This is a genomic window from Moritella sp. 28, from assembly GCF_018219435.1.
Classification (GTDB): domain Bacteria; phylum Pseudomonadota; class Gammaproteobacteria; order Enterobacterales; family Moritellaceae; genus Moritella.
In genome coordinates this window covers 4,266,689-4,497,374 of the sequence record NZ_CP056121.1, presented here as the reverse complement: position 1 = coordinate 4,497,374, position 230,686 = coordinate 4,266,689, and the positions used below count along the sequence as shown (strand labels likewise).

General features: G+C 40.2%; 220 protein-coding genes, 2 tRNA genes, 3 rRNA genes and 1 riboswitch (2 of these 226 cut by a window edge). Of the genes, 138 read left to right on the top strand and 87 right to left on the bottom strand.

Features of this window, described 5'->3' with window-relative positions; all coding sequences use genetic code 11:
* Both HWV02_RS19965 and HWV02_RS19960 read left to right on the top strand, forming a co-directional pair.
* Positions 1 to 609: the 3' portion of a LysE family translocator gene (locus HWV02_RS19965; protein ID WP_211677508.1), read on the top strand. The gene continues 36 nt to the left of window position 1, outside the view; the window shows 609 of its 645 coding nt (coding positions 37-645); the start codon falls outside the window, past its left edge; the stop codon is at positions 607 to 609.
* 150 nt (positions 610 to 759) lie between these two features.
* Positions 760 to 1,359, top strand: coding sequence for a DUF4136 domain-containing protein (locus tag HWV02_RS19960; RefSeq protein ID WP_211677506.1), 600 nt, complete (start codon positions 760 to 762; stop codon positions 1,357 to 1,359).
* Between the two features lie 67 nt (positions 1,360 to 1,426).
* On the opposite strand, the gene purD is transcribed toward HWV02_RS19960, so the two are convergent.
* The 3 genes from purD to plsY form a co-directional block, all read right to left on the bottom strand.
* Positions 1,427 to 2,716, bottom strand: a complete 1,290-nt coding sequence (purD, locus tag HWV02_RS19955) for a phosphoribosylamine--glycine ligase (protein ID WP_211673122.1) — start codon at positions 2,714 to 2,716, stop codon at positions 1,427 to 1,429.
* 150 nt (positions 2,717 to 2,866) lie between these two features.
* Positions 2,867 to 4,459 carry a bifunctional phosphoribosylaminoimidazolecarboxamide formyltransferase/IMP cyclohydrolase gene (purH, locus tag HWV02_RS19950; RefSeq protein WP_211677504.1) on the bottom strand — a complete coding sequence of 531 codons (1,593 nt, stop codon included), beginning with the start codon at positions 4,457 to 4,459 and terminating at the stop codon, positions 2,867 to 2,869.
* Positions 4,460 to 4,781: 322 nt separating this feature from the next.
* Complete coding sequence (gene plsY, locus HWV02_RS19945; RefSeq protein ID WP_211673120.1) at positions 4,782 to 5,381, bottom strand: glycerol-3-phosphate 1-O-acyltransferase PlsY; 600 nt, start codon at positions 5,379 to 5,381, stop codon at positions 4,782 to 4,784.
* Positions 5,382 to 5,570: 189 nt separating this feature from the next.
* Between plsY and folB the strand changes: the two genes are divergently transcribed.
* The 3 genes from folB (at position 5,571) to HWV02_RS19930 (ending at position 7,396) form a co-directional block, all read left to right on the top strand.
* Complete coding sequence (folB, locus tag HWV02_RS19940; RefSeq protein ID WP_067041533.1) at positions 5,571 to 5,939, top strand: dihydroneopterin aldolase; 369 nt, start codon at positions 5,571 to 5,573, stop codon at positions 5,937 to 5,939.
* A complete protein-coding gene (gene folK / locus HWV02_RS19935; RefSeq protein ID WP_211677503.1) occupies positions 5,939 to 6,445 on the top strand; it encodes a 2-amino-4-hydroxy-6-hydroxymethyldihydropteridine diphosphokinase in 507 nt (168 codons plus the stop codon). The genes folB and folK overlap by 1 nt, the downstream gene beginning before the upstream one ends.
* 96 nt (positions 6,446 to 6,541) lie before the next feature.
* A complete protein-coding gene (locus HWV02_RS19930) occupies positions 6,542 to 7,396 on the top strand; it encodes an undecaprenyl-diphosphate phosphatase (RefSeq protein WP_211689221.1) in 855 nt (284 codons plus the stop codon).
* A 100-nt stretch (positions 7,397 to 7,496) separates the two neighbouring features.
* Here HWV02_RS19930 and HWV02_RS19925 read toward each other — a convergent pair whose 3' ends face one another.
* The gene (locus HWV02_RS19925) at positions 7,497 to 8,657 is read right to left on the bottom strand and encodes a multifunctional CCA addition/repair protein (RefSeq protein ID WP_211677499.1); all 1,161 of its coding nucleotides are present in this window, start codon (positions 8,655 to 8,657) and stop codon (positions 7,497 to 7,499) included.
* Positions 8,658 to 8,914: 257 nt separating this feature from the next.
* On the opposite strand from HWV02_RS19925, the gene HWV02_RS19920 reads away from it, so the two are divergent.
* Complete coding sequence (locus tag HWV02_RS19920; protein ID WP_211689220.1) at positions 8,915 to 10,570, top strand: ExeA family protein; 1,656 nt, start codon at positions 8,915 to 8,917, stop codon at positions 10,568 to 10,570.
* Positions 10,567 to 11,256, top strand: a complete 690-nt coding sequence (locus tag HWV02_RS19915; protein ID WP_211689219.1) for a general secretion pathway protein GspB — start codon at positions 10,567 to 10,569, stop codon at positions 11,254 to 11,256. The genes HWV02_RS19920 and HWV02_RS19915 overlap by 4 nt, the downstream gene beginning before the upstream one ends.
* Before the next feature lie 65 nt (positions 11,257 to 11,321).
* Here the strand turns inward: HWV02_RS19915 and HWV02_RS19910 are convergent, their stop codons facing one another.
* On the bottom strand, positions 11,322 to 12,350 hold the full coding sequence (locus HWV02_RS19910; RefSeq protein ID WP_211677494.1) for a nitronate monooxygenase family protein: 1,029 nt from the start codon (positions 12,348 to 12,350) through the stop codon (positions 11,322 to 11,324).
* Positions 12,351 to 12,803: 453 nt separating this feature from the next.
* On the opposite strand from HWV02_RS19910, the gene HWV02_RS19905 reads away from it, so the two are divergent.
* Positions 12,804 to 13,160: a hypothetical protein gene (locus HWV02_RS19905; RefSeq protein ID WP_211689218.1), complete on the top strand. Its 357-nt coding sequence runs from the start codon at positions 12,804 to 12,806 to the stop codon at positions 13,158 to 13,160.
* 1,497 nt (positions 13,161 to 14,657) lie between these two features.
* On the opposite strand, the gene srmB is transcribed toward HWV02_RS19905, so the two are convergent.
* The gene (srmB, locus tag HWV02_RS19900; protein ID WP_211677493.1) at positions 14,658 to 15,923 is read right to left on the bottom strand and encodes an ATP-dependent RNA helicase SrmB; all 1,266 of its coding nucleotides are present in this window, start codon (positions 15,921 to 15,923) and stop codon (positions 14,658 to 14,660) included.
* A gap of 321 nt (positions 15,924 to 16,244) precedes the next feature.
* Here srmB and HWV02_RS19895 point away from each other — a divergent pair, with 321 nt between their 5' ends.
* From HWV02_RS19895 to HWV02_RS19875, 5 genes are all read left to right on the top strand, one after another.
* Entirely contained in the window at positions 16,245 to 17,216 is a 972-nt protein-coding gene (locus HWV02_RS19895) for an inverse autotransporter beta domain-containing protein (protein WP_211689217.1), read from the top strand.
* Between the two features lie 50 nt (positions 17,217 to 17,266).
* The gene (locus HWV02_RS19890) at positions 17,267 to 18,010 is read left to right on the top strand and encodes a tRNA1(Val) (adenine(37)-N6)-methyltransferase (protein ID WP_211689216.1); all 744 of its coding nucleotides are present in this window, start codon (positions 17,267 to 17,269) and stop codon (positions 18,008 to 18,010) included.
* A gap of 212 nt (positions 18,011 to 18,222) precedes the next feature.
* A complete protein-coding gene (gene brnQ, locus HWV02_RS19885) occupies positions 18,223 to 19,548 on the top strand; it encodes a branched-chain amino acid transport system II carrier protein (protein ID WP_211677490.1) in 1,326 nt (441 codons plus the stop codon).
* A gap of 121 nt (positions 19,549 to 19,669) precedes the next feature.
* The gene (locus tag HWV02_RS19880) at positions 19,670 to 19,852 is read left to right on the top strand and encodes a DUF2065 family protein (protein WP_211689215.1); all 183 of its coding nucleotides are present in this window, start codon (positions 19,670 to 19,672) and stop codon (positions 19,850 to 19,852) included.
* Positions 19,853 to 19,982: 130 nt separating this feature from the next.
* Positions 19,983 to 21,281, top strand: a complete 1,299-nt coding sequence (locus tag HWV02_RS19875; RefSeq protein WP_211673104.1) for an adenylosuccinate synthase — start codon at positions 19,983 to 19,985, stop codon at positions 21,279 to 21,281.
* 207 nt (positions 21,282 to 21,488) lie between these two features.
* On the opposite strand, the gene ispB is transcribed toward HWV02_RS19875, so the two are convergent.
* Complete coding sequence (ispB, locus tag HWV02_RS19870) at positions 21,489 to 22,460, bottom strand: octaprenyl diphosphate synthase (protein WP_211673103.1); 972 nt, start codon at positions 22,458 to 22,460, stop codon at positions 21,489 to 21,491.
* Positions 22,461 to 22,779: 319 nt separating this feature from the next.
* Here ispB and rplU point away from each other — a divergent pair, with 319 nt between their 5' ends.
* The 7 genes from rplU (at position 22,780) to HWV02_RS19835 (ending at position 30,357) form a co-directional block, all read left to right on the top strand.
* Entirely contained in the window at positions 22,780 to 23,088 is a 309-nt protein-coding gene (gene rplU / locus HWV02_RS19865) for a 50S ribosomal protein L21 (protein WP_006034531.1), read from the top strand.
* 16 nt (positions 23,089 to 23,104) lie between these two features.
* Positions 23,105 to 23,362 (top strand): 50S ribosomal protein L27, encoded by a 258-nt coding sequence (gene rpmA, locus HWV02_RS19860; RefSeq protein ID WP_019441736.1) that lies wholly within the window; start codon positions 23,105 to 23,107, stop codon positions 23,360 to 23,362.
* 285 nt (positions 23,363 to 23,647) lie between these two features.
* Entirely contained in the window at positions 23,648 to 24,829 is a 1,182-nt protein-coding gene (cgtA, locus tag HWV02_RS19855) for an Obg family GTPase CgtA (RefSeq protein WP_211673102.1), read from the top strand.
* A gap of 404 nt (positions 24,830 to 25,233) precedes the next feature.
* A complete protein-coding gene (locus tag HWV02_RS19850) occupies positions 25,234 to 26,583 on the top strand; it encodes an NCS2 family permease (protein WP_211673101.1) in 1,350 nt (449 codons plus the stop codon).
* A 200-nt stretch (positions 26,584 to 26,783) separates the two neighbouring features.
* Positions 26,784 to 27,131 carry a helix-turn-helix transcriptional regulator gene (locus HWV02_RS19845; protein ID WP_211673100.1) on the top strand — a complete coding sequence of 116 codons (348 nt, stop codon included), beginning with the start codon at positions 26,784 to 26,786 and terminating at the stop codon, positions 27,129 to 27,131.
* A 48-nt stretch (positions 27,132 to 27,179) separates the two neighbouring features.
* Positions 27,180 to 27,806 carry an HD domain-containing protein gene (locus HWV02_RS19840; RefSeq protein ID WP_211677488.1) on the top strand — a complete coding sequence of 209 codons (627 nt, stop codon included), beginning with the start codon at positions 27,180 to 27,182 and terminating at the stop codon, positions 27,804 to 27,806.
* A 208-nt stretch (positions 27,807 to 28,014) separates the two neighbouring features.
* Entirely contained in the window at positions 28,015 to 30,357 is a 2,343-nt protein-coding gene (locus HWV02_RS19835; RefSeq protein WP_211689214.1) for a zinc/cadmium/mercury/lead-transporting ATPase, read from the top strand.
* A 78-nt stretch (positions 30,358 to 30,435) separates the two neighbouring features.
* On the opposite strand, the gene HWV02_RS19830 is transcribed toward HWV02_RS19835, so the two are convergent.
* Positions 30,436 to 31,311, bottom strand: a complete 876-nt coding sequence (locus HWV02_RS19830; protein WP_211689213.1) for a GGDEF domain-containing protein — start codon at positions 31,309 to 31,311, stop codon at positions 30,436 to 30,438.
* 224 nt (positions 31,312 to 31,535) lie between these two features.
* On the opposite strand from HWV02_RS19830, the gene HWV02_RS19825 reads away from it, so the two are divergent.
* Positions 31,536 to 33,500: a monovalent cation:proton antiporter family protein gene (locus HWV02_RS19825; RefSeq protein WP_211689212.1), complete on the top strand. Its 1,965-nt coding sequence runs from the start codon at positions 31,536 to 31,538 to the stop codon at positions 33,498 to 33,500.
* A 1-nt stretch (position 33,501) separates the two neighbouring features.
* On the opposite strand, the gene HWV02_RS19820 is transcribed toward HWV02_RS19825, so the two are convergent.
* From HWV02_RS19820 to HWV02_RS19810, 3 genes are all read right to left on the bottom strand, one after another.
* Positions 33,502 to 34,629 (bottom strand): patatin-like phospholipase family protein, encoded by a 1,128-nt coding sequence (locus tag HWV02_RS19820; RefSeq protein ID WP_211673095.1) that lies wholly within the window; start codon positions 34,627 to 34,629, stop codon positions 33,502 to 33,504.
* Positions 34,630 to 34,763: 134 nt separating this feature from the next.
* Positions 34,764 to 35,159, bottom strand: a complete 396-nt coding sequence (locus tag HWV02_RS19815) for a DUF3465 domain-containing protein (protein WP_211689211.1) — start codon at positions 35,157 to 35,159, stop codon at positions 34,764 to 34,766.
* 256 nt (positions 35,160 to 35,415) lie between these two features.
* Positions 35,416 to 37,137 carry a proline--tRNA ligase gene (locus tag HWV02_RS19810; protein WP_211677484.1) on the bottom strand — a complete coding sequence of 574 codons (1,722 nt, stop codon included), beginning with the start codon at positions 37,135 to 37,137 and terminating at the stop codon, positions 35,416 to 35,418.
* 173 nt (positions 37,138 to 37,310) lie between these two features.
* On the opposite strand from HWV02_RS19810, the gene HWV02_RS19805 reads away from it, so the two are divergent.
* A complete protein-coding gene (locus HWV02_RS19805; protein ID WP_211677483.1) occupies positions 37,311 to 37,925 on the top strand; it encodes a hypothetical protein in 615 nt (204 codons plus the stop codon).
* Between the two features lie 37 nt (positions 37,926 to 37,962).
* Here the strand turns inward: HWV02_RS19805 and HWV02_RS19800 are convergent, their stop codons facing one another.
* Genes HWV02_RS19800 through rcsF form a run of 3 tightly spaced genes read right to left on the bottom strand, consistent with a single transcriptional unit; the run spans position 37,963 to position 39,756 of the window.
* Complete coding sequence (locus HWV02_RS19800; protein ID WP_211673092.1) at positions 37,963 to 38,601, bottom strand: DapH/DapD/GlmU-related protein; 639 nt, start codon at positions 38,599 to 38,601, stop codon at positions 37,963 to 37,965.
* Entirely contained in the window at positions 38,594 to 39,367 is a 774-nt protein-coding gene (tsaA, locus tag HWV02_RS19795) for a tRNA (N6-threonylcarbamoyladenosine(37)-N6)-methyltransferase TrmO (protein ID WP_211673091.1), read from the bottom strand. Before tsaA ends, HWV02_RS19800 begins: the two co-directional genes overlap by 8 nt.
* A 2-nt stretch (positions 39,368 to 39,369) precedes the next feature.
* Complete coding sequence (gene rcsF / locus HWV02_RS19790) at positions 39,370 to 39,756, bottom strand: Rcs stress response system protein RcsF (protein ID WP_211673090.1); 387 nt, start codon at positions 39,754 to 39,756, stop codon at positions 39,370 to 39,372.
* 207 nt (positions 39,757 to 39,963) lie between these two features.
* Here rcsF and HWV02_RS19785 point away from each other — a divergent pair, with 207 nt between their 5' ends.
* Positions 39,964 to 40,767 carry a transporter substrate-binding domain-containing protein gene (locus tag HWV02_RS19785; protein ID WP_211673089.1) on the top strand — a complete coding sequence of 268 codons (804 nt, stop codon included), beginning with the start codon at positions 39,964 to 39,966 and terminating at the stop codon, positions 40,765 to 40,767.
* A gap of 67 nt (positions 40,768 to 40,834) precedes the next feature.
* Here the strand turns inward: HWV02_RS19785 and HWV02_RS19780 are convergent, their stop codons facing one another.
* Complete coding sequence (locus tag HWV02_RS19780) at positions 40,835 to 41,296, bottom strand: hypothetical protein (RefSeq protein WP_211677482.1); 462 nt, start codon at positions 41,294 to 41,296, stop codon at positions 40,835 to 40,837.
* A gap of 214 nt (positions 41,297 to 41,510) precedes the next feature.
* Here HWV02_RS19780 and HWV02_RS19775 point away from each other — a divergent pair, with 214 nt between their 5' ends.
* Positions 41,511 to 41,861 carry a RidA family protein gene (locus HWV02_RS19775; protein ID WP_211673087.1) on the top strand — a complete coding sequence of 117 codons (351 nt, stop codon included), beginning with the start codon at positions 41,511 to 41,513 and terminating at the stop codon, positions 41,859 to 41,861.
* 261 nt (positions 41,862 to 42,122) lie between these two features.
* On the opposite strand, the gene HWV02_RS19770 is transcribed toward HWV02_RS19775, so the two are convergent.
* Positions 42,123 to 42,551 carry a lipopolysaccharide assembly protein LapB gene (locus HWV02_RS19770; RefSeq protein ID WP_211677481.1) on the bottom strand — a complete coding sequence of 143 codons (429 nt, stop codon included), beginning with the start codon at positions 42,549 to 42,551 and terminating at the stop codon, positions 42,123 to 42,125.
* A 159-nt stretch (positions 42,552 to 42,710) separates the two neighbouring features.
* Here HWV02_RS19770 and HWV02_RS19765 point away from each other — a divergent pair, with 159 nt between their 5' ends.
* The 4 genes from HWV02_RS19765 (at position 42,711) to HWV02_RS19750 (ending at position 46,009) form a co-directional block, all read left to right on the top strand.
* Positions 42,711 to 44,105, top strand: coding sequence for a PhoH family protein (locus HWV02_RS19765; RefSeq protein WP_211677480.1), 1,395 nt, complete (start codon positions 42,711 to 42,713; stop codon positions 44,103 to 44,105).
* A gap of 275 nt (positions 44,106 to 44,380) precedes the next feature.
* Positions 44,381 to 44,764, top strand: a complete 384-nt coding sequence (locus HWV02_RS19760) for a type II secretion system protein (RefSeq protein ID WP_211677479.1) — start codon at positions 44,381 to 44,383, stop codon at positions 44,762 to 44,764.
* A 41-nt stretch (positions 44,765 to 44,805) separates the two neighbouring features.
* A complete protein-coding gene (locus HWV02_RS19755; protein WP_211677478.1) occupies positions 44,806 to 45,066 on the top strand; it encodes a hypothetical protein in 261 nt (86 codons plus the stop codon).
* 505 nt (positions 45,067 to 45,571) lie between these two features.
* The gene (locus HWV02_RS19750; protein WP_211673082.1) at positions 45,572 to 46,009 is read left to right on the top strand and encodes an Rrf2 family transcriptional regulator; all 438 of its coding nucleotides are present in this window, start codon (positions 45,572 to 45,574) and stop codon (positions 46,007 to 46,009) included.
* 210 nt (positions 46,010 to 46,219) lie between these two features.
* On the opposite strand, the gene HWV02_RS19745 is transcribed toward HWV02_RS19750, so the two are convergent.
* Together HWV02_RS19745 and HWV02_RS19740 are read right to left on the bottom strand one after the other, a co-directional pair.
* Complete coding sequence (locus HWV02_RS19745; protein ID WP_211677477.1) at positions 46,220 to 48,490, bottom strand: nitric-oxide reductase large subunit; 2,271 nt, start codon at positions 48,488 to 48,490, stop codon at positions 46,220 to 46,222.
* A 406-nt stretch (positions 48,491 to 48,896) separates the two neighbouring features.
* Positions 48,897 to 49,685, bottom strand: coding sequence for a ferredoxin--NADP reductase (locus HWV02_RS19740; RefSeq protein WP_211677476.1), 789 nt, complete (start codon positions 49,683 to 49,685; stop codon positions 48,897 to 48,899).
* Positions 49,686 to 50,029: 344 nt separating this feature from the next.
* Here HWV02_RS19740 and HWV02_RS19735 point away from each other — a divergent pair, with 344 nt between their 5' ends.
* From HWV02_RS19735 to HWV02_RS19685, 11 genes are all read left to right on the top strand, one after another.
* Complete coding sequence (locus HWV02_RS19735; protein WP_255546938.1) at positions 50,030 to 50,734, top strand: PepSY-associated TM helix domain-containing protein; 705 nt, start codon at positions 50,030 to 50,032, stop codon at positions 50,732 to 50,734.
* A 10-nt stretch (positions 50,735 to 50,744) separates the two neighbouring features.
* The gene (locus HWV02_RS19730; RefSeq protein ID WP_045108984.1) at positions 50,745 to 51,278 is read left to right on the top strand and encodes a DUF2271 domain-containing protein; all 534 of its coding nucleotides are present in this window, start codon (positions 50,745 to 50,747) and stop codon (positions 51,276 to 51,278) included.
* Positions 51,279 to 51,296: 18 nt separating this feature from the next.
* Positions 51,297 to 52,133, top strand: a complete 837-nt coding sequence (locus tag HWV02_RS19725) for a DUF4198 domain-containing protein (RefSeq protein WP_211689210.1) — start codon at positions 51,297 to 51,299, stop codon at positions 52,131 to 52,133.
* Between the two features lie 165 nt (positions 52,134 to 52,298).
* Positions 52,299 to 52,628 carry a hypothetical protein gene (locus HWV02_RS19720; protein WP_211689209.1) on the top strand — a complete coding sequence of 110 codons (330 nt, stop codon included), beginning with the start codon at positions 52,299 to 52,301 and terminating at the stop codon, positions 52,626 to 52,628.
* The gene (locus tag HWV02_RS19715; protein ID WP_211677472.1) at positions 52,625 to 53,236 is read left to right on the top strand and encodes a hypothetical protein; all 612 of its coding nucleotides are present in this window, start codon (positions 52,625 to 52,627) and stop codon (positions 53,234 to 53,236) included. Before HWV02_RS19720 ends, HWV02_RS19715 begins: the two co-directional genes overlap by 4 nt.
* Positions 53,237 to 53,267: 31 nt before the next feature.
* Entirely contained in the window at positions 53,268 to 54,278 is a 1,011-nt protein-coding gene (locus tag HWV02_RS19710) for a metal ABC transporter solute-binding protein, Zn/Mn family (protein ID WP_255550552.1), read from the top strand.
* Between the two features lie 2 nt (positions 54,279 to 54,280).
* Positions 54,281 to 55,033 carry a metal ABC transporter ATP-binding protein gene (locus HWV02_RS19705; protein ID WP_211677471.1) on the top strand — a complete coding sequence of 251 codons (753 nt, stop codon included), beginning with the start codon at positions 54,281 to 54,283 and terminating at the stop codon, positions 55,031 to 55,033.
* Positions 55,033 to 55,908 (top strand): metal ABC transporter permease, encoded by an 876-nt coding sequence (locus HWV02_RS19700; protein ID WP_211689208.1) that lies wholly within the window; start codon positions 55,033 to 55,035, stop codon positions 55,906 to 55,908. The genes HWV02_RS19705 and HWV02_RS19700 overlap by 1 nt, the downstream gene beginning before the upstream one ends.
* A 6-nt stretch (positions 55,909 to 55,914) precedes the next feature.
* On the top strand, positions 55,915 to 56,799 hold the full coding sequence (locus HWV02_RS19695; protein ID WP_211689207.1) for an ABC transporter substrate-binding protein: 885 nt from the start codon (positions 55,915 to 55,917) through the stop codon (positions 56,797 to 56,799).
* 420 nt (positions 56,800 to 57,219) lie between these two features.
* The gene (locus HWV02_RS19690) at positions 57,220 to 58,647 is read left to right on the top strand and encodes an alpha/beta fold hydrolase (RefSeq protein WP_211689206.1); all 1,428 of its coding nucleotides are present in this window, start codon (positions 57,220 to 57,222) and stop codon (positions 58,645 to 58,647) included.
* 174 nt (positions 58,648 to 58,821) lie between these two features.
* Positions 58,822 to 59,085, top strand: a complete 264-nt coding sequence (locus HWV02_RS19685) for a YihD family protein (protein ID WP_211673072.1) — start codon at positions 58,822 to 58,824, stop codon at positions 59,083 to 59,085.
* Between the two features lie 4 nt (positions 59,086 to 59,089).
* Here HWV02_RS19685 and thiQ read toward each other — a convergent pair whose 3' ends face one another.
* From thiQ to thiB, 3 genes are read right to left on the bottom strand one after another with little or no spacing between them, the layout of a single operon-like run.
* Entirely contained in the window at positions 59,090 to 59,860 is a 771-nt protein-coding gene (gene thiQ / locus HWV02_RS19680) for a thiamine ABC transporter ATP-binding protein (protein WP_211677467.1), read from the bottom strand.
* Positions 59,853 to 61,457: a thiamine/thiamine pyrophosphate ABC transporter permease gene (gene thiP / locus HWV02_RS19675; protein WP_211689205.1), complete on the bottom strand. Its 1,605-nt coding sequence runs from the start codon at positions 61,455 to 61,457 to the stop codon at positions 59,853 to 59,855. The genes thiQ and thiP overlap by 8 nt, the downstream gene beginning before the upstream one ends.
* A 35-nt stretch (positions 61,458 to 61,492) precedes the next feature.
* The gene (gene thiB / locus HWV02_RS19670; RefSeq protein WP_211689204.1) at positions 61,493 to 62,506 is read right to left on the bottom strand and encodes a thiamine ABC transporter substrate binding subunit; all 1,014 of its coding nucleotides are present in this window, start codon (positions 62,504 to 62,506) and stop codon (positions 61,493 to 61,495) included.
* Positions 62,507 to 62,544: 38 nt separating this feature from the next.
* Positions 62,545 to 62,659, bottom strand: a riboswitch (TPP riboswitch).
* Positions 62,660 to 63,222: 563 nt separating this feature from the next.
* Between thiB and HWV02_RS19665 the strand changes: the two genes are divergently transcribed.
* Complete coding sequence (locus HWV02_RS19665) at positions 63,223 to 63,513, top strand: PilZ domain-containing protein (RefSeq protein ID WP_211673069.1); 291 nt, start codon at positions 63,223 to 63,225, stop codon at positions 63,511 to 63,513.
* A gap of 160 nt (positions 63,514 to 63,673) precedes the next feature.
* Here the strand turns inward: HWV02_RS19665 and leuB are convergent, their stop codons facing one another.
* On the bottom strand, positions 63,674 to 64,771 hold the full coding sequence (gene leuB, locus HWV02_RS19660) for a 3-isopropylmalate dehydrogenase (RefSeq protein ID WP_211689203.1): 1,098 nt from the start codon (positions 64,769 to 64,771) through the stop codon (positions 63,674 to 63,676).
* Between the two features lie 20 nt (positions 64,772 to 64,791).
* Entirely contained in the window at positions 64,792 to 66,357 is a 1,566-nt protein-coding gene (gene leuA, locus HWV02_RS19655) for a 2-isopropylmalate synthase (protein WP_211677461.1), read from the bottom strand.
* Positions 66,358 to 66,604: 247 nt separating this feature from the next.
* On the opposite strand from leuA, the gene HWV02_RS19650 reads away from it, so the two are divergent.
* From HWV02_RS19650 to ilvN, 5 genes are all read left to right on the top strand, one after another.
* Complete coding sequence (locus HWV02_RS19650) at positions 66,605 to 66,754, top strand: 2-isopropylmalate synthase (RefSeq protein ID WP_067048546.1); 150 nt, start codon at positions 66,605 to 66,607, stop codon at positions 66,752 to 66,754.
* Positions 66,755 to 66,955: 201 nt separating this feature from the next.
* Positions 66,956 to 68,764, top strand: a complete 1,809-nt coding sequence (locus tag HWV02_RS19645) for a long-chain fatty acid--CoA ligase (RefSeq protein ID WP_211677460.1) — start codon at positions 66,956 to 66,958, stop codon at positions 68,762 to 68,764.
* 220 nt (positions 68,765 to 68,984) lie between these two features.
* Positions 68,985 to 70,616, top strand: coding sequence for a bifunctional diguanylate cyclase/phosphodiesterase (locus tag HWV02_RS19640; protein ID WP_211677459.1), 1,632 nt, complete (start codon positions 68,985 to 68,987; stop codon positions 70,614 to 70,616).
* Between the two features lie 369 nt (positions 70,617 to 70,985).
* On the top strand, positions 70,986 to 72,713 hold the full coding sequence (locus tag HWV02_RS19635) for an acetolactate synthase 3 large subunit (protein ID WP_211689202.1): 1,728 nt from the start codon (positions 70,986 to 70,988) through the stop codon (positions 72,711 to 72,713).
* Positions 72,710 to 73,204 (top strand): acetolactate synthase small subunit, encoded by a 495-nt coding sequence (gene ilvN / locus HWV02_RS19630; protein ID WP_045109012.1) that lies wholly within the window; start codon positions 72,710 to 72,712, stop codon positions 73,202 to 73,204. The genes HWV02_RS19635 and ilvN overlap by 4 nt, the downstream gene beginning before the upstream one ends.
* 83 nt (positions 73,205 to 73,287) lie before the next feature.
* Here ilvN and HWV02_RS19625 read toward each other — a convergent pair whose 3' ends face one another.
* Both HWV02_RS19625 and HWV02_RS19620 read right to left on the bottom strand, forming a co-directional pair.
* Positions 73,288 to 73,638, bottom strand: a complete 351-nt coding sequence (locus HWV02_RS19625; RefSeq protein ID WP_211677457.1) for a DUF3802 family protein — start codon at positions 73,636 to 73,638, stop codon at positions 73,288 to 73,290.
* A 269-nt stretch (positions 73,639 to 73,907) separates the two neighbouring features.
* Entirely contained in the window at positions 73,908 to 74,681 is a 774-nt protein-coding gene (locus HWV02_RS19620; RefSeq protein ID WP_211689201.1) for an enoyl-CoA hydratase, read from the bottom strand.
* Positions 74,682 to 74,924: 243 nt separating this feature from the next.
* On the opposite strand from HWV02_RS19620, the gene HWV02_RS19615 reads away from it, so the two are divergent.
* The 3 genes from HWV02_RS19615 to HWV02_RS19605 are packed head-to-tail and all read left to right on the top strand — an operon-like array spanning position 74,925 to position 79,160.
* Positions 74,925 to 76,718 (top strand): assimilatory sulfite reductase (NADPH) flavoprotein subunit, encoded by a 1,794-nt coding sequence (locus HWV02_RS19615; protein ID WP_211689200.1) that lies wholly within the window; start codon positions 74,925 to 74,927, stop codon positions 76,716 to 76,718.
* A complete protein-coding gene (gene cysI / locus HWV02_RS19610) occupies positions 76,718 to 78,406 on the top strand; it encodes an assimilatory sulfite reductase (NADPH) hemoprotein subunit (protein ID WP_211689199.1) in 1,689 nt (562 codons plus the stop codon). The genes HWV02_RS19615 and cysI overlap by 1 nt, the downstream gene beginning before the upstream one ends.
* Positions 78,399 to 79,160: a phosphoadenylyl-sulfate reductase gene (locus tag HWV02_RS19605; RefSeq protein WP_211689198.1), complete on the top strand. Its 762-nt coding sequence runs from the start codon at positions 78,399 to 78,401 to the stop codon at positions 79,158 to 79,160. The genes cysI and HWV02_RS19605 overlap by 8 nt, the downstream gene beginning before the upstream one ends.
* Positions 79,161 to 79,220: 60 nt before the next feature.
* Here HWV02_RS19605 and HWV02_RS19600 read toward each other — a convergent pair whose 3' ends face one another.
* The 3 genes from HWV02_RS19600 to HWV02_RS19590 all read right to left on the bottom strand — a co-directional run bounded on the left by HWV02_RS19600 (position 79,221) and on the right by HWV02_RS19590 (position 81,787).
* Positions 79,221 to 79,625: a hypothetical protein gene (locus HWV02_RS19600; RefSeq protein ID WP_255550550.1), complete on the bottom strand. Its 405-nt coding sequence runs from the start codon at positions 79,623 to 79,625 to the stop codon at positions 79,221 to 79,223.
* Positions 79,626 to 79,738: 113 nt separating this feature from the next.
* A complete protein-coding gene (locus tag HWV02_RS19595) occupies positions 79,739 to 80,179 on the bottom strand; it encodes a phosphoadenosine phosphosulfate reductase (RefSeq protein WP_211677452.1) in 441 nt (146 codons plus the stop codon).
* 150 nt (positions 80,180 to 80,329) lie between these two features.
* Positions 80,330 to 81,787 (bottom strand): aminoacyl-histidine dipeptidase, encoded by a 1,458-nt coding sequence (locus tag HWV02_RS19590; RefSeq protein WP_211689197.1) that lies wholly within the window; start codon positions 81,785 to 81,787, stop codon positions 80,330 to 80,332.
* Between the two features lie 325 nt (positions 81,788 to 82,112).
* Between HWV02_RS19590 and gpt the strand changes: the two genes are divergently transcribed.
* From gpt to HWV02_RS19565, 5 genes are all read left to right on the top strand, one after another.
* The gene (gene gpt / locus HWV02_RS19585) at positions 82,113 to 82,574 is read left to right on the top strand and encodes a xanthine phosphoribosyltransferase (protein ID WP_211677450.1); all 462 of its coding nucleotides are present in this window, start codon (positions 82,113 to 82,115) and stop codon (positions 82,572 to 82,574) included.
* A 226-nt stretch (positions 82,575 to 82,800) separates the two neighbouring features.
* Positions 82,801 to 83,211, top strand: a complete 411-nt coding sequence (gene crl, locus HWV02_RS19580; RefSeq protein ID WP_211677449.1) for a sigma factor-binding protein Crl — start codon at positions 82,801 to 82,803, stop codon at positions 83,209 to 83,211.
* 186 nt (positions 83,212 to 83,397) lie between these two features.
* A complete protein-coding gene (gene proB, locus HWV02_RS19575) occupies positions 83,398 to 84,501 on the top strand; it encodes a glutamate 5-kinase (protein WP_211689196.1) in 1,104 nt (367 codons plus the stop codon).
* Between the two features lie 10 nt (positions 84,502 to 84,511).
* The gene (locus tag HWV02_RS19570; protein ID WP_211689195.1) at positions 84,512 to 85,768 is read left to right on the top strand and encodes a glutamate-5-semialdehyde dehydrogenase; all 1,257 of its coding nucleotides are present in this window, start codon (positions 84,512 to 84,514) and stop codon (positions 85,766 to 85,768) included.
* Between the two features lie 96 nt (positions 85,769 to 85,864).
* Entirely contained in the window at positions 85,865 to 86,599 is a 735-nt protein-coding gene (locus HWV02_RS19565; protein ID WP_211677447.1) for a hypothetical protein, read from the top strand.
* 125 nt (positions 86,600 to 86,724) lie between these two features.
* Here HWV02_RS19565 and lipA read toward each other — a convergent pair whose 3' ends face one another.
* From lipA to leuS, 14 genes are all read right to left on the bottom strand, one after another.
* Entirely contained in the window at positions 86,725 to 87,690 is a 966-nt protein-coding gene (lipA, locus tag HWV02_RS19560; RefSeq protein WP_211673052.1) for a lipoyl synthase, read from the bottom strand.
* Positions 87,683 to 88,339, bottom strand: coding sequence for a lipoyl(octanoyl) transferase LipB (gene lipB, locus HWV02_RS19555; protein ID WP_255546930.1), 657 nt, complete (start codon positions 88,337 to 88,339; stop codon positions 87,683 to 87,685). Before lipB ends, lipA begins: the two co-directional genes overlap by 8 nt.
* A gap of 83 nt (positions 88,340 to 88,422) precedes the next feature.
* On the bottom strand, positions 88,423 to 88,692 hold the full coding sequence (gene ybeD, locus HWV02_RS19550; RefSeq protein ID WP_045109025.1) for a DUF493 family protein YbeD: 270 nt from the start codon (positions 88,690 to 88,692) through the stop codon (positions 88,423 to 88,425).
* A gap of 93 nt (positions 88,693 to 88,785) precedes the next feature.
* Positions 88,786 to 89,952, bottom strand: a complete 1,167-nt coding sequence (locus tag HWV02_RS19545) for a D-alanyl-D-alanine carboxypeptidase family protein (RefSeq protein ID WP_211677446.1) — start codon at positions 89,950 to 89,952, stop codon at positions 88,786 to 88,788.
* A 143-nt stretch (positions 89,953 to 90,095) separates the two neighbouring features.
* Positions 90,096 to 90,887, bottom strand: coding sequence for a septal ring lytic transglycosylase RlpA family protein (locus HWV02_RS19540; protein WP_211677445.1), 792 nt, complete (start codon positions 90,885 to 90,887; stop codon positions 90,096 to 90,098).
* Entirely contained in the window at positions 90,877 to 91,872 is a 996-nt protein-coding gene (gene mltB / locus HWV02_RS19535; RefSeq protein ID WP_211677444.1) for a lytic murein transglycosylase B, read from the bottom strand. The genes HWV02_RS19540 and mltB overlap by 11 nt, the downstream gene beginning before the upstream one ends.
* Positions 91,873 to 91,881: 9 nt before the next feature.
* Positions 91,882 to 92,982 (bottom strand): rod shape-determining protein RodA, encoded by a 1,101-nt coding sequence (gene rodA, locus HWV02_RS19530; protein ID WP_211677443.1) that lies wholly within the window; start codon positions 92,980 to 92,982, stop codon positions 91,882 to 91,884.
* A complete protein-coding gene (mrdA, locus tag HWV02_RS19525; RefSeq protein WP_211677442.1) occupies positions 92,982 to 94,838 on the bottom strand; it encodes a penicillin-binding protein 2 in 1,857 nt (618 codons plus the stop codon). Before mrdA ends, rodA begins: the two co-directional genes overlap by 1 nt.
* A gap of 5 nt (positions 94,839 to 94,843) precedes the next feature.
* Entirely contained in the window at positions 94,844 to 95,314 is a 471-nt protein-coding gene (gene rlmH / locus HWV02_RS19520; protein WP_045109030.1) for a 23S rRNA (pseudouridine(1915)-N(3))-methyltransferase RlmH, read from the bottom strand.
* A gap of 4 nt (positions 95,315 to 95,318) precedes the next feature.
* Positions 95,319 to 95,648 carry a ribosome silencing factor gene (rsfS, locus tag HWV02_RS19515; RefSeq protein WP_211673045.1) on the bottom strand — a complete coding sequence of 110 codons (330 nt, stop codon included), beginning with the start codon at positions 95,646 to 95,648 and terminating at the stop codon, positions 95,319 to 95,321.
* 101 nt (positions 95,649 to 95,749) lie between these two features.
* Positions 95,750 to 96,400 (bottom strand): nicotinate-nucleotide adenylyltransferase, encoded by a 651-nt coding sequence (gene nadD, locus HWV02_RS19510; protein WP_211677441.1) that lies wholly within the window; start codon positions 96,398 to 96,400, stop codon positions 95,750 to 95,752.
* A 32-nt stretch (positions 96,401 to 96,432) separates the two neighbouring features.
* On the bottom strand, positions 96,433 to 97,470 hold the full coding sequence (holA, locus tag HWV02_RS19505) for a DNA polymerase III subunit delta (protein ID WP_211677440.1): 1,038 nt from the start codon (positions 97,468 to 97,470) through the stop codon (positions 96,433 to 96,435).
* On the bottom strand, positions 97,470 to 98,180 hold the full coding sequence (gene lptE, locus HWV02_RS19500) for an LPS assembly lipoprotein LptE (protein WP_211677439.1): 711 nt from the start codon (positions 98,178 to 98,180) through the stop codon (positions 97,470 to 97,472). The genes holA and lptE overlap by 1 nt, the downstream gene beginning before the upstream one ends.
* 194 nt (positions 98,181 to 98,374) lie before the next feature.
* Complete coding sequence (gene leuS, locus HWV02_RS19495; RefSeq protein WP_211689194.1) at positions 98,375 to 100,966, bottom strand: leucine--tRNA ligase; 2,592 nt, start codon at positions 100,964 to 100,966, stop codon at positions 98,375 to 98,377.
* Between the two features lie 331 nt (positions 100,967 to 101,297).
* Between leuS and HWV02_RS19490 the strand changes: the two genes are divergently transcribed.
* Positions 101,298 to 101,804, top strand: coding sequence for a hypothetical protein (locus tag HWV02_RS19490; RefSeq protein ID WP_255546926.1), 507 nt, complete (start codon positions 101,298 to 101,300; stop codon positions 101,802 to 101,804).
* 98 nt (positions 101,805 to 101,902) lie between these two features.
* On the opposite strand, the gene HWV02_RS19485 is transcribed toward HWV02_RS19490, so the two are convergent.
* Entirely contained in the window at positions 101,903 to 102,136 is a 234-nt protein-coding gene (locus HWV02_RS19485) for a thymidylate kinase (RefSeq protein ID WP_211673040.1), read from the bottom strand.
* Between the two features lie 275 nt (positions 102,137 to 102,411).
* Between HWV02_RS19485 and HWV02_RS19480 the strand changes: the two genes are divergently transcribed.
* Both HWV02_RS19480 and thiI read left to right on the top strand, forming a co-directional pair.
* A complete protein-coding gene (locus HWV02_RS19480) occupies positions 102,412 to 103,641 on the top strand; it encodes a DNA ligase (protein WP_211689193.1) in 1,230 nt (409 codons plus the stop codon).
* Positions 103,642 to 103,814: 173 nt separating this feature from the next.
* Positions 103,815 to 105,269, top strand: a complete 1,455-nt coding sequence (gene thiI / locus HWV02_RS19475; RefSeq protein ID WP_211677436.1) for a tRNA uracil 4-sulfurtransferase ThiI — start codon at positions 103,815 to 103,817, stop codon at positions 105,267 to 105,269.
* Between the two features lie 117 nt (positions 105,270 to 105,386).
* Here thiI and HWV02_RS19470 read toward each other — a convergent pair whose 3' ends face one another.
* Together HWV02_RS19470 and HWV02_RS19465 are read right to left on the bottom strand one after the other, a co-directional pair.
* Complete coding sequence (locus HWV02_RS19470; protein ID WP_211677435.1) at positions 105,387 to 106,286, bottom strand: ketopantoate reductase family protein; 900 nt, start codon at positions 106,284 to 106,286, stop codon at positions 105,387 to 105,389.
* Entirely contained in the window at positions 106,279 to 106,626 is a 348-nt protein-coding gene (locus HWV02_RS19465; RefSeq protein ID WP_211673036.1) for a VanZ family protein, read from the bottom strand. The genes HWV02_RS19470 and HWV02_RS19465 overlap by 8 nt, the downstream gene beginning before the upstream one ends.
* A gap of 149 nt (positions 106,627 to 106,775) precedes the next feature.
* Here HWV02_RS19465 and HWV02_RS19460 point away from each other — a divergent pair, with 149 nt between their 5' ends.
* Entirely contained in the window at positions 106,776 to 107,258 is a 483-nt protein-coding gene (locus tag HWV02_RS19460) for a YajQ family cyclic di-GMP-binding protein (RefSeq protein ID WP_045109042.1), read from the top strand.
* A 109-nt stretch (positions 107,259 to 107,367) separates the two neighbouring features.
* On the opposite strand, the gene HWV02_RS19455 is transcribed toward HWV02_RS19460, so the two are convergent.
* Complete coding sequence (locus HWV02_RS19455; protein ID WP_255550549.1) at positions 107,368 to 108,756, bottom strand: MFS transporter; 1,389 nt, start codon at positions 108,754 to 108,756, stop codon at positions 107,368 to 107,370.
* A gap of 121 nt (positions 108,757 to 108,877) precedes the next feature.
* Entirely contained in the window at positions 108,878 to 109,219 is a 342-nt protein-coding gene (locus tag HWV02_RS19450; protein ID WP_211673035.1) for a hypothetical protein, read from the bottom strand.
* Positions 109,220 to 109,498: 279 nt separating this feature from the next.
* On the opposite strand from HWV02_RS19450, the gene HWV02_RS19445 reads away from it, so the two are divergent.
* Complete coding sequence (locus HWV02_RS19445) at positions 109,499 to 110,077, top strand: peptidylprolyl isomerase (RefSeq protein WP_370629415.1); 579 nt, start codon at positions 109,499 to 109,501, stop codon at positions 110,075 to 110,077.
* Between the two features lie 134 nt (positions 110,078 to 110,211).
* On the opposite strand, the gene HWV02_RS19440 is transcribed toward HWV02_RS19445, so the two are convergent.
* Both HWV02_RS19440 and HWV02_RS19435 read right to left on the bottom strand, forming a co-directional pair.
* Positions 110,212 to 110,772 carry a YajG family lipoprotein gene (locus HWV02_RS19440; protein ID WP_211689192.1) on the bottom strand — a complete coding sequence of 187 codons (561 nt, stop codon included), beginning with the start codon at positions 110,770 to 110,772 and terminating at the stop codon, positions 110,212 to 110,214.
* Position 110,773: 1 nt separating this feature from the next.
* The gene (locus tag HWV02_RS19435) at positions 110,774 to 111,901 is read right to left on the bottom strand and encodes a methyltransferase (protein WP_211677431.1); all 1,128 of its coding nucleotides are present in this window, start codon (positions 111,899 to 111,901) and stop codon (positions 110,774 to 110,776) included.
* Positions 111,902 to 111,975: 74 nt separating this feature from the next.
* On the opposite strand from HWV02_RS19435, the gene HWV02_RS19430 reads away from it, so the two are divergent.
* The 17 genes from HWV02_RS19430 to cysQ all read left to right on the top strand — a co-directional run bounded on the left by HWV02_RS19430 (position 111,976) and on the right by cysQ (position 129,309).
* Entirely contained in the window at positions 111,976 to 112,287 is a 312-nt protein-coding gene (locus HWV02_RS19430) for a BolA family transcriptional regulator (RefSeq protein ID WP_211677429.1), read from the top strand.
* 403 nt (positions 112,288 to 112,690) lie between these two features.
* Positions 112,691 to 114,031 carry a Na(+)-translocating NADH-quinone reductase subunit A gene (locus HWV02_RS19425; RefSeq protein WP_211677426.1) on the top strand — a complete coding sequence of 447 codons (1,341 nt, stop codon included), beginning with the start codon at positions 112,691 to 112,693 and terminating at the stop codon, positions 114,029 to 114,031.
* Between the two features lie 2 nt (positions 114,032 to 114,033).
* Entirely contained in the window at positions 114,034 to 115,242 is a 1,209-nt protein-coding gene (locus tag HWV02_RS19420; protein WP_211677424.1) for an NADH:ubiquinone reductase (Na(+)-transporting) subunit B, read from the top strand.
* Positions 115,235 to 116,008 (top strand): Na(+)-translocating NADH-quinone reductase subunit C, encoded by a 774-nt coding sequence (locus HWV02_RS19415; protein WP_211677422.1) that lies wholly within the window; start codon positions 115,235 to 115,237, stop codon positions 116,006 to 116,008. The genes HWV02_RS19420 and HWV02_RS19415 overlap by 8 nt, the downstream gene beginning before the upstream one ends.
* On the top strand, positions 116,001 to 116,630 hold the full coding sequence (locus tag HWV02_RS19410) for an NADH:ubiquinone reductase (Na(+)-transporting) subunit D (protein WP_211677420.1): 630 nt from the start codon (positions 116,001 to 116,003) through the stop codon (positions 116,628 to 116,630). The genes HWV02_RS19415 and HWV02_RS19410 overlap by 8 nt, the downstream gene beginning before the upstream one ends.
* Before the next feature lie 3 nt (positions 116,631 to 116,633).
* Positions 116,634 to 117,242: an NADH:ubiquinone reductase (Na(+)-transporting) subunit E gene (gene nqrE, locus HWV02_RS19405; protein ID WP_211677418.1), complete on the top strand. Its 609-nt coding sequence runs from the start codon at positions 116,634 to 116,636 to the stop codon at positions 117,240 to 117,242.
* Positions 117,243 to 117,290: 48 nt separating this feature from the next.
* A complete protein-coding gene (gene nqrF / locus HWV02_RS19400) occupies positions 117,291 to 118,511 on the top strand; it encodes an NADH:ubiquinone reductase (Na(+)-transporting) subunit F (RefSeq protein ID WP_211677417.1) in 1,221 nt (406 codons plus the stop codon).
* A 24-nt stretch (positions 118,512 to 118,535) separates the two neighbouring features.
* Positions 118,536 to 119,546, top strand: coding sequence for an FAD:protein FMN transferase (locus tag HWV02_RS19395; RefSeq protein ID WP_211680329.1), 1,011 nt, complete (start codon positions 118,536 to 118,538; stop codon positions 119,544 to 119,546).
* An 8-nt stretch (positions 119,547 to 119,554) separates the two neighbouring features.
* Complete coding sequence (gene nqrM / locus HWV02_RS19390; RefSeq protein ID WP_211677415.1) at positions 119,555 to 119,779, top strand: (Na+)-NQR maturation NqrM; 225 nt, start codon at positions 119,555 to 119,557, stop codon at positions 119,777 to 119,779.
* Between the two features lie 326 nt (positions 119,780 to 120,105).
* Positions 120,106 to 120,753 (top strand): outer membrane protein OmpW, encoded by a 648-nt coding sequence (gene ompW / locus HWV02_RS19385; protein ID WP_211677413.1) that lies wholly within the window; start codon positions 120,106 to 120,108, stop codon positions 120,751 to 120,753.
* A gap of 432 nt (positions 120,754 to 121,185) precedes the next feature.
* Positions 121,186 to 122,286 (top strand): hypothetical protein, encoded by a 1,101-nt coding sequence (locus HWV02_RS19380; RefSeq protein ID WP_211673024.1) that lies wholly within the window; start codon positions 121,186 to 121,188, stop codon positions 122,284 to 122,286.
* Positions 122,287 to 122,493: 207 nt separating this feature from the next.
* Complete coding sequence (gene dinB, locus HWV02_RS19375; protein WP_211673023.1) at positions 122,494 to 123,546, top strand: DNA polymerase IV; 1,053 nt, start codon at positions 122,494 to 122,496, stop codon at positions 123,544 to 123,546.
* A gap of 175 nt (positions 123,547 to 123,721) precedes the next feature.
* Positions 123,722 to 124,630 (top strand): sulfate adenylyltransferase subunit CysD, encoded by a 909-nt coding sequence (gene cysD, locus HWV02_RS19370; RefSeq protein WP_211673022.1) that lies wholly within the window; start codon positions 123,722 to 123,724, stop codon positions 124,628 to 124,630.
* Between the two features lie 15 nt (positions 124,631 to 124,645).
* The gene (gene cysN / locus HWV02_RS19365) at positions 124,646 to 126,067 is read left to right on the top strand and encodes a sulfate adenylyltransferase subunit CysN (RefSeq protein ID WP_211677411.1); all 1,422 of its coding nucleotides are present in this window, start codon (positions 124,646 to 124,648) and stop codon (positions 126,065 to 126,067) included.
* A 9-nt stretch (positions 126,068 to 126,076) separates the two neighbouring features.
* Entirely contained in the window at positions 126,077 to 127,807 is a 1,731-nt protein-coding gene (locus HWV02_RS19360; protein WP_211689191.1) for an SLC13 family permease, read from the top strand.
* Between the two features lie 7 nt (positions 127,808 to 127,814).
* On the top strand, positions 127,815 to 128,450 hold the full coding sequence (cysC, locus tag HWV02_RS19355) for an adenylyl-sulfate kinase (protein ID WP_211677407.1): 636 nt from the start codon (positions 127,815 to 127,817) through the stop codon (positions 128,448 to 128,450).
* Positions 128,451 to 128,508: 58 nt separating this feature from the next.
* Entirely contained in the window at positions 128,509 to 129,309 is an 801-nt protein-coding gene (gene cysQ / locus HWV02_RS19350; protein WP_255550548.1) for a 3'(2'),5'-bisphosphate nucleotidase CysQ, read from the top strand.
* 6 nt (positions 129,310 to 129,315) lie between these two features.
* Here cysQ and HWV02_RS19345 read toward each other — a convergent pair whose 3' ends face one another.
* The 6 genes from HWV02_RS19345 to metN form a co-directional block, all read right to left on the bottom strand.
* A complete protein-coding gene (locus HWV02_RS19345) occupies positions 129,316 to 130,137 on the bottom strand; it encodes a TIGR03899 family protein (protein ID WP_211677403.1) in 822 nt (273 codons plus the stop codon).
* 225 nt (positions 130,138 to 130,362) lie between these two features.
* A complete protein-coding gene (locus tag HWV02_RS19340; RefSeq protein ID WP_211677401.1) occupies positions 130,363 to 130,911 on the bottom strand; it encodes a YtfJ family protein in 549 nt (182 codons plus the stop codon).
* Between the two features lie 137 nt (positions 130,912 to 131,048).
* A complete protein-coding gene (locus HWV02_RS19335; RefSeq protein WP_211689190.1) occupies positions 131,049 to 132,035 on the bottom strand; it encodes a hypothetical protein in 987 nt (328 codons plus the stop codon).
* 150 nt (positions 132,036 to 132,185) lie between these two features.
* Entirely contained in the window at positions 132,186 to 132,992 is an 807-nt protein-coding gene (gene metQ, locus HWV02_RS19330; protein ID WP_211689189.1) for a methionine ABC transporter substrate-binding lipoprotein MetQ, read from the bottom strand.
* Positions 132,993 to 133,023: 31 nt separating this feature from the next.
* Positions 133,024 to 133,680, bottom strand: a complete 657-nt coding sequence (locus HWV02_RS19325) for a methionine ABC transporter permease (RefSeq protein WP_211689188.1) — start codon at positions 133,678 to 133,680, stop codon at positions 133,024 to 133,026.
* A complete protein-coding gene (metN, locus tag HWV02_RS19320; RefSeq protein ID WP_211677395.1) occupies positions 133,670 to 134,704 on the bottom strand; it encodes a methionine ABC transporter ATP-binding protein MetN in 1,035 nt (344 codons plus the stop codon). The genes HWV02_RS19325 and metN overlap by 11 nt, the downstream gene beginning before the upstream one ends.
* A 270-nt stretch (positions 134,705 to 134,974) precedes the next feature.
* Here metN and gmhB point away from each other — a divergent pair, with 270 nt between their 5' ends.
* The 6 genes from gmhB to HWV02_RS19290 all read left to right on the top strand — a co-directional run bounded on the left by gmhB (position 134,975) and on the right by HWV02_RS19290 (position 141,095).
* Positions 134,975 to 135,529: a D-glycero-beta-D-manno-heptose 1,7-bisphosphate 7-phosphatase gene (gmhB, locus tag HWV02_RS19315; RefSeq protein WP_211677393.1), complete on the top strand. Its 555-nt coding sequence runs from the start codon at positions 134,975 to 134,977 to the stop codon at positions 135,527 to 135,529.
* Positions 135,530 to 135,842: 313 nt separating this feature from the next.
* Positions 135,843 to 137,387, top strand: a 16S ribosomal RNA gene (locus tag HWV02_RS19310).
* 119 nt (positions 137,388 to 137,506) lie between these two features.
* Positions 137,507 to 137,582 (top strand) — tRNA-Glu (locus tag HWV02_RS19305).
* A 248-nt stretch (positions 137,583 to 137,830) separates the two neighbouring features.
* A 23S ribosomal RNA gene (locus tag HWV02_RS19300) occupies positions 137,831 to 140,722 on the top strand.
* A 140-nt stretch (positions 140,723 to 140,862) separates the two neighbouring features.
* Positions 140,863 to 140,978: ribosomal RNA gene (rrf, locus tag HWV02_RS19295) — 5S ribosomal RNA — on the top strand.
* The 16S, 23S and 5S rRNA genes sit together here with 2 tRNA genes alongside, the layout of an rRNA operon.
* A 40-nt stretch (positions 140,979 to 141,018) precedes the next feature.
* Positions 141,019 to 141,095, top strand: a tRNA-Asp gene (locus HWV02_RS19290).
* A 626-nt stretch (positions 141,096 to 141,721) separates the two neighbouring features.
* On the opposite strand, the gene HWV02_RS19285 is transcribed toward HWV02_RS19290, so the two are convergent.
* Together HWV02_RS19285 and HWV02_RS19280 are read right to left on the bottom strand one after the other, a co-directional pair.
* On the bottom strand, positions 141,722 to 143,155 hold the full coding sequence (locus tag HWV02_RS19285; RefSeq protein WP_211689187.1) for an FAD-dependent oxidoreductase: 1,434 nt from the start codon (positions 143,153 to 143,155) through the stop codon (positions 141,722 to 141,724).
* 129 nt (positions 143,156 to 143,284) lie between these two features.
* Positions 143,285 to 143,914, bottom strand: a complete 630-nt coding sequence (locus HWV02_RS19280; RefSeq protein ID WP_211677390.1) for a LysE family translocator — start codon at positions 143,912 to 143,914, stop codon at positions 143,285 to 143,287.
* Positions 143,915 to 144,138: 224 nt separating this feature from the next.
* Between HWV02_RS19280 and HWV02_RS19275 the strand changes: the two genes are divergently transcribed.
* Positions 144,139 to 145,329 (top strand): hypothetical protein, encoded by a 1,191-nt coding sequence (locus HWV02_RS19275; protein ID WP_211677388.1) that lies wholly within the window; start codon positions 144,139 to 144,141, stop codon positions 145,327 to 145,329.
* Between the two features lie 88 nt (positions 145,330 to 145,417).
* On the opposite strand, the gene HWV02_RS19270 is transcribed toward HWV02_RS19275, so the two are convergent.
* The 6 genes from HWV02_RS19270 to HWV02_RS19245 all read right to left on the bottom strand — a co-directional run bounded on the left by HWV02_RS19270 (position 145,418) and on the right by HWV02_RS19245 (position 151,194).
* The gene (locus tag HWV02_RS19270) at positions 145,418 to 146,803 is read right to left on the bottom strand and encodes a sodium-dependent transporter (protein ID WP_211677386.1); all 1,386 of its coding nucleotides are present in this window, start codon (positions 146,801 to 146,803) and stop codon (positions 145,418 to 145,420) included.
* A gap of 372 nt (positions 146,804 to 147,175) precedes the next feature.
* Positions 147,176 to 147,658 carry an SRPBCC family protein gene (locus HWV02_RS19265; protein ID WP_211677384.1) on the bottom strand — a complete coding sequence of 161 codons (483 nt, stop codon included), beginning with the start codon at positions 147,656 to 147,658 and terminating at the stop codon, positions 147,176 to 147,178.
* Positions 147,659 to 147,897: 239 nt separating this feature from the next.
* Entirely contained in the window at positions 147,898 to 148,332 is a 435-nt protein-coding gene (locus HWV02_RS19260; RefSeq protein ID WP_249185378.1) for an Rrf2 family transcriptional regulator, read from the bottom strand.
* 58 nt (positions 148,333 to 148,390) lie between these two features.
* A complete protein-coding gene (locus HWV02_RS19255) occupies positions 148,391 to 148,891 on the bottom strand; it encodes a hypothetical protein (RefSeq protein WP_211677382.1) in 501 nt (166 codons plus the stop codon).
* A 163-nt stretch (positions 148,892 to 149,054) separates the two neighbouring features.
* Positions 149,055 to 150,554, bottom strand: coding sequence for an FMN-binding glutamate synthase family protein (locus HWV02_RS19250; RefSeq protein WP_211677380.1), 1,500 nt, complete (start codon positions 150,552 to 150,554; stop codon positions 149,055 to 149,057).
* Positions 150,555 to 150,663: 109 nt separating this feature from the next.
* A complete protein-coding gene (locus tag HWV02_RS19245; protein ID WP_211677379.1) occupies positions 150,664 to 151,194 on the bottom strand; it encodes an NUDIX hydrolase in 531 nt (176 codons plus the stop codon).
* Between the two features lie 410 nt (positions 151,195 to 151,604).
* Here HWV02_RS19245 and HWV02_RS19240 point away from each other — a divergent pair, with 410 nt between their 5' ends.
* The 4 genes from HWV02_RS19240 (at position 151,605) to HWV02_RS19225 (ending at position 154,722) form a co-directional block, all read left to right on the top strand.
* The gene (locus tag HWV02_RS19240) at positions 151,605 to 151,868 is read left to right on the top strand and encodes a Trp family transcriptional regulator (RefSeq protein ID WP_211677377.1); all 264 of its coding nucleotides are present in this window, start codon (positions 151,605 to 151,607) and stop codon (positions 151,866 to 151,868) included.
* Positions 151,869 to 151,872: 4 nt separating this feature from the next.
* Positions 151,873 to 153,114 (top strand): aromatic amino acid transport family protein, encoded by a 1,242-nt coding sequence (locus tag HWV02_RS19235; RefSeq protein WP_211689186.1) that lies wholly within the window; start codon positions 151,873 to 151,875, stop codon positions 153,112 to 153,114.
* A 250-nt stretch (positions 153,115 to 153,364) separates the two neighbouring features.
* Positions 153,365 to 154,258, top strand: a complete 894-nt coding sequence (locus HWV02_RS19230) for an endonuclease/exonuclease/phosphatase family protein (protein ID WP_211677373.1) — start codon at positions 153,365 to 153,367, stop codon at positions 154,256 to 154,258.
* A 23-nt stretch (positions 154,259 to 154,281) separates the two neighbouring features.
* Positions 154,282 to 154,722 (top strand): thioesterase family protein, encoded by a 441-nt coding sequence (locus HWV02_RS19225; RefSeq protein WP_211677371.1) that lies wholly within the window; start codon positions 154,282 to 154,284, stop codon positions 154,720 to 154,722.
* Between the two features lie 50 nt (positions 154,723 to 154,772).
* On the opposite strand, the gene HWV02_RS19220 is transcribed toward HWV02_RS19225, so the two are convergent.
* The gene (locus HWV02_RS19220) at positions 154,773 to 155,216 is read right to left on the bottom strand and encodes a DUF3010 family protein (protein ID WP_255550547.1); all 444 of its coding nucleotides are present in this window, start codon (positions 155,214 to 155,216) and stop codon (positions 154,773 to 154,775) included.
* A gap of 135 nt (positions 155,217 to 155,351) precedes the next feature.
* Here HWV02_RS19220 and HWV02_RS19215 point away from each other — a divergent pair, with 135 nt between their 5' ends.
* Both HWV02_RS19215 and HWV02_RS19210 read left to right on the top strand, forming a co-directional pair.
* Positions 155,352 to 156,017: an alpha/beta hydrolase gene (locus HWV02_RS19215; RefSeq protein WP_211677367.1), complete on the top strand. Its 666-nt coding sequence runs from the start codon at positions 155,352 to 155,354 to the stop codon at positions 156,015 to 156,017.
* A gap of 159 nt (positions 156,018 to 156,176) precedes the next feature.
* Positions 156,177 to 156,629, top strand: coding sequence for a phasin family protein (locus tag HWV02_RS19210; protein ID WP_211677366.1), 453 nt, complete (start codon positions 156,177 to 156,179; stop codon positions 156,627 to 156,629).
* A 60-nt stretch (positions 156,630 to 156,689) separates the two neighbouring features.
* Here the strand turns inward: HWV02_RS19210 and HWV02_RS19205 are convergent, their stop codons facing one another.
* The gene (locus HWV02_RS19205) at positions 156,690 to 157,433 is read right to left on the bottom strand and encodes a methylenetetrahydrofolate reductase (protein ID WP_211677364.1); all 744 of its coding nucleotides are present in this window, start codon (positions 157,431 to 157,433) and stop codon (positions 156,690 to 156,692) included.
* A 113-nt stretch (positions 157,434 to 157,546) separates the two neighbouring features.
* A complete protein-coding gene (gene nfo / locus HWV02_RS19200; RefSeq protein ID WP_211677362.1) occupies positions 157,547 to 158,398 on the bottom strand; it encodes a deoxyribonuclease IV in 852 nt (283 codons plus the stop codon).
* A gap of 121 nt (positions 158,399 to 158,519) precedes the next feature.
* Here nfo and ung point away from each other — a divergent pair, with 121 nt between their 5' ends.
* Both ung and HWV02_RS19190 read left to right on the top strand, forming a co-directional pair.
* Complete coding sequence (ung, locus tag HWV02_RS19195) at positions 158,520 to 159,200, top strand: uracil-DNA glycosylase (RefSeq protein WP_211677360.1); 681 nt, start codon at positions 158,520 to 158,522, stop codon at positions 159,198 to 159,200.
* An 88-nt stretch (positions 159,201 to 159,288) separates the two neighbouring features.
* The gene (locus HWV02_RS19190) at positions 159,289 to 159,870 is read left to right on the top strand and encodes a hemerythrin domain-containing protein (RefSeq protein ID WP_211677358.1); all 582 of its coding nucleotides are present in this window, start codon (positions 159,289 to 159,291) and stop codon (positions 159,868 to 159,870) included.
* A gap of 75 nt (positions 159,871 to 159,945) precedes the next feature.
* On the opposite strand, the gene HWV02_RS19185 is transcribed toward HWV02_RS19190, so the two are convergent.
* On the bottom strand, positions 159,946 to 160,815 hold the full coding sequence (locus tag HWV02_RS19185; RefSeq protein ID WP_211689184.1) for a LysR family transcriptional regulator: 870 nt from the start codon (positions 160,813 to 160,815) through the stop codon (positions 159,946 to 159,948).
* Between the two features lie 204 nt (positions 160,816 to 161,019).
* Between HWV02_RS19185 and HWV02_RS19180 the strand changes: the two genes are divergently transcribed.
* Positions 161,020 to 161,442, top strand: a complete 423-nt coding sequence (locus HWV02_RS19180; RefSeq protein ID WP_211677355.1) for a rhodanese-like domain-containing protein — start codon at positions 161,020 to 161,022, stop codon at positions 161,440 to 161,442.
* A 56-nt stretch (positions 161,443 to 161,498) separates the two neighbouring features.
* Here the strand turns inward: HWV02_RS19180 and HWV02_RS19175 are convergent, their stop codons facing one another.
* Positions 161,499 to 161,666, bottom strand: a complete 168-nt coding sequence (locus HWV02_RS19175; RefSeq protein ID WP_211677353.1) for a DUF3545 family protein — start codon at positions 161,664 to 161,666, stop codon at positions 161,499 to 161,501.
* Between the two features lie 320 nt (positions 161,667 to 161,986).
* On the opposite strand from HWV02_RS19175, the gene HWV02_RS19170 reads away from it, so the two are divergent.
* Positions 161,987 to 163,402, top strand: a complete 1,416-nt coding sequence (locus HWV02_RS19170; RefSeq protein WP_211677351.1) for a sodium:alanine symporter family protein — start codon at positions 161,987 to 161,989, stop codon at positions 163,400 to 163,402.
* Between the two features lie 197 nt (positions 163,403 to 163,599).
* Entirely contained in the window at positions 163,600 to 164,151 is a 552-nt protein-coding gene (locus tag HWV02_RS19165) for a chalcone isomerase family protein (protein WP_211677349.1), read from the top strand.
* 138 nt (positions 164,152 to 164,289) lie between these two features.
* Here the strand turns inward: HWV02_RS19165 and HWV02_RS19160 are convergent, their stop codons facing one another.
* Together HWV02_RS19160 and gloB are read right to left on the bottom strand one after the other, a co-directional pair.
* Positions 164,290 to 165,894 carry a LysM peptidoglycan-binding domain-containing protein gene (locus HWV02_RS19160; protein ID WP_211677347.1) on the bottom strand — a complete coding sequence of 535 codons (1,605 nt, stop codon included), beginning with the start codon at positions 165,892 to 165,894 and terminating at the stop codon, positions 164,290 to 164,292.
* Between the two features lie 104 nt (positions 165,895 to 165,998).
* Complete coding sequence (gene gloB, locus HWV02_RS19155; protein ID WP_211677345.1) at positions 165,999 to 166,775, bottom strand: hydroxyacylglutathione hydrolase; 777 nt, start codon at positions 166,773 to 166,775, stop codon at positions 165,999 to 166,001.
* A gap of 65 nt (positions 166,776 to 166,840) precedes the next feature.
* Here gloB and HWV02_RS19150 point away from each other — a divergent pair, with 65 nt between their 5' ends.
* From HWV02_RS19150 to HWV02_RS19090, 13 genes are all read left to right on the top strand, one after another.
* Positions 166,841 to 167,590 (top strand): class I SAM-dependent methyltransferase, encoded by a 750-nt coding sequence (locus HWV02_RS19150; RefSeq protein ID WP_255546920.1) that lies wholly within the window; start codon positions 166,841 to 166,843, stop codon positions 167,588 to 167,590.
* An 89-nt stretch (positions 167,591 to 167,679) separates the two neighbouring features.
* Positions 167,680 to 168,420 (top strand): DNA polymerase III subunit epsilon, encoded by a 741-nt coding sequence (gene dnaQ, locus HWV02_RS19145; RefSeq protein ID WP_211677343.1) that lies wholly within the window; start codon positions 167,680 to 167,682, stop codon positions 168,418 to 168,420.
* A 12-nt stretch (positions 168,421 to 168,432) separates the two neighbouring features.
* Entirely contained in the window at positions 168,433 to 169,767 is a 1,335-nt protein-coding gene (locus tag HWV02_RS19140) for a TIGR03503 family protein (RefSeq protein ID WP_211677341.1), read from the top strand.
* A 228-nt stretch (positions 169,768 to 169,995) separates the two neighbouring features.
* On the top strand, positions 169,996 to 170,421 hold the full coding sequence (gene ndk, locus HWV02_RS19135; RefSeq protein WP_211677339.1) for a nucleoside-diphosphate kinase: 426 nt from the start codon (positions 169,996 to 169,998) through the stop codon (positions 170,419 to 170,421).
* A gap of 368 nt (positions 170,422 to 170,789) precedes the next feature.
* Positions 170,790 to 171,905: a bifunctional tRNA (adenosine(37)-C2)-methyltransferase TrmG/ribosomal RNA large subunit methyltransferase RlmN gene (locus HWV02_RS19130; RefSeq protein WP_211677337.1), complete on the top strand. Its 1,116-nt coding sequence runs from the start codon at positions 170,790 to 170,792 to the stop codon at positions 171,903 to 171,905.
* A gap of 25 nt (positions 171,906 to 171,930) precedes the next feature.
* Positions 171,931 to 172,701, top strand: coding sequence for a type IV pilus biogenesis/stability protein PilW (gene pilW, locus HWV02_RS19125; protein WP_211677335.1), 771 nt, complete (start codon positions 171,931 to 171,933; stop codon positions 172,699 to 172,701).
* Entirely contained in the window at positions 172,691 to 173,617 is a 927-nt protein-coding gene (locus HWV02_RS19120; protein ID WP_211689183.1) for a RodZ domain-containing protein, read from the top strand. Before pilW ends, HWV02_RS19120 begins: the two co-directional genes overlap by 11 nt.
* A 16-nt stretch (positions 173,618 to 173,633) precedes the next feature.
* Positions 173,634 to 174,752, top strand: a complete 1,119-nt coding sequence (ispG, locus tag HWV02_RS19115) for a flavodoxin-dependent (E)-4-hydroxy-3-methylbut-2-enyl-diphosphate synthase (RefSeq protein WP_211677331.1) — start codon at positions 173,634 to 173,636, stop codon at positions 174,750 to 174,752.
* Positions 174,753 to 174,876: 124 nt separating this feature from the next.
* Complete coding sequence (hisS, locus tag HWV02_RS19110; protein WP_211672965.1) at positions 174,877 to 176,157, top strand: histidine--tRNA ligase; 1,281 nt, start codon at positions 174,877 to 174,879, stop codon at positions 176,155 to 176,157.
* 40 nt (positions 176,158 to 176,197) lie between these two features.
* A complete protein-coding gene (locus HWV02_RS19105) occupies positions 176,198 to 176,869 on the top strand; it encodes a tetratricopeptide repeat protein (protein ID WP_211672964.1) in 672 nt (223 codons plus the stop codon).
* Positions 176,859 to 178,049 (top strand): outer membrane protein assembly factor BamB, encoded by a 1,191-nt coding sequence (gene bamB, locus HWV02_RS19100; RefSeq protein WP_211677329.1) that lies wholly within the window; start codon positions 176,859 to 176,861, stop codon positions 178,047 to 178,049. The genes HWV02_RS19105 and bamB overlap by 11 nt, the downstream gene beginning before the upstream one ends.
* Positions 178,050 to 178,160: 111 nt before the next feature.
* On the top strand, positions 178,161 to 179,633 hold the full coding sequence (der, locus tag HWV02_RS19095) for a ribosome biogenesis GTPase Der (RefSeq protein WP_211672962.1): 1,473 nt from the start codon (positions 178,161 to 178,163) through the stop codon (positions 179,631 to 179,633).
* A 254-nt stretch (positions 179,634 to 179,887) separates the two neighbouring features.
* The gene (locus tag HWV02_RS19090) at positions 179,888 to 180,472 is read left to right on the top strand and encodes a flavodoxin family protein (RefSeq protein WP_211677327.1); all 585 of its coding nucleotides are present in this window, start codon (positions 179,888 to 179,890) and stop codon (positions 180,470 to 180,472) included.
* A gap of 29 nt (positions 180,473 to 180,501) precedes the next feature.
* Here HWV02_RS19090 and HWV02_RS19085 read toward each other — a convergent pair whose 3' ends face one another.
* Entirely contained in the window at positions 180,502 to 180,963 is a 462-nt protein-coding gene (locus HWV02_RS19085; RefSeq protein ID WP_211677325.1) for a GAF domain-containing protein, read from the bottom strand.
* Between the two features lie 304 nt (positions 180,964 to 181,267).
* Between HWV02_RS19085 and HWV02_RS19080 the strand changes: the two genes are divergently transcribed.
* Complete coding sequence (locus HWV02_RS19080; protein WP_211677323.1) at positions 181,268 to 181,729, top strand: tRNA-uridine aminocarboxypropyltransferase; 462 nt, start codon at positions 181,268 to 181,270, stop codon at positions 181,727 to 181,729.
* Here HWV02_RS19080 and HWV02_RS19075 read toward each other — a convergent pair.
* Positions 181,710 to 182,768 carry an AraC family transcriptional regulator gene (locus tag HWV02_RS19075; RefSeq protein WP_211689182.1) on the bottom strand — a complete coding sequence of 353 codons (1,059 nt, stop codon included), beginning with the start codon at positions 182,766 to 182,768 and terminating at the stop codon, positions 181,710 to 181,712. The two genes, HWV02_RS19080 and HWV02_RS19075, sit on opposite strands and share 20 nt — an antisense overlap.
* Before the next feature lie 166 nt (positions 182,769 to 182,934).
* Here HWV02_RS19075 and HWV02_RS19070 point away from each other — a divergent pair, with 166 nt between their 5' ends.
* From HWV02_RS19070 to HWV02_RS19060, 3 genes are all read left to right on the top strand, one after another.
* Positions 182,935 to 184,977 carry an NADPH-dependent 2,4-dienoyl-CoA reductase gene (locus HWV02_RS19070; protein WP_211689181.1) on the top strand — a complete coding sequence of 681 codons (2,043 nt, stop codon included), beginning with the start codon at positions 182,935 to 182,937 and terminating at the stop codon, positions 184,975 to 184,977.
* Between the two features lie 179 nt (positions 184,978 to 185,156).
* Positions 185,157 to 185,513 carry a hypothetical protein gene (locus tag HWV02_RS19065; protein ID WP_244536255.1) on the top strand — a complete coding sequence of 119 codons (357 nt, stop codon included), beginning with the start codon at positions 185,157 to 185,159 and terminating at the stop codon, positions 185,511 to 185,513.
* A gap of 91 nt (positions 185,514 to 185,604) precedes the next feature.
* The gene (locus HWV02_RS19060) at positions 185,605 to 185,871 is read left to right on the top strand and encodes a DUF5062 family protein (RefSeq protein WP_369814937.1); all 267 of its coding nucleotides are present in this window, start codon (positions 185,605 to 185,607) and stop codon (positions 185,869 to 185,871) included.
* Positions 185,872 to 185,929: 58 nt separating this feature from the next.
* Here the strand turns inward: HWV02_RS19060 and HWV02_RS19055 are convergent, their stop codons facing one another.
* From HWV02_RS19055 to HWV02_RS19035, 5 genes are all read right to left on the bottom strand, one after another.
* Positions 185,930 to 186,766, bottom strand: a complete 837-nt coding sequence (locus tag HWV02_RS19055) for a patatin family protein (RefSeq protein ID WP_211689180.1) — start codon at positions 186,764 to 186,766, stop codon at positions 185,930 to 185,932.
* A 242-nt stretch (positions 186,767 to 187,008) separates the two neighbouring features.
* Positions 187,009 to 188,016 (bottom strand): alpha/beta fold hydrolase, encoded by a 1,008-nt coding sequence (locus tag HWV02_RS19050; protein WP_255546919.1) that lies wholly within the window; start codon positions 188,014 to 188,016, stop codon positions 187,009 to 187,011.
* A gap of 266 nt (positions 188,017 to 188,282) precedes the next feature.
* On the bottom strand, positions 188,283 to 189,086 hold the full coding sequence (gene suhB, locus HWV02_RS19045; RefSeq protein ID WP_211689179.1) for an inositol-1-monophosphatase: 804 nt from the start codon (positions 189,084 to 189,086) through the stop codon (positions 188,283 to 188,285).
* 147 nt (positions 189,087 to 189,233) lie between these two features.
* Positions 189,234 to 190,205, bottom strand: a complete 972-nt coding sequence (locus HWV02_RS19040; RefSeq protein ID WP_211689178.1) for a lipase secretion chaperone — start codon at positions 190,203 to 190,205, stop codon at positions 189,234 to 189,236.
* A gap of 1 nt (position 190,206) precedes the next feature.
* Positions 190,207 to 191,166 carry a triacylglycerol lipase gene (locus HWV02_RS19035; RefSeq protein WP_211677311.1) on the bottom strand — a complete coding sequence of 320 codons (960 nt, stop codon included), beginning with the start codon at positions 191,164 to 191,166 and terminating at the stop codon, positions 190,207 to 190,209.
* Positions 191,167 to 191,462: 296 nt separating this feature from the next.
* Between HWV02_RS19035 and trmJ the strand changes: the two genes are divergently transcribed.
* The 12 genes from trmJ (at position 191,463) to pepB (ending at position 201,696) form a co-directional block, all read left to right on the top strand.
* Positions 191,463 to 192,179, top strand: coding sequence for a tRNA (cytosine(32)/uridine(32)-2'-O)-methyltransferase TrmJ (gene trmJ / locus HWV02_RS19030; RefSeq protein WP_045109122.1), 717 nt, complete (start codon positions 191,463 to 191,465; stop codon positions 192,177 to 192,179).
* Positions 192,180 to 192,304: 125 nt separating this feature from the next.
* Entirely contained in the window at positions 192,305 to 192,778 is a 474-nt protein-coding gene (locus tag HWV02_RS19025; RefSeq protein ID WP_211677309.1) for a Fe-S cluster assembly transcription factor, read from the top strand.
* 87 nt (positions 192,779 to 192,865) lie between these two features.
* Positions 192,866 to 194,080 carry an IscS subfamily cysteine desulfurase gene (locus HWV02_RS19020; protein ID WP_211677307.1) on the top strand — a complete coding sequence of 405 codons (1,215 nt, stop codon included), beginning with the start codon at positions 192,866 to 192,868 and terminating at the stop codon, positions 194,078 to 194,080.
* A 52-nt stretch (positions 194,081 to 194,132) separates the two neighbouring features.
* Positions 194,133 to 194,516 carry a Fe-S cluster assembly scaffold IscU gene (gene iscU, locus HWV02_RS19015; RefSeq protein WP_211672949.1) on the top strand — a complete coding sequence of 128 codons (384 nt, stop codon included), beginning with the start codon at positions 194,133 to 194,135 and terminating at the stop codon, positions 194,514 to 194,516.
* A gap of 9 nt (positions 194,517 to 194,525) precedes the next feature.
* Complete coding sequence (iscA, locus tag HWV02_RS19010) at positions 194,526 to 194,849, top strand: iron-sulfur cluster assembly protein IscA (RefSeq protein WP_045109126.1); 324 nt, start codon at positions 194,526 to 194,528, stop codon at positions 194,847 to 194,849.
* 69 nt (positions 194,850 to 194,918) lie between these two features.
* Complete coding sequence (gene hscB / locus HWV02_RS19005) at positions 194,919 to 195,437, top strand: co-chaperone HscB (RefSeq protein WP_211677305.1); 519 nt, start codon at positions 194,919 to 194,921, stop codon at positions 195,435 to 195,437.
* A gap of 30 nt (positions 195,438 to 195,467) precedes the next feature.
* A complete protein-coding gene (gene hscA, locus HWV02_RS19000) occupies positions 195,468 to 197,327 on the top strand; it encodes a Fe-S protein assembly chaperone HscA (protein ID WP_211689177.1) in 1,860 nt (619 codons plus the stop codon).
* A 3-nt stretch (positions 197,328 to 197,330) separates the two neighbouring features.
* Positions 197,331 to 197,669, top strand: a complete 339-nt coding sequence (fdx, locus tag HWV02_RS18995; RefSeq protein ID WP_211677301.1) for an ISC system 2Fe-2S type ferredoxin — start codon at positions 197,331 to 197,333, stop codon at positions 197,667 to 197,669.
* A gap of 112 nt (positions 197,670 to 197,781) precedes the next feature.
* Complete coding sequence (gene iscX / locus HWV02_RS18990) at positions 197,782 to 197,979, top strand: Fe-S cluster assembly protein IscX (protein ID WP_006031189.1); 198 nt, start codon at positions 197,782 to 197,784, stop codon at positions 197,977 to 197,979.
* Positions 197,980 to 198,195: 216 nt separating this feature from the next.
* A complete protein-coding gene (locus HWV02_RS18985) occupies positions 198,196 to 198,897 on the top strand; it encodes a PEP-CTERM sorting domain-containing protein (protein ID WP_211689176.1) in 702 nt (233 codons plus the stop codon).
* Between the two features lie 479 nt (positions 198,898 to 199,376).
* Positions 199,377 to 200,087, top strand: coding sequence for a PEP-CTERM sorting domain-containing protein (locus HWV02_RS18980; RefSeq protein WP_211689175.1), 711 nt, complete (start codon positions 199,377 to 199,379; stop codon positions 200,085 to 200,087).
* 298 nt (positions 200,088 to 200,385) lie between these two features.
* Positions 200,386 to 201,696, top strand: coding sequence for an aminopeptidase PepB (gene pepB / locus HWV02_RS18975; RefSeq protein ID WP_211677295.1), 1,311 nt, complete (start codon positions 200,386 to 200,388; stop codon positions 201,694 to 201,696).
* A gap of 140 nt (positions 201,697 to 201,836) precedes the next feature.
* On the opposite strand, the gene fadE is transcribed toward pepB, so the two are convergent.
* Entirely contained in the window at positions 201,837 to 204,353 is a 2,517-nt protein-coding gene (gene fadE / locus HWV02_RS18970; protein WP_211677293.1) for an acyl-CoA dehydrogenase FadE, read from the bottom strand.
* 436 nt (positions 204,354 to 204,789) lie between these two features.
* Here fadE and lpcA point away from each other — a divergent pair, with 436 nt between their 5' ends.
* A complete protein-coding gene (lpcA, locus tag HWV02_RS18965; RefSeq protein ID WP_211677291.1) occupies positions 204,790 to 205,380 on the top strand; it encodes a D-sedoheptulose 7-phosphate isomerase in 591 nt (196 codons plus the stop codon).
* Between the two features lie 76 nt (positions 205,381 to 205,456).
* Positions 205,457 to 206,233 carry a class II glutamine amidotransferase gene (locus HWV02_RS18960; RefSeq protein WP_211672940.1) on the top strand — a complete coding sequence of 259 codons (777 nt, stop codon included), beginning with the start codon at positions 205,457 to 205,459 and terminating at the stop codon, positions 206,231 to 206,233.
* A 98-nt stretch (positions 206,234 to 206,331) separates the two neighbouring features.
* Here HWV02_RS18960 and purN read toward each other — a convergent pair whose 3' ends face one another.
* Positions 206,332 to 206,979: a phosphoribosylglycinamide formyltransferase gene (gene purN, locus HWV02_RS18955; protein ID WP_211677289.1), complete on the bottom strand. Its 648-nt coding sequence runs from the start codon at positions 206,977 to 206,979 to the stop codon at positions 206,332 to 206,334.
* Positions 206,979 to 208,019, bottom strand: a complete 1,041-nt coding sequence (gene purM, locus HWV02_RS18950; RefSeq protein ID WP_045109138.1) for a phosphoribosylformylglycinamidine cyclo-ligase — start codon at positions 208,017 to 208,019, stop codon at positions 206,979 to 206,981. The genes purN and purM overlap by 1 nt, the downstream gene beginning before the upstream one ends.
* A gap of 222 nt (positions 208,020 to 208,241) precedes the next feature.
* On the opposite strand from purM, the gene upp reads away from it, so the two are divergent.
* A complete protein-coding gene (gene upp, locus HWV02_RS18945; protein ID WP_211677287.1) occupies positions 208,242 to 208,868 on the top strand; it encodes a uracil phosphoribosyltransferase in 627 nt (208 codons plus the stop codon).
* Between the two features lie 80 nt (positions 208,869 to 208,948).
* Here upp and HWV02_RS18940 read toward each other — a convergent pair whose 3' ends face one another.
* Complete coding sequence (locus HWV02_RS18940; RefSeq protein ID WP_211677285.1) at positions 208,949 to 209,065, bottom strand: uracil phosphoribosyltransferase; 117 nt, start codon at positions 209,063 to 209,065, stop codon at positions 208,949 to 208,951.
* A 206-nt stretch (positions 209,066 to 209,271) separates the two neighbouring features.
* On the opposite strand from HWV02_RS18940, the gene HWV02_RS18935 reads away from it, so the two are divergent.
* Entirely contained in the window at positions 209,272 to 210,318 is a 1,047-nt protein-coding gene (locus HWV02_RS18935; RefSeq protein ID WP_211689174.1) for a DUF2066 domain-containing protein, read from the top strand.
* Between the two features lie 97 nt (positions 210,319 to 210,415).
* Positions 210,416 to 211,129 (top strand): DnaA inactivator Hda, encoded by a 714-nt coding sequence (hda, locus tag HWV02_RS18930; protein ID WP_211672935.1) that lies wholly within the window; start codon positions 210,416 to 210,418, stop codon positions 211,127 to 211,129.
* A gap of 123 nt (positions 211,130 to 211,252) precedes the next feature.
* Here the strand turns inward: hda and HWV02_RS18925 are convergent, their stop codons facing one another.
* The 3 genes from HWV02_RS18925 to HWV02_RS18915 all read right to left on the bottom strand — a co-directional run bounded on the left by HWV02_RS18925 (position 211,253) and on the right by HWV02_RS18915 (position 213,731).
* A complete protein-coding gene (locus HWV02_RS18925) occupies positions 211,253 to 211,828 on the bottom strand; it encodes a DUF2069 domain-containing protein (RefSeq protein WP_211677281.1) in 576 nt (191 codons plus the stop codon).
* Positions 211,829 to 211,841: 13 nt separating this feature from the next.
* Positions 211,842 to 212,192: an arsenate reductase (glutaredoxin) gene (gene arsC / locus HWV02_RS18920; RefSeq protein ID WP_211689173.1), complete on the bottom strand. Its 351-nt coding sequence runs from the start codon at positions 212,190 to 212,192 to the stop codon at positions 211,842 to 211,844.
* Between the two features lie 81 nt (positions 212,193 to 212,273).
* Complete coding sequence (locus HWV02_RS18915; protein ID WP_211689172.1) at positions 212,274 to 213,731, bottom strand: M48 family metalloprotease; 1,458 nt, start codon at positions 213,729 to 213,731, stop codon at positions 212,274 to 212,276.
* A 235-nt stretch (positions 213,732 to 213,966) separates the two neighbouring features.
* Between HWV02_RS18915 and HWV02_RS18910 the strand changes: the two genes are divergently transcribed.
* Positions 213,967 to 214,686 carry a YebC/PmpR family DNA-binding transcriptional regulator gene (locus HWV02_RS18910; protein WP_211677269.1) on the top strand — a complete coding sequence of 240 codons (720 nt, stop codon included), beginning with the start codon at positions 213,967 to 213,969 and terminating at the stop codon, positions 214,684 to 214,686.
* A 154-nt stretch (positions 214,687 to 214,840) separates the two neighbouring features.
* Here HWV02_RS18910 and HWV02_RS18905 read toward each other — a convergent pair whose 3' ends face one another.
* Complete coding sequence (locus HWV02_RS18905; protein WP_211672930.1) at positions 214,841 to 215,410, bottom strand: alkylphosphonate utilization protein; 570 nt, start codon at positions 215,408 to 215,410, stop codon at positions 214,841 to 214,843.
* Positions 215,411 to 215,604: 194 nt separating this feature from the next.
* Here HWV02_RS18905 and HWV02_RS18900 point away from each other — a divergent pair, with 194 nt between their 5' ends.
* The 3 genes from HWV02_RS18900 (at position 215,605) to HWV02_RS18890 (ending at position 221,690) form a co-directional block, all read left to right on the top strand.
* Positions 215,605 to 216,726, top strand: a complete 1,122-nt coding sequence (locus HWV02_RS18900; protein WP_211689171.1) for an enoyl-CoA hydratase/isomerase family protein — start codon at positions 215,605 to 215,607, stop codon at positions 216,724 to 216,726.
* Positions 216,727 to 217,283: 557 nt separating this feature from the next.
* Positions 217,284 to 218,588, top strand: coding sequence for an OmpP1/FadL family transporter (locus HWV02_RS18895; RefSeq protein WP_211689170.1), 1,305 nt, complete (start codon positions 217,284 to 217,286; stop codon positions 218,586 to 218,588).
* Positions 218,589 to 218,597: 9 nt separating this feature from the next.
* On the top strand, positions 218,598 to 221,690 hold the full coding sequence (locus HWV02_RS18890) for an Ig-like domain-containing protein (protein ID WP_211689169.1): 3,093 nt from the start codon (positions 218,598 to 218,600) through the stop codon (positions 221,688 to 221,690).
* A gap of 106 nt (positions 221,691 to 221,796) precedes the next feature.
* Here the strand turns inward: HWV02_RS18890 and HWV02_RS18885 are convergent, their stop codons facing one another.
* Both HWV02_RS18885 and HWV02_RS18880 read right to left on the bottom strand, forming a co-directional pair.
* Positions 221,797 to 222,711: a helix-turn-helix transcriptional regulator gene (locus tag HWV02_RS18885; RefSeq protein WP_211672926.1), complete on the bottom strand. Its 915-nt coding sequence runs from the start codon at positions 222,709 to 222,711 to the stop codon at positions 221,797 to 221,799.
* Positions 222,708 to 223,598 carry a formate dehydrogenase accessory sulfurtransferase FdhD gene (locus tag HWV02_RS18880; RefSeq protein ID WP_211689168.1) on the bottom strand — a complete coding sequence of 297 codons (891 nt, stop codon included), beginning with the start codon at positions 223,596 to 223,598 and terminating at the stop codon, positions 222,708 to 222,710. Before HWV02_RS18880 ends, HWV02_RS18885 begins: the two co-directional genes overlap by 4 nt.
* A gap of 202 nt (positions 223,599 to 223,800) precedes the next feature.
* Here HWV02_RS18880 and HWV02_RS18875 point away from each other — a divergent pair, with 202 nt between their 5' ends.
* The 7 genes from HWV02_RS18875 to fdh3B all read left to right on the top strand — a co-directional run.
* The gene (locus tag HWV02_RS18875) at positions 223,801 to 224,283 is read left to right on the top strand and encodes a DUF3305 domain-containing protein (protein WP_211672924.1); all 483 of its coding nucleotides are present in this window, start codon (positions 223,801 to 223,803) and stop codon (positions 224,281 to 224,283) included.
* The gene (locus HWV02_RS18870; RefSeq protein WP_211689167.1) at positions 224,273 to 224,917 is read left to right on the top strand and encodes a DUF3306 domain-containing protein; all 645 of its coding nucleotides are present in this window, start codon (positions 224,273 to 224,275) and stop codon (positions 224,915 to 224,917) included. The genes HWV02_RS18875 and HWV02_RS18870 overlap by 11 nt, the downstream gene beginning before the upstream one ends.
* Positions 224,918 to 225,190: 273 nt before the next feature.
* Complete coding sequence (locus HWV02_RS18865; RefSeq protein WP_211689166.1) at positions 225,191 to 226,900, top strand: 4Fe-4S dicluster domain-containing protein; 1,710 nt, start codon at positions 225,191 to 225,193, stop codon at positions 226,898 to 226,900.
* Positions 226,901 to 226,924: 24 nt separating this feature from the next.
* Positions 226,925 to 227,524, top strand: coding sequence for a molecular chaperone (locus HWV02_RS18860; protein WP_255550545.1), 600 nt, complete (start codon positions 226,925 to 226,927; stop codon positions 227,522 to 227,524).
* Positions 227,525 to 227,546: 22 nt separating this feature from the next.
* Entirely contained in the window at positions 227,547 to 227,750 is a 204-nt protein-coding gene (locus tag HWV02_RS18855) for a twin-arginine translocation signal domain-containing protein (RefSeq protein ID WP_211677255.1), read from the top strand.
* A 12-nt stretch (positions 227,751 to 227,762) separates the two neighbouring features.
* The gene (locus tag HWV02_RS18850) at positions 227,763 to 230,618 is read left to right on the top strand and encodes a formate dehydrogenase subunit alpha (protein ID WP_211689165.1); all 2,856 of its coding nucleotides are present in this window, start codon (positions 227,763 to 227,765) and stop codon (positions 230,616 to 230,618) included.
* 12 nt (positions 230,619 to 230,630) lie between these two features.
* On the top strand, positions 230,631 to 230,686 hold the 5' end (the start) of the coding sequence (gene fdh3B, locus HWV02_RS18845; protein ID WP_211689164.1) for a formate dehydrogenase FDH3 subunit beta. The gene runs 562 nt beyond the window's last position; the window shows 56 of its 618 coding nt (coding positions 1-56); its start codon is at positions 230,631 to 230,633; its stop codon lies beyond the right edge, outside the window.

The window sequence follows — 230,686 nt, the reverse complement described above, 5'->3', positions numbered from 1 at the left end:
GCTGTTGTGGCGTTATTATTGATCCCTGGACCTAGCATGTTATTAATTGCCAGTTCAAGCTTAAACTATGGCCGAAAGGTGGGCTTTTTTACCACATTAGGTATTACCACATCAGGTATTGCTTTCACGTTGTTAGCGGCAATGGGCGTATCTGTGATGATAGCTATGAGTCCAATGGCACTTAAGACACTACATTTATTGGGCGGGTTATACCTACTTAAAATGGGGTGGGGTTGTTTACGTACTAGCTCTGTTGTCGCGCCTGAAATAGATCAAACCAATAAAATGGCTCGTTCGCTGTATCGTAAAGCGGTATTTACTAATTTATTAAATCCAAAAGCATTATTGTTCTTCGTGATGTTTTTACCACAGTTCGTGTCACCAAATATTGAAGCTTCATCTGGGGAACAAATGCTGGTGTTAGGCTTACTGCTTAATGCATTAGGTTTATTGTTTAACTTATTACTTGTGGTCACTGTCGGTACATTAGGTAAATCGCTATTAACGAACGAACGTTTCCATATCTACCAACATAAGATCATGGGGGCGGTATTTGTATTACTTGGTGTATGGCTATTAGTTTCGAAAGTACCTGCTGCAGTCGTCTAGTTGTGTATAAATTATAGTGACTTCAGACTGAACATTAATCATTTTTTATTATCTTTACCTCGTATTAGTGCTAATTTAAATGGCAGGACTAATGATAACTTTCAAAAAGGTTATCCCGCATTATGAAGTATGTTGGGTATAGGAGATGTTATGAAAGCACGACAGTTGGTTAATAAAAAAGGTTATTTGGTTGCGTTGCTTAGCTTGGTTTTGGCCGCATGCTCCACCGTTAAAGTGAGTACAGATTACGATCAAAGTGCTGATTTTACCACGTTGAAAGGGTTTAATTGGTTACCTGAATCGGCAAAAGTTGAAAAGGAAAATGCTTATCTTAATAATCGAATCATGGATGTTCGTATCACCAAAGCGATTGACAAGCAGCTTGTTGCACAAGGTTTTTCATTTTCGACTGCGCCTGATTTTTATGTGAATTACAGTATTACCTCGGAAAAGAAAACTAATATTCGTACTTATGATAATTATTCCGGCTATGGCCCAAGTTGGGGTTGGGGTGTTGGTTATGGACACCGAGGCATGTCACTGAGCGCGCACACAGAAACCCGTATTGATGAATACCAGCAAGGTAGCCTTGTTGTCGATGTGATTGACCCAACAAGCTTAGAGCTAATTTGGCGAGGCATAGGGAGTAAACGTCTACCTGAATCGACAGATGCGGCTGAAATGGATAAGTTAGTTGCAGATGTGGTGAAAAGTATCTTAAGTAAATTTCCACCTAAAGCGTCAAAATAGCTATATTACAAGCAAAAAATGAGCAACCAGTGGCTGCTCATCTTTATAACATCAAAATAGTGTCTGACTATTTTTGGTTTTCACGCGCTATAGCACGGTAACCAATATCGGTACGGTAGAAAGCACCTTCCCAATTGATTTGTGCCGCTAGCTTATACGCATTTTCTTGTGCTTCTGTTACTGTATTACCCAGCGCAGTTGCACAAAGAACACGACCACCGTTAGTCACAATGTTGTCACCTTGCAATGCTGTACCTGCATGGAACACTTTGCTTTCAGTTGAGTCCGCTTTAGGTAGGCCCGTAATGATCTCGCCTTTTGCGTAATCAGCAGGGTAACCGCCAGCCGCGATCACCACACCAACCGCAGCACGTTCGTCATAATCCGCAGTCACTGTGTCTAGTTTACCTGCAACAGCAGCAAGACAAAGTTCAACAAGATCTGATTTTAAACGCATCATGATAGGCTGTGTTTCTGGATCACCAAAACGACAGTTATATTCTAATACTTTTGCTGTGCCATCCGGTGCAACCATCAGACCGGCATATAGGAAACCAGTGTAGGTATTCCCTTCTGCTTTCATGCCATCAACCGTCGGGCGGATCACTTCATTCATCGCGAAGTCATGAACCGCTTGTGTTACTACTGGGGCTGGGGAGTAAGCGCCCATACCACCTGTGTTTGGACCTTTATCACCATTGTCACGTGCTTTGTGATCTTGGCTTGTTGCTAGCGCCAGAATATTTTCGCCATCAACCATCACGATGAAACTTGCTTCTTCACCCACTAAGAATTCTTCGATAACTACGCGTGCACCAGCATCGCCAAACTTGTTACCTTCAAGCATGTCATCAATTGCAGCAAATGCTTGCGCTTCAGTCTCAGCGATAATTACGCCTTTACCTGCCGCTAGGCCGTCAGCTTTAATAACAATTGGGCAGCCCATTTCGCTTATATACGCCTTTGCTGGTGCGATTTCAGTGAAGTTTTGGTATGCAGCTGTTGGAATATTATGACGTGCAAAGAAGTCTTTTGAGAATGCTTTAGAGCCTTCTAATTGTGCAGCACCTTGTGTTGGACCAAAGATAGCCAAACCTTCTGCTTGGAACGCATCAACAACGCCAAGTACCAATGGTACTTCAGGGCCAACAATCGTTAGTTCAATTTTGTTTTCTTGTGCGAATGCAACCAATGCTGGAATATCTTCCACTTGGATAGGTACATTCTTACATTTGTTTTCTAGCGAAGAACCAATATTACCAGGTGCGATAAATACAGTTTCAACATTTTTAGACTGAGCCGCTTTCCAACCTAGGGCGTGTTCACGACCACCGCCACCAATAATTAATACGTTCATAATGATGTTATTCCTTTTACTTTATGCGCTAATCTTGGGGGTACTCTGCGATACTTAGCAAGATTTATAATTGAATGAGAGCAGTACAGTCAGAGTTGTGTGTGTCACTACTCTGACTGTATTTTTAACTAATGTGCTTTTCCAACAGGCTTAGTGACGGAAGTGACGCATACCTGTGAAGATCATTGTCATACCGTGTTCGTTAGCCGCATCAATAATTTCATTATCACGGATTGAACCACCTGGTTGGATTACACATGTAATACCCGCAGCCGCTGCAGCATCAATGCCGTCACGGAATGGGAAGAATGCATCCGATGCCATAACTGAACCTTCAACCACAAGACCTTCGTCAGCGGCTTTAATTCCAGCAACTTTAGCACTGTAAACGCGGCTCATTTGACCTGCGCCAACACCAACCGTTACGCCATCTTTTGCGTAAACAATTGCGTTTGATTTAACAAACTTAGCTACTTTCCAGCAAAATAGTAGGTCAGTCAGTTCTTGTTCTGTTGGTTGACGCTCAGATACAACCGTCAAGTCGTCTAGGCTAACCATGCCACGGTCGCGATCTTGTACTAAGATACCGCCGTTAACACGTTTAATATCGAACTCACCGTTTTTAGCTGTCCATTCACCACATTCAAGTAAGCGAACATTTTTCTTGCTCGCAACAATTGTGCTTGCTTCAGCACTGACTGATGGAGCTATGATTACTTCCGTAAATTGACGGTCAACGATTGCTTGTGCAGTTACTGCGTCAAGTTCACGGTTGAAAGCAATGATGCCACCGAATGCTGATGTGGGATCTGTTTTAAATGCACTGTCGTAAGCACTTAAGATATCGTCACCAATAGCAACACCACATGGGTTTGCGTGTTTTACAATCACACATGCTGGTGCATCGAATTCTTTCACACATTCGAGTGCTGCGTCAGTATCTGCGATGTTGTTATAAGATAATGCTTTACCTTGTAGCTGTGTTGCTGTTGCAACAGATGCTTCAGTGGTATTTTTTTCAACATAGAATGCGGCTTCTTGGTGGCTGTTTTCACCGTAGCGCATATCTTGTTTTTTGATGAACTGGCTGTTGAATGTGCGTGGGAATTTAGATTCTTCATCACCTTCTGTGTTGTCGCCATAACTCGGAACCATAGTACCGAAGTAGTTTGCGATCATGCCATCATAAGCAGCTGTGTGTTCAAATGCTGCAATAGCAAGGTCGAAACGGGTTTTATGAGTCAGTGAGGTATTGTTTGCAGACATTTCACTTAATACACGGTCATAATCGCTAGCGTTAACGACAATTGTCACGTCTTTGTGGTTTTTAGCTGCAGAGCGAACCATTGTTGGACCACCGATGTCGATATTCTCAACGGCGTCAGCTAGGCTGCAATTTGGATTGGCAACAGTGTTGGCAAATGGGTAAAGGTTAACAACTACAATATCAATCGGGTTGATACCGTGCTCTGACATTACTTCAACATCAATATCACGACGGCCAAGAATGCCACCATGTACTTTAGGATGTAGCGTTTTAACACGACCATCCATCATTTCTGGATGGCCTGTATAGTCAGAAACTTCTATTACTGGGATGTCATTTTCAGCTAATAATTTAGCTGTCCCGCCAGTAGATAATAATTCGACGCCTTGTTCTACTAGGCCGCGAGAAAATTCTACAATACCAGTTTTATCAGACACACTGATAAGTGCACGGCGAATAGGTCGAGCGTTGTCCATTTTACGATTACCTCAAAGTACATTTTTATAGAAGGATGTTTTCGGAAAAGGTCGCTTGGCCTTTTACGGAAACATCCTGCACTATGTTCCTTTTATATCGACTAACTTTAAGAAGCAATTTGCTTGTTAAATAGCTTTAGATATATAACGTACCGCAGATGGGGGGCATTCTAACTGAAAATTAATTAATTGTGTCGATTTTTTTAATAAAAATTCACGAACAGCATTTTTATGCTTTTAATTTAACGACGTAAGTATAATCGAGGTATATTAACGAATTATATACCTGTCGTAGACGCTAGCTTTTGTATTGCATTGTAATTTAACGTTTTTTCTTTTTGTGCCAGATCTTATCTTCTTTGCCTTGCAGCAGACGCATAATATTGTCGTAGTGACGCCAAATAATAAGGCAAGATAGCATGGCAACGGGTAGGGTATATTGGGCTTTAAAAATAAGAGTGTAAATTGGCGCGAAGAGAGCAGTAAAAATAGCAGCCATTGACGAATAGCCAGTAACGGCCAAGGATAGCCCCCAGCTCAATACAATTGAGGCTCCTAAATCAAGACCTATGGTCAGTAGCGCGCCAAATGCAGTTGCAACCCCTTTACCGCCTTGAAATTGAAAAAAAATGGGGTAAATATGACCTAGGCAAGCTGCGATTGCGATGAGTCCGAGAGAAAATGGCGTGAGGTTTAAATACCAAGCGACCCAGACCGGTAGTGCGCCTTTTAACATATCAAAAAAGAGAACTAAGCCTGCGGCGAATTTGTTTCCAGTACGTAATACATTGGTTGCGCCCGGGTTTAGTGAACCGTATTTTCGTGGATCAGGTAAGCGAAACAGCTGGCAAATAAGGATCGCTGAAGAAATCGAGCCTAGCAGATAGGCGAAAATGATAAAGATTAAGCTCAATAGGGTCATTACTGATTAATTCTTCTCTAGGTTTGCTGTATTATTGCATTATTATATCCATTAATAAATTACGTGCTGTAACAAGGCTTACAATTACGTAGTTTATTTTAGATATAAATAAAAATTGAGAAACCTATCATACGCGTTTTTTATTCGCGAGGGTATCCGACCTCTATCAAGTTTACTACGGACGAGCTCATGGACATTGTATTTATTGAAAAATTGGAAGTTTTTACCACGATCGGTGTATATGATTGGGAAAAAAAGATCATTCAACGGTTAGTATTTGATTTGAAAATGGCACATGATAATCGCCCTTCAGCACTGACTGATGATATTACCAAAGCATTGGATTATTCTGCCGTATCTAAGTTAGTGACTGACTTTGCACAAAACAATATTTTTGAGTTGGTTGAAACAATGGCAGAGCAAGTTGCTGAACTATTAATGACAACATTTGGTATACCTTGGATTAGCCTCAAACTGAGTAAACCTGGTGCTGTCGCAAATGCGGCAACGGTTGGTGTATATATTGAACGTGGCCAGCGTGATGGAACGCTAGCGTAATGGCTTTAGTGTATATCGGCATCGGCAGTAACATTGATAAAGAATATCATGTCGCGAATGCGCTACGTGATCTTGATAAGATGTTTGATGACTGTCGTATTTCTCCTATTTTCGAAAGTGCGGCTGTCAATTGCACGGGTGATAACTATTACAATTTAGTGGTGGAATTTACCACATCGTTATCGCTTAGCGAATTAATGCAGTGTTTAAAAGATCTTGAAATCACACATGGACGTAAAGCGACTGATCGTCGTTATGCACCCCGAACCTTAGATTTGGATTTATTGTTATTCGACAATATCATCCAATCTGAAACGCCTATTTTACCTCGCGCTGAAATTCTTTATCATGCTTTTGTATTATGGCCGCTTGCCGAACTAGCTCCGGATTTACGTCATCCGGTGTCTGGTATTTCAATGGCTGAATTATGGCGTGACTTTGACAAATCAACACAGGTACTCATGCTCGCTAAGTGGCAATGGCCGAAAATAGCTGAGCTGGCTTAGACGTTATAATGAGCAAGGTTAATGCGAATTATTTATAGTATTAACCTGTATCTTTAAACCTATTTATTTTTAACTATTACAATAAAGGAAATATGAATGAGTACTTTGGAAGTGATCGTTCTGGCATTGATTCAGGGACTCACTGAATTTTTACCTGTATCAAGCTCTGCTCACCTTATCTTACCGTCACAATTACTTGGATGGGAGGATCAAGGTCTTGCTTTTGATGTTGCTGTACATATAGGTACATTATTAGCGGTACTTATTTATTTCCGTGAGGAAGTTGGCGCTATGGCTGTGGCTTGGGTGCGTTCTCTGTTTAAACATGAACACACGAAAGACAGTCAGCTAGCATGGTGCATACTATTAGCAACCATTCCGGCTGCGTTAGTCGGCTTCTTTGGCAAAGATTTAATTGAATTATATTTGCGTAGTACCACGGTGATCGCCACTACTACGATTATCTTTGGCTTGTTGTTATGGTGGGCTGATGCTAATGCCACGCAAATAAAAGATGAATATAAAACTGGTTGGAAAGGGGCATTAATCATTGGTTTTGCACAAATGTTGGCGTTAGTTCCGGGTACTTCTCGCTCGGGAGTGACGATTACTGCAGGTTTAATGTTAGGGCTTAGCCGTAGTGCCGCAGCACGCTTCTCATTCTTAATGTCGATCCCGATTATTGCAATGGCAGGTGGTTATTTAACACTGAAATTAGTACTGAATGGTGATGTCGTTGAAACCCTGCAAGCGGGTGAAATCATTACGACAGTACGCGCTGTTGATTGGTTTGCTATGGGCTTAGGCGTTGTTATTTCTTTCTTTAGTGCTGTAGCCTGTATCCATGTATTTTTGAAAGTACTAGAAAAATTAGGCATGTTCCCGTTTGTTATCTACCGTCTACTTTTAGGCGCTGGTCTGTTCTATTTAATCTATACTCAAGGGCTTTAACTTCCTCGATTAGCATTAAGACTAAAGATGAAAAGGCTGTTACCTGTGAGGTAGCAGCCTTTTTTGATCTTACATGTTAACCATCATTTATGACCAGTGCTCATTGAGATCGTAATGTGGTTAATGCAGCAATACGTTGTGTTGTTAATTGCTGTTTGATTTCCGCACCACGGAATCCAGCTGCAATGATCGGTTGTACTGCAATATCACAAGCCGCATTAAGCATTTGTGTCAGGTATTGAGTCGGTTGATATTCATCGGGTAATTTACAGACTTTACTGCTTGAACAGGTTAACAATATTTGCTGAAAACGTTCAGGTTTACGCCATGCATCAGTATTATCGAAAAGGCTGATAATATCAGTAGGCTCTAAGGTTAGAGCGCTGTGAATGTTTTCTTGTTGTGCGCTAACCAGCAACGCTAAATCTCGGTGTTCGTTAGGCACTTTACAGCGTTTGGCCAGTGCTTTAATACTAACTTGAGAATTATCAAGCTTCTGCATCAATGCAGCAAAGCGAATGGCTAAATCAGCCGAAAGTAATGCAGTTTGCTGTAGCTGAATTAAGGCTTGCTGGCCGACAGTTGTAGTCTCATTATAACCTTCGCTATGTATACGCTCAAAGAGGGCATCGAGTTCGGGTAAGATAACTGCTAATGCGCCAATTTCATTTAAGACGTGGAAAAATATTTCTGGATTGGCTGCTGATAATGTCTTTTCAACTTCTTGCCATACGCGCTCGGGGGTTAATTCAGCAAGATCACCTGCCTGTGTCATGCCCTGCATTAACGTCAGTGTCTCATTAGCGATAGTAAAGCCAAGATGGTGAAAACGTGCGGCAAAACGGGCTACGCGTAGGACGCGTAATGGATCTTCACTGAAGCTTTCTGAGATATGACGCAGTATGCGATTATCTAAATCTGCTCTGGCATTAAGTGGGTCGATGGTTTGGCCGTTCATATCTTCAACCATAGCATTAATGGTCAGGTCTCGGCGTACAAGATCTTGCTCAAGCGTCACATCGGGTGCTGCATAGCAGGTAAAACCTGTATACCCTGAACCACTTTTTCGTTCGGTTCGTGCCAGTGCATATTCTTGCTTACTGCTTGGGTGTAGGAATACAGGGAAATCTTTACCGACTTGCTGATAGCCTTGTTCTAGCATTTCTGCGGGTGTTGCACCAACAACAACAAAATCTTTATCTTTTACCGGTAGAGATAATAATTTGTCTCGAACGGCTCCGCCAACTAAATATATTTGCACTAAACAACCCCTGTTACTTTACTTTAATGATAGCTTTAAGATAATTACATGGTATTTTTTAAGTATACCTTACCGAATAATAAATTCGATCTTTGCTGTCAATTGTGGAGATTTACTTGCGGTAACTCAGTTTCAGTTGATGGTTAATGAGCACTACAACTTATTTTATGAATAAAGTAGTATTTTTATCGCCTATTTTTGACATTTTGTTGTCTAGCTATTAACGTGAAGCATCAACTATAGGATGATAATCATAGATGTATACTGAGTTTTTTCATTTAAAAGAAATGCCTTTCTCTATTGCTCCCGATCCTCGTTTCTTTTTTATGAGCGATAGGCATAAAGAGGCACTGACACACCTGACTTATGGATTACAAGGTGCGGGTGGATTTGTCATGTTAACCGGTGAAGTGGGAACCGGTAAAACCACAGTTTCACGTGCATTAGCAGAGGGCTTAACGAATGACACGATCCTGGGTTATATTCATAATCCTGCAATAAGTGAGCTGGAGTTACTCGCGACGCTTTGTGATCAATTTAAGCTAGACTATGATAATAATGAGCTGAGTTTAAAGGTGCTCTTTGATTTATTACATCATTATCTACTCAGTAATTGTCAGCAACATAAATCCTGCGTGGTTATGATTGATGAAGCGCAATTATTATCCACGAAAGCATTGGAACAACTACGTTTGTTAACCAACCTCGATGTTGACCATAAAAAGCTATTACACATAGTGTTAATTGGCCAACCTGAGTTACAGCAAAAACTAAAACAGCCTGAGTTACGCCAACTCGCGCAACGTATTACCGCTCGTTATCATTTATTGCCTTTAACAGAATCTGAATTAACCAGTTATGTGGCGTACCGTTTAAGTATCGCATCCGGTAATCCAGGCTTATTTAACACCAAAGTATTAAAGCGTATTTACCAACATACTGCAGGTATCCCGCGTTTAGTTAATTTGGTGTGTGATAAAGCCTTGTATTATGCGTTTAAAGAAAATGCCAATAAAATTACTCCACAACATGTACAAGAAGCCGTTAATGCGGTCGTTGTTACTGGGACAAGCAAATCCAAGTCCAGTAAAGTAGGCTTATTTGCGGGTGCATTAGCCATGGTATTAATAGGTTTTGGTTTGGCTGGTTTTCAGCTGGGGTTATTTGATCGCCTAATAGATAAAGCGCCAACGACACAAGTAGTGGTAGTCAATGACACGGCAGACAAGAACGAGGTAAATAAACTTGTCATAGATGAGGTACCTCCTGTTATGAATGAGGTCATATCTGATAAGGCGTTATTAGCGAATATTAATTCTGCACGACAAAGCAGTGCAGCTACTCAGTTTTTATATAAAGAGTGGGGCTATGATATTGCATTGAACGATGCGACTTGTCGTAATGCGCAATATGCGAAATTACGTTGTCTGCAGCGACAGGGTAATTATGCACAATTAGTACAATATAACTTACCTGCTGTCGTCCGTTTACTGGATAACCTCGGTGAAGATTATTACGCAACCTTGTTGAGTATTACGTCATCAGGTGTGGAGTTACAATTAAACAACAGCCATTTATTGGTGAGCCAAGCTTGGTTTGAAAAATATTGGAGTGGTGATTTCACATTATTCTGGACTGCACCAAGTCGTTTTAAAAATAGCTTAAAACAAAATGATAAAGGCACACTAATACGCTGGTTAGATCGTAACGTGAGCGCAGCGCTTGGTGAAAAAGCCTTATCAGGTACGAGGTTTGATGCGATATTAATGAAAAAGGTGATACGTTTTCAACAACAGGCTGGTTTAACCGCTGATGGAATTGTTGGTCCTCAAACTATGATGACAGTTGTCCATTATGCTGATAGCACAGTGCCTAAATTGAATGTGGCAACACATATTCCGGAGAAAAAATGAGCCTTGCAGTTGGTAAAATCCTAAGTCTATGCAGTATCAGTGTAAGCTTAGCGGTGAGTGTATTATGGAGTCCAGCCTTGTTTGCAAACGACAATGCTCGTCATAATATAAATGTAACAAGGCCTGTTTTAACGGGCGTTGAACAAACCGATCCGCTGACTATTTTAAAGTTACCTGATATTGAGTTTGAACACCCATTATCTGTAGTTAATATTCCGGTAACGCCTTCTGTATCACCTTCATCAGAACAGTTACCTGCAGTGATTGTACCGAGTAGCAAGCCAGCAGTGAAAGAGGCTCAAGCTTCTGAGCTATTAACGATGAATGATGAGTTAGCTAATGAGCAGGTGTCAGCCGAACTACTTGCTAAATTTAATCGGGCGTTAACGGCGACAAGTGATACTGATAGCATACCTGCTAAAGTGATAGCAGAAAGTTACAATGCTGTCCCTATTAAGGACTTACCCGCACACTTACGTGCGCAAATCCCTAATATTAGTTATAGCTCGCATGTGTATTCGTCGAAACCACAAAATCGTAGCGTGCGTCTTAATAACCGAGACTTACGTGAGGGAAGTTGGTTGAGTGATGATGTTGAGATTTTAGAGATATTGCAAAATGAAGTGATTATGCGCGTCGGTGCGCAGAGCTTTAGTCTCCAAGCGTTATCTGATTGGTCTGCATAATCTCATTGCGCGGACAGTCTAAGTGAGCAAGGAAGTCGTTAACTACATCCTTGCTTATCATCATCTTATTGTTTCGCTAATTTATTAATCACATTATCTGCTTCTGTCATAATACGATCTACGATAATAGCTACACTTGGTACATCATTAATCAATCCTTGCGATTGACCAATAAATTGCACACCAGTAGTTAAATCACCATTAATGGTAGCAGCTTCTAGTTTTTCAGTTGCAGCACCGAAATATGACAATTGCTTAATTTTATCGAATTGCACAAAGACGCCAGCGACTAATTTCAAAAACGGTAAATCGACCATTTTAGCGGCCTTTACCGATTTAAATAAGGCTAAGACAAAATTCATTGGCTTTTTGGTTGCTTTAATAGAAGCTGGCGTTTTTAAAACGCGGGCATAGAGACCATCAAAGTTTTTCGAATAGATAGTATCGTTTTCAGATTTGCTAGTAATGATTTGTTTAACGTTATTATGCAAAGCACTTTCTTGGCTGGTGGCAAAACGGGAGCCCATTGCAACCCCTTCAGCACCAAGTGAAAGAGCGGCAATTAAACCTCTACCATCAGCAAAACCTCCAGTCGCGATAATTGGAATATCTACGGCGCTGGCAATCGCGGGAACCAATACTAGTGAGGTGACATCGCCACCGTGCGCGGCAGCTTCATGGCCTGTTACCATCAAGGCATCGGCGCCAATCGATTGTGCAGACTTCGCATGTTTCTCATTAACGACAGTGGCAATAACTTTACCACCATAAGCGTGAACCTGTTCGACGATCCAATCACCTTTACCAAGTGAGAAGTTAATCACGGGTACTCGTTCTTCAATACCTATTTTGGCATTTTCTTTCGCTCCTGGCATAAGTAAGGTAGCGCCAATACCGAATGGTTTGTCAGTAAGCTCACGGATCTTTTTGATTGCTGTGCGGGTTTCTTCTTGGCTCAATGGTCCTGTTGCTAAAATGCCTAAACCACCGGCATTGGAAACTGCCGCAACAAGTTCTGGTTTTGATATCCAACTCATACCAGGTAAGACGATAGGGTGCTCAATTCCTAATAATTCTGTAATCCGTGTTTTCATCACTTTATCCCAAAGATGCAAAAAGGTTGGAAAATAAATTAGCATAAATGCACTAATACATACAGATGTTAATAATATGTTTATTTTTAACAAAGTTATTTATCGATAAGTTTTAACTATTGCAACTTTAGTTTGGGTATGTTCTGTGTATTTTATATCCACAATATTATCTGCTGGATAGATAGAATTCCATGTGTAAGACATCGACTATGTGGACGTCGGGATATAGTCGTTACGTCACTGTGTTTATCTCAGTATTAGACCTAGTCTTACACTCGTAAAAAATACCAATTTATATATATATCAACAACTTGTTGGTTTTCGTGTTTTTTTTCTTGTAAATTTATGTAATTTAATTGAATTTCCGCGATTGTTGCTCAGGCTTAATGACGTATATTTATAAGCACAAGGACGGAGCAGGAACATCTTCAGGAAGAAGACCAAAGGATTAAGTTGCAGGACGCGACACAAGGACAGCTTCAGGAAGAAGACCAAAGGATTAAGTTGCAGGACGCGACACAAGGACAGCTTCAGGAAGAAGACCAAAGGATTAAGTTGCAGGACGCGACACAAGGACAGCTTCAGGAAGAAGACCAAAGGATTAAGTTGCAGGACGCGACACAAGGACAGCTTCAGGAAGAAGACCAAAGGATTAAGTTGCAGGACGCGACACAAGGACAGCTTCAGGAAGAAGACCAAAGGATTAAGTTGCAGGACGCGACACAAGGACAGCTTCAGGAAGAAGACCAAAGGATTAAGTTGCAGGACGCGACACAAAGGACAGCTTCAGGAAGAAGACCAAAGGATTAAGTTGCAGGACGCGACACAAGGACAGCTTCAGGAAGAAGACCAAAGGATTAAGTTGCAGGACGCAACACAGAAATAAATCAGGATCGATTTATTGTGCTAGGAAGGCAAAAGGACACTCCGACGGATTGGGAAGTGGAAATTTAATGGAATGAATAGAGTCAGGATTTAGCAGGGGTGCTACACGTTTCATGGATTGAAAATATAGACTTTAGGGCGGCACAGTGTGCCGCCTTTTCTATATCTGGAGTTTAATATAAGCAGCGCTATATAACTTACCACCAACTAATTTTTCTGACATAACCCATCTCACTTCAACCATCTATATAACCTTACTTCTTACCTTTAGGTCTACTTATAGATGTATATGGTATGTTTGTTTTAACAGCATTACTTATCGCTATATTTTAAGTTTTACAACTTTAGTTTGGGTATATTCTGTCTATTTTAAATAAACAACATTATATACTGAGCTGGCAGGCTTCAATGTGTAAGATATCGACTATTTGTGGTGAGGGATATAACCGTTACATCACTGTGTTTATCTCGATGTTAGACCTAGTCTTATACTCGTGCTTCACGGTTATACTTATTTTTATCAATGGCTTATATTTTTACTTGTGTGTGATCTTGTAAAAGATTGTAATTTAATTGAATTTACGTGCTTCTTGCGAAACGTTAATGACGTATATTTATAAGCACAAGGACGGAGCGGGAACATCTTCAGGAAGAAGACCAAAGGATTAAGTTGCAGGACGCGGCACAAGGACAGCTTCAGGAAGAAGACTAAAGGATTAAGTTGCAGGACGCGACACAAGGACAGCTTCAGGAAGAAGACCAAAGGATTAAGTTGCAGGACGCGACACAAAGGACAGCTTCAGGAAGAAGACTAAAGGATTAAGTTGCAGGACGCGACACAAGGACAGCTTCAGGAAGAAGACCAAAGGATTAAGTTGCAGGACGCGACACAAAGGACAGCTTCAGGAAGAAGACCAAAGGATTAAGTTGCAGGACGCGACACAAGGACAGCTTCAGGAAGAAGACCAAAAGGATTAAGTTGCAGGATGCGACACAAGGACAGCTTCAGGAAGAAGACCAAAGGATTAAGTTGCAGGACGCGACACAGAAATAAATCAGGATCGATTTATTGTGCTAGGAAGGCAAAAGGACACTCCGACGGATTGGGAAGTGGAAATTTAATGGAATGAATAGAGTCAGGACTTAGCAGGGTAGCTACAAGTTTCATGGATTGAAAGTATAGACTTAGGGCGGCACTGTGTGCTGCCTTTTCTATATCTGGGATTTAATAAATACACAATTCAACGCTTTTCTATTCAATACTCGCCTACGAATTAACTATCGACATGACTTATCGTATACAGACCCAATTTATGTTTGAAAATTTAATATCAATATCTAATATTGAGATACAAAAAAGGCGCTAAATAAATTTAACGCCTTTTTTAATCAAGCTAATTTAAGCTATCGTCTGTTTAGCGATTACTTGCTTTTAGACTTATTTTTCTTGGTGCGTTTTTTAGCTTTAAGCTTCGCTTTCGCTGATACTTTATTTTTACCAGTCGCCGCTACTTTCGCTTTTTTCTTGGTTTTCGATATTGCAATTTTATTGTTTGGCTTCAAACCTTGAATTACACGACGCTTAATTGTTTCTTCAGTGTAACGTTCAATTTTACCAAAGATACGTAGATCATGCGCTTCCACTAATGAAATTGCTGTACCTTTCTTACCCGCACGTGCTGTACGACCAATACGGTGGACATAAACTTCAGCACTACGTGGTAAATCAAAGTTAAATACATGACTTACATCTTGAACATCAATACCGCGAGCGGCGACGTCAGTAGCAATTAGTACTTTTACTTTATCGTTTTTAAATTGATTTAATGAACGAGTACGTTTTGCTTGATCCATCTCTCCACGTAAATAAGCACACGGAATACCTTGAGACTGTAAATAGCTTACTAATTCAGCCAAACGTTCACGAGTTTTTACAAATACGATAGAACGAGTTGTGCTTTCGTCGCGTAACCAATGCACTAACAAGGCTTGCTTGTGTGCATGATTATCAACGTGATGCATTAGTTGGTGAATTTTTGCTTTTTCTTTACGTGAAGGATTAGCTGTAAATTTAGCTGGCTCTTTCAATAGTTCTTCAGCAAAACGCTCAATACCACGACCTTCTAGGGTCGCAGAAAATAGCATTGTTTGTTGACGACGAGTCATTTCATCAGTGATTTTTTTCACGTCATCATAGAAGCCCATATCTAACATACGGTCTGCTTCATCTAGAATCAGTACTTCAACGGCTGCGCATTCAAATGCATCACGACGGATATATTCTAATAAACGACCCGGTGTAGCGATGACAATATCAAGACTATTTTTTAATACTTCAGCGTGTAGCGCATAATCAACACCACCCGTTACCATCGATACTTTATGGTCAGTATAGGCAGCTAGCATTTTAGCTTGTTGGAATACTTGACTCGCGAGTTCTCGCGTTGGCGTCAAGATAAGTACTCGTCCAGGGCCTAATTCGCGACGTGGAAAGTCAAGAAGATGCTGAACAGCTGGTAATAAAAATGCCAGCGTTTTACCTGTACCTGTCGGTGCAGATGCAAGGATATCTCTACCTTCCATGGCAGTTGGCAATACTTGCTGTTGAATCAATGTTGGTTTAACAAGATTATTATCAGTAAGTGCTGCAATTAATTCAGGGTCTAGATCGAGACTTTCGAAGTCCATAAAACTACCGTATACAAGAGGTTAAAAAGGAAGATGAAGTTATCATTTGCTGTATTTAAACAAAGACACGTCAAATTTTTGAGCGCTAATCGGCCATTATGGCAGATTAGCGCCCTAGAGGGTATTAGTTTTCTACTCAAGTGACGAAATAATCGCGATTATAGTACTTATTTTTTGTCGGTATTATTGGCGCGATAGAATCGTTAATGGGGATATTTAAATGCCCGATTGGTAATTATAGAGATTGATTATATTCATTAGCTTGGAGGCTATAATTTTGTTATCTTAGCTTCGTTGTTTTATTATTAAGGTACGTTTTCGATGAGCTCACATGGTCTACTTCCAACGGTATTATTGTCTTCTATTACGCTGCTATTATCCCTGTCTCCTTCTATTCATGCCGCTGAAGATAAGTACTACTCTGAAAATGAAGGTGAAGGTAAGGTTTCAAATAAAGGTTATTGGGGTAAGAATCGTGGTCACGTAGGCGGTGAAGAGCAACGTAAACCATCACCTATAGTAGAAGAGCCTGAACAACCAGAATTTACACCATTTGAATTTCCTGTACCACTTTATTCTAATCTTAGTTTTGGCATAACGTTAAACAGTAATTATGATGATTACGAGAGGCACGGAACTTCCTTAGCTAGTAACCCTGGGATTGATTACGTAGTTGACGATATCTTTGCTGATGATCTTGTCTGGCAAGCGAATATAGATTACAAAAATGGAGATGTATTAGTCTCTAATGGTATTGGTATTTTACCTGAAGATAGCCTTATTGGTGTGGGTGTTAATGCTTTCTGGGATATAGAGTTGAACTCCGGTAACCACCGTTTATCGGTTGGTACTAAATACGATGACCCAAATTATATTTTTAATTTGTCATCGAATATTTATTTTCCGACGTCTGGTAAAGATCATGAAGGTGACCTAGTTAACAGTGTGGATATTCGTGCCGAGGGCGCAATAACGACAACCGTAAAATTCCATAGTTCTTTTGAGTATTTCTTCGGTGATGATATTCAAATGAATGATGATTACGACCCTACTGATAATAGTCATAAATTAACAGTAGGCCTGGATTACACACCAATCTCATTATTACAATTAGGGGCTGAAGCAACCAAAGTGAAAGAGCATGATGTTGGTTATGGTGTGTATCTTTACTTCAACTATGATCCATGGCGACCACTTAGTGAACAGTTAGAGCTTATTTCTGATAATGATTTTTTGATGCATCAAATGATCCCATTCTCGCGTTCTAAAGTGCTTCCGCGTACTGCAAACTAGTGTAGAGTAGCGCCATCGTAATAACGCGCAGATAAAAGTGTGGGTATACAGTGACAAATAAAAATGATGGTTTTAGTTTTAAACAGTTTCATGTTTCACACGCTGATTGTGCGATGAAAGTAGGAACTGACGGTATTTTACTTGGCGGCTGGGCGGATGTGACAACAACGCCCGAAGCACCGCTAACAGTACTGGATATTGGTACTGGTTCAGGTCTTATTAGTCTTATGTTAGCGCAACGCTGTCAAGGTGAGCTACAAGCAACCGCGATTGATATTGACGAATTGGCGTGCCAGCAAGCAAAAAAAAATATTGATAACTCACCATGGGTATCTTCAATCGTAGTTAAACATGCTGCTTTGCAATCATTCACCCCGGCATGTAAAGATAAAGATACTAAGTTTGACCTTATCGTTTCTAACCCACCTTATTTTATTCATGGCCAAAGTTTTACCGATGATGCCCGCAAAATTGCAAGGCATACGGGAAGCTTAACGCATCAGGAACTCGTGGATTGTGCGCTGGAATTATTATCACCAAATGGACGTATAGCACTTGTGTTACCTTATGATGCTGGTTGTGAACTTGTTAATTACTGCCAACAATTAGGTAATTTGCAAATAACGTGTCTGAACATAAAAACAACGCATACAAAGGCTTACAAACGTATGTTGATGAGTATTTCTCGAGGTCATAATCAATTGCAAAACCAGTCTCTTACTGTCCATAACCCAGATGGCAGTTACTCCCATGATTACCAGACCATCACTAAAGATTTTTACCTAAAAATGTAATTTCATTATAGTGCTGGCAGATTTGCTCTTGCACTTAATTACCAGATTGTTAGTATCGGTAATTAATGGGTGAGTGGCTGATACAAAATTCTTTACAAGAACATAATTATAATACTTTGTGCTACACCGGCTGGAGAGTATCTCTCCATGCTTACTTCACGGAAGAAGTTGATAAATGAAAACACAACAACATCTAAGCAGAGAGTATATTAATGACAACTAAGTTAAAAACAACTGATGTTTTAGCCATCGGCTTTATGACGTTCGCCTTCTTTTTAGGCGCAGGCAATATCATCTTTCCACCTTTAGCAGGTAATCTTGCTGGGCAATCATTTATGCCTGCAATGTTTGGTTTCCTTGTTACTGCTGTCGGTTTACCCCTGATTACAATCATCGCCGTTGCAAAAGCAGGCGGTGGTTTAATTACTATGACACGCTTTTTACCGGCAATGGTCGGCACCGCGATTGCCGTGGCTATTTATGTCATTATCGGTCCAGCCTTTGCTGCACCAAGAACAAGCTTAGTTGCTTATGAAATGGGGATTAAACCTTTTCTAGGTGATGCAGCTAACGATACTACATTGGCTTTGTACTCTGTTATCTTCTTCATTATTACTGCCTGTTTCGCTTTAGGCCAAGGTAAAATGATTGATAACATCGGTAAGATCTTAACTCCGGCATTAATTATATTATTAACGGTATTAGCGATTGCGGTCTTTATCATGCCACAAGGTGATATTGGCGCGGCACGTGAAGCGTATATAGATAGTCCTTTTACCAAAGGTTTCCTTGAAGGTTATAACACCATGGATACCTTTGCGTCATTAATGTTTGGTATGTTGATTATTAACGTACTTAAAAGCAAAGGCGTAAAAGATAAAGCGGGTCAATTTAAATATTTAGTCATGGCGGGTTCTATCGCAGCTGCGGGTCTTGCATTTGTTTATATTTCACTATTCTACTTAGGCGCAACGAGCCAATCTCTCATTGCCGCTGGTGCTGATGTAAATGGTGCGATGATCTTAGCTACTTATGTACAAGCCTTATTCGGTATGCCTGGCCAGTACATCTTAGCGGCGGTTGTAACATTAGCATGTTTAACGACAGCTGTAGGCTTAGCAAGTGCGGTAGCAGAATTTTTCCATGAGTTAAAGCCACAATGGTCATACAAAATGCTCGTTATTATTAATTGCATCGCGTGTGCGATTGTAGCGAATGTTGGTTTATCACAACTCATAAGTATCTCGGTACCGGTATTGTTTGCGGTATACCCACTTGCGATTGCGATTGTTGCACTAATCTTATTGCAAGAACGTTTCCCTAATCCACAGTTTGCATTCCGTTTCGTTATGGTTGTCGCATTCATGTTTGGTTTATTAGACGGCATGAAAGTAGCGGGTATTGCAATGAGTGGCTTTGAATTTTTACCATTATTTGATCAAGGTTTAGCTTGGGTATTACCCACTGTACTTGCAATTATAATATCGATTGTTGCAATGCGTTCGCAAACGAATGTGCGTGTTGCTACAGCAAAATAGTCGGTCATATGCTCTAAATTAGAGTTGATTGTACTCATTTTAAATCCGTTCCCTCGTGAACGGATTTTTTATGTGATTTTTGTGTGAGTAACGCTTTATAGCACTATAATGAGGTGGTTTGATGGGTAATGAACTGTGGTTAGCGTTGGCGATTGTATTGATTATCGAAGGTACTATGCCGATGATAATGCCTAAGCAATGGCAAAAAATGCTAACCCTTATTACGCAGCTGCCCGCTGACAAAATACGCAAATATGCAGGTTGCCTGGTCGTAATCGGTATCGTATTATTGATTATGTTGTAATATAATTGTGCAACAGAACAACAAGTAAACTTATATTTTCTGATTTTAATGAGATAGAAATCAAATTTTTTAAACATTTTGATTTAAATTTTGCTAGAATCCTCTTTTAACCAACAACCGCGACGGTATCATGGGAAAGAATGTAGTTATTCTCGGCACTCAATGGGGTGACGAAGGTAAAGGTAAAGTAGTTGATCTACTAACTGACAGAGCTAAATATGTTGTGCGCTACCAAGGTGGTCACAATGCTGGTCACACTCTAGTAATCAATGGTGAAAAAACAGTTCTTCACTTAATTCCATCTGGTATTTTACGTTCAAACGTTAAATGTATCATTGGTAACGGTGTAGTATTAGCACCTGATGCATTAATGACTGAAGTTAAAATGCTTGAAGATCGAGGCATCCCAGCTCGTGAGCGTATGCTTATCAGCGAAGCGTGTCCATTAATTCTGCCATATCATGTATCACTAGATGCTGCCCGTGAAAAAGCACTTGGCAAAAAAGCAATTGGTACAACTGGTCGTGGTATCGGTCCAGCTTACGAAGATAAAGTAGCTCGTCGTGGTTTACGTGTTGGTGATCTATTCAACATGGAACTGTTTGCTGTTAAATTGAAAGAAGTAATGGAATACCATAACTTCCAACTACAGCATTACTATAACGAACCAGAAGTAAGCTATGAAGATGTACTAGCACAGATGCACGAAGTTGCACCTATTCTACTAGACATGATCGTAGACGTAACTTCACTTCTTGATGATGCACGTCGCCGCGGTGATGACATCATGTTTGAAGGTGCTCAAGGTACGTTACTAGATATCGACCACGGTACTTACCCGTATGTAACATCATCAAACACAACTGCAGGTGGCGTAGCTACTGGTAGTGGTTTTGGTCCATGTCACATCGATTACGTTCTTGGTATCACTAAAGCTTACACTACGCGTGTAGGCTCTGGTCCATTCCCAACTGAACTTGATGATGAAATTGGTCATCACCTAGGTACTAAAGGCCATGAATTTGGTGCAACTACTGGACGTGAACGTCGTTGTGGTTGGTTTGACGCAGTTGCAATAAAACGTGCAATTCAGTTAAACAGCATCACAGGTTTCTGCCTAACTAAACTGGACGTATTAGACGGTTTAGAAACGTTGAAAATCTGTACTGGCTACATGCAGCAAGACGGTTCAATCCTTGACGTGCCACCAATGGCTGCTGACGGTTATGAACTTGTTAAACCTGTATACGAAGAAATGCCAGGCTGGAGTGACGTAACATACGGCGCTACTTCTCTAGAGCAACTTCCAGAAGCTGCAATCGCTTACATCAAGCGCATTGAAGAAATTACGGGCGTGCCAATTCATATCGTATCAACTGGCCCAGATCGTAACGAAACAATGGTATTAGTTAACCCATACGACGTATAGTCTGCCTGGTTAAACTGATAAATAAAAGGTCGCGTATGCGGCCTTTTTTGTATCTACAATTTATAAAAGCTACGTACCCTATAATCTTAGTTACCGTTTGTGGCCTAATGATTTACGGTAAGGCTGTAGTTTCAGGTACAAAAAAGCCGTTTGATTCTTCGCGTATCGAAGAATCAAACGGCTTTTTATTCACTAATCGGTTACTGCTTAATTACTGCGGTTTGCTGCAATGTAAGCGAGTGAGATCAGCGCTTGCTTGTATTCTGACTCAGGTAGTACTGCAATTGCTTGAACAGCTAAATCAGCTTCTTGCTGGGCTCTATCAAAGCAATAAGTAAGTGAGCCAGTACGGTCAAGTATCGCCAGAATGGCATCAAGATTATCCATGCCATTCATCTTCTCGATAGCTTCGCGTACCATTAATGCTTCTTGTTCGGTACCGTTCGCCATCGCATGAATTAATGGCAGTGTTGGTTTACCCTCTGCAAGGTCATCTCCAACGTTTTTACCCATCTCTTGAGCATCAGCTGTGTAGTCCATCACATCATCAATCAACTGGAATGCTGCACCTAAATGCACACCATAATCAATCATCGCTTGTTCGATGTGTGCCGGTTGCTCAGAGATAACCGCTGCAAGTTGCGTAGCGGCTTCAAATAGTTTGGCTGTTTTGTAGTAGATGACATCCATATAACGTTTTTCGTCAGTGTCTGCATCATTACAATTCATTAACTGTAATACTTCACCCTCAGCAATTACATTGGTTGCATCAGACAAAATATCGATAATTTTACTGTTATTGAGTTTTGCCATCATTTGAAAAGAGCGTGAGTATAAGAAGTCACCCACTAGCACGCTTGCCGCATTGCCAAATGCAGCATTTGCCGTTTCACGACCACGGCGCATGTCTGACTCATCAACCACATCATCATGCAACAAGGTTGAAGTATGAATAAACTCGATGATAGCGGCTACATCAATATGTTGTTGCCCCTGGTAACCCAGCGCGCGTGCACTTAACGTTGCTATTAGTGGACGAATGCGTTTACCGCCACCATTTACAATGTAATAACCCACTTGATTTACGAGGGCAACATCCGATTGCAGTCGATCTAAAATGAGTTCATTGACAGCGTCCATATCTTGTTTTGATAACGCTTGAATGGCTTTAATATCCATGAGTATAAGTTCCGTGCTACTTTTTATAGTTATATGACGATTTGAAAAGCTATTGATAGCTATATAGATAACTAGTTCTATCTTGATTGTAGGCTACAAGCTGAAATGCCCGTCAAATTTATGTCGTAATTGTACACTAAATTGGAATTGCCGAAAGGATTAAGCAGCAGCGATTTACAACTTTACTGCTTATTTATATTTATTTTAAAAATCAGCTTGCCTAACCGGGGAGTTTTGAGTAGAATTCGCGCCATTGTTATAAATTATTATGACGTGTCGCTACCTAAGGTACGCTGGACACGAATCGGAGTCAGAAAACATGTATGCTGTTTTCCTAAGCGGTGGCAAACAACACCGCGTTGCTGAAGGTCAAACTCTTCGTCTAGAACTTCTAGACGTTGAAGCTGGTTCAAGCATCGAATTTAACGAAGTATTAATGGTAGCTAACGGCGAGAATATCGAAGTTGGCGCACCTTACCTTGAAGGTAAGAAAATCACTGCTGAAGTGGTATCTCATGGTCGTGCGGACAAGGTTAAAATCCTTAAGTTCCGTCGTCGTAAGCACTCTCGTAAACAGATGGGTCACCGTCAATGGTTTACAGAAGTTAAGATTACTAAAATCGCTTAATTAGGAGTACTAAAAGATGGCACATAAGAAAGCTGGTGGTAGTACCAACAACGGTCGTGATTCAGAAAGCAAACGTTTAGGCGTAAAACGCTTTGGTGGCGAATCAGTTCTTGCGGGTAACATTCTAGTTCGTCAACGTGGTACTAAATTCCACGCTGGTACAAACGTAGGTTGTGGTCGTGACCACACTCTATTCGCTAAAGCTAGCGGTAAAGTGCAGTTCGAAGTTAAAGGACCACAAAACCGTAAGTTCATTAGCATTGTAGCTGAATAATTTCAGTACAAACTAAGAATTTTTAAACCCCGCCTATATGGCGGGGTTTTTTTATTGCTAAAATAAATATTAGTAATAAAAATAGTAGTCATTGATCGAGATTATTTTATCATACTTGCTGGTTAAGCTTGTCGAGTTATAATTCTCCATTGATAAAGTTGATAGCTGCACGGATTAATTTATTGATTCAATTATTTTACGGATGAAGTGATCTTACTGGTTAAGAGATCGATTAGTTAATCCGTGCAACTAACTGCATTCCTAATTTGTAGGAGCGATAGCGAAATGAAATTTGTAGATGAAACCCGAATCAAAGTTGAAGCCGGTGATGGCGGTAGTGGTTGTGTAAGCTTCCGCCGTGAAAAATATGTTGCTCGTGGTGGCCCTGATGGTGGTGACGGCGGCGATGGCGGTCATGTATATATGATTGCAGATGAAAACTTAAATACGCTAGTCGATTTTCGTTTTGTCCGCTTCCATAAAGCGGAACGTGGTGAGAATGGTCGTCCTAAAGATCAAACGGGTGCTCGTGGTGAAGATATCACTTTACGTGTTCCTGTTGGTACGCGTGTAGCAGATGATGATACTGGTGAAGTTATTGCCGATCTTGTTATGCACGGTCAACGTAAAATGGTTGCTAAAGCTGGTTTCCACGGTTTAGGTAACACTCGTTTTAAAAGCAGTGTAAACCGTGCACCTCGTCAAAAGACACTAGGTACACCAGGTGAAGTGCGTAACTTACGTTTAGAACTAATGTTACTTGCTGACGTCGGTTTATTAGGTTTACCAAATGCTGGTAAGTCTACTTTCATTCGTGCGATTTCTGCTGCGAAACCAAAAGTTGCAAACTACCCGTTTACAACATTAGTACCTAACCTAGGTGTAGTAAGTGCAAGCCCAGAGCGTAGCTTCGTGGTTGCCGATATCCCAGGTCTTATTGAAGGTGCTTCTGATGGTGCTGGTCTAGGTATCCGTTTCTTACGTCACTTAGAACGTTGTCGTTTAATGGTTCACATTGTTGACCTATTACCTGAGAACATGAGTGATCCAGCTGAAAACGCAAAAGTTATTGTTAGCGAACTGGAAAAATACAGTGCCAAGCTAGCTGCTAAAACATGTTGGTTAGTATTTAACAAAACCGATCTTGTATTAGATGAAGAAGCTGAAGAAACAATTAAAGCGGTAGTGGCTGCGATTAATTGGGAAGGCGAAGTTCATACTATGTCTGCTTCAAGTGGTGTTGGTACCAAAGACCTTGTTCGCGCTATGATGGAACAGATTGAGTCTATGCCTCGTCCTAAGATCGAAATGCCGGTTGAAGATGATGGCGATGTTGGCTTCTTATGGGATGAATACCATAAAGACCAAATTGCTAATCACGCCGTTATTGAAGATTGCGATGATGATGACGATTGGGATGATTGGGACGAAGAAGATGACGGTCACGTTATCTATGCTCGTGACTAAGCCTAATTAAACATTACGTTTATATTAAAATACCAGCCATGTGCTGGTATTTTTTTATCTAAAATTATACTTTTAGGCGTTTGGTCCATAATTTGCACTGAAATCATGGTTTTACATAATAAACGTATGCTTTAATGACAAAAAACTTTCAATTCAACTCAAATTAGCAGATAATCCCGCCCGTTCACAAAGTGAATATAGCAGGTAATAATTACCTATATTTTAAATCCGGTTATTTAATAATTGTCAGCTTAGAACTTTCCACTTTTCCGCTAAGCGATAGCCATTTATTAAATATCCAGTCACCTTAGTTTGTATCTATCAGTTGCATTAAAGAGCAATAAGTACAGACAGCCACTGTCATACAGTGAGTAAGGTGAACGAAACAAAAAGTGAGTACCTTAATGAATACCGCAAGTCAGTCTACCTCTGCTTCAACGAACACTTCTACTTTTGCAACTTTGATGGAAAAGTTGTTTAAGTTAAAAGCACATAATACGACAATTAAAACAGAAGTAATGGCAGGTTTAACTACTTTTGTCACCATGGCTTATATTCTATTTGTTAACCCTGATATTATGTCGATTGCGGGCATGGATTACCAAGCTGTATTCGTTGCAACAGCACTTAGTGCAGCAATTGGCTGTATCTTCATGGGTCTTTATGCGAACTGGCCTGTTGGTCTAGCGCCAGGTATGGGGCTTAATGCCTTTTTTACCTTCGCTGTTGTAAAGGGAATGGAATATACTTGGGAAGTAGCATTAGGTGCTGTATTTATTTCAAGCATCGTATTTGTCATCATGAGTGTAACGAAACTACGCGGTTGGATTATCGATAGTATTCCAAGCAGCTTGCGCTACGCAATGACAGCGGGTGTTGGTCTGTTCTTAGGTATTATTGGTTTAAAAGCAGCTGGCATCATCACTGCAAGCCCTGCAACGTTAGTGACACTGGGTAACTTTCATGATCCTAAAGTTATCTTAGGCTCACTCAGCTTTTTAATTATCGCTATCTTAGCAACACGTAAAGTATTCGGTGCGGTATTAATCGGTATTGTTATTACGACGGCAATCAGTGTGGTAATGGGTTTAGTCAGCCTACCAGATCAAGTCGTATCACTACCAACTGGCTTATCTAAAACATTCATGAAAATGGACGTAATGGGTGCGTTAGACGTATCTATGGTCAGTATCATCCTCGCATTCTTATTTGTAAACATGTTTGACACGGCTGGTACCATGATTGGTGTCGCTGAAAAATCAGACATGTATAACAAAGATGGCAAAATTGAAAACCTCAATAAAGCATTAACTGCAGACAGTGTTGCAAGTGTTGCGGGTGCGATAATTGGTTGTCCGCCGGTAACAACTTACATTGAAAGTAATGCGGGTATTGCTGAAGGTGGTCGTACAGGCTTAACGGCAGTTGTTGTTGGTCTACTATTCTTAGCGGCAATGTTTTTTGCACCAATAGCTCAGGTTGTACCAAGTTTCGCAACGGCTGGCGCGTTAATCTATGTTGCTTTCTTAATGGTTGGTAGCCTACATAAAGTGAACTGGGGTGAGTTCACAGACTACGTTCCTGCTGCAATCACCGCTATTATGATGCCACTAACGTATTCAATCGCTGATGGTATCATCTTAGGCTTCTTATCATTCACTATCATTAAGCATTGCACAGGTCGTTCTGCTGATGTGTCTTTAGGTATGAATGTATTAGCTGTTGTATTCATCGCGAAATTAGCGTTTATCTAATGCGTTAGACTGCCAATCATTGACGGTGCCTGTGTTACCGCTAATGTGATCGCAGCTAATAGATAAATAAGTGCCAGCTGAGTATGCGCTATTCGTGTATATTAGGCTGGCATTTTTGATCTTCAAACCCTGTAGGTGTTGCCCCTATGACCTTAAGTGTTACACTTTCCTTTCATTCCATTTTATCTTAGCGGGGCAGAATGCCAAAATTAGAATCTCAATGTTGCCCAGAACCACAATGTAGTGCTGAATTACCTGCATTAGATGATCAGCATATTGCTTCTCTCGCGCATCTCTTTCATTTGTTAGGTGATGAAGGCCGTATTCGCTTAGTACTTGCCTGTATGGCTGGACCTGTTCCTGTTTCTGAGTTATCAGCAGTTACTGGGATGTCACAATCACTGACCAGCCACCATTTACGTCATTTACGTGAAGCGCGTATTTTACGCTCTGAACGTCAAGGTAAACAAATCCTTTATCGATTGGATGATCACCATATTCGTCATGTGGTACATGATCTGGCTTGCCACGTGACTGAGCATGCATAATTTTTATTCGAGCTCCTAGCTTAAAGGTTTTATTTTAAAGAGAGTGCCATGCGAAACCTATTTATCGAATTTTTAACCCAACTTGGTTGTGCCGATCGCGCGCATGACATCGACCATATTGAGCGTGTTGTTGCAACCGCTAGACAGCTAGGTGCGTGTGAAGGGGCTGAATTGGCTATTTTAGAGCCCGCCGCTTGGTTGCATGATTGTGTATCGGTTGCGAAAGATCATCCACAACGCAAGCAAGCCTCTTTATTAGCTGCAGATCGTGCCGTGGCATTCTTACAAGAGATAAATTACCCTCAGCAATATCACCAAGCTATTCATCATGCCATCGTCGCACATAGCTTTAGCGCGAATATTACGCCGGAAACTTTAGAGGCGAAAATATTACAAGATGCTGATCGTATGGATGCACTTGGTGCCATTGGTATTGTCCGCTGTATTTTAGTCGGTGGTAAGCTTAATCGTCAGCTCTATAGCAGCATTGATCCACTCTGTGTTGATCGTGAGCCAAATGACGATGTGTACACGCTCGATCACTTCTTTACTAAGTTGCTGATGTTGGGCGAGAGTATGAATACACAGGCTGCAAAGGCGGAAGCAGAGCGACGCAGCGTGTATATGCGTGATTTCTTAGCGCAGTTACAGTCTGAACTACTGACGCACGAGTAGAGAGTTAAAACTTAAATATAGCGCTTAAGAACATGACTGCTAACTTATTTTTCGTGAACAATAACGAATGAGTTAGCTTTTTTTTGTAAATACACTTGAATGAAATTTAATATGAATATATATTTATATGTAAGTTAACTGGCTTGAACGCTTTAACTGTTATTTATATTACTAACTTTGATTCAATTCTATTTACGAGGATAAACGCATGTCATGTAAAGGCAATACTGCAACAGCAGTCGCATCAAAATCAAATCCAGGATGTTGTGGTAGTGATCACAGCAAAACACACGTACACGAACATCAACATACAGATGAGCATAATGTAACATCTGCAAGTAGCGATTCTTGCTGTGTACCCGTAGAATCAAACGAGATTATTGCTGACGACGAGGAACCCGAGTCCAGTAGCTTAACTGCCCGTTTATCTTGGTTAGTCACTGGCATGGATTGCCCGAGTTGTGCCCGTAAAGTAGAAAAAGTCGTTCAAGCATTACCACAAGTAAAGCAATGCCGTGTTGCATTCGCCACCGAAAAACTACTTGTTGATATCGAAAAAAACACCAATAGCAATACTGTTGATAACATAAAAGAAGACGTTATTAATGCTGTTGTGAAGGCTGGCTTTAAGTTACAAGAAGCGGGTAAAAAAGCTAAAAATGTAGAAGAAGATGACTCGCTATCACAAAACATCCGTGAACATTGGCATGCGATTACGTTAGTCAGTGCCATCGTGATTGCCGCAATCCTAACGCAATTTAACAGTGATGCAAGTCAGTGGCTTTTTACCTTCGCCAGTGTATTTGGTGTTATTCCTGTTATTAACCGCTCAATTAAATTAGCGCGTTCAGGTACCCCATTTGCCATCGAAACATTAATGTCAGTCGCCACCGTCGGCGCCCTTATTTTAGGCGAAACCGCAGAGTCTGCAATGGTACTTGTACTGTTCATGATCGGGGAGAAACTGGAATCGTTTGCAGCAGGTAAAGCACGTAAAGGCGTTAAATCATTAATGTCATTAGTGCCAGAGGAAGCAACTAAAATAGTGGGTGATAAGCGCGTGCTAGTTGCAGCAAGTGACTTGCAACCAGGCGATATTATTGAAATTAAACCCGGCGATCGTCTACCGGCTGATGGTGCGTTACTTGCTTCTGGTATTAGTTTTGACGAAAGTGCATTAACGGGTGAATCTGTTCCTGTTGAGCATCAAGCTGACGATATTGTGATGGCGGGTAGCTTAGCTGTTAATCGTGTTGCGCAATTACGTGTTGTGTCAGAACCTGGTAATAATGCGATTGACCGTATTCTACATCTGATTGAAGAAGCGGAAGAAAACAAAGCACCAATCGAACGTTACCTTGATAGATTCAGTCGTTGGTACACACCTGCAATGATGTTATTAGCATTAGTTGTTGTGATTGTACCACCATTATTGTTTGGCGGTGATTGGACTGAGTGGGTATATAAAGGGTTAACATTGTTACTGATTGCTTGTCCTTGTGCCTTAGTAATATCTACACCTGCAGCAGTGACATCGGCATTATCTGCAGCCAGTAAACGTGGCGTGTTAGTGAAAGGTGGTGCAGCGCTAGAGCAGATTGGCCGTATCCAACAAATTGCCTTTGATAAAACCGGTACATTAACGCAAGGTGTACCCGAAGTGACCAGCATCGTTAGCTTTATTGATGATGAAAATAAGGTATTACAGCTTGCTGCGAGTATTGAACAAACTTCGAATCATCCATTAGCAAAAGCGATATTGACGCATGCGGAACTAAAATCAGTAGCTTTGTTAGCGGTTAGTAATGACCAGACATTAGCGGGCTTGGGTGTACAAGGTGAAGTTCAACTGGGTGAGTCTGCACAGTTAATTAAGTTATTAGCTCCGCACCATATGACCGCACAGCTAGCGCAACTTCCTGAGGTTCGAAGTGCTATCGTAAACCTCGAAAATGGCGGCAATACTACAGTTGTAGTGCTGCAAAACGAGATCGTTATTGGTTTGGTTGCACTGGCTGATCGTATTCGTGAAGATGCGCGTGAAGCGGTAGAAAAATTACAAAAACTCGGTATTAATGCCGTGATGTTAACGGGCGATAACCGCCGAACAGCGAAAGTAATCGCCGATTCGCTAGGCATGGAATATCGTGCCGAACTATTACCAGAAGATAAATCACGTATTGTTGGTGAACTTAACCAGGGTAAAGATACTGCAATGGTGGGTGATGGTATTAACGATGCGCCAGCAATGAAGCGTGCAAAACTTGGTATTGCGATGGGCGGTGGTACCGATGTAGCGTTAGAAGCGGCAGACGTAGCATTAATGCATAACCGATTAGTTGAATTGCCACACATGGTTGAGCTTGGTCAGGAAACATTGGCTAATATTAAACAAAATATTACCTTGGCGGTTGGGCTTAAAGCTGTGTTTTTGGTGACGACATTACTTGGATTCACAGGACTGTGGGTTGCTATTCTAGCGGATTCAGGGGCCACTGCACTTGTTACAGCTAATGCATTAAGACTATTACGATTTAATGGTAAGAAATAATACGTTTAACGGTAAAAATAAATAGTACATTTTGTTCTATACTTAACAAAGCTCATCAAACCTAGTTTGGTGAGCTTTTTATTTGATATTTAATTTACTGTTATACAGGTCTTCATCGGCTATTTTAAATAAACTCTCGATCGTTTCACCTGTTCGCCACGTTGCCGAACCAATTGCAGAGGTGATCTGAAATTCGCTCAGTAGTGAGTCATTGTTAATTTCAGCGTCAATACGCTCTACGACTAAGCGAGTTGATTGTTCTGATGCTGGCTGCAAGATAATTGCAAATTCATCGCCACCTAATCGGAATGCGATATCACTATTACGAATACTACGCTGCAATACGCGCGCATAATGTTTCAAAATACGATCACCAAATTGATGGCCATAAGTATCATTGATACGTTTGAAATCATCTAAGTCAGTAATCAATAACGCCATGTTGGATTTATGACGCTGGCATTGGCTATAAGAACGCTGAATGTTTTCATCAAAACTCGCGCGATTATCTAAACCGGTTAAATGATCTTTCATGATCCTAATTTGCATTTCTTGTAGCATTAAGGCGTGCATGAGATTAGTGACCAGCAGTTGATGTAATTCTTTTAATACGCAGAGTTCATTAATTTGTAATGGTTTGACTGAGCTATATACCAATGACCCCAAATCTTTACCTTGTGCCGTCAAATGATAATGTTGTTGAAAAACGGCGGTGCAGTCAGTCTTTAATTGGATATTGTTGGCTGCCTCAGTAAAACTTAAACCGGTAAAGCGGACATGCTGTGCCGCTATTGCGGCAAAATTATGTAACAAAGAATTGACGTCTAGGCTAGTTTGTAATTTTTTTAACGTGGTAATGGTTTGTGCCAAGCTTAACTTCTGTTGTCGCTTTGGCGTAGTAAGCCCATAATTAGTATGCATTTTGGGGGCGTTTATGATGCTTAAATTATCCATTTTAACCTCAGTCAAAAAAATCACTAGTCTAGTGTGATGTTAAATAATGCATATTGTGTACCATATTTTAAAAAATTAGGGTTAATTAATGCGGATCTTTGTTATTGATCCTTTGGTCAACTTGTTAAATCGGGAGCTAGTACATATTCTTTAGTGGCATTGTTTTTATTATCTTAGTCACGCTATTGATGGCGTTCATGTAACTGATTAAGGAGGAAAATAATTTGTTTATTGATATCATTCAATTACTTTCTCTTGCGGTTGCACTCGTGGCGTTATTCCAACGTATCCACTTACCGCCTATTCTCGCGTACCTTGCTACGGGTATGATTGCTGGGCCTTATGGCTTTCAATTAATTGTTGAACAAGCTGATATTGAACTGTTTGCCGAATTGGGCGTCGTTTTCCTCATGTTTTCATTAGGTTTAGAGTTCTCACTGCCGCGTTTATTATCGATGCGACATTTAGTTGTGGGGCTTGGTGGTGGGCAAGTGCTGAGTGTTGGCGTGCTATTTATGCTGCTCGGGTTGTTTGCTTCACTCTATTGGGCACAAGCATTTGTCGTTGCATCTGCGATGTTAATGTCATCAACAGCTATTGTGATCAAGCAGTTAGCTGAATCGAAATTACTGAATAGTCGCTTATCTAAGCTTTCTATCAGTGTGCTGTTATTTCAAGATATCGCGGTGGTGCCTTTCCTTATTATGATCCCTTTATTGGCGCAGCAAAGTGGCGATGTCATGCTGATTGCCGAGCAAATGGGTTGGGCAATGGTCAAAGGTCTATTCGCGGTATTTTTGATCTTATCCGTGGGACGCTGGATATTACCAACCTTGTTTAAAGAGATCGCTTTAATTCGTTCTGATGAGCTTTTTGTCATGTCGACATTACTAGTGGCCTTAATCGCAGGGCTTATGACCCATTGGTTAGGTTTATCTATGGCATTGGGCGCTTTTTTAGCTGGTATGATGCTAGGTGAGGGGCCTTATCGCCATCAACTCGAAGCTGATATCCGTCCATTTCGCGATGTATTAATGGGACTCTTCTTTATCACCATCGGTATGCTGCTTAATTTACCGAGCTTAATCGAGGATTGGCCTCGTTTAATAATAGTGCTTGTGGTGATGATGTTAAGCAAGATTATCCTGGTGTTTATACTTGCTAAATGGTTAGGGGAAAGCAGCAGTAATGCGCTTAGTACAGGCTTAGTATTAGCGCAAATGGGGGAGTTTGGTTTTGTTTTATTGGCGTTAGCTGGAAAATTGGAATTATTACCTTTACCGTTAATTTCGACCCTTGTTGGTGTTGGGGTGATCAGTATGGCAATGACACCTTGGCTCATTGATTGTCATCAGGGAATCGTGCAGCGGTTATTATTTCAGCCTAAACCTAAACGTAAAAGTGGACTATCACCACCACTTCCTGGGCAATACAGTGATCATGTGATCGTTTGTGGTTATGGCCGCAGCGGGCAAACTATCGCGCGTTTTTTAAAAATTGAAGGTATCCCTTATACTGTTATCGATCGTGATCCTGTTCGTGTACAAGAAGCCTTAAATGGTGGTGAAAAAATTGAATTTGGTGATGCCAGTCGCCGTGAAATTCAAATGATGTTAGGTGCAGAGAAAGCTAAGTCGATTATTATCACATTTAACGATACAGAGAAAGCCATTGAGTTGTTAAAGGTAGTTAAACCATTAACTGATGCGAAGGTATTAGTACGTACCACTGATGACTCCAATATACAGATGTTACATAACTCGGGGGCGACTGATGTGGTGCCTGAGTCCTTAGAAGGGAGTTTAATGATGGTCTCGCATGTATTGGCTATTTCTGGTGTACCAATTAAACGTATTTTGAAACGCTTACAGCATGAACGAAAGGGGCATTATAACCATTTACACGGTTTTTATTTTGGTGGTGAAAGCAATGTGTCTTTTGAAGAAAGTGAAGCGTTAGAACGGTTACACGCGATCCGGCTTGAGTTTGGTGCTTACGCGATTGGTAAAACAGTCGCAGAAGTGAAATTAAAAGAAGTCAGTTACCGTGCAGTGCGCCGACAAGGAATTGAGTTGACTCAAGTTCATCAAGACTTTATTTTTGAAGTGGGTGATGTGGTACTGGTTTGTGGGCCTTCTCGTTATGTAAAGCGGGCGGAACATTGTTTGTTAGGTGGTTGGGCTGGCTAGATTATATATTTAAAAAAGCCCTTAATTCCTGTTCTTGTTTTAATACATCTTGATAGCCTAAGCGCATTAATTCACGCGTATAGTTTTGTTCAAATATCAGATAAGACGTAATTGAAGAATGGCTGTGTTCATTTACCCCTATGGTGCGTAATAGCATTCGGATGGTGATGGGTAATTCGTAAAAGTATTCATCGGCAATGGCATTAATATCATGTTCATTGGCTAAGTGGAATAAGCCAATCTGTTTTATATTTAACGTTGATAGTTGTGATTCTGGAGTTAATGTTAGGGTGTCATTAATACGTTTTAACCGTTCAATGTCAGAGTTTAAGGTATCGGTAAAAACGGTATCGAGTAGATGCCCTGCGATATCGGCACCTGATGGAGTCTGGCGTAATTCTCCAGGTTTAAGCTTTTGTGGTGGTTGTTCTGCACCGATCACCAGTAACTTCTCTGCGCCAAGGTGGATGGCGGGGCTCAATGGTGATAGCTGATGTACGGAACCATCACCATAAAAATCATGGCCTATTTGGGTACAAGGGAAGACCAAAGGGATAGCGGAAGACGCTAATAAATGGTGGGCGTGTAACTGTGTTCGTAACCCACTGCGACGGGCGCGTTGCCATTCTTGTAATTGCTGATTACCTTGAAAAAAGCTGATGGAATCACCGTTGCTATAATCAGATGCGGTGATCGAAATCGCATCTAGGTGTTTGCGTTGAATGTTAATGTCGATACGGCGCATATCCAAATAACGATCCAGCAGTTTACGCAAGGGTTTGTTGTTAAACAGGGATACCGGTTGTCGCACCACGTGTGGCGACTGGAATCGTGATAAAAAGGTAAGTAACAAGTGCCGTGATATTTCGTTAAAACTGCATTGAAATACTTGGTTGGCGTGGAAGTTATTCCAGATGTATTCGAGCTTTTTAACCCCCAAGCGAAAGCAACTGGCGTAGCAAGCTATCGCACAACTGTTGATGGCCCCTGCTGATGTACCAGTGATTACTTTAAAAGGTGTACCGTGATTACGGGGATAAAACTCCGCAATGGCTTTTAGCGCACCGACTTGATACGCGGCCCTTGCGCCACCTCCTGTCAATAATAGTCCTTGTTTAGTCCCTGCCATAACAAGCCAAATCCATAGATAAAATTCTGTTTAATCAAAGAAGAAATATCCTCTATTAATTATTGTTAAAGACTCACTGCTTCGCCAAATTAATACTGTGATATAGGGGTTTTTAGATGATAGCGGGCGTTAAATCAATTATAAATCCGACCTTGGTGTTTTAACCAACCATGTTGATGATTATTACGCGGGTCTCGATGCGTCCAATGAATAACCCCACCTCGGCTATTCCACTCGTATTCACCGTAGAACTGCACTACATCGCCGACTTTTAAATTCTTAATGCGGGGTGCTAAATCAATGTTATGTGCGATTAATATGGTTTGGCGGTTGTTCAAACGTAGGATAAATTTTTGGTGGCGAGAACCGTCATTATCATCGGGTAATATTCGCGTTACCTTACCAGACCCCTTAACTTGGATATCACTTTGTTGTGATTGATAAGCGCGCTTTAAGACGCCGTCATTTGCCCAACTGTTGAATGACAACATGCTTAACATTATTAAAAGAGGGGTGAAAATCCGTTTCATGGTGATGACCTTTATTTTTGACTGCTTTCATTTAACGACTAAATGCTTATTTAAATGACATTAAAACTAAAAGTTAAGTTTAAACTACTTTATAAATCAATGCATTGTGCTCATTTGAATTATTAGCTTTGAGTGATTCAAAATATAATAATTATGATTAATTAAAGAGTAAGTTAGGCTTTCAGACACGAAAAAGCCAAGCAGATGCTTGGCTTTGATTGTTCACTTAACCGAAGTTAGTTAATTGCGTATTTGTTTATGCTAGTAGGCTTTTAATGTGCTCTACGATGTCAGTCAGTGCGATTTCAGTCTTATCACCAGTCGTACGTAGTTTGTGATCAACTAGACCATTCTTCAGGCTACGATCGCCGATGATGATGTTGTGTGGGATCCCGATAAGTTCAGAATCCGCGAACATAACACCTGGACGCTCTTTACGATCATCAAATAGTACTTCGATACCAGCGGCTTGAAGCTCAGCGTAGATTTTCTCTGCTGCTTCTTTCACGTCTGCTGATTTGTGCATGTTCATTGGGATGATAGATACTTTGTATGGTGCGATTGACTCGTTCCAGATAATACCGTTTTCATCGTGGTTCTGTTCGATTGCTGAAGCAACGATACGAGAAACACCAACACCATAACAACCCATTGTCATCGTTTGCTGCTTACCTTGCATATTCAGTACGCCAGCACCCATAGATTCAGCGTATTGAGTACCAAGTTGGAAGATATGACCTACTTCGATACCACGTTTAATTGACAGTGTACCTTTACCACATGGGCTCGCTTCACCTTCAACCACGTTACGTATATCTGCAACTGTGTATTCTGCAATATCACGGTCCCAGTTAGCGCCAGTGATGTGCTGACCATTAACGTTAGCACCACAAACAAAGTCTGCTAGGTGTGCAGCTGAACGATCAACAACAACAGGACAGTTCAGACCTTTAGGACCGATAGAACCTGCATCGCAGTTTGCTGCTGCTTGGATTTGAGCTTCGTTAGCAAATGTTAACGGGGACGCAACGCCAGCAATTTTTTCTGCTTTCACTTCGTTTAGTTCATGGTCGCCACGTAGAACAAGTGCGATAACGCCTTGTGCTGCGCCTTCTTCTGCTTCAGCAGCAACAAGCAGTGTTTTTACTGTTTGTGTTGCGTCAACGCTTAAGAATTTACAAACGTCTTCGATGCTGTGTGCATCTGGTGTATCAACAACGGTTAATTCTTGCGTTGCTGCAGGACGTTCGCCAGCAGGTGCTAGTGCTTCTGCTTTTTCGATGTTTGCTGCGTAATCGCTGCCGTCAGAGAATACGATATCGTCTTCGCCGCTTTCTGCAAGTACGTGGAATTCGTGAGATACAGCACCACCAATTGAACCTGTATCAGCAAGTACAGGACGGTACTCTAGGCCAATACGTTCGAAGATATTGCAATATGCTTGATGCATTTTGTTGTACGTATCGTTTAGACATTCATCTGATAAATGGAAAGAATATGCATCTTTCATCAGGAATTCACGCGAGCGCATCACACCGAAACGAGGACGAACTTCATCACGGAATTTAGTTTGGATTTGGTAAAGCGTCAACGGCAGTTGTTTGTAGCTGTTGATTTCTTTACGCGCGATGTCAGTGATCACTTCTTCGTGCGTTGGACCTAAAACAAAAGGACGGTTGTGGCGATCGTTAATGCGTAACAATTCAGGACCAAACTTATCGATACGGCCTGTTTCTTGCCATAAATCTGCTGGTTGAACCATTGGCATTAGAGTTTCAACAGCACCTGCTTTGTCCATCTCTTCACGTACGATGTTTTCTACTTTGCGTAAAACTCGTAAGCCTGTCGGTAACCAAGTGTATAGACCTGATGCAAGACGACGAACCATACCTGCACGAAGCATTAGCTGGTGACTAATTACTTCTGCGTCATTTGGAGTTTCTTTCAAAGTTGAAAGCAAGTAATTGCTGCTGCGCATAACGTTCCTTTATTTACTAATAAAATCGATATAAGAGAGCGATTTTAACAGGGCGACGCCTGAGTAAACAGTAAAAGTTCGTGATTAGTTTTATTTATTTTTGACTGGTGTCCTTTTATTCGTTTCTCGTAGGCCATATACTGGCTGCCAAAATTGGATTTATGCTACTTAAAATGAAAAAAACACTGAGATTAGCTGCACTTATAATAGTCGGCAGCGTATTGTTTGGTTGCTCGTCACAACCTCGTAATCCGGAAAATATTTGCGATATCTTTATTGAAAAATACGATTGGTATAAAGCGGCCATCGACAGTAAAGAAAAATGGGGCGTGCCTGTGCATGTGCCAATGGCTATGATGTATCAAGAAAGCTCATTTAAGCATAATGCCCAGCCGCCAATGCAGTATTGGTGGATTATTCCGACAGGACGCGCGAGTTCTGCCTATGGTTATGCCCAAGCAAAAACGATGACCTGGGGTGATTACGTTAAGGAAACAGGAAATAGCTGGTCAAGCCGTTCTGATTTTCATGACGCCATGGATTTTATGGGGTGGTTTATTAATAAATCTCAAAAAATCAATGGGGTATCTAAATGGGATGCCGAGAAGCAATACTTGAATTACCACGAAGGTTGGGGCGGTTATAAGCGTAAAACCTATAACCAAAAACCGTGGTTGAAGAAAGTGGCGAAGAAAGTAAACCAGCGTTCGTTGAAATATGCGGGTCAGTATCGCACCTGTAAAGAAGATTTAGATTCGAACTGGTTATGGCGTCTGTTCTTCTTATAAGCCTGTTGAAATTAACAATATAGGAAAATTCAGACCGTCACGCGGTCTGAATTTGTTTTAGCAGACTGTCTTTTTTATCCCGTCTGTCGCCAATTTGACGCGCGGGATTTCCAGCCATTATTGCCCATTGTGGTACATCCTTCGTTACCACACTTTGCATCCCAATCACTGCATTATCCGCAATCGTCACGCCATCGACAATTCCTACGTTAGCCCCAATCCAAACGTCTTTACCTATAATCACGCCTTGGGAGGTTGAGGCTTGCTGCCAAATAACTTGGTCAGGATGCATACCGTGATTAGAGGCATAGATACGGCAGTTATTGGCAATGCGGGTATCATCACCAATGATAATGCCATTTTTCCCCCCGTCTAATGAGCAGCTGTGATTGATCGCAACATTATTCCCCAGTGTCATTGGCCCGTGAATAAAACTCGCAGCAGCGAAGAAACAGTTATCGCCCATGGTGATCTTACGGCCGGGTTCTGCAAACATATGACAATCGGGGGCAATAAAGCAATTGTCACCAAATTCCACGGTTTCGACCGACATGACATAAGTTTGTAGGTCGGCTTGCCACGTTTTCGCCCAGCTTAATGCTTTGGGTTTTAGTTTGTAATATAAACCCGGCATCCACGCTAAGCGACGCTTGTGCTGAGCAATATAATCAATCATTTGTACTTTCCGGCTCAGTTTCTTTTGTAGGTGTAGTGACTGTCGCAAGCGTTGTTATTGTGTCAGTTTTAATTACCGAAAATACAGTCGTGATATTATCTTCTACTGTCCAGCGTACATTAAAGTCATACAACTTTACTCCGTATTCTTGGCGTGTTGTCTTATTCTTTTTATAAGCAGGACGTGGATCTTGAGCTAATACCTGTGCGATAAAGGTCTGTAATTCGGGATGCTTTTTTCTCTGTGCTGCAATTTGATTCAAGGCTTCGTCTGTAAACGTGACAGGCATATCTGCAATGGGGGCGTCAGTTGCGTAACCCGCTTGAGCATCAGGTAAACTGTCAGCATAAGGCACATAAGGTTTGATGTCTAAAATCGGCGTACCATCGACCAAGTCAATGCCTGATAAATTCAAAATGCACTGATTATTTTTAATTGTAATACTATCAAGTTTCGCTACCGACAGGCCTAACGGGTTAGGGCGAAATGTTGAACGGGTGGCAAAAACACCCAAGCGTTCATTACCGCCTAAACGGGGTGGACGTACTGTCGGACTCCAGCCTTTACCCATGGTTTCATGGAAAGCAAATATCAGCCATACATGACTAAACTGCTCAAGCCCACGTAAGGCATCTGCTTCATCAAATGGTGGGCTTAAAATGAGCTGTGCTTTAGCCGCGGAAACCAAACCTGGTTGACGCGGCACGGCAAATTTTTCTTTATATGGGGTATGGATAATCCCAACGGTTTCGAGTTCTAGTTTCATTATCAACTGTCGTCATTACTGCGGTTTAAAGGACTTACATTGATAGCATCGCCATAGCACACATAACTGCTAAGGCAGGCTTTAGATGCGGGAGGGGCGATACATGAACGAATAATAATACCATTAGCATTAAGCGCAGCAGCTTTACGTTTGGCGGCAATTTTAGCTTGCTGCTCTTCTGCTGGAGGAAGGTTCGTGGCGGTTTGGCAACTTTCGCCTTCCACTAAACCCAGTTGTTCAACCTGATAATTTTGTAGTGCGCCAGCAGTGTAATATTCGACACCTGAAATAGAGAAGTATTCGGTGAAGTTATCTTTATCTAAATTTGTTTGTAACGGATACTTACTACAGCCGCTCAGTAGTACTGTGAGTAATATTAAATATTTCATGGCATTTTAATCGAGTGATATTTGGGTTTAATTATAATTCTATCACTGGCTTAAAGACATTTATTTTTAGGGTGTTTACGCATGTTATCTAATTTATCGCAATTAAAATGAGCGATGAACGTGAATAATTGTGGTTATTTACTAGATAGCTAGACGATTATAGTCTTAACTTATATTGGATAAACGCCATATGAGGTAAGCAAGACGATGACAAAAACGAGCTGTATTATCGCTGTATTATGTTCACTAAGTTTAGCCAGTATTAGCCTTTATGCCCATGCGGGTATTGATAAAATACGTCTTACTGCAGAGGAACGTACCTATCTCTCTGCTCGCGCGCCGATAAAGTTGTGTATCGATCCTAACTGGATGCCTTACGAAGCATGGGACCCTAAACTGGGTTACATTGGTATTGCTGCTGATTATATAGCTGTGTTCTCGGCGATGTTAGATGTCGAATTTCAAGTTCGAGAAACAGAGACCTGGCAACAAAGTTTAGACGTTACTCGTAGTGGGGGGTGTGATGTATTGTCTTTTCTCAATCAAACACCAAGGCGCTCACAATGGCTAATTTTTACAGCTCCCTATGTTGAAGCGGTTGCAGCATTAGCGACTAAAAAAAATGTGCATGGTATCCGTAACTTAAAATCATTACGCGGTAAAACAGTGGCCGTGGTAGAAGGTTATGTGTATGAAGAATACCTACGTAACAACTACCCTCGAGTTATTGTGAGTCGTGTCGATAGCACAGATGAAGCACTGAGAAGAACGGCCAGTGGTGAGATAGTTGCAACGATTGAATCACTTTTTGTGTTGCGTTACAAAATTGCCAAACTTGGGCTTAAAAATTTAACCGTATCAGGTCGAACTAAATACGTGAACCGTTATCGCTTCGGAGTGCGTAAAGATCAAGCCATGTTACGTAAAATATTAGATAAGGCGATCATGCAAATTGAGCCAAAAGTCGAAAATAAAATTTTACGTAAATGGAGTTTGGCCATTAAGCAATAAACAAACCTGATCAAGTCGTTACACTACCGCCATTTGATCAGGTCGACTTATATCTCGGCGTTGGTTTTTATTTTTGTTCTTTGGTAAACCAGAACGAATCCATTCGAGAAATGAATTTTTTGTTAGTTTTATCCTTGGCTAATAAACCTGCCCATAGTTGCTGTAGTTCATCATTATAAGTACCAATTGAATGCCCACCATAAAGATTTTCGAACGCTACTGTTAAGGGTCTTATACCCTTAGGATCATCCTTGTCATTAAGGCCTTCAAAGCAGAATAAATTATTATTATTTTCATAGTCATCCACATTTTCAGTACCCATCGTATTATATTGTACTGAAAATACCTTACTGTCTGTACTACTGATTGTCGATGGCGTTATTTTCATAAAAATGAAGGTCTGGTTGTTACCCATCGGAGCCTTCCATTCCCCAATCAAATCATCACAGGTAAACGCTGTGGCAGCGATAGCATTCGGTACTAAGGCTGACAATAAAATAGTGGCACAAATTCGTTTTGTTATGTTCAATTTCCATTATCCTTAATAGTGTTTATTCACGATCGCATGTTAAAATGTAGCTGATTAGATGTCAATAATGTTGTTTTTAGGCAGGGTTGTTACAGAGATTTAACTAAGTACCATCTATACACATGAAATGTATTTAGGTGGAAAAATTTACTATACAAGTTAAAATGTAGCCATTAGTCCGACCTTGGACATATTTGATTGAGAGATAGGTAGCATGATAGAGAGAATAGAAACAAAGCAAAGAATGAGCCGTATTGTAAAGCACAACGGTACTATCTACTTATGTGGCCAAGTATGCGCAGATGCAACGTATGGAATCAAAGAGCAAACTGAAACCATGTTAGCAAAAGTAACGGATTTATTAGCCCAAGCGGGCAGTGATAAAGAACACATGCTATCAGCAACGATTTATATCAAAGAGATGACTGACTTTGCTGAAATGAATGCAGTTTGGGATGCATGGGTACCTGCGGGTCATGCACCTGCACGAGCATGTGTACAAGCGAGTATGGCACGTGAGGCGTTATTAGTTGAAATTTCAGTGGTGGCAGCTGAGATCGTATAAGCGATAGTGCGGTATGTAATAGAGCAGGGATGTATTGATTGCCATCAGTATTAACTGCTTTTTTATTTATTATATTTAACGAGCCCTACCTTTATAGTTGTTATTCACGTCATTTTATCCTCTAATTTAAGCGTAAGAATAGCGACTCCTGCGTTATTAGGCTTACCGTTTATTTTAGATTAGGTACTTGTTTGTTCGATGTTTTGGTCAGAATAATAACCACCCACTATAATAGTAAAAGAGGGTGGTAGAATTATTGTTTTATTTAGCTTTGGCAAAGGCTAAATATTTTGGATCATCATCACCAAAGATTTCTTCACCTTCAGCTTCAAATGCTTTTTCTAGTTGCTCTTTCGCTGGCCCCATGTTGCCAAGTTCAAAGTGTGCTTGACCTAAACGTAGGTGTAAATAAGGATTTACCGCACCTTCAGGGCATAACATAGCAAAACCCGTTGCTTCTTCTAATGACGGCCAATCGCCTAACATGAAGTGTGCATCACCTAGTGCTGTTAGGATCCATGTTGATACATTCCAGTGGATCTTAGGTTCAGGAACAAGATCATAAGCTTGCATAAAGGTATCGATCGCAGTTTTGTATTCTTCAGCTTCGAGCTGCTCTTCACCTTTTTCACAAATGATTTCGATTTTTTTAAATAGCTTAGGGTCAAGTGCTGTCTTGGTTGCTGTCATCTTATTTCCGTAATAAAAGCCTGATAGGGTCATCAGAGGTATGTATTTTGTAAGTATATCGTATTGCAGCACAGATATTGTAAAAAAATGGCTAAAAATGAAATCAACAAGGTCGACGGCTAAGCGCTAAGGGTTAGTCGAACTAAAAGAGGTGTTTTTATGGAAAGTACCAATAACAAAGTTTTCATTCTCGATACCAACGTGTTGTTACATGCACCTTTATCTATCTTCACCTTTCAAGAGCACGATGTCATGATCCCCATGACTGTTTTAGAAGAGCTCGATAATATCAAAGATAGAAAAAGGGATGTCAGTCGGGATGCACGAGTCGCTATTCGTGCATTGGAGGATATTTTTTCAAACGCCACCCCTGAAGAAATCAGTCAAGGTGTGCCATTGCAAAAAATAGAAAGTAAAAATAAATTGGGCAAGATCTCTATTTTTGCTGATCATAGCGTGATGAAGCAAGATGTTTTCTTTACTGAAAATGAACCCGATAATCGAATTATCAATGCCGCGTTGTTCCTGCAAAACCAATCTGATCGCGAAATTGTACTGGTCACCAAAGACATTAATATGCGCTTGAAAGCGAAGGGCGCAGGGCTTAATCGGGTAGAGGATTACCGTTCTGATCAATTGATTGAGGACATTAAATTTTTAGCGACCGGCTTTCATAAATTCGCTGGCGATTTTTGGCAAGAGATAAACGAATGCCACAGTGAAAGCATGAAAAGTGAAACGATGGGTTCAAAGACCATTCATACTGTCGAAACGGAATTGCTTAAAGATACTTTTATTAACCAATACCTGATTGATGAAACGGATCACTTTGCCGCCCGTGTTGTCGGAAAGGACAAGGGAGAAATTAGTTTTGTTGATTTAGGCCGTGAACGTCTGATGTCAAAAAAAGCTTGGGGTATACATCCTAAGAATATTTATCAAGGCATGGCGCTGGAAGCTTTACTTAATCCGCATATTGATTTGGTCATTCTGACCGGACCCGCTGGGAGTGGTAAGACTATTTTGGCGATGGCTGCTGCGTTAGAGCAAGTCGTTGAGCGAAAAATGTATGACAAGGTGATTGTTACACGTAACACGCCAGAAATTGCGGAAAGCATCGGTTTCTTACCTGGAACGGAAGAAGAAAAAATGTTGCCTTGGTTGGCCGCGATCACGGATACCTTAGAAGTTTTGCATAAACACGATGAATGTAAAGATGGCTCAGTTGAATACATTAAGCAGAAAGCGAACTTACAGTTCAAGTCAGTAAACTTTATGCGTGGTCGTTCGATTCAAAATGCGTTTGTATTATTAGATGAGTGTCAAAACCTCACTGCTGCGCAGCTTAAGACCATTATTACGCGTTGTGGCGAGGGCACTAAAATTGTGTGTTCGGGTAATTTATCGCAAATTGATAGTAGTTACTTGACCGCTGTAACCTCGGGTCTTACTTATATCGTGGAACGCTTTAAAGATTTTGACGGCAGTGCCAATGTGTTCTTAAAAGGAGTGCAACGTAGCCGTTTAGCTTCTTTTGCTGAGCATAATATGTAATTAATCATTAGATTTTAATGATACCGATAACGGGCTTTCAAGCCCGTTTTTTTGTGATTATTTTAAACTTTAGAATGCAAAATAAAAATTGTAGCACTACAGTTACTATGTATGAAACTAGTTATATATCAATGGTTATGCTTTGTTGTTTTGTAGCTATACTCTTAGTTGTTGGCGTAATATTTATCTCAATATTGTAATTGGCTGTGAGCTTTTGCTGTCCACATTTATCAGCAAAAATAATAGTAGACTCATGATCATGGATGGCCTAAAACATGAAAAAACAAGCTGGAGTTACGTTAGTTGAATTAAGTGCAGTTGTCGTTATATCAGGGATATTGGGTGCGATGGCTGTACCTCGATTTATTGATCTTACCGATGCCGCACTAGATGTCAGTGTGATTAATATTGCCCGTAGTATTGAAAGTGCAAATACGTTTAATTACGCTGCCAAAATGATCTCTAAATCGGGAGTATCTACAGGAGAGGCCGTGCACATTGATAATTGTGATGATGCTGGAAGTCTACTCAGTGGTTCATCATTACCTTTAGGTTACACTGTTACGCCAATGAGCATCGCTGAGAGTACCACTGCGACTTGCATCTTAACCCATACGGATTCAGCTAAAAGTACGACTTTTATTATGCAAGGATACTAAGTATGAACCAGAAATTTTTTATATAGGATCAGGAGCACACTATGCGTTTAAAATATGGTTTATTCACCTTGCTAGTATTAAGTATTACAGCCTGTAGTAAATCTGATTCAGAGTCACCGCTTATCGGCGGCGATCGTGACGAATATGGTTGCTTGCCTTCCGCGGGTTATATGTGGTGTGAACGAACTCAACGCTGTGAGCGTTCGTGGGAGCTTGCTGATGCAGCAGGCATTCCTCATACTGAAGCTGAAGTTATGGCCTATTGTAATATGAGTAATGCTGATGCAATTACTCATGAATAAGACCTAAAGATGCATTTGACATGTATCTTTAGGTGGTGTAAATTAATATTTACTTTATCTGATTGTTTTCAGATGATTTTTATAAAATAAAGTCATAGCAATTAATTGGTGAATATTATGGTTAAACAGCACTCTAAGCAATCTTATCAACTGCTTAAAAATATAAGTAATTTAGTACTTTTTTTTACACTCGCAGGTGTCGTTATATCCATATTAATTTCATATCCTTACTCTGAATATTTTCAACTATCAATACAAATAGCCTCACATATTTTAACTATAGTTTTAGCCGCCATATTCAAAATCGCTTGTATTTTAAGAATGATTGCACTTCAAGGTATTAATAAATTTGAATGTATATCATGATGTAGTAGCTAAGAATTAAGAGTCTGATGTATGTATAAATAGAGTGTAAAGCTAGGCTGGAATAGAGTAATGAGTACTTGCATATATTAAAATATACAAATAAAATATATTTTATAGTACGTCTATTTAGAATTAAAATATGCAGTTAAACAGATACACTGATTATGGACTAAGGCTTTTAACTTACTTGGCGGTATTGCCTGACGGTCAGAAAGTGAGTATTGATGAGATAAGTAAAATATATGATTTATCAAGGAATCATATTAATAAAATTGTGCACCAATTAGGTAAAGAAGGAATCATAGAAACTAAGCGTGGTAAAGGTGGTGGTTTTTATTTATCTCGTACTCCAGAATCATTAAATCTTGCAGACATTGTAATATTACTTGAATCATCAATGGAGATCATTAATTGTACTTCACCTAGCTGCCGGATTTCTCCAGTTTGTAATCTAAATTCAATCTTATCTGAAGCAACTACAGCATTTATTGATAGCTTAAAGCAGTATACCTTAGCTGACCTTATTAAAGACAATAGACAACAATTAATCCAAGTACTAGAAATTGGATCATTCTAATTTAACTTGGTTATTATCGATACCATGTAACAAAGGTTTCTAGAGCTTTAACCACTAATACCTCCTAATTATTTCAAGTGGTAATTCAATAATGCGATCATATTTTTAGTATAAATATGATCGCATTGGTAGTAATCAGATTGGTTTATAACTTACTCATTTTTAATAACAGGCATTTAGCTTATTCTTTTAGTCTAAATGCCAATTTAGTTAAGAAACGACAGATGGAGAGCGTTTAGTACTATTTTTTATTTCCCCTATTATTAATCGAGCAAAGAACGCAGCTAAGAACAGCCCTCCCATACCGAATAAAATATCACCGGGTACACGTAACCAAACAAACATTTCCACTAATTCACTGTGAATTATTTCTGAGGATCTTGCATACCAATAACTATGCTCTACAGAAGCAATAAATTGTATTATGCCTACAGGGAGCAGGGACATGAATACCATGCCTGCCAAACCTATATTTAAAGACCAGAAACACCACTTAAGTAATTTATCATCCCATACTGAGAATTGACTTGTCACACCACGTAAGCAAGTTAACATTAAACCAATGCCTAGCATTCCATATACACCCATGAATGCTGCATGAGCATGAGTTGCCGTTGTATTTAAACCTTGAATATAATAAAGCGCTATCGGTGGATTGATAAGAAAACCAAGTACGCCTGCGCCAACCAAATTCCAAAATGCTGTTGCAACAAAGAACATAAATGCCCACTTATAACGAACCATCCAGCTTGTCGCTTTACGCATTCTATAAGTTTCAATAGCTTCAAAACCAATTAACGCGAGTGGTACAACCTCTAGTGCTGAAAACATTGCGCCCCATGCAACAACAGATGTTGGGGTACCTGTGAAATACACGTGGTGAAGCGTTCCAAGTATACCACCAGTGAGGAATACAACGGTAGCAAACAACACAGCACTATTAGCTGATTGAGCTCGAATAAGTCCTAAACGTACAAACACTAATGCAATTACTGATGTTGCAAATGTTTCGAAGAATCCCTCAACCCATAAATGAACTACCCACCAACGCCAGTATTCAGCAATCGCTAAATTAGTATGTTTACCTTGTAAGAATCCAACACCGTAAAATAATCCAATCGCTATACAGGATGCATAGAGAACCCAAATAACAGATTTCATTTCACTCTCTTTGGTGAGGGCTGGCTTAATTGCAGCCGTCACCAATGTTAGCCAAATTAATAAACCTGAAAACAGTAAGATTTGCCAGATACGACCAAGATCTATATATTCTTGTCCTTGGTGTCCTACCCAGTAACTTAAGTCAAGATCAAAGTATTGTTGAATCGCAAACCATTCTCCAGCCATAGAGCCAAGAACAACAATAACTAAAGCTACCCAGAGTATATTCACGCCTAGTTTTTGATATTTAGGTTCATGCCCAGATAAAGCTGGCGCAATATATAGTCCAGTACCTAACCAAGCCGTAGCAATCCAAAATACTGCAAGCTGAGTATGCCACGTACGAGTTAGTGAATATGGTAAAATCTCCGCTAGTGGGTAACCATAAAAAGTCTGCCCTTCAACTGCATAATGCGCAGTAATACCACCTAATAAAATCTGTAGGAGAAATAACCCGACAGCGGTTGCAAAATACTTGATTAAAGCTTTTTGCGAAGGTGTCGCTTTAACATCAAATAAGGGATCTTTAGTGGATACATTTGGCAGTGGATGCTCTTTAAGACTTGCATGATACCAAGCAAGTGCGCCTACTGCAGCAATGAGCAGAACCATACTTAATATTGACCAAAAAATATTATCTGAGGTCGGAGTATTACCAATCACTGGGTCGTGTGGCCAGTTATTCGTATAGGTATAATTCTCACCCGGGCGTTCCGTCACTGCCGCCCATGCACCCCAGAAGAAGAATGCAGATAATTTTCGACGATGTTCAGCTGATGAAATTGTATTTTCTTTCATCGCGTAATCTTCACGAATCGGCTGAAAATCTGGATTATCACCAAATAAATTTGAATAGTAATTCTGCAGCGTACTAATTACTTCAGCACGACGTGTTGAGATTACTAATATATTGTTATTAGCATCAAAGCGATTAGATCGCATATCCTCACGTAGAAGAATTTCTAATGTAGCTTGTTGATAACTAGCTAACTGTTCAAATTGAACGGAGAATTGTTCTATTGCTGCTTTATCAAGCCAAAGTGTTGATTCTCGATGAAGCCAATCTGCAGTCCAGTCTGGCGCAACGTATGAACCATGACCCCAAATAGAGCCTAATTGATGTCCACCCATAGAACGCCAAACAAGTTGACCATTCTGGATGTCTTCTTTGGTAAAGATCACCTCACCTGTTGACGTTACAACTTTTTCGGGGATTGGTGGGGCTTCACGATAAATCTCACTTCCTAAGCTCAAAAGTATACTGAATGATGTTATACATACAATAATAAGAGCAATTAGGGAGAATTTTTGTTTAGTCATTTTAACTCCTCAATAATTAATTAACAATCCTATTAATCAATTTCCATGCCAAAGTATAACCTGTTGTTTAAGCTGGGTTTATTTATTGCGGGTGTCAAATTGACAGTTAGTAATATTGTCAATTTGACAGTGGTATTGTCTTTATGACAAAGGTTTAGTGTTGAACCTTTTTATTGCAGAGAGAGAAGGGAGCTTACCTATATGATTGTTTAGAGGAGGTTTGATTTAACAGCATTTTATCCTTTTGAGGAGGATAAAATGCACTGGAATTGTGTAGCAAAGTAGCTAGGCTTAGCTTCTGGTTATGATGTCAATGCTACCACCGAACCTAAGCCTATATGATAAACGTTGAGGTATCGGTGTTATTTAAATACTGACTGTTATCTTTGATTCTAGCCACTATAAATTAACCTACTTTCCAGTAATTCTCTGAACTGAATTGTCCTGATTTAGCTTGTAGATGTTTACTAAACCCTAATGATCTTAGCGTATCACTCGTGTCTTTAACCATTTGAGGATTACCACACATATACAAGAAACTTGATTTTTGACATAGCAATACTTTACATTCTCTCTCGAGTTCTCCCGTTCTAAGTAGTTCCGGAATTCTTCCTGATAGATTTCTGGGTGTCTGTTCTCTAGAAATAATTCGCACATATTTTAGTTTTCCTTGATATTTTGATTCAAGCTGCTTTATTTTATTTTTATACGCGAGCTCTGATTTTTTTCTCACCGCATGAACCAAAATTATATTGTTAAAACGCTTATTTTTATTTTCATTTTCGTCTTCGAGCATTGAAATAAAAGGGCCAATTGCAGTACCTGTCGATAAAAGCCATAGATCTTTGGAGCTAGTTGGAACCGCATCAAGGGTCATGAAGCCAGTACCTTCTGTACCAACGTATATATAATCATTAACGTTCAACTGATGGATTAGAGGAGAAAGATTACCCTTAGGGTCAGTAATAATTAGAAACTCCAGTTCACCTGTCTTTTTATGGTTTTCTGGACTATTTACTATAGAATATGCTCTTCTATGGAATTCTTTGTTTTTATCGTAAAGAGCTAGTTTGGTAAATTGTCCTGAGATATAAGGGATACTTCCAGATCGAATTCGAATTGTAAATAATGATTCAGTCCAATCTATACGACTAACAACTTTGCCTAAATTGAAGTTTATATTTTTCCATTGCATGATTATTTATATCCTCTTCGTTTCTATTTCTATTATTTTTCTATCTTAGTAGCATTATTCGAGCCAATATTATTTACTTTAAAAACAACTATTTAAATTGTTAATGGTAGCGTTTATGTCATAATGACAATTATTTATATTGTCATAATGATAATCATTGTCATTATGGCAGCCGATTTGATGACGGTCTGAGTGCATATGCAGAGGGGTAAAGGGGCCTAATGATGACGCTTACAGTATTGGCATGAATTAACGTAAATAATGTAAATTCAATGCCAATGAAAACAATTATCAATTACATTGCTTGTACTTAAGTCCCATAATCAAGCAGTGTTATTACGATCATGTCTTCTCTCAGTCAACCTCTCACCCAGACACCTGCAAGATCGAAAAAAAAAGCGGCTAATTCAAATAACAAAACATTCCTAAAAAACAAACAAGTGCAATTATGGGCACGTCGCTTACATATTTATATTTCGATGGCGCTACTCTTGGTCGTATTATTTTTTTCGGTTACGGGTATTACCTTAAACCGCCCAAGTTTGTTCGTGAGCAGCCAGCCTGATATCCAAGAGACTATCCTTAACCTTCCGCAGGGTTTATTTAGCGATGCCAATGGCGGCGTTGCTGTCGATAAAGCCGGCATTGTTAATTACCTTACCGAACACGCCAAGCTTTCTGGTCAACCTTCTGCATTAGATGTATTTACCGAAGTTGAAGACGGTGAATTAATTGAAGGTGAAATCGCGATGGACTACAAAGGTCCGGGTTATAACGTCGCAGTATTCATTGACATGACCAGTGCTGAAGCTGTTATTGAAAAGACCCATTACGGTGTTATTGCAGTATTAAATGACTTACATAAAGGCCGAAATAGTGGCGGCGTATGGAAGCTGTTTATCGATATTGTCGCATTACTTATGGTGTTCTTTGTATTAACCGGTGTGTGTTTATTAGTGCCGAAAAAGAAAACCTTCGCAACCTCATTGAAATGGACCTTGTTTGGTTCCCTCGTTACCTTGGCTATTTTTGTGGTGGCCGTTCCTTAAAGGATCTTGTATGACTTTGTTATTTAAGCGTCTTAGTCAGTGCGTTGCACTATTAAGTTGTCTGTTATTACCGGCTTATTTTGCCTCGGCCGCGCCAATTCCGGCCACTGCCACACTCGATGTTGAATTTAGTCTGCCTAAGATTGATACCACTATGTATGCCCGCCCTTATGTGGCGATATGGATCGAAAACTCAAAGCGTAAATCAGTGCGTACTGTTGAGCTATGGGTGGGTAAAGATGAATGGTTAAAAGATTTACGCAGCTGGTGGCGAAAAGTCGGACGTTATGATCGTGCTTTAGTTGACGGCGTAACATCAGCAACACGTCCTGCTGGTGATTATCGTTTCACTTGGGATGGCTTAGATAGTGATGGTAACCGCGTTGAAGCGGGCAATTATACATTTTATGTTGAAGTGGTGCGTGAACACGGTGGTCGTAATTATATCCGCCAAAAAATGACTTTAGGTGACAAACCGTTTAGTCACACTATTGATCCGACAGAAGAAACCGGTGATATCCGTATCAACTACCTAATTAAATAATAGAGCGAGTAAAGATTAATGACTAGAGTAAAAAAATTGAAAGCGTTAGGTCTAGCCTGTGCGGTTATTGCGGGACTAGCGGCAACAACAACGGCAAACGCACATCCACGTTGGTTATTACCATCACACTTCACTGTATCGAAAGAAGGTGGCGATTGGTTAACATTTGATGTAACGGCATCACACGGTACTTTTGTATTTGATAAACCTGCGGGCAGTGAATTTGCACAAGTGATCATGCCTGACGGTCGTAAAGAGCGCCCTAACTTTGTGATCCGCGGTAAACGACGTTCTATCTTTGACTTCTACTTTGAAGAAGAAGGCACGCACAAGGTAGCGATTAACAATGTACCGTCTTACTACACCTATTATAAAGCGGGCCGTCGCGATACCGTTAAATATGCTAAAGCAAATAAAGCAGAACGCGCGAATATAATCCCTGAAAAAGCACGCGATGTAAGTACACAATTAAGTTATACCCGCGCAGAAAGCTATGTAACGGTTGGAATGCCAACAGAAAAGGCATTAGAAATCGAAGGCAAATACCTAGAAATGCGTCCACTGACTCATCCATCAGACATTGTTGAAGGTGAAGAAGTAAGCTTCCAATTCTTCTTTAACGGTGAACCTCAAGCCGGTGTTGTTGCTGATATTACCCGTGAAGGTACGTTATACCGTAACCACCAAGAGCAAATTAATGTGGTGAGTGACAAGGACGGTAACGTTAAATTCACGCCAAATGTTGCGGGTCGTTATCTGATGAAAGCCAACTACAAAGGTGAATTGAAAAATGATCCGATGGCGGATGAAGCTAGTGTGAACGTGCATTTCACCTTTGAAGCACTATTACAGTAGTTTTTAACGACGACTAAGTCAGTCCTGTGTGGTTCTGAATTATTTATATTATGGCCTGTAATTAGACGCAATCTGATTACAGGCTTTGCTTCTTACTTACTTATTTATCGATTAGTTATTACTTAGTTATTTATTCATAGTCCATAGTTAATTGTTGAGGTCTTCATGACAAAAATGCCAATCAAATCGGCGCTATTAGCGCTTTCATTGATGACGGGTTTATTTTCTGGGACGGCAAGTGCCCATTTTCCACTAATGATCTGCTGGTTCGAGTTTGAAAAAGTGGCTTGTGAAGCGGGTTACAGTGATGCCAGTACTGCGGTTGATTACGTTGTAAATATGTATGACTACGATGACAACCTGATTGCTAAAGCCGTGACTGACAAGCGTTCAATTGTAGAATTTAATAAACCGGATACTGACTTCTACTTAGTATTCGATGCGGGCCATGAAAACCCAGTTGAAGTCGATGTTGTTGAGATAAGCGCAAAATGATCAGTCAATCAGTCCATGCCGATGACGGTGGTCGTGAAGGTAAGTGGGTGGCGTTATTAATCATTTTAATCTTAGCGATAGCGGCATTACTTTTACCTTACCATCAAGCGATATCGAACAATAAAGTACTCGCGAATCATCAGATCTCGATTAAAGATTTACCGTCTGTTGAACTGGCGATGATCGCTGAACTGCGCTTAGCGCATGAAGAGATCCGCAATATTCATCAAGACAGTCTTGAGCTAGAAAGTGTCGAATTTGAAGGTGTCGATATTTGGCCTGATATGGCTGAACTAAAAGAGCTATGGTTAGCGCCATTTATTATAGATAAAAGCTGGGAGCGTAAAGGTAAACATGACTGGCGTAAAGTAGCGCCAGCTTTATATCAAGGCATTCCTGCGCTGACAACGGGCAGTGTTGCGGTGTTATTAAATAGCCAAGATGTACGACCTGAAGTGTGGTTAGCATTAGATATGACGACACCAGCCCCGATGACAGCAAACGCGCTTAATACAGCAGATCTTATTCGTGCAGGTTGGAAACAAGTGGTGTTTGCTGATGATAGTAATTTAGACCATGCAGAACACACAGATAAAGACAGCCACTAAGACGTGACGCGTGTCGACAATGAGAATAGTCATGATGAAAAAAAGCATAATGAAAAATAGCATCAATACAAGCCTAAAAAGTCTAATCGCAGCCGTTGCTACTACAGCTGTATTGCTCATGAGCGGAGCATTACAAGCCGCTGATAAATTAACAATCGGTATTACCTTGCAGCCTTATTACAGTTACGTGAAAGCAGTTGTTGGTGATAAAGCGGACGTATTACCTTTGGTTGATGAAGGGTTTAATCCCCACAATTACCAACCACAGCCGAATGACTTACGCCGTCTTAAGCAGATGGATGTGATCGTGGTGAATGGGATTGGCCATGATGACTTTGCCTTAAAAGTAATTAAAGCAGCGAACCGTGATGATCTGATTGTGATTGAAGCCAATAAAGACGTGCCGTTATTACCTGCTATTGGTCAATCTGTCGGTGACGGTGCGGTAAATCCACATACGTTTGTTGGTCTATCAACGACGATCCAGAAGGTTTACACCATAGCAACAGAGCTGTCTAAGATCGACCCTGATAACGCACGTACTTACCGTAAAAATGCGCGTAAATACGCAACCGAATTCCGCAAAATGAAACGTCAAGCTATGCTCACGCTGGGTGACTTAGATACATCCGGTATGCTGGTGGCGACTACGCACAATGCTTATGGTTATATTCTGCAAGAATTCGGTGTTGACGTAGCGGCGGTGATAGAACCTGCACACGGTGTTGAGCCGAGTGCGAGTCAGTTGCAAGAAACTATCGAAAAGATCCGCGCGTCGAAGATCGATGTGCTGTTCTACGAATTAAATATGCCAAGCCGCTATGTGGAAACGATTGAGGCGGCCACTGGTGTGCAACTTTACCGTTTCTCACACATGACACATGGTGCGTATGAAGAGAGCAAAGTGGCTGTTGAAATGAAAAGTAACTTAGATACCTTAGTTGAAGCTATGAAGTTTGCAGCAAAGCACTCACTTGCTGATACAGCAGTAATCGCTCCTTCAACAACTCATGCCTCTATCAACAAGCAGCAAGGAAGTTAATTGTGGGACCTGCAATTCGTTTACAACATGTCGGTTTGAAATACGGTGATAATGTCATTTTAGAAGACATTTCACATTATTTAGAAGCGGGTCAATGCCATGTGATCATGGGGCCAAATGGTGGTGGTAAAACATCATTATTACGCTCTATTTTAGGGTTAACCCCTTTCACTGGGAATATTGATATTCAGTGGCCTGAGCATAAAGGCAATATTGGTTATGTGCCGCAAAAGGCTACGTTTGAGTCTAGTTTACCCTTTACGGTGATGGATTTTATTTTGTTAAATCAAAGTCGTAATCCACTGTTTTGGCGTAAGCGTAAAAAAGATCAAGATGATGCACTGGCACAACTCGATCGTGTGGGTATGGCTAACCGTACCGACCGTCGTATGGGACAGTTATCGGGTGGAGAACAGCAGCGTGTGCTATTTGCGCAGTCACTATTAGATAACCCTGATCTACTGGTACTTGATGAACCAACAACGGGGATGGATGAACAAGGCGTACGTTACCTTGAGTCATTAATTCATGAATTAGTTCGTGAAAATAAAACTATCTTAGCAGTGCATCATGATGTCAGTGCTGTGCGCCGTTTAGATGGTCAAGTGCATGTGGTTAATCGTCATTTAGTTGATTCTGGCCCCGTGTCTGATGTGTTACGAGCAGATAAAATTGAACGATTATTCAATCATTACACTGGTGGTAATGTGACTGATAGTCGTTCAGTAATAGACCGCGCTCAAGGAGTTAAATAATGGATACGATCCGTCATTGGGCCCAACTGGGTGTGGATGCTGGTTGGTTGAGTGAGAGCTTCTCTTATTCGTTTATGGTGAATGCGGTGGTTGCCGCGTTATTACTGGGGCCACTACTAGGTGGTTTAGGTACGTTAGTGATCGCCAAACGCTTAGCTTTCTTTTCAGAAGCGGTTGGTCATGCAGCGTTAACAGGTATTGCCTTAGGCGTATTATTAGGTGAGCCCGCTGAGAATCCGATCATCGGCTTATTTAGTTTTTGTATGATCTTCGCCTTGCTACTGCACTTTGTGCGTAACCGTACTAATGTACCATACGATACCTTGGTTGGGGTGTTTCTGGCATTTGCATTAGCAGTTGGTGCAGCATTACTGATGTATGTGGCACGTAAGATTAATATCCATATGTTAGAGAATGTGTTGTTTGGTTCGGTCTTAACGATCACAGATTATGATTTGCTTATCTTATCGGTGACCTGCGGTGTTATTTTATTGGTATTGATACCGACCTTTAATCGTATTTTATTAACCTGTATCAGCCCTGATATTGCTAAAGTACGTGGTTATGCGACTAATTTTTACGACTATTTATTTGTTATGATGATCACGCTCGTTACGATTGCTTCGGTAAAAATTGTCGGTGCGGTATTAGTGGGGGCACTGCTATTAATCCCAGGTGCAACAGCACGATTATTAACGAAAAACATGGGTAGCTTTGTGCTTATGTCTGCATTGCTAGCGACGATCAGTTGCCTGCTAGGCACTATCTTACCAATGGAATTAAAATTACCCATTCCTTCTGGCGCGGCGATCATTATTGTATCGACGAGCTTCTTCTTAACTGCCACTTGTTACCGCATTGTTCGTAAGGGATAACCGATTATGACTTCTTCATTATTAACCATCAGTGCGGCTGTGCTACTGCTCACTTCAGCGCTTAGTTTTAGTCAAAAGGTGAGTGCCGCAGATATTCTTACCGCGACACCAGTGACTTATATGCTAGCGACAGAGTTAACTAAAGGCACGGGTATTACCACGCAATATTTACCACCAAAACGTTATGGTATATCGCGTTTACCTAACTGGTTTAGCTCGAAAGGTGCGACGTTAACAGAGAAAGCAGCCATTGATGCACAAGTGAGTATCACCCTTGGTGCTGTATGGCCGCAAGATCCATTATTCGTACACGCACGTAAAGGCAACATTCGTATGATTGAAGTGGATGCATCACAAGCTATTTCCCCTCGTGCGCAAGGTGTTGCGGCGCTGCGTTTAGAAGACGGTAGCATTTCGCCATATACTTGGCTTAACCCGACTAATTTAACCCGTATGACGGCGATTGTGAGTCAAGATCTACAACAAGTATGGCCACAGCAAGCTGCGACGATTGCGAGTAACCAGCAAGCCTTGATGATGTCGGTGCGTCACTTAATTAACCAGCAGCAGACCATGTTATTAGACAATGAGATTGATTCTGTTGTGTTGTTGTCGAGCGAGTTAGAAGACTTTGCGTCGGGCAATCAATTGTTTGTGGTTGAACGTTTAACGAAACCAGAATTGGAATGGTCGGCAGCAGATAAGCAGCAGCTTGTTAAGCTATTAACTGAGGATGATAGCTTATGGGTTCTGACCTCGAAAAGAGCGAGCAAGCAGTTAAAAACCTTAGTGCCTAATCCGGCTCGTATCTTAACGATTGACAGTATCGATCGTTGGGGCCGTGGCATTAACGTTGATAAGCCATTACAACGCTGGCAGCTAACACTTTAACTTGATTTTAGGTTGATACTTACAGGCTACAAAATAAAACATCCTGTGTAATTTAGGTTATATAGGATGTAAGCCTGTTTAGTTATAATTTTACATTTCTAGCTTAAACTTACACTTCGAGCATCTCCCTTACACTTAATATTTATATAATAAACAATTATCTAGTAGTTTTTTATAGGGTTTTTAGAGTTAAAGTCATAGGACTTATAACTTTAACTCTAAAATTTCTCCGACATCGAAAATAAACTTCTTTCTAAGGCGTAATCAGAATACCTTAGTGTGTAGTTGATCCTGTCTTTATATAACAAATTATTTAACTACCCCTTAAGTAGCGTTAAGTTTGTTTACATTACTATTTCTTTTAAAGTGTTATAAATGACGCGTTCCACTTGGCATGTCATTAAAAAATAAGGAAATAAAATGAACAAGGTAAAGTTTATCCTCTCTCCACTTTTACTGGGGCTTGCTTTCACCCCACAAGTATTTGCATCTTCAGCTTATTCACCACTTAGCGAGGAAGTTGAATGTCCGGAAGGTTCGTCATTAAATACGCAGTGCTACTATTTGACTGTTCCTAAGGATTACAGTTTAACCAACAATAATCCTGAAGATACTGTGAATCTATTTTACACAGTAACACCAGCTAAAAATGAAGCTGAACGCATCGGGTCTTTAATATTTAATTTTGGTGGTCCGGGTGTACCGGGCTCGTTAGAAGCAATGGAGATGGTAAACGACCTTGCGCGTTGGAACCAAGAATACCCGAAAGTTGGGTATAATAAAGTGAATGAATACTTTGATGTTGTAGGCTTTGATCCTCGTGGTACAGGTGGTAGTACATTTGCTGAAGAGATCGCTGACTGTGCGTTATCAAGCGAGGGATGTGATAAAACATTTCAATCTATTGCCCCTTATATGGGGACAAATACCACAGCAAAAGATCTTGAGTCCCTTCGTGTTGCATTGGATGAAGATAAAATTAGCTACATTGGTTACTCATATGGAACTCGCTTAGGTGCGGTTTATGCGGATATGTACCCTGAACATGTGCGATCTTTCGTTTTAGATTCAGCAATGGCTCCTGCATTAACTAACGTAAATCAACTTTATTATTCAAGCCTAAAAAGTTTTAATAAGGCGTTACGTATACGACTAGAACGCGAGAATCGAGATGCATCTGCTGATATGGGAAAGCTTAGCTGGATGATGTCTAGATTTGAACATAAAGATTTTTTCAGTACTGCTGATGGTGCAGTCCTTGAAAAAAAACATTTTATCACCTTGCTTGATGCTGCTCGTTCGGTAGATGTTGATAAAAAGTGGGCGCTTGTTAAAAAACCATTATTTCAGCTTTTAGATCATGATAAGGGTGCTGAATTTTGGAATGTTATCGATGAGCTACAGAAAAAAGCAAAAACCGAACAAGAAGAGTGGAAGTTTCAATACGATGCGGTTCATCGTGCAGTCGTATGTACAGATGAGCACATAAAAAAAGAACGTTCAGAAAATAAATTTATAAATAAGTCAGCTGTTTTTGGGCAAACTGTTTATCAAAATAATGCGAGCCTTTGTCAAGGTTGGTCAGCAAAAACGGATCCAATTCTAAAAATAGAAGAAACAGGGACGAAGCTGATGCCAAACAGTGTAATGATTGTGGCCGCAAAAAATGATCCTGTCACTCCTTATAAATGGAGTAAAAAGATGTACAACTCATTTGAGCAATCAGCTGAACTATTAACTATCAATAAAAAAATAGAGAATTGTTTAGTATTCTCGTTCAACCTTAATCCGGAAGCTGATAAAAAAGTGATTCACTTTTTATTAGATTCTGTCGCAATGAAGCAATAAAAACACATTATTTTTTAAGTGCTGTTATTAACCCCTGAAGCTAGCCTCTTGAATATATTGTAGAATTCAAGAGGCTGACCTGTATCTATTTGTTAGCGATAATTTGCAATTAATTTATCTTAACTTACACCTTATAGTAAGTATAATAACCTTTATTTATGTAAGGATAATAAAATGAAATATCACCGCTTAAATGAGATTATTGAATTATTACAGCCTGAATGGCAGAAAACACCAGATGTAAACTTACTACAATTGCTATCGACCCTGGCTGAAGAGATGAAATTTGAAGGGAAATTAGCTGAGTTGAGTGATGATGCGCTTATCTATCACTTAAAAATGCGCAACAGCGAGAAGAATGAAATGATCCCTGGTTTAGCCAAAGATCATGAAGATGATTTTAAAGCAGCATTACTTAAAGCTCGCGGTTTTTTGTAGGCTATTACTTATTCAGCGTCCCCAAATAACGTTTCAACATTTCTGGCGCATCTTGATCGGCTAAGATAGCCGCGGGTGCATGCAGGGCTACCTGCCCATTTACTACAAAAACAATATTGTCGGCTATCTGTAGGGCATCATCTGGGTTGTGGGTGACCATTAAAACGGTAATGCCATGTTCTTTATTCAGCTTGGTAATCAAGCGTAACATTTCTTGACGTAATGCAGGGTCGAGCGCACTAAAAGGCTCATCTAACAGTAATAACGGCTGCTTGCGGGCAAGACAGCGGGCAATACCAACACGTTGACGTTGACCACCACTTAAATCTGCAGGTAGGCGATCAAGTAACTCTGTTATTTCCACTTGCTGTGCCGCGGTTGAAAGCGCGGTTTGTTGCGCGGTATTTAACTTCATGCTTGGTGCTAAACCAATGGCAATATTTTGTTTAACGGTTAAATGGTTAAACAAATTATGCTCTTGAAATAACGTGGTTATCGGTCGCCGGGCAGGTGCTTTTGTTAATATCGAGTTTTGTTGAAAACGGATATCTCCAGACAAGGGCTGATTAAAACCGGCAATAAGGTTTAGCAGAGTCGATTTACCTGAACCACTTGCGCCGAGTATCGCTAAGGTTTCACCTCGATTAACCGTTAAATCAAAGTGCATTGGCATTTGTTCATAAGCAAAGGTAACATTGTTTACTTGCAATAAAACATTATCGACCTGTAATAATACATTTGTATTAGCGTTACTTAGGTGAGTAGTCTTAGGCATTTTTGCCTCCAATAATACGTTCGAACAGATAGAAAATAACACCGCAAAGGGTTAATAAGAAAATAGCAGTAACAGCGGCTGCATCGAGTTGGTAGCTGCCTAATTGACGATAGAGCATCAAAGGCAAGGTTTGCATATCTTGACTACCAAATAATGCAATCACACTTAAATCACCCAGTGACAATACACACGCCAGTCCTGATCCCATCGCGATCGGTTTACGTAATAATGGCCATTCGATAATACGCAAACGTTGCAGGCGTGATAAGCCTAAGCTAACCGCCAGTTTGTCATAAGCTGCAAAGCTATCTTGGATAGGTTGGTTCAATACACGGAGTAAGTAAGGTAGTGACATCAGCGCATTGACGAGGATCACCAACCAAGCAGCAATGCTAAATACATCGACATAAGGGCGTAATAATAAGAACAAGCCCGTACCGAGTACGAGAGCGGGTACTACTAAAATAATCGCACCAATATTTTCGATGCTATACGCGAATGCCATTAGCTTAAAGCGCACTTTTAATATGCGCGTCGAGAATAAAATCGAGCAGGCAAGTATCAAACTTAATAAGCCCGAGCTCAGGGCTATTTGTAGTGAGATGCCTGTGGCTTGCCACAGCATAGGGTCGCTAAGAACGGTGAGAGTGCTGCTGTTGATACCACTGCTAAAAATAGCCAACATCGGCGGTGCTAACAGACAACTGGCTAAGATAAAGCTTATCGCATCACAGACTTTACTGCTTAGCGTGTGGCAATCGGGGCGACGAAAATAATTGCCTGATGGCGCAGACATAGGTTGTGACTTTAAAAATATCGCGCTAAAGACCATTAACGCCACGGTGATCGCGACTTGAATGAGTGCCAAGGCTACAGCTTGCTCGATATCAAACTCAAATTTTAACGCTTGGTAGATAGCCACTTCTAAAGTGGCATAGTCAGGACCACCACCGAGTGACATCACAATCGCGAAACTCGTAAAGCACAGCATGAAAATAAGACTGATTAACGAGGGTAATTGTTGTTTTATCTTTGGCCATTCTAAGGTGATAAAGATATGCCGAGATTGTAAATTGAGTTGACTGGCTAAACGCCAAGATTCACTGGGGATCGAGTCTAATGTTTGTAGTAAAATACGCGTGGCTAACGGTACATTAAAAAATAAATGAGCAAGAAGAATACCGATTAAGCCATAAATATAATGGCCTGTTTCTATGTTAAAAAGCCCGAGTAGTTGATTAACCCAACCGCTTTTACCGTGCACAGCAATAATGCCAAAAATGGCAATGATAATAGGCAGTACCAGTGATAAATTAAACAGTTTGATAATCATCTGTTTACCCGCGAACTCTCGACGTGAGAACGCGCGTGCTAACGGGATTGCCAAACCAATACTCAAGCAGGTTGATAAGGCGGCTTGGTATAAACTAAAACTAATAACATGCTGGGTATACGAGTCTGTAAGGACGCTGCGAAAGTCTAATTCAGTTTGTGAAAAATTAAGTAGGGCAATAAAGCTACCACCCACCAGAAGTAAAATGATGCTGATGGCGAGCACTGCGCTACACCACCAGTATTTATGCGAATTCGCGATCATAATTTTTGATTAATTGTTTACTAATTATGGACTAATTATTGGGTAACAGCGTTACGCCATTCCTTTACCCAAGACTTACGGGATTGAGCCACTTCTTCTGGTGTGAACTCTAAGGTTTTTGCCGGCGTAATTAATTGGTCGAACTCACTTGGTAGTGCCGCCGCTTGTTTCGCTGGTAGCATCCAGTTACCTGTTGCAATCACATCTTGGAACGCGGGTGTGAGTACAAATGCCATGAATTTATCGGCTAACTCAGGATTCGGGGCATCTTTTAGACGGGCAACCACTTCAGTCTGTTGATAATGACCTTCACTGAATTCAGCGGCTTTATATTTGAATTCTTTCTCTGCAACCATGTGGTATGCCGGTGACGTTGTATAGCTTAATACCATGTCTGCTTCGCCTTTTAAGAACATGCCGTAAGCTTGGCTCCAGCCTTTCGTAATTGTTACCGTTTTAGCTGCTAGTTGTTGCCATGCTTGTGGTGCTTTATCACCATAAACAGCTTTTATCCATAGCATAAAGCCTAGACCTGGTGTGCTGGTACGTGGATCTTGATAGATAATGCTCAGATCTTTACGTTTAACTAATTCAGCCAAACTCGCTGGTGGGTTGGTCAGTTTCTCACTGTCGTAGATAAATGCAAAGTGACCATAATCGAATGGAATAAAGTACTTATTCGTCCATTCGTTTGGCAGTGATAATGTGCTGGTATCTTGTTGGTGTGGTGCAAGCAGTTTGGTTTTTTCTGCTTCAGCCATCAGGTTGTTGTCTAAGCCTAATAATACATCTGCTTTGGTGTATTTACCTTCCAGTTTAACACGATTAAGAATGCTAACACCGTCTTCTAATGCGACTAAGTTCAGTTCGCAATTACATTCCGCTTCAAATGCGGTTTTTACTTTTGGACCAGGGCCCCAATCGGATGCAAATGAATCGTAGGTATAAACATTTAATACTGGCTTGTCAGCTGCGTGAGCTACTTGCAATGATAGTGTAGGTAATAGTAGCGCTGTGCAAAGTGCTAGTTTTTTGATCGTGTGCTTCACGTGTTCTCCTAGAATGTGAAGCATAGAACTTATGACTCAATTGGTCGAATCTCATTCCTATGCCAGCATTATCTGGTTCAAGTTAATACGGGTGTTATCTCAGCCACAATGACTTTTTCAATGAAAAGTCTGGTAGCACCCCGATGAGTGAACGCACATTGTATTTTTATTTAGGTTAAAGAGCCAGAGACAATAATTATATTGGCTTATATTTTATCATCTTTGACGAAAAACACTGTCCTTTAGGGCGGTGATGTAAATCATTATTGCGTATAAATACAGATTCTCCCCAAATACTTGAACAACACCCTTATACCGATCAATGAACCTGATAATTTAACTGATTTTAAATCCGCATTGGTTCGTCTTATACGCAGTCGTTCTAAACATTGGGAAGTCATGCCAGAATTTGTGGTCGCTCACTTCTTTGAGTGCGTATGAGGTTCTTGGGTGTAGGTGATAAGCCGTATGTATTTACTAATATGAAAAAGGAAATTGGCTTGCAGCAGATCATCGACTTTATTGTCGATAAAGGCATGTTGGACTGCTAGCTGACTATTATAATCAAATAGTTATTTGGATCGCATTATTCTTGTTATACAACGCCGAGTTAATGAATGATGACTATACTCAAAATAAGATAAAAAAATTCATAGTTTTGGATTATTTATAACTTGAGAACATTTATAAACTATAGCAATAAGAGGGATATTGATGTGCTAAAAGCTAACTTAGAACGACGTAGTTATCACCGGATGTTAATCGACTCACCGGTTCAGGTAACGGATAAAGAAAAGAATGTTACCGCTATCTGTCGTGATTTAAGCGCCAGTGGAATGTCGTTAGATGTACCTGAAAGCTATTTTTCATTGAATGATAGCGTCAGTATTTTTTTACCGACTGGCGATTCACGTGTACCGCCTCTACAGGCTGAAGCGAAGGTAACACGGGTTGATAGTGACGGAGATGTTTATCAAATAGGTGTTGAATTTACCAGTTTGACTTAGTCATCTTTATTTATATTCGAGTCATAAATAAAGCCAGATAACATGATAATCCAATAAAAAGGCCGATGGTGACTATCACTATCGGCCTTGTTCGTTATAACCATTTACCTTATTAAAAAAGTATAATGTTCATGACTAATTTGAGCTACTATATTAAATATTAAGCACTAACTTTAGCGGCAATTAAGTCACCCATTTGTGCCGTGCTTTGTACTGGTTTAGTATTCGCATCACTGTGCAGATCGCCTGTCGCATAACCTTCTTCTAATACAAATGAAACCGCTTGCTCGATAGCTTGTGCTGCTTCTTCTTGTTTTAGTGAGTAACGTAACATCATTGCTGCAGATAAGATTTGTGCGATAGGATTCGCAATCCCTTTACCTGCGATATCAGGTGCAGAACCACCTGCTGGTTCGTACAAACCAAAGTCAGAATCGTTCATACTTGCTGACGGTAACATCCCCATCGAACCTGTGATCATTGCACATTCGTCCGAGATGATATCACCGAATAAGTTGCCACAAAGCAGTACATCAAATTGCGATGGATCTTTGATCAATTGCATCGCTGCGTTATCGACATAGATATGCTCTAGTTCAACTTCTGGGTAATCTTGTGCGACTTCTAGTACCACTTTACGCCATAAAACAGATGTTGCTAGTACGTTAGCTTTATCAACAGACGTTACCTTATTGCCACGTAGTTTCGCTGCTTCAAATGCGATGCGAGCAATACGTTCAACTTCCGCACGGCTATATAACATAGTATCAAAACCCGTTTCTTCAGGGCCTTCGCCTTTGCTACCTTTTGGTAAACCGAAGTAAATACCACCTGTTAATTCACGTACTACGACTACGTCAAAACCGTTGTTTGAAATATCTGCACGCAGTGGCGAGAACTTTTCTAAACCAGCATAAATTTTTGCTGGGCGTAGGTTACAAAAGAGCTTGAAGTGACCACGCAATGGTAATAATGCGCCACGTTCTGGTTGCTCTTGTGGTGGTAGTCCTTCCCATTTTGGACCACCGACAGAGCCGAATAAGATGGCATCTGAATTTTCACACGCTGTGAGTGTGCTTGCTGGTAATGGAGTACCGTGGTTATCGATAGCAATACCACCAACGTCATTAAAATTATACGTTAGTTCTAAATTAAACTTACTTTGCACAGCAGCAAGTACTTTAATTGCTTCCGCCATTACTTCTGGACCGATACCGTCACCTGGTAATACAGCAATATTGTGTTTTGTTACAGTCATCCTTAGCCGCCTTCTCTATATTATTGATTTTGTTTTTTTAGTTTTTGTTGTTCTACCGCGTTTGAGCGATGGATATTATTCATTACGTGGATATAAGCCAGTGCCGAAGATTCAATGATATCTGTGGCTAAGCCGATGCCGTGGAATTTACGGCCTTCATAGGTTGCTACAATATCGACTTGACCCAGAGCGTCTTTACCTTCACCTTTTGCGGTAATGTGGTAATTAGCGATATCGATATCGAAGCCTGAAATACGACTTAAACATTTATAAACGGCATCAACCGGACCATTACCAATCGCAGCTTCAGTATTTGTACAAGACTCATCCGTTGTTTCTTGTTGTGAGATCAGGCTAATCGTAGCGGTTGCTTTCACACCAGAACCGGACTGAACACTGAGATAATCTAATTTAAAGTGTTCTTCATCTTCGTGCAAATTATTAAAGAAGATTAACGCTTCAAGATCATAATCGAATACTTGGCCTTTTTTATCTGCCAGTTGCAAAAAGCTTTCGTACAGTTCATCAAGATTATAATCGTTGTCGGTATAGCCAAGCTCTGCCATACGATGTTTGATAACATGACGACCTGAACGTGAGGTTAGGTTCAACTTGTTTTGCGTTAGACCAATGCTTTCAGGAGTAATAATTTCATAGGTATTTTTTGATTTTAACACGCCATCTTGGTGAATACCTGAGGAATGTGAAAATGCATTGGCACCAACAATTGCTTTATTAGCCTGTACTGGCATGTTGCAGAGTTGACTGACTAATTGGCTGGTACGGTAAATTTCTTGCGGGTTAATATTAGTGGTCTTACCTAATAAATCTTGGCGTGTTTGCAAGATCATTGCAATTTCTTCTAATGAACAGTTACCTGCTCGTTCACCAATACCATTGACCGTGCACTCGATTTGACGTGCGCCTTGTTCAACCGCCGCAATTGAGTTCGCTACAGAGAGACCTAGATCATCGTGACAATGTACCGAGATCACCGCTTGATCAATATTCGGGACTCGATTGAATAAATTAGTGATGATGCCGCCGAATTGCGATGGCACAGTATAACCAACAGTATCGGGGATATTAATCGTCGTTGCACCAGCTTTAATCGCTTCTTCAACCATTCGGCATAGGTTATCGATAGGGGTACGGCCTGCATCTTCGCAAGAAAACTCTACGTCATCGGTGTAGCGACGCGCATGTTTAATGGCGTGGCGACCCATCTCTAGCACATCATCAAAACTACGTTTTAGTTTGCTTTTTACATGAATGTCAGATGTTGAAATGAAAGTATGAATACGAAAATCTTTCGCAACAGAAAGCGCTTGGCCAGCAGCATCAATGTCTTTTTCTAATGCACGAGATAGGGCACAAACACGGCTGTTTTTAATATTACGTGCGATCGTCTGCACTGACTCAAAATCACCAGGTGATGAAATCGGAAAACCAACTTCCATAACATCAACACCTAAACGTTCAAGTGCAAAGGCTATTTGTAATTTTTCTTTTACGGTTAAGCTCGCTGATAATGCTTGCTCTCCATCCCTTAAGGTCGTATCAAAAATAATAACCTGGTTTGACATTATGAATCCTTCAATTGCCGTTATATAAAAGAGTATTTCTGCGCCGCGTATTATTATTAGGTTGCGATAAATAGCCATCTATATATAAATTAATTTTATGTATTAATCTTTACAGGCTTGGTTGTTTTTTGTCAATTAATTTATATACAGGCTGGTCTCTGAGGCTTCATCTTTATGAAGTAGGAATATTAGACCTTTTCTTGATCTATGCCACACTTAAAATAGGTTTTTGATCATGAGGTGGGATATGTTATTTAAAAATGAACAAGGTGAGATGGTTGAGCTTGCAGATGACCTAACACTAAAAGAGTTAACGGATATGGGGATCGATATTTCCTTAGTGGAAAGAGCGAGTGACGAACCATTAGATAGCTGGTCACATCTAGCGAGTCATTAGGTATATTTATGGCAGAAAATGTTATAAATTTCGGCGAAATGAGCCGATTTTAATTAAAATGACGCAATTGTTGGATTTTTTAGTGTTAAATAGGATATAAAATATTCATTTGTTTTACAAATGACATTTTACAAGCTACCCTCTCGGGCTTACAACTGTAAGCCGAGTTCGTTTGCGCCCGAATTAACATGAGAAATAGACATGAGTCAGCATTTCGTAAATCAGATCCTTGCAAGGATTGAGAAGTATCAAGATAAAACTGCCCTGAAAAGTAAAACTAAAACAGGCTGGGATCGCATTAGCTGGAAGCAGATGGGCGAGCGTATTGAAGGACTTGCAAATAACTTGCTTAACCGTGGACTTAAAGTTCAGGATAACGTTGGTATTTGGTCAAATAATTTACCTGAATGGACAATTGCAGATCTGGCTTTACAACAGTGTCGCGCTGTTTCTGTACCACTTTATCCAAGTAGTACGTCATCACAAGCAGAATACATTATTAATGACGCTAAGATGACTTGTATGTTTATTGGCGATAAGGCCGAGTTAAAGCTTGCGCTACCATTACTGGATAAGTGTGAATCTCTGCAGTCGCTTATTGTTTTTTCTTCAACGGTCACTTTACCCGATGATCCCCGCGTGGTTGCCTATGCCGACATGCTGGCGTTCACCCCTGGTAGTTCATCATCGATAGCATTAGATTATCGTATTGAGAATGCAAAAAACGATGATCTTGTTACGTTAATTTATACATCAGGTACCACTGGTGAGCCGAAAGGTGTGATGCTTGATTATGCCAACATTCAAGCTGCATTGGCAGTGAATGAGCCGGAAACACGTTTAGAAGAAGATGATATTTCATTGGCATTCTTGCCATTAAGTCATGTGTTTGAACGTATTTGGACGTTTAACGCATTATTCTGGGGGGCTGAAAATACGTATCTTAAAGATCCAGCAAGAATCCAAAAAGGCTTAACGGATACCCAGCCTACAGTGATGTGTGCGGTGCCTCGTTTGTATGAAAAAATTCATACTACGATGATGAATAAAGTTGAAAATGCCCCCGCGGCACGTAAAAAATTATTTCATTGGGCTGTGGCTATTGGTAAGAAGCGCTTTGCAGCACAACAAGCCGGTACGTTTGTATCACCGTTATTGAAATTACAGCATGCAATTGCCGATAAATTAGTATTCACCAAATTACGCGCAGTATTTGGTGGTAAGGTACGTTTCTTCCCTTGTTCAGGGGCAAAACTTGATGATGAAGTTAATTTATTCTTCCAAGCAATCGGTATTCATCTTAAATACGGTTATGGCATGACAGAAACTGTTGCTACAGTTAGCTGTTATTCTAAAGACTTTAAATTAGGCTCTATCGGGTCGATTTTACCAGGCATTGAAGTGAAATTGGGTCATGAAAATGAAATTTTGATAAAAAGTCCGACGGTAATGCGCGGTTACTTTAATAAACCAGAAGAAACAGCAAAAACATTTGATGGTGAATGGTTAAAAACAGGTGATGCAGGTGCGATTGATGAAAATGGCTACTTATATATTACAGACCGTTTGAAAGACTTAATGAAAACTGAATGCGGTAAATATATCGCCCCTCAGTTAATTGAAGGTACGTTAGGTCGTGACCGGTTCATTGAGCAAGTGGCCGTATTTGCAGATGCAAGAAAATATACATCTGCGTTGATTGTTCCTGCCCAAGAAGCGATTGAAGAGCATGCTAAAACGCTTAATTTGAAATATGAATCCTATGTTGAATTACTCAAGCATACCAAGATCGTCGAGTTACTTGATGAACGTGTTAAAGAGATGCAGAAAGAGCTGGCTAAGTTTGAGCAAGTGAAGAAATTTAAGTTGATGGCATCACCTTTTACCAATGAAAAGGGGGAGCTAACACCAACACTTAAATTAAAACGTAAAGTTATTCAGGAGCGTTATAGTAGTTTGATTGAAAGTATGTATGGCACTGTTAAGAAAGGGAAAAATGTAAAGCCTTAAGTGTTTACATTTCTCATGCTCAATCCCGTTGTACATTTTTAGTGGCTTACAACGGGAGTATTAATTTTTGCTCACATTTATTACTGAGTAATATTTATTGCTCTAACACTTTCGACTATTTCTTGCTAAGCCTCGTAAATTATTCACACCATTGTTATTTATCTAGACTAATATTAACTCAATATGGGTAAGCAGATTGGTAACAATGGATAGTGCTAATATGAACAGGCTTAATACCAGAAGTTCTTCACATCAATGGCGTAAAGTATTATTCACCGTAATTGTATTAGGTGGCTTACTTGCGCTGTTTTTTTGTCTCTATATTTTAACGTTTTCCAGTGATACTGCCTGGTTCTTTTTATTAGAACTGTACCATGTGACGATGCGTATTCCGAGTTCACTTATTATTATCGCGTTTGCCAGTGTTATTAGTGTGGTGTGTGTTTATAAGCGGACTTTGCGGAAAGTAAATTCGGAATTACACAACCTACAAGGGCAACTTGTAGAGCTGGACCTATCGGTCTATTTAGATCGCGGAACTGGGTTAGCGAATCGATTTAAATTTTTAGAAAGACTTGATGCCAGTATGGTTAAAGGAAAAGGTAAGATTGCGTTATGTATTCTGGATTTAGATGATCTTAAAAATATCAATGATACATTAGGCCATAAAGTGGGCGATCAAGTTATCGCAATCATAGCGCAACGTATTAAATTATCGTTAGATAACACACCACAACCTACTTTGTATAAGACCAATATTTTTCGTATTGGTGGCGATGAGTTTGCTATTCTCATCATGGGTATTTCAGAAGCCGATGATATCGCGCCTATCCTGAACAAACTGCTGAAAAATATTCGCCGAAAAATTGAGTTGTCTGGTGAGAGTATCTCTATCGGTGTCAGTATTGGTGTCAGCATCAGTCCTGAACATGGTACTTGTAGCGATGCATTACTGAGAAAAGCTGACATGGCAATGTACAAAGTAAAGGCGTCTGGAAAGCATGGCGTTGCCTTTTTCAAACCGGAATACATGCGAGAATTAGAGTATCGAGTAAACCTAGAACAAGAGATTAATACGGCGATTAGTAAGGGAGAGTTTGAAATTTATTATCAACCCGTTATTGATATCGCCACAGAAAAGGAACTGGGATTTGAAGCGTTAATTCGTTGGAATCATCCGGTTCGAGGCCTGGTACCACCCGATGACTTTATTCCTGTTGCAGAGCAAACCGGTCTTATTGTGCCTATGGGACAGTGGATTATTAAGCAGGTTTGTGGTGATTTATCGTTATTACAGGTCAATAATCCGGATTACTTTATTGCCATTAATATTGCGCCGCAGCAGTTGGCTGACCGTGCTTTTGTACATAATGTTAGAAGTATTTTGGCTTGTTACTCATTATTACCGAGTCAGATCCATTTTGAGATAACTGAAACAACATTAATGAATGCGGACAGTGATAATTTACGTGTATTACGTGAATTAAATAATTTAGGTATTAAATTATGGATTGATGATTTTGGTACCGGTTATTCTTCATTTAGCTATCTACACAAATTTCAATTTCATGGTATTAAGCTCGATCGCAGTTTCATCGAAGGTGTCGTTGATTCTGAGCGTAGTCAGAATATCGTCAAAGGTATTTGTGCGATGGGTGACGCTTTAAAACTAGAATTACTCGGTGAAGGCATTGAACAACCCGAGCAAGCTGAATTTTTGTTAAAACAAGGTTGCTCTAAGGTTCAGGGATATTGGTACGCAAAACCGATGTCATTATCAACATTAAATATGTGGTTGGCGAACCGAAATGAAAATACGGCCATTGAAATGATTGAGCAACCATCGGCATAACTAAATACCTTTCATTGTTTAGTTATTTTTTAAGTGGGTTGTTTTTACATTAAGCGATGCTATTACATGGTCAACATCTTGATTTACATATTTTATTATTTAAAATCAGTTGCTTAACTGGTTGTTATTCTTTGTATCTCCCTTATTTAAGACCGAAATATATCGTTATTAGAGATGATAATGAATTTTTTTGATATTTAATTTCTCATATCACTTTTAAAGATGATTTTATTTTGTTAATTTCAATAAATAAACCAATAAAAATAAAGTTAAATCTAATTCAATGGGAAGTTTAAACTTGTAACCAACTTGTTACAATGTGGACAGTTGTCAAACTAGAATTAGGATATGGGCCGGGAGGGCCTGCTTATGGAAATGTTGTCTGGTGCCGAAATGGTAATCCGCTCACTGGAAGATGAGGGTATTGAGCATATCTTCGGTTATCCTGGTGGCTCTGTTCTTGATATTTATGATGCGTTATTCGAATCAAGTCAAATTGAACATTTTTTAGTGCGTCATGAGCAAGCTGCAGTACATGCTGCAGATGGTTATGCACGTTCAACAGGGAAAGTTGGTACCGTCCTTGTTACATCTGGACCAGGTGCAACAAACTGTATTACAGGTATTGCAACAGCATATATGGATTCGATTCCTCTTGTTGTTTTATCAGGTCAGGTTCCTACGTCAATGATCGGTAACGATGCATTTCAGGAAACTGACATGATGGGTGTATCTCGTCCTGTCGTAAAACACAGTTTTTTATGTAAAACCGCAGCTGATATTCCTGATGCAATCAAAAAAGCATATTATATCGCATCAACAGGTCGTCCTGGACCTGTGGTGATTGATTTACCAAAAGATACACAAAACCCGTTATTGAAATTTCCGTACAAATACCCTGAGAGCGTCTCTATGCGTTCATATAACCCGGTTAAATTGGGTCATAAAGGACAAATACGTAAAGCGGTTAAAGCAATTGCCACAGCGAAAAAACCAGTGTTGTATGTTGGTGGCGGTGCGGTGATTGCCAACGCTGAAGCGCAAGTACTTAAATTTGCTGAACAGCTAAATCTGCCAGTAACGAACACTTTGATGGGGCTGGGTATATTCCCAGGTACACACCCTCAAAATATCGGTATGTTAGGTATGCATGGTACGTTTGAAGCAAATAAAACGATGCATAACTCAGACCTTATTATTTGTTTAGGTGCACGTTTTGATGATCGTGTGACGAATGCAATTGATAAATTTTGTCCAGAAGCAAAAATTATTCATGTAGATATCGATCCAACGTCAATTTCGAAAACAGTCCAAGCGGATATTCCAATTGTTGGCTCTATCGAAGTGGTTGTTGAGCAGATGTTAGACATTATTGATGAACTGCAGGTCACTGCTAATGAGGAAGAACGTGGTACGTGGTGGAAAACAATTGATGGTTGGCGTACTAAGCAATGCCTAAGTTATGAGACTGGCACATCAATTAAGCCACAAGCCGCAATTCAAGCTTTATATAAACATACTGATGGTAAAGCTATTATTGCGTCGGATGTTGGACAACATCAGATGTTTGGTGCTTTGTATTATCCATACGATAAACCGCGTCAATGGATCAACTCCGGCGGCCTAGGTACGATGGGCTTTGGTTTCCCTGCTGCTATGGGGGCTAAAATTGCACACCCAGAAAAAGTTGTATGCTGTATTTCTGGCGATGGTTCTATCCAAATGAACATTCAAGAGCTATCAACGTGCCTACAGTATGGTATTGCGGTGAAGATTATTACCCTGAATAACGGTGCGCTAGGCATGGTAAAACAGTGGCAAAAAATGTTCTATGATGGCCGCCATTCTCATTCTTATATGGAGTCAATGCCTGATTTTGTTAAATTAGCAGAAGCTTATCATCACGTTGGTATTCAGGTGAGTAAACCTGAAGATCTTGATAAAGCGTTTGCTGAGTGCTTCTCGGAAGAAAATAAAAATCGTGTTGTATTCATGGATATTATTATTGATCCAGAAGAACATGTATATCCGATGCAAATTAAATATGGCGCAATGGACGATATGTATTTAAGTAAGACGGAGAAAACCACATCATGAGACGTATAATTTCAATATTAACAGAAAATGAATCGGGTGCTTTGTCACGTATCGTTGGTCTGTTCTCACAACGTGGTTATAACATTGAATCTCTGACTGTATCAACGACAGATGATGAAACATTATCACGTTTGACGTTAGTCACGAACGGTGACCGTGCTGTGATTGAACAAATCATGAAGCAATTAAATAAGCTGATTGATGTATTAAAAGTGAGTGATTTGACTGAAGGTGCGCATATTGAGCGTGAGCTATTACTTATTAAAGTAAAAGCAGCAGGTTTTGTTCGTGCAGAAGTGAAGCGCACATCAGATATTTTCCGTGGTCAAATTGTTGATATCACAGATTCTTTATACACAGTGCAACTAGCGGGTGATAGCGACAAACTTGATGCTTTCATCGAAACATTAGCATCGCATACTGAGATTGTTGAAGTGGTTCGAAGTGGTGTTTGTGGTATCGCACGTGGCGAACGCTGTTTAAAAGCATAATATAGCGTTATCATAACTATAAAAGCCAGCGCATATAATATGAGCTGGCTTTTTATTAAGCTTAATTTAATATGTTAGGACACTTATACTAATTTAGATATTTCACTATCAAATAGATTCTTCATTAAACCTACAAACTCTTCGATAAATGCCATTTGTTCATTACTTGGCGGTACATCCCAAGCACTTGATAATACTTCTTCTAAATCACCGACAATCGCGTCTATTTCACGGATAATAACAAAGCGGTGCTTTTCAGTAAGCTGCTGATGCTGATTACAAACTACCATAGTATTACTTGCGATATGTTCAGAAAAAATATCCCCAATCGTATCTGTTGTTGAAGTGCTCTGTTGGCTATGGTTTTCAAAAATAGCTAAATTGTCAGCTAAGAAATGGATAAGCTGAATATAACCATCACTGTTTGTTATCATAATTATTTACCGCGTAAGATATAAGAATGACATGCTATTACACCGTATATATACCGCTAAAAGCGGGGGTATAATTAACAACTCAAGGTAGGTTGTTAATATTCATTGGAATATAAACATGTATAAGGCTTAATTATGCGCTGACCACCTCGAGAGGTAAAGTAGAACAGAAAACAAAGCGTAATTTTCTGTTCTATTTTTTGTCTTATTTAAAGCTGTATTTGTTAGTGATTAAATTAATATCTATAAATAGGTATTAAGCTGCACGATTAATTGAATCGTGAGAAATCCGGTTTACGTTTTTGCATAAATGCATTCACTGCTTCTTTTGATTCTTCGCTTTCAAGCGCTGTAGAGAAATGGGCTAACTCAATATGGATCACTTTTTCTATCTGGCTAATTAACTCAGCTTTCATTAATTTTTTGGTGTTACGTAATGAAGCTGGCGCTTTAGCTGCGAGCTTTAAGGCGCTTTTTTCGGCCATAGAAAATAATTCATTCGCAGGTAATACTTTATTGGCAAGACCAATTTCTAATGCTGTTTGTGCATCAAACTTGTCGGCAAGCAGCATCATTTCAGATGCTCGCTGATGACCCGCAATTCGGGGTAATATCAGACTTGCGGCGTATTCTGGCACTGCTGCAAGATCTGTAAATGGTAAGCGAAGTACAGTATTATCGGCAAGATAAACCAGATCACAGTGCATTAACATTGTCGTACCAATACCAACAGCAGGACCCGCCGCTGCTGCAATAACTGGTTTGGAAAAGTGTAATAAGGCGAGCATGTATTGCACTAATGGTTGGTCTTTAGAAAAATCCATGCCGTTCATGAAGTCGGCCATATCATTACCCGCACAGAAACAATTTTCAGAGCCTTTAAGAATTACTACGCGCACTGCAGGGTTGGTATCGGCCTGGTTAAAAGCCTCGGTTAGCTCAGTATAAAATGCACTATTAAATGCATTGAGCTTATCTAATCGATTAAGGGTCAAGGTTAATACGCCTTGTTCATTTAACTGTGTTAGTAAATAAGTTGCCATTTTATCATCCTGCTAATGGTATCTATAAACCACTATTTTGCCATGTAAACCAGTTTAATTGAACCCATGATGTTAATTTAGGGTAGCGCCAATGTTAATGAAGCTTGTGATTTATTTGTTATGCACACACAAACAAAGCATTTTCTATATAACAAAATGGAATAAAAAATCATTATTTATTCTTTGTGGTTATCCTTAACAGTCGTTAACCTTTAATTAATTCAGCACAGTGGAAGCCGTAATATGCTATTAAAGGAACTATCATCATTGACGAGTCCATTGAGTGAACTGCAGTTATCGCAATTGCAATTAGCACTTAATGATTTGTCTCCGACGCAAACCGCGTGGGTCAGTGGGTATTTGGCAGGGATAAGTCAAGCATCTGGGGGTCAATTACAGGCGCAAGGAGCGGTATCTCAACCTGCTCAATGTGTGACTATTTTATTTGGTTCACAAACCGGTAATGCCAAAGGTGTAGCGGAAGAACTTTATGAACAAGCACAAGCACAAGGCATTACTGCCCGACTTGTGAATATGGCGGATTATAAAGCCAAAGAATTGAAAACTGAATCGCACTTACTGATTGTTGCAAGTACCAATGGTGAAGGCGAAGCCCCCGATGATGCTGTTACCTTTCATGAGTTCTTAGCGTCTAAGAAAGCGCCTAAAGTACCTGAACTTAAATACAGTGTCTGTGCATTAGGCGATTCAAGTTATGAATTTTATTGCCAAACTGGATTAGAGTTTGATGAACGCTTAGCTGCCCTTGGCGCTAAGGCTGTAGTCCCTCGTGCAGACTGCGATGTTGATTATGATGATGCAGTTTCAACATGGAGCGAATTGGCGCTTATTGCTGTGAAAGCAACGCTAAAAGAAGCCACATCTGCAGCCCCGGTTGCTGCTGTAGCCACGACTGATGTTGCTAATACATATTCTAAAAAGAAGCCATTTAAAACCGAATTATTAGTGAATCAAAAAATCACGGGGCGTTTTTCTGGTAAAGATATTCGTCACGTTGAAATTGCATTAGATGATTCTGGCATTCATTACCAAGCGGGTGATGCATTAGGGATCTGGTTTAAGAATGACCCCATCCTGGTTGACGCTATTCTAGACCAATTGGAATTAGATGGTACACAAACTGTTACTGTGACTAATGAAACAGAAAGCTTACGTGATGCACTGATTCATCGTTTCGAATTAACTCAGAGTTATCCTAGTTTCATTCAGGCTTATGCTGAAATATCGGGTTCGAAAAAATTAGCTAAATTACTCGATGATAAAACAGCATTACGTCACTATTGTTATGGTCGTCAAATCTTAGATGTGATTGATGAAAAGAAAGCAAAATTAACCGCAGAGCAACTCATTAGTGGTTTACGCAAGTTAACCCCACGCCTTTATTCAATCGCTTCAAGTCCTAATGAAGCGGAAGGCGAAGTACATTTAACCGTTGCTGTGGTTGATTATCAGCAAAGTGGTGAGCAACGCATTGGTGGTGCTTCTGGTTTCCTTCAGCGTCTTGAAGAAGGTGCCGAGGTTGCAGTCTTTGTTGAACACAATGATAACTTCCGTTTACCAAGTAATGATGACACACCTGTGATCATGATTGGTCCTGGTACGGGAATTGCGCCATTTCGTGCTTTTGTACAAGAACGTGACGTACGTGAAGCTGCAGGCAATAACTGGTTATTCTTTGGTAACCAACATTTTACTGATGACTTCTTGTATCAAACTGAATGGCAGGGCTACTTGAAATCGGGTCTATTGACGAAGATGGATGTGGCGTTCTCACGCGACCAGGCTGAGAAAATTTATGTGCAAGACCGTTTACGTGAAAATGCCGCAGAGTTGTATGCTTGGTTAGAACAAGGCGCACATATTTATGTTTGTGGCGATGGCGATAGAATGGCGAAAGATGTGAATGAAGCATTGATCGAGGTTGTAGCAGAGCAAGGTAAATTAGCGCGTAGCGAAGCAGAAGAGTATGTCGCTGAACTACGTCGAAATAAACGTTATCAGAGGGATGTTTACTGATGAGCGACAAGAAATTAGCGGTTAATGAACGCATTAAAACAGAAAGTAATTTTTTACGCGGTACCATTGCTGAAGGTTTAGCGGATCAAATCACTGGCGGACTGTCAGATGATGATATGCAATTAACGAAATTCCACGGTTTTTATCAGCAAGATGATCGTGATATTCGTGCCGAGCGACAGAAACAAAAGTTAGAACCTCGTCATAGCTTTATGTTACGAGCGCGTGTACCAGGTGGTATTTGCAGTCCTGAGCAATGGCTAGAGATAGATCGTATTGCTAGTGACTTAACTATCTATGGCAGTATCCGTTTAACGACGCGTCAAACGTTTCAGTACCATGGTATTTTAAAGCCGCAAGTGAAGCCATTGATCCAAGCATTAGGCTCGGTGAACTTGGATTCGATTGCTGCCTGTGGTGACGTGAACCGTAATGTCATGTGCACGCCGAATCCAGTGGAGTCAGCATTACACCAAGAAGCTTATGCATGGGCAATTCGTTTAAGTGATGACTTATTACCAGACACCAATGCATATGCAGAACTCTGGTTAGACGGTGAAAAAGTGCATAGTAATGAAGCTGAACCTATGTATGGACCTACTTACTTACCGCGTAAATTTAAGATTGCAGTTGCTATCCCGCCACATAATGACGTGGATATTCACGCTAATGACTTAAACTTTGTAGCGGTTGGTGATAACGGTAAGCTAGCTGGTTTTAATGTTTTAGTTGGTGGCGGTATGGGGACAACGCATGGTGATGTGAATACTTTCCCGCGTTTAGCCGATGATTTTGGCTTTGTAAAACCAGAAGATGCAGTTGAAATCGCGAAAGCGGTATTAACAGTACAACGTGATTGGGGTTGCCGTACTGATCGTAAACGTGCTCGTTTGAAATATACACTTGAAGATAACGGTGTGGATAAATTCCGCGCAGAAGTCGAATCACGCTCAGGTATTAAGTTTGAAGCACCAAAAACAATTGAATTTACTACCCGTGGTGATCGCTTTGGTTGGATTAAAGGCGTTGATAATAAATGGCATTTAACCCTATTTATTGAAAATGGCCGCATCGTTGATACCGAAACACATCCGATTAAAACCGGGTTAGTTGAAATTGCTAAAATTCACCAAGGTGATTTTAGAATGACTGCAAACCAAAACTTAATTATTGCCGGTGTAGCAGAGCAGGATAAAGAACAAATCGAACGTCTCGCACGTTTGTATGGTCTGTATTCAGATGAGTTAAGTCAGCAGCGTTTAAATTCAATGGCATGTGTGGCTTTACCAACATGCGCATTAGCGATGGCTGAAGCAGAGCGTTACTTACCATCATTGGTCACTAAGGTTGAAGGCTTACTCGAAAAACATGGTATTCCAGATGAGCACTTTGTGATGCGTATGACGGGTTGTCCCAATGGTTGTGGTCGTCCATTTTTAGCGGAAGTTGGCTTCGTTGGTAAAGGTCCGGGTAAATACAATATGTATTTGGGCGCGAAGAATAACGGCATGCGTTTAAACAAGATGTATCGTGAGAATATTGGTGAAATTGAAATCTTAACGATTCTTGATAAATTAATTGCTGAATGGGCAACCAATGCATTACCAGACGAACGTTTCGGTGATTTTGTGGTACGTCGTGAAGTGATTAAACCTGTGATTATAGCGTCGAGAGATTTCCATGGCTAGATTGAACCTAGATGAATTATTAACATTAGATAAGGCGAGCCAGAAAGCTGCTTTAGCAGTGGTTAATGCTCAGCTAGAGGAGATGACCGCAGAACAACGTGTCGACTGGGCTGCCACTGAGTTGGGGGACAAGTTAGTATTGTCATCGAGCTTTGGCATTCAAGCCGCTGTATGTTTACATTTATTAACACAGTTTAAGCCTGATATTCCGGTTATTTTAACCGATACAGGATATTTATTTCCTGAAACCTATCAGTTTATTGATGAGTTAACTCAACAGTTAAACCTTAATTTACAAATATATACTGCGCCACAATCAGCTGCTTGGCAAGAGTCGCGTTATGGTAAGTTATGGGAACAGGGTGTTGAAGGGATCACGCAATATAATGTGCTTAATAAAGTAGAACCAATGAAGCGCGCACTTAAAGAGTTGGGCGCGCAAGTGTGGTTTTCTGGATTACGCCGTAGTCAGTCATCAAGTCGCGAAGCATTACCGGTATTGTCTATTCAAAATGGTTGTTTTAAATTTTTGCCTATTATTGATTGGACCAATAAAGAAATTCATTATTATCTGAAAAATAACGGGTTGAATTATCATCCGTTGTGGGAACAGAATTATGTTTCGGTCGGTGATATGCATACGTCACAACCGCTGCGACCAGGGATGACGGAAGAAGAAACACGCTTCTTTGGTTTGAAGCGTGAGTGTGGTCTGCATGAAGAAAATGATGAAGTGGGTGGTAGCGGAATTTAAGTTCAAGCTGCCACTGATATCGCTTGGTTGTTAATAAGGCTTAGTTCTGATTCGTTAGAACTAAGCTTTTTGCCATTCAGGCGTTGCGTTATCAACCGGCGCTGCTTCTGGTGTTGATTGTGTCTCTTTTTCTTCATCTTTTTCTGATGCTGATTTTTTGGATTCATCTAATTCTTTTTGCAATTCTTCTATTTTGTTCTTGGTTTTATCCCAGCCTGACTCTGCACCTTGTTTTAAGGATTCGAACCACTCATCGCTGTTATCCGTACTATTTTCTAATAGCTCTTCCGTTTTACTTTTCGCGGCTTCCATTGCTTTATTGGTTGCTTCTCTGGTTTTATCCCATGCTTCTCCCATGGCTTCTTTAGAGGCATCCCATGTGTCACTTGCACTATTTGCTTGAACTGCGAATGTCGAAAAGCAACTTGCTAGGCTGATTATTAAAATGGGTATTTTTTTCATCATCACTCGCTTATTCTTTCAATAGGATCGATTACATAACTAAATTGTAGCAAATATTGCCTATCTGCGTCATCCCTCAATCGGTATACATGTACTAACGGTGATATGAGTATCAATTACTTATGAAGTAATTGGGCTATAGCATCAATTTTGTATTTCGCAATGATCACTAACATCATTGTAATGAAAGCGAGCAGTGTACCGTATATTCCAGCGACTTTACCTTGTAACCAGGTAAGCATGCCGATAGCGATAATAAATAGAAACAGTGCAATACTTGCAGAGGTGGTGCCGATAGCACGAACTTGACTAATTTGTTCTAATACAGGAACCGAAAAAGCAGTAATGGTCGCGACTTCAATACTTAAACGCACATCGATATACAATGCGACAACAAATAACAAGGAGGTCAGGGTAAACATAAGTAGGGTGATGGTACTATAGATGCTTTTTCGGTGGCTACGTATGATCTGCGCGGCGATGGATAAAGAAAAACCTGCCATTAAGCCACTGATAAAAGAAACTTGATTGGTCTGCAGTTCGAGGATCTCATTCATAGGCGTACACCATTAATGGACTTTGTAAGAAGACGATATTGAAATTATATTAGTATGTTAGCTACAAAAAAGCCAAGTGCGAGACTTGGCTTTGTGATAACGGTACGAAGGCTCAAAATAAATGAGTCAATCGATATAGCGTGTTTTAGCTTACTTAGCTGGGATCGCTTTTAAGATCGCAAGTAAGTATTTCCAGAACATGCCTACTGTTTTGATGTTCACTTTCTCATCTGGAGAATGTGGGAAACAGATCGTTGGGCCAAATGAGGCCATGTCCATGGCCGGGTATGAAGTCTTGAATAAACCACATTCTAGACCTGCATGGATAACCATGATTTTTGGTACAGAACCAAACTCTTTTTCATATACATCACGCATGATCTGCATCACTGGTGAACTAGTATCTGGTTTCCAACCTGGGTAAGCACCGTCAAATTTCACGTTGGCACCCGCAAGTTCAAATACCGATGCGATCATTTCTTGTGCATCAAGTCGGCAAGAGTCAGCTAAAGAACGGATCAAGCATTGAATATGTACTGTTTTACCGCGTGATTGAATTACACCAAGGTTAGATGATGTTTCAACTACCCCTTCAATCTCATCACTCATGCGCATTACACCATTGAATACACCGTTAAGTGCAGTAATAAGGCGAGTCTGGCAATCTTGAGTCATCACTGTTGGTTCATTTGGAACTGGGAATAGTGAGATTGAGAAATCAGGTTCTGTCGCTATAAGCTCTTTTTTAACTGTTTTAGCAAAGAATTCTAAACACGCTTTAAACTCTTCTCGTTGTGCTGGTGCAACAGTAATAACTGCAAAAGCTTCACGTGGGATTGCGTTACGTAGTGAACCGCCGTTAATCTCAACAAGGCGAACACCCATATCGCGACCAGCTTCTTTTAAAAGACGAGCTAATAATTTGTTGGCGTTACCGCGACCGAGGTGAATATCAACACCTGAGTGACCACCTCTTAGGCCAGAAATAGATACTTCAAATGTTTGGTGATCCGTCGGAGTGTCTTCACGTTCGATAGGGAAAGACACTGTTGTATCGATACCGCCAGCACAACCCATGTAAACTTCGCCTTCGTCTTCTGAATCTGTGTTTAGTAGGATCTCACCTTCTAACCAGCCTGCTTCAAGACCAAATGCACCAGTCATGCCAGCCTCTTCGTCGATCGTTACGAGAACTTCAAGAGGACCATGTTCAATATCGTCTGAAAAGATAACCGCAAGACTTGCTGCTAGACCAATACCATTATCAGCGCCTAATGTTGTACCACGGGCTGTCACCCATTCGCCGTCAACATAAGCGTCGATAGGGTCAGTAACAAAGTCATGCTTAGAGTCAGAATTTTTTTGTGGAACCATGTCCATGTGCGCTTGTAATACGACGCCTTTACGGTCTTCCATACCTGCGGTAGCCGCTTTACGTAAAATAAGGTTGCCAACGTTATCTTCTTTACACTCAATACTATGATCTTTCGCTAATTGTTGGATCCACGCCGATACTTTTTCTTCATGCTTTGAAGGACGCGGGTTTGCACACATTTGCTCAAAAATATTCCAGACAATTTGCGGTTCTAAATTACTTAAATTTGCCACTTGGGTAGCTCCTTAATTGGAATTAATCATTATATTTAGCGTGATACAAAGGATGTTCCAGTTTATTGAGATAGTAAAGAGGAATATGCCAAATGTACTGTGTTAATCTGTGGTTCTGCGATACCGTAAACAAGTTGTCGTTTTATCATGCTCAATAAGGGGTGATTAGCAGCTAGTAACTTGTCCTGCGGGTCAAGTACTGGTATCTTTACGGGTTGAAAATTGAGTGTACAAATCAGGGCTTTTTTGTACATAAACCCTTCGTTGATGATTTTATATAGCTACACGTTAGTTCGTTCGCTAAGTGTATATAGAGGTTGGTTAAATGAGTGATAAATTTATAGTATCTTGGGATGATTTACAGCGTGATACGCGTAAACTTGCTCGTAAGCTGCTTCCTGCAACACAGTGGAAAGGTATTATTGCGGTTAGCCGTGGTGGTTTAGTGCCTTCAGCTATTCTTGCGCGTGAATTAGACTTACGCCATGTTGATACTGTATGTATCTCAAGTTATGACCACGATCATCAGCGTGATATGACGGTATTAAAATCTGCACCGGGTGACGGTGAAGGTTTTATCATCATTGATGATTTAGTTGATAGTGGTGAAACAGCGAAAACAATTCGTAAAATGTACCCTAAAGCTAAATTCGTGACTGTTTATGCGAAGCCGCTTGGCGAGCATTTAGTGGATTACTTTGTTACTGCTATTAGTCAAGATACTTGGATTGAGTTACCTTGGGATATGGCGATTGAATTTGTAGAACCAATCTGCAAACAAGGTTAATTAAACTACCTAGGATATACGTCAGTCTGTATTCTTGTTATTAAACAGCGTTGTGAATCTCAACGCTGCCATTTATCGATATTATATTCTTCAAAACACATTTATTTTAGATTTATAATTTGACCGCTATTGATTGTTAGCTATGCTTAACAGTTCTTCCTGACATTTAGAGATACTCCTTTATCACTCTTAATTTATCACGAAAAACAAATAAGAGATAATCATTATGCCAATACTGAATGACCCCGATCTGATCTATTTCCGTAAACGTATTCGTATTTTAAATGCACTTGGTCCTTATTTAAGAGAACATCACTGCCGGCCCACCTCTTTTTATTTTGATTGTTTTAGCATTTGCATTGATGCTGAGATTGAACCTGAATGTCGTGAGTTTTATGGATGGTGGCTAGAGATGGAGTTAGTTAGTGATACGTTTGAATATCATTATCAATTTGGTATTTATAACAAACTGGGTGAGTGGGTTGCAGCACCGATACCTGACACTTATCAGCATGACGTTACCCAGTCGCTAAATCAATTCTATGAAAAATTATCTGTTTGTTTAACCGATCAATTAACTTTGAACCTAAAACCTTCGTTAATTTTGGCTAAGACCCTTATTTTATCAGCGGCCTAACGGGTTGTTTAGATCTTTATTTCTGCTAATCGTACTTGATCCTTCTGTTTGATAATAAATGCCACGTTGGATCGGATAAAAGTACAGTATTTCGCTGTACTTTCCCCGCCTATCCAGCTTTCCCTATTGTATAAATTCAGTTCTCAGGTCAAAATACTTGTTAAGTTAGTAACGAGAATGAGTTAAATGGCTAAGAAAACCATAGTGGTGAAATTAGGAACCAGTGTATTAACCAGTGGCACGGCGAAAATAGATCGTGCACACATGGTTGAATTGGTTCGTCAATGTGCGCAATTGTACAAACAAGGGCATGATATTATTGTTGTAACGTCAGGAGCTATTGCTGCCGGACGTGAACATTTAGGTGCTCCTGAATTGCCCCCCACCATGGCAAATAAGCAAATGTTGGCCGCTGTTGGTCAAAGTCAGCTTATTTTTATTTGGCAAAGCCTGTTTAATATCTACGGCTTAAATGTCGGCCAGATGCTGTTAACACGTGCAGATCTGGATGATCGTGAACGATTTTTAAATGCGCGCGATACCATGCGAGCATTGCTAGATAATCGAATTGTACCGATTATTAATGAAAATGATGCGGTCGCTATAGCTGAAATTAAAGTGGGTGATAATGACAATTTATCGGCACTTGCGGCTATTTTAGCGAATGCGGATACGCTAATGCTGTTAACTGATCAAGAAGGCTTGTTTACAGCTGATCCACGTAACAACCCCGATGCTAAGCTGATTGAAGTTGTTGATGTTATCGACGATGAATTACGTCAGTTAGCAGGAGGTACTGTCGGCGGTTTAGGCACTGGTGGTATGGCCACTAAGTTACAAGCGGCTGAAATTGCTTGCCGATCAGGTATTGATGTTGTTATTGCAGCAGGTGTTGCTGAAGATGTTGTGCTACGCGTTGCTGAAGGCAAACGAGTCGGCACTTTATTTCCTTCGCATATAAGCCCATTAGAAAGTCGTAAGCAATGGATTCTTGCTGGTCCTCCTCCATCGGGAGTCATTATTATTGATGACGGTGCGGTAAATGCGGTGACACAAAAATGCAGTAGCTTATTACCGAAAGGTATTTCCGAAGTATCAGCAACATTTAAACGTGGCGATGTTGTTCAGCTGCAAACATTACAAGGAAAATTACTCGGTCGTGGGATCTGTCGCTATACCAGCGATGAGTTAACCGCGATCGCGGGTTGTCATTCGTGTGATATCGAAAGTAAGTTAGGTTACGGTTACGGTGCTGTTGCCATACATCGCGATGATTTAGTTTTATTTTAAGGAAGATACAGTGTTACAAGAATTAGGAAAGAAAGCCAAACTTGCGAGTTATGAATTAGCAACGTTAACTACGGCACAAAAGAATAATGCATTAGAATGTATCGCGTGTGAATTAGAAAATAATCAAGCTGAGATTTTAATTGCTAATAGTAAAGATATTGATGCTGCTAAGCAAAATGACATAACCGATGCGTTACTTGATCGTCTATTATTAACAGAAGCAAGACTTGCAGCAATCATTGCTGACGTACGTGGTGTGATTGCCTTACCTGATCCCGTTGGCGCTGAGTCTGAAGGAAAGGTGCTCGAAAACGGTCTACGTTTATCAAAACGCCGCATACCATTAGGTGTGATGGGTGTTATTTATGAAGCGCGCCCGAATGTGACGATTGATATTGCGGCGCTAAGCTTGAAAACAGGTAATGCTGCGATCTTACGTGGTGGTAAAGAAACCGTTCATTCTAATTTGATTTTAGTGAATGTGATCCAAAAAGCGTTAGAAAAAGCACAATTACCAAAAGATTCAATTCAAGTGATTGCTGATCCGAATCGTGATTTGGTGACTGCTTTATTGAAAATGGATAAATATGTCGACATGATCATCCCACGTGGAGGACCAGGTTTACACCGTTTATGCCAAGAGCAAAGTACGATCCCTGTTATCACGGGTGGCATGGGTATTTGTCATGCATTTGTTGATGCGTCAGCAAATGTTGAAGATGCGCTTACGATCATTGAAAATGCCAAGGTACAACGTCCTTCTGCTTGTAATGCATTAGATACGGTATTAGTGCATAAAGGCATTGCTGGCAGCTTCTTACCATTATTAGCTGAACGTTTAGAACACAATGCAGTGGAATTACGTGCAGAGCCAAAAGCACATATTGCATTATCAAACGTTAATGCAAAAAACGTGCATGTAGCGACAGCAGATTGTTTTGACCAAGAATGGCTAGCGCTTATTTTGGGCGTAAAAGTTGTTGATGATGTTGAAGAAGCGATTGTACATATCCGTGAGCATTCGACAGAGCATTCTGACGCGATCTTAACAGATAACTTAACCAATGCTACTCGCTTCTTAAATGCCGTCAATTCTGCTGCCGTTTACGTTAATGCAAGTACGCGATTTACTGATGGTAGCCAGTTTGGTTTAGGTGCCGAAGTTGCTGTATCAACACAAAAGTTACATGCTCGTGGGCCTATGGGATTAGAAGAACTAACAACGTACAAATGGATTGCGATTGGTGATGGTTTAATTCGTCCATAAGCATTTCAGTATTTTGTTGTTTTGATTAAGTGCTAAGGCAGTCCGTTATATGTGACTGCCTTTTTTATTTATGAGTGATGAAATACGGAGGAGCTTATGGCTCAACAAGCGGTAGATAAAGCGGCTTCACGGTTGAATATATCAGCGGTCTTAGCTGCAGCTTTGATTGCCGCGAGCTTAAGTTATTTTTCATATGCGGTACTGAAATTTACCAAAGAGGTGACAGAAGTACGTAAGGCTATACCTAATATATTGCAGGAGATTGATGATATTTCTGTGCAAATTCCGGCGATAGTGGCACAAGTTGAATTGATCAATGAGCAAAGCATTCCGAATATATTAACTGAAGTTGCTGCTGTACGTGACAGTGTACCAGCTATTTTAACGGAGGTAGAATCTGTCCGTGTGAGTATTCCTCCAATGTTGCAAGAGCTTGAAGCGATACGTTTAGCGGTACCACCAATTCTTGCTGAAGTGGCTGCAGTGCGGGCTGAATTACCCGCGGTATTACAGCAAGTTAATGCGATAGATAAACGGATCCCATCCATTTTGAGGGGAGTCGATGAGGTAAACAAACGAGTGGATGATATTAACCAATTAGTCCCGCCGATTTTAACGCAAGTTGAAAAAGTGCGTGTGGATATACCACCAACGCTAACACGTGTTGAAGCCTTGGTTGCAGCCAGTGATAAAATTGGTGAGAATGCGTCGAAAGGTGCGACAAAAGGAGCCATTAAAGGTCTTTTAGAAATGCCGGTTGATGCGACGAAACGGTTACTTACAGCACCTGGTTCTTATTTTGAGAGCGATGAAAAAAAGCCTGCTAAATAGTGTTCAGATAGCTGGATAGTTAAATTGTGACGTGATGCTTAATGACTTGCTATGGATAGGGCTAAATCAAAACTAACAGCGAAAATATATTATCGTGTTAGCTTTGATAAAGCAGAGCTTAAGAGTTAAGTAACCTCTTTGCCTTGTGCTTGTAAGTCTGCATGGTATGAAGAACGTACAAATGGGCCACAAGCCGCATGCTCAAAGCCAACTTCTTTTGCGAGTACACCAAGTGCATCAAAGTCGTCGGGATGAACGTAACGTTTCACTGGTAAGTGATGACGACTTGGTTGTAAGTATTGACCTAATGTCAGCATAGTTACACCGTGCTGCGCAAGATCTTTAATTACTTCTGCAATTTCTTCGTTAGTTTCACCTAAGCCCATCATTAGGCCTGACTTAGTTGGAACGTTCGGGTGCATTTCTTTAAAGCGTTTTAGTAAACGTAAAGACCATTGGTAATCAGAACCTGGGCGCGCCATTTTGTAATGCTGTGGTGCTGTTTCTAAGTTGTGATTGAATACGTCTGGTGGTGTGTCTTTAAAGATTTCTAATGCTTTATCCATACGACCTTTGAAATCAGGTACCAAAATTTCAATTTTGATTTCAGGATTTAGTAGGCGAATTTCACGGATACAATCGGCAAAATGTTGTGCGCCACCGTCACGTAAGTCATCACGGTCTACAGAAGTAATAACAACGTATTTTAGCTTCATCTTTGCAATTGTTTGTGCAAGCTTTAGCGGTTCTTCAGCGACAAGTGGCAATGGTTTACCATGTGCAACATCACAGAATGGGCAACGGCGTGTACAGATTGCGCCCATGATCATAAAGGTCGCAGTACCGTGGTTAAAGCACTCTGAAAGGTTTGGGCAAGATGCCTCTTCACAAACGGAATGCAGGTTGTTTTCACGCATCACATCTTTAATTTCTTGGATACGAGCAGAGCTTTTCGGTAGACGGATCTTCATCCACGATGGCTTACGCAGGATCTCGTCATTCTCAGTAGCAATAATTTTTACTGGAATTTTAGCCATTTTATCTGCGTCGCGAAGTTTAACGCCTGGCTCTAATCGAACGGTTTTACTCATGCTCTGTTAATCCATCTTTGAAAGTTAATTGGGTGTATTCTAGCAGGGAACATAGGTGTCCGACTAGCTTAGGTTGTATTTCACCTAGACTGGTAGCACCGCCAAGATCACTTGTTTGGGTCATTTCCATACCCGCATAACCACATGGGTTAATACGCAGAAAAGGGGATAAGTCCATGTTTACATTAAGTGCTAATCCATGGAATGAACGGCCTTTTCTGATCCTTAAACCTAATGAAGCAACTTTTTTATCAGCCACATAAACACCGGGGGCATCTGCGCGTGGGTAGGCTTCAATACCTGTTTCAGCCAGTGTGGCAACAATACCATTTTCAATATGGCTGACAAGATCTCGAACGCCAAGTTTACGACGTTTAATATCGAGTAAGAAGTATACCACTTGTTGACCTGGGCCGTGATAAGTAACTTGGCCGCCACGATCGGCTTGGACGACAGGAATGTCGCCAGTAGCGAGTATATGCTCTGCTTTACCTGCTTGACCTTGTGTAAACACTGGGTCGTGCTCAACAAACCAAAGTTCATCTTCTGTTTTGTCGTCTCTGTTATCAGTAAACGACTTCATCGCGTCAAATACCGTCGTGTAAGATTGGCGATTAAGTTGACGAATTATAATGCTGTGTTCTGACAAAATATGCTCTTCTATATGATTAACACCAACGAAAAAAATCTAATTAGCAATACTAATTAGATTTTTGATATGGATATTATTTATTATAAAACGCGGATCACACCAGGGATCGCACCGAAAGCCACGTATAAGCCTTCTATTTGATCTTTGTCTTGGACTTTAACTTTGATGGTTACAGAGTTGTAAGTGCCTTTGCTGCTCTTTTTAGAGCTAGGAGTATAGTTACCCGGAACATGTTTTTGTGCTACAGCAACAATGCTATCTTCGAGTTTAGGATCCGTAGTACCGATAACTTTAAAGTTAAGTTGACAAGGAAAATCAAGCAGTTCGTCGAATTTAGTATTTAAAGACATTAGTTTTTCTCGTACCTTAGAAATAATGGCAAAGGAGGCTGTTGCCTCCTTTGTATTCGTCATTATAATCGGGTAACGGTGTCAGGGAAAGGATTAACCAAACCAACCGGCAAATAATAATTTGAAATAATCAATTAATCGGCTAAACCAGCTGCCTAATTCTACGTCTTCCAGTGCAATTAAATCGGCTTGTGCAATCTCTTCATCGTTCAGATTATAAAATACTTTACCAACGACATCGCCTTTAGCGATAGGCGCACTTAGTTCTTTTTGGATTTCAAAAGCAGCCGTTAGATTTTTTGCTTGGCCGCGGGGTACCGTCAGTGTTAATTTGTTTGCTAGACCCAGTTCAACTTGTTCTTGCTCGCCCATCCACACACGTTCTGACACTATGCTACTGTTCGCTTCATGTAGTGTCACTGTTTCATAGAAACGGAAACCAAAGTTAAGTAATTTTTTACTTTCCGCTTTACGTGCATCACCACTTTTAGTTCCCAGCACGACTGCAACTAGACGCATGTTGTCTTTGGTCGCTGAAGAAACTAAGTTAAAACCTGCTCCTGAGGTGTGACCGGTTTTAATGCCGTCAACGTTCATGCTTTTATCCCACAACAGACCATTGCGGTTGTATTGGGTAATGCCGTTATAGGTAAATTTCTTTTGTGAGTAAATACGATATTCTTCAGGAACATCACGGATAAGTGCTTGTCCTAATGTCGCCATATCACGCGCTGTTGTATATTGTTCTTTGCTATCTAAACCGTGGCTATTAGCAAAGTGCGTTGCATCCATCCCCAGTTGTTTGCTCCACGAGTTCATCAACTGAGCAAACGCGCTTTCTGTTCCGGCGATATGCTCTGCCATTGCCACACAGGCATCATTACCTGATTGTACGATAATACCTTGGTTTAATTTTTTGACCGTGACGGTTTTACCTACTTCGACAAACATTTTTGATGAGTCAGGGAAGTTTCTCGCCCATGCATTTTTACTGATGGTAACTTCATCATCTAGATTGATGTTACCTGCTTTTATTTCTTGGCCAATAACGTAGCTGGTCATCATTTTAGTTAAGCTGGCAGGTTTTAATGAATCATCTGCATTTTGTTCTGCGATCACTTTGCCGGAATCAAAATCAACTAATATGAATGCTTTGGCTGCTATTTCGGGTGTATCTGGGATAACACTCGGTGCTGCACTTAATGAAAAACTCGCTATTGCTAAGCTCGTTAAGATAAGTTTTTTTAATTGATTGGCCACGTTTCACTTCACTATAATTAAAGTTAGATTTAAGTTATGAATAACTTAGTTAAATAGTCTCGATAGTTGTCACCACATCAAGACTATTTGATAATGGGGTTAGTCTATCAAACTCGCTGAATTTATGTCTTATTATTTAAAGTTTATTTATTAGATATTGTTTTACTGGAAAGTTCCTTCAATACATAAGCATTTTTATAATTTTTTTGAACTTGGGTTAAGAGTTCTTGTGCTTTATCACTATCCGTTATTGGTCCAAGCTGTACTCTGTGGAACTTCCCACTAATAACTAAGCGGTTAGCTGTGTTGTATTTCTCGCCTAAACCATCAGCAATTTTTTGCGCTTTAGCTTCATTACTTGACGCTAACACTTGAATGAACCATTGTGGTTTCGGAGTAAATAAAGTGCTGTTATCGGCAGTTGGAATAATTAATTCAACGCGTACATTAGCAGTACCAGATTGCAGCATATCGAGTTTATAAGCCGCCGCATAGGACAGATCAATGATACGCTCTGGATGAAATGGTCCTCGATCATTAACGCGGACAATCACGGTTTTATCATTACCGAGGTTTGTTACTTTAACAAAACTCGGTAGGGGTAAATTTTTGTGCGCCGCGGACATTGAGAACATGTCATAGATTTCACCGTTTGAGGTTTTGTGGCCATGAAATTTATTGCCATACCAAGACGCTTTACCTTCTTGGGTTAGGGTTTTTATATCTCGCCATACTTCATAATCAACACCACGCACTTGATAGTCGCGATTCGCATATCGACTGTAAGTTTGGGGCGTTGGTACTGCGTCGGCAATATCCTCAAGTTGGGGGATGTTCTCTGGTGCGTGATCATCACTGTACTGATAACGAGAAGAAGAACATGCGGCCAAAAGGCCGCAGATACAAAGTAGGGTTAAACGTTGTTTATTGCGCATGTTTAGCTTGTTTAATCTTTTCACTTAATTGGAATACAGCCATTGCGTACAAAGGACTATGGTTGTAACGTGTAATAGTGTAGAAGTTATCAAGGTAAACCCAATATTCATCACTATCAAGCTGTTGAAGCTTGAGTAATTTCGCAGGGTTTGAGTCTTCTATTGTTATTGTAGGTACACGTTCATCAAACTCTTTTAGCACAACACCAGCGGCTTTTAAATCTGCCCATGTATGCTTGATTTTCAATGATTTGCTCAGTAATGCCGCTACTTTTTCACTGTCAGCTTTAACTGGGTAAGCGACTGGCTCATCGGTTTTCCAGTGATGCTTGCTGAAATAATTAGCGATACTGCCGATAGCATCAATAGGATCATTGATCATATCTACTTTACCGTCACCAGAAAAATCAACGCCATAATGACTATAGCTTGACGAGATAAATTGACCTAAGCCCATTGCGCCCGCATATGAGCCTTGGGTTTCTGTCAGGTTCCAACCTTGTTTTTCGCTTAATTTAATGTATTGCGCGAACTCTTGACGGAAAAATTTGCCACGTGATGGGTAGTTAAAGCCAAGAGTATAGAGTGAATCTAATACCGAGATATTCCCCTTGTATTTACCATAGAAGGTTTCAACGCCCATAATAGCGACGATAACTTGTGCGGGGACGCCATATTCAGCTTCTGCTTTAGCAAAGGTTTTTTCGTATTGTTTCCAGTACTCAACACCTTTGTTAATACGGTTTTCTGTGATAAAGATTGGTGCGTATTTATACCAAGGCTTTTTTTCCCAAGGTGTCTGGATCTTGGTTAATACGTTTTCATCGAACTTTGCTTGTCCTATTGCATTAGTAAGCACTTTTTCTGATATATCATATTGAGTACTTAACTCTTCAACCCAAGTCTTGTGTTCACTGCTTAACTCAGCACTATTAGTTTGAAACGCTGCTAAACCTAGCAGAAATAATACTTTTTTACCTAGCATTTGGATTCCTCAACTTAAGCGACGGTGTGTTCTTACTGACATTAGAATGCCAAAACCAGCCATCAATGTCACCATCGAAGTGCCGCCATAGCTAATTAAAGGTAGTGGTACGCCAACTACGGGTAACAATCCGCTAACCATACCGATATTTACGAACAAGTAAATGAAAAATGTCATGGTAATACTACCGGCTATAAGGCGTTCAAATACGCGTTGTCCCTGCATAGCAATCACTAACCCGCGGCAGATCACGAATAAATAAAGTGACAGTAATAGAATCACGCCAAATAAACCAAATTCTTCACTAAATACCGCAAAAATAAAGTCGGTGTGACGTTCTGGTAAAAAGTCCAGCTGCGACTGAGTGCCAGATAACCAGCCTTTACCCCAAAAACCACCTGAACCAATAGCAATTTTTGATTGAATAATATGGTAACCAGAACCCAATGGATCGCTTTCTGGATTGAGGAAGGTTAATACTCGTTGTTTTTGGTAAGGGCGCATTAAGAAAAACCACAGAATAGGTGCAAAGCCTGAAACCAGTCCAACAGCAATCATCACTAATCGCCATGACATACCCGCTAAGAAAATAACGAATATTCCTGAAATCGCGACAAGTAATGAGGTACCAAGATCGGGCTGTTTTGCGATTAATAATGTTGGTATTAAGACCATGATTAACGCCGATATTACGGTTCTAAAACTGGGTGGGATAGGTTGGTTACTCATGTAACGAGCAACGGCTAATGGCATCACTACTTTCATTATTTCAGACGGCTGGAACTTGGTAAAGCCAAGGTCAATCCAGCGCTGAGCGCCTTTGCCAACATGGCCAAATAGTAATACCGCGATTAATAAAATGGTGCCAATGAGAAAGATGGGAAATGCCCAGCGCCGATAAGTTGAAGGTGGTATTTGTGCTAGGGCAAGCATTACCCCTAACGCAAGAAACATGCGAATGACTTGTCTTTTCATCAGCGCGATGTCCGCGCCACCTGCGCTATAAAGTACGACAAGGCTAACCCCCATCAGGCTTAACAGGCCAAATAATAAGGGGAAATCGATATGTAATTTATACCAAATACTTTGATTATGACGACGATCTGGCATTAATTTTCCTTTGTATTTTTAAAGTAGACATCAAATAAACGGCGTGCTGATGGGGCCGCTTGTGAGCTACCACCACCGGCATTTTCTAGAATGATAGTCGCTGAAATCTCTGGTTCTTCAAACGGTGCATAAGCCACAAACATGGCATTATCACGTAATCGTTCGCGGATCTTACTGGCATCGTATTTTTCTTCACCGAGCTGGTATAGCTGTGCAGTACCTGATTTACCAGCGGCGGTATAGGTTGTGTTAGCAAATGCACGGTGTGCAGTACCTTTTCTGGTTACAACACCGAGCATACCGTCTTTGGCTACTTGCCAGTTTTCGGTGTCTTTTAGTTTCAGCGGTGGTAATTCAACGACAGGTTCAAATTGATCACCATTGATATATTTTATATCCCGAACAAGCTGTGGCACAGGGCGTAGCCCTCGGCTTGCAACAATACCTGTCGCTTTCGCAAGTTGGATTGGTGTAGCAGACCAGTAACCTTGACCAATACCGACGGAAATCGTGTCACCTTGATACCAAGGTTGATTGTAACGTGCGCGTTTCCATTCTCGCGAAGGTAAGATAGCATTGGTTTCTTCTTTAACATCAATACCGGAATATTGACCAAAGCCAAACTCGGTCATAAAATTGTTAATTTTATCAATGCCGACGTTATAAGCGAGATTATAAAAGAAGGTATCTGACGATCGTGCGATGGCAGTGTAAACATTAATCTTACCACGCCCCCAACGATTCCAGTCTCGGAAGCGCCGTTTAGTATTTGGGATTTGGAACCAACCAGGATCATTGATAAGGGTATTTGGTGTGATTGCACCGTCTTCTAAGGCCAAGATAGCCAACTGTGGCTTTACTGTTGATGCGGGCGGATAGCGCCCTTGTGTTACCCGGTTGATCAAGGGGTGATCTTTTGACTGTAATAGGCGATTATAATCTTTACTGCTAATACCGTGTACAAATAAGTTAGGATCATAACTTGGGCTAGAGACCATTGCTAATACTTCACCTGTTTTGGGAGCGAGTAAAATTATCGCACCACGGCGACCGGCTAATTCCTTCTGTGCTTTGAGCTGTAAGCGTATATCTATATTCAGGTATAAATCGTTTCCTGGTACAGGATGTGTAATTTTGAGTGTGCGGATAATCTTGCCACGATTATTGACTTCAACTTCTTTAAAGCCAGGTTTACCGTGTAACGTTTTTTCGTAATAACGTTCGATACCTTGCTTACCGATATCATGGGTTGCCGCGTAGGTTGCACGTAGGTCATTTTTCTCTAATCGGTTAAGGTCATTGTTGTTAATACGAGCGACATAACCGAGCGCATGCGTGAGAGCGTCACCAAATGGATAATAACGTTTTAATCGTGCATTGACGGAAATGCCGGGATAATTGTGCTGCTGAACCGAAAATAGGGCAACTTGAGACTCGGATAAATTGGTTAATATTGAGACCTGCTTAAAGCGACGTTGGCGTTTTAATCGAGTATGAAAATCGTCAATGTTATCTTCAGTTAGGCTTAATAAGCTTGTTAACTTGGCTATTGTGGCGTCAATATCGGTAATTTTTTCCGGTACTATATCTAAGCTGAAAACGGGTTTATTTTCCGCTAAAAGTATACCATTGCGATCATAGATAAGCCCACGATTGGGTGCGATAGGCACTAACTTGACTCGGTTTTCGTTAGAACGGGTTTTGTAAGCTTGATATGAATCGACTTGTAAGTAATAAAGGTTGCTTAATAACAAGCCAAGTACGCAGAGAACAAAAATAAATGAGACCATGATGCGACGGCTAAATAATGCTGTTTCCGCAGAATGGTCTCGTAAGGTTATACGCTTCCTTGCCACCAATATTACTCTCTATGATAAGGATGGTTTGTTGTAACACTCCAAGCGCGATATAACGCTTCGGCTACCACTACACGTACCATCGGATGTGGTAAGGTTAGCGGTGACAACGACCAGCGTTGTTCTGATGCCGCGATGCATTCTGGTGCAAGTCCTTCTGGGCCGCCAATTAATAGGCTAACGTCACGACCGTCATGCTTCCACTTATCTAGTTCAACGGCTAGTTGTTCTGTAGTCCAAGGTTTGCCGGTAACTTCCAGAGTCACGATACGATTACCTTTCGGGATCGCTTGCATCGTTTTTACACCTTCGAGTTCTAAGATCCGTTTGATGTCAGCGTTTTTGCCACGCTTACCCGCATTGATCTCAAGTAATTCAAAAGGCATATCTTTAGGGAAGCGACGTGCATATTCTTTATACCCGGTTTCTACCCATGCTGGCATCTTAGTGCCAACTGCAACTAGCTGAATTTTCATTTGACTATGCCCCTACAGACTGCCAAAGTTGTTCTAGTTGGTAAAGATCACGTGTTTGTTGTTGCATGATGTGGACTACTACGTCACCCATATCAACTAAAACCCATTCACTATCTTCTGTACCTTCAATACCCATAACGAATACTTCGTTACGTTTAGCTTCAAGGTAAAGGTGATTAGAAATCGACTTAACGTGAGTTTTTGATGTGCCAGTACATACGATCATTAAATCTGTTACTGGTGATTTACCCTTAACATCAACAACTTGGATGTCTCGGGCTTTCATATCTTCAATTTTATCTAGTACAAATGCTTGCAGTTCAGAAGTTTGCAAGGGTCCTCCAGAGGAACTTTATCGAGTTAACCGCGAATTATAACAGTGAATAATACCTAAATATATACCTAGCTTGTTTATGAGCCAGTATCTCTTGTAGTTTATTTATACAAGTTATTTTTATATATATAAGACAGCACATTATCAGGCAGTAGATATTGCGGGGTTTGCTGGTGTTTAATCAACTGACGGATCCGTGTCGCCGATATTTCTAACTGGGTGCTTGGCCAGAGTAAAATTCGGCCCTGTTTTTGCTGCTTTAGGACTTCGACATCCGTTGTTTGCACTTGTTCAAATAATTTTTGTACTTCTGGCGCTAATTGTAATGCGTAGTTAGGACGATAACTGACTACGAGATGACAATAATCGAGCAATTCTTGCCAACGATACCAGGTATGTAAACTATTAAGTGAATCAAGACCAATTAAAAAGCACACGGGTGTTGTTGGATTTTCAGCTGCTAGCTCGATTAACGTATCAATGGTATAAGAAGGCGTTGTACGATTTAACTCGCGCGTATCAACGCTTAACTCTTCACAGTCTTCTACCGCTAATGTCGCCATCGCTAGTCGGTGGTCTGCACAGGACCCCGGCGTGGCACGGTGTGGCGGGATATGATTTGGCATTAATCTGACTTCAGCTAAATTAAGTTGCTGTAATAAGTCTAAGCAAGGACGAAGATGACCATAATGGATCGGATCAAATGTACCGCCTAAAATACCGATGGCGCGAGTAGGTGTAAAGTCAGTCATAAACAGCCGTTAGTTATTAATAAAGACACAAATCATTTAATTTCGGAATGATTAAAATTGGGTAACAAGGTTGAGTCGGCAAAGCTAATACTCAACATCTGTAAAGATAGCCAAGGTTCAACGCTGGTACTTGTTTTTATCGCACTATCAACACTTGAACAGAGTACTAACATTTGCTCTATTTTACTTAATGATAAGCGGCTTAAGCAGGCATTTATAATCTGCTGTCGGCCAGCCCATAAGCGCTGTTTTTTCATTTCGTCAATCACAGACAAGCCTTGCTGCTGCATCAAACTGTAATGATAAAGTTGATTTATTTCTTTGTTTAGCGCCCAGTTAATGACAATCGGGTCGACACCTTCTGCTTGTAATTGCTGGAGGATCCGCTGACCACGATTTACTTTACCGGCAAGCAGGGCGTCAACAAGCTGGAAACTACTAAAGTGTGAATGCTGGGTAATTGACTGCTGCAATTGTGCCAAGCTCAATGTTTGACCTGGATAGAGCAGGGATAACTTATCAATTTCTTGTTTTGCTGCGAGTAAGTTACCTTCAAAGCTACGACACAGAAGGGTGATTACATCCGCTGGTGCTTCTAAGTTTGCACGTTTAAGACGGTAGCGCATCCAGTTGGCAAAAAAACGACCTTCGGGATGGCCAACAGGAATGTAGAGTGCATTTTTAAAGTACTGCGTAAACCATTTCGCACTTTGCTGTGCTTTGGTGAGGTAGGGACCACTGAGAATTAAAATAAGATCGGGGTTTAGCTGCTTAAACAAATCATTAAGCTGGCTAATGTCTTCTTTCGTGGGGCGTTTATCAAAGATGAGCTCGACAGTTTGACGACTAGAGAACAGTGACATCGATTGGCAAGTATTAAAAGCCGCAGGCCAATCCATTGTCGGTTCAGCATGAAACTTATGGTGTTCATCAAAGCCTACTTTTTTAGCGGCTGCTTTAATCTGCTCAATCGCTTCCATTTTTAATAATGGTTCTTCACCGAATATTAAATAACAGGGTTTTAGTTCAGTTTTTAGGTACTGATCGAGTTGTTCTGGATAGACGCGCATTAGTTAGCTTCAAGCTCTGTATTTAATTCTGTATTTAGTTCTACTTCACTTAGCTCGGTTTCATCATCGTTATCACCAATGGTTTGTGGTTTGATTATAACTTGACTTAAGGTTCGAACAATTTGTTGTGCCGCTGCTTCACGCATTTCCCGCTCTAATAGTTCTGATTCACGTGAGCTAGCGAGTGCTCTTTGTGGATTATTTAACAGATCGCGTTGTAGGGCAACAGTAAAGTATTGTGGTTCTTGATTCGGTAAACGTACTTCCATCTTGATCACATAGCTCAATTCATATTCAGCTGCACTTGCATCTGAATAGAGCGAAACAGTACGTCGTTCTGTGCTCTCGGACATAATTCTTAGTATTGGTGTCTGTGAATTTAATAGTGCAGGATCCATTGCTGTCGTTTTAGTTTTGGTTGAATCTTCATCCGTTATATCAGAAAAATTATCGCTTTCTGTTGTTAGAGTCTTATTGCTCGTTGTTGATGCTACAGTCGGAACAACAAGATTAATTTGGTTGTAGCGTAAATCTTGTTTGATGAGGCGTGTTAAATCGGAATACTTACTCGATACTAATGTTAAATTACGTAATTCATTTGGAATGCCGCTGCCATTTTTTAAATGAAAGCCACAGCCGCCAAGAATAGCAGTAAAGAGGAAGATGCAAATTAGTCGAATAAAACCTGGTTTCAGTGCCGATGCGATCATAATGCCTACAAAATATATAAGTGAATTGTAGGTAATTTTACACGTAATCTAAAAACAAAAAAGCCCTAGACTCTACTATAAAAATAAAAGCAGAATGCAGGGCCTATTTTTTGTGTCTAAGTTGTCTATTAATCGAGTAAATACAGCGTTAATTAATCAGCTATTAACGCTGTAGAACGTGACAATAAATAATCTTAGTTAGCAACTATGTTGAGTAGTTTACCTGGTACGAAAATCACTTTACGTACTGTTTTACCATCGGTAAATTTAGTCACGTTTTCGTCAGCGTTCGCAAGTGCTTCAACCGTTTCACGCGTGGCGTCTGCAGGTACTGTTAATTTAGCACGCAGTTTACCGTTCACTTGAACAATGATTAGTTTTTCAGACTCAACCATTGCCGCTTTATCCGCGAGAGGCCATAGTGCTTCGTCGATATTACCTTCTTGACCTAATTTGCCCCACAGCTCAAAACAGATATGCGGAGTGATTGGTGCAAGTAGACGAACAACTGCAACTAATGCTTCTTGAAGTAGTGCGCGATCTTGCTCTGCTTCTTGAGGTGCTTTAGTTAGCTTGTTCATTAGTTCCATCACAGATGCGATTGCTGTGTTGAAGGTCTGACGACGATCGATATCATCAGATACTTTCGCAATTGTTTTATGGACTTCACGACGCAGTTCTTTTTGCTTGCTGTTAAGTGCAGCAACATCGAGAGCGGCAACTTCACCTTTGCTGATGTGGTTATAAGCAAGTGTCCAGACACGACGTAGGAAACGGTGTGCGCCTTCTACTGCAGAGTCTTGCCATTCTAGCGTTTGGTCTGCAGGAGCTGCAAACATCATGAATAGACGTACTGTATCAGCACCAAAACGCTCGATCATTGTTTGTGGGTCAATACCGTTGTTTTTAGACTTAGACATTTTTGTCATGCCAGTATAAACAAGTTCATTGCCTTCATTGTCGATGTATTTAGTAGGTTGACCTTTTTCGTCACGCTCAACTGTTACATCTAATGGAGAAACCCAAACACGGCCGCCGCTTGCGTTGGTGTAGTAGTATGCATCTGCAAGTACCATACCTTGACAAAGTAGACGTTTGAACGGTTCGTTGCTATCAACCATTTGCTCATCACGTAACAGTTTGTGGAAGAAACGGGCATATAATAAATGCATACATGCGTGTTCAATACCACCAACATACTGATCCACTGGTAACCAGTGATTTGCATCGTCACGGTTTAGCATTTCAGTTTCTGATGTTGCGCTACAGTAACGTGCGTAGTACCAAGATGATTCCATGAAGGTATCAAATGTGTCAGTTTCACGTAGTGCCGGTTGACCGTTGTATGTTGTTTTAGCCCACTCTTTGTCTGCTTTAATTGGACTCTGAATGCCGTCCATTTGTACATCTTCAGGTAGGATCACTGGTAGTTGGTCTGCTGGTGTTGGAACCACAGTACCATCTTCAAGTGTTAACATTGGGATTGGCGCGCCCCAATAACGTTGACGAGAAACACCCCAATCGCGTAGACGGAAGTTAACTTTCTTGGTGCCTTGGCCGTTTGCTTCTAATTTAGCCGCAATTGCATCTACTGCTGCGCCAAATTCTAAACCGTCAAATTCACCTGAATTAAATAACACACCTTTTTCAGTGAATGCTACTTCTGATACGTCTAGTTCGCTACCGTCTGCTGGTTTTATTACAGGTACGATATCGATGCTGTATTTAGTTGCGAATTCATAGTCACGTTGATCGTGAGCTGGAACCGCCATTACTGCGCCAGTGCCGTAACCCATCAATACGAAGTTTGCTACGTATACAGGTACTTTACGACCATTTAATGGATGAATAGCATATAAGCCTGTAGCCATGCCTTTCTTTTCCATTTTTTCTAGATCAGCTTCAGCCACTTTCATGTTTTTACATTCAAGGTTGAATGCAGCTAATTCTGGATTGTTTTGTGCAGCTTGTTCAGCCAGTGGGTGACCTGCTGCGATGCCCACATACGTTACGCCCATTACTGTGTCTGGACGTGTCGTGTATACAGATAGTTTGCTTAGCTCGTCACTTTGACCATCAACGATAAAGTCTAATTCAATACCTTCACTGCGACCGATCCAGTTACGTTGCATTGTTTTAACTTGCTCAGGCCAGCCGTCAAGATCATCAATTGATGTAAGCAGTTCGTCTGCGTACTCAGTGATTTTAATGAACCACTGTGGAATTTCTTTTTGTTCTACAGGGGTATCACAACGCCAGCAACAACCGTCATTTACTTGTTCATTAGCCAGTACAGTTTCATCGTTCGGGCACCAGTTAACTGATGAAGTCTTCTTATAAACTAAACCTTTGTTGAAAAGTTTAGTGAAGAACTCTTGTTCCCAACGGTAGTATTCAGGTGTACATGTTGCGATTTCACGCTTCCAGTCATAACCAAAGCCTAGAGACGTTAGCTGACCTTTCATGTAATCAATGTTTTCATACGTCCAAGGCGCTGGTGCCGTGTTGTTTTTGATTGCAGCATTTTCAGCAGGCAGACCAAATGCATCCCAACCGATAGGTTGTAATACGTTTTTTCCTTGCATACGTTGGAAGCGTGCTATCACGTCACCAATTGTGTAGTTACGTACGTGGCCCATGTGCAGTCGACCACTTGGGTATGGGAACATAGACAAGCAGTAGAATTTCTCTTTAGTTTCGTCGTTTTGTACTTCGAATGTTTTATTTTCTTGCCAGTGTTTTTGAACCTGAGGTTCGATACTGCTTGGAGTATATTGTTCTTGCATGGGTAATATCCAGTCTGTTCTTGGTAGGATTTATAAACAAAATTTTGCCATAGAATACCTTAGCAGACTAAGGGCAACAAGTTTCATTTGCAGATTGGGATAAGTTTTACATACTGATAATGCTTATTGAAGACTTTTACAAGGTAACTATGTGATGCAGTCCGCTTGTTGGGGGCGTATTTTGGCATATACTTAAGTTATAGCAGTAACTATATTCCTTCTTCTAAGGAGCCCGTTATTGCTGACAATAAATAATTTTTACTGATGAATATAGATGACGTTTTATTAATAAATGCAGGTTAACTGTTATTACATTAATTCGGAGGTTTATATGGCTAAGCTCAATACTCAGTATCAAAATTCAGTGCGCAACTTATCTGTACATCCTCTGGGCTTTAAAGGGAGGAAGCTGTTTATGGGTAATGATTTTACGCAACGATTTGTACTTAAAGCAGAAGCTTATTTAGGTGCTGCGGGTGATTTAACCAAAAAAGAACTAACAGAAGCATCTGCTTATATTCGCCATGATATTGGTGAATTTAATAAAGATTATCAGACGAGTGTTAGCAGTTTTAAGTTGTCAGCTTGGTATCAAGCATGGGATAAAATTACGTGGGGGGCATTGGCAGCGATTACGGATAAAACACAGGTCGAATGGACTGAGGTCGGAGATGATTTACAACACCAAGGTCGTTATAGGACCGGTGACGAAGTTGGCTTTGGTTTACTCACGTGTGTGCGCTGTGGTTATCAAAAAGAATTATTTCATCCTGCCATTGTACTTTCTTGTGCTGGCTGTGATGGTGACGAGTTTATGCGTGAAAGCTTTGATCCATAATGTATATAAACAATATATATAAATAATGATATACACCTAATGGTCAGTTCGATGATGCACTGACCATTTTTTTGCTTAGAATTAAACAGAGAGGATAGTTAAAATGGTTCATCTATTCTCACAGACGGAAACCCGACTTGCTGCGCTGTTGCTGTCGCGATATCTAAATTTCGATAACACTTTTCATGGCCGCTAAAATCGGTTAAAGGAATAATATCTCCATTTTGAGATTTAAATTCTACAATCCACCCGTTTGCTACCAAAGACGGTTCGACGATAGCCTCAACTAATTCATGTCTGTGATACATGCTTTTGATATCGGAAAGCTGCATGGTAATACCTCTCGTGGCGGAACAATCGGATTATAGATTTAGTGTAGTTGATGGTCAAACAACTTCAAGAAATTCGACTTTAAAAAATGATGGTACAGTTTGAATGGCTGGTTAGAATGCGTATTAATTGAATTGTAAACTTGTGATCTAGAACGATTAATTGTATCGATGAATTACGGTCTTTCGATGCTTCTACTCATACGGAGCAAATTAATTCGTTAACTTCCATTCTGTTTATCATACTGAGTTATACCATATTATTGTTTGGAAATCGGATGTTTACTCGAACTTCGTCATTACTCATTTCGTTATTCGTATCAAGCTATCAGCAGTTGTTCGCCGCTGATGTCATTCCTGATCTTGAAATTAAGTTGCCCATAGAGGATGCAGAGGCGTATTCTCGTTGCCCAAGTGTGCTTAATCAACATCGCATTAGCTATTTAGAAACACAGATTATTAAACACCGCCAGATTTATTACACTGGCCAAGAACCATTACTGCATGATGGAGAGTTTGATTTATTAGTTGATGAGTTAGCGCTCCTATCTCACTGCCTATCACCTGTATTAGGCAAGGTAGGTACAAATGACAATAAACAGAAGTATTTAGAGTATCCGCACCGACAAAAAATGCTGAGCTTAAATTCGGTACGTGATCGTGCCTTGATGGACGCGTTTTATCAAAGTCACCAAGATAAGTTGTTACTCATTCAACCGAAAATTGATGGTATGGCTGTTGAGTTAGTTTATGAAAAAGGCATCTTAGTTGCAGCATCGAGCAGAGGGGATGGTAGACAAGGTAAAGACTTGCTGGCGCTGATGTTACGCAGTGATGCTGTTGATAGTATTATTGCATATCCGCACACACTGGTTATTCATGGCGAATTATATATTAGTCAACAAGATTGGCAGGAACGACGTAAGTATGTCTCCTCTAGGCACATGACCGCGGGTATTGCCAGTCAATTGTCACCCACACAAGTAGATGTCATGAGTTTGCGCTTTATACCTTGGCGTTGGATTGATTCACCTTATAACGATGAATTTATGGGGTTAGCGAAGCTGGCTATGCTTGGATTTACTGATATGTCGAAGATGAGCCATGTCATTGATAGTCCTCAAGACATTGATTATTGGCTTGCGCATTACCAAAGCATGGAAACGTTATTACTTGATGGTGTAGTCATTAAATTAGCTGAGAATGCACTGCAACGTGAATATGGTCAAACCCAGCATGCTCCGCGTTGGGCGCTTGCATTAAAATTTAGTGGGCCGAAAGGATTAAGTCATGTTATTGATATAACGTATCAAATTGGTAAAAGTGGTCGTGTTACGCCTATTGTTCATTTACAACCTCTGGCATTATCAGGTCGACAGATAACGAAGGTTTCTGGGCGTTCACGACCTTGGTTACAGAAAGCCAAAATTGAAGTTGGCAGCCAAGTGGAAATTGAATTAGTGGGTAATGCAACACCGCAATTAACAAGGCTCGTGAGCAGTCGCTAGCATCTTGCATATTTAGGCAGTTTGAGTATACTGCTGCCCAGTAACTGCAACGGGCTCACTTTAAGATGGGCCCGTTTTTATTTTGATTGAAATGATCGAATATATCAGCGAAACACCCGGCTCGATGAAATGCTGGGCCACCTGTTTGTTTGAACTATGATGTAGGCAAAACCATGAAATTTATTGTAAAAATATTTCCAGAAGTAATGATGAAGAGTAAATCTGTACGCAAGCGTTTTAGTAAAATGCTGCAATCAAGTTTACGTAATATTCTACGCCGTGAAGATGAGCATGCACGCGTGATCCTTGAATGGGATAAAATTGTTGTCCGTACGACAGATGACAGTGAGAAAAACCGCGACTTTTATCGTGAAGTATTAAAAAACACCCCAGGGATTGCCCATTCACTTGAAGTTCAAGAGTCTGCTTTCACCGATCTGGATGATATTTTCCAGCAAGCATTACCTGTTTATAAAGATATTTTAGTTGGAAAAACGTTTTGTGTACGTGCTAAACGTAACGGTAAGCATGACTTTACGTCGATTGACTTAGAGCGTTATGTTGGTGGTGGCTTAAATCAGCATACAGAAGCGGCTGGTGTTCAATTAAGAAAACCACAAGAAACGATTAAAATTGAAGTTGAAAATGATAAATTATACTTGGTTACTGCTCGCCATGAAGGCTTAGGTGGTTTCCCTATGGCAGGACAAGAAGATGTGCTGTCATTAATGTCAGGTGGTTTTGACTCTGCGGTATCAAGTTACTTAACGATTAAACGTGGTAGCCGAACGCATTTCTGTTTCTTTAATTTAGGCGGTGATGCACATGAGATTGGTGTGAAACAAATTTCATACTTCTTGTGGAACAAATACAGTTCATCACACAAAGTTAAATTTGTCAGCGTACCGTTTGATCCTGTTGTTGCTGAGATTTTAGAAAAAGTAGATAACTCACAAATGGGCGTGATACTTAAGCGTATGATGATGCGTGCAGCGTCTAAAATTGCTGAGCGTTTAGGTATTGAAGCTTTGGTTACTGGTGAAGCAGTTGGTCAAGTATCAAGCCAAACTATTCGTAACTTATCGTTAATCGATTCAGTAACGGATACATTAATCTTACGTCCGTTAATTGTTGCTGATAAGCAAGATATTATTGATACTGCTCGTCATATTGGTACTGCTGAATTCTCAGAAACAATTCCTGAATACTGTGGTGTTATCTCGAATAAACCAACAGTAAAAGCAGTGAAAGAGAAGATCGAAGCAGAAGAAGCTAAATTCGACATGAGCTTGATTGACCAAGTTGTTATGGATGCAAACGTGATGGATATCCGTCAAATTGCAGAAGAAGCACAAGAGCAAGTTAGTGATGTTGAAGCTGTATCTGAAATTACATCAAACGAAGTGATCTTAGATATTCGTAGTATTGACGAAGTGGAAGATTCACCTCTTGAAGTTGACGGTTTAGCTATCGAGCACATGCCGTTCTTCAAATTAGGTAACCAGTTTGGCGAATTAGATCAAGATAAGACTTACTTACTGTACTGTGATCGTGGTGTGATGAGCAAACTGCAAGCGTTATACCTGATTGAAAAAGGTTATTCGAACGTTAAAGTTTACCGTCCTTAACTTTTACTCGTCTTAATAATTACGCTCTTAAGGTTGTGTCCTTATCAAGCTAATGAATAAAAGCCAGCAATCAGTTGCTGGCTTTTTTGATCCTGATGTGATTTTTGAATGATGTAACTAAGCGAGTTCAGTTTCGTGCAGCTTGATTTGATCATATAAGGCTTTATTCGCTGGAGCTTCGATACTGTAGGCATTCGCTACTTTTAAAACATACCCGGTAATGTAATCAATTTCGGATTGACGGTTAAAGTGATGATCTTGATGCATCGAAGAAAAGTTTTCAGCCGTACGTTCAATGACATTATCGACTTGTGCTTGTAGCTCTGTATAAGACCAAGGTAAGCGGGCTTTTTCACACACGAGTGCTAATTCTTGCACCACCTGTACTACATGCGGATATAACGCTGGGCTCACCAATTCACCATTCTTGCATTGATGGAGTGCTGTTAACGGGTTTATTGCACAGTTAATCACTAATTTAAGCCATAATTTCTCACGTATATCTTCACACCATGCTAACTCTTCAAGTGCAAATAACTGACTGGCGATATCTTTATAACGCTTAGCTTGATTATTAAATGCGCCTAACCAAGTGACACCTGCACCTGTATGGCGAATATGATCATCTGACAGTTTCAATACACCGTTGGAGGTTGTTCCAATCATGATTGCGTTTCGAGGAAATAGCTTTTCGGCTTGTTCCGCCGTACCCATGCCATTGTGTAACAGTACGATACAGCAATGCTTATCGATTTGTGATTGAAGCAAAGTTAATGCAGGAAGCACATGTTGGGCTTTTAGTGTAACCAGTAAAAAGTCACATTTAGGTGTGAGGCTAGGCTGGGCCATTACGGTGTTACTCGAATGTTCGCCATTTAAATCTTCAACGTTAAATGTGCGGATTTGAGCCTCACTCTCGGGACGTAATATAAACGCGGCGTGTTGGCCTGATTTTAATAATTTTTCTGCAAAAAAGTGCCCGATAGCACCCGCACCGAGAATGTTCCAATTAGCCATGTATTTTTGCTCGTAATGGTTGAATGATTAAGTAACCGGTGATACCGATTAAATCGGCGACGATATCCCAAGGGCTTGTTGTGCGGCCGGGTATCATACCTTGAATAAACTCAATGAAAATACCGAACCCAAGTAATACCATAAACAAGGTTATCGTTCTATCTGGGAAACTATAATCAAAAAGTAATGCTAATGTCGCAAAGGCAACTAAATGATTTAATTTGTCGTAACCTAATTGTGTTATATCAGTTGAAGGTTTGCCAAAAGCAAGTAGACAGATTATGAATATAACAATAACCAATAGTAATCGAAACCAGAGTTTATATTTCTCTAATGACATACTTATCTCAATAAAAAAGGGCATAATAGCAATTATAGTCAGTTAATCGTTACTTAATGCAAGCTAGTGACTTACTTCTGTAGTTAATGGTTGAATTACAACTACCATCTATTAGATAATCACATCATTATAAATGATAGGATATAAAGATGCCTCAATTTGATATTATTTCTGAAGTTGACATGGTTGAAGTTAAAAACGCAACTGACAATGCAAACCGTGAATTAAGCACACGCTTTGATTTTCGTGGTGTTGACGCAAGCTTTGAGCTGATTAAAGAAAAAGTAAAAATGCGCACAGATGAAGATATGCAACTTCGTCAAATGGCTGATATTTTACGTGGTGCTTTAGTGAAGCGTAACATAGATAGCTCTGCGATGAGCGTAGGTAAAACTGAATTTTCGGGTAAAACCTGCAGTGCAGACGTTGAGTTTTTACAAGGCGTTGAAGGCGCAGTAGCTAAAAAAGTTGTTAAATCAATTAAAGACAGCAAGCTTAAAGTACAAGTATCTATTCAAGGCGATAAAGTACGTGTTGTAGGTAAAAAGCGTGATGATTTACAAGCTGTTATGCAGCATGTAAAAACAGCTGAACTAGGTCAGCCGTTCCAGTTTGATAACTTCCGTGACTAATATGCCATGACTTGTATGAGTATTTACTTGCTCTAAGTCGTCTCATATAAATACATGTCATATAAGATGTTAAGCCCAGTCTATTTATATACACTGGGCTTTTTTATGCCTAAGATTCAATCCATTTAAAGCGTTTTGTCATTTGCATGTAAACTAATATTACAATAAAGACCACTGGAATAATCCCTAACACTGCGGTACCGATGAAGAAGGCTGAATAATCCCACGCATCGACCACAACCCCTGAGAATCCTGCAATAAACTTAGGTAGTAATACCATGATTGACGAGAACAGTGCATATTGAGTGGCGGTAAATTGGGTATTAGTTAGTCGCGATAAAAATACTACAAAAGCACAGGTTGCTATGCCAGCACTGAGGTTGTCTGCACTGATCACTAAGGTTAATAACAACAGGGCTGGGTCTTGTGTTTGCAACCAAGTCTCAGGCAGTATTAACGCAAGCATTGTCATTAATTGTGACATCGCCATGCTACCAGCCATCCAATGAAATAACAGATTAGTCAACGCAGCAAGTACACCACCTAATAATAAAGTAGAAAGTAAGCCTAAGCCATTGACCAACAACCCACCAACTCCGGCACCAACCAGTGTCATTACCACCCCAAAGACTTTTGCGACTGTGGCTACTTCAGCCTTCGAATAACCCATATCCACATAAAATGGGTTCGCCATGATCCCCATAACAATGTCACTAATACGATAGGTGATGACAATGCCCAGTAATAGTAAGCAGGTTTTACCGTATCGCTGAAATAGGTCGGTAAGGGGCTTTACTATCCCAGTAATAAGAAAGTCGCGAATATTATGTACATGATGTATTTTATGTTTGGCGATTGGTTCTTTAGAAAATAAGGTCGCAAAAACACCAAACAACATAAATAGCGCCATACAAGCATAAGCGAACTGCCAAGCAGCAGCGTTATAGACAGCGCTATTATCATAGAATGCAGCAATGGCTAATGAACCCGCACCTGCAATAATCATAGCAATACGATAGCCGGTCATGTAAGTGGCAGCCATGGCACCTTGTAAACGAGTTTCTGCACTCTCAATTCGAAAGGCATCGACAACAATATCTTGGGTTGCTGAAAAGAGTGCTAAACCAAGTGAAGCGATAATGAATAAGATCACGCTTTGTTGGGGATCTTGAGTCGCCATGATCATCAGCATTACAATGATCATTATTTGCGTGAAAAATAGCCAACTTCGACGTCGACCCAATTTATTATGCAGCCAAGGCAGCTGGATCTGATCAATCAAAGGTGACCAAGCCCATTTAAAGCCATAGGTAAGTGCTATCCAGCTAAAGAAACCAATACTGGCACGATCTACTCCGGCTTCACGTAGCCAAAATGATAATGTAGAAAAGACCAAAAGGATGGGTAATCCAGAGGAAAAACCAAATAATCCCATAAAAAGTACACGGGGATTAAGGTAAATCGATAAGTTTTGAAGAGTAGTCGGCAATGTCAGCATCCATCTAACGTAAGTGTTTGCTGATACTACCGTATTTTTATGAATTTAATAAGCCCGACAACAGACTGGGCTTGGTTTAATTTAATTTAATCGATTAAGTTTTATAATTGTGATGGCGAAATTAGTCCAAATATTCCGTGATAGGTCTAATACCAATACAGTTGTATGGTTTAACCCCCTGACCCTGTAGAAATAAAGCACCTGTATGTAATTGCTGGCGCAATATTTTGTTGGAAAAAATCTGTTGGCTTGACCAGCTTTTTAGCTCAAATAACAGGAACCAAAAAACCTGTTCTTTGCAGCTACTTGTCGACTCGTCATAAATATCCAAATCATCCCATTCTCGTAATGTTTCCCAAAGAAAATGGTTTAATTGCGCATAACTAAGTTTTTTCATTAGAAAAAAATCGAGATAGTTAGCTAAAACGTCAGATTTATCGTCAATGAACTTTTTCGCTTCCATGCAAATCTCCTCATTTGTTAGTATCTCATTTTAATCCTAGACGAAAATGTTTGGCTGTCATTAATTAGCGTATTCTTAATGCTGATTTATGAGTAAAGTGTGAAACATCTCAAAAGATTAATTTTTTTAAGTGTTGCACTTAAAAAAATAAAAAAATTTATATTCATGTAATGAGCGTGATCGTCAATGACTAAGATGTTGAAAGACCCTTTATAGATCAAACATCTGCTATAGTAGCGAAGCATACGCTTATTTTTATAACTGAATGGAACCTATATCATGCGAATAAATCACTTTTTTGCAAAATTACTCTTAATTTTGTGTTCAACATTTATGTTTAATACCGCGATCGCGGCAGAAACTAAAGCTTTAATCAAAACTAACCTTGGCGATATTACGATTGAGCTATATCCAGCACAGGCCCCCGTGTCTGTGGCTAACTTTATCAGTTATGTTAAAAGTGATTTTTATAGCGGTATTATTTTCCATCGCGTGATCCCTGGATTTATGGCTCAAACGGGTGGTTTTAATGAAAACCTTGAAAAGCAGGTAACAAAAAAACCAGTTGTTAATGAAGCGAATAATGGCTTGAGTAATGAGCGTGGCACACTGTCACTGGCGCGAACCAATAACCCCAACTCAGCTACATCGCAGTTTTTCATTAATCTAAAAGACAATAATTTCTTAGATCGCTCGGGTTCAAGTCCGTCGCAAGCGGGTTATGCTGTATTTGGCCGAGTGACAAAAGGGATGGATGTTGTTGATCAGATGGCAAAACAACCAACAGGTAAAAAGAAGTATTACAGTGATGTACCATTAACTAACATTGTGATTGAAAGCATCACTATGCTGAAATAGTCGAGTTTAACGATTATTTCTAATCGGTTACAGTAAGAAAAATAAAGTCTCGCTCGATACTTCTGATAAGTCATCGAGCGAGGCTTTTGCAATTGTATGCTCACTATAATTAGCGAGTTAAATAATAATTACAATTAGCGTGTTAGATAATCATTGATTTGTTGATCATTAAATACATCGTTCAATATCGACGATAATTGCTGAGAAAACTTTGTTTCTAAGTCACTCATTGATGGGCTAAATGCGCCTGTTAAGGTTGATGCACTGCGAAATTGCTTCGTCAGTGTTTGACCTTTATTATCAATTGATACGATCAGCATTAGCGTTGATTCAGCTTGATGCTCAAAACTATCTTGCTGAACATCAATTCTTGCCGTTTGCAGTTCAAGATTAATCGCGATATCTGCTTGTGGTGAGAACACTAAGCCTTGTTGCTCCCATCCCTGTTGTAGTTTCGCCGTTGTAAGGTTAACCAGTGAACTTTGGTTATTAAGCAACTGTGCTGGTTCTCCGACTTTATGGATCGCAATCAAGTAATTCGCATCACGGATGTCTTTACTTGTTATCGAAACCTGAGTACCTGCATATTGCGTTGTTAATGGCGCTGGCTCAGCCGTAATATTAACTTGCTGAGGGGAACTCGCACAGGCGGTTAGTAGTAATAGACTGATATTTAACAGCAGTTTTTTTAGCATATTATTTTTGTGCCTTAATAATAACGAACTTGGCATTTGATGCGACAACTTCATGATTGTCGAATAGGCGGTCAAGTTTGATATGGTAATCAAGATGACGATTACCAACAATATAAAGTGCGCCACCCCAAGCTAATGCGCGGTGAGCATCTTTGAACATTTGCCATGCAATATGATCGGTAATGGCTTTTTCTTGGTGGAATGGAGGGTTACATAACACCAAATCTACACTGTGTGGTTCGTAATCGTAAAGGCAGTTATTCACCAAAAACTCAATGTCCGGTTCGTGATTGGCGATATTAGCCGCGGCATTTTCTTTCGCTGATGCAATTGCCATGAATGATTCATCGACAAAAGTGATTTTAGCTTGTGGGTTTAAGCGTGCGGCAGTAATACCGATAATACCGTTACCACAGCCAAGATCGATAATATGCTGGTATTCACCTTTTGGTAAATGCTGCATGAAGAAGTTGCCGCCAATATCTAAATTGTTACGTGAAAATACATTGGCATGATTAGATAAAGAGATATTTGTTTTCGCTACATCCCAAGTTACTGGCGCTGGGATCTCTAATGCTTTCGTTTCTGTGATAGTCGAGAAGATCAAACGTGATTTTTTCTTCGCTAATGATGTTTTAGTTTCGCCGAGGTACTTTTCAAATAACGCTAAGGTAGAATTATGAATATCTTTCGCTTTTGCACCCGCAATGATCTTTGTGTTAGGAGTAACAACATGGCTAAGCATTGCCAGTTGATGCTCTAATAAAGATAATGTACGTGGGATCTTAATTAATACTAAATCAATATTTTTCGGTAACGCCGCAAGACAGTCTTGGACTTTTACTTGTTCTGTGCTTAACTCATTTTCATCTAGATTTTGCGCGATTGCCGCATGGCTGATCCACGAATCACTTACTGTCGTGATATTGTGTTGATTATACGCACAGGTTAATGCACCAAAACTATCATTGAAGATGAGTATTGAAGATTGTTCAGCAAGCGTTAAATCTGCAACAGTATTAAGAATATACTCATCAGCAGAGTCCCAAGCTTGCAGTTGCTCAACGCTACGTTTAGGGTAGCGGTACAAAGATAATTCGATACTTTCAAGAGATAGTTCAGTGTTCATAATATGATCCAGTTAAGGTTGATCGTGCATTTTACACTGTTATTTTACTAAATATATAAAGAAGAGGTTTTTAAATGTCATTAGGTAACGATATTAAACAGCAGTTATTGGCAAGCTTTGATATTCAGCATTTAGAGGTGGTTTGTGATAGCCATAAACACAATGTGCCACCGGGCACCGAAATCCATTTTTCGGTGGTGGTCGTTGCGACGGAATTTGAAGGGAAAATGTTGATTGCACGTCATCGTATGGTTAACAGTGCGTTGGTTGCTCAATTTGAAGCGGGGATTCACGCATTATCAATTCATGCCTATACCCCTGAACAATGGGCTAAAAAAAATGATCAAGATCAAAAAATGCCCGAGTCTCCAGATTGTTTAGGCTAATTATCCGTAAATTTAAATAAATGATTAATTACATGTTACACACTGTGAGTTCATGTTAATTTTAGACGCTGTTTTTTCAATTGTTCGATCTATCATTAAATATGACTAAAATGAGGTTAATAAAATATTTTTTTTTACTTTATTAACTGATTTATGCATTTCTATATGATTTAAGCTTTTGTTTTTAATCTTTTATTTACGCTTTAATAAGTTTGCTTTATAAGTACTCGTTACATGATGAAGTGCGAGCAATCATATTAAATTAGTGCTAGAATAAGCCAAAATTTTTTGTTAACTAAGACGTACCGCCTTGTGAGTACCTACTTGTGGGTTGTTTTAGGCGTGCCGTTTTTTGTTGATAAAAGTGTTCTTTATCTTCCTAAAAAAAGTAGTGCATGTGAGTATGATTACGATAAAAAAAGGACTGGATCTACCTATCGCAGGTAAACCTGAGCAAGTGATTCATGATGGCCCTGCTATCAAACGAGTTGCTGTTCTAGGTGAAGAGTATATTGGAATGCGCCCAACGATGAGTATTAAAGTTGGTGATCGTGTTAAGAAAGGTCAGGTTATTTTTGAAGACAAAAAGACACCGGGCGTAAAATATACAGCCTTCGCTGCAGGAACAATTGCTGAAGTTAACCGTGGCGCTAAGCGGGTCTTACAATCGGTAGTTATTGACGTTGACGGTAACGAGAGTGAGAAATTCGCTCAGTTCAAATCAACTGAAATTGCTAATCTTGACCGCGATGTAGTGGTTAACAATCTTGTAGACTCAGGCTTATGGACTGCATTACGCACTCGTCCATTTAGTCGTGTTCCTGCAATTGACAGTAATGCATCAGCAATTTTCGTTACAGCAATGGATACTAATCCATTAGCTGCAGATGCTGCATTAATTATCAATCAAAACAGCGATGCATTTGTTGATGGTTTAAATGTTATTTCACACTTAACAAGCGGTAAAGTTTACGTTTGTAAAGCGGAAGGTACATTACCTAAATCAACAGCATCAAATGTTGAAGAGCAAGTATTTTCTGGCCCTCATCCTGCTGGTCTTGCTGGTACACATATCCATTTATTAGAATCAGCTGGTACGAACCGTACTGTTTGGTCTATTGGCTATCAGGATGTTATCGCTTTTGGTAAGTTATTCACTACTGGTGAACTACATACTGACCGTGTTATTTCACTCGCAGGCCCTGCTGTGAAAAAACCACGTTTAATTAGCACTCGTCTAGGCGCATCAATTACAGAATTAACTGCAAGTGAACTTAATGCTGGTGAAAATCGCATTATTTCAGGCTCTGTATTATCTGGTGTTAAGTCTGAAGGTGTACATGCTTATCTTGGCCGTTACCACAGCCAAATCAGTGTATTAACTGAAGGCCGTGAGAAAGAGTTTATCGGGTACATGAAACCTGGTAGCAACAAATTCTCTATCGCTAACGTATTTACTTCTGCATTCAACCGCGCACGTCAATTCAACTTTACTACAACCACTGGTGGTAGTGATCGTGCAATGATGCCTATTGGTAACTATGAGCGCGTTATGCCATTAGATATCTTACCAACTATGTTACTGCGTTCATTAATAACGGGTGATACAGATGAAGCGGTTACGTTAGGTTGTCTTGAATTAGACGAAGAAGATTTAGCGTTATGTACTTTCTCTTGCCCTGGTAAGTACGACTTTGGTCCAATTCTACGTGATTGTCTAACGACAATTGAGAAGGAAGGTTAAGCATGGGTCTTAAGAATTATATCGAAGGGATTGAACATCACTTCGAACCAGGTGGTAAACACGAGAAGTGGTTTGCCCTGTATGAAGCAATTGCAACAGGCCTATTTACACCTGGCTTTGTGACAAAAGGTAAAACACACGTACGTGATAACATCGATTTAAAACGTATCATGATTATGGTGTGGATGTGTACTTTCCCAATGATTTTCTGGGGTATGTACAACATTGGTGCTCAAGCAAATACGGCTATCGCAACAGGTGCTGGTATTGCATTTGATGATTGGCATGTTGCGCTACTGAGTGCGCTTGGCGTTACTATGGGTGAGGGTGCTGGCATCTTTGCAAACATGGTGTACGGTGCAGTTTATTTCCTCCCTATTTACGCGACAGTGTTTATAGTGGGCGGTTTCTGGGAAGTTTTATTTGCAGCAGTGCGTAAGCATGAAGTAAATGAAGGTTTCTTCGTAACATCTATCCTATTTGCACTTATCCTGCCTGCTAATATTCCATTATGGCAAGCGGCTATCGGTATTACTTTCGGTGTTGTAATCGCGAAAGAAGTATTCGGTGGTACAGGTAAGAACTTCTTAAACCCTGCATTAGCAGGTCGTGCGTTCTTATTCTTCGCATACCCATCTGACATTTCAGGTGATGCTGTTTGGACTGCTGTTGATGGTTTCTCTGGTGCTACAGCGCTAAGCTCTGCAGCTGCTGGCGGTCTTGAAGGTTTAACAAGTTCACTGACTTGGGCGGATGCATTCATTGGTAACATGCAAGGTTCTACGGGTGAAGTATCTACATTACTAATCCTATTAGGCGGCGGTGTTTTATTGTTTGCTCGTATCGCATCGTGGAGAATTGTTGCTGGTGTAATGGTTGGTATGGTAGCGACAAGCTTACTGTTCAACATGGTTGGTTCTGACACTAATCCAATGTTCGAAGTACCATTCTACTGGCACTTAGTACTGGGTGGTTTCGCATTCGGTATGATGTTCATGGCGACTGATCCTGTATCTGCATCATTTACTGATAACGGTAAATGGGCTTACGGTATCCTTATCGGCCTAATGGTTGTACTGATTCGTGTAGTTAACCCTGCATTCCCAGAGGGTATGATGCTAGCAATCTTATTTGCTAACTTATTCGCACCTCTATTTGATCACTTTGTTGTTCAAGCTAACATTAAACGGAGACTTGCACGCAATGGCTAGTAAAGAAACTCCAATGAAAACTATCACAATCGTTGCGGCGCTGTGTTTAGTATGTTCAATCATCGTATCTGGTGCAGCTGTAGGCTTACGTGATGCTCAAAATGCTAACAAAGCATTAGACAAGCAAACTAACCTACTTTCTGTTGCTGGAAAGTTAAAAGCAAATGCGAATGTTGGCGAAGTTTACGCTGAATTTGTTGAAGCTAAATTTGTTGATTTAAGTACGGGTGAGTATGTTGAAGAAAATGCAGCGACATTTGATCAACTTAAAAACGTAAAAGATCTAGCGAAAAGTACCGACCTAAAAGGTAAAGATGTTGCTGGTATCAAACGACGTTCAAATGTTGCTGATGTTTATCTTGTAAAAGATGCACAAGGTAACGTTGAGTCTTACGTTCTGCCTGTATACGGTCGTGGCCTATGGTCAACTATGTATGCATTCGTTGCAATCGACAAAGATGGCAAAACAGTGAAACGCATTCAGTACTATGACCAAGGTGAAACTCCGGGTCTAGGTGGCGAAGTGTTAAACCCACTGTGGACAGCTAAATGGGAAGGCAAACAACTATTCAATGCGAATGGTGATGTTGCAATCCGTGTAGTGAAAGGTGGCGGTCAAGATAATACTCCTTCAGGTATTGATGGTCTATCTGGTGCGACGCTAACTAGCCAAGGTGTTGAAAATACATTCCAGTTCTGGATTGGTGAAAACGGTTTTGGTCCTTTCTTGAAGAAATTGCAAAACGGAGGCTTAAACAATGGCTAAGTCTGACTTAAGAGAAGTAGTTACTTCCCCTATTGTTACTAACAACCCAATTGCATTACAAATCCTAGGTGTTTGTTCTGCTCTGGCTGTAACAACTAAGATGGAAACAGCGTTTGTAATGACAATCGCTGTAATGTTAGTAACGGCCTTTTCAAGTTTCTTTATCTCATTAGTACGTAACATTATTCCTAATAGTGTTCGTATTATTGCGCAAATGGCAATCATTGCATCATTGGTAATCGTTGTTGACCAAACGCTTAAAGCGGTAGCATTCCAGTTATCAAAAGAGCTTTCAGTATTCGTTGGTCTTATCATTACAAACTGTATCGTAATGGGTCGTGCTGAAGCATACGCAATGAAGAGTAAGCCAATTCCAAGTTTCTTAGATGGTATCGGTAACGGTTTAGGTTACGGTGCGATCTTACTTGCTGTTGCGACAGTACGTGAAATCTTTGGTTCAGGTACTTGGTTTGGTATTGAAATTTTACCACTAATTCAAAACGGTGGTTGGTACCAATCAAATGGTCTATTACTACTTCCGCCAAGTGCATTCTTCATCATTGGTTTATTGATTTGGGGTCTACGTACGTGGAAACCAGAGCAAGTTGAGCCAAAGGGGTAAACAATGGAACATTATATTAGTTTATTCGTACGTGCTATTTTTATTGAAAACTTAGCATTATCATTCTTCTTAGGCATGTGTACATTCCTTGCGGTATCTAAGAAAGTGACAACAGCGATCGGTCTTGGTGTTGCAGTAACAGCTGTACTTACCATTTCAATCCCTGTTAACCAAGTTATCTATAGTGGCGTACTTGCACCAGGTGCACTTGCATGGGCTGGTTTCCCAGACGCTGACTTAAGCTTCTTGGGCTTCATCACGTTCATTGGTGTAATCGCTGCACTAGTACAAATCTTAGAGATGGTGTTAGACAAGTTCTTACCAGCTCTATATAACGCACTGGGTATTTTCCTACCGTTGATCACAGTAAACTGTGCAATCTTCGGTGGTGTATCTTTCATGGTACAGCGTGACTACAACTTTACTGAATCAGTAGTATATGGTTTTGGTAGTGGTCTAGGTTGGATGTTAGCTATCGTTGCGATGGCCGGTATTCGTGAGAAAATGAAATATTCAGATGTGCCAGATGGACTACGTGGTTTAGGTATTACCTTTATTACAGCAGGTCTTATGGCGCTAGGTTTCATGTCATTTTCTGGTATTCAGTTATAACAAACAGCTGGCTTCGGTCAGCATGTTTCAAGAGCAAAGGATAAGTCGATGGAAGTCATTCTCGGCGTAGTCATGTTCACGATTATCGTTTTAGCACTGGTAACAGTTATTCTGTTTGCTAAGTCTAAATTGGTAAGTGAAGGTGATATTACAATTAGTATTAACGGTGACGCTGAAAAATCAGTGGTAGCTGGAGCGGGTGGTAAATTACTCGGAGCACTTGCAGGTAGTGGTATTTTCGTTTCTTCAGCTTGTGGTGGCGGTGGCACATGTGGTCAGTGTCGTGTGAAAGTGAAATCGGGTGGTGGTGATATTCTACCAACTGAACTTGATCACATATCTAAAGGTGAAGCACGTGACGGCGAGCGTTTAGCATGTCAAGTTAGCGTAAAAGTTGACATGGACATCGAGCTACCTGAAGAAATCTTTGGTGTTAAAAAATGGGAATGTGAAGTTATCTCTAACGATAACAAAGCAACGTTCATTAAAGAGCTTAAAATGGCTATTCCAAACGGTGAAGCGGTTCCTTTCCGCGCCGGTGGTTATATCCAAATTGAAGCGCCTGCTCACCATGTTAAATATTCAGATTATGATATTCCTGAAGAGTATCGTGGTGACTGGAAACACTTTGGTTTCTTTGATATTGAATCTAAAGTTGATGAAGAGACAATTCGTGCTTACTCTATGGCTAACGCGCCAGAAGAAGCAGGTATTATTATGCTTAACGTGCGTATTGCTACGCCTCCGCCGCGTAACCTTTCTTTACCAGCGGGTAAGATGTCTTCGTACATCTTTAGCTTAAAAGCTGGCGATAAAGTAACTATCTCAGGTCCATTTGGTGAGTTCTTCGCAAAAGAAACTGACAATGAAATGGTATTTGTTGGTGGTGGTGCTGGTATGGCGCCTATGCGTTCACACATCTTCGATCAACTTAACCGTCTGAATACAGACCGTAAAGTTTCATTCTGGTATGGTGCTCGTTCTAAGCGTGAAATGTTCTATGTAGAAGATTTCGATATGCTTGCTAAAGAAAACGAAAACTTTGAATGGCATGTTGCATTAAGTGATCCACAACCAGAAGATAACTGGGAAGGTTACACTGGCTTCATCCATAACGTGATCCTTGAGAATTACCTTGCGAATCACGAAGCGCCAGAAGATTGTGAGTACTACATGTGTGGTCCACCAATGATGAATGCTGCTGTTATCGGTATGCTAAAAGATCTTGGTGTTGAAGATGAAAACATCTTACTCGATGACTTTGGTTAATAGTTTTTGATTCAATTCAAATCGATGTATCGATGGCTAGCTCTGATGGGGCTAGCCATTTTCATTCTTGGTTGTAGTGAGCAAAAAAGTACAGAAGAAGTGCTTTTCTCTGGTCCTACTATGGGTACAACTTATCACATGAAAGTAGTGGGTTTCCCACTGTCTGAACAAGATAAGCAAAATATCCAAGTCGAGATTGATAAACGTTTAGAATTAGTTAACGATCAGATGTCGACTTATCGCCCTAATTCAGAGTTATCACGCTTTAATCAAAGCGTTGCAGTTACTGGTTTTGAAGTATCACGTGATACAGCAAAAGTCGTGCTAGAAGCTCTTCGTTTAAATAAATTGACGAATGGTGCATTAGATGTAACCGTTGGTCCTTTGGTTAATCTGTGGGGATTTGGCCCAGATAATAAACCGGAACAAATACCGTCACAGCAACAGTTAGATATTGTTAAGCAACGTATTGGTATTCAGCATTTAGCTGCGACAGAAACAACTTTAAGTAAAGATATTGACGGTTTATACGTTGATTTGTCTTCAATTGCTAAAGGTTATGGCGTCGATGTTATTGCTGAATATTTTACTTCATTAGGGATTGAAAACTACCTAGTCGAAGTGGGCGGTGAACTGCGTATTAATGGTGTGAATGCACGCGGTATTGATTGGCAAGTTGCGGTTGAGAAACCGACAGGTGCTGGTCAAAGTGTGCAAGAAGTAATTGCTGTTGGTAACAATGCAATTGCTACATCAGGTGATTACCGTAATTATTACGAGCTTAATGGTGAGCGTTTTGCGCATACGATTGATCCAATAAGCGGTAAACCGATTAAACATAAGCTGGTTTCTGTGACTGTTATCCATACTTCATCAATGACAGCTGATGCACTTGCAACTGCACTAATGGTGATGGGTGAGAAAGACGGTCTTGAGTTTGCCAAACAGCAAGGTTTAGCTGTATTGATGATCTCAAAGTCAGATTCAGGTTATAATGAAGTGTATACCAAACAGTTCGAACCTTATTTAAAGTAGAGGCTAATATGGCTTATTTTGCTGCGACATTTGTTATGTTTGCGTTAGTTATTGCCGGTATGTCGATTGGTTATATCGTGCAAAAGAAATCAATCACAGGTAGCTGTGGCGGTATTAGTAACTTAGGCATGGAAAAGGCGTGTGATTGCCCAGATCCTTGTGATAAGCGTAAAGCTAAAATGGCAAAAGAAGAAGCTAAACAAAAGATGTTACACGAGAATCGTATCATCTAGTTTATGCCAAGCACCTAGCTATAAAGTGCAATACGCACTTTATAGCTTTTTCTTCTAATTATTTCATTCAAATCTCTAAACCATCGATATTACTTCCTTGCTAATACCTTCCTAAAGACGCTGATTATCTAATTCAATATTATTTACACATCCTTGTACTTATTAATGGGTATTTGTCTTGTGGTTGATATGGATCAAATATGTATTTTTTTAATGTGGCAAAGTATACCTAAGTTAAGGTTTTGTTATTAAATGATGCAAAAGAACATCAAGTGTAATGAAACTGTATTTTAAATGAAAAACATACCCGAATTGATGGAGCCTACATGAACAAGAACATATTATCAGGATTAATCACCGCATCTCTATTATCAGCAACGCTTGCAGCCCCAGCTTTTGCTCATCAGCAAGGGGATATTATTGTTCGTGCGGGCGCCATCGTTGTAGCACCAAATGAGTCAAGTGATGATGTACTTGGTTCAGGTGAATTTAAAGTGAGTGATAATACTCAGCTAGGACTTAACTTCACTTATATGGCAACAGATAATATTGGTATTGAACTGGTTGCAGCTAGCCCGTTCACCCATGAGGTTGCATTAGAGGGAGTCGGTGTTATTGCTGAAGTTAAACAATTACCACCAACGCTACTGGGACAGTATTACTTTGGTGATGCGAGCTCTAAGTTCCGCCCTTATATTGGTGCCGGTATTAATTTTACGGTGTTCTTTGATACTGAGTTTAATGGCACGGGGACTGGTGCTGGTCTATCTGATTTGGATCTAAGTAATTCGGTTGGCTTAGCCGCACAAGCTGGTATTGATTATAAAATTAATGATAAGTGGTTAGTAAATGCTTCAGTCATGTATGCGGATATTAATACGGATGTAAGCTTCAAAGCGGGTGGTGTTGATAAAAAAATCAAAACAGACATCGATCCATTGGTATACATGGTTAGCGTCGGTTATGTATTTTAATTAGCTTTACAGTTTTAATTCTCTAGATATAACAAGGTGCATCAGCATCTTGTTTTGTTTGTGGCTCAATATAATGTCCTATCGTTACACCTTCCTTGTTCAATTATTTCCTCCTGTCTTAATCCGTTTTTATACAGTTCTGTTTTTGATTATGCATGTTTCGGCTGTGTCATTTAAGCCGTAGATTACAATCCCTTACACAGAAGCCGTAATAGACAACGTATGCTATTAGTACTCTTATCGCTAAATTTGCTACCTCGAGCTATGCGATTACTGGCGTTTTCGGTGATGGATGAGATGTAAAATTAATACGGCAGACGATTTTCTGTTTGATTAAGACAAATAATAAAAGCAATTTCGAGTGTGAAACGTCAATAAATGCCGAGAAGATATTTAGGCTTTCATTAATTCGACATATTAGAGAATAAAGTTATGCTTGGTAGAAAAAATGCAAGAAATAGAAATGCAGTACTGGCAAATGCAGGGATTGCGAGCGTCGGAGCCACTGCGACAAGCGCTACGAGTAATGCTGCAGCATTAAGTGCTAATCAGAATCCACCTCCGAGCACAAAGGCTCAAAAGGCTTTAGATCGTGTAAAGTCATTAGGGCCCTTAGCTATCGATCGGCGTGGTGATATAGCTGGTTGGATAGGAGATTCAGCAGATGGTTTTAATGATCTTGCTAAACATATTCGGGATGGAGAGAGTGCGTATACAGGTGGAGGAGCTTTGGAAGCTTCAGCTTCTACTATTTTAGGTCCGCTAATGTTAGTTCATGACACTCTTACTAATATTTATGAATGGAAAACAAACTTCAGAAATGGCACACAACTTACAGCTAACCCACGACTTTCTCCGGCTGATGCAATTTTATATTCGAATACTAAGACTACCGCATATTTTAAGAAGCGGATGGTGAAGAAAATATGCGGTGATTCGGTTTCGTTTAGTGGTGGTATGCTTAGTGCTGTTACTCATGTGAATGTGCTAGGTGCAACTCGTCATGGACGTTCTGATGCTAAGACTATCGCACATCTTGTGAGGCTTAATAAATTACTTAGTCAGTATAAAGGTAAAGGCCAACATTTGAGTGAAGTATGTGATCTTTGCAAGGTCATTATTGATGCTAAAAAACTTAAACTCGAATCGCAGTCGGCCGCGCTGGTAGCTGATCTTATCCCTGGTAGTGTCGCAGGAGGTGCCACTGCTGCAGTTAGTTTTATACATGGGCAGACAATGGCTAGTCGATTATCAAAAATGGCTTTTGATATTGAAGAGACGGCTCAAAAATTACATCATCGCGCGTTTTATGAAATGAACGCTAGTTCATCGAAAGTATATGAGCCAGAGACTCCAGCTCTGGATATGGTACGTGAGTTATTTTCCCAAGTTGGAAGAATAGAAAAGGAAAGAGTATTAATTAACTTCTCTGGTCACAAGTTAAAACTGGGCGGAGAGCATCGTCGAGCGGATAAGTTGATGCGTGAACCAGGTGGCTGGCTGACAATTGTAGATAAATTAAATTTGATTTAACTTTATAAAAAACCTTAATTTGTACATGGATGTGCAAATTAAGGATAAATATCAACTATAAAATATCAGCTCAATATATACCCTCATTCACTTCAATTTATTATTTAATTATTTGTTCTCTGCATTAATTTTATTTATAATTAACTGGTCTTTTATACAGTCCTTATTTGTACTGTGCTACTTAGTTGGTTATGACTCGTTAAGCTTATGAGAAAAATAATTCATATCGATATGGACGCGTATTTCGCCAATGTAGAAATACGTGATAATCCAGCTTACAAAGATATTCCTATTGCGATTGGTGGCATGAGTGATCGTCGTGGCGTGATAGCAACATGCAACTATATTGCGCGCCAATATGGGGTGCGCTCTGCCATGTCCTCTTATAAAGCAATGCAGCTCTGCCCTGATCTAACATTAGTACCGTCACGTATGCAGGTATATAAAGAAGTCTCAGCCCAGCTCCATGAAATATTTTCTCGCTATACCGATCTGATAGAACCGCTATCATTAGATGAAGCTTATTTAGATGTCACGGATTGTGAATTATTTTCTGGTAGTGCCACGTTAATTGCCGAAGATATTCGTAAAAGCATTGAGTCAGAGTTAGCACTTACTGCGTCTGCAGGTGTTGCACCTGTTAAATTTTTGGCTAAAGTAGCATCCGATATTAACAAGCCTAATGGTCTCTTTGTTATTACGCCTTCACAAGTAAAATCCTTTGTCGCAGATTTACCACTGAATAAGATCCCTGGTGTGGGAAAGGTCACTTGGCAAAAGCTTAATCGTGTTGGTTTATATACTTGCGCTGATGTGCTTAAATTCCCACCCGAAGACATAATTGAGAGTTTTGGAAAGCTAGGCCATAGTTTATTGGAACGCTGTCAGGGCATTGATAATCGGCCTGTTTGTAATGAACGTCATCGTAAGTCGGTGGGGGTTGAGATTACTCTACCTGAAGATATTGTCACGCTAGAACAGTGCATGGTGTTATTTCCTCAGCTATATCAAACCTTGTTGCAGCGCCTAGAAAAAGCCTCTCCTGAAATGCGGATCACTAAGCAAGGCGTTAAGCTTAAGTTTAATGATTTTACGCTAACCAGTACAGAGCAAAGTATTACCAACCTCGATGAGTATCTCTTTACTGATTTGTTTGCCCAAGCATTAACAAAGCAAGAACAGCGTGGAATTCGTTTAATTGGTTTATATGTCGGCCTTGCCGGAGACAACGACAGTGAACAATATAACCTACTGTTTTAGCTGTGCTTTCAATTCATGTGATAATTTTATTTATCTTTCTATAATTTATCTCTCACCTTTCTATATTCCTAAAAGTTATTAAAAATCAGTTTATGTTCTTTGGCGGTTATAAGTAAAAGGGCTATATTGATCCAAACGATATGAAATTATCCAATTTGGTCTGATGGAGTAGAAGATGAATCAACAGAGGTTGACCCACCTTAAACAGCTGGAAGCTGAAAGTATCCACATAATCAGGGAAGTTGCGGCAGAGTTTGATAATCCGGTAATGATGTATTCAATCGGTAAAGACTCGTCTGTGATGCTACACCTAGCTCGTAAGGCTTTTTACCCAGGTAAAATCCCATTTCCATTATTGCATGTTGATACTAACTGGAAGTTTCGCGAAATGATTGAGTTTCGTGACAAGACGGTTGCGAAATACGGCTTTGATCTGTTAGTACACAAAAATCCTGAAGGGATTGCAATGGGCTGTAGTCCATTTGATCACGGCAGCTCAAAGCACACCGATATAATGAAAACCCAAGGTCTTAAACAGGCGCTGGACAAATACGGTTTTGATGCGGCATTTGGCGGCGCACGACGTGATGAAGAAAAATCACGTGCTAAAGAACGTGTTTATTCATTCCGTGATAAGAACCATCGTTGGGACCCGAAAAATCAACGCCCGGAATTGTGGCGCACTTACAATGGTCAGGTAAACAAAGGTGAAAGCATTCGTGTTTTCCCATTATCGAACTGGACCGAACTGGATATTTGGCAATATATCTACCAAGAACAAATTGAAATTGTACCACTTTATCTTGCTGCAAAACGTCCTGTTGTTGAACGTGATGGTGCGTTGATCATGGTTGATGATGATCGTATGAAGTTACGAGAAGGTGAGCAGATCGAAGAAAAAATGGTTCGTTTTAGAACTCTTGGTTGTTACCCATTAACAGGTGCTGTGGAATCTGAAGCATTAACATTGCCTGAAATTATTGAAGAAATGTTACTGGCGACAAGCAGTGAACGACAAGGACGTATGATTGACCATGATTCTTCAGCTTCAATGGAGCAAAAGAAACGTCAAGGTTATTTCTAGGTAGGAGCAGGGTAGATGAACACTCAAATAGCAAATGAATTAGCACAAACAGACATTGAAACCTACTTACATCAACAGCAGCATAAAAGCCTATTGCGTTTTTTAACCTGTGGTAGCGTTGATGATGGTAAAAGTAGCCTTATTGGTCGCTTATTGCATGACTCACATCAGATCTATGAAGATCAACTTGCTGCATTGCATGTTGATAGCCAGAAGTCAGGTACAACAGGTGAAGCGGTTGATTTAGCGTTATTAGTTGATGGACTTGCTGCTGAGCGTGAGCAGGGAATTACGATTGATGTGGCATACCGCTATTTCTCTACATCAACACGCAAATTTATTATTGCTGATACACCGGGGCATGAAGAATACACGCGTAATATGGCAACAGGTGCTTCAACGTGTGATCTTGCGGTGATCTTAATTGATGCACGTAAAGGAGTATTAACGCAAACTAAACGTCATTCGTATATTGCGTCATTACTGGGTATTAAACATTTTGTTGTGGCTGTTAATAAAATGGATCTCGTTGATTTCTCTGAACAGCGTTTTGAAGAAATTAAAGAAGAATACTTAGGTTTTACCGAAAAGCTTAATGACATTACCATTGAATTCACGCCATTATCAGCATTACTCGGTGATAACGTTGTAGAGCGATCGACGCAAACACCTTGGTTTAAAGGTCGTACATTATTGGAGTGTTTAGAGGCTGTTGATACATCCGATGAGGCTCTTGATAAACCATTCCGTTTACCTGTGCAATATGTGAATCGTCCTAACCTCGACTTCCGCGGCTTTGCCGGTACTATCGCAGCAGGTAAAATCAGTGTCGGTGATGAAGTTGTTGCGTTGCCATCAGGTAAGTCAAGTACAGTTAAATCGATAGTTACTTTTGATGGTGAGCTAGCCTCTGCGCATCAAGATCAAGCGATAACATTAACACTTACTGACGAAATCGATGTGAGCCGTGGTGATATTCTCGTTGCTGTTGCTGAGCAACCTAAATTATCAGATTCATTTTTGGCGAATGTAGTGTGGATGTCAGACCAAGCATTACAAATAGATCGTCAATATGATATCAAATTATCGAGTAAGAAAACCACAGGTCAGTTTAGGCTAATCCGTAATAAAATAGATGTAAACACTTTAGAAGAGTCAGCATCTACAGAGCTTTCATTGAATGAAATTGGTTTATGTGAGTTAACACTTACTGAAGTTGTGCCTGTAGATAAATATCAAGATGTAGCTGATACAGGTAGCTTTATTGTTATCGATCGTTTAACTAATGTGACGGTCGGTGCGGGTATGATTGACCAAGTACTTGATATGAAGGGAAGTACTCACTCTCATGAGTTTAGTGAGTTTGAAGTAGAGTTGAATGCCTTGGTGCGTAAACACTTCCCACAATGGCAAGCTATCGATATTAGCAAGCTGTAGGATGTTGTTATGAATGTGATACAGGGAAGTATTTTAGTCTCACTGGTGATCTTCATTGGCTTACTTATCTCTGGTAAGTTTCGACCGTCGAGTTTATTTGGTGGGATGGTTATTTTAGCTTACTTGTCTGGTTTTATTGAAATGCCTCAAGTCATGGCTGGATTTACTAATCCTTCTCTTATCACATTAATTTTATTATTACTTATTTCGATTACGATTGAAAAAACGCGTCTAATTAGCTGGATAGGACGGCAGTTATCCACGGGCCGTTTTACGGTTGTGGTGGCTAAACTCGGTATTTCTACGGCTTTACTCTCTTCTTTTACCAATAATACCGCTGTTGTTGCGTCGTTAATTGGTGCAGTGAAGCGTAACAATACCCATGCACCCACTAAATTACTTATTCCACTTTCCTATGCTGCGATCTTTGGTGGCACACTGACGCTAATTGGTACATCGACAAATCTGATTGTGAATAGTTTTGTGGTTGATGCAGGGCTTCCCTCATTGGGCTTTTTTGAATTTTCGATTATCGGTTTAGCTGGTTTTGCTGCTGGTATGATTGTACTTATTACCATGAGCCATAGGTTACCCGACCATACCCAAGATGAGAGTGAAGAATTAGTCTATTTTTTAGAAGCACGTGTAAAACCTAATTCAAACCTGGTTGGAAAAACCATTGCTGAAAACAATTTACGTGCGCTAAAACAGTTATACCTTGCCGAAATACAGCGAAATGGTGACGTGATTTGTCCCGTCTGCCCAGACGAAGTATTACAAGCGAATGATCAACTTCTGTTTTGTGGTGACGTTGATTCTGTCGGAGTACTGCAAGATATTAAAGGGCTGAAGTTATTTGGTCAAGGTGAACTGAATGGTCAACATCTTGTTGAAGTGATCGTCAGTCATTCTTCAAAATTAAATGGCTTAACCTTAAAAGAAAGTAAATTCAGAGAACATTTTGATTCTGTGGTAGTAGCTATTCGCCGTGGGCATAGTCCTTTACGCGGAGGCTTAGGTAATGTGCGTTTACGTGCTGGCGATACCTTATTATTAGCACCGGGAGCCGAGTTTAAAAACAGTAAAGATTTGAGTCGTGATTTTGTCGTTGTCAGTGGTTTAGATGCTGCCACACGTTTAAGTGATAAACGTAGTATTGGCGTATTAGCTGGATTTGTTGGCACGATTGCTTTAGCACTAACGGGCACATTACCGTTATTAAAAGGTTTAGTTATATTCGTATTACTTCTTTGCATGAGTGGTACTTTATCCTTACAAGAGATCCGTAGACGTTTGCCCCTTGATCTTTGGATTGTCGTAGGTAGTGCATTAGCGCTATCGAACATGCTACAAACCAGTGGTGTTTCAGACTTATTAGCGGGATCTTTAATACAGGCTTTTAATGGCTGGGGGGTATTGGCTGCGTTTATTGCTACTTATTTTGCAACATTATTATTAAGTGAATTAATCACCAATAATGCCGCTGCTGCATTGGCATTCCCAATTGCATTTAGCTTGGCACAAAGTTATGGGGTGAGTGAATTACCTTTCATCATGGCGGTTATCTTTGGTGCTAGTGCCAGCTTTATTTCGCCTTACGGTTATCAAACCAATCTAATGGTTTATAGTGCAGGAAATTATGCGCTATCTGACTACCTTAAACTCGGTGTTCCGACATCGATTGCTTATTCCTCTATGGTATTAGTAATGATTCCATATGTATTCCCATTTTATTTGTGAGCATGTAATGACAAGAATTATTAATGAAAGTAATGCTGATACAGCAGCGACTGAAAACATCGTGTGGCATAAACATACTGTAGATAAAGCAGCAAGAGCAGCGAATAAACAACAGCAACCCTGTGTATTGTGGTTTACGGGCTTAAGTGGCTCTGGCAAGTCGACAGTGGCGGGCGCATTAGAGAATGAATTACATAAAGCGGGTTATCATACGTACTTGTTAGACGGCGATAATGTGCGTTTTGGTTTATGTGGCGATCTGGGGTTTAGCGATGATGACCGTAAAGAAAATATTCGCAGAGTGGGAGAAGTGGCGAAGTTAATGGTTGATGCAGGTGTTATTGTATTAACTGCCTTTATTTCCCCACACCGTCAAGAGCGTGATTTAGTTCGTTCATTATTGGGTGACAGTGAGTTTATCGAAATACATGTCGATGCGGACCTTACGGTTTGTGAGCAGCGTGATCCGAAGGGACTTTATAAAAAAGCGCGGGCAGGTGAGATCAAGAATTTTACCGGTATTGATTCTGTTTACGAAGCACCAAATAAACCAGAACTGTACTTAGATAATGGGAATAATCCAGTATCAACCTCAGTTCAACAGATAGTGACTTATCTTTCACAGCAAGGTCATATTAAGTAATTTTTATAAGTAATTTTTTATAAAAATCGTTTGTAAGTAAAGGAGTCGTAGCGAATAAATGGATAGTTCAATAGAGAGTTCAATAGAGAGTTCAATAGAGAGTTTAATCGATCATTTAGTCAGTCAGGTTAATGATATTGCTGTTGCAGCGGGACAAGAAATATTAACTATTTATCAGCGCGATTTTAAGGTTGATACCAAAGATGATAACTCACCAGTGACAGAAGCCGACATTGCAGCTAATGACATTATTGTTGCTAGCTTACTCACTATCACACCTGATATCCCAATTTTGTCGGAAGAAGGCGCAAATATCCCTTGGGATGAGCGAAAGCAATGGCAAACATTTTGGCTTGTTGATCCGCTCGATGGCACTAAAGAGTTTATTAAACGTAATGGTGAGTTTACCGTTAATATCGCCTTGATCCACAATCAGCAACCTATATTAGGTGTTGTCTATGCACCTGTATTAGATAAGCTCTATTATACGAATACTGACGGCGCTTTTTTATTACATGGTGGCGAAACCGTTAAGTTAGCTGCATTACCAGTTCCTAATCATGAAACTGTTAAAGTGGTCGGTTCCCGTTCTCATGCAAGTCCTGAAATGGCATTGTATTTAGCACGTTATAAAGAAACAGATATTATACCGGTTGGTAGTTCATTGAAGTTTTGTTTGATTGCTGAAGGGAGTGCGCATTGTTATCCACGATTAGGCCCCACTTGTTGGTGGGATACTGGTGCTGGACATGCTGTTGCTTGTGCGGCTGGTGCAAAAGTAGTACAACTTGATGGTTCGCCTTTATTGTATAACCACCAGGAATCAGTATTAAACCCGTTTTTTGTTGTCGCTAAATAGTAGTGCTTAAAAACTAAATGCGTTATGTAAATGGCTGGTTAGCTCAGAAAAATATTCATGGTTATTCTCATGAGGGATGAGCTTAGCCAGCTCATCACCAATATTAGTAAAGCGATAATACTTCACTCTTGATGAACTGCTTTTTACTTTTACCGTTAATTTCTCTTCCCCGTAGCTTATCGGTAAGTCTTTATCTCGTGGGAGATTGACCATTTCTAATTCATTGTTATGAATTAATCCCAATTCAGATAAGGTTAAAAAGCTGCTATAAGGTAGTTTGTGTCGACCTAAGTTAATCGATTTAAATTGCGGTTTATTAAATAATAAGAAACTTTTGTTATTATTTTGGCAGTTAAGAATAATTTTACGGTTAGTGTCATAACCTACTTGAGAACTTAAGTTACAGGCAGACTGAAACATTTGAGCTTCACGTTGGGTCATTTGATTGAGTGTGCGCAGTGACTTTACTGAGAAACTGCCGGAATGGCTTAATTCTAACGCAAAAATTTTACCCCATAATGTTTGCATATGCGGCCCTGAAATATCTTTTGCCATTGACATAAAAGCACTGAGCCAATCTGGGTCAATCACTTCGCTGGTGACATCGTCACAAAAATTATTGGCGCGAACGACAATGCTTTCTAAATTTTGTTGTTGTTTTATTTGTTCTTGATTAACACGTTGGATTGCTCTGTGTTCAAATGTGGTGTGCTTGTTTACTGTTAACATACCGTCAATGCCTCTATCTTTAGAGACTTTTCTTAATTGTTGAATACTGTTTAAAATATTCGATTCAACTTTATTTATACTGGTATCATTTCCAGACATAGCAAAACCTAGCCGTGTATTCAGATTAAGGGTAATAAGCTTTATTTATACCTGATATAGGCCTGAATGTATTGTTTTGATATGTAAAATTGCTGGCTAGCGAGGATATTTTTATACTAGTTTATATTTTAAAGTTATTTGGACGAGTTCGGTAATAAAAAGTCTACTTCTACTCGTCCTTCGTATGGTATATCTAAGGTTTTGAAGGCTATTTAGATATTAATATTATATATAGGCATTGATAAGACCAATCACAGTCTCGATCTCTGTTGGATTCATCTCACCGTCTTTAACATATAAAATCTTGCCTGCTTGATCTAATAAAATGATCGCAGAACTTTTTTCTGTTAGACCCCACTTATTACGAATATCACCGTCTTCATCAAGAACAAAGATTGCATCGGGAAATTCTTCTTTGTTTGATCTCAATTGACTCGCGACTATCGCACCAGTACCCCAAATCGCTTCGTCTAAATTAACTAGCGTAGCAGTATTGTATTTCTCGAATGGGAAATCAGATTTTTTCAATGCATCAATCATTGGCTCATTTAATTCCTTAGCTGATGTGCGCCCTGCAATATGCTGAATTAAAATAACCTTATTATGTAACTCGGCAGTAGACCACTGGCGGTATTCGAATTCACCTTCGACTAGAGCAACATAACCTTTATCTTTGATTGTAACTTGGGGAACATTATCTCCCAACGTGAGGTTATGGCTTAAAGCGACAAAAGAGGCGAGTGATAGCGTAATAGCCGTCAGTATTTTTTTCATTATTTTTATCCTTTTAAATATGAAATTAATGTGAATGTTTAAGCCGATAGTCTATTAACCAGCCATATCGAGTTATATTATTTTCATATATTATTCTATTTTCAAGGATTTTTATTACTAAAATACAAATATTGTGGTCAATATAATGATTCACTAATCAATTCTGTGTCAGACGATAATATTTTATCTAATTTTACTTTTGACCCTAATATGACAGTATATTGATTTTGATTAATTATGATTTGTTGGCCTTTTATGCCGCTTTTACTATCAATGGTTAGCCATACGGGTGACACACTACCAATACTGTCTGATGGATAAAGCATGAAAAGTTCATATTCAGGTGCGAGTTGACTAATCAGTGTCGCTAATAATAGGGCTTTTTCATCACTGTCTGCTTCATTGCTTTTTAAGACGCTAATTGGAGAGAAGAAACTATTCTTATGCTCTTCTCTGTCTGGGATAGCATAAACCCAATGCTGTGCATTTTTGACAGCTGAGTTAACTGACTGCTGGTTGGCAAGTTGTGTCGCAATATCTTTTAGGTATGCCCTATACTCATAAAAAAGTTGAGAATAATTCGGTCTAACGCAAGGTAAATCTTCATCATCTGGATGCACGCAAGGGGTTATTTTTAAGTGATAAAAGGCATCGTTTTGATATTGATTGTAGGCCTGCCAAAATAATTGTGAGGCATTACTTTTGTCTTTATTGGTAAATGCGTATTGTATGTCTTTTATTTTTTCTTGATCATTTGGAGTGTAGAAATTAATACGGTCGATAGCAAATTCGAGTCTTGGCGTTAAGTAGGTATGAATCGCTTTGATTGGATAACTCAATGAAAAGGACAATTTATAACTGTCTAATAATGATGTTTCAACAATATCGGTATCAAAAAATGATTTTATCTTTAAGCTCTTTCCTTTGCTATCAGTCCATTGCCAATTAATCGAAAATGAATTTATTTCATTGTTCGGTAAGTTGATTAGGGGCGAAGACGAAAGATTATTGCGTTCATCTGTATCACCAGAGAGAGAGGCCATTACCGGTACAGAAAGGAAAATCATTATGCTTGTGGTTATAGAAGGCCACAGAGATGCGTTGTTCAATAAAGAGTTGGGCATTTAATGAATCTCTGATGATGAGCTATTCACTAAGCTTGGTAGAAAATGTGATTGATATCAAAAATAATACAGAATAAATTTTGTTACCAACCACACCTTATTATAACTATTTAGACCTGTTATCGCACAGGTCGTTTGCGTAACAGCTGATTACCAGCCCTTTACGATTGAATTGTTAAATAGTTTTTTAGCTTCGTCATACACTTCTTGAGTTTGGAATGCCGCGATGAATTGTTTTACTTTCTCTGAATCTTTATTGTCGTTACGAGCAACAATTAAATTTACGTATGGAGATTCTTTATTTTCCACGAAGATGCCGTCTTTAGTTGGCGATAAACCAATCTTAGTTGCAAATGTGGTGTTGATAACCGCTATTGTTACGTCTTGTAAGTTACGCGCTAATAGCGCAGCTTCTAATTTTATAATCTCAACACCAAATGGATTCGCAGTAATGTCTAATTCTGTAGCTTTAATACCCGCGCCAGCTTTAAGTGCGATGATACCTTGTTGCTCAAGTAATAATAATGAGCGCCCTAGGTTAGTTGGATCATTTGGTACTGCAATTTTATTACCTTCTTTAAGCTCGTCAACACGCTTGATTGATGCTGAGTATGCCGCAATTGGATAAACAAATGTGTTTGCTACTGCTGTAATATCGTAACCACGTTGTTCGATTTGTGCATCTAGATAAGGTTTATGTTGGAAAGCATTTACATCAATACTGCCTTCTTCAAGTGCTCGGTTTGGTGTTACATAATCCGTAAAGGTGACTATTTCAATGTCTAGATCGTATTTCTCTTTAGCAATTTTCTTTGCAATCTCAATGACTTCCGCTTCAGGGCCAGCCATTGCGCCCACTTTTAATACTGTTGAGTCTTTGTCGCCACTACATGCACTTAATAACGCACTTGATGCAATTGCTGTTACTGATACTAATTTCTTTAGTGAAAATTCCATGATTAATATTTCCTTGAGTTGTTAAAATTTATTATCTGTGGTCGACTTTACTTATTAAGCGTTCACCGACTGATTGAATAACTTGTACGATGATCACCAGTAAGATTACTGTAATTAGAATAATAGTAGGGTTAAAGCCAATGTAACCATGCTGAATACCAACATCGCCTAGGCCGCCGCCGCCGACAGTACCCGCCATTGCTGAGTAGTTTACAAGTGTTACTAACGTGATTGTGATGCTATTAATAATTCCTGGCATTGCTTCTGGGATTAACACTTTCATTATAATTTGTAGTGGTGTCGCGCCCATTGTTTGCGCTGCTTCGACTAGCCCTGCTGGCACATCTAATAATGCACCTTCAATTAATCGAGCAATAAAAGGGATTGAAGCAACTGTTAGTGGAACGATCATTGCGCCAGTGCCGATTGATGAGCCGACAATCAGGCGTGTAAAAGGAATGATTGCAACAAGTAAAATAATGAAAGGTACTGAACGACCTACATTTACAATCACACTTAATACATTATTTAATTTTTTATTTTCTAAAATACCGTTGGTTTTTGTTACATGCAATAGGATGCCTGTTGGCATACCCAGTAAACATGCAATTGCAGCGGCAATACCGACCATCACGAGTGTTTCAATCGTTGCGGTAAAAAGTAAATTAATCATTTGATCAGTCGACATAACCGATAACCTCTACATTAACTGCGTGTTGTTGGAAAAATGCTTTGGCTGCAAGAGTGTTTTCTTTATTACCAATAAGTTCGGCAAGCATATAACCGAACTTGATGCCGCCGGCAAATTCAATATCGGCACTTAAAATATTCACATCAACATTTAATGTACGACTTACTTCTGAAATAACGGCTGAGTCAACACTGTTACCAGTGAAGCCAAGACGTACTAATGGCGTTGAGTTTTCTTTCCTATTTAACGATAATCGTTGTTTATACTCATCAGGAATTTCTAGGTTTATCGTTGCTTCAATAAATATTTGTGCTAATTCTGTTTCTGGATTAGCAAAGAACTTCGCTACCGTATTTTGTTCAATCAATTCGCCTTTATCAATGATCGCAACTTTATGGCAGATATTTTTAACCACTTCCATTTCGTGCGTGATAAGTAGAATCGTCAGGCCTAGTCGTGCATTAATATTTTTTAATAGTTCTAAAATTGATTTTGTTGTACTCGGGTCTAGTGCTGATGTTGCTTCATCGCACAGCAGTACTTTAGGTTCTGAAGCTAATGCACGCGCAATCGCCACACGCTGTTTTTGACCGCCACTTAATTCCGAAGGGTAAGCTTTATGTTTTGTTGATAAGCCAACTAACTCAAGCAGTGGTGTAATTTTGCTATTGATCTCGGCTTTATCAATACCTGCTAATTCCAGCGGTAATGCTACATTATCAAATACAGTTCGAGACGATAATAAATTGAAATGTTGAAATATCATGCCGATTTGGCGTCGTGCAGTACATAGTTCTGCTTTATTTAGTTGAGTTAGTTCAACGCCATCAAGCTGAATTGATCCCGATGTTGGAGTTTCAAGTAAGTTTACACAACGAATAAGGGTACTTTTACCCGCACCTGATGAACCTATAACACCGAATATCTCACCTTTTTCGACGTTTAGGTTAACGTCTTTCAAGGCATAAACAGGTTTGTCTGTAGTTTCAAATATTTTATTTATATTTGTTAATTTAATCATTTCAACGCCTAAAACGAAAAGTAAAAATTGATATATAAGATTAGATATTAATTCTTCATTTATGAGTAACAACTGGATACATATGCTAGTTATTTAGTTGCCCAAAGTCAATGGCCTTTTTTACATCTAGATGGCTAAACTGTGTTTTATTTCTATTGAGGTAGTTTTAATTGCTTAGGTTTACATTTACATGTAAAAGGTATGGATTGCGTAATTTTTATGACGTGAAATAATGTGCAATTAGAATGATTGATAATAAAGGTAATAATAGTGGCAACTGCAGCTGTGTTCTTAGACCGTGATGGTGTGATTAATAAAGATAAAGGTTATGTTTCAAAAATTGATGATTTTGAATTCATTGATGGCAGCATTGAAGCAATGCAATTATTGAAGGCGCATGGTTATCTATTAGTTGTAATAACAAATCAGTCTGGTATTGCACGAGGTTATTATACTGAAGATGAATTTATGACGCTCACGGAATGGATGGATTGGTCACTTGCCGATCGGGGTGTCGATCTTGATGGTATTTATTATTGTCCTCATCATCCCGAAAAAGGTATTGGTGATTATAAGCAAGATTGTTTATGTCGTAAGCCAAATACAGGGATGTTAGATAGTGCAGGTAAAGATCTAGATATTGATTTTGCTAACTCGTATTTAGTGGGTGATAAACTATCTGATATTCAGGCTGGTCAAAAATCACAGCTCAAAGCCAATTATTTGGTGTCGACGGGTAAAGTGCTATGTGAAAAAGGTGCAGAAGCAGCAGATGCTGTGTTTATAGACCTATTATCTGCGGCTAAAACGATAGTTAACGACTAAATCGACACTTATTGGTTGTTATTTGAGCAGTTGCGTTTTTTTTAAGGAAAAGTCTTGCCAATAAAACGTAGTTCTCTATAATCCACCCCACTGACACGGCAGCAGCCGCTCAGTATGTTCTTTAACAATTTATTCAAGCAATCTGTGTGAGCACTTGCAGAGATATAATGACCAAAAATTATATCAATGTAATTGTGAACATTAAATTAAATCGAAAGATTTGGTTTTATAAACAACAAACCTCGGTTTGTTGTTGAAGTACAGAATTCATTGAGCCGACTTAATCAACATCGTTGATTAGTCAAAAAACTTTTAATTGAAGAGTTTGATCATGGCTCAGATTGAACGCTGGCGGTAGGCTTAACACATGCAAGTCGAGCGGAAACGAAGAATAGCTTGCTATTCTGGCGTCGAGCGGCGGACGGGTGAGTAATGCTTGGGAATCTGCCTAGTCGAGGGGGACAACAGTTGGAAACGACTGCTAATACCGCATACGACCTACGGGTGAAAGGGGGCCTCTTCTTGAAAGCTCTCGCGACTAGATGAGCCCAAGTGGGATTAGCTTGTTGGTGAGGTAAGAGCTCACCAAGGCGACGATCCCTAGCTGGTCTGAGAGGATGATCAGCCACACTGGAACTGAGACACGGTCCAGACTCCTACGGGAGGCAGCAGTGGGGAATATTGCACAATGGGGGAAACCCTGATGCAGCCATACCGCGTGTATGAAGAAGGCCTTAGGGTTGTAAAGTACTTTCAGCGAGGAGGAAAGGCAGTAGATTAATACTCTACTGCTGTGACGTTACTCGCAGAAGAAGCACCGGCTAACTCCGTGCCAGCAGCCGCGGTAATACGGAGGGTGCAAGCGTTAATCGGAATTACTGGGCGTAAAGCGCATGCAGGCGGTTTGTTAAGCGAGATGTGAAAGCCCCGGGCTCAACCTGGGAACTGCATTTCGAACTGGCAAACTAGAGTTCTTGAGAGGGTGGTAGAATTTCAGGTGTAGCGGTGAAATGCGTAGAGATCTGAAGGAATACCAGTGGCGAAGGCGGCCACCTGGCAAGTAACTGACGCTCAGATGCGAAAGCGTGGGTAGCAAACGGGATTAGATACCCCGGTAGTCCACGCCGTAAACGATGTCTACTCGGAGTTTGGTTCCTTGAGAACTGGGCTCTTAAGCTAACGCATTAAGTAGACCGCCTGGGGAGTACGGCCGCAAGGTTAAAACTCAAATGAATTGACGGGGGCCCGCACAAGCGGTGGAGCATGTGGTTTAATTCGATGCAACGCGAAGAACCTTACCTACTCTTGACATCCATAGAACTTTTCAGAGATGAATTGGTGCCTTCGGGAACTATGAGACAGGTGCTGCATGGCTGTCGTCAGCTCGTGTTGTGAAATGTTGGGTTAAGTCCCGCAACGAGCGCAACCCTTATCCTTATTTGCCAGCACGTAATGGTGGGAACTCTAAGGAGACTGCCGGTGATAAACCGGAGGAAGGTGGGGACGACGTCAAGTCATCATGGCCCTTACGAGTAGGGCTACACACGTGCTACAATGGCGCATACAAAGGGCTGCAAACCAGCAATGGTAAGCGAATCCCATAAAGTGCGTCGTAGTCCGGATTGGGGTCTGCAACTCGACCCCATGAAGTCGGAATCGCTAGTAATCGTGAATCAGAATGTCACGGTGAATACGTTCCCGGGCCTTGTACACACCGCCCGTCACACCATGGGAGTGGGCTGCACCAGAAGTCATTAGCTTAACCTTCGGGAGGGCGATGACCACGGTGTGGTTCATGACTGGGGTGAAGTCGTAACAAGGTAGCCCTAGGGGAACCTGGGGCTGGATCACCTCCTTACGTAAAGTTGTTAGTTTTTGTAAGTGCCCACACAAATTGCTTGAATAGAAACGTTAAAGACAGTCTTATGAAAATAAGACAACGTTTGGGATGAAATCCAAACGTAGAAAGTAAATAGTGTCCCGTTCGTCTAGAGGCCTAGGACACCGCCCTTTCACGGCGGTAACACGAGTTCAAATCTCGTACGGGATACCATCTTTCTTCTGTAAGGAAGATGGAGTATTTTTTCTTTCTGATTAAAAATCAAAGCTAAGCAGCGAATGCTTATCTTTGCTTTTTAGCAAATTGCTCTTTAAAAATTTGGAAAGCTGAATAAATAAAGAAGTTCTTAAAACACGTTATTACTTCGGTAATAACAATATAGTGTTCTTGAGTATTCTTGAGGCGAAAAAAACTAGATAATACCTAGTTATTTCAATTGTACGGTCGACTTTAGATTGTATGGTTAAGTGACTAAGCGTATACGGTGGATGCCTAGGCAGTCAGAGGCGATGAAGGACGTGTTAATCTGCGTTAAGCTGTGGGGAGTTGATAAAAAGCGTTAATCCACAGATTTCCGAATGGGGGAACCCACTCTACTTTGTAGAGTATCGTAACGTGAATACATAGCGTTACGAAGCGAACCGGGAGAACTGAAACATCTAAGTACCCCGAGGAAAAGAAATCAATAGAGATACCCTTAGTAGCGGCGAGCGAACGGGGTCTAGCCCTTAAGCAGTTTGGAAGTTAGTGGAAGATTCTGGAAAGTTTCACGATACAGGGTGATAGTCCCGTACATGAAAACGACCTTACTGTGAAATCGAGTAGGACGGCACACGTGATATGCTGTTTGAATATGGGAGGACCATCTTCCAAGGCTAAATACTACTGACTGACCGATAGTGAACCAGTACCGTGAGGGAAAGGCGAAAAGAACCCCTGTGAGGGGAGTGAAATAGAACCTGAAACCGTATACGTACAAGCAGTGGGAGCAGACTTGTTCTGTGACTGCGTACCTTTTGTATAATGGGTCAACGACTTAATTTCAGTAGCAAGGTTAAGCGAATAGCGGAGCCGTAGGGAAACCGAGTGTTAACTGCGCGAATAGTTGCTGGGATTAGACCCGAAACCCGGTGATCTAGCCATGGGCAGGTTGAAGGTTGAGTAACATCAACTGGAGGACCGAACCGACTAATGTTGAAAAATTAGCGGATGACTTGTGGCTGGGGGTGAAAGGCCAATCAAACCGGGAGATAGCTGGTTCTCCTCGAAAGCTATTTAGGTAGCGCCTCGCGTCTAACTATTGGGGGTAGAGCACTGTTAAGGCTAGGGGGTCATCCCGACTTACCAACCCTTTGCAAACTCCGAATACCAATAAGTTCAATCGCGGGAGACACACGGCGGGTGCTAACGTCCGTCGTGGAAAGGGAAACAACCCAGACCGTCAGCTAAGGTCCCAAAGTGTATGTTAAGTGGGAAACGATGTGGAAAGGCTCAGACAGCCAGGAAGTTGGCTTAGAAGCAGCCATCTTTTAAAGAAAGCGTAATAGCTCACTGGTCGAGTCGGTCTGCGCGGAAGATTTAACGGGGCTAAACATACCACCGAAGCTACGGATGCAAGACTTGTTCTTGCATGGTAGAGGAGCGTTCTGTAAGCCGTCGAAGGTGAGTTGAGAAGCTTGCTGGAGGTATCAGAAGTGCGAATGTTGACATGAGTAACGATAATGGGGGTGAAAAACCTCCACGCCGAAAGACCAAGGGTTCCTGTCCAACGTTAATCGGGGCAGGGTGAGTCGACCCCTAAGGCGAGGCCGAAAGGCGTAGTCGATGGGAAACAGGTTAATATTCCTGTACTCACTTATATTGCGATGGGGTGACGGAGAAGGTTAGGCTAGCATGGCGATGGTTGTCCATGTTTAAGGTTGTAGGCTGTGTGCTTAGGTAAATCCGGGCGCACATTAAGGCTGAGAGCTGATGACGAGTCTCTACGGAGATGAAGTAGTTGATACCCGGCTTCCAGGAAAAACCTCTAAGCTTCAGATATAAGAGAATCGTACCCCAAACCGACACAGGTGGTTAGGTAGAGAATACTAAGGCGCTTGAGAGAACTCGGGTGAAGGAACTAGGCAAAATGGTACCGTAACTTCGGGAGAAGGTACGCCGATGATGGTGAAGGACTTGCTCCGTAAGCTATTGTCGGTCGCAGAGAAATGGTGGCTGCAACTGTTTATTAAAAACACAGCACTGTGCAAAATCGAAAGATGACGTATACGGTGTGACGCCTGCCCGGTGCCGGAAGGTTAATTGATTGGGTTAGACTTAGGTCGAAGCTCATGATCGAAGCCCCGGTAAACGGCGGCCGTAACTATAACGGTCCTAAGGTAGCGAAATTCCTTGTCGGGTAAGTTCCGACCTGCACGAATGGCGTAATGATGGCCACGCTGTCTCCACCCGAGACTCAGTGAAATTGAAATCGCTGTTAAGATGCAGTGTACCCGCGGCTAGACGGAAAGACCCCGTGAACCTTTACTATAGCTTGGCACTGAACATTGAACCTACATGTGTAGGATAGGTGGGAGACGTTGAAGCATTGTCGCTAGATGATGTGGAGTCAACCTTGAAATACCACCCTTGTACGTTTGATGTTCTAACGTAGGCCCCTTATCGGGGTTGCGGACAGTGTCTGGTGGGTAGTTTGACTGGGGCGGTCTCCTCCCAAAGAGTAACGGAGGAGCACGAAGGTTGGCTAAACATGGTTGGACATCATGTGGTTAGTGCAAAGGCATAAGCCAGCTTAACTGCGAGACAGACACGTCGAGCAGGTACGAAAGTAGGTCTTAGTGATCCGGTGGTTCTGAATGGAAGGGCCATCGCTCAACGGATAAAAGGTACTCCGGGGATAACAGGCTGATACCGCCCAAGAGTTCATATCGACGGCGGTGTTTGGCACCTCGATGTCGGCTCATCACATCCTGGGGCTGAAGTTGGTCCCAAGGGTATGGCTGTTCGCCATTTAAAGTGGTACGCGAGCTGGGTTTAGAACGTCGTGAGACAGTTCGGTCCCTATCTGCCGTGGGCGTTTGAGAATTGAGAGGAGCTGCTCCTAGTACGAGAGGACCGGAGTGGACGAACCACTGGTGTTCGGGTTGTTATGCCAATAGCATTGCCCGGTAGCTAAGTTCGGAACTGATAACCGCTGAAAGCATCTAAGCGGGAAGCAGGCCTCGAGATGAGTTCTCACTGGGACTTTAAGTCCCCTGAAGGGCCGTTGGAGACTACAACGTTGATAGGCAAGGTGTGTAAGTGCTGTGAGGCATTGAGCTAACTTGTACTAATTACCCGTGAGGCTTAACCATACAAATTAAAGTATGATTAATTGAAATACGACTTAAGAATTGATTGAACACTACTATTTATCGAAAGATAGGTTTTAAAGACTTCTTTATTTATAGCTTTTCAGATTTTAAAGATACAACTTGAAAGCAAACCAGATTTGCTTGGTGACCATAGTGTTGCGGTACCACCTGATCCCATTCCGAACTCAGTAGTGAAACGTAATAACGCCGATGGTAGTGTGGGGCTTCCCCATGTGAGAGTAGGGCATCGCCAAGCGCCAAATTAAGACTGATGGAAACATTAGCACAGATTGTGCGGAGTGGTAGTTCAGTTGGTTAGAATACCGGCCTGTCACGCCGGGGGTCGCGGGTTCGAGTCCCGTCCACTCCGCCAACAACAACGAAAGCCTGAATCGAAAGATTCAGGCTTTTTTTGTGCCTGAAATTCAGGATACAAAAATACAGATTGTTCGGGGTGGTAGTTCAGTTGGTTAGACTCTTTATAAAACCATAAGCGGCCTGTCACGCAGGGGCTCGCGGGTTGTGTTTGTAGAAAGCCGTCCACTCCGCCAACAACAACGAAAGCCTGAATCGAAAACTTTTTTGTTAGAAATAGAGGCTTTTTTGTGCCTGAAATTCAGGATACAAGAATACAGATTGTTCGGAGCGGTCGTTCAGTTGGTTAGACTGTTTACCTAAAAAGGCGGCCTGTCACGCTGCCGAAGGCTTCGTGGGTTCGAGTCCTGTCCACTCCGCCAACAACGAAAGCCTGAATCGAAAACTTTTTGTTAGAAATAGAGGCTTTTTTTGTGCCAGAAATTCAGGATACAAGAATACAGATTGTTCGGAGCGGTCGTTCAGTTAGTTAGACTGTTTACTTAAAAAAGGCGTCCTGTCACGCTGCCGAAGGCTTCGTGGGTTCGAGTCCCGTCGACTCCGCCAACAACAACGAAATTCGGTTGAAGATAAAACATAGATTGTACGATGCAATCGACAGCCATCCCTGGCTGCTAACGATCATCAGATCTTAGCAAGTGATGTTGGGTAATTTCTATCGTGGGCAATCTCGCAAGCGAGTCTATTGATATCACTTTCAGATAAAGCCGTAAAACTTGCATTAACATTACGGCACTCTGTTAATTGCTCATGTGAGTAATCAAATAGTTTATGTATAATTTGATCTGCTACTGTGAGTGCTGACGATGCTTTAACTATTTCGGCTCTAGCATATTGCTGCCCTTCAAAAGAGACGTCATAAGCGCGTAGAGATACATCATTACCAGGTATTTGTTGCGCACCGAATAATGGCCTTCCTGCGGTTACTGCGTTGTTAAAGCTAGGGATAAAATGACTGATATGGTGAATCGCTTTTTTCGTTCGGCTATCAGACTCTTCTTTATTCCAACCTTGAACGAGCTTGTTGATGAAGCTTTTATCGAGCTTAGGTTGGGCACTGTCATCGGTACTCTTAGCTAAGCCATTTTTAAATAACGTGATCTCTTCAGTCATTCCGTGTAATTGGAAATAGCCATCAGGGTAAGGTGTTAATTGCGCCATACCTTCGGGTGTCCCTCGTTCGCCGTGAAAGACAACTTCAGGCCAACGTTCACTTTGTTCCCAATGCGTAATGTAGGCAGCCTTAAATTCAACCATTCGTTCTTTTGGTGTATCTGCCATGTCATCAATAATGCCTGTTCTATAACCACAAGCATTAATTAAATAATCAACTTCGGTTGTTGTCTGCTTATCGTTTTCAGCATGTGTGATTAACCAAGTCTTATCCGCAGTGTAAGCAACGTTTATCACTTTGTTGTTAACCAGTAAGTTGCAAGACGTTGAGGCATTCAAACTCAGTTCTGTACTTGCTGCGATACGGAATAAACTTAAACCGTACTCTTGAACCATCAATAATGGGAATTTAACTGAATCGAGATCAAGTGTTTTAGCAAGCGGGATCATCCAATCCGAAAATCGAGTTATCTCCTGCGGTTGTGATTCGTGTTTTAATCGTTCAATGTCGCTGCGGGTAAACATTTGATAATAATCATCGGAGTCACCGAGTACTTTATTACTTTCATCGGCTTGAATTAACGCTTTGTAATGTTGAGTTAACAATTCAAGTCGTGGTAATAATTTTTCTATGTTACTGGCATCGCGTTGAGGGATTGCAATTACGGTTGGACGCTTATTAATGCAGTGCGGATAGATCTTCATTGTCGCGATTGACTGTTCTAATAACGTAAGGCATTGCTCGTCGGAAATGTCAGGGTAAAGGTTGCCGCCAGCATGTAAATGACATACTGGTGGGCCATTGACTAAGCTAACCCCTTCTTCAAATAAGGTCACATTTATGTCTAACCCAGTTAAACGCAGTGCGATAGTACTACCAGCGATACCACCGCCGATAACCGCAATGCGTTTTGATTTTAAAGTAGACGGTACGTTATTGATCATTTTCTTCGCAACGTATAAATAATTAGATGACTTATTATGCCAATTATTTATACTTGAATGAAACTTATTTTTAGTTAAAGTGTATTTATACTGCTAAATAGCGCTGAGCCTTTCGTATTCGCATGAACTTTATCCCGTTGCTAACCAGATCCCGACAAAGACCATCAGTGAGCCTGCGATTTTATTGAGTAAGCGGACATTATTACTTTTCTGTAAAAAAAGACGCAATGTTTGTCCACCGCTCGCATACATTAATAAACAGCTAAATTCAGTAATCAGAATAATAGCCACGAGTACGGATAGCTGTGGTGTTAATGCTTGGGTAGGGTTAATAAAAGGCGGTAATAGCGAGATCATAAATACCCAACCTTTTGGGTTCGCGATCGCAGTCACAAAGCCTTGGCTGGCTAATTGAATTGGCTTCACTGTGCTTTCAGGCCCTAGGCTATCAGAAATAGCGAGTTTACCCTTTGATCGCCACATTTGAATACCAAGGTAAATAAGGTAGCTACCACCGAGGAATTTAAGGGCTGAAAATGCGCTAGGGTATTTCAGCATAATCGTTGCTACACCAATAACTGCCAGAATAGCAACCAAGCCTACGCCGAATAACTCTCCCCACATCATGTGCAGACTGCGCTTTACGCCAATCGTCATGCCTAATGTCATCGATAATGTCATACACATACCGGGTGTAATAGAAACGAAGAAAAATGTAGGGATAAAAAGTGCTAAAAGCTGTAAATCGATGGCGGACATTATATAAACTTAGTTAATTAGATGAAGCTGAGTAATATATCATTCAAGAAGTTTTCTGTATTCTATTGTTGAATGAATATAAATTAGCCGTTTTTAACTTTGTGAACTTGATCAAGCCATTCATTTTTAAATTTAGCCAAGTATAGGTTTAAAAATTAATCCTTAAGCCTATACTTATCAATCACAGCAATTGTATTTAGAATTTAGACTGGAATGACGCTTTAATGATAAAATTTATTACCTCTCCACAAGACATGCGATTATCTGATGTTGAAACTGCACAGTATGATCAAATCGTAGATTATGTTACTGAAATAAGCTTGAATTTAATGGCTGTTAAAGTGACGAACCGACCTGAAGATTTTCTTGGCTGGTGTAATGAATTATACAATTACGCGCGTTACGGTATTAATATGGAATTGCTTGATGCAAAACATGAAAAACCGTTACAAAAATTATTGCAGTTATTAGAAAAGTCGATCACTTGCCGTCAGGTTAAAACGTCACGTATAACACCTTGGCCTTTCCTAAAAAACTTTATGCTTGATCAAGCTGATCGCCAAGCATTAGATGAACGTCTTCGCTTATTAAACTATATCAGCTCATTACGTATAAGTACGTTAGCGGATATGTCAGATCTTGAACGCCTCGCATTTGCAGGTAAACACTTATCTGCGCACGTACCAACAAAATTTGATTTTGATGTTGAACTATTTGGTAGTACGCGTGGTTCAAAAGGCTTCCACGAGTTATTGCAACATACTCCATCTCTTCTTGATGACGCTTTAGCTGCGATCCCGTTAGAAGGCGAAGTGAGCGAAGCTGATTATAAAGAGTTTGTAAAACGTTATACAGCGGCTTTTGCTACCTTAGATAAAGGCAAAGCAGGTTTGTTTGTTGCGACTCGTTTATTGGCGATGCGCCGACCTGATGTATTCATGGTATTAACAGCCTCAAAAGTAGATGCACTTTGCCAAGGTTTTGGTCTTGTTAAACTAAATGCAACAGACTTTACACGTTACTGGGTTGATATCATTGAAGCGATTCATCGCCAACCATGGTTTAAATCGGCACAGCCAGAAGATGCAACGGAACTTGAGCTATGGAATAACCGTGTCGTGTTATTTGATCTGTTCTTTTTTGTGGATAAAGATTTCGCTGCTAAATCAAATTATTTAAAATTGAAAAACAAGCCAATGGTTGTTCGTAGTACAGCGGGTGGCCGTACTCGTACAGCGGGTGCTGTTCGTCAAAAGCGTACTAAAGAAAGCGCAACAGAAGCGGTAGATCGTTTACTTGCAGAACCAGGATTACCTGCTTACTTGCAAGGTAAACGAGATTCTATGATTATTGAAGTTGAAAAAGGTAAAAGTGCAACAGAAGTAATGCTGTTAATTAGAGCAATCTTTGGCTAGCGCTTAGTGCATCTTTAGTCATTAAGGATCAAAGCATAGAAATAAAAAAGGCTTCAATAATTGAAGCCTTTTTAGTATTTATTATTTATTAAAGGCTAATTAAACCTATAGCTTGCAAGAACACGATTGCAATTGCTACTGGTGACAAGTAACGTAGACAGAACATAACCGCTTTATAAGCCACTTCTGATAAACCAAACTCTTCACGAGTGATTTTTTCATTTACAACCCAACCGACTAATACCGCAGTGAATAGACCGGCAAGTGGTAGCATGATGTTTGCTGTTAGCTTATCTAATGCATCAAAGAAGTTCAGGCCCATCACAACATCTTGAGCCCAAGGTGCACCACTGAGTGAGAATACTGTTAGTAGTGATAGACCCCAAATAGTACAGCCCGCTGTGATTGTTGCTTTAGTACGGCTTAAGCCAAGGCGTTCGTTCAAGTAGGCTACTGGTGATTCAAGAAGTGCTATCACGGATGTGAATGCAGCAAATGTCACCATTATGAAGAATAGCGTACCAAACAAACTACCTAATGGCATTTGACCAAACGCGATAGGTAATGACACGAATAGTAGACCAGGACCCGCAGAAGGCTCCATACCATTAGCAAACACGATAGGGAAGATAGCCATACCTGCGATAAGCGCAACCGCTGTATCCATGATCGCGATCCAGATAGATGTTTTCGCGATTGACGTACCTTCAGGCATATATGTACCGTAAATCATCATGATGCCTGATGATAAACTTAGGGTGAAAAATGCGTGTCCTAGCGCTGTTAATACACCATCAATAGATAATTTTGAGAAATCTGGCGAAAACATGAATTGTGCTGCTTCACCAAAGTTACCTGTTGCAGCGGCGTAAACCATGATAATCATCAATAAGACAAGCAATGATGGCATTAGGTAAGTAACGGCTTTTTCGAGACCGGCATTAACACCACGAATTAATACTAACATTGCAGCGACGATGGTAATTGAAGCCCATATGATCAACTGTGTTGTATCTGTAATTAACCCGGTGAATAGCGCTCCAATTTCATCTTTATGAGAAATTTCAGAACCTGCGGTTGCAAGGAAGTCACCACCGATACCAAAGAAGATGTAAGCTGCTGCCCAACCTGCAATGACGATATAAAAACTTAAAATTAATGAACCTGCAATAACACCTGATGCACCCAGTAGAGACCAAATGCTTGAACCGCCAGACTCTTTTGCAATCGTAGCTGAAGCATTAGCTGGTGATGTACGAGAGCGTTTACCAATCATTACTTCTGCCATCATGACAGGAATACCGATTAGTAGAATACAAAATAGGTAGACAAGAACGAATGCACCACCACCATTTTCGCCCATGATGTAGGGGAACTTCCAAAGGTTACCTAAACCTACAGCCGCGCCAGCTGCTGCAAGTACGTATTTAAATTCGCTAGACCAGCGATTGTCAATTGTTGTGCTTGTTGTCATTTTCCCATCCTGGGTTATGTATATAGTTATGTACATACTAATAACATATTAAAAACACCGGGATAAGGACTTTAATCAGATGATAACTCTAAAATGGCAGTTATTTATTTAGTTAACGCTTGATTGTTTGTGTTTTGAGGTTTAAAGCTTCGTGTATTTCTTTAATTTTGGTATTAAATGCTTATATTTTAAGCGTGTGCTGTATATTGCGTTTTTTTACTGTATTTGAGTTAATGAACTGTTGATTGTTTGTTTTTTATTCTAAAGCAAGTAGGGGCATAATCTAGAGGGGGGAGGAAACGCAATGAACCTGAATTGGCGTCCCAGTTCAGATTCATTGTGATTTTTTAGCTTATTATATCGAGAATCGAATTAAGCTGTCGCAGCTACCTTCGATAATGTTTTAGCTAAATTTTTGATGTAAGTATTTGTTAATGTTTCAAATTCAACTTTAACAACTGGTTTTAAACCGATACCAGCCAGACTTGGTAATGGAATTGTAATTACGGCATCTGTTAATAAGTTAATATCACAACCAGTACTAGTCTCAGTTATGATCCATTTACCAGATACTTTTGCACTATTATTAGCTGTTTCACGAGGTTCCCAAACAATTGATTTACTCGCTGCATCACAGGTATATTCGCATGCATAAATTGTTTGAAGTTGAATCGGTCCTAGACCAATTTTTTTCATTTCCCAACGGTAAGTATTTGCAGCTTCTTCGATCAAATGCTCTAGATCTGGAAAATGGCTAGTTGAAGCCGGAACGTCAGCTAAAAGCTTATAAACGGTATCTATATCTGCAGGCACTGTAAATTTTTTATTTAGTTGAATTTTTACGTCGAAAGCCATTTCAAGTGTTCCTTTATTTAATAATAGTGTTAAATATTCTAGGCTTAACGCGCTAGATGTATAATTTCTGCCGCTTACATTGCAACAGATGAATATTGTTGTCAAGAATGAACTATCAATTTTGGGGTATGTGTTATGGCTGTTTTACCTTCAAATATCGTCAGCTAAATGTGCCTATATATCCCTTTGTCGGGTAGATTGTAAGTTACACAAGATTATATACAGCGGTGTAACAACTATCATGCTTGTTTTGTATAAGATAGCGATTCGAACTGAAATGTATCATTGAGTAAATCAGTCAGATAATATTGATCTAATGTTTGTAGGAAGGCATCAATACCGGTTTCTAGTACTTTTTTTAATTGATAAATTGGCACAATGTCACTATCACTTGCGTTGGCATCTATGCCTTTCAAATTATTCTCGAGTGCTCTGACGAGCTGTCCAATATTAATTTCTGATGCGGGTTTTGCTAACCATATACCGCCATTTTTACCTCTCGATGATTCTATATAGTCGAGAGCTGACAGATGTGCTATGACTTTAGCAATATGGTTTCGTGATGCGTCATACACATTAGCTACTTCCGCAGAGCTTGAGCGCTGTCCTTTTGGAAGGGTGGATAAATACATGAGTGTGCGTATGCCAAAATCTGTATAAGTCGTTATCTTCACTTTAGTCACCATTGCAAATGTTATCGTAAGTTAATTATGCGCAAACTACTCTAGAAATTTATACCAACTCTTTCTCTGCCTTTATCATTATGACGTTTTCACCATGTTCTTGAAGGAAACGCTTAAACCCTTCGAGCAACTCTCTTGGATGACTAAACTGGCAGTAAGTGACTGGATAATCTTGATCTAACTCTTTTAAAAGTGGGCTTTTGATTGGCGCTCCTCGCCAGACTGCAAAAAAGACGGGCTTTGGATGGATGGAGCTTAAATTATAAGAAAGTTCATAAGCATCACTATCATTAGATGATGTGTGGATATAAAGCAACGCATCAACAACCGATAATAAACGTAACCGGTAATGACGATAATTTGCTGGTGTGAAAATGATCCCTGTTTGTCGCTGAAAAGCTTGCTGGTAATCACCTTGTTCTGCATCTAGATTGAAAGGAAGGAATTCAAGACCGTCGATGTTATGTTGTAAAAAGGTAATAACATTATCTAAAATCTTCAAGTGGTCTTTATGAATATCCCCCACATCTTGTTTGACTAATAGTTTCATTTTGATTCCCTTTCCTGACGATCGTTAAAATCGGTTGTTAGGAATACTGTTATACGCGGAACTATTAGAAATATTAATCAAGAGCTTGAGATATTTTAGCCTAGATTCTAGATTAGTGAAAAAGCATTGAAAATTAAAACCTAGGCTCATGTATTCGAGTCGTTTATTCCATAGGGTAGAGTTTGTCAAGTGCGATAGATAACCCATTTTCAGTGACAATACGCACATGATCTCGACGTAATTTCCTTGGTTCATTAACACCACATGAATGGGCGATTAGACCAATACCGTAATGAATGTATTTGTTATAGTTTGCAACCCGCTGTGCTTTATCTTGAACGTCTAATCCTTCTTGCAGTTTTGGGTTGTGAGTAGTGATACCCGTTGGGCAAGTATCCTTATTACATTGCAATGCTTGAATGCAACCTAGCGCGAACATGTTTCCACGTGCAGATACAATAAAATCGGCGCCGACGGCTAATGCCCAAGCGACTTTTGATGGGGTAATGAGTTTTCCTGATGCGATGACTTTAATTTTCCCTTGTAAATTGTACTTTTCCAACATATTAACAAGTAAAGGTAAGCTTTCTTTTAGAGGCAGACCCACATAATCCATTAATGGTTGTGGTGCAGCCCCTGTGCCCCCATCGGCACTGTCTAACGTCATAAAATCGGGTGCAGATTCGGGACCGCGTTTTATTATTTCTGTTAATATATCCGTTATCCATTGAGTATGACCCAATACAAATTTAAATCCGACAGGTTTACCTGTTACTTGGCGAATACGGGCGACCATATCAAGTATATCACCAACATTTTTTATTTCTGGATGAGCATTTGGACTGATGGAGTCTTCACCGACGGGAATACCTCGGGCTTTGGCTATTTCTGCTGTGACCTTTTTACCGGGTAATATGCCTCCCTTGCCTGGTTTAGCCCCTTGGCTTAGTTTTATTTCAAACATTTTGACTTGTTCTATTTCGGCAATTGATTTCAGTTTTTCATCACTTAAATGACCATGTTCATCTCGCACGCCATATTTTGCTGTGCCTATTTGATAAACGAGATCGGCACCGCCGGCAAGATGATGAACTGATAGGCCGCCTTCCCCCGTATTTAACCAGCAACCCGCTTCTTTTGCACCATAAGACAATGCTAATACAGCAGGTTTTGAAATGGCTCCATAACTCATGGCTGAAATATTAAAGACAGAATTTGTTACGTACGGATGTGGGCAATCGGGACCCAAGGTAATAGTTTGGGGAGCTATCGCATCTTTGGTTAAGGTTGGAAAGGCACAATTCATGAACATGATGGTACCGACTTGATCTAGGTTACGTGTTGAGCCAAATGCGAGGGTGCGGTCAACGTTTTTTGCCGCGCGGTAAACCCAAGATCGTTCAGCTCGGTTGAAAGGCATTTCTTCACGATCTTGTGCAAAGAAATATTGGCGGAAGAACTCCCCTTGTTTTTCAAATAGATATCTAAATCGTCCGATGACAGGATAGTTATGGCGAATAGCTTGCTTGGTTTGTCTTTTATCTACTATATACATGTAGATAACACTAATTATTCCTCCAAAGAGGAGTAAAATGAATAGCCCTGTCATAATATCGAGGCCGTACAGTAGCATATCAATTTGTGATTTAAATTCCGGTTGCATAGGTGATACCTTTATTGAACTCTATCCTTAAGTTAAGAATACAATAAAGGGCGCTGCACAACTAATCATAATTCCATAATTCCATAATGACTTTATGGAGGGTAATGCACTATTTTGTAACGATATCTTTGGCTATTTTTTGTAGTAGGTAGGTCTCTCGCTCAATTGACAGGCCAGCTCTAGGGTGACTCGCTATAACGTCAAGGTTATGCGCAATTGCGTCGTGGATATTGATCCATAGTGCGCTAACGCCATTCTTGATTTCATTTTCTTCTAAGCGTGGCGTGCCTAATTCTTTATTGGCATTACAAGTAAAGCAATAGGATAGCATTTGGATACTATCAAAGCCGTCTTTATACCAAGGGCGAAGTTCTTCGTAACTACCGTAAGGTACAACGTTGTGAATATTTTCGGCACCTGTTTCTTCTTGCACTTCTCGAATTAAACCGGTGATGATGTCTTCATCGTCATGCAATCCACCACCCGGTAAACTGTAATCATGGTAGCGGGCAGTGAAGATCAGTAAGATCTCTTCACCTTGAGTAATAATGCCACGCGTTGCGATCCGTTGGTCAGTATTTTTAGGCGTGGTTACATCTGGATGGATAGTAGAACGAAGGATGGGCATTTGGTTGATCATTATAAATGGCTCTTATGATTGATTAACTTGTAGTTAAGATAGGTTATTTTTACCGTTCTTAGCTGTATCACTGTAATGCGTTTTTCGAATTTTGTATGCCAGCGTAATACTGTATGTCATCACGTATTGGAACTCGAATTAGCCATATAGTAGCATATTCGTAAAGAAGACTCTGCAAAGGCTTTACTTGTTTTTGTATCTAGATGAATTAGCCAACGGTGATACGAAGTCAAACTGAGACCATTTTTGCTCTATTTTATGTTTAGCTAAAAAAGATGAAATAATCAGAATTTTAATTTCTTGTCTTGATAACTAAATTATTTATGTGCCTAGCGTAATTAAACTTGATAGTCTAGTGTGTAATGCTGTACTATTACGTCATTACAGTTCAGGTGCGATGATTTTATAGTATGATCAATGAATTACTTTTAGATATATCAAATAAGGGCGATATTTCACTCGTCCTGCCATTGTTGTTTTCACCGGAAGAATTAAATGCTGTCAATGCCCGTGCTTTAGTTTATAAAGAACTTTTGCTAGGTGAGCGGTCACAGCGCGAAATAGCGAAAATACACAATATTAGTATTGCCACTATTACTCGAGGTTCAAATAATTTGAAATCAATGAGTAGTATTGAAAAAGAATTATTACAAACATTATTAATTAGGAAGTAGGTATATGTCTGAAGTAATGACCGTCAGTCAAGACGAAAAACCATCCTCGCTGGGTGGCGTATTCATTATTACGGGTACCAGTATTGGTGCCGGTATGTTTTCGCTACCCGTATTAACATCAAGTATGTGGTTTGGCTGGGCTGTATTATTTTTGTGTGTATCTTGGTACTGCATGTATAGTTCAGCACTTTACTTACTTGAAGCGAACCAAAAATTTAAACATGGTGTTAATTTTGATTCAATGACAAAGGCCTTGTTGCCGACATCATTACGTATATTGAATGGTTTGTCAGTGATGTTTGTGAGCTATATCTTAGTATATGCCTATATTTCGGGTGGAGGCTCGATGTTGGGGCACAGCTTACAATCGGGTTTAGGTATTGAACTTGATCAATCTGTCGCTAGTTTTGCTTTTGCAGTCCTGCTTGGGTTGATTGTGAGCTTTAGTACCAAAGCTGTTGATCGTTTTACTTCTGCAATGTTAGGTGGGATGGTGATCACTTTTAGTATCGCTATTTTCAGCTTGATTAGTGGTGCAAACTTTTCTTTATTACAGCCACTTGCCGAGATGACAGAACGCTTACCTTATAGTTGGGCTGCAATACCGTCATTAATGGTGTGTTTTGGTTTTCATTCTAATATTCCAAGTCTGGTTAAATATTATAAAAAAGACAGCGGGAAAGTCGTTAATTCCATCCGTTACGGAAGTTTGTTAGCACTGACTATATATATCATCTGGCTGCTTGCGAGTTTTACTGTGATTGGTCGTGATGGATTTGCTTCTGTTATTGCTGAAGGTGGTAATATGGGTGCACTCGTTTCTGCGTTAGAGTCTAAGGGATCGGGTGTTACGTTAGCAATTACGTTACAGTTATTTGCCAATTTTGCTGTAGCAACATCATTTTTGGGCGTGGCATTAGGTTTATTTGATTTTCTTACTGATTTATTGAAACTCGATGATACCTTGTCTGGTCGTAGTAAAACGGCTTTAGTCACATTTGTACCGCCAATGATAGGCGGTGTGCTATTTCCAAATGGTTTTATTTACGCCATTGGTTATGCGGGGTTCGCTGCGGCTATATTTGCTTTGTTTACACCTGTTGCTCTTGCTTTTCAGGCGCGTAAGCATTTACCAACCACTGATTTTTTGGTTACTGGTGGTTATACACGTATGGTTGTGGTGATGATATTTGCCGTTTGCGTGGTTATCTTCCAAGTCTTGTCGATGATGGGGATGCTAGCGTAAGTACGTCAATTGATAGTATGACCGCCGTTAGTGATGAGTAGATTACTAACGGTGAGTTAGCTGATCATAAGTGAATTTAAATGTGATTAGATTTAAGTTTTTGAAATTAATCTCTATTTGTATTATTTAGTGCTTTGTTTTGGCGCTTTTTTGCGATATAGCACTATTTTGAAACAATAATGATATTAGTTTTGAATTAATTCTATTTTATTCAGTATAATAAGATATATTTTGATTATGTGATATAAACATGAATTATACTTTTTCTCGCACGGCCATTATTTTTACTTTTGTCTTCTCTTTATCGGGCTGTTTTGATATTGCTGACACGCCAAAATTAAACTCTTCATGGGAAGCAACTGGCTCAACATCAATTAAGAGCGAGCAATTCGGTTTCGTTAATGACTCTACAAGCACATGTCCTACCTTTTTAACGAATAGCAACTCCGATATTGAGCAGGCTTCATTGCCTACTGAATTTAGTATTGTTGATTGGAATATTTATAAACAACAGGGTGATAACTGGCGTTCAGAGCTAACAAGCTTAATTGAAAAAAATGATTTGATCGTTTTACAAGAAGCTAAATTAAGTTTTTTATTGCATCAATTAATGCAGCAATATGGGTTAAGTTGGACACAAGTTGAAGCTTTTAGTATTTATAAGCAGTCGATGGGTGTATTAACGGCAAGTAAAATCGAGCCGATATCAGCGTGTAAACAAACACTAGCCGAACCTTTGATTCGCTTTCCTAAATCGTCACTGATTAGCTATTATTCTTGGGCGGGCAGTGATGAACCTCTGCTTGTTGCTAATATGCATATGATCAACTTTACATTGGGTGTTGATGAATTTAATCAGCAACTAGAAAGCGTAATTTCTGTTATTCGTCAGCATCAGGGTCCTGTGATCATGGCTGGGGATTTCAATACTTGGACGAACAAGCGTTTGAGTAGGTTGCTTGAGGTGACGGCAAGTGTTGAGTTACAGCAATTGGTTTATAAAAATGATGTGCGTGAAACTGTATTTGGTCATTCTCTCGATGATATTTATTTTAGAGGGTTACAACAATTGAGTGCCTCATCTTATGAAACAACAGCCTCCGATCATAATCCGATTGTTGCGCGTTTTGGTCCTTTGTTTTAGTTATGATTAATGGAATGAGTTTTATGGATAAATTTAAACAGCAGTATCCCATTATTGTCGATGACATTGTACGCTGGGGTGACATGGATGCCTTTGGGCACGTTAATAATACCGTGTATTTCCGTTATTTTGAACAAGCGCGGATTGGTTATTTTGATCAAATTAAGGCAATGGAATACATGCAGGCGCATGGTATTGGTCCAATTTTAGCCGCGACGAACTGCCGCTTTAAAGCGCCACTAAAATCCCCTGATACTATTCAAATTGGCGCTACAGTTTCAGAATTTGCTGAACATAAATTTATCATGAAGTATGCGGTGTGGAGTAATACGTTACAACGTGTTGTTGCAGAAGGTGAAGGGGTCATTGTTTTTGTGGATTATCGTGAGCATAAAAAAATGCCCGTACCAGCAGATATAGTAGATAAAATAAAACAGTTACAACCAGCATTATTTACGGTGTAGCGATGGCGGGATAAAGCAGGCTAGGTTATAGCCTGCGAATAATCTTATACTTAAAGCGCGCTATTTGCCGCTTGTTCGTTTAAGAATAGACAACCAAGTGTGAATGCATTCTGTTGGAATTTTTTCAGGCCTGTTTCAGAAAATTCTACAAAGATCGGGTGATCTTGTTGTAGTTGCTTATAGTACGTTTGTGAAATCATGCTCACTTCTACGCTATTTACAAGTTGGATCGCTGCTTCTGCTTTAAAGCTTGTAGAACTACCACTAAATTTACCTTTAGTAAGACGTTCTTTGATCACCACGTGTTCAATTTTATAATCTTGCATTAGTTGGGCAAATTCTTTATGAAACTGACGCATTTGATACGCTTCAGTTGAACTTGCTAAGGTCATTTTTCTTTTACGGCATTCAATAAGTTCAAACATTCCATCTTTTAAAGAAAGGAAACATAGATTTACTTCATTGCCTGCTAGTTCAACACTACAAATTTTCATTAAATAACTCACCATAAATAAAGATAACTTCGCTATTATAACCACTTTATTGTCAGTTAACATGGTTATCGTTGTTTCGTTGTGAATTTATACGATGACCTATCCCCTAAAAACAACTTATTGTAAGGAAACATAATGACATATTTACCTTGTGTTGAAATTGAACCTAATCTATCGGCAAATGCGAGTGTTATTTGGTTACATGGACTTGGCGCTAACGGTCATGATTTTGCCCCAGTAGTCCCTATGATCGCATTACCCGTCGAACATCAAGTGCGCTATGTTTTTCCGCACGCACCAGACATTAAGGTAACCATTAATAATGGTTACAAAATGCCAGCATGGTATGACATCTTAGAAATGACACTTGAGCGGAAAATTGATATGTCAGGTCTCATGATAAGTGTGGAACAAGTACAGCATTTGATCCAACGAGAGATTGACCGAGGTATTGATAGCGCGCGTATTATTGTTGCTGGTTTTTCCCAAGGTGGTGCAGTAGCATATCAAAGTGCCCTCACATTTCCGCAGCCATTGGCTGGATTAATGGTGATGTCGAGTTACTTTGCAACGTATAAAACGATTGAGCTACACAAGAATAACCTTACATTACCAATTCATGTCTACCATGGTAGTGCTGATCCTGTTGTTGCTGAGTCTCTGGGATTAGACGCCGTAAAATATTTAGAAGCCTTAGGTTATGAGCCTCGATATAGCCGCTACCCTGCAGAGCATACAGTTACACCACAACAAATAAATGACATATCACAGCATATAACGCAGTTTTTATCGATAAATTAGGTGGTTACCTCGTATTAAACCGGGGTTTTATGTAATGCGTTTCAATCGATAATCGTCTTTTATTTTGTAATTAAGATCACAAGGATCCAAGTTGTGCTCTCATTTATGACGATTACACCTATGCTTAATAGTTCCTAGTATCAATAGTAAGATTTAACAATGCGCCAGAATAAAAAAGGTACTGTAAATAATGATGTTGTTAACAATAATGTATTGATTGATAACTTTGTGGCTATTAATGACATCAATAATCCTGATATTGAATCTCAAAAAGAGATTGATCGTGATGCTGCTGAAATTACGCTAGCGACAAAAATGAATTTTGCTCGACAGATTTGGTTAGCTGGGTTAGGGGCATACAGTAATAGCATTGATGGGCTCAATATAGCGGGTGAAAAATCTTCAATGTTTTTTGAAGAGTTACTACGCCAGGGTGAGAAGGTTGATAACGCATTTAAGTTACATACCACAGCAGAGCATATTTCGCTACATGGCTTAGAAAAGCTAATCCAACGGACTTATGCAAAATTAACCGGTATTGAAAGTGATAAAATTAACCAATTAAACGATAAGTTGGATGCGTTACTGGCGGAATTCACAGATAAAAAGTAAACCACTTCGCTTTTGTTGTAAGTGGTTTATGTATGCGTTTACTGCTAAACGGTAATATCGTTAATCTTCGGCGAGTAAGTTGCCAAGATATTCGCTGGCATTTGCTCTAATCGGCATAAAATAGACATTATCATTTTTGGCTTGCACCTTTTTGATCATTGCTCGGCCAAAGTTAATATTCCATTCTTTCGTTGCTTCGAAGTCGCTTGGAAAGACCACGTCATTTTTGTTTTCCCAGTAGGACTTACTTGTTTCGCTGTGAATTGGACTCATCCCCCAAAAAACTTCCGTACCCTGTAGCATATCCATGTATACATCGAGAAATTTTAAATCAAAAAATGGTTGCGTGAAGAAACCGTCAACACCAGCATCAATTTTATCGTGGATATAATCGAGCTCTTTACGCATACTGGTTCGATATTGATCGATTGCAGCGTACACTTTCATATATGGCAGTTCTTTTTTGATAATACGAATGAGTTCACATGATGTATTACGATAGGTACGATGTGAAATATCCTGTGGTGGATCGCCTTCGACGACAAGTACAGAATTGATCTTACTATGACGGAAAAAATCGGTTAATGGGAAGCCACTTCTCAAATCAAAATCGATAGCTCGAAGGTGAGGGATCACTTCATCAAACTTATCTTGTAGATGATCACAGGCATCCCAGCTACGAACATCAAAGCGAAGTAAGTCTGGAATATTTAGCGTATTTATTTGACTAAATTGGCTTACTTCTTCGACTTCAGTGTTTAAAGTTTCCCATGTACGGGGTACAAGCTCTATTGAGTATTTCAAATTACATCCCTATTTGTTATCAACAGTCCTCGTTGATAATCCTTTTAATACCTAAACTCGATTCCGCGTGTTTAGGTTTTTACAATCATTGATATAATTTGTATTACTATACCTTATTTATTTGCGGCTAACTGCTGTAACCAAGCAATTTCATTAGCCCAAATAGTATCATCTATTGTTTCCAATACCATAGGTATACCATTAAAGCGCGCATCCTGCATGATAAATTTAAAGGCATCTTCACCAATAAAACCTTGGCCTAAGCTGTGATGGCGATCAACTTTCGTTCCTAGCGCTACTTTGCTGTCATTAATGTGCATACCAGCGAGGTATTCAAAGCCGACAATATTTGAAAAATCGTTAAAGGTTTTTTCACAAGCGTCAAAGGTACGTAAGTCATATCCCGCGACAAAGGTGTGGCAGGTATCAATGCAAACACCCACACGACTCTTGTCTTCAACTTGTTCGATTATCTCGGCAAGGTGCTCAAAGCGATAACCTAAGTTTGTTCCTTGGCCTGCGGTATTTTCAATGACCGCTTTGACAGACGTTGATTTTTCAAGGGCGAAATTAATTGATTCTGCCACGCGTTTTAAACTTTCCGATTCCGATATTTTTTTTAAGTGACTACCAGGATGAAAGTTAAGTAAGGTTAAACCTAGCTGTTCGCAACGGTGCATTTCATCATAAAAGGCATTACGCGATTTTTCTAATGCCTCAGCTTCTGGGTGCCCAAGGTTAATCAAGTAAGAATCGTGAGGTAAAATTTGTGCCGAGGTAAAATTGTATCGTTTGCAATTGGCTTTAAATTTACGAATATCATCAGGACTCAGTGCTTTTGCATCCCAACGACGTTGATTCTTGGTAAATAGAGCAAATGCAGTTGCACCTAAATCGTGGGCATTTTTAGGGGCATTCCACACACCGCCAGCTGCAGATACATGCGCACCAATAAATTTAGTCATTTTTTGTTCCATTAATTTCGGGATTCATCGTTTTTAATCAATTTAATGACAAAACAGTTTTAATGAAGGCTTTTTACGATAAAATTAGGTTTTTGGCAATGCTAATTTTTGGGATCTATTAATGAAAACTTGGTCAGAATTTTTGTTGCACGAACAGCAGCAAGCATATTATTTAGAGTTACAAAATTTTATCTCGACAGAAAGAGCTGCAGGGAAAACCATCTATCCCAAAGAAGCCGATATATTCCAAGCTTTTTCATTAACCCCTTTAAGTGATGTAAAAGTTGTTATATTGGGGCAGGACCCTTACCACGGTCCAGAGCAAGCACATGGATTATGTTTTTCGGTATTACCGGGCATTAAGATCCCACCATCATTACGTAATATGTATAAAGAATTAACGACTGATCTCGACGACTTTAATACACCTGATCATGGTTATCTCGTTGAGTGGGCACAACAAGGTATTTTAATGTTAAATACAGTGCTAACCGTTGAGCAAGCGAAAGCACATTCACATGCCAAATCAGGTTGGGAGACGTTTACTGATCATGTGGTTGAATTGTTAAACCAGCAAGACGAAGAGATCATTTTTGTACTATGGGGCAATCATGCTAAGAAGAAAGGTCGTCATATTGATCGCAGCCGACATTATGTTTTAGAAGGTGTACACCCATCGCCACTGTCTGCAAGTCGTGGTTTCTTTGGCTGTCAGCACTTTTCTTCTATCAATGCTCGTTTACTGGCGCGCCATCAACAATCGATTAATTGGCAAGTCAGTGACATTGATAGCTTAGTATAACTAAATAGGTAAACAGTGAACTCGATCAAAGAAACTAATACTATGTGGGTATACCGTAAAGGGAGGTAATTTTCATATTGGAGTTTGTATGCTATCTCTCATTATTAAAGATCATAAACAAGTCGAGCAACTGTTAAATGTATTAACTGAGCAGTTAGCTGAACTCGAGTCTGAGCTGCAAGGTGTTAATTTTACACTGATGGGTGATATCGTTAATTATTTACGTAATTACATTGAGCGATACCATCACCCAAAAGAAGATCTTATTTACTCGTACTATCTTGAGCATTATGTTGAAGATGCAGCTATGCCGAACCGATTAGCGAGTGAACATCAAAGCTTAAAGTTTCTTAGCCGCGAATTATCAAGTTCATTAAATATGATTCAGCTTGATTCTGTCATGCCGTTTGATGAACTTGCGGCCCAATTAAAAGAGTTTGTTAACAAGCAGCGTGCACATATTCAATATGAAACGAATGTCGTGATGCCACTCATGGCTGAGAAATTTACACCTGATGATTGGTGTCATATTGAACATTTGTGGAAAAATGGTTCTTTACAGGAAGTTCAAACTTTTGCTGAGTTTAATGATACGTATAACCAATTAAAACAGCAGATCGTTCAGGCTGGATTTACTTGTGAAGCAGAAGAAGACCTTTGTTTAGTATAAATAGCTAACTCACTTCGCATTAAATACAGACCATTAAGTCGAACTGTGGCTATTTATTAATTTGAATGGCCATTTTCAAAATTCTAAATCCCATAAGATTTTAACTTCTTGCATTAATGCACTTATGACTGGCTCACGAGCTCTATTTTTAGCAACAACAAAATAGAGTGTTGTTGGAAAGTCTAATACAGATATTATTCGAACTTGTTTGTTTTTTTCTGCCATCTGAGCTTCTTCTATCTCTAGAAAACTCAGCCCTAGACCACTCTTTACTAGTTCTAATCGAGAGGTTTCATCACTCGATTTTATAGTAGAGAGGATATTATTTCCAAGTTTATCTTTTAGAAAATCATCAAAAGGACAATAGTCGCCCATCATTATCCATTGGTGAATACGAAGGTCCGCTTGAGTCACTATTTTACTACAATCAAACGAAAGTGGTGCGATTGTAGTTATCTTTTTCTTCATAACTGCTACGCCGATAAAGTCATCGGGAATAGCACCAAAAATATAACCACCATCTAAACGATGCTCTCTAATGTCATTAATAGTTATGCCGGTTGATTGCTGATGAATATCCAAGCTGATACCTGGGCAGTTTTCTTGTAGGTTTTTTACTAATTCAGAAAGTCTCATTTGCTTGGCTGTTAAGTTAATACCTAAGTGAAATGTCCCAATTATCTCATGTTGATTATTAGCAGCTAAATTCACTAAGTCTAAAGCGCAATCTAGTGTTAGATATGCTTTTTTTAATAATAATTGACCTTTATCTGTTAAAGACATGCCTTTATTAGAGCGAATAAATAAAGGGGTGGCTAGTTCTTCCTCAAGCGATTTAATGTGAGCACTTATAGCTGGTGGCGTCGTATATAGACGCTTTGCTGCTTGAGTTAAATTGCCTATTTCAGCTACCGCGACAAAAGAGCGTAAATGATAAAATTCCAAGGTTAATTCCCTTTAATAAGTCCAACAAGGTTTAGCGAGTATAAAGTAGATTTTATACTCGCTAAATTATTTCACTATTCATTTTTGTTGAACGCAGACTTCAGTAATCATGAATTTTAGATTTTATTAAATCGCGATAAATTAGATCTATTGAAGACTAGCGTTCGATGCAGTCTAGAATCATTAATTATATAAGGAGCACTTATGCCTAGCAATACAAATACATTTTCTTATCAAGCCGAGCAATCTCAAAAAACGCATGACTTTTTTGCTACCAAACTTGCTTGCGAAACTGATTGTTCAGATGTTTACGCGGACATTAAAGCTGATAATAAAAACTATATATTATTAGATGTACGTTCTACAGAAGCATTTAATAAAAGCCATGCAATAACCGCAGAAAGCATGCCTCACAGCGACATAAATCATGAGTCATTCGCGAAGTACGATGAAGATACCTTATTTGTAGTCTATTGCTGGGGGCCTGGTTGTAATGGCGCATCTAGAGCGGCTTTAAAAATTTCAGCTTTAGGGTTTGTAGTAAAAGAAATGATTGGTGGTATTCATTATTGGGAGGATTTTGAACGATACCCTGTTAATCGTCGATTGGCCGAGGTTCAGAGGTAATATTTAATCATGTAGAGGAACCAGATAAAAAACCGCATTAAATGCGGTTTTTTTATTTAAGCAATAAGATCAGAGAAATAACTTAAAGGATCGTTATAACCATCCATTTCCTTTTCTAAACTTAGCTTATCTTTTATCGCTTCAATCTCACGCCATTTCCGTTTTGAAGACGATTTTTTTTCTTTTTTTGTATTTTCTATCGACACTTGATTTATTCCTTCCATGGGATCACCTTTGTAATGATAGTTACCCTTTCTCTATAACATTTTTTTCGTACCCTTAGTCATATTTCACTCCGCATTTGAGTGCCAGATCACGTAAAAAGGCCTAAAATGAAAAAGGTATTAAATAGTTTATGTAAAAAATGATATGAATATTTTACATATATGTATCTAGTTAGGGCTGGAATTGCGGCTTCGGTAATTTTTACACCTGTTTATTAACAATTTACTGGTTTTTTATGTTATATTCCGCGCCACGTTTAGTTGGTGGTGTTACGTTTACTGCTATCTATGGACTTTAATAATATTGTGGAAAAGAAAATATGACGGAAGTTATCGACTTTATCAATGGGCTGCTGTGGGGCTCTGTACTGATTTATTTACTTATCGGTACGGGTCTGTATTTTACCTTTAAATTAGGTTTTATTCAGTTCCGCCATTTTACTCACATGTTCTCTGTTCTTGCTGGTAGCCGTAAAAGCAGCTCTGAAGGTGTATCATCATTTCAAGCGTTATGTACAAGTCTAGCTGCACGTGTTGGTACTGGTAACCTTGCAGGTGTTGCTGTAGCAATTACTGCGGGTGGTCCTGGTGCGGTATTCTGGATGTGGTTAATTGCTGTTATTGGTATGGCGACTAGTTTTGCTGAGAGTGCATTAGCACAATTATTTAAAACCAAAGATGCTGACGGCAACTTCCGTGGTGGTCCCGCTTACTACATGGAAAAAGGTCTAGGCCGTCGTTGGATGGGTGTTGTATTCTCTGTCTGCCTAATCATTGCATTTGGTTTAGTATTTAACGCTGTTCAGTCTGATGCGATTGCTAATTCAATGCACAATGCGTTTGGTTTTGATAAAGCTATCGTTGGTATCGTATTAGTTGTATTTACAAGCTTTATCATTTTTGGTGGTCTACGTATGATCGGCGCATTTGCTGAAATCGTAGTGCCATTCATGGCGCTGGCTTATATTCTTATTGCGTTTGTTGTTGTTGCAATGAACATTTCAGAAATACCTGCTATTTTCGAACTCATCATTAAATCTGCATTCGGCTTAGAAGAAGCTGCTGGTGGCGCATTAGGTGTTGCTATGATGCAAGGTATTAAACGTGGTTTATTCTCGAATGAAGCGGGTATGGGTAGTGCGCCGAATGCGGCTGCAAGTGCGGCACCATTCCCTAATCACCCAGCATCACAAGGTTATGTTCAGATGCTAGGTGTATTCATTGATACTATTGTTATCTGTACTGCGACTGCGTCTATCATTCTGCTCTCAGACCTTGGTGATACATCGGGTATTGGTGGCATCGAATTAACTCAGCATGCATTGTCATCTCATGTAGGCGGTTGGGGTAGTACCTTTGTTGCTATTGCTATTCTATTCTTTGCATTTACGTCAATTGTTGCGAACTATTCATACGCAGAAACAAGTATCTTATTTTTGAACCGAGATTCAAAAGTAATGGTATGGATCTTCCGTGCTGCTGTTTTAGGTATGGTTATGTTTGGTGCTGTTGCGAAATCAACTCTGATTTGGAACATGGCTGATGCATCAATGGGCTTGATGGCACTAGTCAATATTATCGCCATCTTAATGTTGTCTAAGTATGTCATCATCGTTGCGAAAGATTACAACAAACAACTCGCTGAAGGTAAGACGCCTACATTTGATAGTGCTGAATACCCTGAAATTGATAAAAAGATTAACAGTGAAATTTGGAATTCTAAATGTAAAAAGTAGTATTGTAGTTACTTTACATTAGCATTGTAAAATTAGAAAAAGCCACTCATTACAGTAATGAGTGGCTTTTTTATTAGGTATTAATTGAGTCGTAATAAAATCGTATTAAATTGACGAAATCAAAGTGGTTAGAGTTTTAGCTCTACCCTCTTTATGGTTAAATTAGAGTTTTAATACTGACCACATAGGATTAAGTCATGAATAAATTAGCAACTCTAGCGTCAGCAATGCTATTAAGTTTCTCTGTAAATGCTGCACAGGAAGTGTCAGGTGTTTCAGTTCCAGATAATGTATCTCTTGAAGGCGCATCACTTAATTATCAAGGTGCGGGTGTTCGTAGTAAATTCTTTATTGATCTGTACGTTGGTTCGCTATTTACACAAAAAGTGAATAAAGATATAGTAACAAGCCAAGATGTAAGTGCAATTCGTCTGAATATTATTTCTGGGATGATTACGTCAGAGAAAATGGTATCGGCGATTAATGACGGTTTTCATGGTGCAACTGCAGGTAATACAGCGCCAATTTCAGCTGAAATTGCAGAGTTCATTAGTGTGTTTAGCGAAGAGATTGCTAAAGGTGATCAATTTACTTTAGTGAGTTCGCCAGGCAAAGGCTTAGTAACGTATAAAAATAATGAAAAGTTATCGACGATTAATAACGACGTTTTTCGTCAAGCGGTGTTGTCTATCTGGTTAGGTGATAAACCTGCTGATGATGATCTGAAAGACGATATGCTTGGTTTATAATTTATGTTTTAACAAGTGTTTAAACATGCAAATTAAGCGTAATAAAAATGGCTTACGGTTAAGAGTTAAATCTTAGCGTAAGCCATTTTTTATGCGTGTATTCTTTTTAAGTTATACATAGCGTAAGGAGCTCTTTCACTAGGTATTTACTTTTGTGACATCAATATAAAGGCGCAATGCTTGCCCTGGTTGGATATACTTCTGATTAGCCAGTCCATTCCATCTTACAAGGTCTTTAACTCTGACATTAAATTTATTGGCAATACGTGCAAGCGAATCGCCTGGACGGACTTTATAGGTAATATTACGCATAACACCTTTGCCATTAGTGCTCCCTTGTTTTTTACCTTGCCAAACCACGAGCTTTTGATTGACCTTCAGTGCATCTCTAGGCGCGATATTATTCCATTTGGCCAAACTTTTGTAGTTAACTTTATAGGCGCGTGAAATATCCCATAAGTTATCACCTGGTTGCACTTTATGTACCACTTTAAAACGGCCTGCTGGTTTTTCTTGGCGGCGCGTGATGCGTGATGATTCGCTAAATTTATAATAATCGAGTTCTTTCGCGGCCATTGGGATAAGTAACGCTTGTCCGATCTTGATTGTACTGCTGTCTAGATTATTTACCGAGGCAATGATCTTGCTTGAGGTATTATAGTTTTGCGCAACCTCGCTTAGGCTATCGCCTGACTTCACTTTATAGCGAACCCAGTTTAGACGACCCTTTGCGTCCGTTCTTGCTAATGCAGTTTTAAATTTTTCTACATTACCACTAGGAATTAATAACGTATGTGGTCCATTTGGTGCCGTTGCCCATTGGTTGAAACCTGGATTAAGACGTTGTAACTGAGCGACTTCCATGCCCGCTAAGTCAGCAGCAAGTGCTAAATCGATTTGACTGTCAACGTCAACTTGCTGAATTGCAGGCTCATTATCGATTACTGGCAGCGTGACATGGTATTTTTCTGGGTTTTGTAAAATATCAGCAAGTGCTAATAATTTAGGGACGTATGCCTCTGTTTCTTTTGGCAGAGACAGGGACCAGAAATCAGTCGGTAGACCGGCTTTTTGGTTACGCTTAATAGAACGTCCTACACGACCTTCGCCGGAATTGTAAGAGGCTAGGGCAGCCAACCAGTCACCTTTGAATCGGCGGTTTAGGTATTCCATATAGGTTAATGCGGCGCTGGTTGATGCCAGTACATCACGACGGCCATCGTACCACCAGTTTTGTTCGAGGCCGAAACGTTTCGCTGTACCTGGAACGAATTGCCACATACCCGATGCACTGCCGTGTGAGTAAGCAAAGGGGTCAAATGCACTTTCGACGACAGGTAATAGCGCTAGTTCTAGCGGTAAGTTACGACGCTCGAGTTCTTCAACAATAAGATATAGAAACGGTTCTGCACGCTGTGATACTGTTTTTAAGTGCTGTGGATGCTTCAAGTACCAATTACGGTGCTTTGCAATACGCGCATTATCGGGAATCGGAATGCTCATTTGCTCAGAAATACGCACCCAAACATTATCAATTGGCTTGACTGTAACGTCTTCGGCAATAATAAGTTTCGCAATTTTTTCTTCTGCAATACTATCTAAACCGCTCTCTTTATTACTGGCTTCTTGAGATTGGGCAACGACAGGCGTTATAGTAGTTTGCTCATCGTTACTACGATCTTCAGGTATCATTTGACACCCGGTCAGTAATATCAATACCGGAATGGATAATTTAAATTTCATATTCGTCTTATATTCGTCTTATATTAGTGAACAACCCGATATGCTAATCGCCAAGGGAAAACAAAGCAAGTGTATCATTTGGTGTATGTATGCTTATTTTCTGGTTAAAAATGATCTTTCCAGGCTCTTAATGCGGTGAATACAGCTTGCTCGCTGGTGAGTATATCAAGCAGTTTATGTTCCATAGCCATACTTACAGTTGCTTCGTTGGTGCGTAAGAAAACATTGATCTGCTTTTCACTTTTAAGGCTGTTGGGTACGGTTGGTAGTCCTTGCTGACGTAATTTTGCCGTATATTCTATGTGTTTTTTTAGTGCGCGATTTTGCGGTTCGACGGCATAGCAAAACATTAAATTAGCTTGGGTATATTCGTGTGCAGGGTATACATGAATGTTTTCATCTAATGCTTTAATACGTTGTAGTGATGAAAACAATTCTGTCGCGTTACCATCAAGAAGTCGACCGCAACCACCCGAGAATAGGGTATCTCCAGAAAATAACATGGCTTGGTTATAATAAACGACGTGTTCGCGTTTGTGTCCTGGTGTCGCCATAACGGTTAAAGCTAAACTATTATCTAATAAGCTTAACTGACTATTTTCGGTGACTAAGGTGACCGGAGCCTCTACATCGATAGCAATAGATGAGTAGATATTAATGGGTTGGGTTGATGCGGCTAGAATATCACTAATACCATCAATATGATCATAATGGTGATGAGTAATTAAAATGGCATCGAGAATTAAGTTCTGTTGATTGATAACCTGTAATACCGCGTCGGCTTGGCCTGGATCGACGATACAACAGTGATTATTTTCAGTATTTTTGATTAACCAAACATAATTGTCGTTAAATGTTGGTATAGAAATGACTTCAAGCATTGCATCGTTCTCTTTATGGGATTATCTTTAATTATATATAAAACAAAATTTTAGCGGATATTGCCGTGTTAATAAAACCTGCACATCATAAGCATGAGATAGCAATACCCCATTATTGGAACGATCTTCCAATGGGAGGGTGGCTTGCGAGTCAAATTCAGGCTCGGCTTGATGTTTGGTGCCCGAAAATATTTGGTTATCATTTACTAAAATTAGGTTCGCTAAGTGGTGAGCTTAATTGTTTTGGTAGCAGTATACAACACCAGGTAACGGCGACGTCAGAGCAAGGTGTGGGCGGGGTATTCATTGATCCTGCACATTTACCCTTTCAAGAAAATTGTATTGATGCTTGTATTTTAACCCAATCATTGGACTTTTCTGCCGATCCGCATCAAGTATTACGGGAGGTTGAGCGAGTCTTAACGGGTGATGGCTACCTGATCTTAAGTGGTTATAATCCGCTATCATTATGTGGTCTAGTTAAACTACTTGGCGTGAAGCGTTACCACCCTCCTTGGTCGGGTCGAATGTTTACCCCTGCACGTATTAAAGATTGGCTTGAATTACTCGGTTTTGAAATTATTCAAGATGAACGCTTTGGCTTTACGTCTTTTCTAGGTAAAAAACCATTAACTTGGTGGTCTGAGAGTTTCGGTCAAATGCATTTCCCTTCATTTTTGTCGGTTTACTTTATTGTAGCGCGTAAACGTCGAACGCCGATATCTCCCGTTAAAAATTGGTGGCAAGTGAGTCGAACTAATCGTCGTTTTATGCCGACTGGGGCGACACAAAAATTACCACATAAACTCTCTTAACCTTTCTTGACGATTTTACGACTGTATCAGGTGAATCGAACGCTAATTCATATTAGAATAGCGACAGTTTAATTTAGGTGGTGAGATTTATGTCGTTGGACAATGCAGAGTTAATACAGGGCGCGGGTCGCGTTATTGTTTTTGATACCGAAACAACCGGTATGAATACTGGCGCGGGTGGTGTACACATTGGTCACCGCGTGATTGAAATTGGTTGTATTGAGTTGTTCAATCGTCGTCCAACGGGGCGTACTTATCATGTTTATATCAAGCCTGACCGTTTGGTTGATCCTGAGGCGATCGCGGTACACGGTATTACCGATGAATTCTTACAAGACAAGCCCGCTTTTTCTACCATCGCAGACGAATTTATTGCCTTTATTGATGGTGCAGAACTGGTCGCTCACAACGCGTCGTTTGATATTAACTTTCTGGACCATGAATTTAGATTACTAAATAAAGGTCTACCTGAAACTAAAGAAATTTGTAAGATTACCGATACATTAGCTATCGCGAAGAAACTTTTTCCGGGTAAACGAAACAACTTAGATGTGTTGTGTACTCGTTATGGTATTGATAACTCGCACCGTACTCTGCATGGGGCATTACTGGATGCGGAGATCTTGGCGGAAGTCTATCTGTTTATGACAGGTGGCCAAACTAAATTGAATTTATCGCAAGAAGGTGCTAATTCACAAGGTGGGAATGGTATTCGTCGACTTGCTGCAACCCGAACGTTATTGAAAGTGGTGCAAGCAACAGATGATGAATTGAAAGCGCATGATGAACGACTTGGTATCGTTGGTGATGCATTGTGGCAAGTACACTAGGTAAGGACAAAAATGCGTAATATTTGGTTGCTATTGGCATTTATTGGTGCTGTTAGCATCAGTACTTTTACTTCAGCTAAAAGTGTTTATCAAACTAATGTTTATCAGACAAGTGATATCGCGTTATTGGATAACCGCTTTCGTGTTGATTATGGTATTAAGAAAATAACGTTTATTATTGCGCGTGAACGTTTTTCTAAAGCGGTTATTTTGGTTCGTCCCGACGGTAGTAAGGTTTATATTTGGGATAAGTCTGAGCGTGTTCATTGGATTGAAGGTAAAGAACATGACATTATAACCATTGAAAATCCAATGCCGGGGCCTTGGCAAGCACTCGGTAAGATCCAAGGTGATAACCGTATTCAATTATTGTCAGATGTACAACTGCAAGTTACTCGTTTACCTATTCAGCTTTATAGTGGAGAACGTATAAAAGTGAGCGGTGAACTACACCACTTGAAAAAGCGCCTTAATGCAACATATTTACGTGATACTGAACTGATTATGACTGCCTATGGTTATAACCGAACAGAAGACGAAAACTTTAATTTTACCTCTCAAGAACTGGCCAAGTTTAACGATAAAGGGGTGTTTTACGATGAAGTGCCTGAAGATGGTATTTTCACTACTTTTTTACAACTTGATTTAGCCACCGGTAAGTATAAGTTTGAAGTCGCGGTAAAAAATAATGCTTTTACTCGTAGTTTTAATCAAGACGTGGTTATTTTCCCTCGGCCAATAAAAACCCAAATGTTGCCTTTGCTCGTCGATAGTGATCCACAATTAAAACTTACCTTTGATGTTGAAGAGTTACAGCCCGAAAGTATTGTGATAAAAGGCAGTTTAGCATCGGTTAATGGTGGGCCTCGTGATGATTTTATTATTTATGGCGAAGCCAATATGAGTGAACAGGTTTATACGTTTGAACGACCGACTCATATCGGTGGTTATAATATTGAATTGGTTTTGTTTGCAACAACGAAAGCGGGACGAGAAATTACTATCAATATGCCATCGGAAGCATTTGTTATCCCTAAACCTATTATCATTGATAGTGCGTTAATTCCGATAGCAGCATCTCAGGCGAGTGCTACCGATGAGATTGCTGATGGTTTAGAAGTATCAGAAAATCAATGGAATTTATTATTGTGGGTGGTAGGTAGTTTGCTAACCTTACTCATTTTAGCTGTCGCGATATTGTTTAGCATTAAATTTTGGCAAAAACGTAAATTTGAAAAGGTCATATCTAATAAAATGGATGCAGATATCAGCACACCAGAACCGCTAAGTTCAAATGATGGGACGAATATGATGACTGATTTGGACCTTAATTCACTCGATAAATAGTTTGATATGTAATCAATTAGATGATGTATCAGATTTACGGAAGATAAGGTTCGCATAACGCAGTATTTCATTGTTCTTTCACGATTAACACTTGTTTAAAAATTGTAATGCAATTAAAGTCAATGTTAATAAGGTAGCCTTTATTTTGAAAGGTTATCTTATCGATGAACTGTTCAACTTAGATAGTCAAACTAAGATAGTAAACTTCTCAAATTAAGGTTAAAAATTATGGCAATTCAACGCACTTTTTCTATTGTTAAGCCTGATGCAGTAAGAAAAAATTTAATTGGTGCTATTTATTCTCGTATTGAAGCTTGTGGTTTAAGCGTTGTTGCGGCAAAAATGCTTCACCTTACCCGTGAGCAAGCGGAAGGTTTTTATGCAGAGCACAAAGGAAAAGTATTCTTCGAACCTTTAATGGACTTTATGACGTCTGGTCCTATCATGGTGCAAGTATTAGAAGGTGAAAATGCGATCACTTTCTACCGTGAATTAATGGGTACGACGAATCCGGAAAATGCAGCTGCGGGCACGTTACGTTGTGACTATGCTGAGAGCATGCGTTTTAATGCGGTACATGGTTCTGATAGTGAAGAATCAGCTGCACGTGAAATTGCCTACTTCTTTACTGAAAATGAAGTATGCACACGCTAATGAATTAGTGTCACGGGCTGTAAAGTCGTTGCGTAGTGATGCGTGATTAATTTGCTGCCCGGTTTTATGATTTTACCCACCTGTTACAACCTCCTTTCATATTATATCATTTCCTTTTTATCGCGGATATTCAGTCTTAGCTATTGTTATCTCAGCTTAATATTGGTTATTGAAAATAACGACTCATAAATTATTTTGTTTAATTCGGCTAATGCGCTAGCGTCTAGGCGTTAAACTTTGTACAATCCCGCGCCCTGAAACCTCAATTTTAGCATCGTCTTTTTTATCCAACTATTCTTAAAATATTGTTTAAAATTGAGTCTTAAATTGTTTCAAACCGAATAAAATAAATGACAGAGGCTCACTTCATGAGTAATAAAAAAATTAATCTATTAGACTTAGATCGCAAAGCGATGCGCCAATATTTTTCTGACATTGGCGAAAAACCATTCCGTGCCGATCAAGTAATGAAATGGATCTATCATGAAGGCTGTGATGACATTAATGAAATGACCAACTTGAATAAAAAGTTACGTGAAAAATTATTACGTGAAACTGTTATTGAAGCGCCTGAAATTAGTCAAGAACAACGTAGTGATGATGGCACAATTAAATGGGCATTAAAAGTTGATGGTCAGGAATATGAAACGGTTTATATTCCTGACGGCGATCGTGCAACACTTTGTGTATCCTCACAAGTTGGTTGCGCACTAGAATGTACATTCTGCTCGACGGCACAACAAGGCTTTAACCGTAACCTGCGAGTATCAGAAATCATTGGTCAAGTATGGCGTGCAACACAAGTTATCGGCTTTAATAACAAGAAACGTGCAATCACCAATGTCGTAATGATGGGGATGGGTGAACCACTGCTTAACATGACAAACTTGATACCCGCATTAAACTTGATGCTAGACGATTACGGTTTTGGTTTATCAAAACGTCGTGTAACCGTATCTACTTCTGGAGTTGTACCTGCTTTAGATAAATTAGCAGATTCAATTGATGTTGCATTAGCTATTTCATTACATGCGCCAAATGATGCATTACGTGATGAACTTGTCCCTATTAATAAAAAATACAATATTGAAACGTTACTAGCATCCGTTAAAAACTATATTGGCAAATCAAATGCAAATCGTAAAAAAGTAACGATTGAGTATGTATTACTTGATCACGTGAATGATTCAACTGATCAAGCTCATGAATTAGCGCAGTTATTAAAAGATACGCCGTGTAAAATTAACTTGATCCCATTTAATCCGTTCCCAGGCAGTGATTATGGTAAACCAAGTAATAGTCGTATCGATCGTTTTAATAAAGTGCTGATGGAATACGAAAATACAGTAACAATTCGTAAAACCCGCGGTGACGATATTGATGCTGCTTGTGGCCAATTGGCTGGTGATGTAATCGACAGAACGAAAAGAACATTAAAAAAACGGATGCAAGGTGACGCGATTTCAGTCAAGATGAGTGACTGATACTTTTGACTAGATGGATTTAGGCATGAAACGTTTCGCTGTAGTAGGGTTGATGATAGTCGCACTGGCTGGATGTAGCACACAAAGTTACATTGAAACCAGTGCTGGTTTGAGTGATAATTCGGTTGATAAGACTGCAGCGGCCCGAAGCCGTCTAGCCTTAGCCTTAAAGTATGTTGAAATTGAAAACTATCAACAGGCGAAAATTAATCTTGATAAAGCCGTTAATTATGAATCAGACAATGCGGATATTTATTTAGCTTATGCGTATTACTATCAGAAGGTAAAAGAGTATAAACAAGCCGAAGAAGCCTATTTATATGCCATCAACCTTGCACCTGACAATGGTAATATTCATAATAATTTTGGTGTTTTCCTATGTGAAATAGCGCGTTTTGATGAAGCAGAGAGCGAATTTTTAACTGCAATCGCGGCTCCTGATTATAATAAAATTGCGAATAGTTATGAAAATGCGGGGCAATGTGCACTTGAAAATGGCGATAAACAGCTGGCATTAACCTACTTACAATCATCTCTTGCACATGCACCACAAAATTTAGAGGTACGGTTATCAGTTACTGAATTACACTATATGCTGGCTAGTTATGCGGTGGCCAAGCAACAATTAACGAAATATGAGTCAGTAACGAAGGTAACCGCACGCAGTCTTTGGTTGGGTTTTAATATTGCAGAAAAACAGAATGATTTGGCTACAGCTGAAGTATACAGTCGCCAATTATTAGCCCAATTTCCGTTAGCGACACAAACACAAAAATATATTAAAAATGACTATTGATTTAGAAGCCTCAAAAAATGCAGATACATCAGCTGAATTGCAAGATAATATCGACGTAATAACTGCTGGGCAGATATTACGGGATGCGCGTATTACATTAGGTGTTAGCGTGCAGCAAGTCAGTGATAATATTAACTTAAAATTATCTGTTATTAACAACATTGAAAAAAATGCTGCTAATAAAGATATTTCACAAACCTTTATACGTGGTTATATTCGTTGTTATGCCCGCTATTTAAATATTCCCGAAGATGATGTGCTTCGCGCTTATGATTGCCATAATGCAGAATGTGAACAACAAGCCGAGCTACAAAGCTTCTCGCGCCGAACAAAACTCGAAGCATCTGATAACCGCCTAATGCTCGTCAGTTACGGCATCGTTGGTTTTATGCTTGTCATATTCTTAATTTGGGGATTAGGCAGTGATAAGGCTGATATAGTCGTATCTGATCCTGTAGCAATACAAGACCTCGAATTAGTTGAATCACCCGAAGTCGTTGGTGCTGTAACAGTTATTGAGGACGAAGCGCCTTCACTTGTTGCACCTGCACAAGACGTTACTGAGCCAACTGTCGACGTGGTCGAAAAATCAGCACCCGCTGTTGTCGCTGAACAACCTGCAGTGACTACATCATCTGTCACCAATATTATTGATAATAAAGTAATTGCACCTCAGTCGTTACTTCTCTCGTTTGTGGGTGATTGCTGGGTTCAAATTAAAGACAGTAACGGAAAAACGCTTTCGACAGGTGTGAGAAAAGCTGGTCAGACAATCCAATTACAAGGTTTAGCACCATTATCAATTAAACTAGGCGCACCAGAGCAAGTAACAATGAGTTATGCTGGTGAGCCAGTTGATTTATCAACCTTTAGACAAGGTCGACTTGCTAAATTTAAATTACCTTTTGAAGCTTAATTAACGAGTTATAAATATGCATCAGGAAAGTCCAATTATTCGCCGCCAATCGAAACAAATCATGGTTGGTAAGGTACCTGTTGGTGGCAATGCACCGATTGCAGTACAGTCAATGACAAATACCTTGACGACGGATGTGGCTGCAACCGTTGCTCAGATTAAAGCATTAGAAGCCGTTGGTGCTGACATTGTGCGTGTTTCCGTACCAACAATGGATGCGGCAGAAGCATTTAAACTGATTAAACAGCAAGTAGACGTGCCATTGGTTGCCGATATTCACTTCGATTACCGTATCGCCCTTAAAGTGGCTGAGTACGGCGTTGATTGCTTGCGCATTAACCCTGGTAATATCGGTAACGAAAGTCGTATCCGTTCTGTGGTTGATTGTGCCAAAGATATGAATATTCCAATTCGTATTGGTGTTAACGGTGGTTCATTAGAACGTGAAATTCAAGAGAAATACGGTGAACCAACACCAGCAGCATTAGTTGAATCGGCAATGCGCCATGTTGATATTCTGCAGCGTTTGAACTTCGATCAATTTAAAGTCAGTGTTAAAGCATCGGATGTATTTCTGGCGGTCGAATCTTACCGTCAGTTAGCGAAATTGATCGAACAACCTCTGCATTTAGGTATTACTGAAGCGGGTGGTTTCAGAAGTGGTGCGGTTAAATCATCGGTTGGTCTTGGTATGTTACTGGCTGAGGGTATCGGTGATACGTTACGTATTTCCTTGGCGGCCGATCCAGTTGAAGAAATTCGCGTTGGTTTTGATATTCTAAAATCATTACGTATTCGTAGTCGTGGTATTAACTTCATTGCTTGCCCGACCTGTTCTCGCCAAGAGTTTGATGTAATCAGTACCGTGAATGCATTAGAAGAGCGTTTAGAAGATATTATTATCCCAATGGACGTGTCTATCATCGGTTGTGTGGTCAATGGACCAGGCGAAGCGGAAGCTGTACAAATTGGTGTGACGGGTGGCAGTAATAAGAGCGGTTACTATCTTGATGGCAAACGTCAGAAAGAACGTTTTGATAATAACGACATGATTGATCAGTTAGAGGCTAAAATTCGTGCAAAAGCTGCGATGATGGACCCTGAAAATATCATCGTAACTGACGTTAAAGCGTAATTTTACCGTAAAAGGTGTTGAAATTAGGATAAATATCCGACTAACACCTTTGAATATTTTACCTCGACGTAGAAACTCCTTATAATCTGGGGTTATATGTCTTTTATAATTTTCGAGAGTGACCGTGGCTAAACCTATCCAAGCAATTCGTGGCATGAATGATTGCTTACCAGAACAAACGCCGGTATGGCAAAAAGTAGAATCAGTATTACGTGATACTGTTGCAGCCTATGGCTACTCTGAAATTCGTATGCCAATCGTTGAATCTACGAATTTATTCAAGCGTGCGATCGGCGAAGTAACAGACGTTGTTGAAAAAGAAATGTACACGTTTGATGACCGTAACGGTGACAGCCTAACACTACGCCCTGAAGGCACAGCGTCAACAGTGCGTGCTGGTATTCAAAATGGTTTGTTGTATAACCAAGAGCGTCGTATGTGGTACATAGGTCCTATGTTCCGTCACGAGCGTCCTCAAAAAGGTCGTTACCGTCAATTCCACCAATTCGGTGTTGAAATTTTTGGTCTTAAAGGTGCGGATACTGATGCAGAAGTTATTTTATTAACGGCGCGTCTGTGGAAACTACTTGGTATTGAGCAACATGTGACATTACAGCTGAACTCGCTGGGTTCGTCTGAAGAACGTAGTGCACATAAAGACGCATTAATTAGCTTCTTAGAAGGTTTTAAAGACCAGCTTGATGAAGAAAGCCAACGTCGTATGTATACTAACCCATTACGAGTACTAGACAGCAAAAATCAAAATGTTCAAGCACTGCTTACAGATGCACCAAGCCTAGCTGATTACTACGGCGAAGAAACTAAAGCGCATTTCGATGGTCTATGTAAGATGTTAGATAGCGCAGGCGTTAACTATCAAGTTAATGACCGTTTGGTTCGTGGCCTTGATTATTATAACTACACTGTATTTGAGTGGGTAACAGAAAGCTTAGGCGCTCAAGGTACAGTTTGTGGTGGTGGTCGTTATGATGGCTTAGTTGAACAATTGGGTGGCAAAGCAACGCCAGCAGTTGGTTTTGCACTGGGTATCGAACGTTTAGTATTATTATTAGAAACCTTAGAGTTAACAGCTGATATCGCAGGCGCCGTTGATGTTTATATTGCGGCATTAGGCGAAGGCGCTGATATCCATGGTATGTTATTAGCAGAACAGTTACGTGACCAAATGCCGAATGTGAAATGTATGATGCATAACGGCGGCGGTAACTTTAAGAAACAACTTAAACGAGCTGATCAAAATGGCGCTAAAGTAGCACTTATTCTGGGTGGCGACGAAATCGAAAATAAACAAGTAACTGTGAAAGATCTGACTGGTAAAACAGAGCAGAAAACTATCGCAGTCACTGAATTAGTAAACCAATTAACAACGCTACTAAACAAGTAATCAATACTGTTTAGTTGTGTTTTAAAATTAAGGGTGAGACGTGGAAGGTTACGCTACTGAAGAACAACAAGTTGAAGCGCTGAAATCATGGTGGAAATCTCATGGTAATGCGGTTATTTTTGGGACTGTACTTGGCCTAGCTGGCTTAGTTGGCTTTCGTTATTACAACGATAGCCAGTTAACAGCACAAGAAGAACTCTCGGCTGCTTATGATACTGTTGTGACTGAATTATCTGAAAATGGACTTGCAGCAAAGGCGACAACTCAGACGTTTATTGATGCGAACAGCGGTAATGCTTACGCAACATTAACAGCATTGCAACTTGCCGCTGAAGCAGTGAAAAAACAAGATTTTACGGAAGCTGAAAAGCAACTTAGCTGGGTAGCGACAAACAGCAATCAAGCAAGTATCTTACCGATTGCTAATATTCGTCTAGCACGAGTTCAAGCGCAGCTACAAAACTTTGATGTTGCACTGGCGACACTGGATAAAGTGACACTTGATACATTTGCGAGTAAGAAAGCAGAAGTAAAAGGTGATATCTACGTACAGCAAGGCGATTTAGACGCGGCTCGTAGTGCTTATAAAGCAGCATTAGCGGGTGTCGGTGCGAATACTCAGTTGTTACAATTAAAACTTGATGACCTTGCTATTACAGACGTTGCAGACGATCTTGATGCTGCTATCGCAGGAGAGCTGAATGACCAATAAGCTGAGAACACTTACAACAGCTGCGGTTCTTTCGGTTTTTTTACAAGGTTGTTCTTTATTTAGTGATGATGAGGAAGTGTATTCACCACTACCTGTCATTCAAGCTGAATTTACGCCAGAAATTGAATGGCGCAAGAGCATTGGCTCGGGTGTTGGCGAGTATTACTCTCAGACGCGAACCTTACTTGTAAATGGTCAGCTTTTTGCCGCAAGTCGTGACGGTTTAGTGAAAGCGTTGGACCCGATTTCAGGTGATGAAATTTGGACTCAAGACTTATCTGAACAAGCGGTATTTAACCGTTTTGATGACAGTGATAATGCGTTACTGTCGGGTGGTATAGCTGCTGGTTATGGCATGGTATTTGTTGGTAGTGAAAATGCAGTATTATTTGCGTTAAACGACAAAACCGGTGAAGTGATCTGGCAAGTTGAAACTGATGGTGAAGTGATCGCGAGTCCTGTGGTTGATGAAGGCCTTGTTATTATCCAAACGGGCAGTGGTAGCTTGGTTGGTTTTGACGTTCAGACGGGTGAACAGCGTTGGATCCAAAGCTCAGAATTACCAGCTTTGACTTTACGTGGTAATAATTCGCCAATCACCACTAATGGAGCAGCGATTTATGGTCGCAGTGATGGTAAACTAGCGGCAGTATTCCTTGCTAATGGTCGATTGATCTGGGAAGTGAACGTTGCCAAGCCAAAAGGCGCGAATGACATTGACCGTCTAGTTGATGTAAATGGCCAAGCGGTAGCGCGTGGTACTGATGTTTATACATCTGCTTTTAATGGTGAGTTAATGGCCATTGAATTGCGTTCTGGTAAGGTGCTTTGGAAACGTGCTTACGCGTCGGTAAAAGATCTTACTGTGGCGGGCTTCGAGCTATTTTTAACTGATACGGAAGGTCGTATTCATGCAATTGACCGTCGTAATGGCCTTACTTTATGGTCACAGAATCGCTTAGCACTACGCGGTGTAACTGCACCAGTTGTCTCGGGTAACAATATTGTTGTCGGTGATAAAGAAGGCTATTTACACTGGTTAGATCGTAAAACCGGTAAGTTGGTTGCACAACAATTAATTGATAGTGATGGACTATTTTCTAAAGCATTGAACTCAGAAAAATACCTCTATGTTCAAAGCCGCAGTGGTAAATTGGTTGCTGTAAAGAAACCAATTTAAATCCCTAGATAGAATACCATCAAAATAATTTATTGCGCCGAGAGGCGCATTTTGTCCTTTTAAATAAGTGACTTTCATTTTACTAGAGCCGTATTGAGGCTGAGGTTATATATGACCCCTGTAATTGCATTGGTTGGACGCCCTAATGTTGGTAAATCAACATTGTTCAACCGCTTAACTCGTACCCGGGACGCACTTGTTGCCGATTTCCCAGGGTTAACTCGTGACCGTAAATATGGACAAGCTAACTTAGCTGGTCGTGAGTTCATTGTAGTTGATACCGGCGGTATTAATGGCGATGAAGAAGGGATTGATGCAAAAATGGCTGATCAGTCGCTACTGGCGATTGAAGAAGCTGATGCCGTATTATTTTTAGTAGATGCACGTGCAGGCTTAACGGTTTCTGACCAAGCAATTGCTGAACATTTACGTAAACAAGAGAAAAAAGTATTTCTTGTTGCCAACAAAGTAGATGGCCTCGATGGCGATGTTGCTGTTGCTGAATTCTATGCGCTTGCACTTGGTGATATTTACCAAATTGCAGCATCGCAAGGTCGTGGTACTAATATTCTTATTGAAGAAGCATTAGCACATGTTGAAGTTGCTGACCTTGAAGATGAGGAAGAATTCTCTGACGCAGACCCTTTTGTAAATGGTGAGTTATTACCAGAAGAAGAGGAAGGTGAGGAACGCGACGAAGATTATGCGAGTTTACCGATTAAATTAGCGATGATTGGTTGTCCTAACGTTGGTAAATCAACGTTAGTTAACCGTATCTTAGGTGAAGAGCGCGTTGTTGTTTATGATATGCCGGGTACCACTCGTGACAGTATTTACATACCGATGGAGCGTGATGGTCGTAACTACATGCTTATCGATACAGCAGGTGTACGTCGTCGTAAAAATATCAATGAAGCGGTTGAGAAGTTCTCGATTGTTAAAGCATTACAAGCAATTGATGATGCGAATGTTGTATTAATGGTATTTGATGCACGCGTTGGTGTAACAGCACAAGATTTAACCTTGTTAGGCTTTGCAATTAACTCTGGTCGCTCAATTGTGATTGCAGTGAATAAGTGGGATGGTCTAGATACTGACGTGAAAGATCGTATTAAATCTGAACTGGATCGTCGTTTAGGCTTTATTGACTTTGCACGTATTCACTTTATCTCTGCATTACACGGTACTGGTGTTGGTCACTTATTTGAATCGATTACAGAAGCATTCGACTCATCAACTAAGCGTGTATCAACGTCTATGTTAACGCGTATTATACGTATGGCTGTGGATGATCATCAGCCGCCAATGCATGCTGGTCGTCGTGTTAAGCTACGTTATGCGCACGCGGGTGGCTATAATCCACCATTGATTGTTGTGCATGGTAATCAAGTAACAAAATTAGCGAATTCATATCGCCGTTATTTGATCAACTACTTCCGTCGTTCATTAAAAATCATGGGTACACCGATTAAGGTTGAATTCCGTGACAGTGACAATCCGTTTGCTGATAAGAAAAATAGCTTATCATTATCGCAACAGAAAAAACGTCGCCGTATGATGTCGCACTATAAGAGTAAAAAATAATAGTGTAAGTTTTTATTGATAGAAAGGTCTGTTTTTACAGGCCTTTTTTTATGCTTGAAAATCAGTGACAGGAATATTTAAATCATATTTGCGGTGTTTAACTGTATACCTTAGCGCAAAGACTGATACTATTTGTGATTAACTGAATACCTGTATTTAAGCTGCAGATATTCAGTGCCGCACTACACTATTAGTAGTGCTAGGTGTAAATAGGGATATAGGTTAATGAATATGGATAGCGTGAGAGGTTTTGTTTGACCATAGTTGCAGTCGTGTATTTTTCGGCGTCAGGTTCAACTCAGGCCCTGGCTCGAGAAGTTATCTCAGGCATTAACACCGTTGAGGATGTTAAAGTCATTGAATGTCAGATACAAGCTTGGGACATGTTCGAAGGCCGTTTTGATAATGATGAATTGATGTGTCTGCTTGATAATGCCGATGCCATTATATTTGGATCGCCAACTTATATGGGTGGTGTTGCAGGTCAGTTTAAAGCATTTTCAGATGCGACAAGTGAGCGTTGGGATAGCCAACAATGGCGTAATAAATTTGCTGGTGGCTTTACCGTTGGTAGTTGCCTTAACGGTGATCAGGCAAACACGGTTCAATATATGGCGACATTAGCCAGTCAGCATGGCATGTTATGGATTGGACTCGATATTGCGGGTGGTTATAATAGCGTGGGGCTAAATCGTCTCGGATGTCAGTTAGGTGTTGTTGGGCATAATCCTGAAGGGGAAGTTCACCGCAGTGATCTGGATACCGCCAAATACTTAGGGCGTCGTATAGCGATCATCACAAAGACCTGTGCTTATGAATTACAGGCCTTATCGTTATAATTAATTATCGGCGGTGAATAATTGTCGTTTTAGGCTGTTAAACGCTTAACGAGTTGGTTAACAAGTAGTTCAGCCCCCATTAAGTCATCATTATCAAAACGACCAATGCTTGGACTGTCTATATCCAGCACACCGATCAATTTATCGTTAATAACAATCGGCACCACGATTTCTGAGTTACTTGCTGCATCGCAGGCTATATGGCCTGGGAAGTCATGCACATCCGTGACTAATTGTGTCTGTAATGTACTTGCAGCCGTACCGCAAACACCTCGACCAACCGGAATTCGAATACAAGCAGGTAGACCTTGGAAAGGACCCAATACTAACTCGTCATTTTCGTAAAGATAAAAACCCGCCCAATTAATATCTTCCAGCTCCATGAATAATAACGCACTTAGGTTAGCTAAGTTGGCAATTAAGTTTGTTTCTTCAGCCATTAAAGCGTCAGCTTGTTGGGCTAAACGTTGATAAAGTTGGATTTTAGACATGTGTTCCCTTTATGAATGGATAAGATGAAAATGCAAAGCATACCTTATCGATGATAATAATGTGTATCTTAGCTGATGATTATATTGTCATAAAGATCATATTGGATTTAGCTGATTCGTTAGGGCTAAAAAAGAGTGATAAGATATAGCGTAATTTACTGATAATGTGTTTACTAAATGCGAACATAGTAGCTCCTCGTTATATTTACAGCTTAGTTGATACCTACTGTAGAGTATAATGATAGCGGTTACTTTACCTCTTATTTAGTATTTATCCTGTTTCATCGATTGAAGTTATAAATTCATGCATATATACCTTGTTACCCACGAGAGAGAGTTTTCGCGCCGCAGTAATACCGGCAAATTAGTTCAACAGTTTCTCCCCGATGAAACAAGTGTTGTGCCTTGGCGTCGTAAAGAACCCGATAGTCAATTGTTAACTGCGATCAAGTCCGGTCGGGTGGCAATACTTGCACCAGATGCAGAACACAAGCATGACATACATGATTTTGATGGTCTTGTCTTACTGGATAGTACATGGCAAGAAGCACGTAAGATGTATCGTCAAAGCGAGTATTTGCAAGACTTACCTAAGATAACCTTGAATGCGAAGCAAGCGTCAGAATTCGTTTTACGTGCCAATCAACTAGAAGGTGGACTAAGTACAGTCGAGTGTGTGATCGAGCTATTACGTCTGCAACAACGGAATACCGAAGCCGAGCAGCTGGTATTAGAGTTTAAGGCATTTATTCGCGCTTGTTTATAAACGCTTGTCGGTAATTCTTTGGTGTACTCTCTGTCCAACGTCGAAAGGCTTTATAAAATGCAGCTGGTGTGGCAAAGCCCAATAAATACGATATTTCACTGAAGGAAAGCTGGGTATCACGGACATAACTCAATGCCAGACCTTTTCTTGTTTTATCCATGATACCTTGATAGTTAGTATTTTCTTTGTATAAGCGGCGTCTTAACGTCCAGGCTGATGTTCCCAGCAGTGCCGCTACTTGATTGATATCGGGCATGTTACCCACCAGATTATGACTGACTTTTTCGATAACCTTCGTTTGCCAATCCTGATTTTGTTGCAGCTGTTGTAGTTCATTTTGACATAACTGCTGGGCTTGCAGATAACTACTCATACAGGCATCGGGTAATAGCGTTTTGATATGCTGACTATTCAATACTAAGCCATTAAATGTGGAGTCAAAAATAACTGCGCATTGAAAAAATGCGTGATAGCGTTCGCTGTTCTTTGGTTCTGGGTATTCAATATGCACCTCTTTGATAATATCAACAGACTGGTTTAAGTGCATGGTTCGAGAGGTCAGTAAGGTGAACCAGCTTGCCAAGACTGAATCCACCACAAAATAATTATAGGGGTTATACGGGGCAATCGAATAAAAGGAGAGTGTCGGCTCTGGCGTTGTGATAAATGTTGAATGACCTCGTACATTTTGACTTAACAAACTTTCATATTGGGCGAGTACTTGTGCCATGGTGCTAATATTAATGGCAGACATACAGGCAAATCCCAGCATACCATAATGTTGAAAGCAGACATTTTCTCCCATCAGTAAGCCCAGGTCTTCGCGCCCAGTTTGTTGCATTAACTCAAAACCTATGCGCATATATTTTGGAATAGATAAGCGGCCATGATGGGCACTGAGTTGCGCGATGGAGACATTGTATTTGGCTAAAATAGGACTGATATCGTAACTGAGCTTATTACTGGTTAGACTCATTTGCTGCAAAAAGTTAACCGAAATATCCCCTAAGCTTACTTTTGAATTTATTGTTTCCGTCATTGAATCCATATCCGTAATCACACATGCTAGTCAAAAATCAACCTTTGCTAACTAAAGATAATTAATTGTATATCATGAGCATTGTATCCGTCGTGCTTTAACGCTACTTTTAACAAAATAAAAATAATAAACTCTGAACCAAATAGCCAAAGCAATGGGGTGAACCATGTCAGCACAAAATAATTATCCAAATTTATTAACACCACTCGATCTGGGTTTTACCCAATTGAAAAACCGCGTATTAATGGGGTCCATGCATACCGGACTTGAAGAAGTCAGCAATGGTTTTACACGTATGGCGGCTTATTTTGCCGAACGTGCAGCGGGTGGTGTAGGCTTGATTGTGACTGGCGGTATTGGACCTAACCCTGAAGGATCCGTGTTTCAAGGCGGCTCTAAAATGGATACCGTTGAAGAAGCTGAAGCGCATAAAGAAGTAACCGCAGCGGTGCATGAAGCGGGTGGTAAAATTTGTATGCAGATTTTGCATGCTGGTCGTTATGCGTATAGCAAGCAACCTGTCGCGCCATCAGCAATCCAAGCCCCAATTAACCCTGCGCGTCCACGTGCGCTAACAACGGAAGAAGTATATCAACAGGTCGCTGCATTTGTTAACTGCGCCGGGCTTGCGCAATCTGCGAATTATGATGGTGTTGAGATCATGGGCTCGGAAGGTTATTTGATTAACCAGTTTATTGTTGAACACACCAATCAACGTGACGATGAATGGGGTGGTAGTTTCGAAAACCGTATCCGTTTCCCCGTTGAAATTGTAAGGCAGGTACGCGAAAAGGTCGGCACCGATTTTATTATTATTTATCGTTTGTCTATGTTGGATCTGATTGAAAAAGGCAGCTCTTGGCAAGAAGTCGTGGCGCTGGCAAAAGCCATTGAGAAAGCGGGGGCTACCATCATTAATACGGGTATCGGTTGGCATGAAGCACGTGTCCCAACGATCGTGACTAAAGTACCAAGAGCGGCATTTACAAAAGTGACCGCAAAATTAAAAGGGGAAGTATCAATCCCTTTGATTACGACAAACCGCATTAACACCCCCGAAATCGCAGAGTCAGTGCTTGAGCAAGGTCATGCAGACATGGTGTCGATGGCGCGCCCATTCTTAGCCGATCCTGAGTTTGTGAATAAAGCAGCGGCAGGTAAGAGTGATGAGATCAATACTTGTATTGGCTGTAATCAAGCATGTTTAGATCATACCTTTAGTATGAAATTAACCTCTTGTTTGGTTAACCCGCGGGCTTGTCGCGAAACGGAATTAGATTATGTGAAATCACCAGTGAGCAAGCGAATTGCAGTGGTCGGTGCTGGTCCTGCTGGTTTAGCATTTGCAACCGTTGCTGCCCAGCGTGGACACAAGGTAACAATTTTTGATGATAAGTCTGAGCTGGGTGGACAGTTTAATGTTGCTAAGCAAGTACCTGGTAAAGAAGAGTTTTATGAAACATTACGTTACTTTACTACGATGACGACAAAGCTTGGCGTAGAAATTATGTTGAATAAGCGTGTTTCAGCGGATGAGCTTATCGCTAACGGTTTTGATGATGTGGTATTAGCGACCGGCATTGCGCCACGTACACCGGCTATTGAGGGTATTGGCCATAATAAAGTATTGTCTTACCTTGATGTGTTACGAGATAAAAAATCGGTAGGGAGTAAGGTTGCCATTATTGGTGCTGGTGGTATTGGTTTTGATGTCGCGGAGTACCTTACCCATGATCACCAGTCAACAGCGCCAACAACCAGTCAGGATATTGATACCTTTATGCGTGAATGGGGCGTTGATTTAACGATGCAAAATCGCGGTGGTTTAATGGCTGCTGAAAAATCGGCGGCGGCACGTGACATTTATTTATTACAACGCAAAGCCAGCAAGGTTGGTGCTGGATTAGGTAAGACCTCTGGTTGGGTTCATAGAGCTGGCCTCGCGAGTAAGAAGGTGGTCATGATGAACAGTGTTGAGTATGTTAAAGTTGATGACCAAGGTTTGCATATTCAGGTTGCTGGTGAACCTCTGGTATTGAATGTTGATAATATTATTGTATGTGCTGGGCAAGACCCATTACGAGAGCTAGAAGCGCAGTTAGTAGCCGCTAAGCAGCAAGTTCACTTGATTGGTGGCGCTGATGTGGCTGCTGAGTTAGATGCTAAGCGTGCGATAAAGCAAGGTTCTGAGTTAGCTGCAACAATTTAAAGTGAATAAATAAGGTTTATATTTATACAAAATTCAGCGGATCCTATCCGTTGAGTTTTTATTTTTGCAGGATAAAATGGCTGTTATATATGATAAATGATAAAAAATAGAATGAATTAACCAAATATGAGTGCCATAGTTAAAATTTGTTCTACTCTTTGAAATGGAATTTAACTTTTATGATGAGTGTAACAATGCCTAAAAAACTCTGTTATTTATTAGAACTGCCAGATTCTAAGGTGACATTCAGTGTCTTACTCATGGCCGATAACGTTTGCTTGTCTGTTGCAGGTATTGATGAGTGTTATGCCATTGAGCGCCTCATGATAGTTGAAAATCCGAGTGCGCAATTACAAGGTTATTATATTTGTGATTATGCCACACCCGTCTGGTCCCTCGAAGACCTATCATTGCAGGATATCGGTTTGCTTTCTGCTAACTTTGGTTTGTTAATTGAACATGAATATAATGATATTTATGCGATGGAAGCACATCACGTCATTGATTCTGAAAAATATCAGTCAATTAAAACCTGATTTATAATTGAAATTACACATTTATTTGTTCTTAATCGTGCTATAACAGAGTGTACTCAGCGAGATTAGCTGTCTGTGATGTGAAGAGGGAATGATGGCAAAACTGAAAAACGAAAAGAAATTATTTAAAGCTGCGATCGCATTAGGTACTCAGTATCTACAGCAACGCGGTAGTACATTTACAACGACAGATCCAGAAGACGTTAAAGCGCAATATATCTATAAAGCCTTAGTGTTTGATAAACTGATGCAGCCTCTGGCTAAAGATCAAGAAACGACTCTCAATATTAAACATAAATTAGCCATTTGGATATCTCGAAAATTACCGGCTGACCACCCTTTACTTACCAGCGAATAATTAGGTGATGCTGGGCTGAATACGTTATATTACGTGTTCAGCCCATTTTTATTGGTGCCTAATGACGTTGTAAGAATAACGTCGCGGCTTTAATACCTGCACTATAATCGCCTTCGAGTGTGTTAACTTGACGTGTTAACGTGGGGGTTTGCAGTTCTTTATCAGGCGCTATTTCGATAATATTAACCCCTGCTGGTGGATTGCGCATAAATTCGCAAGTACTATTGTATTCTTTGCTGTAATTACCAAGTAATTTGGTGAGTATTGTATCGTGTCTAACCCAGAACGTAAGTAGGCGTTCTAAAACGGATAGTTTTTCTACCCAACGTCGGGTTCTGGTCCTGATCACAATGATATTATTGGCACCTAAGTCGACCGCCTTCTTTACCGGTATAGGATCTACTAAGCCACCATCAATGTGGATGTCATCCCCAAGTTTTACTCCGGGACGAAAAACGATAGGTAGCGCGCATGACGCGATGATTTGTTGGAACCATTGACTGGGTTCAGCTATTTGATAACTTGCTTTACCTTTTGATCTATCACAACTGGTGATGACAAATGGACGTGAGTTTAGTCGACGTTTCGCTTTGTTTAGGTCTATTGGATCATGCAATACTAATAAATCATGTAATTCTCTAAGCTCCATGGCATTTCCGCCTTTTAAAAAGCGGGTCCAATTGACAAACGTCGTTGATTTAGCCAGATGATTAATGAGTCTAACTGAATATTTTTTTTGCCCAGCAATATACGCTGAGAGATTCAGCGTCCCTGCTGAACTACCAATAAACAGATCAAAGGGGTCATAACCTTGTTCTAAAAAGGTATCTAACACTCCTGCGGTAAATACGCTGCGCATACCTCCACCTTCTACAACAAGTGCTGTTTTTATCATAGCAACCTCGATATATTGCGCTTGCTTTAACAAGCCTAGAGTAAATACCAATATTTGGTAGTACTGTGTTATTTGATAAATATTTGTATCGTTGATAAGTATTGAGCAGTACTGTGACAGCTAAATTAAGCAAGGATGATGATACGATGACAAAAACTAGAATGGCGAGACTAATAATGAGGAGCTGCGTGGTTAATAACCCATGAAAAGTGCTAATAACCACGTATTATTGAATAATCGAATTATTTTGAATTAATGAAAGCTAGTGCATCATTGAGCGTTTGTTGTGGGATCTCTTCCATCGGTACATGACCTGCGTTTGGATAAGTAATTAATCTGGATCCCGGTATGTTTTGCAACCATTGCTCGCTGAGTTTTTGTGGCACCCAAATGTCCTTGTTACCCCACATTAATAAAGTCGGAGCTGTGATGGTAGCGAAGTCTAATGGCGCTTTTTGGCTATTTTTTTCATCTAACATTGCAATCGTATTGGCATAAGCTTGTTTCGCTCCAGGACGCAAAGAGAGATGAATATAACGGTCCATATTCTCTTTGGTGATTAGGTCTTTATTACCGTATACGTCCTTGACTCCCATTGCGATAATGAAGGGAGGAAATACATTTGCTGCCAATGTATTGATACCGGGTAGACTCGCAAAACTTAAAATAAATGGCAGATCTTGTGGCGCGCCTGCAGGATCGATTAGGATAAGCTTTTTAATTTTATCTGGGTAGTTAGCTGCATAATGAGCTGAAATATAACCGCCGAGAGAATTACCGACCAGAATAAAATCATCAAGTTTCAATTGGGTAATAAATTGCTCAAAAGATGAATGTAATAGTGCTTCTGAAAAGTCATCTGGATTTTCTGGACCACCAGTTAAACCAAATCCTGGCATATCAAGGCTGATGATCCGGTACTTATCCACTAAGCCTTTATTCCATTCTTTCCATGTATGTAATGATGATAGAATACCGTGTATTAATACAATCGGCTGACCATTCGGGTTGCCTTCGTCACGGTAATGGATACGCATTCCATTTACATCCATCCATTGTGACTGTTCGTTGGTGTACAAGGCATTGAGATTTTCTATTGGCATTTCACCTAGCCCCCACACGTTACTCACACTTGGGCTGGCGGCGACAGCCTGCTGCATACTGGAACAGCCTGCTAAGCTAAGGCTTGCGGTAACGGTTAAGGCCACTGCTAGCGGTAATATTTTAGGTCGTTTAAATTTTATCATCATTACTGTTTCATCCTTGAAATTTAGGTTGCTTGTGCAAAAAAATGAACAAAGTGATTAATCATAAACGAGTTTATTTTAAACTAATGCCTAATTTGATGACTTAGTGTCATTATGTAATATTTGATCAGTAAATGGTGAGTCACAACATCATGGTGATGTAACGTAGTGTCGTCATTTTAAATAAAAAAGGCCCAGTACTTGTAATAAGTACTGGGCCTTTTTTTACTTAATTCTTTGTACTAAATAACCTAATGCTAGCGCCAATATTATTTAGCTAGAGATTCAGTCAGGTTAGGACGGATCTTAGCAAGCATATCTTTAAGTACGCGTGGTGATGCAGCAACTGAGTTACCAGATTTGAAGAAATCATGGCCGCCAGCGAAATCAGTTACGATTGCGCCTGATTCAGTGGCAATTAAGTTACCTGCTGCAGTTTCCCAAGGTTTTTGGCCCATGCTCCATAAACCGTCGATACGACCAGCTGCTAGGTAAGCAAGGTTAAGTGCTGGGCAACCAGCTGCACGGATATCAGAACATTCAGAGAATAATGCACCAAAGATGTTTAGGTAAGTATCTTGCTGGTGCTTCATGTTGTGTGGGAAGCTAGTAGCAAGAACAGTGCCTGATAAATCTTTAGCAGAGCCAGCACGTAAACGGTAACCGTTTAATTGTGCGCCTTTACCACGACAAGCTGAGAAGATTTCATCACCGATAGCATCAAAGATAACAGCAACTTCAGCTTTACCTTTAACGTGTAAAGCGATAGATACAGCGAAATGTGGAATACCTTTAACAAAGTTAGTCGTACCGTTTAGTGGGTCAATGATCCACTGGTAGTCTGTATCTGTACCAGTTGTAGCACCGCTTTCTTTTGCGATGATAGTATGCTCTGGGTAGGCTTTTTTAATTGTAGCGATAATAGCTGCTTCAGCTTCTTTGTCTACGTTAGTCACAAAATCATTTGTGCCTTTTTGCTCTACTTTAGTCTTGCTTGGGTCACCATAAGCTTTTACGATTACATTACCTGCGTCACGCGCAGCACGGATCGCGATTGTTAGCATCGGATGCATACTATTACCACCAAATTTTTGAAAGAACGGGAATTAGGGCGCGGATTATACCCAACTTTGTTAAAATGTTCAAAAGTTATTTCGTCTTATTTTATTAATGCCATTTTACCTGATTTTAGTATCGAATGGTGGCAATAAATACATACATTATAGATCATCTATGTATTCAAGGGACTTAATCCGCTTTTGTTCTGATAGATCAAAAAGTGAGTCTCTTAGATCGCGAATGTGAGTGTCTTTATTTAAATTATGAGTATCGCTTAGGATATCTCTTCGCTGGGCTAAATAGGCATTTATTTTGTTATCGAGTTCAGTTTCCTGATGTTCAAACTCTGTCATTCTTACCGCAACTTCAGCCCCTCCCAATGCTTCATAAGCAAGGTATCGCTGTTGTTCATTGTCATAGTTTGCTATTTGATTTAGTTCAGATGTCACAAGATCATCTTGATAAACTCGACTAATTTCTTCTGGGAAGTTGGACAACTCTTCTTTAAGCAGGTAGAAATAGTCTTCTTGAGATACTGCAATAGATTTTAAATAGAGTTTTTTGATGGTGACTTGCCGATGTAAATTCTCGTTATTAAAAAGTAACTTTTGCTCTGCTGTGCTAAATAGGGCTAATTGTTTATCCCGTAATTCACTATCAAAACGTTCTAAATCATCAATATTCGGGTCTTGGTTTACATCTATCGAAAGTAAAGATTGTTTATATAGCAGAAAGCGTTCGAATAAATCATAATCTGCTGTGCTATATCGTTCTGGATTATTTGTGATGAATCTTTTGACGTTCGCTTTTAATTGTTCAATATCCATTTCTGTTTCATCAAAACCAGATAGAAAATAGTCAAACATACCTCGTAATGATGTTTGATCAATTTCAGTGTCTTGTTGAGATGATACTTGAATCGGTGAGCTATCGACGCGGACGGCTAATGGCATCGTGTTTTCATGTTTGATCACTACTTCTGTAGTCTTATTATTTTTGACTATTACTGCTGAATGAGTGGCTAACTTAATAGCCTTTACTGCCTGTTTATTTATCGGTTTATCATTCAATGTTAGATAGGCTACACTAGCAGCCGCTGCGATAACTGTGATTACTAGTGTAGCCTTTTTCATTCTATAAACCTTGTAGTTTTAAGCGGTTTGCATGTTGACGGTACAAACTTGGAACAGAGAGGAATAATGCTGTATGGCCAAGCACCTGATTAATTTCATCAACATGGTTCATTCGATAAGTACCAATCACTTTACCTAAGTGAGTGCTACAAACGCCGACCATGCCATCATTGTCTTCACCACCCAACCATGACGAACCAAAAGCGAGTAAACTTATAGCCTTTAGCGGTACGTCAATTAGCGCATCTTTAGGACTTGTTACTAATCTGTCTCCAGTCCAAGAATAATAGTACACTTTGTGCTGTACATCATTCACTGTACTTATTACTACTGGGTCACCTTGACCACATGCTGTGGTTGGCACACCTGCTGGGTATTTTTTATTAAACGCAAGCGATTGATGCGTCGTTAATGCTTTTAAAGCGCCTACTGGGTCAACTGGAAGTGCTGAACCGTTTGATAAAAATTGCGCTATTTTTGATATGTAGCCGATAATAGTTGCACCAGCAGTATTAATCAAAGTGCCATCAGGCGCTACGGTATAGAATAAATCAGCGACTTTAGAGCCCTTGTTAACACCACCAATACTTGTAACTGAAGCCACGAGTTCTGGCGCTACTGACGCAACATAGCGAGACGTTGGACCGCCATGGCTGTGTCCGATAAGATTCACTTTACTCGCGCCACTCAGAGCTAAAAATTGTTTAACTTGTTTTAAAAGCTGCTCGCCTCTAATTTCGGTTGTATTGGTTGAAGATATTTGTGCGGTAAAAACGGTGGCACCATCTTGTCTTAGCTTTTGCGCTATTTTGTAGAAATAGTCATAACCTTGAATATCATCAAAGCCTAAAAAACCATGCACGAGTACAATCGGATATTTGGTTTCTGTATAATTTGTAGCATTTGCATAATTGAGAAATGTTGTCGATAGCATTATTGCGATCATCATTAATCGTTTCATTTTTCCATCCTTAGGTTAACTTTAGTTGTATGAAATCGTTGAGGTTTATTATTGTCGGACAGGGTGTCATATTCAATAATGGTTATGTAAAAAAGAGATGTAAGTCAAAGTAAAAGTAAAAATAGATGAGAATAAGCAGGGGAGGTATTGATATTGAAAGAAGATATACCTTGTTTACTGTGATAGAATCCGCGACCAGTAAATTAACAACTCCAATAATAGTCTAACCATTGTTTTAAACTCGTAGTTTAAATGGCCTTTTTTCTATTATGCATCTTTTTAGGTATTCATTAATTATGTTAGCAAACGTAAAAGTTGTATTAGTCGGTACATCTCATCCTGGTAATATTGGTTCAGCTGCTCGTGCAATGAAAACAATGGGCTTCACGCAATTGGTATTAGTTGCACCTTTATGTGAGATTGATGAAAAATCAGTAGCATTAGCTGCAGGTGCCGCAGATGTATTAGAAAATGCAATCATCGTCGATACCTTAGAAGAAGCAGTAACAGATTGTGGTCTTGTCATTGGTACAAGTGCGCGTTCACGTACGCTGCAATGGCCAATGCTTGATTCGCGTGAAGCGGGTTTAAAGCTAATTGAAGAAGTACCTAATTACCCTGTTGCATTAGTGTTTGGTCGTGAGCGTATTGGCTTGACCAATGATGAGCTACAAAAATGTACTTATCATGTATGTGTTTCTGCAAACCCTGAATACAGCTCATTAAATTTAGCTATGGCAGTACAGATTTTAACGTACGAAACACGTATGGCATATCTTGCTACCAACACCTATCCAGAGCAAGATAACCCGTATCCAAAGCAAGCTGAACTGGAAATGTTCCACACTCACCTTGAAGAAACATTGTGGGATACTGGTTTTATTAATAAAGCCCACCCAGGGATCGTGATGAATCGTTTACGTCGATTGTTTACACGTGCTCGCCCTGAAGCGGTTGAGTTAAATATTTTACGTGGTGCATTGGTATCTATTCAGCGTAATTTAAAAAAATAATTTGGCATCGCCGAACAGCTTATCATGGCATCAAGCATATACCTGAGTAAATTAGTCAGGTATATACTTGACCATTTAAGTCGGGTATGTAACCATAAGTGTAAATAACAGTTTTAGAGGTTGCTATGCGATTGACATCGAAAGGACGTTACGCCGTTACAGCTATGATTGATCTTGCATTGCACGCAGAAATGAAACCTGTACCACTGGCTGAAATATCTGAACGACAAAGTATTTCCCTGTCGTATTTGGAACAGTTATTCTCTCGATTACGTCGGAAGAAACTGGTAGCAAGTGCAAGAGGACCCGGTGGTGGCTATATGTTAGGCATGTTACCTGGGCTGATTTCTGTCGGCATGATTATTGAAGCCGTTGATGAGAATGTAAAAGCGACTAGGTGTGATTCTTCGGGTGGTTGTCATGATGGAAAACGCTGTTTAACGCATTCACTTTGGGATGATTTAAGTGAACGGATTAGTGATTTTCTTGATAACATATCGCTTGCTGATTTGATGGCAAATAATGAGATAAAGCAGATTGTCAACGAACAAGATCATGACCGTCAAATGTTAAATAAAATTGATGTAAATATTATTTGATAATTGTTTAATAAAAACATAATAGAATTATAATTATAAGTATGAACACTGTTAGCGTTTAACGGTGTTGTATGGAGCAATGACTAAATGAAAAAACCTATTTATTTGGATTATTCTGCCACTACGCCTGTAGATCCACGTGTAGCAGAAAAAATGATGCAATGCTTAACTATGGACGGCATTTTTGGTAACCCTGCGTCTCGTTCACACCGTTTCGGCTGGCAAGCTGAAGAAGCAGTAGACATTGCTCGTAATCAAATTGCAGATTTAGTAAATGCAGACCCACGAGAAGTTGTAATTACTTCGGGCGCAACTGAATCAAACAATCTTGCGATTAAAGGTGCTGCGCATTTTTATAACAAGAAAGGCAAGCATATCATCACAAGTAAAATTGAGCATAAAGCTGTGCTGGATACTTGTCGCCAGCTTGAGCGTGAAGGATACGAAGTAACTTATTTAGACCCAACACCTGAAGGTCTAATTACGGTTGAAACCCTTGAAGCTGCAATCCGTGAAGATACAATCATTGTTAGTATCATGCACGTGAATAACGAAATCGGTGCGATTAATGATATTGCTGCATTGGGTGAACTTTGTCGTTCTAAGAAAGTCTTATTCCATGTAGATGCTGCGCAAAGTGCGGGCAAATTACCAATCGATTTCTCTGAACTAAAAGTAGATATGTTATCGGTATCGGCACATAAAATTTATGGTCCTAAAGGTATTGGTGCATTATACGTTCAACGTAAACCGCGTATCCGCCTAGAAGCACAAATGCACGGTGGAGGCCATGAACGTGGTATGCGTAGTGGTACATTACCAACTCACCAAATCGTGGGTATGGGTGAAGCTTTCCGCATTGCTAAAGAAGAAATGCAAAAAGATAATGACCATGCTGAAGCATTACGTAAACGTTTCTGGGCAGGTATCGCAGGTATCGAAGAAGTATATCTAAATGGTCATGCTGAACAACGTATCGTAAGTAACTTGAACGTAAGCTTCAACTTTGTTGAAGGTGAGTCATTAATGATGGCACTGAAAGATCTTGCTGTTTCTTCAGGCTCTGCTTGTACATCAGCAAGTCTAGAACCGTCTTATGTACTGCGTGCATTAGGCCTAAACGATGAAATGGCACACAGCTCAATTCGTTTCTCATTCGGCCGTTTTACGACTGAAGAAGAAGTGGATTATGCAACCAGCATCATTGAAGAAAACATCAGTAAACTTCGTGAAATGTCACCTCTATGGGAGATGTTTAAAGATGGTATCGATTTAAGCACTATCGAGTGGGATCACCACTAATCGTTCACCCTTGTTTCACGAAGATTTATATTTAGTTTGAAGGAGTTATATCATGGCTTATAGCGAAAAAGTAATCGACCATTATGAAAACCCACGTAACGTAGGTTCATTTGATAAAAATGATCCATCTATCGCAACAGGTATGGTAGGCGCACCAGCGTGTGGCGACGTAATGAAGTTACAACTTAAAATTAATGATGACGGCATTATCGAAGATGCTAAATTTAAAACTTATGGTTGTGGTTCAGCTATCGCATCAAGCTCACTTGTTACCGAATGGGTAAAAGGCAAGAGCATTGAGCAAGCAGGCGAAATCACCAATATGACTATTGCTGAAGAGCTAGAATTACCACCAGTGAAAATTCACTGTTCAATTCTTGCTGAAGATGCAATTAAAGCTGCAATTGATGATTACAAAAAGAAAAAAGTGTCTTAGGAGCTTAATATGGCAGTTACCTTATCTGACTCTGCTGCAGCGCGTGTTGCTAGCTACCTTGATAAACGTGGTAAAGGTGCCGGTTTACGCCTAGGTGTGAAAACATCTGGTTGCTCTGGCTTAGCTTATGTCCTTGAGTTTGTTGACGCTATTGACGAGAACGACGAAGTTTTTGTTGAAAAAGGCGTTACCGTTATCGTGGATAAAAAAAGCCTCGTTTATCTTGACGGGATCGAGTTAGATTTCGTTAAAGAAGGCCTTAATGAAGGGTTTGAATTTAACAATCCCAACCTGAAAGGCGAATGCGGCTGCGGTGAAAGCTTCAGCGTATAATATTGATAAACCCAAATAACCTCGTTATTTGGGTTTTGTTTATTTAATCTATTCAGTAAAGGTCGTCAGATGAACCATTTTGAGCTGTTTGGTTTACCCGTTAATTTTGAACTAGATAATGCCAGTTTAGCTATAACATATCGAGAATTACAGCGCTCACTACATCCGGATAATTTTGCCAATAACAGTGAGCGCGAGCGTTTATTAGCGGTGCAAAAATCATCACAAGTTAATGATGCTTATTCAATTCTTAAGTCGCCAATTCAACGTGCTGAATATATCCTTGCCGTTTGTCATGAAGATATCCGTGGTGAGCAACAAACATTGCAAGACCCAATGTTTCTTATGCAGCAGATGGAACAACACGAGCGTCTTGAAGAAATTCCGCATTCAGCTGATCCTGAGCAAGAAATTGCAGACTTTGATGATGAATTAACATTATCGATTAAAGCGTACCTGCAAGAATTTAATAAATTAATCAGCGCTGAGCATTATAACGACGCGGCAAATGTAGTGCGTAAATTAAAGTTTGTCTGCAAACTGCAAACACAATTAAGTACACTTGAAGATAGTTTACTTGATTATTAATCAAATAATTTAAATTTAAGAACCTAAAACATGGCATTACTTCAAATTGCTGAACCGGGACAAACGGCAGCACCTCATGAGCATAAACTTGCTGTTGGTATCGATCTAGGTACAACGAATTCATTAGTGGCAAGCGTCCGTAGTGGCAGTGCTGAAACGTTAGTTGATAAGACTGGTCGAGATATTTTACCGTCAGTGGTTCATTATACTACAGATTCAGTTGTGGTTGGTGACGACGCAGCACAACAAGCGATAACCGATCCAGAAAATACCATTTCTTCGGTAAAGCGTTTGATGGGCAAAGCATTCACTGATATTAATACTACGCGTATTCCTAATGTACTTGTTGAGTCGGCATCGGGCCAACCGTTAATTAAGACGGTGGCTGGTGAACTTAATCCAGTACAAGTATCTGCAGAAATTCTAAAAGCATTAGCAGCACGTGCCACTGAGACACTTGCAGGTGAGCTTAACGGTGTGGTGATCACGGTACCCGCCTATTTTGATGATGCACAACGTCAAGGCACGAAAGACGCTGCAAATATTGCAGGGTTAAATGTTTTACGATTATTAAACGAACCAACGGCTGCCGCGATCGCGTATGGTTTAGATGCTGGCCAAGAAGGTATTATTGCGGTTTATGATCTGGGTGGCGGTACGTTTGATATATCTATTTTACGTTTAAATAAAGGCGTGTTCGAAGTGCTTGCAACAGGCGGTGATTCTGCACTGGGTGGTGATGATTTCGATCATTTAGTTGCGGACTGGATCAGTGCTGAAGCTGGACTTGTGAGTGAGCAGTCGTTAGCGATGCAACGCCTACTACTAACGGAAGCAAAACATGCGAAACAAGCACTAACAGATAACGATAGTGTTGAGATTAATATTGCATTAGAAGCAGTGAATTGGCAGGGCATATTAAGCCGAACAACATTTGAAGATCTTATTAAGCCATTGCTCAAACGTACTTTATTAGCATGTCGTCGTTCGTTAAAAGACGCTGATATCAGTAAAGACGATGTACTTGAAGTCGTTATGGTCGGCGGTTCCACACGTGTACCATTAGTACGTGAAAAAGTAGGTGAGTTCTTTGCACAAGAGCCACTGACAAGTATCAATCCAGATAAAGTTGTTGCAATTGGTGCTGCGATTCAGGCCGATGTATTAGTCGGTAACAAACCTGATTCAGACCTGTTATTACTAGACGTAACACCATTGTCACTGGGTCTTGAAACGATGGGGAACCTAGTTGAAAAAGTGATACCACGTAATACCACTATTCCAGTCGCACGAGCTCAAGAGTTTACCACGTTTAAAGATGGTCAAACTGCAATGACAATCCACGTGTTGCAAGGCGAGCGTGAATTGGTTGATGATTGCCGTTCATTAGCGCGTTTCTCGTTAACAGGTATTCCACCAATGGCGGCGGGTGCTGCGCATATTCGTGTTACCTTCCAAGTTGATGCGGATGGGTTGTTAAGTGTATCCGCGATGGAAAAATCATCGGGTGTATCTGCTTCTATCCAAGTTAAACCGTCGTATGGTTTAAGTGATAATGAAGTGGCTAACATGCTTAAAGATTCAATGACATATGCGAAAGAAGATGTAACTGCGCGCATGTTAGCTGAACAACAGCTAGAAGCAGACCGTGTAATGGAAAGCCTGATCGTAGCCTTACAACAAGACGGTAAAGCATTGTTGTCAGATGTAGAGCAAAGTGCCATTGAAACAGCGATTCAAACGCTTTATCAGATCCGTCAAGGTAATGACAGAGATGCGATTGAAAAAGAAATTGAAACAGTCGATAAATTAACACAAGATTTTGCTGCTCGTCGTATGGATGCATCAATCCGTAAAGCGTTGCAGGGTCAGTCGGTAGATAAGGTCTAAGAAATGCCAAAAGTTATATTTTTACCCCATGAAGAGTTATGCCCAGAAGGTCTATCTGTAGACGTTGAGAAAGGTGAAACGATCCTTGATGTTGCGCTTCGCAATAGAATCATCATTGAACATGCTTGTGAGAAATCATGTGCCTGTACTACTTGTCATGTGATTGTACGTGAAGGCTTTGATTCATTAGAAGAAAGTGATGAGCTTGAAGATGACATGTTAGATAAAGCATGGGGTTTAGAACCGGACTCTCGTTTAGGTTGCCAAGCGATCGTCGAAGATGAAGATTTGGTTGTTGAGATCCCTAAATACACGATCAATATGGTATCTGAAAGCCATTAACTGATTGTTAAGCTAAGGTGTCTTTATCCTACGCATAAATTGCGTAAGCAAACTAAACTGAAAGTAAGTGTGCAGTCTATTTGTTGCTGCACATATTTTTAGGGAGGTTTTTATGGCATTAGCGTGGTCGGATAGTACAGAGATTGCCATTACATTAGCTGAAAATTATCCAGAGCAAGATCCACAGCAAGTAAGGTTTACAGACTTGCGTCGGATGATATTAGGGTTGGACGATTTTACCGATGATCCTAATCATTGTGGTGAAAGAGTACTTGAAGCCGTGATGCTTGCTTGGATTGATGAATATTAACAATTTAATTGTTAATAGCTAATCGTCCATACAGAATAAGCCCATAATTAGCATATGCTGATTATGGGCTTTTTTTTAACTTTGAAGCGTTGATTTTTTTTACACTTTGTTATGTTTAAACTATTAATTGAATTTAATAGCCTGTATTTAAATACTTTTTTTTATGGCATGGCAAATGCTTTAGAGGGTATGTATTTATATAAGAGGAATTTAAATATGAAATTGATACAAAAATTAATTTTAATCTCCAGCCTAATTTTATCGGCTAACCAAGTAAGTGCGACTACAATTTCTGCAACCTTAAACTCTTGGGAAAATGGTTGGACTGAGGGGGTTTTATATACAGCACCCAGTAGCTATGGATACTCATCGGCTGGATTATTTAATTTTACCAATAATACGACACAATCAGATTTTTTAGCTTTTTGTCTTGAGGTCAATGAGCCAATCGATATCGGTGATACTGCAGACTATACTATTTACTCTGCCACAGACCCAGAACCTTTTGGAACAGGGGCTGAAGTGGCTGAATACATAGGCCGCCTTTATACAAACCAATATGCCAGTGTTTCTGATGCAAGCACAGCGGCAGCCTTCCAGATTGCACTTTGGGAAATCGTGCATGAAGACTACAATACATATGGCTTTGACTTACACACAGGTGACTTTCAGTTGGTACAAGCATTTCCGGGCGGTGCAAATATTGCAGCAGGTTATCTTAACTCTTTAGATTCGTGGACAAATAACGTTGTTGTTGATGTCTATCGTAACGCTGGAGCCCAAGATCTATTACAAGTATATCCAGAACCGCCCCCTATTCCTGTAAACGAACCAGCAAGCTTATCGTTATTTGGGTTTGGATTATTAGGGTTAGCATCAATGATTCGACGCAAAACTACTTATAAATCTAATGATTAGTCTCAGATTAGCCATCGCCATTAACCTATTTTTCTGAATTGATTATGTTAAGCGATGGTTTTTTGGTTTTAAGGAAATAAGCAATTAAGACACCAACGGATCTTTCAGGTAAAAAATCGAGTGTTTCCAGCGCTGTTACAGCTAGCCCCACAACTGCTATGTACAATCTTTATTCTTTCAAACTTGCTCCTCTATGCGTGGAACTACTCCCATACCAAGCTTGTTTTCATCTAAGTCAACTAATGTCTGAACAGTAGATCCTTCGCCGCATGAGATGGAACGCGTCCATATTAATAGCGAATTTATGCAAGTCAAAAACAAGGATAAGTATTAAAAAATTTAATTTAAAGCGTTGATTTTTTTTACACCTATCATGTTCAAACTACCACTTTGCATTTAACGTATTGTATTTTAGCTGTTTTTTTTGTGGCACGACAAATGCTTTAGAGAGTATGTATTTATATAATAGGAATTGAAATATGAAATTGATACATAAATTAATTTTAACCTTCAGCCTAATTTTATCGGCTAACCAAGTAAGTGCGACTACAATTTCTGCAACCTTAAACTCTTGGGAAAATGGTTGGAGTGAGGGGGTTCTATATTCTCTTAGTGGTGTTGGGGGAGGTGGGGGGTTCTCATCTGCAGGGTTGTTTAACTTCACGAATAATACGACAGGAACTGATTTTTTAGCTTTTTGTATTGAGTTGAATGAGCCAATTAGTTTTGGTGATACGGCTGATTACAGTCTCCACCCAGCCACGGACCCCGAACCTTTTGGAACAGGGCCTGCTGTGGCTGAATATATAGGCCGCCTCTATACAAACCAATATGCCGGTATTTCAGATGCAACCACTGCTGCAGCCTTCCAGATTGCACTTTGGGAAATTGTGCATGAAGACTACAATACAAATGGTTTTGATCTAGGTGCTGGTGACTTTATTTTATATCAAATATTCGATACTGGTGTAGACCTTGCGGCAGATTATCTTAACTCTATAGATTCGTGGACAAATGACGTTATTGTTGAGGTCTACCATAACGATGGAGCGCAAGATTTATTACAAGTATATCCAGAGCCACCCCCTATTAATGTAAGTGAACCAGGTAGTTTAACGCTATTTGGATTTGGATTATTAGGGTTAACATTAATGCTTCGACGCAAAGCTACTTATAAATCTAATGATTAATCTCTTATTTAGTTTAGGCTATCGCTAACATAACCAATTTTTCTAATTAGTTATGCTAGCGATAGCTTTTTTAGTTTAAGGAAATAAGCAATTAGGCCACCAACGGATCTTTCAGGTAGAGAACCGGCTGTTACAGCTAGCCCCCGCAACTGCTACGTACAATCTTTATTCTTTCAAACTAGCCCCTCTATGGGCAGAATAATAAAACGATTTACAAATATTTATGATACATAACCAAACAAACCATAAAAGTATTGTTATAGTAATCGTATTATCATGTCTATATTAAGGGTATTTAATGAAGGATTTCATGAGCGTTGAGCTAACGCTTGCTCCCGCTGACAGTTTTTGGGGTAACAATGCATTAATTAGTTTTAATGCTGGTGTCGCCTCTATTCACCTTGGTGGAGATAGTGCAGATCTTGGAGCTGAGAGTGCATTACAAGTACAACGTGCGGCACGTAAACTATCTAATCAAGGGATAGGTAAAGTGACCTTAAAGGGCGAATTATGGGATACTGAATTACGTATTGCATTTGATCAAGGTTATTACACAGCAAAAGAAAATCAGCAAGCTTGTTTTGGTTTAGAGCAAGCGAGCAGTATTGAAAAGAAAGATTTCATTGCATTTCAACAAGCCAGTCATTGGGTGCGTAAAACCATTAATACCGATGCAGAAGAAATGTATCCGATTAAGTTAGCCCAAAGTGCTGCAGACTTATTATTACAATTGGCACCTGAATCGATTACGTACAAGATTATTGCGGGTGAAGAATTATTAACACACGGTTTCACCGGTATTCACACTGTTGGTCGTGGTAGTCAGCACCCGCCAGCAATGTTGCAATTAGATTTTAACCCAACTGGCAGTGGGGATGCGCCAATTTCGACAGCATTAGTCGGTAAGGGCATTACCTTTGACTCGGGGGGGTACAGCATTAAACCTTCTGATGGTATGGCTGTAATGAAAAGTGACATGGGCGGTGCGGCAACATTGACGGGTGCATTGGCATTAGCAATCAGCCAGGGCTTAAATCAACGCGTGCAGCTATTCTTATGCTGTGCAGAAAACATGATTAGCAGTAATGCATTTAAACTTGGCGATATCATTACGTACAAAAATGATATTACTGTAGAAGTGCTTAATACAGATGCTGAAGGCCGATTAGTGCTAGCTGACGGTTTACTTGCAGCAGAAGAAAACTCACCGCAGCGTTTGATTGACGCTGCTACACTAACGGGTGCGGCTAAGATGGCGCTTGGTCGTGACTATAATGCAGTATTTGGCTTTGATCAGAACTTTGTTAATTCACTTTTGGCAAATGCGAAAGCAGAGAATGAATTTGCTTGGCAGCTACCATTAGAAAGATGGCATCAACAACAATTACCATCGAGCTTTGCTGATATGGCAAATATTCATGCTGGCGAAGGTCGTGCTGGAGCATCAACTGCGGCTGCATTCTTATCACGTTTTGTGCGTGAAGATGGGCAAGGTTGGTTACATTTAGATTTAGCTGGTTCGTATCAAAAAGCAGCTAATGATTTATGGGCGACAGGCGCTAAAGGGCATGGTATTCGTACTTTGGCTAAAACGCTATTAGACGCTTAGGCAATATAGGTTAGACAATATAGGTTAGGTAATAGATCACTACAGTAACTTGTGGTGAATAAAAAAATCCCACTGTCATCAATGATCACAGTGGGATTTTTGTTGATAACGATGAATTGTTACCGGCTATGAAATAAAGACTAAGCTATCGCTTCTGTTTTTACTTTTTTATTTTTCGTTGGTTTCGCTGTGCCATTTGCACGTGCACGCCAGTCACCATTTAGTTGATTAACTAACGATTTATCTGCTGCAAGTACTTCAGGGTCAAAGTCATCAACGTTAATTGTACGTAAACGACCAACCTCTGCCTCTTTTAGTAGTTCCGCTTCATCTGCTGTGATCTGCTTTTTAGCCAGTGCTTCGTCAGCAAATTTGTCTAGATAAATAAATGGTAATTTAACGCCATTCTCTTTACAAACACGGATGAAGATAGGCTCTGCAATGATGATGTCTCTCAAGGCTTTTTCTTGAAGACCAATAGCATTACCTTCTTCTTCAGTTAGGTACATGTCTGTCGCTAGGCGACTACGGGTTTCAGAAGGAACTTGTAGCAAACCTGCCACAACATGGTCTAACGTATCTGTAGGACGTGATAGACGCGTACCTGCTGGTAATACCATTGCGCGTAGTGCGATACCAACAAAACGAACAGGGAAGTTACGTAGTAACTCATCAATCGCTTGTTCAGCTTTAAATAATGAATCTTGCAGTGCCCAATGTACTAGTGGTAAATCATCTTTTTGACGACCTTCATCTTCATAACGTTTTAGCGTTGCTGATGATAAGTACAGTTGACTTAAAATATCACCTAAACGTGCAGACACACGCTCTTTACGTTTCAGATCACCACCGAGTACACCCATCGCTACATCAGATAGGAAGGCTAAGTTGGCACTTAAGCGGTTCATCTGTTGGTAGTATTGTGCAGTTTCATCTTTAAATGGTGCAGCAGAACCTTTACCGTTAGTAATGCCCATTACAAATGAACGGAAGAAGTTAGACATTGCAAAGCCGATATGACCGAATAACGCGGCATCAAAGTCTTGTAGACCTTTCTTATGATCTTCAAGTGCTGCAGCATTCAGTTCTGGTAATACGAACGGATGACAACGGATTGCACCTTGACCATAAATGATCAGGTTACGTGTTAAAATGTTCGCACCTTCAACCGTAATTGCAACTGGCGCCGCTTGGTAACCACGACCTGCCATGTTGTTTGGACCAAGACAGATACCTTTGCCACCAGAGATGTCCATTGCATCGATTGCACATTTCTGAGCACGGTCTGTTAAATGCATTTTAATAATCGCAGTAATTACAGATGGTTTCTCACCTAAATCAATTGCACTTGTTGTTAGTGTTGATGCCGCGCCCATAAGGTAAGCATTACCACCAATACGTGCTAGTGGCTCTTCGATACCTTCCATTTTACCAATCGCAACTTTAAATTGACGACGGATAGCAGTGTAAGAACCCATGCCTAATGCTGCTAGCTTAACTGCACCAGCAGAACAAGAAGGAAGGGTAATACCACGACCAACAGACAGACATTCAACCAGCATACGCCAGCCTTGACCAGCCATTTCCGGACCACCAATAATGTAATCTAATGGTACGAATACTTCGTTACCTTTAGTTGGACCATTTTGGAACGGTAAGTTAAGTGGGAAATGACGACGACCAGTTTCAACACCTGGGATATCCGTAGGGATAAGCGCACAAGTAATACCGATATCTTCTTTATCACCAAGTAGACCATCTGGGTCGCGTAATTTAATCGCAAGACCAAGCACAGTGGCTACAGGTGCAAGCGTAATATAACGTTTGTTCCAAGTCAGTTTCATACCGAGAACTTCTTTACCCTCGAACTCGCCTTTACATACGATACCGAAATCAGGGATAGCGCCTGCATCAGAACCAGCTTCAGGGCTTGTCAGTGCGAAACATGGAATTTCATCACCAACCGCAAGGCGAGGAAGGTAGTAATCTTGTTGCTCTTTAGTACCATAGTGCTGTAATAATTCACCAGGCCCTAATGAGTTAGGTACACCAACTGTACTCGCCATTACTGCGCTTGAGCCAGTTAGTTTTTGTAGTACCATTGATTGTGCTAATGCAGAGAATTCTAGACCACCGTATTTTTTCTTGATGATCATGGCGAAGAAACCTTTAGTCTTAAGGAATTCCCATAATTCTGGAGGTAAGTCGGCACGATTATGCGTGATATCAAACTCATCAGCCATGCGACATGCTTCTTCAACTGGACCGTCAAGGAAAGCTCGCTCTTCAGCTGTTAACGCTGGGGCTGGCACATTGTGCAGTTTCTCCCAATTTGGTTTACCGCTGAATAGGTCAGCATCCCACCAAGTTGTACCGGCTTCTAATGCTTCAGTCTCTGTTTGAGACATTTCAGGCATGATTTTACGAAAACCTTTTAAAATAGGCGCTGTTAAATAGCCTTGACGAATACTGGTGATATTTAATGGTATCGCAATTACAGCTGTTATTATCCAAATAGCGAATGGCACATCACCGAAATATGAAATGGCTGCAAGTGCAACAAAAAACGCACCGGTAAAAGCAGCTAATGATGCTCTTTGGTAAGATAATGTACCAAATATTGCCACTAAGGCTAATAGTGAAATTGTGGTTGCCATGATTTTCTCCTTTCATTAAGCAACTAAATAGCAAAGTCAGAGGTCAGACCAGAACGCTGGTTTGAGTATTAGTTCTAGTTGATAACTATTAAATTAGCAAGTTTTTTACATGTATTTTACATACTATTTATAGAACCTGCCGCTAAACGCTTGTTTTTAACCAATTGGGTTTACAAGTGTGCACTGATAATAGCGTTATTGAATTGATAATTTAATTGCCTATTTGCTTTTATTTTAGGTCAATACGGTCAATAAACAATGCCTTTTAATACTCACTATTGGGTATTAAGTGGATGTTAACTAAGCACTTTATCATGTGATTCACTTATTTTGGGTTATGCTTAACCTTTTATTTATGTGGGTGATACAGGTACATTATTTTGTGAAACAATAGTACTATTATACAAATATATTTTAGGCATAGAGGCGATAATAAATGACAAGTTATCAAGGCTTAATTCAGCAAGAATTAGTCGAAGCAGCACAAGTTTTAAATGACTTCTTAGCTGACCCGAAAAATGGTGAAAATATCGAAGCCGCAGCAGCTTTATTAGCTGATTCATTTAAAGCCGGAGGTAAAGTATTATCTTGTGGTAATGGCGGCTCACATTGCGATGCGATGCATTTTGCGGAAGAGCTATCAGGCCGTTATCGTGAAAATCGTCCTGCAATGCCAGGAATTGCTATTTCTGATGTGAGTCATATGTCTTGTGTGAGCAACGATTTTGGTTATGAATATGTTTTTTCACGCTATGTAGAAGGCATCGGCCAGAAAGGTGATGTGTTATTAGGGTTAAGTACCAGTGGTAACTCACAAAATGTAATAAATGCATTTGCGGCAGCGAAAGAAAAAGGTATGAAGACCATTGCATTAACAGGTAAAGATGGCGGTAAAATGGCGGGCATTGCTGATATCGAAATTCGCGTACCGCATTTCGGTTATGCTGACCGTATCCAAGAGATCCACATTAAAGTGATCCACTTGTTGATTCAGTTAGTCGAAAAAATGATGGGTTATGCAGATTAAGCTATAGTCTTTCGTTAAATTAATTTAACCCTATGTGGTTAATGTTAGTAAGCCATAAAAGTGAAGTTATCAGTATATGTGTGAATTATTAGGTATGAGCGCAAATGTGCCTACCGACATTTGTTTTAGTTTTTCTGGGCTGATGCAGCGTGGTGGTAAGACTGGACCACATTCTGATGGTTGGGGGATTACTTTTTATGAAGGTAAGGGTTGCCGTACTTTTCGTGACCCGAAACCAAGTTGCGAGTCAAAAGTCGCACAATTAGTCAAAGATTACCCGATTAAAAGCCAAGCGGTTATTTCGCATATTCGTCAAGCTAATCGTGGTGGTGTGGCATTAGAAAATACCCATCCTTTTACCCGTGAATTTTGGGGTAAAAACTGGACGTATGCACATAATGGCCAGCTCACTGATTATCAAGGTTTAGCGACTGGGTTTTATACACCAATTGGTGAGACTGACAGTGAACTCGCGTTCTGTTGGATTTTACAAGAAGTAAGTAAACAGTTTCCTATTAAGCCTAATGATATGAAACCCGTGTTTCGTTTTATTGCGAGCTTATGTGATCAGTTAAGAGCATTGGGTGTATTTAATCTGTTACTAACCGATGGCGATTTCGTATTTGCCTACTGTACTAATAACTTACATCATATTATTCGCGAAGCGCCGTTTGGTCATGCGCAGTTAATTGATGAAAACATTGAAATTAACTTTGCGAATGAAACCTCAGATTCTGATGTTGTCGCGATTATAGCGACGCAACCGCTGACGGATAATGAAGTTTGGCACAAAATGCAGCCGGGGGAATATTGCGTATTCTGTCGTGGTCATATTATGCTAACTAACTTTTGACATGTTGATTTAATTAACATGTCTGGAAGTTCCATAAAAAAAGCCTTTATGCAGTAATGCGATAAAGGCTTTTTATTATCTAGGATTAATGAATTAACTTAGTCTGCAGCGTAGCCACTTACTGCTAATTCTTTACCATCAAGTACGGCCTTATCGTCGATCATAGCTAAACGTTCAGCGCAGAACCATTGTACAACCATAGGGTAGATCATATGTTCTTGAGTATGCACTCGTGAACTTAAATCATCTACGCTATCATCTTCAAATACAGGTACTTTTGCTTGTAAGATAACTGGACCTGAGTCTAGCTCTGGCGTAACAAAGTGCACTGAAGCACCGTGTTCTTCATCGCCATTATCAATTGCACGTTGATGTGTATCTAAACCTGGATATTTAGGTAATAGAGATGGATGTATATTAAGCATCTTGCCAGCATAATGCTGTACAAAGTTATCACTCAGAATACGCATATAGCCTGCTAACACAATCAGGTCGGGTTGATATTGATCTATTTGTGTCATGAGTTCAGCATCAAATGCAGCACGGTCAGCAAAATCACCTTGAGCCAGTGATATTGCATCCACACCTGCAAGTTGTGCTCGCTCTAAGCCATAAGCAGTACTTTTGTTACTAAAAACAGCGGTTACTTTTCCGTTAATAGAACCTTGTTCGCACTGATCTAGAATGGTTTGTAAATTACTTCCATTACCAGAAACTAATACTACGATAGATGCTTGTTTAGACATTATTTTATCTCTACTTGTTCTTCATTTTCTGCAGCGTCTGCAATTTCACCGATTAGCCACGCATTTTCGCCGTGTTCAGTGAAAATTTCCAGTGCTTTTTCAACTTGTGCTTCTGGTAGAGCAATAACCATACCAACACCACAGTTAAACGTACGGTACATTTCTGTACGTTCAACGTTACCTTTCTCTTGTAACCAGTTGAAAATCTCAGGCCACTGCCAGCTATTTTCATCGATGATAGCTTTTGTTAATGCAGGTAGTACACGTGGGATATTTTCCCAGAAACCACCACCAGTGATGTGTGATAAAGCATGAACTTCACACTCTTTCAACACAGCTAGCACAGACTTAACATAGATGTTAGTTGGTGTTAGAAGCGTATCACCTAGCGTTGAATCACCAAATGCTTGACTTGGATCTTCTTTTGAAACTTCAAGGATCTTACGAACTAAAGAATAGCCGTTTGAGTGAGGGCCACTCGATCCTAAAGCGATAAGTTTATCACCCGCAGCAACTTTAGTACCATCGATGATATTTTCTTTGTCAACAATACCGACACAGAAGCCAGCAATGTCAAAATCTTTACCGTCGTACATACCAGGCATTTCAGCTGTTTCACCACCGGTCAACGCACAACCTGATAGTAGACAACCTTCACCAATACCGGTAACAACAGCTGTAGCTACATCTACATCTAGTTTACCTGTTGCGTAGTAATCTAAGAAGAATAGTGGCTCAGCACCTTGTACAATAAGGTCATTCACACACATAGCAACTAGATCGATACCAACAGTATCATATTTAGCTAAATCGATAGCGAGGCGTAGTTTAGTTCCTACACCGTCTGTTCCTGCGACCAACACTGGTTCTTTATAACCAGTAGGCAATTGGCAAAGTGCGCCGAAGCCACCTAGACCACCCATAACTTCAGGTCGTTTAGTCTTTTTTGCTACACCTTTAATGCGTTCTACTAATGCATTACCTGCGTCTATATCAACGCCTGCATCTTTATAACTTAGAGAAGTATTTTGGTTGCTCACTGGATCCCTCACAAACTAATCGTATCAATTGGATTAAAAAATCGCCGCCATGTTAACAACTTTAATCACAGAATAGAAACAAAATTATGCCTTGTTCGACCTGCAAATTGATTTTATTCTTAACTCTGGCTTTTCCTTGGAATAAGCTATCATTATAAGGCTATTATTGGTAATATTGCGCCTTTTTGTATCGCACTTACTTTGATTTTATTAGGAGAATCCATGAAAGTTGTTGAGGTTAAGCACCCGTTAGTTCGTCACAAATTGGGTTTAATGCGCGCTGCTGATATCAGCACTAAACGTTTTCGTGAACTAGCAACAGAAGTGGGTAGTCTACTTACTTATGAAGCAACGGCTGATTTAGAGCTAGAGAAGAAGACCATTGAAGGTTGGAATGGTGATGTTACTGTCGATCAAATCAAAGGGAAAAAGGTAACTGTTGTGCCAATTCTACGTGCTGGTTTAGGCATGATGGATGGTGTGTTAGAGCATATGCCGAGTGCACGTGTGAGCGTTGTTGGTATTTACCGCGATGAAGAAACATTAGAAGCAGTACCTTACTTTGAAAAAATTGTTCACAGTATTGAAGAGCGTTTAGCAATTGTAATTGACCCGATGTTAGCAACGGGTGGCTCTATGATCTCAACATTAGACCTATTAAAAGCAAAAGGTTGTAAGCGCATTAAAGTACTTATTCTTGTTGCTGCACCTGAAGGTCTAAAAGCGTTAGAGGAAGCACACCCAGATATCGAAGTTTACACTGCATCTATTGATGAGCGTTTAGACGAAAAAGGTTACATCGTTCCTGGTCTTGGTGACGCAGGCGATAAGATTTTTGGTACTAAATAAGACCAATAATAAGCGGCTTAAATATATTGCTTAATTGAGCTATACAGGCATTAGCGAATGATGTTGATGCCTGTATCTTTTTATTCAACTTGAGTTCCCACTAAATATCCGCCCCAGATAAATAATATATTCAATAGATATATTTTTTCAATATCGATATCAAAATATCGGTCACGCTCAGTTTCTTTACCATCCATACAACTAATTCCTTCATTTTAAAGACAACGCCTTGATACTTTAGTATGGTCAATGTTTCTCTATAAGGCTAATTAGCCTGAGGCCATGGAATATGTTTGGACATAGTGGCTGGTTTGGTTATTATTTGAGGTAAATTAATAGCGTTGGCTATGGTATTATTCAAATAATCAATTTGAGTCATCACGTTACTCTTAAAAAGGATCGTATGAAGCGTTTATTTCCTATTTTATTATCATTGTTATCTCTTTTACCTTTGACTGCGTATGCGGTTGAGGTGGAGCATCTTTATTCGGCATCTGTTATGGCTGTGAATGATCAGCCTAACCGTACGTTACAAAAAGTTGCTTTTTCAGAAGTATTGGTCAAGGTTTCTGGTAATGCGGCAATTGCGACTAATCCTGTGATCAAAAAAGCATTAATCAATGCGCGTGAATATTTAGTTAAACAAGCTGAAGAGCGTGTTGATGGCGAGCGCTATTTACAAGCAAGCTTTAATGAGCAAAAGGTAAACCGCCTATTACGCAGTAGTGAATTTGGTGTATGGAGTCAGAATCGCCCTCAGCAAGTAATATGGCTAGTGGTTGATGAAGACTTTAGTCGCAGCGTAAAAGGTGAAAGTGACAGTGATTATGCTGACTTTATTAATGCGATTAAAGTACAAGCAAATAAACGTGCGATCCCGGTATTATTCCCTGTCATGGATCTTGATGATCAACTACAAGTAAGCAGTAGTGATTTATGGGGGCAATTTACAGATCCGGTTGAACTCGCTTCTGCACGTTATGGTGCTGACAATTACATAATTGCGAAGATTATTAAGCAAGATGATGATTACCAACTAAATTGGAGTATGTATGGTCGTAACAATAGTAATCAACCGTATGAGATTTGGCTAAATGGACAAGGTCAAGGTGAGCTTGCTGCCATCGGTACAAAACTCACTGATAGTCTTGCTGATCATCTCGGTGAACGTTATAGCGTGAAAGCATCGGGTAAAGATGAAGTGGTGTTCTTAAATGTAGGTGCTGTTACTGACATCACTGATTATGCTAAATTGATTGCAATGTTTTCTGAATTATCAGCCGTTGCACAAGTTGATCTTGGTTCCGTGACAGGATCGAATGTGCAATTAAAATTAGTATTATTGGGTACGCAGCAAGATCTATTGACCGAATTATCGTTAGATCAACGGATCCAAAGTACTGAAAATGCCTTTGGTGACATGAATTTTCAATGGAATGTGATAAATTAAGCAAATTTACATCGTGTTTTTTTACTAGTCGTTTTCTATCGGGCATTGAGGTGCTACAATGGCCTCACTAATCTTATGATTGTATGAAAGGGTGATATTGAACACTCCAGCACAACTTTCTTTATCTGTACAATTACCCGATGGTGAAACTTTCGCGAGTTTTTACCCCGGTGCTAATGTCCAACTACTGACAGCATTAAAAAATGCTGCTGTCGGCGACGGTGATCCATTTCTTTATTTATTTGGTAGCCGAAGTTCGGGTACCTCTCATTTACTTCACGCAACCTGTACCGAGTGTACGGACGCTGATCGTTCTGCCGCTTATTTACCGATGGCAATGTCTGCCATGATGTCACCATCTGTATTAGATGGTATGGAACATCTTGATATTGTTTGTATCGATAATATTGAATTGATCGCAGGTAACCGTGAATGGGAAGTCGCATTATTCAATTTTTATAATCGTTGGCGTGATAGTCATGATCAAGACAATCCAGGTTCACTTATTGTTACGGGTAATAGCGCGGCACGGCATTTAGGTATTCAATTACCGGATCTGCTTTCACGACTAGATTGGGGCGTTAGCTACCAACTGCAGTTATTGGATGATGACGGTAAGCTCGCTGCGTTACAGCTACGTGCTGAATTTAGAGGACTGAAGCTACCGGTTGATGTTGGCCGTTTTTTATTAAATCGTTCATCTCGAGATATGGAAACCCTTATTTCGATATTAGATCGATTAGATAATGCGTCAATTAGTGCCCAACGTCGTTTAACCATCCCTTTTGTGAAAGAAACCCTCTCTTTATAATTAACAAAGCCAAAACGACTTACAAAATATTGAAAAGTAAAACGTAAAAAGTAAAAAGGAAATAGGTTCGATGACACTATTTCCTTTTTTGTTATTTAAGTGAAACTGTTAGCTTACACAAAGTTAATCTTTGTTTTTTTCTTTGTATGCTTCTTCTCGTTCTTTTTCTTCAGCCATCACTACTTTTAGCTTATCAAGACCTAGGCCTAACTCTTTGCCCTGCATACGAGCATAAATACCGTTACCAAATAACATGCAGTTGGCTAAAATGAACTCTAATATAGCAAGATGACGCTCATCTGGATCGGTATACATGATGGTTAATGAATGCATGTAATAGATCATGACAACAAAGTTACTCCAAGCTGCCGTGTAAGGTTTTCCTTTGATCAACCCGTAGAAGGGGAATAATAATGGCAAGATCCAAATAAAGGCTTTGGCTAATGGATTTGACTCGTGTGATGCTTGGCGCTCTAGCCATTTCTGTTTTTCAGCTTCAACTTGCGGTAATAATTCTGGATTAACTTCTGCCATTGCTGTTAATTCAGCTAATGCTTGTGATTGGGTATGGTCTTGTAGTTTTTCTGGCGTTAGCCATAACTGCCATACGAACATGAGTATGATCAGGCCAAAGAAGCCAAAAAGTCCCAGAAACCGGTATTGAGTAATACGCTTTTGTATTTCTTGTGTTGTTTGCATTATTTGCTCGTAGTTAGAGAATGGCTAAAACATTTTCAGGTGGACGGCCAATCGTAGCTTTACCGTTTGCGAGTACAATTGGGCGTTCGATTAATTTCGGTGTTGCGATCATTGCGGCAATGAGTTCGTCATTAGACAAGCTTTCATCATCTAAACCAAGTGCTTTATATTCAGCTTCTTTAATACGCATTAATTGACGAGGCGTTAATGCGAGTAAGGTTAAGATTTTTTGCAGCTGTGCTGCTGATGGTGGCGTTTCGAGGTATTTTACGATGCTTGGCGTGACACCTTGTTCTTCTAATAAAGCAAGAGTTTGGCGGCTTTTAGAGCAACGCGGATTATGATAAATAGTGACACTAGTCATGCTTGGCCTATTCCTTAAACAAGTCTTAAAACAAATGGGGATCCTTAAAGTCCCCATTTTGCCTTGTTTCCTGTCCCTTGGCTAGTTTTGCAATGCTTGCATTTCTTGCTTGTCTAACTCAATTTTCTCCATATGCGCATCAATTCGAGCAATATCTGCTGAGCTTGTTGCAAGTGTTCGCGCTGATTGCAGTTCATTAAGGGCTTTTGGATAGTTAGCTTTAAGTTGCGCCAGATTTGCACGTTGGACATACATCTTTATCTTATCATCTGTTTGACTCAGTAAATCAATATAAATGTTTAAGGCAATCATATCTGTTTCATTATCACGTAAGTAATTTCTAATGAGCTTTTTAGCTTCGCCATACTGTTTATCTTGTTGCAAGGCTACGGTTAAATTGATGGTGGTAACCGGGTTATTACGATATCTGTTATTGGCTTTTTTTAATCTCACAATAGCTTCGGCATTATGTTTTAAGGCTAAATCAATATCGGTAAGAGTATCGAGGTAAAACAGGTTGTTTGGATGCGTTTTAGCTAATTCGACAACGATTTTTTTGGCTTCTACATTTTTATCTAATTGCAGTAACGCCAATGCTTGGCCATAGAGCGCTGCATCTTTTAGCTTGAAATTTTTAGTTTTAAGTTGATGTTGAAAAAATTGCAGTGCTTCTTTTGGTTTTAAGGTGCCATAGCGGACCTGAATACGGGCTTTGGCTAATTGATAGTCGAGACTTGGTGGATAATAACGATTTGGATATAGTGCTGCTCTATCACGTGCTTCGGCGATTCGGGTGGTTGGTAATGGGTGAGTGATCAGCATTTGTGGTGGTTTTGAGCTAAAACGGTATTGCGCAGATAATTTACCGAAGAAAGTCGACATTGCTGTAGGATCATAACCAGCATTGGCCAGCACTTGAATACCAATACGATCGGCTTCAAATTCATTGGCGCGGGTATAGTTAATGCTAGACTGAACATTAATAGCTACAGTGGTTTGTAACATCGCAATACCTGCAACCGGATTCGCAATACCCAATAATACTGCGCCAACTAACCCTGCAACAGTCAGTTGGCTATTACCTGCTTGCGCCTCTAAACTACGCGCAAGGTGGCGCTGAGTGATGTGAGAAATCTCATGGGCGATGACGGATGCAAATTCTGATTCACTTTCGGCGTATAAAAATAAGCCTGTGTGCACTTTTACATAGCCACCAAGAAATGCCGCCGCATTAATTTCATCATCTTTAATGAGGAAAAAATTAAATGGAAAACGAACTGAATCGGTTTGGTTAATGAGTTTTGCGCCCAGTTCGGCAATGTATTCTTGTAAAACAGGGTCGCTAACCATAGGGAAAGAACCACGCGCTATTTTAATGAAGGCTGCGCCATACTGTCGTTCTTGCTCGATCGATAAGGCCGTCACACCGGCTGTGCCAATTTCGGGCAGTTTGTTAGTTGCTTGCGCTGTGCTTACTAGACCGAGCGTACTGACAAATAATGCTGTACTGGTCAAGCGTAATATTTTTTTTAGATACAAATGGGCGACCTATGCGGTAATAACTAAGTAAATTTAGTTAACATAGTAGAGCATAATATTAACCGATAACAGTGACAAATTGTTAGACGACCTATATTCGTTATAGTTCCGTGGGATGTTTAGCCAATTTTTGTTGATGGAAGATAAGATATTTACGCTTTTGTGGAAAAAATGGTGTTAATCCTGCTAAAATCGGTAAGTATTTATTTCAAATTTAAAATGAGAGTGAATTAAGATGGGCAGAGCGTTCCAAAACCGTAAATTATCGATGGCTAAAACAGCTGGCATGAAAACTAAGATCTACTCTAAATATGGTAAAGAGATCTATGTATCTGCAAAAACTGGTGGTGGCGACCCTGATAGCAACTTAAGTCTTCGCCGCATCATTGAAAAAGCGAAAAAAGATCAAGTTCCAACTCACGTAATCGAACGTGCTATTGAAAAAGCATCTGGTGCTGGCGGTGAAGATTATGAGCGCGCAAGTTATGAAGGTTTTGGCCCGGGTAACTGCATGGTTATTGTTGAGTGTCTAACTGACAACGGTAAGCGTACTTTCACTGAAGTTCGTCAAGCATTCGTTAAGAATGGTGCGAAATTAGGTGCGCAAGGTTCTGTATCACATATGTTTGATCATCAAGCTGTATTTGAATTCAAATTTGATGACGAAGATGCGGTATTAGAAACATTAATGGAAGCGGAAGTAGATGTAGCTGATGTTGAGAACGAAGACGGTACTATCACAGTTTATGTTCCACACACTGAATTTTACAAAACGAAAGTAGCATTATCAGAAGCGTTTGCTGGTATTGAATTTGATGCAGAAGACATTACATTCTTACCACAAGTTGAAACTGAAGTGACGGGTGATGACGTTGAAATGTTTGAACGTTTCCTTGCTGCATTAAACGACAGTGATGATGTACAAGATGTATATCACAATGCGATCATTGACTAATTATTAATATAGTTAATGAAATGCGGTTTTTTATACACATATAAACGCCGCATATAAAAAAGGCCGATTACCGCTTCTTTATTAGAATGGGTAATCGGCCTTTTTTTATCTGGTTAACTGTCAACGTATTTTAAGACGAGACAAACTAAGCAAATTACATTTTTTTACAGTATGCAGAAATGATCACCATTGCGGTACCGTTAGCACGACCTTGAATGTGTAATGGATTATCTGTTAAACCAATATTACGCACAGCTGTACCACGTTTGATCACTAAGCTTGAGCCTTTAACAGGTAAATCTTTGATGATGTTTACGTTGTCGCCAGCTTTTAAAATAGTACCGTTTACGTCTCGTGCTGGTGAGTCTGTCATTGCCGCAATTAACACGCCTTTTTCAGCCCATGCTTTTACGTCTTCTTCTAGGTACATCATATCAAGTAGGTCACGTGACCAGTCTGCATCTAGGCGGTTTAACATACGGTATGCAAGTACTTGTACTGCTGGTACTTGGCTCCACATACTGTCGTTTAGGCAACGCCAGTGATTTTCATCAAGAGTATCTGAGTTGTTGATTTGCTCAAGGCAAGTACCACAAAGCATTACTGCACAGTCAGAGCTTTTTTCGGGTGATTCAGGTAGCTCATAAGCGGATAGGTTAGATTCTGATGTGCACATTTCACATTTAGAACCACTGCGTTGTAATAGCGTTGTTTCGATAGTCATTGAATTAATCCTCTAAATTTTGTAGGGCTATTATGCCATAGAGGAAGTATTTTGGGTATCTCACAATAGGTTCAATCTGATGTTATCGATTAACTTGGTCAATGTGTTTGGTTAAATTCACAATCAACAGCTTAGCGAGTTGAATTAATCGACTTAATCTGGCTACACTGTTTTTTTATCAAGTTGGAGTTCACATGGAAGCAAGCGTATTATTTGATGAGTTAGCGACGAGTAATGGTCATATTATCGGTGTTATTACCCTAAATAAAGCACGTCAATTACATGCCCTGAGTGCCGATATGTTTCCATTATTACGACGACAGTTACTTGCTTGGAAAAGTGATAATCGGGTAGTCAGTGTATTACTGACCAGTACTGGAGAGAAAGCATTTTGCGCAGGTGGCGATGTTAAATCATTACAGCAAGCCTTAGTTGCAACAGAAGGCTATGAGGCTAAGCAGCAGGTCGTTAGTTGCTATTTTACTGCCGAGTATCAAGTCGATTATTTATTGCATAACTTTGGGAAACCACTGATCGTTTGGGGTGATGGCATTATTATGGGCGGTGGATTAGGGCTGTTTATGGGGGCCAGTCACCGTGTGGTTACTGAGACTGCACGTATTGCCATGCCGGAGATCACTATCGGCTTATTCCCAGATGTTGGCGCAACTTGGTTCTTAAATCGTTTACCACACCCAGGTGTCGGATTATTTTTAGGGTTAACAGGTGCCAGTATTAATGCCAAAGATGCGCAATATTTAGGGTTAAGCGAGTATTTAATTCCTACTACAAAATATACGGATGTGCTGAATGCATTAACTAGGCTTGATTGGCAAAGTGATACTAGGTTACATCACCAACAAGTTGATAAGTTACTGACACAGTACTATGTGGATGCTGATTTCGCTAACGGTAATTTAGTCAATCATCAAGCCTTGTTTACTCAGTTGAGTGTTTATACAGAACTCACTGACGTGATGGCATGTATTCAAGCGCACGAAAGTTGTGATCCGTGGTTACAAACCAGCGTTAAAAAATTGCTATTAGGCAGCCCAATATCAGCGCATATCTTGTACCGGCAGGTAAACCAATATACTGAGCTATCGTTAGCGGCATGTTTTCAGTTGGAATTAGACTTAGCCATGAATGTCTGTCTAAATGCTGATCTTGTTGAAGGTGTAAGGGCTTTGTTAGTTGATAAAGACAACAAACCTAATTGGTTATTTAAACAGATTAAAGATGTACCTGCTGACTTTGTTGATGCTTTATTTGTATCTCCTTGGTGCGGTTTATATCATCCCTTGAGTAAGCTGTAATTTGTATTCTAATTCTTTAATTATGGCTCTATGCGTCTTTACGTGGCGCTAACTGTCCACCACAAATTAATGCAAGACTACCAGTTTAGTCACTCATTCAGTTCAATATCCCACTTCTCGCTCGTCGATATCACTAGCATGGCTAGATTCGACGGAGCAAAACCTATTGTTCCACACTTAACCAATAGATACGCAAGACATGTGTTTAACAAAAACGTGTCGTTATTAAAATTAATGAAAAGGGTTAAATTTCCGTAAATTTTATCAATAAAGTGACCTTGATACTTTTTAAGGTCACTGGAATAAGATCCAAAGTTAAAAAGTTAAAAAGTTAAATAGTTAAATTTGTTTTTTTTTAATTTAATAGTAATCTAACCGAATTACCCACTAGGTGGTACCCTTTTGTGGGTGTTATCTTGTGGGTTAGGGGAAACTATTGAAAATATAAAACCCAAATTGGGGATTGAATAAAGATAGTTCAAAGGGTTATACCGAAATTAATTTATTAATTTATTAATTGTCTAAAATATTTATTTTGCTAGACGGAGTTAGCAGTAATGACTAAAAAAACATTTTTTAATAATATTTCTTTTCTTTCAGTTCCAGTTATATTAGTTCTTAGTACGGGAGGCGTTCAGGCTAGCTTAGGTAACTTAGGCTCGACATTTGGCTTAACGCCCGTAGATATAGCTTCGACACAATCTTTCTCTTTATTTAACTCACAGTCATCAGCCGCATATTACAACCCCGCAGCACTATCTGCCACAGATCAAGGTGAACTGTATCTGGGTTATTTATCAGCAACTCCGAGCATAACTGCAGGCGATCAAAAATTTGATGACGTAACACAACCGATACTCGTGGGGATGAATGTTAATGTAACCAACCTTTTTAATTTTTCTTACCCCATTTATTTTGGTTTGATTGCTGGTATCGAAAATGCCGGTTCAGAAATGATGGCGTTTAGTTCGGCAACATCAGAGACGGGTCAGTTGCTTAATTATGGTGAGAAGCCATTATTTGTAGCTGCATCGGGTTCTATTCAAATAATTCCAGGTTTAACCATTGGTGGGGGGGCTCAAGTTTCATTACATGCAGATGCAGCCATGAGCTTGGAAAGTGAGTTAGACGGAACTTCGCCTGCGAATGAAAATGTTGCAGTATCAGCAAAGCCTGTGATGACTCCTGTTGGTGGGGTAATGCTAGATTTCGGTCGTATGGCCTGTGGTAGTGATAAAAGTTGTGCTGGTAACGGAATCACACTCGCAGCTGCTTACCGAGGTGAAAGCTATGGCCAGACAAATATTAAAGCACTAGCAACGATCACGCAAACTGTGTCCGAGTTACCAATTAACTTACTTACGTATGATGCATACCAGCCAGATACTATTTCTGCAGGTATACGTGTTAAAGCGGGAATGGTAAGTGTAGTGCTCAGTGGAGAGCAACAAAAATGGTCAAGTTTGAATGACTTGATGTTAGGCGATGCAGTGAAAGACCAGGCGAGTGTTGGTTTTAAAAATATCAATATTCCACGCGCAGGTATCGAACTGAACTTTAACGATACATTTAAATTAATGGCGGGTGCAAGCTATGAAAAATCGCCATTAGATGCAGATAAAGCAACGTTAGATGTTAATTATTTAAGCGCCGATAAAAAAGTGTTTGGTGCTGGTTTTTCTTATTTTCATAAAGGTACAGGTTTAACGGCTTACCCTTGGCAGATTGACCTCGCATATCAGTACCAAAAACTCAAACGTACCGATCATATAATTAAGCATCAAGATCGCGAAAATGATAAACCGGTTAAATTGGACGGCTCAGTGTCAACAGTTGCACTTTCATTTTCGACTAAATTTTAAGGGGGCACTATGAAAAAAATAAACGCTTGTTTCAATTATTTTTTTAAATTCGCTCTTCTTATTTTTTATTTCGTACTTTCAGGTTGTAGTGATGGTAATGATTTAGTTTTAACACCTAGTGAATTAGCTGATCGTCGTGCGAACAGTCTGTTTAATGCTCACGAGTTTTACTCATACCCATCTAACGGGCAGAGAGATGTCGCGATTAATACCTCTGTACTATTATCCTTTTCGCATCCGTTAGATAGTCTTTCGGTACAAAATTTTAGCTTGATAGACAGTGACGGAAATGTGATTGAAGTGACATCGGTCGAAGTGACTGAGAGTAGTTTTGCAACAGATCCTGACAATCCAAAAGCGAATGGTTTGGCATTAAAACCAAAACGTGCGCTTAAAGCGGGTGAACAGTATACCGTTACTTATAAAATAGGATTGATTAATGAAGCAGAGGATAATCAAAAATTAACCGTAGAAAGAACGATGCAAAACCCGCTGATATTCACTACTCGCCTAGCAAAAAACGTGGCTGAGTTTGCATTGGATACTAACGGGTTTTATCCCACGAATGACTTACCGTTTACGACGTTCACGGCATTACGTCTACGTATGACCAACGAAATTGATGTCAAAACCTTGGTATTAGGTGAGACATTTAAATTTCAAAAAATAGGTACGACAGAGCAAGTCGAAGGTGATTTGATTGCCAAAGGTCGTTATCTAACATTTGATCCCGAAATCGATCTGGATGTTGGTGCTACCTATCAACTTATCGTCAGTAACGGCGTTAAGGACAGCCTAGGTAATAGTTTTGTAGGCCTAGAAAAAAAATTTACGGTATTAGATCCAGGTAAACGCTCATTTAAAACAATGAATGTTACCCTAAATACGAATGAGCAAGCTTCTCCTTATTCTGGAGAGCTCACCAATGGGGTAACGATTAAATCAATACTGATTGGTAATAATGATACAACATATATTAATTCTGACTTGGTTACTGAATTCGCGAGCTTGCTTAATTTTGGTCGTTCGACTCCCCTTGTTATCCGCAAAGGTTCTATTTTAAATAGTTCGAACCTGAGCGTTAAAGTAGGGGGGACATTTTCAGCAGGTTACGATACAGGTAATATTCGCATGACTACTATTTCTGATGCGACGGGTTATTTAATTAATAATACCAGTTCAGATCATAAATACGCACCAAAGCAATTACACCTGTTTATGGATGTCGCAATGACAGCTGATGGTTATACTGAAAATGGTAAGATAAATGGTAGGGCGAATGGTGGTTTCAGTCAGAATATTATGCATCTTGAATTTATAGGGACGGTTAGAACTGAAGGGCCAAGGATGATCATTGATGCTATCAGTGAAATTGACTTGAAAATTTTAGGTGTTGATGATGCACATGCGAAACTATCATTTCATATGGAGTCATATACTAAAGCAGAAGCGGAAGCGCTAGCACTTACTGCCGACACTCTCTTACCTGTATTCCATTCTGCTTACCCTAACAGGAACACTGCGCACTTTAGCTTAGGTGACAATATAATCATTACCTATAACAAACCGCTAGATGTCGCATCATTACAAAATCTTATTCTTAAAGATGAAAATGGTATGGCTGTGGAAACATATATTTCGCAGGACGGTGCTTCCATTATTATTGCCCCGGTAGATAACTTAATCCCATTAACGGCTTATACGGTCTCTGGTGAAGTTAAAGATCTTACGGGTAATCGTACCCATGTAATGCAAACTTTTAAGACTCCAAATAAAGAACAAGGTACAGAGTTTGAAGTGAATGGTAAGCTTGTAGCTCGCTATACTGCCCCAACCGTTGAAGGCATGGTGCCAGGCTATTCATGCGCCTTTGAAGACACTGACTTAGGGCTGGATATTGCGGGTCGTTGTGCTGGTGGTCTAAAGGTGGAGGTAGAGGATAAATCGGGTAAAAAGAGAGGACCTGACCAAAAGTTAAATATCTTTAATTTACAAGAGGATCGCGATATTTTTGTCGTGTTCAGTCAGCAGATGGATAAAGCCAGTATACGTTTAGGTGAAACGTGTGATACAGGTTCGTTCCGTGTCGAAATTGTTGAACCTAACGGTTCTGGTAACTGTATCGGAACGGTTCCTGGTGTGCTCAATTATGAGAATAAAATCTTAACCTTTTCTCCTGATGAGAACTGGCACGATCAAGGTTTAAACGTATATCGTTATTCTTTAATTTCTGCGGAAGGTGAAACTAAAGGTAGCGTTGATTGCTCTACAGGTGAGGTACTATGTAGCGCACAAGGTTACCCTTTACAAACAACCTTGCTTAAGTCTGATAGTAATGAGAGTCGTGGTGGCCCTGATATGTTAATGCCATTTCGTGCAGCACCCGCTGACAACTTAGTGTTTAATCCATTAATGATGCCAACAACCGATACCAACCGTGATTATCGTTGGGATCCTGTGAAAGAAGAGGTGCAGAATGGTAATTTAGCCCAGTTATCTATACTAGAAGTAAAGGGCCTTTTGAAGCGAGGTACGGTTGGTTGTGAGTTAGATAAAATCTGTAGTGACGATTATGCTAAAACGTATATGAGTGGTTTTATGCCGACGGAAGTCGGGGAGTATGATGCAGAAAATAACCGAATACCGGTTAAGGTCCATAGTGCGCAACTGATATCTTCAAGCGTAGACGTTACGGTTGAAACTGGTATTTTTTCTATGGTCATGACAGTTCCAACCGGAACAATGATTATGCGTACTAAGTACCCAGTGATAAATGGTAAAACAGAAGTGCCAACGGGCTATATTATTTGGAATGAAAAAGAGAATAGGCTTAATTTTAAAGTTGATTTAGATATATATATGGATAATCCATTCATGAAGATAATTTTTGGTACTCATAATCTTCATAGTTATCCTGTTACTCTTAATTTACAAGGGCCCCTAACATTTTTAGAGGATGGTCGTATGAATATTGAATTAAAGAACTTAAATCAAATTGAGCTCGATGTTGAAATGTACATATTGGGGAATATTGGCAATATGAAACTCGCTATTGAACCTGGTAGTATGGCGTTACAGCAGGTTTCACAACCAATGAAATAACGCTTAACTATGTTCATGGCTCCACCTAAACTGTTACGGGACTATAGGTGGAGCTTTGATAGCTGAGGTTGTGGTATTTAGGTCTACTTTGTATTTAAATTTAAGGCTAATTGGCACTCCAGACTTGTTGACCTGTCCGGCTGAAGTTATAACCACCGAGTTGATCTCCCTTAGCTTGGATCTTCATATCAGATAACGACTGTAGTAATTGCTGCTGCAAGGTACGGAAATAGATATTTTTGGGGATCACCAGTTCAAAAGCTTCGGTACTTAGCGGAATAAAACCTAAACCAAATTCGCCTGCAGTGCTTTGACTCGCGCAGCCCACATCCGCTTCTCCACGGGCAATGCAAGACGCTAGCTCTCGTTCACTGTGACAAGTTTCCGCTGCGGTAAGCATATCGACAGTGTAAGCATGATTATGCAACCATTCACCTAAGGCGCGCATACTGCCAGCCCCTTCTTGACGTAGTGCCCAGCGCCAACGTGAAGTTAGTAATTCTTGTAAATTTAATGAGCGAGAGTTCACTAAATCGGCTAGTTCTTTGTTAACCACTAAGCCTTGTTGACGCTCAAAGGCGTGGATCAGTACCCAGTTTTTATGCCCTGGATATTGCTGTAATAATGCAGGGTGACGTAAGCTTGCTTCTTCTGCATGTCCCCAGTGTATCGCACAAATATCCACATGGCCTTTACTGAGCATGGCTAAACCTTGGCGAGTGCCTGTTGAGGTATAACCAACCAGTGCGGTACTGCCAAGCTTTTGTGCCATCTTCCCCACGACCAGTTGCAAGAGTGGATCATCAGAACCTGCGATGAGTAAGCGGTCATTCAGTACGCCGTTATGACAAGACTCCAGTAGCCATTTATCCAACATTGCTTTGGGAAATAACCATTTACCCGTTACTTTCGTTGCAGGCAAATGGCCATCGTTAGCCAGTGTGTAGACCTTTTTTTCATTCAGGTCTAAATACTCAGCGACTTGCTTTACATTCATAAAAGCAGGGAAGTGTTCGCTCATGCACTTTTACCGATTAGTGTTGATGAGTGTTCTTGTGATGCTGTTTGTGCAAGCGCTTCTGCGTCAGGGCCTTTGACATCTAAAATTAGGTTTGCCATACCGTTATATACTTGAAAACGATTACCTTTGGCGCGAGCAACCATGGTAATACCCAGTTTTTTTGCTAAGTCGTAACCCATTTGTGTAGCACCGGATCGAGATAATAATACCGGGATCCCCATTTGCGCTACTTTAATCACCATCTCAGACGTGAGGCGGCCTGTAGTATAAAAGATCTTATCTTCACCTGTTTGACCTTTTAACCACATCTCCCCAGCCAAGGTATCAACTGCATTGTGACGGCCTACATCTTCGACAAACGATAAAATAGTGGTGTCTTTACACACTGCACAGCCATGTACTGCACCGGCCGCTTTATAAGTTGCGTTGTGGTGAGTTAATGCTTCTAACAAACCATAGAGTTTTGATTGACGTAATCTAGGTTGTGGCAGTGTGATACCTTCTAGTTTTTTCATTACATTGCCAAACATGGTGCCTTGACCACAGCCTGAAGTAACGGTTTTTTTCGATAACTTATCTTCTAAACCATCAGTATTTTCACGGGTGATCACGGCTGCAGAATTTGTATCCCAATCAATAATTACTGATTCAATCGCGGCAATGTCTTCAATGAAACCTTGGTTTTTTAAATATCCAAGCACGAGGTCGGCAGGTCGGGCTCCGAGCGTCATCACTGTTACGATTTCTACCCAGTTTAAGTAAATCGTTAACGGATGTTCACACGCGATCTCTTTGGTCATGGTATCGCCATATTCATCCATGATGTCGACGGTCATAGTGTGCTCAACTGAAGAGTTGGTTTTAATTATTTTTGGTAATTGCGGCATCGGAAGTCCTGCTGGTTTATATATCTATCAAGAGGTAAGCAAAGTTCATTCCAACTTATACCCTGCACCTTGAAGTAACTTGGGTATCACCATTTTATTTGTCACTTATCTTGAACTTGGTCTAAATTTTGCTGAGTAGGGTGCGTTATATAAGAAATTAAAAAATACTAAATAATTATAAAAATAGAATAAAGGAGCATGTGTGCAACAAATTGATGAACATAAGCGCTTAGAAAAAGACGAATCAAGTTGGCCAATCAGGTTTCGTCTTTGCTCTGAAGAAAAGCAAATTGGACGCTGGACGACGCTGTCTTGGTCTATTGATAATGTCGAATTATATGATCACAACCACACGCAAGACGATGCTAGCACTGGCACCTGTTATGAGCGTGTATTAACGTTATACCGCGATGAACGAACTGATTATCGTTTTAACCTCAGTTCACAAGACCCGCATTTGTTTATTGTTTGTGAAGAAAATAATGAGCAGCTATCGCCGTTACTTATCACTGTCGCGCAAAGTGTCGCAAGCAGTTACATGGATGGCGATTATCAAGTGTTACATATTCAAATGCCCTTACCAGTTCAGGCTTGGATGGAAGCATTCATTGGGCGTCATGGCGAACTGATTGAATTTAAAAAGAAACGTTATAAAGATAAAAAAGGACGTTCAAGTGGCAACTAACTTTTTTCAACGTTGGTCTAGCCGCTCTCTGACGGCTAAAGACAAAGCTTCAACAACGTTATCGGAAACGAATGAAGCCGTTGAAGAATTAACTGAATCTAAGCAATTTTCTGAGCCAGTTTATGATGCTAACGCAGAAATTAATCAAGCCGTTACGCTAGATAAAGTGACGAATGATGCGGTAGATAAGCAGAGCGATATTGCAGACAAGAGCAGTGATGACGTATTAACAATTGCAGATGCAGATAGTGTGACATTTGACAGCGGCGTCGTTTCATTTCTAAAGCAGGGGGTTGATAAATCAGTAAAAAAAGCGGCGCTCGCTAAATTGTTTCATTCAGATGAATTCAACTATATCAGTGATATGGACGATCATACTGAAGACTTTTCTAATATCCCTAAACTCGACGATAGTATCGCAAAACAGTTACGTGGTTGGGTTAAGACAGTATTAGAAGAACCTGAGCAAGTAGAAGAACCTGAGCAAGTAGAAGACCTCAGTATTGAACGAACAGAAGAAGCAGAAATGTCAGCTGTTGAAGATGAAACAGTTGAACCCGTCACGGAAGATTTCAAATTATCGCAAGGCTGCGATGAGCCACATCACAAAATTATTCAGCAAGGTGAGACATAAAGGGACTAATAACCCTTATTTTAATCGGGACAATTTGATACAGGCGTGATCATTTGTAGCGACAAAATGTCTCAGTTGGAAGTACATCAACTGTCCTTATCTGACTTTAGTTCTTTATAGGTCATTTTTTTCCGTTAAAAGTTGGTTCGGTTATTGCTCTATTAGCTACAGCATAAAGTACGGTAAAAACCGTACGGCAGAAAGAGCTTCGGGCACTAAACTCGCAGTTTAATCGGCACCAATTTTTGCGGTGACGAGTATACAGGAATAGCAATGTTAAAAAGTATTCTAGAAACATTTACAGATAGCAATGGTCAAGCACGCTTAAGTGCAATCGCTGGTACGGTTGAATTATCGAATTTGATCCCGCCAACGGTCTCTTACGAGAGCCGAGGGAATCTATTGATCATTGGTCCGCACGATACTATTACTACACTGGCCCCGCAATTTTCAACACTTAATTCAGTGACACTCCTTGCGACTTCGCAGGCAGCTGAAAACACGGCGAAAACAAGTAATGACATTAAGGTATTTTTTAGTAATGACGTAACAATAAAAGGTTACTTAGGCGCATTCGAAGTGAATTGCCGCGTAGCTGGTACATTACTTGATACCTATGTCAATCTAGCGGAAGTAACTATCGGTGGTGATAGCTTTGATTTAGTGGTTGATATGAGTGCCGAGAGCATTATCAACACCGAGATCCCTGCACCTGGTTATTACCCTGTCGGCAGTGGTAAAGCGGCGATTGCAGATGTGATTGAAACCTTACCTGACATGCTTGGTACGTTTGATAAGCCTAAGTATTTCCGTTTAAATAATGACATTTGTGCACATTCATCCCGTGGTGTGAGCGGCTGTACACGTTGTGTTGATGCGTGTCCAGCGGGTGCGTTATCAAGTAATGGCCATGCGATCGAGATTAACCCGTTCTTATGTCAGGGGGTTGGTACTTGTGCAACGGCTTGTCCGACAGAAGCGATCACGTATGCATTACCAGATCCAGAGAAAACCCAGAACTTCATTTATCGTTTGTTAAACAGTTATCAAATGGCGGGAGGTGTAAAGCCGACGATCTTATTCTTTGGTAACCGTGATGAAGAAAACGTTGCAGCGAAATTACCGTCATTACCATCGAATGTGATCCCGATTGCACTGGAAGAGTTAGCAACTGTGGGTGTCGATACATGGTTTAGCGCGCTGATTTATGGTGCGCATCAAGTACTGTTAGCAACGAATATTGCTTACATGCCTGCGACAATTGATCGCGTTTTAAAAGATGAGTTAGCCATCGCGAATAACTTCTTAACTGAACTTGGTTTTGAAGCAGATCGCATTTGCTTGTTTGAACTTAGCTCCGCGGCTGAATTTGTGGCGTTCCCTGCATCTTTGTTGCCTGTGGTAGATAACAAGATCGCAGTGATGGATAGCGGTGTATTAGCCGAGCAATTATCAGGGACTAAGCGTGAGAAATTGTTTAGTGCATTAGATAGATTGCATGCGCAAAGCACAGTTAGACCAACATTGTCTAGCGTACCTGAAAATGCACCTTACGGTAGTGTTGAATGTAAAACAGATGATTGCACGCTATGTATGGGGTGTGTGGCTGTATGCCCAACCCGTGCATTACATGCTGTTGGCGGACGCCCCGGTTTGCAGTTCAAAGAGCAAGATTGCGTGCAATGTGGCTTATGTGAAAAAGCTTGCCCAGAGCAAGTGATTAGTCTTAAACCGGGTGTTAACTGGGATGCTGAAAGCCGCCAAAACACCGTGATGATCCATGAAGAAGAGCCTGCTTGCTGTTTAAGTTGCGGTAAAGCATTTGCGCCAGCATCGATGATTCAAATGCTGACCGAGAAATTACAAGGTCATTCACAATTTCAGGGTGATGCTATTCGCCGTTTATCTATGTGTGAAGACTGTCGTGTACGCGATATTTTTTCTGACATGGCTGATGATCCAACAAGTCAGTTGCGAGTGTAAAACGAAATGATGGAAACACAAAACATGTCACAGCCAGTTGCTGAAGAAATAAGATTACGTATCGATATCTATAGTTTACTTGCTCATCTATTACGTAAGGCACCGGATGCTGACGTCATTGATTGGTTAGCGAATTTAGATGTGGATGCACCGAACGAACTCATTCAAACCACGGGAATGTCGGCAGCTTGGCCGTTATTAAAACTCGCGTCACAAAAGACCTTATTAACCGCGGTTGAAGATGAATACCAAGATTTGTTTATTGGTATTGGCCACGGTGAGATCGTGCCGTTTGGTTCTTGGTTCCTCACCGGGTCATTAATGGAAATGCCATTAGCGCATTTACGCCATGATTTGAAAAAGCTGGGTTTTCAACGCGATGAAGACGTGAAAGAACCGGAAGATCATATTGCTGCATTGCTCGAAGTCATGACGATGTTAGTCGCAGAAAGTAATCAAAAAGTACAAGCTGAATTTTTTAATCGTCATATAGATACCTGGTTTGAGCGTTTTTGCCAAGATTTAAAGGTGGCGAAAAACGCGGTGTTTTATAGCGCCGTCGCCGAGCTAGCTTTGCAATTTTTAAGTATTGAAAAAATACGTTTTATCGACGTAAAAAAATAATAACGATAGAGGAGCAAACTGGATGAGTAAACAAAATAAGCCGGATGAAAACCGCCGCCAATTGTTAAGAAATATTGGTTTAGGTGTCGCTGCAGGTGCGATTGCAACAGGTGTATCAACCTCTGTTAATGCATCTGTCGACACGCGAGAACAGAAAGATAAGCAGAAAAATACAAAAGGTTACCATGAAACTAAACACATTCGTGATTACTACGATTCTCTATAAGCGGAGCTCTAAATGAAATTAACTAAACGTTCCGATACGGTCAACAAGGACGAAAAACAACTGGGTATTTCGCGCCGTTCGTTTATGCGTAACTCTTCAATTGCTGCCGCTGGTGGTGCCGTCGGTGTTGGCATGTTCGCACCGGGCATGATGAAAAAAGCTGAAGCGAAATCTGTCGATCCAGAATCACCCGTTGAAATTAAACGTACGATTTGTTCTCACTGCTCTGTGGGCTGCGGTATTTATGCCGAAGTACAAGAAGGTGTATGGACTGGTCAAGAGCCTGCATTTGATCATCCGTTTAATGCGGGCGGTCACTGTGCAAAAGGTGCCGCGTTACGTGAACACGGGCATGGTGCGAAACGTCTTAAATATCCAATGAAACTGGTTAACGGTAAATGGATTAAAATGAGCTGGGAAACAGCACTTGAAGAAGTCAGCCAGCAAGTACTTAAGATCCGTGAAGAGTCCGGTCCTGATTCTGTTTACTGGTTAGGTTCAGCAAAGCATAACAATGAACAAGCGTATTTGTTTCGTAAAATGGTATCGATGTGGGGGACTAATAATGTCGATCACCAAGCTCGTATCTGTCACTCGACAACAGTAGCGGGTGTAGCAAATACCTGGGGTTATGGCGCGATGACTAACTCGCTAAATGACATGCATAATTGTAAATCAATTTTGTTTATCGGCTCAAACCCTGCTGAAGCGCATCCAGTCGCGATGCAGCATATCCTTATCGCAAAAGAAAAGAACAACTGTAAGATTGTTGTTGCTGATCCACGTCGTACCCGTACTGCTGCAAAAGCAGATCACTATGTGTCTTTACGTCCGGGTTCTGACGTTGCTTTCGTTTGGGGCGTGTTATATCACGTGTTCAAAAATGGTTGGGAAGATAAAGAATTCATTCACCAACGTGTTTACGGCATGGACGATGTACGTGCAGAAGTTGCAAAATGGACACCTGCTGAAGTAGAGCGTGTTTCTGGTGTATCAGAAGCGGATGTTTATGAAACGGCAAAACTGCTTTCTGAACACCGTCCAGGTTGTGTTGTTTGGTGCATGGGTGGGACGCAGCATACAACGGGTAACAATAATACGCGTGCATATTGCATCCTTGAACTTGCGCTTGGCAACATGGGTAAACCAGGCGGTGGTGCTAATATTTTCCGTGGTCACGATAACGTACAGGGTGCGACTGACTTTGGTGTATTAGCAGATAATTTACCGGGTTACTACGGTCTTTCTGAAGGTGCTTGGAAGCATTGGGCTGGCGTATGGGATGTTGATTATGAGTGGCTAAAAGGCCGCTTTGATCAAAATGCTTACCGTGGTAAAAAACCAATGAACCATGCCGGTATTCCGGTATCACGTTGGATTGATGGTGTATTAGAAAATAAAGACAATATCGAGCAAAACGATAATATTCGTGCCATGTTCTATTGGGGTCACGCGGTTAACTCACAAACTCGTGGACCAGAAATGCGCACAGCGATGGGCAAACTGGACATGATGGTTATTGTTGACCCGTATCCTGGTGTTGCAGCTGTGATGAACGGTCGTACTGATAATGTTTATTTGCTACCAGCGACGACGCAATTTGAAACAACAGGTTCTGTTACTGCAACAAACCGTTCAGTTCAATGGCGTGACCAAGTAATTGAACCATTATTCGAATCAAAGCCTGATCATGAGATCATGTATTTGCTAATGAAAAAATTAGGTTTAGCAGATCAATTATTTAAAAATATTGAAGTGAAGAACAACCAACCTGTTATCGAAGATATTACTCGTGAATACAATAAAGGTATGTGGACGATTGGCTACACAGGCCAAAGTCCTGAACGTCTAAAAGATCATCAGAAAAACTGGCATACGTTCCACAAAACGACTCTTGAAGCTGAAGGTGGTATTGCTAACGGTGAGACTTATGGTCTACCTTGGCCATGCTGGGGCACGCCAGAGATGAAACACCCAGGTACCCATATTCTTTATGATACATCGAAACCTGTTGCCCTAGGTGGCGGTAATTTCCGTGCACGCTTTGGTGTTGAGCGTAATGGCGAAAGCTTATTAGCAGTCGACAGTTATTCAAAAGATTGTGAGTTAGAAAGTGGTTTCCCAGAGTTCAGTGACAAACTACTTAAGCAACTTGGCTGGTGGGATGAACTGACTGCGGATGAAAAACTAAAAGCAGAGGGTAAAAACTGGAAAACCGACGTATCGGGTGGCATTCAACGTGTGGCGATTAAACACGGTTGTATCCCATTTGGTAATGCCAAAGCCCGTGCTGTGGTATGGACCTTCCCAGATGCAGTACCGCTTCATCGTGAACCGCTATATACACCGCGTCGTGACTTAGTGACTGACTATCCGACTTGGGATGACAGTGAAGCGATGTTCCGTCTGCCAACATTATACAAATCAATCCAAGATAAAGATGTATCAGGTGAATACCCGATTGTGCTTACTTCTGGCCGTTTGGTTGAGTATGAAGGCGGTGGTGATGAAACCCGGTCAAACCCATGGTTAGCTGAATTACAGCAAGAAATGTTTGTTGAAGTTAATCCAAAAGATGCTAACGATTTAGGTTTCAGAGATGGCGAAATGGTGTGGGTTGAAGGTGCTGAAAAAGGCCGTATTCACGTTAAAGCAATGGTTACACGTCGTGTTAAACCAGGTCTTGCCTTTATTCCGTTCCACTTTGGTGGTTATTTCCAAGGTGAAGATTTACGTGGCAATTACCCTGAAGGTTCAACCCCATATGTATCGGGCGAATCTGCAAACATTGCGACAACCTATGGTTATGACCCTGTGACACAAATGCAGGAAACGAAAGTAACCCTCTGTAAAATATCTAAAGCGTAAGGAGTCATTCAAATGGCTAGTATGAAATTTCTATGTGACTCTAAACGTTGTATTGAATGCAATGGTTG

What these genes read in the sequence shown, in the direction of transcription:
- ybeD (WP_045109025.1), bottom strand. Translation starts at nt 88,692, where the DNA reads ATGTCTTTAAATACTAAATTCGACGAACTGCTTGATTTTCCTTGTCAA.
- nadD (WP_211677441.1), bottom strand. Translation starts at nt 96,400, where the DNA reads ATGACTGACTTTACACCTACTCGCGCCATCGGTATTTTAGGCGGTACA.
- HWV02_RS19835 (WP_211689214.1), top strand. Translation starts at nt 28,015, where the DNA reads ATGTCATGTAAAGGCAATACTGCAACAGCAGTCGCATCAAAATCAAAT.
- HWV02_RS19450 (WP_211673035.1), bottom strand. Translation starts at nt 109,219, where the DNA reads ATGGAAGCGAAAAAGTTCATTGACGATAAATCTGACGTTTTAGCTAAC.
- HWV02_RS19170 (WP_211677351.1), top strand. Translation starts at nt 161,987, where the DNA reads ATGACGGAAGTTATCGACTTTATCAATGGGCTGCTGTGGGGCTCTGTA.
- HWV02_RS19840 (WP_211677488.1), top strand. Translation starts at nt 27,180, where the DNA reads ATGCGAAACCTATTTATCGAATTTTTAACCCAACTTGGTTGTGCCGAT.
- hscB (WP_211677305.1), top strand. Translation starts at nt 194,919, where the DNA reads ATGAACCATTTTGAGCTGTTTGGTTTACCCGTTAATTTTGAACTAGAT.
- HWV02_RS19265 (WP_211677384.1), bottom strand. Translation starts at nt 147,658, where the DNA reads ATGGCTTTCGACGTAAAAATTCAACTAAATAAAAAATTTACAGTGCCT.
- HWV02_RS18855 (WP_211677255.1), top strand. Translation starts at nt 227,547, where the DNA reads ATGAGTAAACAAAATAAGCCGGATGAAAACCGCCGCCAATTGTTAAGA.
- HWV02_RS19690 (WP_211689206.1), top strand. Translation starts at nt 57,220, where the DNA reads ATGAACAAGGTAAAGTTTATCCTCTCTCCACTTTTACTGGGGCTTGCT.
- HWV02_RS18910 (WP_211677269.1), top strand. Translation starts at nt 213,967, where the DNA reads ATGGGCAGAGCGTTCCAAAACCGTAAATTATCGATGGCTAAAACAGCT.
- HWV02_RS19565 (WP_211677447.1), top strand. Translation starts at nt 85,865, where the DNA reads ATGGCTCAACAAGCGGTAGATAAAGCGGCTTCACGGTTGAATATATCA.
- HWV02_RS19065 (WP_244536255.1), top strand. Translation starts at nt 185,157, where the DNA reads ATGATGAGTGTAACAATGCCTAAAAAACTCTGTTATTTATTAGAACTG.
- HWV02_RS19820 (WP_211673095.1), bottom strand. Translation starts at nt 34,629, where the DNA reads ATGGCAGGGACTAAACAAGGACTATTATTGACAGGAGGTGGCGCAAGG.
- HWV02_RS19360 (WP_211689191.1), top strand. Translation starts at nt 126,077, where the DNA reads ATGAATGTGATACAGGGAAGTATTTTAGTCTCACTGGTGATCTTCATT.
- HWV02_RS19175 (WP_211677353.1), bottom strand. Translation starts at nt 161,666, where the DNA reads ATGGAAGGAATAAATCAAGTGTCGATAGAAAATACAAAAAAAGAAAAA.
- HWV02_RS19800 (WP_211673092.1), bottom strand. Translation starts at nt 38,601, where the DNA reads ATGATTGATTATATTGCTCAGCACAAGCGTCGCTTAGCGTGGATGCCG.
- lptE (WP_211677439.1), bottom strand. Translation starts at nt 98,180, where the DNA reads ATGATCGCATCGGCACTGAAACCAGGTTTTATTCGACTAATTTGCATC.
- HWV02_RS19685 (WP_211673072.1), top strand. Translation starts at nt 58,822, where the DNA reads ATGAAATATCACCGCTTAAATGAGATTATTGAATTATTACAGCCTGAA.
- HWV02_RS19410 (WP_211677420.1), top strand. Translation starts at nt 116,001, where the DNA reads ATGGCTAAGTCTGACTTAAGAGAAGTAGTTACTTCCCCTATTGTTACT.
- HWV02_RS18865 (WP_211689166.1), top strand. Translation starts at nt 225,191, where the DNA reads ATGTTAAAAAGTATTCTAGAAACATTTACAGATAGCAATGGTCAAGCA.
- HWV02_RS19485 (WP_211673040.1), bottom strand. Translation starts at nt 102,136, where the DNA reads ATGCAGCTTTCCGATATCAAAAGCATGTATCACAGACATGAATTAGTT.
- iscU (WP_211672949.1), top strand. Translation starts at nt 194,133, where the DNA reads ATGGCTTATAGCGAAAAAGTAATCGACCATTATGAAAACCCACGTAAC.
- HWV02_RS19480 (WP_211689193.1), top strand. Translation starts at nt 102,412, where the DNA reads ATGTTTACTCGAACTTCGTCATTACTCATTTCGTTATTCGTATCAAGC.
- purN (WP_211677289.1), bottom strand. Translation starts at nt 206,979, where the DNA reads ATGTCTAAACAAGCATCTATCGTAGTATTAGTTTCTGGTAATGGAAGT.
- lpcA (WP_211677291.1), top strand. Translation starts at nt 204,790, where the DNA reads ATGACAAGTTATCAAGGCTTAATTCAGCAAGAATTAGTCGAAGCAGCA.
- ung (WP_211677360.1), top strand. Translation starts at nt 158,520, where the DNA reads ATGAAAACTTGGTCAGAATTTTTGTTGCACGAACAGCAGCAAGCATAT.
- HWV02_RS19055 (WP_211689180.1), bottom strand. Translation starts at nt 186,766, where the DNA reads ATGATAAAAACAGCACTTGTTGTAGAAGGTGGAGGTATGCGCAGCGTA.
- der (WP_211672962.1), top strand. Translation starts at nt 178,161, where the DNA reads ATGACCCCTGTAATTGCATTGGTTGGACGCCCTAATGTTGGTAAATCA.
- HWV02_RS19275 (WP_211677388.1), top strand. Translation starts at nt 144,139, where the DNA reads ATGATAAAATTTATTACCTCTCCACAAGACATGCGATTATCTGATGTT.
- fadE (WP_211677293.1), bottom strand. Translation starts at nt 204,353, where the DNA reads ATGGCAACCACAATTTCACTATTAGCCTTAGTGGCAATATTTGGTACA.
- HWV02_RS19805 (WP_211677483.1), top strand. Translation starts at nt 37,311, where the DNA reads ATGAAAAAAACACTGAGATTAGCTGCACTTATAATAGTCGGCAGCGTA.
- HWV02_RS19255 (WP_211677382.1), bottom strand. Translation starts at nt 148,891, where the DNA reads ATGAAACTATTAGTCAAACAAGATGTGGGGGATATTCATAAAGACCAC.
- nfo (WP_211677362.1), bottom strand. Translation starts at nt 158,398, where the DNA reads ATGACTAAATTTATTGGTGCGCATGTATCTGCAGCTGGCGGTGTGTGG.
- HWV02_RS19130 (WP_211677337.1), top strand. Translation starts at nt 170,790, where the DNA reads ATGAGTAATAAAAAAATTAATCTATTAGACTTAGATCGCAAAGCGATG.
- thiP (WP_211689205.1), bottom strand. Translation starts at nt 61,457, where the DNA reads ATGATCGCGAATTCGCATAAATACTGGTGGTGTAGCGCAGTGCTCGCC.
- HWV02_RS18935 (WP_211689174.1), top strand. Translation starts at nt 209,272, where the DNA reads ATGAAGCGTTTATTTCCTATTTTATTATCATTGTTATCTCTTTTACCT.
- HWV02_RS19280 (WP_211677390.1), bottom strand. Translation starts at nt 143,914, where the DNA reads ATGTCCGCCATCGATTTACAGCTTTTAGCACTTTTTATCCCTACATTT.
- brnQ (WP_211677490.1), top strand. Translation starts at nt 18,223, where the DNA reads ATGACAACTAAGTTAAAAACAACTGATGTTTTAGCCATCGGCTTTATG.
- HWV02_RS18895 (WP_211689170.1), top strand. Translation starts at nt 217,284, where the DNA reads ATGACTAAAAAAACATTTTTTAATAATATTTCTTTTCTTTCAGTTCCA.
- HWV02_RS19875 (WP_211673104.1), top strand. Translation starts at nt 19,983, where the DNA reads ATGGGAAAGAATGTAGTTATTCTCGGCACTCAATGGGGTGACGAAGGT.
- HWV02_RS19695 (WP_211689207.1), top strand. Translation starts at nt 55,915, where the DNA reads ATGACTTCTTCATTATTAACCATCAGTGCGGCTGTGCTACTGCTCACT.
- cysN (WP_211677411.1), top strand. Translation starts at nt 124,646, where the DNA reads ATGAACACTCAAATAGCAAATGAATTAGCACAAACAGACATTGAAACC.
- HWV02_RS18890 (WP_211689169.1), top strand. Translation starts at nt 218,598, where the DNA reads ATGAAAAAAATAAACGCTTGTTTCAATTATTTTTTTAAATTCGCTCTT.
- HWV02_RS19850 (WP_211673101.1), top strand. Translation starts at nt 25,234, where the DNA reads ATGAATACCGCAAGTCAGTCTACCTCTGCTTCAACGAACACTTCTACT.
- HWV02_RS18885 (WP_211672926.1), bottom strand. Translation starts at nt 222,711, where the DNA reads ATGAGCGAACACTTCCCTGCTTTTATGAATGTAAAGCAAGTCGCTGAG.
- proB (WP_211689196.1), top strand. Translation starts at nt 83,398, where the DNA reads ATGGCTAAGAAAACCATAGTGGTGAAATTAGGAACCAGTGTATTAACC.
- suhB (WP_211689179.1), bottom strand. Translation starts at nt 189,086, where the DNA reads ATGCATCCGATGCTAACAATCGCGATCCGTGCTGCGCGTGACGCAGGT.
- cysD (WP_211673022.1), top strand. Translation starts at nt 123,722, where the DNA reads ATGAATCAACAGAGGTTGACCCACCTTAAACAGCTGGAAGCTGAAAGT.
- HWV02_RS19755 (WP_211677478.1), top strand. Translation starts at nt 44,806, where the DNA reads ATGCGTTTAAAATATGGTTTATTCACCTTGCTAGTATTAAGTATTACA.
- HWV02_RS19240 (WP_211677377.1), top strand. Translation starts at nt 151,605, where the DNA reads ATGATCAATGAATTACTTTTAGATATATCAAATAAGGGCGATATTTCA.
- HWV02_RS19640 (WP_211677459.1), top strand. Translation starts at nt 68,985, where the DNA reads ATGAACAGGCTTAATACCAGAAGTTCTTCACATCAATGGCGTAAAGTA.
- ilvN (WP_045109012.1), top strand. Translation starts at nt 72,710, where the DNA reads ATGAGACGTATAATTTCAATATTAACAGAAAATGAATCGGGTGCTTTG.
- HWV02_RS19180 (WP_211677355.1), top strand. Translation starts at nt 161,020, where the DNA reads ATGCCTAGCAATACAAATACATTTTCTTATCAAGCCGAGCAATCTCAA.
- HWV02_RS19380 (WP_211673024.1), top strand. Translation starts at nt 121,186, where the DNA reads ATGCTTGGTAGAAAAAATGCAAGAAATAGAAATGCAGTACTGGCAAAT.
- HWV02_RS19490 (WP_255546926.1), top strand. Translation starts at nt 101,298, where the DNA reads ATGGCTAAGCTCAATACTCAGTATCAAAATTCAGTGCGCAACTTATCT.
- iscX (WP_006031189.1), top strand. Translation starts at nt 197,782, where the DNA reads ATGGCATTAGCGTGGTCGGATAGTACAGAGATTGCCATTACATTAGCT.
- HWV02_RS19635 (WP_211689202.1), top strand. Translation starts at nt 70,986, where the DNA reads ATGGAAATGTTGTCTGGTGCCGAAATGGTAATCCGCTCACTGGAAGAT.
- nqrM (WP_211677415.1), top strand. Translation starts at nt 119,555, where the DNA reads ATGGCTTATTTTGCTGCGACATTTGTTATGTTTGCGTTAGTTATTGCC.
- HWV02_RS19455 (WP_255550549.1), bottom strand. Translation starts at nt 108,756, where the DNA reads ATGCTGACATTGCCGACTACTCTTCAAAACTTATCGATTTACCTTAAT.
- crl (WP_211677449.1), top strand. Translation starts at nt 82,801, where the DNA reads ATGCCAATACTGAATGACCCCGATCTGATCTATTTCCGTAAACGTATT.
- HWV02_RS19420 (WP_211677424.1), top strand. Translation starts at nt 114,034, where the DNA reads ATGGGTCTTAAGAATTATATCGAAGGGATTGAACATCACTTCGAACCA.
- HWV02_RS18980 (WP_211689175.1), top strand. Translation starts at nt 199,377, where the DNA reads ATGAAATTGATACATAAATTAATTTTAACCTTCAGCCTAATTTTATCG.
- ispG (WP_211677331.1), top strand. Translation starts at nt 173,634, where the DNA reads ATGCATCAGGAAAGTCCAATTATTCGCCGCCAATCGAAACAAATCATG.
- HWV02_RS19775 (WP_211673087.1), top strand. Translation starts at nt 41,511, where the DNA reads ATGATAGAGAGAATAGAAACAAAGCAAAGAATGAGCCGTATTGTAAAG.
- pilW (WP_211677335.1), top strand. Translation starts at nt 171,931, where the DNA reads ATGAAACGTTTCGCTGTAGTAGGGTTGATGATAGTCGCACTGGCTGGA.
- HWV02_RS19120 (WP_211689183.1), top strand. Translation starts at nt 172,691, where the DNA reads ATGACTATTGATTTAGAAGCCTCAAAAAATGCAGATACATCAGCTGAA.
- HWV02_RS19770 (WP_211677481.1), bottom strand. Translation starts at nt 42,551, where the DNA reads ATGACAGCAACCAAGACAGCACTTGACCCTAAGCTATTTAAAAAAATC.
- HWV02_RS19645 (WP_211677460.1), top strand. Translation starts at nt 66,956, where the DNA reads ATGAGTCAGCATTTCGTAAATCAGATCCTTGCAAGGATTGAGAAGTAT.
- HWV02_RS18905 (WP_211672930.1), bottom strand. Translation starts at nt 215,410, where the DNA reads ATGACTATCGAAACAACGCTATTACAACGCAGTGGTTCTAAATGTGAA.
- HWV02_RS19050 (WP_255546919.1), bottom strand. Translation starts at nt 188,016, where the DNA reads ATGATGATAAAATTTAAACGACCTAAAATATTACCGCTAGCAGTGGCC.
- HWV02_RS19625 (WP_211677457.1), bottom strand. Translation starts at nt 73,638, where the DNA reads ATGATAACAAACAGTGATGGTTATATTCAGCTTATCCATTTCTTAGCT.
- HWV02_RS19215 (WP_211677367.1), top strand. Translation starts at nt 155,352, where the DNA reads ATGACATATTTACCTTGTGTTGAAATTGAACCTAATCTATCGGCAAAT.
- HWV02_RS19160 (WP_211677347.1), bottom strand. Translation starts at nt 165,894, where the DNA reads ATGAAATTTAAATTATCCATTCCGGTATTGATATTACTGACCGGGTGT.
- HWV02_RS19085 (WP_211677325.1), bottom strand. Translation starts at nt 180,963, where the DNA reads ATGTCTAAAATCCAACTTTATCAACGTTTAGCCCAACAAGCTGACGCT.
- metN (WP_211677395.1), bottom strand. Translation starts at nt 134,704, where the DNA reads ATGATTAAATTAACAAATATAAATAAAATATTTGAAACTACAGACAAA.
- leuA (WP_211677461.1), bottom strand. Translation starts at nt 66,357, where the DNA reads ATGTCAAACCAGGTTATTATTTTTGATACGACCTTAAGGGATGGAGAG.
- upp (WP_211677287.1), top strand. Translation starts at nt 208,242, where the DNA reads ATGAAAGTTGTTGAGGTTAAGCACCCGTTAGTTCGTCACAAATTGGGT.
- HWV02_RS19720 (WP_211689209.1), top strand. Translation starts at nt 52,299, where the DNA reads ATGACAAAAATGCCAATCAAATCGGCGCTATTAGCGCTTTCATTGATG.
- HWV02_RS19605 (WP_211689198.1), top strand. Translation starts at nt 78,399, where the DNA reads ATGGCTAGATTGAACCTAGATGAATTATTAACATTAGATAAGGCGAGC.
- HWV02_RS19245 (WP_211677379.1), bottom strand. Translation starts at nt 151,194, where the DNA reads ATGATCAACCAAATGCCCATCCTTCGTTCTACTATCCATCCAGATGTA.
- rodA (WP_211677443.1), bottom strand. Translation starts at nt 92,982, where the DNA reads ATGCCAGATCGTCGTCATAATCAAAGTATTTGGTATAAATTACATATC.
- iscA (WP_045109126.1), top strand. Translation starts at nt 194,526, where the DNA reads ATGGCAGTTACCTTATCTGACTCTGCTGCAGCGCGTGTTGCTAGCTAC.
- HWV02_RS18850 (WP_211689165.1), top strand. Translation starts at nt 227,763, where the DNA reads ATGAAATTAACTAAACGTTCCGATACGGTCAACAAGGACGAAAAACAA.
- purD (WP_211673122.1), bottom strand. Translation starts at nt 2,716, where the DNA reads ATGAACGTATTAATTATTGGTGGCGGTGGTCGTGAACACGCCCTAGGT.
- HWV02_RS19270 (WP_211677386.1), bottom strand. Translation starts at nt 146,803, where the DNA reads ATGACAACAAGCACAACAATTGACAATCGCTGGTCTAGCGAATTTAAA.
- ispB (WP_211673103.1), bottom strand. Translation starts at nt 22,460, where the DNA reads ATGGATATTAAAGCCATTCAAGCGTTATCAAAACAAGATATGGACGCT.
- HWV02_RS19470 (WP_211677435.1), bottom strand. Translation starts at nt 106,286, where the DNA reads ATGGCTAATTGGAACATTCTCGGTGCGGGTGCTATCGGGCACTTTTTT.
- cgtA (WP_211673102.1), top strand. Translation starts at nt 23,648, where the DNA reads ATGAAATTTGTAGATGAAACCCGAATCAAAGTTGAAGCCGGTGATGGC.
- gpt (WP_211677450.1), top strand. Translation starts at nt 82,113, where the DNA reads ATGAGTGATAAATTTATAGTATCTTGGGATGATTTACAGCGTGATACG.
- rlmH (WP_045109030.1), bottom strand. Translation starts at nt 95,314, where the DNA reads ATGAAAATTCAGCTAGTTGCAGTTGGCACTAAGATGCCAGCATGGGTA.
- HWV02_RS18880 (WP_211689168.1), bottom strand. Translation starts at nt 223,598, where the DNA reads ATGCCGCAATTACCAAAAATAATTAAAACCAACTCTTCAGTTGAGCAC.
- cysC (WP_211677407.1), top strand. Translation starts at nt 127,815, where the DNA reads ATGACAAGAATTATTAATGAAAGTAATGCTGATACAGCAGCGACTGAA.
- cysI (WP_211689199.1), top strand. Translation starts at nt 76,718, where the DNA reads ATGAGCGACAAGAAATTAGCGGTTAATGAACGCATTAAAACAGAAAGT.
- HWV02_RS19785 (WP_211673089.1), top strand. Translation starts at nt 39,964, where the DNA reads ATGACAAAAACGAGCTGTATTATCGCTGTATTATGTTCACTAAGTTTA.
- HWV02_RS19715 (WP_211677472.1), top strand. Translation starts at nt 52,625, where the DNA reads ATGATCAGTCAATCAGTCCATGCCGATGACGGTGGTCGTGAAGGTAAG.
- nqrE (WP_211677418.1), top strand. Translation starts at nt 116,634, where the DNA reads ATGGAACATTATATTAGTTTATTCGTACGTGCTATTTTTATTGAAAAC.
- HWV02_RS19650 (WP_067048546.1), top strand. Translation starts at nt 66,605, where the DNA reads ATGTTATTTAAAAATGAACAAGGTGAGATGGTTGAGCTTGCAGATGAC.
- folK (WP_211677503.1), top strand. Translation starts at nt 5,939, where the DNA reads ATGGCTTTAGTGTATATCGGCATCGGCAGTAACATTGATAAAGAATAT.
- HWV02_RS19440 (WP_211689192.1), bottom strand. Translation starts at nt 110,772, where the DNA reads ATGCTAAAAAAACTGCTGTTAAATATCAGTCTATTACTACTAACCGCC.
- HWV02_RS19340 (WP_211677401.1), bottom strand. Translation starts at nt 130,911, where the DNA reads ATGAAAAAAATACTGACGGCTATTACGCTATCACTCGCCTCTTTTGTC.
- HWV02_RS19845 (WP_211673100.1), top strand. Translation starts at nt 26,784, where the DNA reads ATGCCAAAATTAGAATCTCAATGTTGCCCAGAACCACAATGTAGTGCT.
- HWV02_RS19765 (WP_211677480.1), top strand. Translation starts at nt 42,711, where the DNA reads ATGGAAAGTACCAATAACAAAGTTTTCATTCTCGATACCAACGTGTTG.
- folB (WP_067041533.1), top strand. Translation starts at nt 5,571, where the DNA reads ATGGACATTGTATTTATTGAAAAATTGGAAGTTTTTACCACGATCGGT.
- HWV02_RS19080 (WP_211677323.1), top strand. Translation starts at nt 181,268, where the DNA reads ATGCATATATACCTTGTTACCCACGAGAGAGAGTTTTCGCGCCGCAGT.
- srmB (WP_211677493.1), bottom strand. Translation starts at nt 15,923, where the DNA reads ATGGACTTCGAAAGTCTCGATCTAGACCCTGAATTAATTGCAGCACTT.
- HWV02_RS19700 (WP_211689208.1), top strand. Translation starts at nt 55,033, where the DNA reads ATGGATACGATCCGTCATTGGGCCCAACTGGGTGTGGATGCTGGTTGG.
- leuS (WP_211689194.1), bottom strand. Translation starts at nt 100,966, where the DNA reads ATGCAAGAACAATATACTCCAAGCAGTATCGAACCTCAGGTTCAAAAA.
- HWV02_RS19830 (WP_211689213.1), bottom strand. Translation starts at nt 31,311, where the DNA reads ATGGATAATTTAAGCATCATAAACGCCCCCAAAATGCATACTAATTAT.
- HWV02_RS19435 (WP_211677431.1), bottom strand. Translation starts at nt 111,901, where the DNA reads ATGAACACTGAACTATCTCTTGAAAGTATCGAATTATCTTTGTACCGC.
- purH (WP_211677504.1), bottom strand. Translation starts at nt 4,459, where the DNA reads ATGGACAACGCTCGACCTATTCGCCGTGCACTTATCAGTGTGTCTGAT.
- HWV02_RS18860 (WP_255550545.1), top strand. Translation starts at nt 226,925, where the DNA reads ATGTCACAGCCAGTTGCTGAAGAAATAAGATTACGTATCGATATCTAT.
- HWV02_RS19230 (WP_211677373.1), top strand. Translation starts at nt 153,365, where the DNA reads ATGAATTATACTTTTTCTCGCACGGCCATTATTTTTACTTTTGTCTTC.
- rplU (WP_006034531.1), top strand. Translation starts at nt 22,780, where the DNA reads ATGTATGCTGTTTTCCTAAGCGGTGGCAAACAACACCGCGTTGCTGAA.
- HWV02_RS19235 (WP_211689186.1), top strand. Translation starts at nt 151,873, where the DNA reads ATGTCTGAAGTAATGACCGTCAGTCAAGACGAAAAACCATCCTCGCTG.
- HWV02_RS18960 (WP_211672940.1), top strand. Translation starts at nt 205,457, where the DNA reads ATGTGTGAATTATTAGGTATGAGCGCAAATGTGCCTACCGACATTTGT.
- metQ (WP_211689189.1), bottom strand. Translation starts at nt 132,992, where the DNA reads ATGGAATTTTCACTAAAGAAATTAGTATCAGTAACAGCAATTGCATCA.
- rcsF (WP_211673090.1), bottom strand. Translation starts at nt 39,756, where the DNA reads ATGAAATATTTAATATTACTCACAGTACTACTGAGCGGCTGTAGTAAG.
- HWV02_RS19615 (WP_211689200.1), top strand. Translation starts at nt 74,925, where the DNA reads ATGCTATTAAAGGAACTATCATCATTGACGAGTCCATTGAGTGAACTG.
- leuB (WP_211689203.1), bottom strand. Translation starts at nt 64,771, where the DNA reads ATGACTGTAACAAAACACAATATTGCTGTATTACCAGGTGACGGTATC.
- dinB (WP_211673023.1), top strand. Translation starts at nt 122,494, where the DNA reads ATGAGAAAAATAATTCATATCGATATGGACGCGTATTTCGCCAATGTA.
- HWV02_RS19600 (WP_255550550.1), bottom strand. Translation starts at nt 79,625, where the DNA reads ATGATGAAAAAAATACCCATTTTAATAATCAGCCTAGCAAGTTGCTTT.
- HWV02_RS19020 (WP_211677307.1), top strand. Translation starts at nt 192,866, where the DNA reads ATGAAAAAACCTATTTATTTGGATTATTCTGCCACTACGCCTGTAGAT.
- HWV02_RS19190 (WP_211677358.1), top strand. Translation starts at nt 159,289, where the DNA reads ATGCTATCTCTCATTATTAAAGATCATAAACAAGTCGAGCAACTGTTA.
- HWV02_RS19960 (WP_211677506.1), top strand. Translation starts at nt 760, where the DNA reads ATGAAAGCACGACAGTTGGTTAATAAAAAAGGTTATTTGGTTGCGTTG.
- HWV02_RS19540 (WP_211677445.1), bottom strand. Translation starts at nt 90,887, where the DNA reads ATGCGCAATAAACAACGTTTAACCCTACTTTGTATCTGCGGCCTTTTG.
- HWV02_RS19210 (WP_211677366.1), top strand. Translation starts at nt 156,177, where the DNA reads ATGCGCCAGAATAAAAAAGGTACTGTAAATAATGATGTTGTTAACAAT.
- pepB (WP_211677295.1), top strand. Translation starts at nt 200,386, where the DNA reads ATGAAGGATTTCATGAGCGTTGAGCTAACGCTTGCTCCCGCTGACAGT.
- HWV02_RS19060 (WP_369814937.1), top strand. Translation starts at nt 185,605, where the DNA reads ATGATGGCAAAACTGAAAAACGAAAAGAAATTATTTAAAGCTGCGATC.
- HWV02_RS19430 (WP_211677429.1), top strand. Translation starts at nt 111,976, where the DNA reads ATGTCATTAGGTAACGATATTAAACAGCAGTTATTGGCAAGCTTTGAT.
- tsaA (WP_211673091.1), bottom strand. Translation starts at nt 39,367, where the DNA reads ATGAAACTAGAACTCGAAACCGTTGGGATTATCCATACCCCATATAAA.
- HWV02_RS19895 (WP_211689217.1), top strand. Translation starts at nt 16,245, where the DNA reads ATGAGCTCACATGGTCTACTTCCAACGGTATTATTGTCTTCTATTACG.
- plsY (WP_211673120.1), bottom strand. Translation starts at nt 5,381, where the DNA reads ATGACCCTATTGAGCTTAATCTTTATCATTTTCGCCTATCTGCTAGGC.
- HWV02_RS19225 (WP_211677371.1), top strand. Translation starts at nt 154,282, where the DNA reads ATGGATAAATTTAAACAGCAGTATCCCATTATTGTCGATGACATTGTA.
- HWV02_RS19345 (WP_211677403.1), bottom strand. Translation starts at nt 130,137, where the DNA reads ATGTCTGGAAATGATACCAGTATAAATAAAGTTGAATCGAATATTTTA.
- lipA (WP_211673052.1), bottom strand. Translation starts at nt 87,690, where the DNA reads ATGAGTAAAACCGTTCGATTAGAGCCAGGCGTTAAACTTCGCGACGCA.
- HWV02_RS19750 (WP_211673082.1), top strand. Translation starts at nt 45,572, where the DNA reads ATGCAGTTAAACAGATACACTGATTATGGACTAAGGCTTTTAACTTAC.
- HWV02_RS19815 (WP_211689211.1), bottom strand. Translation starts at nt 35,159, where the DNA reads ATGAAACGGATTTTCACCCCTCTTTTAATAATGTTAAGCATGTTGTCA.
- HWV02_RS19075 (WP_211689182.1), bottom strand. Translation starts at nt 182,768, where the DNA reads ATGACGGAAACAATAAATTCAAAAGTAAGCTTAGGGGATATTTCGGTT.
- hscA (WP_211689177.1), top strand. Translation starts at nt 195,468, where the DNA reads ATGGCATTACTTCAAATTGCTGAACCGGGACAAACGGCAGCACCTCAT.
- thiQ (WP_211677467.1), bottom strand. Translation starts at nt 59,860, where the DNA reads ATGCCTAAGACTACTCACCTAAGTAACGCTAATACAAATGTATTATTA.
- rpmA (WP_019441736.1), top strand. Translation starts at nt 23,105, where the DNA reads ATGGCACATAAGAAAGCTGGTGGTAGTACCAACAACGGTCGTGATTCA.
- HWV02_RS19165 (WP_211677349.1), top strand. Translation starts at nt 163,600, where the DNA reads ATGAATAAATTAGCAACTCTAGCGTCAGCAATGCTATTAAGTTTCTCT.
- HWV02_RS19595 (WP_211677452.1), bottom strand. Translation starts at nt 80,179, where the DNA reads ATGAATGAGATCCTCGAACTGCAGACCAATCAAGTTTCTTTTATCAGT.
- HWV02_RS19620 (WP_211689201.1), bottom strand. Translation starts at nt 74,681, where the DNA reads ATGGCAACTTATTTACTAACACAGTTAAATGAACAAGGCGTATTAACC.
- HWV02_RS19910 (WP_211677494.1), bottom strand. Translation starts at nt 12,350, where the DNA reads ATGAAAACACGGATTACAGAATTATTAGGAATTGAGCACCCTATCGTC.
- mltB (WP_211677444.1), bottom strand. Translation starts at nt 91,872, where the DNA reads ATGCTAGGTAAAAAAGTATTATTTCTGCTAGGTTTAGCAGCGTTTCAA.
- HWV02_RS19425 (WP_211677426.1), top strand. Translation starts at nt 112,691, where the DNA reads ATGATTACGATAAAAAAAGGACTGGATCTACCTATCGCAGGTAAACCT.
- ompW (WP_211677413.1), top strand. Translation starts at nt 120,106, where the DNA reads ATGAACAAGAACATATTATCAGGATTAATCACCGCATCTCTATTATCA.
- HWV02_RS19040 (WP_211689178.1), bottom strand. Translation starts at nt 190,205, where the DNA reads ATGAAAAAGGCTACACTAGTAATCACAGTTATCGCAGCGGCTGCTAGT.
- HWV02_RS18925 (WP_211677281.1), bottom strand. Translation starts at nt 211,828, where the DNA reads ATGCAAACAACACAAGAAATACAAAAGCGTATTACTCAATACCGGTTT.
- HWV02_RS19220 (WP_255550547.1), bottom strand. Translation starts at nt 155,216, where the DNA reads ATGAAAATTTGTAGTGTTGAACTAGCAGGCAATGAAGTAAATCTATGT.
- holA (WP_211677440.1), bottom strand. Translation starts at nt 97,470, where the DNA reads ATGCGCGTCTATCCAGAACAACTCGATCAGTACCTAAAAACTGAACTA.
- HWV02_RS19735 (WP_255546938.1), top strand. Translation starts at nt 50,030, where the DNA reads ATGTCTTCTCTCAGTCAACCTCTCACCCAGACACCTGCAAGATCGAAA.
- HWV02_RS19740 (WP_211677476.1), bottom strand. Translation starts at nt 49,685, where the DNA reads ATGCAATGGAAAAATATAAACTTCAATTTAGGCAAAGTTGTTAGTCGT.
- nqrF (WP_211677417.1), top strand. Translation starts at nt 117,291, where the DNA reads ATGGAAGTCATTCTCGGCGTAGTCATGTTCACGATTATCGTTTTAGCA.
- HWV02_RS19070 (WP_211689181.1), top strand. Translation starts at nt 182,935, where the DNA reads ATGTCAGCACAAAATAATTATCCAAATTTATTAACACCACTCGATCTG.
- bamB (WP_211677329.1), top strand. Translation starts at nt 176,859, where the DNA reads ATGACCAATAAGCTGAGAACACTTACAACAGCTGCGGTTCTTTCGGTT.
- HWV02_RS19140 (WP_211677341.1), top strand. Translation starts at nt 168,433, where the DNA reads ATGCGTAATATTTGGTTGCTATTGGCATTTATTGGTGCTGTTAGCATC.
- HWV02_RS19395 (WP_211680329.1), top strand. Translation starts at nt 118,536, where the DNA reads ATGTATCGATGGCTAGCTCTGATGGGGCTAGCCATTTTCATTCTTGGT.
- HWV02_RS19730 (WP_045108984.1), top strand. Translation starts at nt 50,745, where the DNA reads ATGACTTTGTTATTTAAGCGTCTTAGTCAGTGCGTTGCACTATTAAGT.
- HWV02_RS19725 (WP_211689210.1), top strand. Translation starts at nt 51,297, where the DNA reads ATGACTAGAGTAAAAAAATTGAAAGCGTTAGGTCTAGCCTGTGCGGTT.
- dnaQ (WP_211677343.1), top strand. Translation starts at nt 167,680, where the DNA reads ATGTCGTTGGACAATGCAGAGTTAATACAGGGCGCGGGTCGCGTTATT.
- cysQ (WP_255550548.1), top strand. Translation starts at nt 128,509, where the DNA reads ATGGATAGTTCAATAGAGAGTTCAATAGAGAGTTCAATAGAGAGTTTA.
- HWV02_RS19745 (WP_211677477.1), bottom strand. Translation starts at nt 48,490, where the DNA reads ATGACTAAACAAAAATTCTCCCTAATTGCTCTTATTATTGTATGTATA.
- HWV02_RS18940 (WP_211677285.1), bottom strand. Translation starts at nt 209,065, where the DNA reads ATGGATGGTAAAGAAACTGAGCGTGACCGATATTTTGATATCGATATT.
- HWV02_RS19460 (WP_045109042.1), top strand. Translation starts at nt 106,776, where the DNA reads ATGCCTCAATTTGATATTATTTCTGAAGTTGACATGGTTGAAGTTAAA.
- gloB (WP_211677345.1), bottom strand. Translation starts at nt 166,775, where the DNA reads ATGCTTGAAGTCATTTCTATACCAACATTTAACGACAATTATGTTTGG.
- HWV02_RS18900 (WP_211689171.1), top strand. Translation starts at nt 215,605, where the DNA reads ATGGAAGCAAGCGTATTATTTGATGAGTTAGCGACGAGTAATGGTCAT.
- trmJ (WP_045109122.1), top strand. Translation starts at nt 191,463, where the DNA reads ATGTTAGCAAACGTAAAAGTTGTATTAGTCGGTACATCTCATCCTGGT.
- HWV02_RS19920 (WP_211689220.1), top strand. Translation starts at nt 8,915, where the DNA reads ATGTATACTGAGTTTTTTCATTTAAAAGAAATGCCTTTCTCTATTGCT.
- HWV02_RS19880 (WP_211689215.1), top strand. Translation starts at nt 19,670, where the DNA reads ATGGGTAATGAACTGTGGTTAGCGTTGGCGATTGTATTGATTATCGAA.
- HWV02_RS19465 (WP_211673036.1), bottom strand. Translation starts at nt 106,626, where the DNA reads ATGTCATTAGAGAAATATAAACTCTGGTTTCGATTACTATTGGTTATT.
- arsC (WP_211689173.1), bottom strand. Translation starts at nt 212,192, where the DNA reads ATGACTAGTGTCACTATTTATCATAATCCGCGTTGCTCTAAAAGCCGC.
- HWV02_RS18985 (WP_211689176.1), top strand. Translation starts at nt 198,196, where the DNA reads ATGAAATTGATACAAAAATTAATTTTAATCTCCAGCCTAATTTTATCG.
- HWV02_RS19930 (WP_211689221.1), top strand. Translation starts at nt 6,542, where the DNA reads ATGAGTACTTTGGAAGTGATCGTTCTGGCATTGATTCAGGGACTCACT.
- HWV02_RS19915 (WP_211689219.1), top strand. Translation starts at nt 10,567, where the DNA reads ATGAGCCTTGCAGTTGGTAAAATCCTAAGTCTATGCAGTATCAGTGTA.
- HWV02_RS19025 (WP_211677309.1), top strand. Translation starts at nt 192,305, where the DNA reads ATGCGATTGACATCGAAAGGACGTTACGCCGTTACAGCTATGATTGAT.
- HWV02_RS19035 (WP_211677311.1), bottom strand. Translation starts at nt 191,166, where the DNA reads ATGAAACGATTAATGATGATCGCAATAATGCTATCGACAACATTTCTC.
- HWV02_RS19285 (WP_211689187.1), bottom strand. Translation starts at nt 143,155, where the DNA reads ATGATCAATAACGTACCGTCTACTTTAAAATCAAAACGCATTGCGGTT.
- HWV02_RS19810 (WP_211677484.1), bottom strand. Translation starts at nt 37,137, where the DNA reads ATGCGCAGCAGCAATTACTTGCTTTCAACTTTGAAAGAAACTCCAAAT.
- HWV02_RS19445 (WP_370629415.1), top strand. Translation starts at nt 109,499, where the DNA reads ATGCGAATAAATCACTTTTTTGCAAAATTACTCTTAATTTTGTGTTCA.
- fdx (WP_211677301.1), top strand. Translation starts at nt 197,331, where the DNA reads ATGCCAAAAGTTATATTTTTACCCCATGAAGAGTTATGCCCAGAAGGT.
- HWV02_RS19415 (WP_211677422.1), top strand. Translation starts at nt 115,235, where the DNA reads ATGGCTAGTAAAGAAACTCCAATGAAAACTATCACAATCGTTGCGGCG.
- HWV02_RS19710 (WP_255550552.1), top strand. Translation starts at nt 53,268, where the DNA reads ATGATGAAAAAAAGCATAATGAAAAATAGCATCAATACAAGCCTAAAA.
- ndk (WP_211677339.1), top strand. Translation starts at nt 169,996, where the DNA reads ATGGCAATTCAACGCACTTTTTCTATTGTTAAGCCTGATGCAGTAAGA.
- HWV02_RS19250 (WP_211677380.1), bottom strand. Translation starts at nt 150,554, where the DNA reads ATGCAACCGGAATTTAAATCACAAATTGATATGCTACTGTACGGCCTC.
- HWV02_RS19760 (WP_211677479.1), top strand. Translation starts at nt 44,381, where the DNA reads ATGAAAAAACAAGCTGGAGTTACGTTAGTTGAATTAAGTGCAGTTGTC.
- thiI (WP_211677436.1), top strand. Translation starts at nt 103,815, where the DNA reads ATGAAATTTATTGTAAAAATATTTCCAGAAGTAATGATGAAGAGTAAA.
- HWV02_RS19335 (WP_211689190.1), bottom strand. Translation starts at nt 132,035, where the DNA reads ATGCCCAACTCTTTATTGAACAACGCATCTCTGTGGCCTTCTATAACC.
- HWV02_RS19325 (WP_211689188.1), bottom strand. Translation starts at nt 133,680, where the DNA reads ATGTCGACTGATCAAATGATTAATTTACTTTTTACCGCAACGATTGAA.